Source organism: Paenibacillus sp. B1-35, assembly GCF_050474385.1.
In the GTDB taxonomy this organism is placed as follows: Bacteria; Bacillota; Bacilli; order Paenibacillales; family Paenibacillaceae; genus Paenibacillus_B; species Paenibacillus_B alvei.
The window spans coordinates 1-230,686 of record NZ_JBCHVJ010000001.1; the positions used below are offsets into that span (position 1 = coordinate 1).

General features: G+C 45.2%; 225 protein-coding genes, 2 pseudogenes, 6 riboswitches and 1 other annotated feature (1 of these 234 cut by a window edge). Of the genes and pseudogenes, 175 read left to right on the forward strand and 52 right to left on the reverse strand.

Going from position 1 to position 230,686, the window contains the following annotated elements; all coding sequences use genetic code 11:
* On the forward strand, nt 1-1,176 hold a 1,176-nt coding region (locus ACQ5BJ_RS00005), incomplete at its 5' end, for a phosphopantetheine-binding protein (protein ID WP_430107709.1).
* 156 nt (nt 1,177-1,332) lie between these two features.
* On the opposite strand, the pseudogene ACQ5BJ_RS00010 reads toward ACQ5BJ_RS00005, so the two are convergent.
* Nucleotides 1,333-1,431: pseudogene (locus tag ACQ5BJ_RS00010) on the reverse strand (transposase); the annotation flags it as partial.
* Between the two features lie 29 nt (nt 1,432-1,460).
* Here ACQ5BJ_RS00010 and ACQ5BJ_RS00015 point away from each other — a divergent pair.
* The 22 genes from ACQ5BJ_RS00015 (at nt 1,461) to ACQ5BJ_RS00120 (ending at nt 23,981) form a co-directional block, all read left to right on the forward strand.
* The gene (locus ACQ5BJ_RS00015) at nt 1,461-1,721 is read left to right on the forward strand and encodes a DUF3021 family protein (protein ID WP_040736386.1); all 261 of its coding nucleotides are present in this window, start codon (nt 1,461-1,463) and stop codon (nt 1,719-1,721) included.
* Between the two features lie 241 nt (nt 1,722-1,962).
* Nucleotides 1,963-2,283, forward strand: a complete 321-nt coding sequence (locus ACQ5BJ_RS00020) for a hypothetical protein (protein WP_262866798.1) — start codon at nt 1,963-1,965, stop codon at nt 2,281-2,283.
* Between the two features lie 171 nt (nt 2,284-2,454).
* A riboswitch (adenosylcobalamin (AdoCbl) riboswitch) is annotated at nt 2,455-2,607 on the forward strand.
* 385 nt (nt 2,608-2,992) lie between these two features.
* Entirely contained in the window at nt 2,993-4,135 is a 1,143-nt protein-coding gene (locus tag ACQ5BJ_RS00025; protein ID WP_005549813.1) for a 1-propanol dehydrogenase PduQ, read from the forward strand.
* Between the two features lie 197 nt (nt 4,136-4,332).
* The gene (locus ACQ5BJ_RS00030; RefSeq protein ID WP_005549812.1) at nt 4,333-4,692 is read left to right on the forward strand and encodes a BMC domain-containing protein; all 360 of its coding nucleotides are present in this window, start codon (nt 4,333-4,335) and stop codon (nt 4,690-4,692) included.
* Between the two features lie 12 nt (nt 4,693-4,704).
* Nucleotides 4,705-5,136 (forward strand): EutP/PduV family microcompartment system protein, encoded by a 432-nt coding sequence (locus tag ACQ5BJ_RS00035; RefSeq protein ID WP_005549810.1) that lies wholly within the window; start codon nt 4,705-4,707, stop codon nt 5,134-5,136.
* A 74-nt stretch (nt 5,137-5,210) separates the two neighbouring features.
* Complete coding sequence (locus ACQ5BJ_RS00040; RefSeq protein WP_005549809.1) at nt 5,211-5,783, forward strand: ANTAR domain-containing response regulator; 573 nt, start codon at nt 5,211-5,213, stop codon at nt 5,781-5,783.
* Nucleotides 5,776-7,203: a sensor histidine kinase gene (locus ACQ5BJ_RS00045; RefSeq protein WP_005549807.1), complete on the forward strand. Its 1,428-nt coding sequence runs from the start codon at nt 5,776-5,778 to the stop codon at nt 7,201-7,203. Before ACQ5BJ_RS00040 ends, ACQ5BJ_RS00045 begins: the two co-directional genes overlap by 8 nt.
* A gap of 183 nt (nt 7,204-7,386) precedes the next feature.
* Nucleotides 7,387-8,817, forward strand: a complete 1,431-nt coding sequence (eutA, locus tag ACQ5BJ_RS00050) for an ethanolamine ammonia-lyase reactivating factor EutA (protein ID WP_268619857.1) — start codon at nt 7,387-7,389, stop codon at nt 8,815-8,817.
* Between the two features lie 48 nt (nt 8,818-8,865).
* The gene (locus ACQ5BJ_RS00055) at nt 8,866-10,230 is read left to right on the forward strand and encodes an ethanolamine ammonia-lyase subunit EutB (protein ID WP_005549804.1); all 1,365 of its coding nucleotides are present in this window, start codon (nt 8,866-8,868) and stop codon (nt 10,228-10,230) included.
* Between the two features lie 198 nt (nt 10,231-10,428).
* Nucleotides 10,429-11,220 (forward strand): ethanolamine ammonia-lyase subunit EutC, encoded by a 792-nt coding sequence (eutC, locus tag ACQ5BJ_RS00060; protein WP_005549802.1) that lies wholly within the window; start codon nt 10,429-10,431, stop codon nt 11,218-11,220.
* A gap of 81 nt (nt 11,221-11,301) precedes the next feature.
* On the forward strand, nt 11,302-11,955 hold the full coding sequence (eutL, locus tag ACQ5BJ_RS00065; RefSeq protein WP_005549801.1) for an ethanolamine utilization microcompartment protein EutL: 654 nt from the start codon (nt 11,302-11,304) through the stop codon (nt 11,953-11,955).
* Nucleotides 11,956-11,966: 11 nt separating this feature from the next.
* Nucleotides 11,967-12,695: a BMC domain-containing protein gene (locus tag ACQ5BJ_RS00070; protein ID WP_268600028.1), complete on the forward strand. Its 729-nt coding sequence runs from the start codon at nt 11,967-11,969 to the stop codon at nt 12,693-12,695.
* A gap of 27 nt (nt 12,696-12,722) precedes the next feature.
* A complete protein-coding gene (locus tag ACQ5BJ_RS00075) occupies nt 12,723-14,198 on the forward strand; it encodes an acetaldehyde dehydrogenase (acetylating) (protein ID WP_005549799.1) in 1,476 nt (491 codons plus the stop codon).
* A gap of 116 nt (nt 14,199-14,314) precedes the next feature.
* Nucleotides 14,315-14,605 carry a BMC domain-containing protein gene (locus tag ACQ5BJ_RS00080; protein WP_005549798.1) on the forward strand — a complete coding sequence of 97 codons (291 nt, stop codon included), beginning with the start codon at nt 14,315-14,317 and terminating at the stop codon, nt 14,603-14,605.
* 169 nt (nt 14,606-14,774) lie between these two features.
* On the forward strand, nt 14,775-15,590 hold the full coding sequence (locus tag ACQ5BJ_RS00085; protein WP_268600029.1) for a cobalamin adenosyltransferase: 816 nt from the start codon (nt 14,775-14,777) through the stop codon (nt 15,588-15,590).
* Between the two features lie 10 nt (nt 15,591-15,600).
* A complete protein-coding gene (gene eutD / locus ACQ5BJ_RS00090) occupies nt 15,601-16,239 on the forward strand; it encodes an ethanolamine utilization phosphate acetyltransferase EutD (protein WP_157267137.1) in 639 nt (212 codons plus the stop codon).
* Between the two features lie 18 nt (nt 16,240-16,257).
* A complete protein-coding gene (locus ACQ5BJ_RS00095) occupies nt 16,258-16,992 on the forward strand; it encodes a hypothetical protein (RefSeq protein ID WP_005549793.1) in 735 nt (244 codons plus the stop codon).
* Nucleotides 16,993-17,007: 15 nt separating this feature from the next.
* Entirely contained in the window at nt 17,008-17,283 is a 276-nt protein-coding gene (locus ACQ5BJ_RS00100; RefSeq protein WP_005549792.1) for a EutN/CcmL family microcompartment protein, read from the forward strand.
* Entirely contained in the window at nt 17,276-17,821 is a 546-nt protein-coding gene (locus tag ACQ5BJ_RS00105) for a BMC domain-containing protein (RefSeq protein WP_005549791.1), read from the forward strand. Before ACQ5BJ_RS00100 ends, ACQ5BJ_RS00105 begins: the two co-directional genes overlap by 8 nt.
* Nucleotides 17,822-18,118: 297 nt before the next feature.
* Nucleotides 18,119-19,219, forward strand: coding sequence for an ethanolamine utilization protein EutH (gene eutH, locus ACQ5BJ_RS00110; protein ID WP_268600031.1), 1,101 nt, complete (start codon nt 18,119-18,121; stop codon nt 19,217-19,219).
* A gap of 839 nt (nt 19,220-20,058) precedes the next feature.
* Nucleotides 20,059-22,686: a hypothetical protein gene (locus ACQ5BJ_RS00115; RefSeq protein WP_268600032.1), complete on the forward strand. Its 2,628-nt coding sequence runs from the start codon at nt 20,059-20,061 to the stop codon at nt 22,684-22,686.
* 8 nt (nt 22,687-22,694) lie between these two features.
* Nucleotides 22,695-23,981 (forward strand): hypothetical protein, encoded by a 1,287-nt coding sequence (locus ACQ5BJ_RS00120; protein ID WP_040736385.1) that lies wholly within the window; start codon nt 22,695-22,697, stop codon nt 23,979-23,981.
* 186 nt (nt 23,982-24,167) lie between these two features.
* On the opposite strand, the gene ACQ5BJ_RS00125 is transcribed toward ACQ5BJ_RS00120, so the two are convergent.
* The 4 genes from ACQ5BJ_RS00125 to ACQ5BJ_RS00140 all read right to left on the reverse strand — a co-directional run bounded on the left by ACQ5BJ_RS00125 (nt 24,168) and on the right by ACQ5BJ_RS00140 (nt 28,355).
* The gene (locus ACQ5BJ_RS00125; RefSeq protein ID WP_005549787.1) at nt 24,168-24,677 is read right to left on the reverse strand and encodes a GrpB family protein; all 510 of its coding nucleotides are present in this window, start codon (nt 24,675-24,677) and stop codon (nt 24,168-24,170) included.
* Between the two features lie 282 nt (nt 24,678-24,959).
* Nucleotides 24,960-26,507: a solute symporter family protein gene (locus tag ACQ5BJ_RS00130; RefSeq protein ID WP_005549786.1), complete on the reverse strand. Its 1,548-nt coding sequence runs from the start codon at nt 26,505-26,507 to the stop codon at nt 24,960-24,962.
* A gap of 3 nt (nt 26,508-26,510) precedes the next feature.
* Complete coding sequence (locus ACQ5BJ_RS00135) at nt 26,511-26,852, reverse strand: DUF485 domain-containing protein (RefSeq protein WP_430107721.1); 342 nt, start codon at nt 26,850-26,852, stop codon at nt 26,511-26,513.
* A 420-nt stretch (nt 26,853-27,272) separates the two neighbouring features.
* The gene (locus ACQ5BJ_RS00140; protein WP_262866796.1) at nt 27,273-28,355 is read right to left on the reverse strand and encodes an ankyrin repeat domain-containing protein; all 1,083 of its coding nucleotides are present in this window, start codon (nt 28,353-28,355) and stop codon (nt 27,273-27,275) included.
* A 248-nt stretch (nt 28,356-28,603) separates the two neighbouring features.
* On the opposite strand from ACQ5BJ_RS00140, the gene ACQ5BJ_RS00145 reads away from it, so the two are divergent.
* The 16 genes from ACQ5BJ_RS00145 (at nt 28,604) to ACQ5BJ_RS00220 (ending at nt 41,832) form a co-directional block, all read left to right on the forward strand.
* Nucleotides 28,604-28,963: a VOC family protein gene (locus ACQ5BJ_RS00145; protein WP_430107725.1), complete on the forward strand. Its 360-nt coding sequence runs from the start codon at nt 28,604-28,606 to the stop codon at nt 28,961-28,963.
* Nucleotides 28,964-29,060: 97 nt separating this feature from the next.
* The gene (locus ACQ5BJ_RS00150; protein WP_005549781.1) at nt 29,061-29,348 is read left to right on the forward strand and encodes a hypothetical protein; all 288 of its coding nucleotides are present in this window, start codon (nt 29,061-29,063) and stop codon (nt 29,346-29,348) included.
* The gene (locus ACQ5BJ_RS00155) at nt 29,330-29,758 is read left to right on the forward strand and encodes a hypothetical protein (RefSeq protein WP_005549780.1); all 429 of its coding nucleotides are present in this window, start codon (nt 29,330-29,332) and stop codon (nt 29,756-29,758) included. Before ACQ5BJ_RS00150 ends, ACQ5BJ_RS00155 begins: the two co-directional genes overlap by 19 nt.
* Before the next feature lie 21 nt (nt 29,759-29,779).
* Nucleotides 29,780-30,724, forward strand: coding sequence for a 5'-nucleotidase (locus ACQ5BJ_RS00160; RefSeq protein WP_262866795.1), 945 nt, complete (start codon nt 29,780-29,782; stop codon nt 30,722-30,724).
* Nucleotides 30,725-31,184: 460 nt separating this feature from the next.
* Nucleotides 31,185-32,138: a magnesium/cobalt transporter CorA gene (corA, locus tag ACQ5BJ_RS00165; protein ID WP_430107728.1), complete on the forward strand. Its 954-nt coding sequence runs from the start codon at nt 31,185-31,187 to the stop codon at nt 32,136-32,138.
* A 255-nt stretch (nt 32,139-32,393) separates the two neighbouring features.
* Nucleotides 32,394-32,813, forward strand: a complete 420-nt coding sequence (locus ACQ5BJ_RS00170; RefSeq protein ID WP_005549772.1) for a GNAT family N-acetyltransferase — start codon at nt 32,394-32,396, stop codon at nt 32,811-32,813.
* 34 nt (nt 32,814-32,847) lie between these two features.
* Nucleotides 32,848-33,321, forward strand: coding sequence for a GNAT family N-acetyltransferase (locus ACQ5BJ_RS00175; protein WP_005549770.1), 474 nt, complete (start codon nt 32,848-32,850; stop codon nt 33,319-33,321).
* Between the two features lie 172 nt (nt 33,322-33,493).
* Nucleotides 33,494-33,634: a hypothetical protein gene (locus tag ACQ5BJ_RS00180; RefSeq protein ID WP_268619851.1), complete on the forward strand. Its 141-nt coding sequence runs from the start codon at nt 33,494-33,496 to the stop codon at nt 33,632-33,634.
* The gene (locus ACQ5BJ_RS00185; RefSeq protein WP_430107731.1) at nt 33,607-34,173 is read left to right on the forward strand and encodes a GNAT family N-acetyltransferase; all 567 of its coding nucleotides are present in this window, start codon (nt 33,607-33,609) and stop codon (nt 34,171-34,173) included. The genes ACQ5BJ_RS00180 and ACQ5BJ_RS00185 overlap by 28 nt, the downstream gene beginning before the upstream one ends.
* A 132-nt stretch (nt 34,174-34,305) precedes the next feature.
* Nucleotides 34,306-35,175, forward strand: a complete 870-nt coding sequence (locus ACQ5BJ_RS00190; RefSeq protein ID WP_430107734.1) for a GNAT family N-acetyltransferase — start codon at nt 34,306-34,308, stop codon at nt 35,173-35,175.
* A 95-nt stretch (nt 35,176-35,270) separates the two neighbouring features.
* A complete protein-coding gene (locus ACQ5BJ_RS00195) occupies nt 35,271-35,735 on the forward strand; it encodes a VOC family protein (RefSeq protein ID WP_268619848.1) in 465 nt (154 codons plus the stop codon).
* 65 nt (nt 35,736-35,800) lie between these two features.
* Nucleotides 35,801-36,535, forward strand: coding sequence for a hypothetical protein (locus ACQ5BJ_RS00200; protein WP_005549762.1), 735 nt, complete (start codon nt 35,801-35,803; stop codon nt 36,533-36,535).
* A gap of 354 nt (nt 36,536-36,889) precedes the next feature.
* Nucleotides 36,890-38,407, forward strand: a complete 1,518-nt coding sequence (locus ACQ5BJ_RS00205) for a hypothetical protein (protein ID WP_268619847.1) — start codon at nt 36,890-36,892, stop codon at nt 38,405-38,407.
* Nucleotides 38,404-40,350, forward strand: a complete 1,947-nt coding sequence (locus ACQ5BJ_RS00210) for a TOMM precursor leader peptide-binding protein (protein ID WP_430107738.1) — start codon at nt 38,404-38,406, stop codon at nt 40,348-40,350. The genes ACQ5BJ_RS00205 and ACQ5BJ_RS00210 overlap by 4 nt, the downstream gene beginning before the upstream one ends.
* A gap of 283 nt (nt 40,351-40,633) precedes the next feature.
* On the forward strand, nt 40,634-41,257 hold the full coding sequence (gene yqeK, locus ACQ5BJ_RS00215; RefSeq protein WP_430107740.1) for a bis(5'-nucleosyl)-tetraphosphatase (symmetrical) YqeK: 624 nt from the start codon (nt 40,634-40,636) through the stop codon (nt 41,255-41,257).
* A gap of 77 nt (nt 41,258-41,334) precedes the next feature.
* On the forward strand, nt 41,335-41,832 hold the full coding sequence (locus ACQ5BJ_RS00220; protein ID WP_430107743.1) for a GNAT family N-acetyltransferase: 498 nt from the start codon (nt 41,335-41,337) through the stop codon (nt 41,830-41,832).
* A gap of 174 nt (nt 41,833-42,006) precedes the next feature.
* On the opposite strand, the gene ACQ5BJ_RS00225 is transcribed toward ACQ5BJ_RS00220, so the two are convergent.
* Nucleotides 42,007-42,462 carry an Lrp/AsnC family transcriptional regulator gene (locus ACQ5BJ_RS00225; RefSeq protein ID WP_005549754.1) on the reverse strand — a complete coding sequence of 152 codons (456 nt, stop codon included), beginning with the start codon at nt 42,460-42,462 and terminating at the stop codon, nt 42,007-42,009.
* Between the two features lie 109 nt (nt 42,463-42,571).
* Between ACQ5BJ_RS00225 and ACQ5BJ_RS00230 the strand changes: the two genes are divergently transcribed.
* Both ACQ5BJ_RS00230 and ACQ5BJ_RS00235 read left to right on the forward strand, forming a co-directional pair.
* The gene (locus ACQ5BJ_RS00230) at nt 42,572-43,453 is read left to right on the forward strand and encodes a sulfite exporter TauE/SafE family protein (RefSeq protein ID WP_430107747.1); all 882 of its coding nucleotides are present in this window, start codon (nt 42,572-42,574) and stop codon (nt 43,451-43,453) included.
* Between the two features lie 37 nt (nt 43,454-43,490).
* The gene (locus ACQ5BJ_RS00235) at nt 43,491-43,856 is read left to right on the forward strand and encodes a DUF1634 domain-containing protein (protein ID WP_412070980.1); all 366 of its coding nucleotides are present in this window, start codon (nt 43,491-43,493) and stop codon (nt 43,854-43,856) included.
* Between the two features lie 121 nt (nt 43,857-43,977).
* Here the strand turns inward: ACQ5BJ_RS00235 and ACQ5BJ_RS00240 are convergent, their stop codons facing one another.
* The gene (locus ACQ5BJ_RS00240) at nt 43,978-44,577 is read right to left on the reverse strand and encodes an undecaprenyl-diphosphatase (protein ID WP_430107750.1); all 600 of its coding nucleotides are present in this window, start codon (nt 44,575-44,577) and stop codon (nt 43,978-43,980) included.
* Nucleotides 44,578-44,807: 230 nt separating this feature from the next.
* On the opposite strand from ACQ5BJ_RS00240, the gene ACQ5BJ_RS00245 reads away from it, so the two are divergent.
* From ACQ5BJ_RS00245 to ACQ5BJ_RS00270, 6 genes are all read left to right on the forward strand, one after another.
* The gene (locus tag ACQ5BJ_RS00245; RefSeq protein WP_005549747.1) at nt 44,808-45,230 is read left to right on the forward strand and encodes a hypothetical protein; all 423 of its coding nucleotides are present in this window, start codon (nt 44,808-44,810) and stop codon (nt 45,228-45,230) included.
* A gap of 152 nt (nt 45,231-45,382) precedes the next feature.
* Nucleotides 45,383-46,294, forward strand: coding sequence for a PhzF family phenazine biosynthesis isomerase (locus ACQ5BJ_RS00250; protein ID WP_430107753.1), 912 nt, complete (start codon nt 45,383-45,385; stop codon nt 46,292-46,294).
* 151 nt (nt 46,295-46,445) lie between these two features.
* Nucleotides 46,446-46,622: a histidine phosphatase family protein gene (locus ACQ5BJ_RS00255; RefSeq protein ID WP_005549745.1), complete on the forward strand. Its 177-nt coding sequence runs from the start codon at nt 46,446-46,448 to the stop codon at nt 46,620-46,622.
* A 10-nt stretch (nt 46,623-46,632) separates the two neighbouring features.
* Nucleotides 46,633-46,779 carry a hypothetical protein gene (locus ACQ5BJ_RS00260; protein WP_327194821.1) on the forward strand — a complete coding sequence of 49 codons (147 nt, stop codon included), beginning with the start codon at nt 46,633-46,635 and terminating at the stop codon, nt 46,777-46,779.
* A 42-nt stretch (nt 46,780-46,821) separates the two neighbouring features.
* Entirely contained in the window at nt 46,822-47,331 is a 510-nt protein-coding gene (locus ACQ5BJ_RS00265) for an AAA family ATPase (protein ID WP_005549744.1), read from the forward strand.
* A 156-nt stretch (nt 47,332-47,487) separates the two neighbouring features.
* Nucleotides 47,488-48,369: a GNAT family N-acetyltransferase gene (locus ACQ5BJ_RS00270; RefSeq protein ID WP_005549743.1), complete on the forward strand. Its 882-nt coding sequence runs from the start codon at nt 47,488-47,490 to the stop codon at nt 48,367-48,369.
* Nucleotides 48,370-48,592: 223 nt separating this feature from the next.
* Here ACQ5BJ_RS00270 and ACQ5BJ_RS00275 read toward each other — a convergent pair whose 3' ends face one another.
* Together ACQ5BJ_RS00275 and ACQ5BJ_RS00280 are read right to left on the reverse strand one after the other, a co-directional pair.
* Nucleotides 48,593-49,297 (reverse strand): transglutaminase-like domain-containing protein, encoded by a 705-nt coding sequence (locus ACQ5BJ_RS00275; protein WP_262866793.1) that lies wholly within the window; start codon nt 49,295-49,297, stop codon nt 48,593-48,595.
* A 44-nt stretch (nt 49,298-49,341) separates the two neighbouring features.
* Nucleotides 49,342-50,133 carry a helix-turn-helix domain-containing protein gene (locus ACQ5BJ_RS00280; RefSeq protein WP_430107758.1) on the reverse strand — a complete coding sequence of 264 codons (792 nt, stop codon included), beginning with the start codon at nt 50,131-50,133 and terminating at the stop codon, nt 49,342-49,344.
* A gap of 225 nt (nt 50,134-50,358) precedes the next feature.
* On the opposite strand from ACQ5BJ_RS00280, the gene ACQ5BJ_RS00285 reads away from it, so the two are divergent.
* From ACQ5BJ_RS00285 to lepB, 8 genes are all read left to right on the forward strand, one after another.
* Nucleotides 50,359-50,868: a GNAT family N-acetyltransferase gene (locus ACQ5BJ_RS00285; RefSeq protein WP_289355283.1), complete on the forward strand. Its 510-nt coding sequence runs from the start codon at nt 50,359-50,361 to the stop codon at nt 50,866-50,868.
* 36 nt (nt 50,869-50,904) lie between these two features.
* A complete protein-coding gene (locus ACQ5BJ_RS00290; RefSeq protein WP_005549737.1) occupies nt 50,905-51,303 on the forward strand; it encodes a RidA family protein in 399 nt (132 codons plus the stop codon).
* Nucleotides 51,304-51,408: 105 nt separating this feature from the next.
* A complete protein-coding gene (locus ACQ5BJ_RS00295; protein WP_430107761.1) occupies nt 51,409-51,615 on the forward strand; it encodes a GrpB family protein in 207 nt (68 codons plus the stop codon).
* A 224-nt stretch (nt 51,616-51,839) separates the two neighbouring features.
* A complete protein-coding gene (locus ACQ5BJ_RS00300) occupies nt 51,840-52,142 on the forward strand; it encodes a hypothetical protein (RefSeq protein ID WP_430107764.1) in 303 nt (100 codons plus the stop codon).
* 15 nt (nt 52,143-52,157) lie between these two features.
* Nucleotides 52,158-52,892 (forward strand): YdcF family protein, encoded by a 735-nt coding sequence (locus ACQ5BJ_RS00305; RefSeq protein WP_005549731.1) that lies wholly within the window; start codon nt 52,158-52,160, stop codon nt 52,890-52,892.
* A 372-nt stretch (nt 52,893-53,264) separates the two neighbouring features.
* Nucleotides 53,265-53,777, forward strand: coding sequence for a MarR family transcriptional regulator (locus tag ACQ5BJ_RS00310; RefSeq protein ID WP_040736477.1), 513 nt, complete (start codon nt 53,265-53,267; stop codon nt 53,775-53,777).
* Nucleotides 53,778-53,809: 32 nt separating this feature from the next.
* On the forward strand, nt 53,810-55,003 hold the full coding sequence (locus tag ACQ5BJ_RS00315; RefSeq protein WP_268619833.1) for an MFS transporter: 1,194 nt from the start codon (nt 53,810-53,812) through the stop codon (nt 55,001-55,003).
* A gap of 187 nt (nt 55,004-55,190) precedes the next feature.
* Complete coding sequence (gene lepB / locus ACQ5BJ_RS00320; RefSeq protein WP_005549728.1) at nt 55,191-55,688, forward strand: signal peptidase I; 498 nt, start codon at nt 55,191-55,193, stop codon at nt 55,686-55,688.
* A 101-nt stretch (nt 55,689-55,789) separates the two neighbouring features.
* Here lepB and ACQ5BJ_RS00325 read toward each other — a convergent pair whose 3' ends face one another.
* The 5 genes from ACQ5BJ_RS00325 to ACQ5BJ_RS00345 all read right to left on the reverse strand — a co-directional run bounded on the left by ACQ5BJ_RS00325 (nt 55,790) and on the right by ACQ5BJ_RS00345 (nt 61,217).
* Entirely contained in the window at nt 55,790-57,133 is a 1,344-nt protein-coding gene (locus ACQ5BJ_RS00325) for an MFS transporter (RefSeq protein ID WP_005549727.1), read from the reverse strand.
* Nucleotides 57,134-57,136: 3 nt separating this feature from the next.
* Nucleotides 57,137-58,180 carry an ABC transporter substrate-binding protein gene (locus ACQ5BJ_RS00330; RefSeq protein WP_005549726.1) on the reverse strand — a complete coding sequence of 348 codons (1,044 nt, stop codon included), beginning with the start codon at nt 58,178-58,180 and terminating at the stop codon, nt 57,137-57,139.
* Entirely contained in the window at nt 58,177-58,998 is an 822-nt protein-coding gene (locus ACQ5BJ_RS00335; RefSeq protein WP_005549725.1) for a DUF3919 family protein, read from the reverse strand. The genes ACQ5BJ_RS00330 and ACQ5BJ_RS00335 overlap by 4 nt, the downstream gene beginning before the upstream one ends.
* A 73-nt stretch (nt 58,999-59,071) precedes the next feature.
* The gene (locus ACQ5BJ_RS00340) at nt 59,072-60,511 is read right to left on the reverse strand and encodes a sensor histidine kinase (protein ID WP_268619831.1); all 1,440 of its coding nucleotides are present in this window, start codon (nt 60,509-60,511) and stop codon (nt 59,072-59,074) included.
* 28 nt (nt 60,512-60,539) lie between these two features.
* Nucleotides 60,540-61,217: a response regulator transcription factor gene (locus ACQ5BJ_RS00345; protein ID WP_005549722.1), complete on the reverse strand. Its 678-nt coding sequence runs from the start codon at nt 61,215-61,217 to the stop codon at nt 60,540-60,542.
* A 332-nt stretch (nt 61,218-61,549) separates the two neighbouring features.
* Here ACQ5BJ_RS00345 and ACQ5BJ_RS00350 point away from each other — a divergent pair, with 332 nt between their 5' ends.
* From ACQ5BJ_RS00350 to ACQ5BJ_RS00370, 5 genes are all read left to right on the forward strand, one after another.
* On the forward strand, nt 61,550-63,970 hold the full coding sequence (locus ACQ5BJ_RS00350; protein ID WP_430107771.1) for an EAL domain-containing protein: 2,421 nt from the start codon (nt 61,550-61,552) through the stop codon (nt 63,968-63,970).
* Between the two features lie 411 nt (nt 63,971-64,381).
* Nucleotides 64,382-65,836 carry a lytic polysaccharide monooxygenase gene (locus ACQ5BJ_RS00355; RefSeq protein ID WP_163978997.1) on the forward strand — a complete coding sequence of 485 codons (1,455 nt, stop codon included), beginning with the start codon at nt 64,382-64,384 and terminating at the stop codon, nt 65,834-65,836.
* Nucleotides 65,837-66,088: 252 nt separating this feature from the next.
* Nucleotides 66,089-67,864, forward strand: coding sequence for an ABC transporter ATP-binding protein (locus ACQ5BJ_RS00360; RefSeq protein WP_005549718.1), 1,776 nt, complete (start codon nt 66,089-66,091; stop codon nt 67,862-67,864).
* A gap of 26 nt (nt 67,865-67,890) precedes the next feature.
* On the forward strand, nt 67,891-68,565 hold the full coding sequence (locus ACQ5BJ_RS00365) for a response regulator transcription factor (RefSeq protein WP_005549717.1): 675 nt from the start codon (nt 67,891-67,893) through the stop codon (nt 68,563-68,565).
* Nucleotides 68,562-69,695 (forward strand): ATP-binding protein, encoded by a 1,134-nt coding sequence (locus tag ACQ5BJ_RS00370; protein ID WP_268594627.1) that lies wholly within the window; start codon nt 68,562-68,564, stop codon nt 69,693-69,695. The genes ACQ5BJ_RS00365 and ACQ5BJ_RS00370 overlap by 4 nt, the downstream gene beginning before the upstream one ends.
* A gap of 43 nt (nt 69,696-69,738) precedes the next feature.
* Here ACQ5BJ_RS00370 and ACQ5BJ_RS00375 read toward each other — a convergent pair whose 3' ends face one another.
* Nucleotides 69,739-70,254 carry a DUF1572 family protein gene (locus tag ACQ5BJ_RS00375; protein ID WP_430107777.1) on the reverse strand — a complete coding sequence of 172 codons (516 nt, stop codon included), beginning with the start codon at nt 70,252-70,254 and terminating at the stop codon, nt 69,739-69,741.
* 246 nt (nt 70,255-70,500) lie between these two features.
* On the opposite strand from ACQ5BJ_RS00375, the gene ACQ5BJ_RS00380 reads away from it, so the two are divergent.
* The 10 genes from ACQ5BJ_RS00380 (at nt 70,501) to ACQ5BJ_RS00425 (ending at nt 79,614) form a co-directional block, all read left to right on the forward strand.
* On the forward strand, nt 70,501-70,719 hold the full coding sequence (locus ACQ5BJ_RS00380; RefSeq protein ID WP_268619826.1) for a hypothetical protein: 219 nt from the start codon (nt 70,501-70,503) through the stop codon (nt 70,717-70,719).
* A gap of 187 nt (nt 70,720-70,906) precedes the next feature.
* Nucleotides 70,907-72,106: a phosphoenolpyruvate hydrolase family protein gene (locus tag ACQ5BJ_RS00385; protein ID WP_171418592.1), complete on the forward strand. Its 1,200-nt coding sequence runs from the start codon at nt 70,907-70,909 to the stop codon at nt 72,104-72,106.
* A gap of 108 nt (nt 72,107-72,214) precedes the next feature.
* Nucleotides 72,215-73,459 (forward strand): Tm-1-like ATP-binding domain-containing protein, encoded by a 1,245-nt coding sequence (locus ACQ5BJ_RS00390; protein WP_430107781.1) that lies wholly within the window; start codon nt 72,215-72,217, stop codon nt 73,457-73,459.
* The gene (locus ACQ5BJ_RS00395) at nt 73,456-74,289 is read left to right on the forward strand and encodes a phosphoenolpyruvate hydrolase family protein (protein WP_005549707.1); all 834 of its coding nucleotides are present in this window, start codon (nt 73,456-73,458) and stop codon (nt 74,287-74,289) included. Before ACQ5BJ_RS00390 ends, ACQ5BJ_RS00395 begins: the two co-directional genes overlap by 4 nt.
* 425 nt (nt 74,290-74,714) lie before the next feature.
* Entirely contained in the window at nt 74,715-75,248 is a 534-nt protein-coding gene (locus tag ACQ5BJ_RS00400; protein WP_197268411.1) for a GrpB family protein, read from the forward strand.
* Between the two features lie 99 nt (nt 75,249-75,347).
* Nucleotides 75,348-76,169, forward strand: coding sequence for a GNAT family N-acetyltransferase (locus ACQ5BJ_RS00405; RefSeq protein ID WP_005549705.1), 822 nt, complete (start codon nt 75,348-75,350; stop codon nt 76,167-76,169).
* 47 nt (nt 76,170-76,216) lie between these two features.
* A complete protein-coding gene (locus ACQ5BJ_RS00410; RefSeq protein ID WP_268600042.1) occupies nt 76,217-76,891 on the forward strand; it encodes a prolyl oligopeptidase family serine peptidase in 675 nt (224 codons plus the stop codon).
* Between the two features lie 421 nt (nt 76,892-77,312).
* Nucleotides 77,313-78,116, forward strand: a complete 804-nt coding sequence (locus ACQ5BJ_RS00415) for an aminoglycoside N(3)-acetyltransferase (protein WP_005549702.1) — start codon at nt 77,313-77,315, stop codon at nt 78,114-78,116.
* Nucleotides 78,117-78,368: 252 nt separating this feature from the next.
* Nucleotides 78,369-79,007: a histidine phosphatase family protein gene (locus ACQ5BJ_RS00420; protein ID WP_430107786.1), complete on the forward strand. Its 639-nt coding sequence runs from the start codon at nt 78,369-78,371 to the stop codon at nt 79,005-79,007.
* An 85-nt stretch (nt 79,008-79,092) separates the two neighbouring features.
* Nucleotides 79,093-79,614 (forward strand): GNAT family N-acetyltransferase, encoded by a 522-nt coding sequence (locus ACQ5BJ_RS00425; protein WP_430107789.1) that lies wholly within the window; start codon nt 79,093-79,095, stop codon nt 79,612-79,614.
* A 278-nt stretch (nt 79,615-79,892) separates the two neighbouring features.
* Here ACQ5BJ_RS00425 and ACQ5BJ_RS00430 read toward each other — a convergent pair whose 3' ends face one another.
* Nucleotides 79,893-80,558: a helix-turn-helix transcriptional regulator gene (locus ACQ5BJ_RS00430; protein WP_262866790.1), complete on the reverse strand. Its 666-nt coding sequence runs from the start codon at nt 80,556-80,558 to the stop codon at nt 79,893-79,895.
* A 770-nt stretch (nt 80,559-81,328) separates the two neighbouring features.
* Here ACQ5BJ_RS00430 and sdaAB point away from each other — a divergent pair.
* The 11 genes from sdaAB to ACQ5BJ_RS00485 all read left to right on the forward strand — a co-directional run bounded on the left by sdaAB (nt 81,329) and on the right by ACQ5BJ_RS00485 (nt 89,688).
* On the forward strand, nt 81,329-82,027 hold the full coding sequence (gene sdaAB, locus ACQ5BJ_RS00435) for an L-serine ammonia-lyase, iron-sulfur-dependent subunit beta (RefSeq protein WP_262866789.1): 699 nt from the start codon (nt 81,329-81,331) through the stop codon (nt 82,025-82,027).
* A 22-nt stretch (nt 82,028-82,049) separates the two neighbouring features.
* Nucleotides 82,050-82,940 carry an L-serine ammonia-lyase, iron-sulfur-dependent, subunit alpha gene (gene sdaAA / locus ACQ5BJ_RS00440; RefSeq protein ID WP_289355295.1) on the forward strand — a complete coding sequence of 297 codons (891 nt, stop codon included), beginning with the start codon at nt 82,050-82,052 and terminating at the stop codon, nt 82,938-82,940.
* Nucleotides 82,941-83,303: 363 nt separating this feature from the next.
* On the forward strand, nt 83,304-84,626 hold the full coding sequence (locus ACQ5BJ_RS00445; RefSeq protein WP_005549691.1) for an aromatic amino acid transport family protein: 1,323 nt from the start codon (nt 83,304-83,306) through the stop codon (nt 84,624-84,626).
* A gap of 338 nt (nt 84,627-84,964) precedes the next feature.
* Nucleotides 84,965-85,639, forward strand: a complete 675-nt coding sequence (locus ACQ5BJ_RS00450) for a helix-turn-helix transcriptional regulator (RefSeq protein WP_430107795.1) — start codon at nt 84,965-84,967, stop codon at nt 85,637-85,639.
* A 122-nt stretch (nt 85,640-85,761) separates the two neighbouring features.
* Nucleotides 85,762-85,974: a DUF4177 domain-containing protein gene (locus ACQ5BJ_RS00455; protein WP_040736375.1), complete on the forward strand. Its 213-nt coding sequence runs from the start codon at nt 85,762-85,764 to the stop codon at nt 85,972-85,974.
* Between the two features lie 389 nt (nt 85,975-86,363).
* Nucleotides 86,364-86,492, forward strand: coding sequence for a hypothetical protein (locus tag ACQ5BJ_RS00460; protein ID WP_289355297.1), 129 nt, complete (start codon nt 86,364-86,366; stop codon nt 86,490-86,492).
* 55 nt (nt 86,493-86,547) lie between these two features.
* Nucleotides 86,548-87,102 (forward strand): GNAT family N-acetyltransferase, encoded by a 555-nt coding sequence (locus tag ACQ5BJ_RS00465; protein ID WP_005549684.1) that lies wholly within the window; start codon nt 86,548-86,550, stop codon nt 87,100-87,102.
* Between the two features lie 324 nt (nt 87,103-87,426).
* On the forward strand, nt 87,427-87,969 hold the full coding sequence (locus ACQ5BJ_RS00470) for a hypothetical protein (RefSeq protein WP_005549681.1): 543 nt from the start codon (nt 87,427-87,429) through the stop codon (nt 87,967-87,969).
* Between the two features lie 126 nt (nt 87,970-88,095).
* Nucleotides 88,096-88,614 (forward strand): DUF6886 family protein, encoded by a 519-nt coding sequence (locus tag ACQ5BJ_RS00475; RefSeq protein WP_005549679.1) that lies wholly within the window; start codon nt 88,096-88,098, stop codon nt 88,612-88,614.
* A 59-nt stretch (nt 88,615-88,673) separates the two neighbouring features.
* Nucleotides 88,674-89,084 (forward strand): hypothetical protein, encoded by a 411-nt coding sequence (locus tag ACQ5BJ_RS00480; protein WP_005549675.1) that lies wholly within the window; start codon nt 88,674-88,676, stop codon nt 89,082-89,084.
* Nucleotides 89,085-89,142: 58 nt separating this feature from the next.
* On the forward strand, nt 89,143-89,688 hold the full coding sequence (locus ACQ5BJ_RS00485) for an NUDIX hydrolase (RefSeq protein WP_005549674.1): 546 nt from the start codon (nt 89,143-89,145) through the stop codon (nt 89,686-89,688).
* A 106-nt stretch (nt 89,689-89,794) separates the two neighbouring features.
* Here ACQ5BJ_RS00485 and ACQ5BJ_RS00490 read toward each other — a convergent pair whose 3' ends face one another.
* A complete protein-coding gene (locus ACQ5BJ_RS00490) occupies nt 89,795-89,977 on the reverse strand; it encodes an acyl-CoA thioester hydrolase/BAAT C-terminal domain-containing protein (RefSeq protein WP_157267067.1) in 183 nt (60 codons plus the stop codon).
* Nucleotides 89,978-90,105: 128 nt separating this feature from the next.
* Between ACQ5BJ_RS00490 and ACQ5BJ_RS00495 the strand changes: the two genes are divergently transcribed.
* On the forward strand, nt 90,106-90,525 hold the full coding sequence (locus tag ACQ5BJ_RS00495) for a VOC family protein (RefSeq protein WP_005549673.1): 420 nt from the start codon (nt 90,106-90,108) through the stop codon (nt 90,523-90,525).
* Nucleotides 90,526-90,630: 105 nt separating this feature from the next.
* Here ACQ5BJ_RS00495 and ACQ5BJ_RS00500 read toward each other — a convergent pair whose 3' ends face one another.
* On the reverse strand, nt 90,631-91,992 hold the full coding sequence (locus ACQ5BJ_RS00500) for a PLP-dependent aminotransferase family protein (RefSeq protein WP_289355299.1): 1,362 nt from the start codon (nt 91,990-91,992) through the stop codon (nt 90,631-90,633).
* Nucleotides 91,993-92,128: 136 nt separating this feature from the next.
* Here ACQ5BJ_RS00500 and ACQ5BJ_RS00505 point away from each other — a divergent pair, with 136 nt between their 5' ends.
* Nucleotides 92,129-93,067: a DMT family transporter gene (locus tag ACQ5BJ_RS00505; protein ID WP_268600255.1), complete on the forward strand. Its 939-nt coding sequence runs from the start codon at nt 92,129-92,131 to the stop codon at nt 93,065-93,067.
* Nucleotides 93,068-93,155: 88 nt separating this feature from the next.
* On the opposite strand, the gene aac(2')-IIb is transcribed toward ACQ5BJ_RS00505, so the two are convergent.
* Complete coding sequence (gene aac(2')-IIb, locus ACQ5BJ_RS00510) at nt 93,156-93,881, reverse strand: kasugamycin N-acetyltransferase AAC(2')-IIb (RefSeq protein WP_430107804.1); 726 nt, start codon at nt 93,879-93,881, stop codon at nt 93,156-93,158.
* 235 nt (nt 93,882-94,116) lie between these two features.
* Here aac(2')-IIb and ACQ5BJ_RS00515 point away from each other — a divergent pair, with 235 nt between their 5' ends.
* The 23 genes from ACQ5BJ_RS00515 to ACQ5BJ_RS00625 all read left to right on the forward strand — a co-directional run bounded on the left by ACQ5BJ_RS00515 (nt 94,117) and on the right by ACQ5BJ_RS00625 (nt 117,799).
* Nucleotides 94,117-94,665 carry a GNAT family N-acetyltransferase gene (locus ACQ5BJ_RS00515; RefSeq protein ID WP_005549669.1) on the forward strand — a complete coding sequence of 183 codons (549 nt, stop codon included), beginning with the start codon at nt 94,117-94,119 and terminating at the stop codon, nt 94,663-94,665.
* 27 nt (nt 94,666-94,692) lie between these two features.
* Nucleotides 94,693-95,118 carry a metallothiol transferase FosB gene (gene fosB, locus ACQ5BJ_RS00520; RefSeq protein WP_268600258.1) on the forward strand — a complete coding sequence of 142 codons (426 nt, stop codon included), beginning with the start codon at nt 94,693-94,695 and terminating at the stop codon, nt 95,116-95,118.
* Nucleotides 95,119-95,238: 120 nt separating this feature from the next.
* Nucleotides 95,239-95,433: a hypothetical protein gene (locus ACQ5BJ_RS00525; RefSeq protein ID WP_005549664.1), complete on the forward strand. Its 195-nt coding sequence runs from the start codon at nt 95,239-95,241 to the stop codon at nt 95,431-95,433.
* A gap of 33 nt (nt 95,434-95,466) precedes the next feature.
* Entirely contained in the window at nt 95,467-96,288 is an 822-nt protein-coding gene (locus tag ACQ5BJ_RS00530; RefSeq protein WP_005549662.1) for a nucleotidyltransferase domain-containing protein, read from the forward strand.
* Nucleotides 96,289-96,417: 129 nt separating this feature from the next.
* On the forward strand, nt 96,418-98,133 hold the full coding sequence (locus ACQ5BJ_RS00535) for an ABC transporter ATP-binding protein (protein ID WP_268600259.1): 1,716 nt from the start codon (nt 96,418-96,420) through the stop codon (nt 98,131-98,133).
* Nucleotides 98,134-98,362: 229 nt separating this feature from the next.
* Nucleotides 98,363-98,689 carry a PadR family transcriptional regulator gene (locus ACQ5BJ_RS00540; protein WP_005549659.1) on the forward strand — a complete coding sequence of 109 codons (327 nt, stop codon included), beginning with the start codon at nt 98,363-98,365 and terminating at the stop codon, nt 98,687-98,689.
* Nucleotides 98,690-98,706: 17 nt separating this feature from the next.
* Complete coding sequence (locus ACQ5BJ_RS00545) at nt 98,707-99,423, forward strand: pentapeptide repeat-containing protein (RefSeq protein ID WP_005549657.1); 717 nt, start codon at nt 98,707-98,709, stop codon at nt 99,421-99,423.
* Nucleotides 99,424-99,562: 139 nt separating this feature from the next.
* Entirely contained in the window at nt 99,563-100,114 is a 552-nt protein-coding gene (locus tag ACQ5BJ_RS00550) for a DUF4269 domain-containing protein (protein ID WP_268600261.1), read from the forward strand.
* A gap of 61 nt (nt 100,115-100,175) precedes the next feature.
* Nucleotides 100,176-100,397 (forward strand): hypothetical protein, encoded by a 222-nt coding sequence (locus tag ACQ5BJ_RS00555; RefSeq protein WP_040736372.1) that lies wholly within the window; start codon nt 100,176-100,178, stop codon nt 100,395-100,397.
* 168 nt (nt 100,398-100,565) lie between these two features.
* Complete coding sequence (map, locus tag ACQ5BJ_RS00560) at nt 100,566-101,312, forward strand: type I methionyl aminopeptidase (RefSeq protein ID WP_430107812.1); 747 nt, start codon at nt 100,566-100,568, stop codon at nt 101,310-101,312.
* 188 nt (nt 101,313-101,500) lie between these two features.
* Nucleotides 101,501-101,944, forward strand: a complete 444-nt coding sequence (locus ACQ5BJ_RS00565) for a GNAT family N-acetyltransferase (RefSeq protein WP_005549649.1) — start codon at nt 101,501-101,503, stop codon at nt 101,942-101,944.
* Nucleotides 101,945-102,342: 398 nt separating this feature from the next.
* Nucleotides 102,343-102,507 carry a hypothetical protein gene (locus tag ACQ5BJ_RS00570; RefSeq protein WP_005549647.1) on the forward strand — a complete coding sequence of 55 codons (165 nt, stop codon included), beginning with the start codon at nt 102,343-102,345 and terminating at the stop codon, nt 102,505-102,507.
* Nucleotides 102,508-103,076: 569 nt separating this feature from the next.
* The gene (locus ACQ5BJ_RS00575; protein ID WP_157267064.1) at nt 103,077-103,505 is read left to right on the forward strand and encodes a hypothetical protein; all 429 of its coding nucleotides are present in this window, start codon (nt 103,077-103,079) and stop codon (nt 103,503-103,505) included.
* Nucleotides 103,506-103,518: 13 nt separating this feature from the next.
* Entirely contained in the window at nt 103,519-104,034 is a 516-nt protein-coding gene (locus tag ACQ5BJ_RS00580; RefSeq protein WP_005549644.1) for a hypothetical protein, read from the forward strand.
* Between the two features lie 111 nt (nt 104,035-104,145).
* Nucleotides 104,146-105,840 carry a M3 family oligoendopeptidase gene (locus ACQ5BJ_RS00585; RefSeq protein WP_005549642.1) on the forward strand — a complete coding sequence of 565 codons (1,695 nt, stop codon included), beginning with the start codon at nt 104,146-104,148 and terminating at the stop codon, nt 105,838-105,840.
* Between the two features lie 195 nt (nt 105,841-106,035).
* Nucleotides 106,036-106,332, forward strand: a complete 297-nt coding sequence (locus ACQ5BJ_RS00590; RefSeq protein WP_005549641.1) for a DUF5316 family protein — start codon at nt 106,036-106,038, stop codon at nt 106,330-106,332.
* 49 nt (nt 106,333-106,381) lie between these two features.
* Nucleotides 106,382-106,957: a hypothetical protein gene (locus ACQ5BJ_RS00595; RefSeq protein WP_268600264.1), complete on the forward strand. Its 576-nt coding sequence runs from the start codon at nt 106,382-106,384 to the stop codon at nt 106,955-106,957.
* Nucleotides 106,958-107,030: 73 nt separating this feature from the next.
* A complete protein-coding gene (locus tag ACQ5BJ_RS00600) occupies nt 107,031-107,720 on the forward strand; it encodes an HAD family hydrolase (protein ID WP_005549637.1) in 690 nt (229 codons plus the stop codon).
* A gap of 208 nt (nt 107,721-107,928) precedes the next feature.
* The gene (locus tag ACQ5BJ_RS00605) at nt 107,929-108,414 is read left to right on the forward strand and encodes an 8-oxo-dGTP diphosphatase (protein ID WP_268600266.1); all 486 of its coding nucleotides are present in this window, start codon (nt 107,929-107,931) and stop codon (nt 108,412-108,414) included.
* A 136-nt stretch (nt 108,415-108,550) separates the two neighbouring features.
* Nucleotides 108,551-108,757, forward strand: a complete 207-nt coding sequence (locus ACQ5BJ_RS00610) for a hypothetical protein (RefSeq protein ID WP_268619816.1) — start codon at nt 108,551-108,553, stop codon at nt 108,755-108,757.
* A 247-nt stretch (nt 108,758-109,004) separates the two neighbouring features.
* Entirely contained in the window at nt 109,005-115,358 is a 6,354-nt protein-coding gene (locus tag ACQ5BJ_RS00615) for a S8 family serine peptidase (protein ID WP_430107820.1), read from the forward strand.
* Nucleotides 115,359-115,555: 197 nt separating this feature from the next.
* Nucleotides 115,556-115,854: a binding site (T-box leader), on the forward strand.
* Between the two features lie 71 nt (nt 115,855-115,925).
* Nucleotides 115,926-117,269, forward strand: coding sequence for a branched-chain amino acid transport system II carrier protein (gene brnQ / locus ACQ5BJ_RS00620; protein ID WP_268600268.1), 1,344 nt, complete (start codon nt 115,926-115,928; stop codon nt 117,267-117,269).
* Between the two features lie 116 nt (nt 117,270-117,385).
* Nucleotides 117,386-117,799 (forward strand): 3-hydroxyacyl-ACP dehydratase FabZ family protein, encoded by a 414-nt coding sequence (locus tag ACQ5BJ_RS00625; protein ID WP_005549633.1) that lies wholly within the window; start codon nt 117,386-117,388, stop codon nt 117,797-117,799.
* Between the two features lie 115 nt (nt 117,800-117,914).
* Here ACQ5BJ_RS00625 and ACQ5BJ_RS00630 read toward each other — a convergent pair whose 3' ends face one another.
* Both ACQ5BJ_RS00630 and ACQ5BJ_RS00635 read right to left on the reverse strand, forming a co-directional pair.
* A complete protein-coding gene (locus ACQ5BJ_RS00630) occupies nt 117,915-119,264 on the reverse strand; it encodes a lytic polysaccharide monooxygenase (RefSeq protein ID WP_268600269.1) in 1,350 nt (449 codons plus the stop codon).
* Nucleotides 119,265-119,799: 535 nt separating this feature from the next.
* Nucleotides 119,800-120,228, reverse strand: coding sequence for a VOC family protein (locus ACQ5BJ_RS00635; RefSeq protein WP_289355309.1), 429 nt, complete (start codon nt 120,226-120,228; stop codon nt 119,800-119,802).
* 339 nt (nt 120,229-120,567) lie between these two features.
* Here ACQ5BJ_RS00635 and ACQ5BJ_RS00640 point away from each other — a divergent pair, with 339 nt between their 5' ends.
* The 6 genes from ACQ5BJ_RS00640 to ACQ5BJ_RS00665 all read left to right on the forward strand — a co-directional run bounded on the left by ACQ5BJ_RS00640 (nt 120,568) and on the right by ACQ5BJ_RS00665 (nt 125,972).
* Complete coding sequence (locus tag ACQ5BJ_RS00640) at nt 120,568-121,038, forward strand: SRPBCC family protein (RefSeq protein WP_005549627.1); 471 nt, start codon at nt 120,568-120,570, stop codon at nt 121,036-121,038.
* Between the two features lie 518 nt (nt 121,039-121,556).
* Entirely contained in the window at nt 121,557-122,171 is a 615-nt protein-coding gene (locus ACQ5BJ_RS00645) for a class I SAM-dependent methyltransferase (protein ID WP_005549625.1), read from the forward strand.
* Nucleotides 122,172-123,451: 1,280 nt separating this feature from the next.
* The gene (locus tag ACQ5BJ_RS00650) at nt 123,452-123,676 is read left to right on the forward strand and encodes an acyl-CoA dehydrogenase family protein (protein WP_268619812.1); all 225 of its coding nucleotides are present in this window, start codon (nt 123,452-123,454) and stop codon (nt 123,674-123,676) included.
* A gap of 37 nt (nt 123,677-123,713) precedes the next feature.
* A complete protein-coding gene (locus tag ACQ5BJ_RS00655; protein ID WP_430107825.1) occupies nt 123,714-124,781 on the forward strand; it encodes an HAD-IIIC family phosphatase in 1,068 nt (355 codons plus the stop codon).
* Nucleotides 124,765-125,013, forward strand: a complete 249-nt coding sequence (locus tag ACQ5BJ_RS00660) for an acyl carrier protein (RefSeq protein ID WP_005549619.1) — start codon at nt 124,765-124,767, stop codon at nt 125,011-125,013. The genes ACQ5BJ_RS00655 and ACQ5BJ_RS00660 overlap by 17 nt, the downstream gene beginning before the upstream one ends.
* A 266-nt stretch (nt 125,014-125,279) precedes the next feature.
* The gene (locus ACQ5BJ_RS00665) at nt 125,280-125,972 is read left to right on the forward strand and encodes a 4'-phosphopantetheinyl transferase family protein (RefSeq protein ID WP_005549618.1); all 693 of its coding nucleotides are present in this window, start codon (nt 125,280-125,282) and stop codon (nt 125,970-125,972) included.
* A gap of 81 nt (nt 125,973-126,053) precedes the next feature.
* Here the strand turns inward: ACQ5BJ_RS00665 and ACQ5BJ_RS00670 are convergent, their stop codons facing one another.
* Entirely contained in the window at nt 126,054-127,070 is a 1,017-nt protein-coding gene (locus ACQ5BJ_RS00670; protein ID WP_005549617.1) for a PocR ligand-binding domain-containing protein, read from the reverse strand.
* Between the two features lie 199 nt (nt 127,071-127,269).
* Between ACQ5BJ_RS00670 and ACQ5BJ_RS00675 the strand changes: the two genes are divergently transcribed.
* The 3 genes from ACQ5BJ_RS00675 to ACQ5BJ_RS00685 all read left to right on the forward strand — a co-directional run bounded on the left by ACQ5BJ_RS00675 (nt 127,270) and on the right by ACQ5BJ_RS00685 (nt 131,232).
* Nucleotides 127,270-128,400, forward strand: a complete 1,131-nt coding sequence (locus ACQ5BJ_RS00675) for a glycerol dehydrogenase (RefSeq protein WP_005549615.1) — start codon at nt 127,270-127,272, stop codon at nt 128,398-128,400.
* A gap of 3 nt (nt 128,401-128,403) precedes the next feature.
* Nucleotides 128,404-130,164: a dihydroxyacetone kinase subunit DhaK gene (dhaK, locus tag ACQ5BJ_RS00680; protein WP_005549614.1), complete on the forward strand. Its 1,761-nt coding sequence runs from the start codon at nt 128,404-128,406 to the stop codon at nt 130,162-130,164.
* 162 nt (nt 130,165-130,326) lie between these two features.
* Nucleotides 130,327-130,455, forward strand: a riboswitch (cyclic di-AMP (ydaO/yuaA leader).
* A gap of 6 nt (nt 130,456-130,461) precedes the next feature.
* Nucleotides 130,462-131,232 (forward strand): CAP domain-containing protein, encoded by a 771-nt coding sequence (locus tag ACQ5BJ_RS00685; RefSeq protein ID WP_040736364.1) that lies wholly within the window; start codon nt 130,462-130,464, stop codon nt 131,230-131,232.
* A 172-nt stretch (nt 131,233-131,404) separates the two neighbouring features.
* Here the strand turns inward: ACQ5BJ_RS00685 and ACQ5BJ_RS00690 are convergent, their stop codons facing one another.
* From ACQ5BJ_RS00690 to ACQ5BJ_RS00700, 3 genes are read right to left on the reverse strand one after another with little or no spacing between them, the layout of a single operon-like run.
* Nucleotides 131,405-132,808 carry a nucleoside recognition domain-containing protein gene (locus tag ACQ5BJ_RS00690; RefSeq protein WP_430107831.1) on the reverse strand — a complete coding sequence of 468 codons (1,404 nt, stop codon included), beginning with the start codon at nt 132,806-132,808 and terminating at the stop codon, nt 131,405-131,407.
* Nucleotides 132,786-133,520: a FeoB small GTPase domain-containing protein gene (locus ACQ5BJ_RS00695; protein ID WP_268600274.1), complete on the reverse strand. Its 735-nt coding sequence runs from the start codon at nt 133,518-133,520 to the stop codon at nt 132,786-132,788. The genes ACQ5BJ_RS00690 and ACQ5BJ_RS00695 overlap by 23 nt, the downstream gene beginning before the upstream one ends.
* Nucleotides 133,517-133,771 (reverse strand): FeoA family protein, encoded by a 255-nt coding sequence (locus ACQ5BJ_RS00700; RefSeq protein WP_005549607.1) that lies wholly within the window; start codon nt 133,769-133,771, stop codon nt 133,517-133,519. The genes ACQ5BJ_RS00695 and ACQ5BJ_RS00700 overlap by 4 nt, the downstream gene beginning before the upstream one ends.
* 417 nt (nt 133,772-134,188) lie before the next feature.
* Here ACQ5BJ_RS00700 and ACQ5BJ_RS00705 point away from each other — a divergent pair, with 417 nt between their 5' ends.
* Nucleotides 134,189-135,310: an NAD(P)H-dependent flavin oxidoreductase gene (locus ACQ5BJ_RS00705; protein ID WP_430107835.1), complete on the forward strand. Its 1,122-nt coding sequence runs from the start codon at nt 134,189-134,191 to the stop codon at nt 135,308-135,310.
* A gap of 228 nt (nt 135,311-135,538) precedes the next feature.
* Nucleotides 135,539-137,116, forward strand: a complete 1,578-nt coding sequence (locus ACQ5BJ_RS00710; RefSeq protein WP_430107838.1) for a PASTA domain-containing protein — start codon at nt 135,539-135,541, stop codon at nt 137,114-137,116.
* 107 nt (nt 137,117-137,223) lie between these two features.
* Here the strand turns inward: ACQ5BJ_RS00710 and gcvPB are convergent, their stop codons facing one another.
* The 3 genes from gcvPB to gcvT are packed head-to-tail and all read right to left on the reverse strand — an operon-like array spanning nt 137,224 to nt 141,157.
* Nucleotides 137,224-138,681, reverse strand: coding sequence for an aminomethyl-transferring glycine dehydrogenase subunit GcvPB (gene gcvPB / locus ACQ5BJ_RS00715; protein WP_430107841.1), 1,458 nt, complete (start codon nt 138,679-138,681; stop codon nt 137,224-137,226).
* Entirely contained in the window at nt 138,678-140,033 is a 1,356-nt protein-coding gene (gene gcvPA / locus ACQ5BJ_RS00720) for an aminomethyl-transferring glycine dehydrogenase subunit GcvPA (RefSeq protein ID WP_430107844.1), read from the reverse strand. Before gcvPA ends, gcvPB begins: the two co-directional genes overlap by 4 nt.
* Nucleotides 140,030-141,157, reverse strand: coding sequence for a glycine cleavage system aminomethyltransferase GcvT (gene gcvT / locus ACQ5BJ_RS00725; protein ID WP_268600279.1), 1,128 nt, complete (start codon nt 141,155-141,157; stop codon nt 140,030-140,032). The genes gcvPA and gcvT overlap by 4 nt, the downstream gene beginning before the upstream one ends.
* A 98-nt stretch (nt 141,158-141,255) precedes the next feature.
* Nucleotides 141,256-141,379: riboswitch (glycine riboswitch) on the reverse strand.
* 3 nt (nt 141,380-141,382) lie between these two features.
* Nucleotides 141,383-141,477: riboswitch (glycine riboswitch) on the reverse strand.
* Nucleotides 141,478-141,640: 163 nt separating this feature from the next.
* A riboswitch (glycine riboswitch) is annotated at nt 141,641-141,749 on the forward strand.
* Nucleotides 141,750-141,936: 187 nt separating this feature from the next.
* Here gcvT and gcvH point away from each other — a divergent pair.
* The 3 genes from gcvH to ACQ5BJ_RS00740 all read left to right on the forward strand — a co-directional run bounded on the left by gcvH (nt 141,937) and on the right by ACQ5BJ_RS00740 (nt 143,893).
* Nucleotides 141,937-142,326, forward strand: a complete 390-nt coding sequence (gene gcvH / locus ACQ5BJ_RS00730; RefSeq protein WP_040736355.1) for a glycine cleavage system protein GcvH — start codon at nt 141,937-141,939, stop codon at nt 142,324-142,326.
* 180 nt (nt 142,327-142,506) lie between these two features.
* Nucleotides 142,507-143,340, forward strand: a complete 834-nt coding sequence (gene murI, locus ACQ5BJ_RS00735) for a glutamate racemase (protein WP_262866785.1) — start codon at nt 142,507-142,509, stop codon at nt 143,338-143,340.
* A complete protein-coding gene (locus ACQ5BJ_RS00740) occupies nt 143,300-143,893 on the forward strand; it encodes a GNAT family N-acetyltransferase (protein ID WP_005549523.1) in 594 nt (197 codons plus the stop codon). The genes murI and ACQ5BJ_RS00740 overlap by 41 nt, the downstream gene beginning before the upstream one ends.
* A 126-nt stretch (nt 143,894-144,019) precedes the next feature.
* Here the strand turns inward: ACQ5BJ_RS00740 and ACQ5BJ_RS00745 are convergent, their stop codons facing one another.
* From ACQ5BJ_RS00745 to ACQ5BJ_RS00755, 3 genes are all read right to left on the reverse strand, one after another.
* The gene (locus ACQ5BJ_RS00745) at nt 144,020-144,322 is read right to left on the reverse strand and encodes a DUF5316 family protein (protein WP_005549521.1); all 303 of its coding nucleotides are present in this window, start codon (nt 144,320-144,322) and stop codon (nt 144,020-144,022) included.
* Between the two features lie 301 nt (nt 144,323-144,623).
* Nucleotides 144,624-145,358, reverse strand: a complete 735-nt coding sequence (locus tag ACQ5BJ_RS00750) for an MBL fold metallo-hydrolase (protein WP_430107848.1) — start codon at nt 145,356-145,358, stop codon at nt 144,624-144,626.
* A gap of 249 nt (nt 145,359-145,607) precedes the next feature.
* On the reverse strand, nt 145,608-146,579 hold the full coding sequence (locus ACQ5BJ_RS00755) for an aldo/keto reductase (RefSeq protein WP_005549517.1): 972 nt from the start codon (nt 146,577-146,579) through the stop codon (nt 145,608-145,610).
* Nucleotides 146,580-146,795: 216 nt separating this feature from the next.
* On the opposite strand from ACQ5BJ_RS00755, the gene ACQ5BJ_RS00760 reads away from it, so the two are divergent.
* From ACQ5BJ_RS00760 to ACQ5BJ_RS00790, 7 genes are all read left to right on the forward strand, one after another.
* A complete protein-coding gene (locus tag ACQ5BJ_RS00760; RefSeq protein WP_268619806.1) occupies nt 146,796-148,247 on the forward strand; it encodes a PLP-dependent aminotransferase family protein in 1,452 nt (483 codons plus the stop codon).
* 3 nt (nt 148,248-148,250) lie between these two features.
* A complete protein-coding gene (locus ACQ5BJ_RS00765; RefSeq protein WP_268619805.1) occupies nt 148,251-149,183 on the forward strand; it encodes a D-alanine--D-alanine ligase in 933 nt (310 codons plus the stop codon).
* Nucleotides 149,184-149,280: 97 nt separating this feature from the next.
* On the forward strand, nt 149,281-149,451 hold the full coding sequence (locus tag ACQ5BJ_RS00770; protein ID WP_005549512.1) for a hypothetical protein: 171 nt from the start codon (nt 149,281-149,283) through the stop codon (nt 149,449-149,451).
* 207 nt (nt 149,452-149,658) lie between these two features.
* Nucleotides 149,659-150,057 carry a DivIVA domain-containing protein gene (locus ACQ5BJ_RS00775; RefSeq protein WP_005549511.1) on the forward strand — a complete coding sequence of 133 codons (399 nt, stop codon included), beginning with the start codon at nt 149,659-149,661 and terminating at the stop codon, nt 150,055-150,057.
* 460 nt (nt 150,058-150,517) lie between these two features.
* Nucleotides 150,518-153,619 carry a GNAT family N-acetyltransferase gene (locus ACQ5BJ_RS00780; RefSeq protein ID WP_430107855.1) on the forward strand — a complete coding sequence of 1,034 codons (3,102 nt, stop codon included), beginning with the start codon at nt 150,518-150,520 and terminating at the stop codon, nt 153,617-153,619.
* Nucleotides 153,620-153,633: 14 nt separating this feature from the next.
* Nucleotides 153,634-154,494 (forward strand): amidohydrolase family protein, encoded by an 861-nt coding sequence (locus ACQ5BJ_RS00785; protein WP_005549507.1) that lies wholly within the window; start codon nt 153,634-153,636, stop codon nt 154,492-154,494.
* A gap of 129 nt (nt 154,495-154,623) precedes the next feature.
* A complete protein-coding gene (locus ACQ5BJ_RS00790; RefSeq protein ID WP_005549505.1) occupies nt 154,624-155,106 on the forward strand; it encodes a hypothetical protein in 483 nt (160 codons plus the stop codon).
* Nucleotides 155,107-155,299: 193 nt separating this feature from the next.
* Here the strand turns inward: ACQ5BJ_RS00790 and ACQ5BJ_RS00795 are convergent, their stop codons facing one another.
* Nucleotides 155,300-156,007, reverse strand: coding sequence for a peptidylprolyl isomerase (locus ACQ5BJ_RS00795; protein WP_262866784.1), 708 nt, complete (start codon nt 156,005-156,007; stop codon nt 155,300-155,302).
* Between the two features lie 361 nt (nt 156,008-156,368).
* Between ACQ5BJ_RS00795 and ACQ5BJ_RS00800 the strand changes: the two genes are divergently transcribed.
* The gene (locus ACQ5BJ_RS00800) at nt 156,369-157,562 is read left to right on the forward strand and encodes a dicarboxylate/amino acid:cation symporter (RefSeq protein ID WP_005549501.1); all 1,194 of its coding nucleotides are present in this window, start codon (nt 156,369-156,371) and stop codon (nt 157,560-157,562) included.
* 156 nt (nt 157,563-157,718) lie between these two features.
* A complete protein-coding gene (locus ACQ5BJ_RS00805; RefSeq protein WP_005549500.1) occupies nt 157,719-158,609 on the forward strand; it encodes a DMT family transporter in 891 nt (296 codons plus the stop codon).
* 60 nt (nt 158,610-158,669) lie between these two features.
* Here the strand turns inward: ACQ5BJ_RS00805 and ACQ5BJ_RS00810 are convergent, their stop codons facing one another.
* Nucleotides 158,670-159,335 (reverse strand): glutamate--tRNA ligase family protein, encoded by a 666-nt coding sequence (locus tag ACQ5BJ_RS00810; RefSeq protein WP_306416472.1) that lies wholly within the window; start codon nt 159,333-159,335, stop codon nt 158,670-158,672.
* 105 nt (nt 159,336-159,440) lie between these two features.
* On the opposite strand from ACQ5BJ_RS00810, the gene ACQ5BJ_RS00815 reads away from it, so the two are divergent.
* The 4 genes from ACQ5BJ_RS00815 (at nt 159,441) to efeB (ending at nt 163,561) form a co-directional block, all read left to right on the forward strand.
* Nucleotides 159,441-159,569 (forward strand): hypothetical protein, encoded by a 129-nt coding sequence (locus tag ACQ5BJ_RS00815; protein ID WP_268593605.1) that lies wholly within the window; start codon nt 159,441-159,443, stop codon nt 159,567-159,569.
* Nucleotides 159,570-159,660: 91 nt separating this feature from the next.
* Entirely contained in the window at nt 159,661-161,127 is a 1,467-nt protein-coding gene (locus ACQ5BJ_RS00820; RefSeq protein WP_005549497.1) for an FTR1 family iron permease, read from the forward strand.
* Nucleotides 161,124-162,302 (forward strand): iron uptake system protein EfeO, encoded by a 1,179-nt coding sequence (gene efeO / locus ACQ5BJ_RS00825; RefSeq protein WP_430107862.1) that lies wholly within the window; start codon nt 161,124-161,126, stop codon nt 162,300-162,302. The genes ACQ5BJ_RS00820 and efeO overlap by 4 nt, the downstream gene beginning before the upstream one ends.
* Before the next feature lie 17 nt (nt 162,303-162,319).
* On the forward strand, nt 162,320-163,561 hold the full coding sequence (efeB, locus tag ACQ5BJ_RS00830) for an iron uptake transporter deferrochelatase/peroxidase subunit (RefSeq protein ID WP_430107865.1): 1,242 nt from the start codon (nt 162,320-162,322) through the stop codon (nt 163,559-163,561).
* A 63-nt stretch (nt 163,562-163,624) separates the two neighbouring features.
* Here efeB and ACQ5BJ_RS00835 read toward each other — a convergent pair whose 3' ends face one another.
* On the reverse strand, nt 163,625-163,750 hold the full coding sequence (locus ACQ5BJ_RS00835) for a hypothetical protein (protein WP_005549493.1): 126 nt from the start codon (nt 163,748-163,750) through the stop codon (nt 163,625-163,627).
* Nucleotides 163,751-163,971: 221 nt separating this feature from the next.
* On the opposite strand from ACQ5BJ_RS00835, the gene ACQ5BJ_RS00840 reads away from it, so the two are divergent.
* From ACQ5BJ_RS00840 to ACQ5BJ_RS00880, 9 genes are all read left to right on the forward strand, one after another.
* Complete coding sequence (locus ACQ5BJ_RS00840; protein WP_005549492.1) at nt 163,972-164,433, forward strand: DMT family transporter; 462 nt, start codon at nt 163,972-163,974, stop codon at nt 164,431-164,433.
* A 548-nt stretch (nt 164,434-164,981) separates the two neighbouring features.
* Nucleotides 164,982-165,839 carry an ATP-binding cassette domain-containing protein gene (locus tag ACQ5BJ_RS00845; RefSeq protein ID WP_005549491.1) on the forward strand — a complete coding sequence of 286 codons (858 nt, stop codon included), beginning with the start codon at nt 164,982-164,984 and terminating at the stop codon, nt 165,837-165,839.
* Nucleotides 165,840-166,798: 959 nt separating this feature from the next.
* The gene (locus tag ACQ5BJ_RS00850; protein WP_430107869.1) at nt 166,799-168,025 is read left to right on the forward strand and encodes an MFS transporter; all 1,227 of its coding nucleotides are present in this window, start codon (nt 166,799-166,801) and stop codon (nt 168,023-168,025) included.
* A gap of 155 nt (nt 168,026-168,180) precedes the next feature.
* Nucleotides 168,181-169,107, forward strand: a complete 927-nt coding sequence (locus ACQ5BJ_RS00855; RefSeq protein ID WP_005549488.1) for a TetR/AcrR family transcriptional regulator — start codon at nt 168,181-168,183, stop codon at nt 169,105-169,107.
* Nucleotides 169,108-169,388: 281 nt separating this feature from the next.
* Complete coding sequence (locus tag ACQ5BJ_RS00860) at nt 169,389-170,669, forward strand: MFS transporter (RefSeq protein ID WP_430107873.1); 1,281 nt, start codon at nt 169,389-169,391, stop codon at nt 170,667-170,669.
* A 171-nt stretch (nt 170,670-170,840) separates the two neighbouring features.
* Nucleotides 170,841-171,419 (forward strand): SCO family protein, encoded by a 579-nt coding sequence (locus tag ACQ5BJ_RS00865; protein ID WP_430107876.1) that lies wholly within the window; start codon nt 170,841-170,843, stop codon nt 171,417-171,419.
* Nucleotides 171,420-171,443: 24 nt separating this feature from the next.
* Nucleotides 171,444-172,379 (forward strand): Gfo/Idh/MocA family protein, encoded by a 936-nt coding sequence (locus tag ACQ5BJ_RS00870; protein ID WP_430107879.1) that lies wholly within the window; start codon nt 171,444-171,446, stop codon nt 172,377-172,379.
* 142 nt (nt 172,380-172,521) lie between these two features.
* The gene (gene gpmA, locus ACQ5BJ_RS00875) at nt 172,522-173,253 is read left to right on the forward strand and encodes a 2,3-diphosphoglycerate-dependent phosphoglycerate mutase (RefSeq protein ID WP_430107882.1); all 732 of its coding nucleotides are present in this window, start codon (nt 172,522-172,524) and stop codon (nt 173,251-173,253) included.
* Between the two features lie 163 nt (nt 173,254-173,416).
* Nucleotides 173,417-174,493, forward strand: a complete 1,077-nt coding sequence (locus ACQ5BJ_RS00880; protein ID WP_005549481.1) for a lactonase family protein — start codon at nt 173,417-173,419, stop codon at nt 174,491-174,493.
* Nucleotides 174,494-174,574: 81 nt separating this feature from the next.
* Here ACQ5BJ_RS00880 and ACQ5BJ_RS00885 read toward each other — a convergent pair whose 3' ends face one another.
* From ACQ5BJ_RS00885 to ACQ5BJ_RS00900, 4 genes are all read right to left on the reverse strand, one after another.
* Nucleotides 174,575-175,504, reverse strand: coding sequence for a DMT family transporter (locus ACQ5BJ_RS00885; protein WP_268600283.1), 930 nt, complete (start codon nt 175,502-175,504; stop codon nt 174,575-174,577).
* A gap of 183 nt (nt 175,505-175,687) precedes the next feature.
* A complete protein-coding gene (gene pdaA / locus ACQ5BJ_RS00890) occupies nt 175,688-176,473 on the reverse strand; it encodes a delta-lactam-biosynthetic de-N-acetylase (RefSeq protein WP_163976251.1) in 786 nt (261 codons plus the stop codon).
* 124 nt (nt 176,474-176,597) lie between these two features.
* Nucleotides 176,598-176,909 (reverse strand): hypothetical protein, encoded by a 312-nt coding sequence (locus ACQ5BJ_RS00895; protein ID WP_171415543.1) that lies wholly within the window; start codon nt 176,907-176,909, stop codon nt 176,598-176,600.
* Between the two features lie 84 nt (nt 176,910-176,993).
* On the reverse strand, nt 176,994-178,175 hold the full coding sequence (locus ACQ5BJ_RS00900; RefSeq protein WP_430107887.1) for a GNAT family N-acetyltransferase: 1,182 nt from the start codon (nt 178,173-178,175) through the stop codon (nt 176,994-176,996).
* 228 nt (nt 178,176-178,403) lie between these two features.
* A riboswitch (FMN riboswitch) is annotated at nt 178,404-178,580 on the forward strand.
* A gap of 100 nt (nt 178,581-178,680) precedes the next feature.
* Here ACQ5BJ_RS00900 and ACQ5BJ_RS00905 point away from each other — a divergent pair.
* Nucleotides 178,681-179,601 (forward strand): DMT family transporter, encoded by a 921-nt coding sequence (locus ACQ5BJ_RS00905; RefSeq protein WP_367668175.1) that lies wholly within the window; start codon nt 178,681-178,683, stop codon nt 179,599-179,601.
* A 127-nt stretch (nt 179,602-179,728) separates the two neighbouring features.
* Here the strand turns inward: ACQ5BJ_RS00905 and ytaF are convergent, their stop codons facing one another.
* Both ytaF and ACQ5BJ_RS00915 read right to left on the reverse strand, forming a co-directional pair.
* Entirely contained in the window at nt 179,729-180,376 is a 648-nt protein-coding gene (gene ytaF, locus ACQ5BJ_RS00910; RefSeq protein WP_005549470.1) for a sporulation membrane protein YtaF, read from the reverse strand.
* A gap of 172 nt (nt 180,377-180,548) precedes the next feature.
* Nucleotides 180,549-180,653 (reverse strand): annotated as a pseudogene (locus tag ACQ5BJ_RS00915) (DUF3973 domain-containing protein); the annotation flags it as partial.
* 338 nt (nt 180,654-180,991) lie between these two features.
* Here ACQ5BJ_RS00915 and ACQ5BJ_RS00920 point away from each other — a divergent pair.
* Complete coding sequence (locus ACQ5BJ_RS00920; RefSeq protein ID WP_040736443.1) at nt 180,992-181,660, forward strand: DUF1232 domain-containing protein; 669 nt, start codon at nt 180,992-180,994, stop codon at nt 181,658-181,660.
* Nucleotides 181,661-181,769: 109 nt separating this feature from the next.
* Here ACQ5BJ_RS00920 and ACQ5BJ_RS00925 read toward each other — a convergent pair whose 3' ends face one another.
* A complete protein-coding gene (locus ACQ5BJ_RS00925; protein ID WP_005549465.1) occupies nt 181,770-183,980 on the reverse strand; it encodes a GH92 family glycosyl hydrolase in 2,211 nt (736 codons plus the stop codon).
* A gap of 219 nt (nt 183,981-184,199) precedes the next feature.
* On the opposite strand from ACQ5BJ_RS00925, the gene ACQ5BJ_RS00930 reads away from it, so the two are divergent.
* Nucleotides 184,200-185,078: an AraC family transcriptional regulator gene (locus ACQ5BJ_RS00930; RefSeq protein ID WP_005549463.1), complete on the forward strand. Its 879-nt coding sequence runs from the start codon at nt 184,200-184,202 to the stop codon at nt 185,076-185,078.
* 176 nt (nt 185,079-185,254) lie between these two features.
* Here ACQ5BJ_RS00930 and ACQ5BJ_RS00935 read toward each other — a convergent pair whose 3' ends face one another.
* Complete coding sequence (locus ACQ5BJ_RS00935; protein WP_005549462.1) at nt 185,255-185,899, reverse strand: metal-dependent hydrolase; 645 nt, start codon at nt 185,897-185,899, stop codon at nt 185,255-185,257.
* A gap of 216 nt (nt 185,900-186,115) precedes the next feature.
* On the opposite strand from ACQ5BJ_RS00935, the gene aspA reads away from it, so the two are divergent.
* From aspA to ACQ5BJ_RS00965, 6 genes are all read left to right on the forward strand, one after another.
* Nucleotides 186,116-187,534, forward strand: a complete 1,419-nt coding sequence (aspA, locus tag ACQ5BJ_RS00940; protein WP_085981378.1) for an aspartate ammonia-lyase — start codon at nt 186,116-186,118, stop codon at nt 187,532-187,534.
* A gap of 159 nt (nt 187,535-187,693) precedes the next feature.
* Nucleotides 187,694-187,912 carry a cold-inducible protein YdjO-related protein gene (locus tag ACQ5BJ_RS00945; protein WP_040736347.1) on the forward strand — a complete coding sequence of 73 codons (219 nt, stop codon included), beginning with the start codon at nt 187,694-187,696 and terminating at the stop codon, nt 187,910-187,912.
* Nucleotides 187,913-188,100: 188 nt separating this feature from the next.
* Entirely contained in the window at nt 188,101-191,286 is a 3,186-nt protein-coding gene (locus ACQ5BJ_RS00950; RefSeq protein WP_430107893.1) for a bifunctional cytochrome P450/NADPH--P450 reductase, read from the forward strand.
* Nucleotides 191,287-191,529: 243 nt separating this feature from the next.
* A complete protein-coding gene (locus tag ACQ5BJ_RS00955; RefSeq protein ID WP_430107896.1) occupies nt 191,530-192,108 on the forward strand; it encodes a hypothetical protein in 579 nt (192 codons plus the stop codon).
* Between the two features lie 3 nt (nt 192,109-192,111).
* Nucleotides 192,112-193,257: an AI-2E family transporter gene (locus ACQ5BJ_RS00960; protein WP_005549457.1), complete on the forward strand. Its 1,146-nt coding sequence runs from the start codon at nt 192,112-192,114 to the stop codon at nt 193,255-193,257.
* Between the two features lie 377 nt (nt 193,258-193,634).
* Complete coding sequence (locus ACQ5BJ_RS00965; protein WP_262866783.1) at nt 193,635-194,123, forward strand: C40 family peptidase; 489 nt, start codon at nt 193,635-193,637, stop codon at nt 194,121-194,123.
* 48 nt (nt 194,124-194,171) lie between these two features.
* On the opposite strand, the gene ACQ5BJ_RS00970 is transcribed toward ACQ5BJ_RS00965, so the two are convergent.
* The 3 genes from ACQ5BJ_RS00970 to ACQ5BJ_RS00980 form a co-directional block, all read right to left on the reverse strand.
* Nucleotides 194,172-195,602 (reverse strand): sensor histidine kinase, encoded by a 1,431-nt coding sequence (locus tag ACQ5BJ_RS00970; protein WP_268619796.1) that lies wholly within the window; start codon nt 195,600-195,602, stop codon nt 194,172-194,174.
* 11 nt (nt 195,603-195,613) lie between these two features.
* A complete protein-coding gene (locus tag ACQ5BJ_RS00975) occupies nt 195,614-196,300 on the reverse strand; it encodes a response regulator transcription factor (protein ID WP_430107901.1) in 687 nt (228 codons plus the stop codon).
* A gap of 164 nt (nt 196,301-196,464) precedes the next feature.
* A complete protein-coding gene (locus tag ACQ5BJ_RS00980; protein ID WP_430107904.1) occupies nt 196,465-198,555 on the reverse strand; it encodes a serine hydrolase in 2,091 nt (696 codons plus the stop codon).
* 317 nt (nt 198,556-198,872) lie between these two features.
* On the opposite strand from ACQ5BJ_RS00980, the gene ACQ5BJ_RS00985 reads away from it, so the two are divergent.
* From ACQ5BJ_RS00985 to ACQ5BJ_RS01010, 6 genes are all read left to right on the forward strand, one after another.
* On the forward strand, nt 198,873-200,261 hold the full coding sequence (locus ACQ5BJ_RS00985; protein WP_430107907.1) for a TldD/PmbA family protein: 1,389 nt from the start codon (nt 198,873-198,875) through the stop codon (nt 200,259-200,261).
* A gap of 9 nt (nt 200,262-200,270) precedes the next feature.
* A complete protein-coding gene (locus ACQ5BJ_RS00990) occupies nt 200,271-201,614 on the forward strand; it encodes a TldD/PmbA family protein (protein WP_430109386.1) in 1,344 nt (447 codons plus the stop codon).
* A gap of 104 nt (nt 201,615-201,718) precedes the next feature.
* On the forward strand, nt 201,719-203,062 hold the full coding sequence (brnQ, locus tag ACQ5BJ_RS00995; protein WP_430107909.1) for a branched-chain amino acid transport system II carrier protein: 1,344 nt from the start codon (nt 201,719-201,721) through the stop codon (nt 203,060-203,062).
* Nucleotides 203,063-203,277: 215 nt separating this feature from the next.
* Nucleotides 203,278-204,141 carry a hypothetical protein gene (locus tag ACQ5BJ_RS01000; RefSeq protein WP_430107911.1) on the forward strand — a complete coding sequence of 288 codons (864 nt, stop codon included), beginning with the start codon at nt 203,278-203,280 and terminating at the stop codon, nt 204,139-204,141.
* A 370-nt stretch (nt 204,142-204,511) separates the two neighbouring features.
* The gene (locus tag ACQ5BJ_RS01005; RefSeq protein ID WP_005549443.1) at nt 204,512-204,964 is read left to right on the forward strand and encodes a hypothetical protein; all 453 of its coding nucleotides are present in this window, start codon (nt 204,512-204,514) and stop codon (nt 204,962-204,964) included.
* A gap of 39 nt (nt 204,965-205,003) precedes the next feature.
* Nucleotides 205,004-205,306 (forward strand): antibiotic biosynthesis monooxygenase family protein, encoded by a 303-nt coding sequence (locus ACQ5BJ_RS01010; RefSeq protein ID WP_005549442.1) that lies wholly within the window; start codon nt 205,004-205,006, stop codon nt 205,304-205,306.
* A gap of 8 nt (nt 205,307-205,314) precedes the next feature.
* On the opposite strand, the gene ACQ5BJ_RS01015 is transcribed toward ACQ5BJ_RS01010, so the two are convergent.
* A complete protein-coding gene (locus ACQ5BJ_RS01015) occupies nt 205,315-206,004 on the reverse strand; it encodes a DUF421 domain-containing protein (protein ID WP_430107914.1) in 690 nt (229 codons plus the stop codon).
* Nucleotides 206,005-206,168: 164 nt separating this feature from the next.
* Here ACQ5BJ_RS01015 and ACQ5BJ_RS01020 point away from each other — a divergent pair, with 164 nt between their 5' ends.
* Entirely contained in the window at nt 206,169-207,242 is a 1,074-nt protein-coding gene (locus ACQ5BJ_RS01020; protein WP_268619789.1) for a hypothetical protein, read from the forward strand.
* A 139-nt stretch (nt 207,243-207,381) separates the two neighbouring features.
* Here the strand turns inward: ACQ5BJ_RS01020 and ACQ5BJ_RS01025 are convergent, their stop codons facing one another.
* Entirely contained in the window at nt 207,382-207,528 is a 147-nt protein-coding gene (locus ACQ5BJ_RS01025) for a hypothetical protein (protein ID WP_268600285.1), read from the reverse strand.
* Between the two features lie 48 nt (nt 207,529-207,576).
* Between ACQ5BJ_RS01025 and ACQ5BJ_RS01030 the strand changes: the two genes are divergently transcribed.
* The 4 genes from ACQ5BJ_RS01030 (at nt 207,577) to ACQ5BJ_RS01045 (ending at nt 211,536) form a co-directional block, all read left to right on the forward strand.
* Complete coding sequence (locus ACQ5BJ_RS01030; protein ID WP_268619788.1) at nt 207,577-207,918, forward strand: ArsR/SmtB family transcription factor; 342 nt, start codon at nt 207,577-207,579, stop codon at nt 207,916-207,918.
* Between the two features lie 283 nt (nt 207,919-208,201).
* Nucleotides 208,202-209,143: a DMT family transporter gene (locus tag ACQ5BJ_RS01035; protein WP_005549436.1), complete on the forward strand. Its 942-nt coding sequence runs from the start codon at nt 208,202-208,204 to the stop codon at nt 209,141-209,143.
* Between the two features lie 148 nt (nt 209,144-209,291).
* Entirely contained in the window at nt 209,292-209,879 is a 588-nt protein-coding gene (locus ACQ5BJ_RS01040; RefSeq protein ID WP_005549435.1) for an RNA polymerase sigma factor, read from the forward strand.
* Nucleotides 209,833-211,536 (forward strand): DUF4179 domain-containing protein, encoded by a 1,704-nt coding sequence (locus ACQ5BJ_RS01045; RefSeq protein WP_268619787.1) that lies wholly within the window; start codon nt 209,833-209,835, stop codon nt 211,534-211,536. The genes ACQ5BJ_RS01040 and ACQ5BJ_RS01045 overlap by 47 nt, the downstream gene beginning before the upstream one ends.
* Before the next feature lie 73 nt (nt 211,537-211,609).
* Here ACQ5BJ_RS01045 and ACQ5BJ_RS01050 read toward each other — a convergent pair whose 3' ends face one another.
* The 4 genes from ACQ5BJ_RS01050 to ACQ5BJ_RS01065 all read right to left on the reverse strand — a co-directional run bounded on the left by ACQ5BJ_RS01050 (nt 211,610) and on the right by ACQ5BJ_RS01065 (nt 216,384).
* Nucleotides 211,610-212,398, reverse strand: a complete 789-nt coding sequence (locus tag ACQ5BJ_RS01050; RefSeq protein WP_171415579.1) for an energy-coupling factor transporter transmembrane component T family protein — start codon at nt 212,396-212,398, stop codon at nt 211,610-211,612.
* The gene (locus ACQ5BJ_RS01055; RefSeq protein ID WP_430107922.1) at nt 212,395-213,969 is read right to left on the reverse strand and encodes an ABC transporter ATP-binding protein; all 1,575 of its coding nucleotides are present in this window, start codon (nt 213,967-213,969) and stop codon (nt 212,395-212,397) included. The genes ACQ5BJ_RS01050 and ACQ5BJ_RS01055 overlap by 4 nt, the downstream gene beginning before the upstream one ends.
* A 68-nt stretch (nt 213,970-214,037) precedes the next feature.
* A complete protein-coding gene (locus ACQ5BJ_RS01060) occupies nt 214,038-214,637 on the reverse strand; it encodes an ECF transporter S component (RefSeq protein WP_005549430.1) in 600 nt (199 codons plus the stop codon).
* A gap of 424 nt (nt 214,638-215,061) precedes the next feature.
* Nucleotides 215,062-216,384: an MFS transporter gene (locus tag ACQ5BJ_RS01065; protein WP_430109388.1), complete on the reverse strand. Its 1,323-nt coding sequence runs from the start codon at nt 216,382-216,384 to the stop codon at nt 215,062-215,064.
* Between the two features lie 328 nt (nt 216,385-216,712).
* Between ACQ5BJ_RS01065 and ACQ5BJ_RS01070 the strand changes: the two genes are divergently transcribed.
* The 8 genes from ACQ5BJ_RS01070 to ACQ5BJ_RS01105 all read left to right on the forward strand — a co-directional run bounded on the left by ACQ5BJ_RS01070 (nt 216,713) and on the right by ACQ5BJ_RS01105 (nt 224,263).
* Entirely contained in the window at nt 216,713-217,366 is a 654-nt protein-coding gene (locus ACQ5BJ_RS01070) for a response regulator transcription factor (protein WP_005549428.1), read from the forward strand.
* A complete protein-coding gene (locus tag ACQ5BJ_RS01075) occupies nt 217,359-218,753 on the forward strand; it encodes a sensor histidine kinase (protein WP_367667777.1) in 1,395 nt (464 codons plus the stop codon). The genes ACQ5BJ_RS01070 and ACQ5BJ_RS01075 overlap by 8 nt, the downstream gene beginning before the upstream one ends.
* A 218-nt stretch (nt 218,754-218,971) precedes the next feature.
* On the forward strand, nt 218,972-219,817 hold the full coding sequence (locus ACQ5BJ_RS01080; protein ID WP_430107929.1) for a metallophosphoesterase: 846 nt from the start codon (nt 218,972-218,974) through the stop codon (nt 219,815-219,817).
* Between the two features lie 195 nt (nt 219,818-220,012).
* Nucleotides 220,013-220,732, forward strand: a complete 720-nt coding sequence (locus ACQ5BJ_RS01085; RefSeq protein ID WP_005549424.1) for a response regulator transcription factor — start codon at nt 220,013-220,015, stop codon at nt 220,730-220,732.
* Nucleotides 220,722-221,765, forward strand: coding sequence for a sensor histidine kinase (locus ACQ5BJ_RS01090; RefSeq protein ID WP_268619780.1), 1,044 nt, complete (start codon nt 220,722-220,724; stop codon nt 221,763-221,765). The genes ACQ5BJ_RS01085 and ACQ5BJ_RS01090 overlap by 11 nt, the downstream gene beginning before the upstream one ends.
* Nucleotides 221,766-221,840: 75 nt before the next feature.
* The gene (locus ACQ5BJ_RS01095) at nt 221,841-222,761 is read left to right on the forward strand and encodes an ABC transporter ATP-binding protein (protein ID WP_268619779.1); all 921 of its coding nucleotides are present in this window, start codon (nt 221,841-221,843) and stop codon (nt 222,759-222,761) included.
* The gene (locus ACQ5BJ_RS01100) at nt 222,754-223,488 is read left to right on the forward strand and encodes an ABC transporter permease (protein ID WP_005549420.1); all 735 of its coding nucleotides are present in this window, start codon (nt 222,754-222,756) and stop codon (nt 223,486-223,488) included. The genes ACQ5BJ_RS01095 and ACQ5BJ_RS01100 overlap by 8 nt, the downstream gene beginning before the upstream one ends.
* Before the next feature lie 460 nt (nt 223,489-223,948).
* Nucleotides 223,949-224,263, forward strand: a complete 315-nt coding sequence (locus ACQ5BJ_RS01105; protein ID WP_430107936.1) for an alpha/beta fold hydrolase — start codon at nt 223,949-223,951, stop codon at nt 224,261-224,263.
* Between the two features lie 148 nt (nt 224,264-224,411).
* Here the strand turns inward: ACQ5BJ_RS01105 and ACQ5BJ_RS01110 are convergent, their stop codons facing one another.
* A complete protein-coding gene (locus tag ACQ5BJ_RS01110) occupies nt 224,412-224,663 on the reverse strand; it encodes a hypothetical protein (protein WP_430109390.1) in 252 nt (83 codons plus the stop codon).
* 491 nt (nt 224,664-225,154) lie between these two features.
* Here ACQ5BJ_RS01110 and nrdI point away from each other — a divergent pair, with 491 nt between their 5' ends.
* The 5 genes from nrdI to ACQ5BJ_RS01135 form a co-directional block, all read left to right on the forward strand.
* The gene (gene nrdI, locus ACQ5BJ_RS01115; protein ID WP_005549417.1) at nt 225,155-225,529 is read left to right on the forward strand and encodes a class Ib ribonucleoside-diphosphate reductase assembly flavoprotein NrdI; all 375 of its coding nucleotides are present in this window, start codon (nt 225,155-225,157) and stop codon (nt 225,527-225,529) included.
* Complete coding sequence (nrdE, locus tag ACQ5BJ_RS01120) at nt 225,498-227,594, forward strand: class 1b ribonucleoside-diphosphate reductase subunit alpha (protein WP_040736335.1); 2,097 nt, start codon at nt 225,498-225,500, stop codon at nt 227,592-227,594. The genes nrdI and nrdE overlap by 32 nt, the downstream gene beginning before the upstream one ends.
* A gap of 99 nt (nt 227,595-227,693) precedes the next feature.
* Nucleotides 227,694-228,692 (forward strand): class 1b ribonucleoside-diphosphate reductase subunit beta, encoded by a 999-nt coding sequence (gene nrdF, locus ACQ5BJ_RS01125; RefSeq protein WP_430107939.1) that lies wholly within the window; start codon nt 227,694-227,696, stop codon nt 228,690-228,692.
* A 215-nt stretch (nt 228,693-228,907) separates the two neighbouring features.
* A complete protein-coding gene (locus tag ACQ5BJ_RS01130; RefSeq protein ID WP_262866780.1) occupies nt 228,908-229,744 on the forward strand; it encodes a YitT family protein in 837 nt (278 codons plus the stop codon).
* 161 nt (nt 229,745-229,905) lie between these two features.
* A protein-coding gene (locus tag ACQ5BJ_RS01135) for an alpha-L-fucosidase (protein WP_430107942.1) crosses the window boundary here: on the forward strand, nt 229,906-230,686 show its 5' portion. 509 nt of this gene lie beyond the right edge of the window; the window shows 781 of its 1,290 coding nt (coding positions 1-781); the start codon lies at nt 229,906-229,908; its stop codon lies off the right edge, out of view.

Here is a 230,686-nt window from a genome sequence, read left to right on the forward strand (position 1 = left end):
TGGTTGCCGGACGGGAACATAGCCTATTTGGGCCGTATTGATGACCAAGTGAAGATCAGGGGGTTCCGGATCGAGCCGGGAGAAGTGGAAAATGCGCTGCGGCAACTGGAAGGAATCCAAGATGCGGTTGTGGTTGCAACTAATCATCATGAAATCCAATCGTTATGTGGGTATATCGTCTCTCATACAGTGGTTGATCCATTTGAGATTAAACAAAACTTAAAGAAGTTCCTTCCATCGTACATGATTCCATCGTTTATTATGCAATTGGAGCAAATTCCTGTCACAAGCTCAGGGAAAGTGGATAAACATCGGTTGCCTTCGCCAAACGTGCGGGCCCTTGTGGAAGACGATACATTTGTTGCCGCGCAAAACGATAGGGAGAAGGAACTTGTAACCATTTGGCGTGACATTCTTGTGAGTGAGCAAATCGGCATTCATGATAATTTCTTTGAACTAGGCGGAAATTCATTATTAATCATGAGTATGTTGGCTCGAATTGAAGAAAAGTACCCAGGGATTGTAAAAGTAGGCGATATATTCGCAAATCCGACTATCGCCCAGTTGGCAACGTTCATAGATGTAAGTCGTCAAGCAGCATTGAGATGTGCACAAGTTCCGTTCCCAGATTCGTATCTGTTAGGTAGTAGGAACAAGGAATTCGTATTCCATTTCCAAGATAACAGTGATTTATTTCATGTACTGAAGGAAATGCAATCAGAGAACGAGACAGCACTGGAGTCGTGGCTATTGTTTCTGTACACATACAGTGTTATCGAGGCGACAGGTCAGCAGGAGCTGTCGGTTTGCTATGGGGCGAATAATACTTTTTCATCATTCGAGATCTGTAATCACGACGACTTGAATGTATTGTTGGAGAACGTAAATAGCAAGAAACAAGCAGCTCCAAAATGCACACAAGCAAAATTTATTATTGATTACAAGCAAAATGGGTTATTTCCGATGTTTTTATATCAGTTCACAGGAAATAAAGGCTATACGGAATACTGTGATTTCTCATTCTCTTTTACTATGAATGAAGAAGCTGTTTATTTTGAGGCAAAGATTTTAAATCGCACCCTCAATTCGGATTATATTCAATCGTTGTTTTTAAGATGGATTCAGATTGTCCAGCATGTCAGTTTGAAAGAAAAAGATGATAACAAAGTACGATAGGAGCCATTGCTGTAATAAATGAATTCGAGGTTTGAATGAAAAAAGCACCTTCTGTATGCTGGGGAACGTTCGATCCAAAGAACAAACCCCAGCACAGGAGGCACTCTACAATGAAGGATAAACACATCAGAAAACAGAATCAATGAATTCAATAAATACAAAAGCTTGCTCGCTACGTTGATATTGGGCAAATAAATCGGTAGAGAACCTACCATCCCGGATACGTGGGCTATGAAGCGCAGGTGTGCCTACACGTCGCATTGGTGGGGGTCTTGCCAAGTCTTATGTTCCATTTTCCTGCTGATATCAGTGAAAAGGGAATGCGTATGCGAATTTTGATCCATTTTGTAATCGTAGAAGTTGTGATGCTTACATTCACGAATTGGATGGGCTGGGTAACGGGAGCAGTTGGCACAATGATAGTCGCAGTTGAAATCGCAATTATCTCCCTTCTCGTCCGTTGGCTTGGATGGAGCAGTGATAGGAAGGTCGCAACGAAAATCAACGAGCAGTTGCGAAAACTAAAAAATGATAAAGTTCAATAAGACGGGGAAGCAGCAGCTTACCTCGTCTTTTTTTTTAGCTTACTTTGTTATTCCTACAGCATAGTGTCGTACATATTTACTCTGCACCAATCGTTAATTATGCTGATGCTGCACTGATGAAGCAGAGGAGGATTGAATTTGGATAATAGAAATCATAATTTTAATCATTGCAGCTGTTTGTGAGATATCTTTTGCACTATACCGCATTTGTACAAAGTCATATCAGAAAAAGATCAAAGCCATGATAAGGCTTGGCGCGTTTGCAGCATTCCTAATTTTCACATTGGCGTCGGTTATTGAATGGAGCTTCCGTTGGCTGGGGCTTAGACTGTTGCTGCTTGTCTGGGCGCTTCTTGGAGTGTGGACGCTCATACGCAGCAAAGAGGAACGAAAAAATATAGAAGCAGCCGCGTTATCAGAATGCAATTGCTATGCTTCTGCTCGTTGTCATCGCTTTAACTTCAGCCCTCTTACAAACCTGTCTCTGGTTTCCCCGCTGTTGTCCAATATGCTGCAGGGCGGCAGGGCAGAGATTGATCCATTTACTGTCTTGAGACGATGAATCATATTCTAGTAGAGTTTTTCGATTGCTATCTCAAAGGGCAGGGTGCTTCACATCTGCGGGGACATAATGACGAGCAAATCCTCAATTCTTTTATCTTTTATTTTTTTCATATTGCCATTCAGATCGTTTGTGCTATAATTATGTCGAATGGACGACCATTCACGTCATGCACAATAGAAGAAGTTATAGACAATGGAAGTTTGGTGCAAATCCAACGCGGTCCCGCCACTGTAATAGGCCGATGAGCTCGGTCTTAAGTCAGGTCTTTTGTCTAGTAACTTTGCCAGGCCAGTCATTTCGAGGCGAAAGTGACTGGTTTACAAGTCTAGTGACGATACCGCCTCGCTAGGCTTTTTTACATTGCTTGAAGGCTGCCGACAATGCTGTCGGAGGGGCCGGGTGCTCGCCGCCAAACATACGAAGACGTATAAATAAAAGCAAGCGGGACATTTTTCAACGATGAAGAATCATATGCACAATGGTGTGCATGTCCCAATTTTTTTGCAGAAGATTTGTCGTAATGATGAAATCGTCGACATTGCGGTTGACGCATGTTTGCATTACGATGTACAGTATAAATGACAATTGAATGATAAGCTGCACAATGGCGTGCAGACAACATAACAAGCAAAGAGGCTTTTTAAAGGGAACTATTCCTTTGAGAGGCCTCTTTTTTTGTTGTAACTACTCCTTGGAGGTGCTTTACGTGGACAAACTTTCGATTAAAGCCGATCTCTACATGGGTCATGGTGCGCTGGATCGTCTGATGGAATGGCGCAATAAGCGTATTTTCATCGTTACCGATCCTTTTATGGTCAAATCAGGGATGATCAACATGGTATTCGATCGGCTGCATGACAGCAATGAGCAATATATTTTCAGCAACATCGTACCAGATCCGCCGGTTGAGATTGTCACAGAAGGTGTAGAGGCATTAGGCGCATTCAACACCGACTTGATTATTGCTATCGGCGGCGGCTCCGCTATTGATGCGGCCAAGGCGATGAAGCTGTTTGCACAAAAGCTGCTGAACCAGCAAGACATTCCATTCGTGGCAATCCCGACGACAAGCGGGACGGGCTCCGAGGTGACATCATTTTCGGTAATCAGTGATAAGCAGAAAAACATTAAATACCCGCTCGTATCCGATGAGATGCTGCCGCAAGAGGCGATATTAGATCCGGAACTGGTTAAGAGTGTTCCAGACTTCATTACGGCTGATACCGGAATGGATGTGTTGACGCATGCAATCGAAGCTTATGTATCTACGAAGGCGAACGATATATCGGATGCGCTGGCAGAGAAGGCTATCAAGTTGGTATTTGCTTATTTGCCAAGAGCCTATAAGGATGGCAGTGATTTAGAAGCGCGTGAGAAAATGCATAATGCATCCTGCATAGCGGGTATGGCATTCAACATTACTTCGCTCGGACTGAATCATGGCATTGCGCATGTCGCAGGGGCCAAATTCAAAATTGCGCATGGCCGCATGAATGCAATGCTGCTCCCGCATGTCATTGAATTCAATGCGAATTATAAACCAGGGTATGGCAGGGAAGAGAGCACTGCTGCCGCAGTTCGCTACGCAGAAATCGCCAAGAGCTTGGGACTGTCCGCACCAAATCCAAAGAGCGGTGTTCGCAGCCTTGTACAAGCGATCAAGCAGCTGCAGAAACAACTGCAGATGCCGCATACGCTGAAGGAATGTGGAGTTGATCAGGCGCTGCTGGATGAAATGAGGGACTCGATTGCCGAGGGAGCACTGAAGGATGGCTGCACGGCGACGAATCCTCGCGTGCCAACGGCAGGGGATGTGGCCGAAATTTTGAACAAAATGTTTCAATCTTGAGATTGCGTCGAATTTTGTCTGAATGTGTATTGACAACGTTTGCAGTATTAAAATATAGTAAAGGTAACACAACGGCGTGTTGCATACAAAACCAAGCAAAGAGGCTTCTTAAAAATTCCTGCGCGAACTTTTTAAGGGGCTTTTATGTTTTTTACAGCAATTTCACGTGTTTTCTGACATGAGAGTGAGATGATGGTATGGAGCAACACCAGAATGAAAAACAACGCGTTATCCAAGAGTACGTGCCTGGTAAACAGGTCACATTGGCTCATATTATCGCGAATCCGAACCCGGACATCTACAAAAAGCTGGGATTGGGCAGCGATGCGCACGATTCAATCGGCGTCATGACCATAACACCAAGCGAGGCATCTATTATAGCAGCGGATATCGCAACGAAGGCTGCTGGAGTACAAATCGGCTTTGTCGATCGCTTTAGCGGATCGCTTGTGATTACAGGCGATGTATCCTCCGTTGAATCTGCTATAAGTGAAGTGCTGCTTGGCTTGCAAAATATTTTAGGCTTCTCTGCTGCTGCGAACATTACAAGAACGTAGGTGAAGAAGCTGATGAAAAAAATTATTTTCGCCGGAAGCACCGGTTCAGGCAAGACAACGCTGTGCCAATGGCTGCATGGTGAAGAAATTGCCTATAAAAAAACGCAAGCGATCGAAAGCTTCGACCAAGCGATTGATACGCCGGGGGAGTGCATCGAGAATCGATATTTGTACAAGATGCTGCTCGTATCGAGCGTAGATGCAGATGTAATCGGGCTTGTGCAAGATTGCACGAAGGAAGACAGTTACTTTCCACCCGCCTTCGCAACCGTATTCGCCAAGCCGGTTATCGGCGTGGTAACCAAGGTGGAGCTGGCACAGTCGCAGGAGGAAATCGCGCAAGCGAGAGCTCACCTTCAAGCGGCTGGTGTGGAACGGATTTTTGAAGTCTCGACGATAGAGAATGTGGGAGTGGAGGCGCTTCGGCAATATTTGGAGGCGTAAACGGTTTATTCTACTGCAAGAAGCGGAATACCGGTAGACAAGCAAATAACGGCAGACAATGAGGTGCATGACACATGAATGGAAAAATTGTAATAGTCGATGACGAACCTATTACAAGAATGGATATTCGTGAGATGCTCGAAGAGGCGGACTACAATGTAGTAGGCGAAGCTTCCGATGGATTTGAAGCCATCGAATTATGCAAGAAGCATCTGCCAGACCTCGTCATCATGGATGTTCAAATGCCCATCCTCGATGGGCTTAAGGCTAGTAAACGAATCTTATCAGAGCAGCTGGCGGGAGGAATTCTTCTCTTAACCGCCTTCAGCGACAAGCAAACCATCGAGAAAGCCTCGGCTGTCGGTGCGCTTGGCTATCTGGTAAAGCCGCTTGATGAAAAGTCGTTCATTCCCATGGTGGAAGTGACCATCGCAAAAGGCAAGGAAATACGCAAGTTGGAGCAGAATCTATCGAAGCTGACGCAGAAGATGGAAGAGCGTAAAGCGGTTGAGAAGGCAAAAGGGATTCTGATGAAGGAAAATGGCTACACCGAAGAGGAAGCCTATCAAACCTTGCGCAAATTGAGTATGGATAGACGATGTCCGATGATTGAAATCGCTACCACGATCGTCATGTCCTATGATTGATTTCAAAGAACGAATTGGGAAGTTGTGCAGGCTGCATACGGGGTTGTCCGAAGCGGACATTGCATGGATTTGTGAAATCGCCGAGTCTTTTGAGAATACCGACGTTAAGGACGATGTGTTCATTGACGTGCTGTCCAGTGTAGCGAATGAGGCTATCGTCGTGTATCACCGTCGACCAAATGAAGGAAAGTCGCTGTACAAGCGGCCGGTCACAGGCGAGAAGGCGCTGCGCGAGAATGAGCCTGGCGTACTGAGAACGCTGGAGACCGGAATGATGTCGCAGGGTCTGGTTGCCAACACGCAGGAGAATCACCTTGTTCGGCAGACCGTCTATCCGATGAAAAATCAAGATGGCGTAATTGCGGTCGTCATTTACGAGAAAGATGTAAGCGACAATATCCAAGCCCACTTCAATATGGGATCAGGTGTGCCTTATGAAGATGGTGAAATGTCTTCAATGCTTACGGCAATGCTGCGGTTCAAGGATTCGCTCATCAATCAGTTGGAGGATGCCGTTCTCGTATTCGACAAGTACGGATTTTTGAAGCTGAAAAATAAGCAGGCAGACGCATATTACAGGCAGCTTGGTTATTTGGAGGATATACAGGGCTTGCATTATGACAATCTGTCGCTTGATCGGACGATGTTCTCTGAGGTGATGAAGCAGCATTCATCTTCACCGTGCTGTCCGCTCACGACTGACGTGAAGGCAGCGGGCCGCTATTTTCAAGTGAAGCGGTTGTTTATTGAGGAGAAGGATTTATGTGTAGGCGTCATCCTGCACGATGTGACCGAGATTAAAGACAAGGAAGCAGAAATCATTTCGAAATCGGTAGCGATCCGTGAAATTCACCATCGTGTAAAAAATAATTTGCAGACGGTAGCATCGCTGCTGCGCATTCAAGGACGTCAGTGCAAGAGCCCTGAGGCCAAAAAGTGTCTGGACGACAGCGTCAGCCGGGTATTGGCGATTGCGGCCACCCATGAGCTGTTATCAACGGAAATTGATGCGCAAGTGGATCTGCTGGACGTTATTCGGCTCATTGCAACGAATATCGAGCGCTGCTTTTTACATTGCCATGCGATTGAGATGGACATCACGTCGACGCAGAGCATTTGTCTGGATAGCGACCGCACAGTGGATATTGCGCTCATCGTGAGCGAGCTGCTTCACAATAGTTATGAGCATGCGTTTGGCGATTGCACGCAGGGCAAGATTACGGTTCACGCGCAAGCGGAAGGCGATCTCGTGACTGTCATCGTGGCTGATAATGGGACAGGCTTTGCGGTAGAAGACGCTCCGCGCAAAAGCTTGGGGTTATCTATTGTTCGCAGCTATGTGAAGGATAAGCTGAAGGGAAAGCTGACAATCGCTTCTGGCGATGATGGCACTGCTGTTACGTTTACGTTCAAAAAATGAATATTCGGACTACAAGGGCGTAGTTTTAGAAGCAAAGAGGCTTAAAGTTGACCGGTTCCGGTTTTTATCGGAATTCGGCAGTACTTTAAGCCTTTTTTTATTCGCTTTTAAATTGTACCGCAATCAAGGGGAAAATTGATGCCCGAATGTTCAATTTGAAATCAATGGATGGGGGTGAACGAAGTGGAAGAGCAATTGCTTAGTGTCGGCATCGATATGGGGACATCGACAACTCAGATTGTGCTGTCGAAGCTCCATATTCAAAATCTGGCGTCTTCTTTCTCGGTGCCGCGTCTAGTCATTACAGATAAAGAAGTCGTGTATCGAAGCGATATATGCTTCACGCCTGTAATGGAAGACAATCGAATCGATATGCAGAAGATTCAGGTATTCATTCAGGAGCAGTACGAGAAGGCGGGCATTCGCAAGGAAGACATTCAGACAGGTGCGGTCATTATTACCGGCGAGACGGCCCGCAAGGAAAATGCCAATGAAGCTGTACTCTCGTTAAGCGGATTCGCCGGTGATTTCGTCGTCGCAACAGCAGGCCCGGATCTGGAAAGCATTATTGCAGCTAAAGGTGCCGGCGCCCATACGTATTCCAAGGAGCATTCCACTTCTATCGTCAATATCGATATTGGCGGCGGCACAAGTAATTTGGCGCTGTTCGCTAACGGCGATCTTATCGATACAGGATGCCTCGATATTGGTGGGCGGCTGATTAAGGTGGATCAAGGCACGCATGAGGTTACGTATATTGCGCCAAAAATCAAGCAGCTTGCAGAGCAAAGGGGAATCAAGCTTGCTCTGGGGCAGCGGGTGACTCCAGTTGATCTGGAACCGATTATCGGAGAGATGGTCAAGCTGCTCGAAGAGAGTGTAGGCCTCAGGCAGGCTGGAGATTTCTATGACACGATCATCACGAACAAAGGGCTCAAGCTGGAACGTTCGATTCCATGCATTTCGTTCTCCGGCGGCGTAGCGGACTACATTTATCAAGAGGCATCAGGTGATGTGTTCCAATATGGCGACATTGGCATCTTGCTAGGCAGGGCGATCGCTGCTTCACCGCTTACGTCGCAGATGACTGTGGCCCGTTCGGCGGAGACGATTCGAGCGACCGTAGTCGGAGCAGGCTCTCATACGACGGAAATTAGCGGCAGCACGATTACGTACACGGAGGAGAGCTTCCCAATCAAGAATATTCCGATTTTGAAGCTGGCCGCTGCGGATGAGTCAGGAAGCAGCGATAGGCTGTCGCAGGCTGTCGCCGACAAGCTGAATTGGTTCAAGCTGAACAATGATTTGCAGCGAGTCGCGATCGCCGTGGAAGGGAAGAAGAGCCCGAGCTTTCAAGAGGTGCAGAAATATGCACAAGGACTGTACCAAGGCATGTCCGAGCTGCTGGAGCGGGATTATCCACTCATCGTGATCGTCCATCACGATATGGCGAAGGTGCTGGGACAGACACTGTACGCGCTGCTTGGTTACAAGAAGGATGTTGTCTGCATCGACAGCGTCATGGTCGACAACGGCGACTATATCGACATCGGCAAGCCAATTGCGAATGGCAAGGTGTTGCCGGTCGTGATTAAAACCCTCGTATTTCATTAGAGGAGATTAGTAAGATAAATTGATTTCGATTTGGAAGGAGGAGCTTTTGTGATTTTAAAAACAAAGCTGTTTGGCCGCGTGTATCAGTTCAGTACGCTCATGGAAGTCATGGCAAAGGCCAACGAGGAAAAATCGGGTGATACCTTGGCCGGACTGGGGGCTACTTCATCAGAAGAGCGTGTAGCGGCAAAGGTCGTATTGTCTCAAATTAAGCTGTCGGATTTGCGCAACAATCCGGCCGTTCCTTACGAGGTAGATGAGGTTACCCGCATTATTCAAGACGGGGTTAACGAGCGCATCTACAGTGAAATTCAGAATTGGACGGTTGAAGAACTGCGGGAGTGGATTCTGAATGAAAACACAACTGAAGCTGACATCAAGCGAGTATCCCGCGGATTAACGGCAGAGATGATTGCTGCGGTTACGAAGATTATGTCCAACCTTGACCTGATGTACGGTGCGAAGAAAATTCGTATCACGGCTACTGCCAATACAACAATCGGACGTTCGGGTACATTGTCGGCACGCTTGCAGCCGAACCACCCAACAGATGACCCGGATGGAATCATGGCTTCCCTTATGGAAGGCTTAACCTTCGGTATCGGGGACGCCGTGCTCGGTCTCAACCCGGTTGATGATTCCGTTGAGAGCGTGACGCGCGTGCTGAAGCGGTTCGAGGAGTTCCGCCAGAAGTGGGACATTCCAACACAAACCTGCGTATTGGCTCACGTTACCACGCAAATGGAAGCGGTGAAGCGCGGCGCGCCGACCGGACTGATATTCCAATCGATCGCTGGCTCCCAAAAAGGGAATGAAGCATTTGGCTTCAATGCCGATACGATTGCGGAAGCGCAGCAGCTTGTCTTGCAGCACGGACAAGTAGCAGGACCTAACGTGATGTACTTTGAAACAGGTCAAGGTTCGGAGCTGTCTTCCGAAGCCCATCATGGCATTGACCAAGTAACGATGGAAGCGCGCTGCTATGGGTTTGCGAAGAAGTACAATCCGTTCCTTGTCAATACTGTTGTCGGATTCATCGGTCCAGAGTATCTGTACGATGCGAAGCAGGTAGTTCGCGCTGGCTTGGAAGATCACTTCATGGGCAAGCTGACAGGCATCTCCATGGGTTGTGATGCTTGCTACACGAACCATATGAAGGCTGATCAGAATGACTTAGAAAACTTGGCAGTTCTCTTATCCACTGCAGGCTGCAATTTCTTCATGGGCATCCCGCACGGTGATGATGTCATGCTTAACTATCAGACAACTGGCTATCATGAAACTGCGACACTGCGCGAATTGCTCGGCTTGCGTCCGATCCGCGAGTTTGAACAATGGATGGAGAAAATGGGCTTCATTGAAAATGGCAAGCTGACGAAAAAAGCCGGAGACGCTTCGGTGTTTCTCAAGTAGGGAAAGGAGGAAGCTCTTATGAATGAAAAAGATCTGAAGTCGATGATTGAGTCGATCTTAAACGAAATGGTAGGAAACAAGACAGAGCAGGCAGCGGAAGCAGTCAAGCCAGCAGAATCGAAGGCCGCGGATGCCTCTACTCCGCAAAAAAAGACAGCAGAGGCTGCTGTTGGCGGGCTTGTACAAGCGACTGCAACAATGAAGGAAGAAGAACAAGTGGACGATGGCGAATGTCTGGATGACATTACAGAAATTGATCTGCGCAAATTGCTGCTTGTTCCGGAACCGGAAGATCGCGAAGGCTACCTGAAAATGAAAGAGAAAACACCGGCTCGACTTGGTGTATGGCGTGCGGGCCCGCGTTATAAGACGATTACGTCGCTGCGCTTCCGCGCTGACCATGCTGCTGCACAGGATGCGGTGTTCTCCTACGTTTCCGAAGATTTCGTGAAGGAAATGAACCTTGTGCCGGTTGCGACAAAATGTCGGGACAAGGATGAATATATTACGCGCCCTGATTTGGGACGTCAATTCTCGGATGACACGATTGCGTATATTAAGCAGAACACAACGAAGCAGGCCAAAGTTCAGATCATGGTCGGGGACGGATTGAGCTCGGCTGCGATCGAAGCGAATTTGCGCGATATTATTCCCGCGATTACGCAAGGCTTGAAAATGTACGGCTTTGAGGCCGGCAATATCCTGTTCGTTAAGCATTGCCGCGTTCCGTCAATGGATGTCATTGGAGATGTAACAGAAGCGGATGTCGTATGCTTGCTCGTTGGCGAGCGTCCGGGACTGGTGACTGCAGAATCAATGAGTGCCTATATTGCTTATAAGCCAACTGTAGGGATGCCTGAAGCAAGACGCACCGTTATTTCCAACATTCACTCGGGCGGTACGCCTGCAGTTGAAGCGGGCGCTCATATTGCGGAACTCATCAAGACAATGATCGACCGCAAAGCATCTGGTATTGATTTGAAACTATAGCGGTTGTTCGAAGCGCAATTATGGATTGAATTTCGTCAATTCGAACACACAATGATAGCAATCGTAAGGAGGAAGGCACGTATGAGAAACGAACCGATTCATGCAACCGTGCTCGGCATGAAGCTCATTTCCAACGTAAGCCTGGATATGGCAAGCAAGCTGGAGCTCAAGCCGCACCATAAAAGTCTAGGCATCATTACTGCCGACATTGACGATGTCACGTATGTGGCATTGGATGAAGCGACGAAGTCGGCTGCTGTAGATGTCGTTTACGCAAAAAGCATGTATGCCGGATCGGCCAATGCTTCGACGAAGCTGGCGGGCGAGGTCATTGGGATCTTGGCTGGGCCTAATCCAGAGGAAGTGCGCAGCGGCATGAGTGCCGTTGCAGATTTCATTGAGAGCGGCGCGCACTTCGTGAGCGCTAATGAGGATAATAGCATTACGTATTTCGCTCACTGCGTGTCCCGCACAGGCTCGTATTTGTCCGAGACAGCGGGCATCCGGGAAGGAGAAGCGCTGGCTTATTTGATCGCTCCTCCACTGGAAGCCATGTATGCATTAGATGCAGCGTTGAAGGCTGCGGATGTCACTATTGCCGCATTTTTCGGACCGCCTTCTGAAACTAACTTCGCAGGCGGCTTGCTCACAGGCAGCCAATCGGCCTGCAAGGCAGCATGCGATGCCTTCGCGGACGCTGTCCAATTCGTCGCAGATAATCCGACGAGTTATTAAGGTAGCGTACGATGAGACATAGCGCGTTAGGATTGGTTGAGGTTAGAGGTTATCTGGGTGCAGTCGCTGCGGCGGATGCCGCATTGAAGGCAGCGAGTGTAACCTGCATCGGAGTAGAGATCATTAAGGGCGGATTGGTGACAGTTAAGCTCGATGGAGATGTCGGTGCGGTGCAGGCAGCCGTTGAGGCAGGGGCAGAAATGGCCACACGGCTGGATGTACTGGTAACACGCCATGTCATTGCTCGAATGCACGAAGAGACGGCTGCCTTGGTGGCAGAGCCTTTTGATGCTCATGAAAATGGTGAAGATACTTCTGACGTTGAGAGTGTTCTTACCAGCCAAGCAGTCGAAATAGACACAAAGGACGCAGAAGTGGTGTCCGATAAAGTGTCTGAAAAAGCTCCCATAGCTCAGACGAACCAAGCAAAGGAAGCTTCGAAGACAGAAGAACCGAAAGTCAAAACAGCTTCTGATGCAAAGTCGAAGGCCGATACTGCTGCGATGGAATCACATGCCAAGGCAGTATCTGCAGCAGTTGAGGGTGGCAATAAAGTCGAAGAACGGAAGCCAAACCCTGGACACATGGGCACTGTTCAGTCGACTGCCAAACCAGCAGCTACTGTAGAAAAGGCAAAGGATGCAGCAAAAAGCCAAGGCAACGGCAGCGCCTCAATCGTGAAGCCGGTGCCAGCACCGACAACGAAGCGCAGTAAGTCAAACAAAAAAGCAAGCTTGTAAAAAATGTTGTAGAGAGAAGGAATATTGATGGAAACATTGGATAAAGACCTGCGATCCATTCAAGAAGTCCGTGATCTGATTAAGAAAGCCAAGGAAGCGCAAGCGAAGCTTGCCGTTATGACGCAGGAGCAAATTGACGGCATCGTCAAGGCGGTAGCGGATGCTGGCTACAAGCATCGCGAGAAGCTCGCAAAAATGGCAAACGAAGAAACAGGCTTCGGTCGTTGGCAGGACAAGATTATTAAGAACTCATTTGCTTCCAAGCAAGTGTATGCATCCATTAAGGACATGAAAACAGTCGGTGTGTTGAAGGATGATAAAGCGCACAAAGTGATGGAGGTAGCGGTTCCAGTCGGCGTGATTGCTGGTCTGATTCCGTCCACGAATCCAACTTCGACTGTGATTTACAAAGCGCTTATTTCGTTAAAAGCCGGAAACAGTATTGTGTTCTCTCCGCACCCGAATGCACTTAAGAGCATTTTGGAAACGGTGAAGGTAATCAGCGAGGCAGCCGCGGAAGCAGGATGTCCAGAAGGCGCTATTGGCGTCATGACGGTTCCGACGATCCAAGGAACAGATCAATTGATGAAGCACAATGACGTTGCCTTGATTCTCGCAACTGGCGGAACAGCGATGGTCAAAGCCGCTTATTCCTCCGGTACGCCGGCAATCGGGGTTGGCCCGGGCAATGGCCCTGCCTTCATTGAGAAGAGCGCGAACATCCCGCTTGCAGTCAAGCGCATCATGGATTCCAAAACGTTCGATAACGGCACAATCTGTGCATCCGAACAATCCGTTGTTGTGGAAGCATGCAGCAAGGATGCGGTAATAGCGGAATTTAAAAAGCAGGGAGCGTACTTCCTTTCCAAGGAAGAGGCAGCACAGCTTGGCAAGTTCATTATGCGCGCCAATGGCACGATGAACCCGCAAATCGTCGGACGCAGTGTGGCGCATATCGCGAAATTGGCGAACCTGGACATTCCAGCTAATGCACGCGTGCTGATCGCAGAAGAAACGCAAGTTGGACCGAAGGTTCCATACTCTCGCGAGAAGCTGGCTCCGATTCTTGCCTTCTACACAGAAGACAGCTGGGAAGCGGCATGCGAGCGCTGCATTGAGATTCTACATGGCGAGGGCGCAGGCCATACGATGGTCATTCACTCCGAAAATGAAGAAATCATTCGCGAGTTCGCATTGAAGAAGCCAGTATCGCGCTTACTTGTAAATACACCGGGTACACTTGGCGGCATCGGCGCAACAACAGCAATTGCACCGGCTCTTACGCTGGGTTGCGGCGCGGTTGGCGGAAGCTCGACATCCGACAACATCAGCCCGCTTAATTTGCTCAATATCCGTAGAGTCGCTTATGGCCTCCGTGAAATGGAAGATTTGTTGGAGCAGGAGCAGCCTGCGAATGTACAAGATAAATTGGCTGGCCTTGATTTAGGAGACAAAGAAGAGCTGATCGGCATGATCGTCGCTCGTATTCTTGAAAAAATGTAAGATGATAGATTCATCGGGAGTCCTAGTATTCTTATTTATCTATTTCACAATAGCGGTTACTCAACATTTTATATAAACAAAAATTCAAATGATAATTAATTAGGAGGAATTTAATCATGGCAAACGCAAACGCATTGGGAATGGTAGAAACGAAAGGTTTGGTAGGCGCAATTGAAGCAGCAGACGCAATGGTGAAAGCAGCTAACGTTACTTTGATCGGTAAAGAGCAAATCGGCGCAGGTCTCGTAACCGTAATGGTTCGCGGCGACGTAGGTGCAGTTAAGGCAGCTACAGATGCAGGCGCGGCAGCTGCAGAACGTGTTGGCGAATTGTTGTCCGTACACGTAATTCCAAGACCACATTCCGAAGTGGACGCAATCTTGCCTAAAACAAAAACAGTAGAGTAATTCGGATTCCGGACGAGCCTACTGAATAAGGTGGAGCAGGATGCTGGCGCAGCGCGCTTGGCATCCTGCATCTCATCTGTCGTGATGAATCGGCTTGTTCAAGCCGATATGCTGTGCGTAACGATAAGGATTTGAACAACACGCATTCGCACGAGAAGGATGTGAGAACATGGCTGTGATTACGGAAAGCGAACTTCGCAAGCATTTTCGAAATCGGAATTTGAAGGATGTTGCCGTATATGAAACGGCGGCAGGAACAATTCTGACGCCATCGGCCAAGAGCTTCTTGGCGGATCACCAGATTGAGCTTCGATATGTCAAAGCACCTGAACCCGGGGCGAATATGGCTGTACAAGAGACACCGGCGCCCAAAAAAGAAGTTAAGGTTCAAGTTACGAAAAACCTGGATGTCGAGCCTGCGACAGAAGGGAAAAAACGGTTCCGTACGCTGTATGGCGGTTTTTTGGAAACGAAACCGGAACATATGACTCATTTGTATGGCAATATGCTGGTATTCAAGGATCATCCACGGATCTTATTCCGCGGGAAGCTGGATTCACTGGAAACCAAACTATTAGAAGCGCAAATTTGCTGCTTCAAGCTGAACATGACCAAGTTGGTCGATGATTTGGAAGAAATCCTGCAATTCGTACGGCGAATCGTACGGTGCGAGGTATTGAGCGAGAGCATTGAAGAGTTTCATTTGCTTGGGATGAACGCCAAGGAACTGCGCGAGCAGTCCCATTTTCCCAAGAAACACTTTGGATTGGAACATTTTCAACCCAGCTATGATATGGGCGAAGCGGTTGTTGTTATAAATGCGTTGCGCACATTGACGAGGGAAACGGAGCTGCTGGCTTATCAGGCCTTCAAGAAGGAGCATGGCGAAGCAGATCGCGAGGATATCATTCGTTCATTGAACCGACTGTCCTCCTTATTCTGGATAATTATGTTCCGTATCCGTGTTGGACACTACGATGGATGAGGTGAAAATGGTGGAAAACCAACTGGTAGAAAGCATCATTAATGAAGTGGTGAAGCGGGTGCAGAATGAAAAAACCTGCTTCGAGGTGGAGGCATCCGGCAAGCATGTGCATTTGAGTCGCGAAGCGATTGATGCCTTGTTCGGCAAGGGCTACCAATTGACGAAGGCGAAGGACTTGTCCCAGCCTGGGCAATATGCCTGCAAGGAACGCGTTACACTGATCGGCCCGAAGGGTTCGCTGCATAATGTAGTCGTGCTTGGACCAGAGCGCAAGGAGTCGCAAGTGGAAGTATCGCTGACGGATTCCGTTGTGTTGGGCGTATCGGTTCCTGTGAAGGAAAGCGGCAAGCTCGAAGGGACACCAGGTATCGTGATTGCTTCGGGCAGCAATATGATTCGTTTGGAAAAAGGACTTATCGCCGCACAACGCCATATTCATGTGAAGGCAGAAGATGCAGAGAAGTTCGACGTCAAGAACGGCGATATTGTGCAGGTGAAAGTATTTGGCAAGCGCCCGCTTATTTTCGATGATGTGCTTGTTCGCGTTAGTGCGAATTATGAAACTTATATGCATATCGATTACGACGAGGCGAATGCTTGCGGCTTTACAAAGGGAATGAAGGGGAAAATTGTGAAGCAGAGCATCTAGGTTTAGGAGTGTGAAAAAATGAACATAGAAGCTCAAGAGCGAGCTGCAATCATTGAAGCTGTTACTGCAGAAGTGATGAAGCGATTGAATCTAGAACGTCAGGAAGAAACGGCTCCAGCAAAAAAACGAGCGGTTCTTCTAACGGTGGAAGCGGTACCGGAATTAGAGAATGTACTGAAGCCCTACTATGATGTTCTCTATTATGATGAATCGTTTAGAGATTGCGATGTGCTGATCATTCCAAAGCTGTGCCTGCAATTGCTTTCCAATCTCGCAAACGGGTTAAGTGCTGGCCCGCGCGAGCGCTTTGTCTTAACGATGCTGCTCAAGGGGCGGGAAGTGATTGCGCTCGAGGAAGGATTGCTGTACCGCAAATATAAGGCGACAGCGCCTGTACTCTTGTACAAGCTGTATGATGAGTTTGCAAACAAGCTTCGTGCTTACGGCATTCGCTTGGTGAAGGAACATGATCTGCTGGCAGCCTGTCTGGAGGACAGCCATGTGGAAGCAGGATCAGGACTTCAAGCTGAACAACAGCTAGTGGAAAAACAGGAAGATTCCCATGTAGAATTCGCTCCAAGTACTCCACATGCTCAAGAGTTCGTGCTGAATCGCAAAGTGATTACGGAAGCAGAACTGAAGAAGTATCGCCTGCATAACGGCAAAGAGATCGTGATTGATCGGCATAGCATTATAACGCCGCTCGCTCAAGACTACTTGCGTATGCAGAAAATGCAGGTGCACAGAAGATAACGGCGGGGTGAAGCTATGATCGTGGGACAAGTTACGGGAAGCCTGTGGGCAACTCGCAAGGACAACAAGCTGAATGGTCTGACCTTCCTAGTGGTCAAGCCTCTATCGAATCATGATGAACCTGTTCAACGCGATTATTTCGTCGCAGCAGACAACGCGGGAGCAGGCATCGGAGATACTGTGCTCGTAACGACGGGAAGCGCTGCCCGGGCATCATTCGCCAATTCGGACATCCCCGTCGATGCAGTCATAGTCGGCATCGTCGATTCCATCGAGGTGTCCCATGACTAGTGCAATCGGTGTTATTGAGCTGCGAAGCATAAGCAAAGGCTACGAAACGGCTGACCGCATGCTGAAGACATCTCCCGTCAGTGTGCATCATATGAAGCCGATTTGTCCAGGCAAGTTCCTCATTATGATGAGTGGGGATACCGCAGATGTTCAAGCCGCGATGGAATCAGCGCGGGAGGAAGCGGGAGACTTCCGAATCAGCGACTTCGAGCTGCTAGGCGTTCATTCCGATATTGTGGAGGGATTGAAGCGAAGCAATGGCTCAATTCCTGTGGACGCGCTTGGAATCGTGGAGACGTCTACGGTGTCTTCCGGCATTTTCGCACTGAATGAGGCAGTAAAGCAATGTGATATTCGAGTGAAAAAAATGAATCTCGGCATGGCGATCGGCGGTAAGTTCCTCGCCGCATTCACGGGAAGTGTCAGCGATGTCGAGCAGGGGATGAAGGTGTTCGTATCCTCCATGGATCAAAAGCGGATGATTCATTATTCCGTAATTCCTTCTCCTTCTGAAGAACTCAAACAACACTTCCGATAGGTAGTTTAAAAAGCTCGCTTTTGATCACGAAGTAAAATTGAAAGCAACTCGGCATCGAATCTTGCGTTCACTCTCGAATAGCATATGCTTCCGAAGTATGTTTCCTTTGGAAACATTTTAGCTGCTCATGTAGTTTTGCCTACACTGCGCTGCTCCTTACAAGTTTTGCAACGCAAAACTCGCTACGAAAGCATAGGCTTCGAATTCCCGCAACCTTCTCGGTGCTGACAACCGATCTTTTTAAACGTGATTGAAAAATACGCTTTTGATCTTAGGTAAGAATGGAGGAGCACGTTCGTGGAGATTAATGAAATCATCATATACGGCATGGTCATCTTCATGATTCTCGGAGCAATCGACAAATGCATTGGGTACAAGTTCGGATTGGGGCACCAGTTCGATGAGGGGATTATGGCTATGGGGTCGCTTACGCTGGCGATGGTCGGAATTATTTCGCTGTCCCCAGTATTGGCCAAGGTACTCAGTCCGGTCGTTGTGCCGCTGTACAGCGCGCTCGGCGCAGACCCGGCCATGTTTGCAACGACGCTGTTAGCCAACGATATGGGCGGGTTCTCACTCGCGCAGGAATTGGCGCAAACGCCGGAAGCGGGATTGTTCGCGGGTACGATTTTAGGGGCGATGCTTGGACCTACAATCGTATTCATCATCCCAGTCGCACTTGGCATTATTAAGAAGGAAGACCAGAAGTATTTGGCTACTGGCGTATTGGCTGGTATTGTAACGATTCCGCTTGGCTGCTTAATCGGCGGCTTGGTGGCAGGTTATTCGCTCTCAATGATCTTGTCCAACCTAGTTCCTATCATCCTGTTCGCCGTACTGATTGTGTTGGGATTGTGGAAATTCCCGAACGGGATGATCAAGGGCTTCACGATTTTCGGTCAGTTCATCGTCATTGTTGCAACGCTTGGTCTTGCGGCTGGCATCACGCAGCAGTTGACGGATATTACAATCATTCCGGGACTTGCACCGATTGAAGAAGGAATTAAGATCGTTGGCGACATTTCCATTGTTTTGGCTGGTGCTTTTGCGATGGTATTCGTTATTACGAAGGTATTCAACAAGCCTCTTATGAAGCTGGGCAAAATGCTTGGGATGAACGAGATTGCAGCAGCAGGTCTGGTAGCGACGCTGGCTAACGTTATCCCGATGTTCGGTATGATGAAGGACATGGATGTGCGAGGCAAGGTTATCAACGTTGCATTCGCCGTCTCTGCCGCATTCGTATTCGGCGATCACCTCGGCTTTACGGCTGGGGTCGCAAAGGAAATGATCTTCCCAATGATCGTCGGCAAGCTTGTCGGCGGGATTACAGCGATTATCGTGGCTATGTTCTTAGCTAAAAAATTAGCACCTGAACCGGATCTGAAGGAAGAATAGCCGGAATCGGTCTAATGAATGGTATGGGCACTCTATCTCTCTATTTTATGTATATGGGCATGATATAAATTGTTTTGAACTCTTCAATAGGTAAAAGCCTAAGGGGAGTTCTTTTTTATCTACGTGTAATGATTTTGATCGGTCGATAATGCAAAATTGTAATGCGCAATTAGGGAACGAAGCGTCAGCAAATGAACCAAAATTAAAGCGAGGCACGTAGCAACAAAGATTTTTGACTATCCTTTGTGATATAAAATTAGAAAAGAGTAGCCGTATTAATATTTCTTGAAGCTCATAAAATGTTTTTTGACAGTAAATGAAATTCCTCCTTAAATCGATTCTAATATCAGAATTGCTCTATATGAATAGAATTTTATAATCCTTAAAAGCAAACCGCATTTCTACACCTGAATAACGGTGGGGGGGATTGTAGATCAACACTTAAATATAATGCAACCCTAGAACCTATTCCGGCGAGGTCATTTTGGTTGGCTCTATAATTCATTTAATACTATTCTGTTCGTCTTCCATTTAAATTCCATCAAGGCGAAGCATCCTTTAAATCAATCCACTTTCCGTACATCTTGAGCTCCATCAATAATCATTTTAATTTCACCCATTTCCAGCCTCTCCGTTCAAAAAACGGGTTCCCACTGCAATTCTCGTGCAATGACCCGCCTCTTTGGCGGGTACCCCATTCCCCAGTCAGGAGAACTAGTTCCTTCAGGTGCAAATCTAAGTCTCGAAGGAAGGTCACCCTTTCGCCTGATTATCGTACGACATAAAAATAGTATTAATGGAAATACTACTAGATAATAAAAAATAAGGAGTGGATTTTTATGGATGTAGCGGAATCTGCGCCGGTTCTCGACAACTCGGCCAGAGAGATTCTCAAAGGAACGCTCGTGCCAGTAAACGTTCCTGCGGTCGGCGACGAGCCTGTGGGCGGAATCGTCAAATTGGGCGCAATTCGACAACTGGCCTTGGCTCCTGGGGATACCGATGATGTTCGTGACCGACTGGGGAACATCGATCAGCACGATGGAGACACGGCGCATGTCTCCATTGAGACGCTAGAGCTTCTGAAGGCGTTCGAGGATCCGTTGGTGCCCTTACTACGCCCGGATCTCACGGCGATCTCGCGAATTCCCGGATGTGAACTGGCGGCGTTTGCCGAGGCCCTTATCGTTAAGCGCACCAAGCACATGAGGAAGGTAGAGGCGGACTCCCCCACCGAGATCGGCCGATCCGCCCAGGCGCTAAACTCCGCCGCCGTTGCCCTGCGCGCTCTCACAACCGGTACCGCGACGCCACCGATAGGAATGCTCAACCTTGAACGAATCGAGATGGTTCCCGTAGGGATCCAGCGCGGTGAACTCGTGTCAACTATTCCGCTTGCCCCAGGAGAGGAGACCGCGGTCACGTACAAAGAATGGTCCGTCACATCGAAAGAGTTCACGACGATCGTCACTGACTCGCTGGAAGAGATCAGCGAAACAGGAGTGACGGACAACACCGATCTTTCCCAGTCGACGTCGTCGCAGAGCCAGCACTCCAACCAGTTCAATATCACGGGAACGGTCCAAGGCGGCATTCCCATCATCTCGGGTTCGAGCACAACCGGCTTCACAGCGCAAGGGTCGGAGTCGGTGTCTGCCAGCGAAAGCATCAAACACGCTCGGACCACTACTATGAAGGCATCGGCACGGTCGAGGCGTGAACACAAGGTCACCATATCGACGACCACGGAAACAGGAACGTCCCAGACCTCGACACGCATGCTTAAAAACACGAACAACGTCAACCCAATACGGATTGACTACTTCAGCCTGATGAGGAAGTGGCGGGTCAGGCTGTACCGATACGGGCTGCGGCTGACGTACGATATTGTCGTCCCTGAACCGGGCGCGGCAATGCGGCGCGCATACGCAGAGCTTGAATTGCTGAGGGCGCAGCAGGGGCCGTTCACGTTCAACGTGAAGCGCTCTGATATTACGACGGATCGTGTAAATCAGGACGGCATTCCCGACCCCAACGGCATCCCGAAATACCAGTGGCTCGCTGAGCGTCAAGGCGTCTCGGTCAAAGCGTATCCCGCGGAACCGACTCCGTTGACGCCGACCGCGCGCGATAACACCAACGGCGGATGGTGGTTCCTCGACGCTGAATTCGACGTTCCCGGCGGCACACGTATACGGGAGATCAGACTGGACGCCCAGATAGGAAAGGATGACTCCGACGACAAGATGAACTTCGACGTCATCGGCTCCCACATCGAACCAGGATGGCAGGGCAAAACCGAGGCGTTGATCATTCGAGATCACAAGATCATGTCGGTTTCCTCGGGGGTGCCCTTCATGCAGGGCTACACCGGTCACCATAAGGTCACCTTCTTTTTCCACCACTCAGAGCAAGTACTGTGCCGTCTCACCGTGCATTTGGAGCTGACACCGGAGGCCATCGAGCAATGGCGGACTGACGTCTGGAACGCCCTGTATGACGCCGCGCAGACCAAGCACTTCGCCCAACAGCAGGAAATAGCAGCAAGCATTGCCGCCATCGAGGAGAAGCTGGCAAACGTCGACACTCTGACGTTGCGGCGTGAGGAAAGCGACGAGATCATGAAGTGTGTGCTGAAGTTCATCCTCGGCACTGACTTTGACTTTATGCCAGCCAACGTTCTGGCTGCCTTCATGGCGGCAAATGTCGACCTTCAACACGGTATTGGCTTCGATCAGCCGAGCCTTGGGCTGACCCCTGAGCAATGGACGCTGGTTCGACAGCATGAGGACGTCATCCGGTTCATTAACCAGGCGATCGAGTGGGAGAACGTGGTAACGTTCCTGTACTCGTATTTCTGGGACGTCCCGCCAAGTTGGCCGTTCATCCGTCAGCTCCGCCATTCGGATCCAACCAGGCAAGCGTTCCTGCGAGCCGGCAGCGCACGGGTCGTTCTCACAGTGCGTAAGGGCTGGGAAGAGCGGTGGATGCGGTACGCCGAAGGGGGTTCCATCGGTGCGCCCATCCCAGCACCATACCTGAGCATTGCTAGGGAGATCGCAGCATACGACGACCGCAACTATCCCGGCATCCCGCCAGCGAATCCTGGAAGAGCGGCAGTACACCTCCAAGACGCTGTCTTCACGACGTCGACAATGGACATCACGCCGAGCAGCAATCCCGTGAACATCAAGGTTGCCGACAGCTCCGGGTTCGTTGTCGGCCTACCGGTCGTCATCGACGTGGAGGATGAACAGCATATCCAGGAGGCGCAAACGATCATCGCTATACCTAACGCGACGACCATCACCGTCGCAAAGGTGACATTCGCTCATAGAGGCACACAAGCTCCTGTGCCGATTCTGCAGCCCGGCGAGAAGGGCGCGCTCATCGCGGAGTGGAACGAATACACCCCGACGTCTGGTACAGACATTGCTGTCACCTCGAACCTCGCTACCATCTCGTAGCGATGGTGATGAAGGATGTTAGCCGCACGGTCTTCGACCTTTATCCCGTTGGGTTGTTCCGACGCGGATCGTCCGGGGAAGTAGAGCAAGATCCTGATGCGCTCCTCCCCGGCGCCAACTTACGAAAGTTCGGGTGGACGATCCTCGACAAGCGAGCTTCCGACGGTTTCAGCTATCAGCCCGTACCATTCAGCTCCGCCGGAATCAGTGATGGAAACAGGAAAGACATCGCCGGGCGTGCGTTCGTGTTGGAACGTGACTCCGGCACGACGCGGCTGTTCTTCGTATGGATGCCGACCACCTTGGTCAACCGGATTAGCAACGGGACTCTACTCGCCCCGCTCAACTTCCATGTACTCTTTCATCCGCCGACCTACGAGAAAGAGTACAAAGGTACGCGTCCATACTGGACAGGTAAGCTGCCGGCAGACGGAGTGCCGTACTACGTGAGGCTCGGGATCCGATATTTGTGCTCCGACTTCAAAAGCATCGCTCATCATGTCATGGCCGTCACTCGTCGTGAACCCAATCTTGCTTATGTTGTCCCCGTCGCCGATCACGCCGGAAATTTCGCTGACATGATCACACCAGACGGCATGCTCGGCACGCTCAACGATGTCTACCGCTCGCTGTTGACGCTGCTGAACGCACCAGACAAGCCGAGATTCGACACAATCGGGCATGTCATGGTGTCGGGATACAGCCGCAGCGGAAATCGGCTCGTCGAGTTGATGGCCCAGTTCAGCGCGAAGCCGTTCTTCACCCAGCATCTCATACAGCTCAACGCGTTCGACATTAACCTTGGCGACACCGAACAGCAAAGGCTTCCCCAATTGGCCCGGCTGTGGGAGGGCGCTCGGCAGTGGGCAACCGTCAACAGGAAGGCGCGAGCCTACGTGTACACGGCCTACCGGAGCCACTATAACCACTGCCTAAATAATCCGATACCCAGAGGAAACCGCTGGAGTGAGACCGTCAACGTGAACTTAGAGGACGTTTCCTGGTTCGATGCAGATGCGAAAAAAAAGCCAGGCGAGAAGAGAGGGGTTGCATCGGAGACTTACGCCTCGGATGGACGGTTCGGCCTCATGTGTCTGCCCATATCGTTTTTCCGTTATTATCTCGAAAATGAAGGTAAAAATGGTCGGGAGATCATCGGGAATCAGGTACGAGGATGGCAAGACGACGAATACCACCTCGGTGGCTACCACGGCCACGGACTTTTCCTGCGAGGAATGATGTCCCATGCACTTGCGCACGCGGATCCGACATTCTTTGCGGTGAGACAAAGGTAAGCAATCCTTGGGAAGCAGTGAGTCAGTGTATCACCGTATAGATACGTTGAACTGTGACCCATAAGAAGGACACTTTGAAAAAAGTGACCCGCTTGTGGGTCATTTGTGTTTTAATCAGAGTAATAGTGAGGGAGCGGATAAGAATATGGGGAATTACTTTTTTTCTATCCACTATATACTAGTGCTTTAACCAAGCCAATCCAATGCTTTCTTTTCGAGGTTCTTCACAAACGAATCCTTTCCATCCATATATGCTTCAATATCATTCGGATGTTGACTTGTCAGCTTTTCCTTCAAGTTGCCGTACTGCTCAGCTTCCTGAGGATGTGCGCGCAAATAATCCCTTACAGCCAAATGACGTTGAATATCTTCCTTGTTATCTGCTTGAAAAACGTGTACATGATGTGTCCGATGTTCCCCGCCCTTTCGGAAATATCTTCGTCCTTCCATGCCGAATTCGCCCATACATTCATAGCCTAGTTCTGTCATTTGCTCGTTGAAAGCATCGATTTTTCCAATGTCCTTTGCAACCGGCATCAGGTCGATAATCGGTTTAGCCTGTAATCCAAAAACAGAAGTGCTGCCAATGTGATGGATGTCGGTCAACTCATCTCCGAAAATCGTTTTTATCTTTCGAGCTTCATCTTCGAACATACGGTTCCAGTCATCATTATATTTCGTTACGATTACGTTCATTGCTACAGATCTCCTCCTTCACTTTGAACCAGCACGAATGTGTATCTAACTAGAAATCTATCCTGTAGATATATCATAGGGGGAGCTAAATAAGAAGTAAACGTTTTGATTAGCGGTTGCGGTTCATTAATCATTAGGAATAGGTATTCAGGCTATCATGACGAGTGGGCTCGCGTCGCAGATGCAACATCTTGTTTCAATATTGCATCGGTAAGAAAGACATACGTAAAAAAGAAGCATCCGCTGAATGGATGCTTTTGTGCATACAATATAAACTTAGGGTCACATCGTGGTATTGATTCCTGTATTGGAGCGTACGAGAATTTCATCGAATTCAACTTGATTGTCTGCTTTTCCTGTTTTACTCGACAGCATGGTACCGATGTAACCAGCGATGAAACCGAGCGGAATGGATACAATACCTGGAGTCGTAAGCGGATAAAGCGCGTTACCAACAAAGATTGCTTTTCCAGCTTCAGGATGAAATACGTTCGGACTGACGAGAACGAGTCCTACGGAGGCGATCAGACCAACCATCATGGCCCAGATCGCGCCATTCGTATTAAAACGTTTCCAGAATATTGTATATAAAATAACAGGCAGGTTTGCACTCGCAGCAACGGCAAACGCTAGCGATACGAGGAATGCAACATTAAGGTTTTGTGCAAATAAGGCTAGAATAATAGAAATAACAGATATCCCGATGGCAGCATAACGTGCCATATTGACTTGCTGCTTCTCTGTCGCTTGCCCTTTTCTTAAGATTTGATTGTAGAAGTCATGGGAGAAGGCAGCAGCGGCGGTAAGTACAAGTCCAGCTACAACGGCGAGAATAGTTGCGAAGGCAACAGCAGAAATAAATGCAAATAGCATATTGCCGCCCAGTGCTTTTGCGAGGAGCGGTGCAGCCATGTTCCCTGCTTTATCCGCAGCGGTAATATCACCATTTCCAACGAATGCAGCAGCGCCAAAACCCAGGAATATCGTCATCACATAGAAAATACCGATAATCCAAGTTGCGTATACAACAGAGCTGCGAGCTATTTTCGCATTTTTAACCGTAAAGAAGCGGACAAGAATATGAGGAAGGCCTGCGGTTCCAAGTACTAATCCCATCGTCAAAGACAGTGTATCAAGACCATCTTTATATTTAACGCCAGGATTAAGGAAGTTCTCTTTGAGTGGCGTTGCATCCTTGACATGATCGAACATGCCTGTGAGGCTCCAGTTGAATTTGTATAGCACGAGAATCGAGATCAGAAACGTTCCGCCCATAAGCAGAATTGCTTTGACAATCTGTACCCAGCTCGTTGCGTGCATTCCGCCAAACGTGACGTAGACGGTCATAAGAATACCTACGATGATGACGGAGGTTGCAAAATCAATACCGAGAAGCAGCTTGATCAAGGCTCCTGCACCTACAAGCTGTGCAATCATATAGAAGATGGATATGGCAATGGTATTAAACGCAGCGAATCCGCGAATTTTTGTCGTTTTGAAGCGAGCTGCAATCATATCGGCAAACGTATATTTCCCTAAATTTCGTAAAGGTTCTGCGACTAAGAAGAGTACGACTAAGTAAGCAACAAGGAAGCCGATACTGTAGAAAAATCCATCAAATCCTGCTAACGCAATCGACCCCGCAATCCCTAAGAACGAAGCTGCTGACATATAGTCCCCGGCAATTGCCATCCCGTTCTGCCATCCGGTCAAGCCGCCTCCGGCTGTATAGAATTCACTTGCAGATTTACTCTTTTTCGAAGCCCAATATGTAATAACGAGTGTCAAGGCAACGATGGCCAAAAACATAAGAAATGCAGCAGTATTCATGGTCTACCTCCCTTTCTCAACAATTATTTGGTCGGAGGCTTTATCAAATGTAGAAGCCTTTTTGTAGTAAATCATACAAAATGCCCAGGTCATCACAAATTGCAGAAAGGCAAAGACCCAAGCCCATGTAATACTGCCGTAAAAGGAATAATTCAAGATGTCCGTGTAGGATGTAAGGATCGGTAAGGCGAAATAGAAGCAAAGGAAGAAGATTGTGAAAGGAATAATGAAGTTTTTCTTGGTTCGAATCAGCTTTCTGAAGTTATCTGACTTCGCAATGGATGAGTATTGTTCGGGAGTTAATTCCTGCCTCGAGTGCTCGGCGGTTAACGTTTTATTTGCCATCAGCAATCCCTCTCATTCAATGAGTATACCTGCATCGTACAAAAACGAAGCGCTTACAAAAGATGCTGTGCCATACAGTTGTTAGCGGCCACCACCTTTAATTGAAATGTGAACAACTTGTGAAAAATACAATTCGAAAACATTATACTATAACCGTTAAAGTTGTAAAGATATAAATTTGTTTGTATCTTTAATCAGTCAAATCTGAGGCGCTAATCCTGTAGGTTATGATTATTTGAGGACATTCGAATATTTGGCAATATGGTGTGTACGGCGATTAGGCAAATGTAGTGGAAGACTGTTATAGAAGGCAGCACCTAACTTTAGAGATATAAAATAAAGAAGCTCTCGATATTTCAAGACCTTGCTAATCTGGTTCTTATATACCGTATGTATGACTCTAAAATTAGAAGTACTGCTTCATGTCACCAATTCACCCTCCACAATCTTGGTTAGATACAGCTCAGGCAGTGCAAGAAAATCCTCGAAACTGCATACATCGCCGTATTCCTGATGCTCCTCATCATAGTAGCCGATGCATTTCGTCTTTGGATTCCAGACAAGGAGAATCGAAGTATAGTTATCCACGCCCGCGGAGAGACGCAGCAATTTCTTCCTGCCTGCTTTCATTTCAATCGTTTCCGTAAAAGGGAAGAACTCAATGTAGCCGATTTCGTAGTCGTTGTCAGGCAATTCGATTCGCAGCTTGTCTCCTATTAGAAAATCAATAAGGTTTTGCGGCAGCTTATAGCTCTTCAATGCCAATCTTTTATTTTCAATGCTATGAAATTCTGCAGGCTCCAATGACTTTAAATACTCGGCCATAGCGCTATCTTTATTTTGCACAGCAATCGTATAGGCACGATCACCGCCTTTTTCACATATACACACGTCCGCTCCATGTTCAACCAAGTATCGAACCATCATTAAATCGCCATTTCGTGCAGCAGCGGTTAAAGGGGTAGAACAATACGGGTAGACCATATCCGGCTTATTGAAATTGATATCCACTCCATGCTGAAGCATAAATTCAATCGTGCGCCAATCACGAGCGTCAACGGCTTTGCGTAGTGTGTAACCGCCATATTTGGCAGCATCTAAGCCAAGCTCATGGATGAGCGGGAGGTTGTGTTTTTTTCCGTAATAAGCTTGTACATAGGCATTGCTCTTAAGATGATCCAGAGCATCGATTTTGGCTCCATGTGCTACGACGTATCTTATGATCTCTTCTTCGCAATAGCGAACAGCTAGCAGGAAGGACGGTTCCTTCTTGTGATTCAAATTCACCCCGTGCTCGATAAGCAATTTAATTACCTCGAATTGTTCCATAATTATGGCTAGTTCTAGCGGGATCACAGTCGTATATTGGCTTATTCTGATCTCTTGTTCCATATCCCAGCCTTGTGCAATGGCATCGCGCAGCGCTGATAGATTGCCTTCATAGATGTGCATAGCAAGCTCAGGCAGCGACGTAAAGGTTCCAATATCCTTTAGCTTAAACATCTCATCAACTCCGATCGTGTAAGGAATCTACTTCTTTTGTCTACTTCTTTCCAGTATAGATGGTGGAGAGTGAATTGAACAACAGGTTTCGATTGATACCACCGCATAAAGGTATTGTGATTTTCCCCCGAACAAATCAGGAAAGTATATACTTTCGTATGAGTGTAAAGTACACTCAATACAGGAAGTTCATGGAATAGCCAGGGATATTTCAGTTGTAAAATTGATCTCTTGTGATGGAGGGATTTATGGCGGTTAAACGAATCGTGGCGAATATTGCAGCATCGAATCTGTTGGATGCCAAACATTTCTATGAGGAAATATTAGGGCTGAATCTGCTGATGAATCACGGTTGGATTGCTACCTATGGAAATGATGCTCAAATGAGTGTTCAGATGAGTATCGCATCACAAGGAGGGTCAGATACGCCTGTGCCGGATTTATCGATCGAAGTGGATGATGTCGATGTTGTGCTGATGAACATGGAACGTGCCGGTTTTTCAATCGAGTATGGGCCTGCAGATGAGCCTTGGGGAGTAAGACGCTTTTATGTTCGAGATCCCTTCGGGAAGCTTGTAAATATTTTGGCACATACCAATCATTCATAATTGAGTTATCCGGTTCGGGAAGCGATTACACAATATAAGAATGGCAATCTCCCTTCTAGGGGAGCGACATTACATCATCAGGAGAGTGCTGACGGGGATGACAGAGTTAACAATTGATTGTGGCGACATATTGCTGCGTGAGTATCGAATGGAAGATGTGGATGCTATTTGTGCATTAACGCAGCAGCCTGCTATTTTGGAATTTCTACCGGATTGGAACGCATCGAAGGAGCAAAGGGCTTATATACCGGAATTGAAGCCTCCTTATGCAGATAACGCTACTCTAACAAGTACACGGAGCTGGGCAAGTAAGTTGATGATAAGACAGAGAATAACGACAACGAGGATATATTGGAGGGAAACAACATGGAAACATACAGCTTGAATGAAATGGTCGTTCATCACACGAAAATGGCAATTCAGATAGCCGCATCGATGGGTCATACGCTGGACTTCAGCAGCGAGAGCGTACATCGCGTTGAGGACATATTGGACAATTATGCTAATGATTATGCGAGTCAGCCAGATATGATCAAGCCGCTCGATCGAGAGGTGTGGTCGATAGCCGCGATATGGGGCACCTATGTTGGAGAAGTGATGAGAATCGAGCTGGGGGAACTTTGCAACTGGGAAGCGGTAGAAGGCGGGTATTTGCTGGATGCTCAAGGTGCGAAGGCCAGTCCAATCTCGAAAGCATTCAAACGAATCGTGAACGGCCCAGAAGATAATATCGTCTCGTTCTATGAGATCATTGGGGAGAAAATGCGTGAACATTTGAGTCAAATACAAGAGTAAAACTAGAGGAAGGATAATCACATGGGATATCACATCCAAGATAAATTTGTAGTTGCTGTAGCATCGAGCGCGTTGTTTGATTTGACAGAATCGGATGCTGTCTTTCAAGAACACGGGGAAGAGGAATATCGGAAGTACCAACGTGAGCATGAGAAGCGGGTGCTTGATAAGGGAGTAGCTTTCCCACTTATTAAGAGATTGCTCGGTCTGAACGGTACGGATATCGGCGATCAAGCAGTAGAGGTCGTTCTGTTGTCACGCAATGATCCGGATACCGGCCTGCGCGTATTCAAATCAATAGAGCACTATGGTCTGCCTATTACGCGGGCAGTGTTCGTCACTGGAAATGATCCGTTTGTTTATATGGATGCTTTTAATGCGTCGCTCTTTTTGTCTGGCAATAAAGATGATGTGAAGCATGCCGTCGGGTTGGGGTTGCCAGCGGGCTGCGTGTATCCTACTGATTTCGTTGATGATGACGAAGATGAAGAGCTCCGTATCGCATTTGATTTCGACGGAATTATTGCAGACGATTCGGCTGAAGCGGTGTACCAGCAGGGGGCAATAGGATTATTTCATCAGCATGAACAGCTAATGGCGGGGGAGCCGTTGCCACCTGGCCCGCTGCTTCGCTTCTTTCTCGAAATATCCAAGCTTCAACGAAGAGAAATCAATCGAAGAATCGAGAATCCAAAATATCGTCCGAAAATAAGAGTCGCCATCGCAACGGCGCGGAATGCGCCTGCGCATGAACGGGTCATTTCCACACTCAGGAAGTTGGATATCCGGATTGATGAAGCCTTTTTCTTAGGTGGGGTAGAGAAGGAGCGGGTACTGAAAATTTTTAAACCTCACATCTTTTTCGATGATCAGGTCGGGCATATCGAAGGAGTTGCGAGAATTGCGCCTTCCGTGCATGTCCCGTTCGGTGTAAGAAATGCAGAAACTAAGCAAACCAGTATGTAAGGTCTATCTCTATTTATATACTATGTTCCAGCTTCTTACTTCAACCCACCTTTCGCTGATTGCTAGAAGTGGGTTGTTTGCGCTCATGTTTCCGAGAATGAACAGATGCATAATCAGATAAGGCGATAGTTTGAAACAGTGAAAATTGAACAGCATCGCATTGCAGGCGAGTATGCCATATTTCCGGACATCTGAGCATTTTAATGGTGAACCGTATGTGCCAGTGAATTTATTGAAGAGCGTAGGTTTGAACGCCGCTTGGCATAGGGGTCGAATCGGTACAAGCTATTGCGAACAAATCGCAGAATGAGACTGTATTTCAGCTTTCCAAAGATATGGAAGGCATATCGACTGAATGGATGCCCGATTTATACGTAATAGTTCTGGCATACTAACTACAGAAGATCCTATTTTTATCGACTGCATGTCATTTACCTAACTTGAAGGGATCGATGCAAATATGCTTCGTATTTTGGCTGTAACGGATAAGATGGAATTAAGGCGAGATATAAACTTAGAAGAACTTGAGCATATACAACCAAAGTGGTATTGGGTAGACTTCAATGAACCTTCACCTGAGGAAGCGAGGCTGCTGGAGCAGTATTTTCATTTCCACACACTAGCCGTCGAAGATTGCTTACATCATTTGCTGCAGCGCCCGAAAGTTGATCATTATGAAAATACTCATTTTTTTGTTCTGCATTCGCTGCATCCCCATACATTAGCGGCAGAAGAGGTGGATTTATTTTGGGGAGATAATTTCATCGTAACGTTTCATTTGAATCCTTCCAAGGAAATCGACGACGCATGGAATCGCATTGCGGAGAAGCAGCAACTGTTCGAAGCCGGACATGTGTATGCGGCTCATTTGGTAATCGACAAGTTGGTCGATCAATATTTCCCGGCGGCATATCAGCTTGAAGATCAATTGTCTGATATTGAATCCAATGAAGGGAAGGACTCCATCCAGAGCTTAATGGACGATATATTTGAAATCAGATCCAAGCTGCTGAAGCTGCGAAAAACGATAGTGCCGATGCGGGATTTGTTGTACCGAATCATTAATTCCGAGCGTATTGAAGGCGTGCAGAGTCATTTGCTCTACTTTACAGATATTTATGATCATTTGCTGAAGCTGTCTGAAATGATCGAATCGAATCGCGAGATGACTGCAGATATGCGAGACAGTTATATGTCCTTAAATTCCAATCGCATGAATACGATTATGAAGACGTTGACTGTAATAACGACCATTTTCATGCCTCTTACATTCGTTGTCGGGATATACGGCATGAATTTTGATAACATGCCTGAACTTCATTGGCAATGGGGTTATTTTATCGTTCTGGGAGTTCTCATTGTCGGTGGTATTGGAATGTATGCCTGGTTCAAAAGAAAAGGCTGGTTTGATTGAGAAGAAGGGTTACACATCTGGTCTTCGCATTCCGATGCATGGTTCCATTGAGAAGGCTTGCCAACGCTCATCATAACATTTACCTAGATGTAGTGAATTATTTAGGAATAGGAAACCAATTATAGCCTAGGGGCATCAAATATGTGGCAGTGCCTCCTGTCTGCGATGCAGTGCTTCAAGAAAAGGGCAAGGGCGAATGCTGGAGAATAACTAGCAAGTTTTTTATACATAATCAATCAACACGGAGGAAGTAACTTGAAAGCACTTGTGAATGTAATAGACTATCCCGATCAGAATCGCGTTCGTGAATTGCTGGCAGAATGTATGTATCCTGATGATGACAAAATAAATCGACAGGTTGAGAGATACCGAACCGATCCTTCATTACAATTGTTTGGCCAATTCTATCAGGAAGAGTTGGTCGGGCTTATAGGGATATCCATCGTAAAAAATGGAGGGGCCGTCTTGCGCCATATTGCTGTGAAACAGCACCTTCGAGGTCAAGGAATTGGACAATTCATGATCAATGAATTCATGCAAAGCAGCAATATCGGCAAACTTGAGGCAGAAACGGATCGTGATGCAGTTGGATTCTATCAGAAAGCAGGCTTTGATATTACGAGTCTTGGAGAAAAATATCCGGGTGTGGAGCGGTTTTTGTGCATATTAACGTGAAGAGTACGGGGAACAGAAGAGAGGATGAGCACCGATGAGTTTTCACTTTCGGCAAATGACTCAAACACAGGCGGAAGAAATCGCATATAACTGGCATTATTCTGGAATATACTCATTTTACGACATTATGGCGGATGAGGACGATTTAAAAGAATTTCTCGATGCTGAACAGCGTGGTTGTACACATTATGTTGTGTTGCAAAATGAGGAACTTGTTGGATTTTATACGTTTCATATGACGTCAGCGGATACAGTTGATATCGGATTAGGAATGCGGCCTGATTTAACTGGACGAGGCATCGGAAACGATTTTATTCAGGCAGGACTTGACTATGCTCGAGAGAAGTATGCACCGCAGAAGTTCACATTGTCGGTGGCATCCTTTAACAAAAGAGCAATTAGGGTCTATGAACAAGCTGGCTTCAAGATTGTTGACACATTCGAGCAGGAGACGAACGGAGGAAGGCACGAATTTTACAAGATGTGCTTTGATACTATTCTGAGTTAATGCGACGGAGAGCGGAGTAATTCAGTTTTGTTAGATTAACAATTAAACATTTTAGCGGTACCCCCTCGTTGATATTCGATACGAAGAAAGTATTCGAATTTCAAGTTGGAGATATCTCAATCGGCAACGATAGTGGCATGGAGGATGCGGTTGATGAGATGAGGATTTCCCTATGGAAGAAGGGGATGAGCATACTGCCGCCAATACCATTGCTTATCTATATCATCTATTGAAAGATAGAATTGTAGCTGCACGTACAGGTCTTAAAAAGGTGGTTGAAAATCAATGGAACAGAAATTTATCTCTACTATAGTCATTGCATCTGAACATATCCAATTGAGTAGAACTAGAGAAGAAGATCTGGATTTCGTATTAACCGCTGAAAAAGATCCCGAGAACAGCAAGTATGTTATAGTATGGCCGCGGGAAAAGCATGTTGATACGATACAAAGCGATGATACCCTTCATTTCATCATACATACAAAGGATAGTCAGAAGGTCGGATATATCATATTGGCTGGTTTGCTAAACTCGCATCGCTCTGTTGAGCTGGTTCGGATCAATATTGTCGATAAGGGAAGAGGATACGGCAAAGAAGCAATCCGTTTGCTTACACATTTTGTGTTTGAAATAGTAAATGCCCACCGCCTATGGTTGGATGTGAAGGAGCATAATTTGCGAGCGAAGCATGTATATGAAAGCGCCGGATTTCAAGTAGAAGGAATGCTACGTGAATGTATACGGACGAAAGATGGCTATGAATCCTTGATTATAATGGGAATGTTAAAGCATGAATATGAATATCCATCGTGCCGCTCATTCAAGATCGAATATGAAGGGAAAAGAATTTAGTAAAAGGTATTTGTATGTATCATAATGAAATATTTAATTTCCCAACTACGACCCAGCCCTAGAGAACAATGATCTTGGAGAGCTGGGTTCTTTTATTTCTAACTTGGGTTAAATAGAAAGGTGATATATAGGATGATTCCGATTCAGGCAATGGCCGCAGAACAATTTCATTCCAATGATACACAAGGACTTATTCACCTGTCCGCATCTATCGGTTGGGATTATGATGAGCACGATATTCAGACGATCATGTCAGCTGGTACGGTATGGGGGCATCGCAATGATCAAGGCGAGATTATATCAAGTGCTGCAATCCTTCCTTATCGATCTGGATTATCTACAATCGGCATGGTTATCGTAGATAGTCGGTACAGAGGCTTAGGGTTAGGAAAAGCGGTTGTCCAAGCCTGTATGAATGCAGTCGGTCATAACGACACCATCATGCTGATTGCGACGGAAGAAGGGAAGCCGTTATATGAGGGCTTAGGTTATCATACGGTTACATATGTAAATAAGCTTGTGTGCACGAACTGCAATTCTTCTATTCTAATTGGCAACAAATCACAGTGTCGGGTGCTGCCTATGCAAGAGGAGCACTTCAACTTGGTTCGAGAGCTGGATCAAGCAGCAATCGGCGCGGATAGAGAGATATTCCTTGCTGCTCGAATGAAGCAGGCAAAACAAAGCGTGATCGTGCAGGATTCAGAAGGAAATCTGCTAGGATATGGATTAGCTGTAAAAGGGCCGAAATATGTTGTGTTAGGGCCGGTTATAGCGCTTCAGCAGAAAGCGGCTGCGGCCGTGATTCACTTCTTAGCCGAATCCAACCAGGGCAAGCTGCTTCGCATTGATGTGCCTGAGGAGCAGCCTGGGTTTATCCGACTGTTGGAGCAAGCTGGCTTTACGAGGGAGACTCATCCTCCAGTCATGATTCAGAATGCAGAGCAGTTGCCTGCGAGGAATAATACCTTGTACGGAATTGCAGCACAAATATTTGGATAGCAGTTGGAGAGCATCCTAGACGAATTAAGAAAATGAAAGTAGAGAGACCGCAATCATTGTTACATACTGAAGGAAACGAATAAGGAGGGCGGATTATGAGCGCTGCACAGTTTGCATTTACACGAATCGGGTACGTATATGTTCCGACATCAAGACTGGATGAATCTATCGCGTGGTATTCAAAAAACTTGGAATTTATGTTAATGAACAAATTTGAAGATCGAGGTTCATTCCTTGCGGTTATGCATCACCCGCATATGCATTCTATTGCCTTGCTGTTAATTGAAACGGAAGATGAACATAGACTAGAGATCAGCAGAAATGGGAGTCCATTTCCGATTATGGCACTTCAATGTCCGGACATTGAATATGCGCATTCTTATTTGAAAGAGAATGGAGTCGCGGTGCAGGAGCTTTATACATTGGGTGAAGGCGAAGCCAAATACTTTTATTTTCGAGACAATGAAGGAAATATGCTTGAAGCGGCATGGTCGAAATGGGATCCAGTGGATGAGGTTAAGGAAGGATATGCACCTTTCAGGAATCGAAGCATGATGTGAGTAAAAAATGAGCAAACTGCTTTCATTGCTTAATCGTTGAAGTAGTTTGCCTTGCGAGGTGTTGCATGAAAAAGATGATCTTTTCTGTGGCGGTTGTCTTGGTTGCATCCTTTGGATTTTACATCTATTCAGAACTAGAAGGCTTGCCTTGGAAACATGCAGAAGTTAAGCGGGAAGCAATCGAATACATGAAACAAAAGTATAATATGGATGCTGTTGCAGCAGGTAGCTTTTATAATTTCAAGTTTAAAGTGTATACTGCGAAGGTTTTTAACGTGATGGATCCGGACAAAGTGATCATTCATGTAGAAGACGAACGTGATTTTGATGAACAGGGTCTTTACGTGGGAAGGCGATTGCAGGATGATTACAGCCTTGTATATTGGTCTGAGCAGATTCGGCATGAACTGAAGCAGAGGTATCCTGATCTATTCCAACTTGAGGACATCGACACCATACAGGTTGAATACGCTTATTATGCCTTATCGCTTACAGAGGGAATTAGCAGCGAGAAGGATCAGTATGGGGTACGTATTCCCGTGAAGCCCAAGGATATCCCTGAATTGTCTATCCGATTAAAGACTGTCGATATAGGTGATCCTTTTTTGACTCAGCTGCGTGTGGTCATAAATGATATGGTGAAAACCTCTAACCCGATAGATGTGATCGTAAGAGCAGCCTCTACGGAAAAGACTCAGCAAAACGAGATGACTAAGACGGCAATTCTTCATATTGAGCATGATAAACTCAAGCAGCTTCATTCTATTGACGAATTGAAGAGGGAAATCAAAATTTGGTAATGAACTATTCCAATGTTATGACCTAGATTGATTAATTTGTAAATTTGCTCGAATTGCAGGAGGACCATAATGAAATGTAATGTGGACTGTATTCCAGCGACTGGATGAAGCTCATCCAAATGGGATGAAATGATAAATGGACTAAGAGGTTCAAAGGCTATGTGCCTGCAAGAAAGCTGTCCCTGTCATGACAAATATGACATGAGACAGCTCTTTTTTGTGGATAAGGTTGGAAAGTGCGAAAGTCATAGTAACGCTGTCATCGTCATACGTTAACAATGATATTTATGATGGAGTTACGATATACAGGGGTGCTGTATCAGTTTGGACATCAGGGGGGAAGGGGGGAACTGCGTGTCAAAGCAAGAAGACAAGGTGCTCGCAATCGGTTCTGGTTCATTTCTGCACACTTTGATCGAGGCCTGGTATGATGCTGGTTATCCCGCAATCACGGTATATGAAGCTGAGAAGATATTTGGGGAGCCCTACAATGCTAAACAGCAACCTGAACCGAATTGGAGAAGTCTGATTCGACCGTACCAATTTATTTTATATGTAGCTCAGCTTGATCATTTGCAAGAGCTCAGCGATATTCAAGATGCTTGTGTGGTTGAAGGGAAACAGCTAGTTCCGGCAGCAATTTACAGGGGAGCAGGATTAATAGGGCCGCTGTTGCAACCAGGTGAGGAAGTACGACCGGAAGCAGCATGGCGAAGTCTGCATCCGACAGTGTTTTTAGAAAATACCCAGGTACACAATATCTCGAACAGGGCACTTGCATTCCTTGCAAATCTGATTATCCATGAGTGGCATTTAGAAGCAACTGAGGGCGAAGAACCAGCCTGCAGAGATCAATGCTATATTTTCAATCCGGCGACATTAACAGGGAGCTGGCATTCTATACGTCAGCATTTTTTTGAACTTGCACAACGAATAAAGCCAGCAAGCCGCATACCTGATTTGAAACAAGTCATAGCTGCTAATGATGCTCTAGCAGATAAGAAATCTACTAATGGTTGGTATACGAGCTTCGAACGCTTGACTTCTTCGATTAACGGAGTTTTTCATGCATGGGAGGAAGCTGATCTGATTCAGCTTCCGTTGGCACAATGCTCGGTTCAGCCGGTTGATCCGTTATCAGAGGATGATGCGATTCTGCTGACCAAAATCGTGTGCAGCGGATTGACACATGAGGAGGCAAGGCGTGAATCTGGACTTGCAGGGCTGGAAGCTATTACGGAGCGACTGCTTCCCTTGCAATTCCCCACGTTGAGTTCGGATCAGCGTGCGAATGTCGGAATAGGAGCAGGCACTCATGCATCCGAAGCGGTTGGACGGGGATTAAGGGCAGTCTTAATGAAACAATTCGAAAAACGAATAGAACAAAGCCGAGTACACTCGAACCCTATTACTGTTACCAGAGTGGAACATGTACAAATAGAAGATGCCAGATGTCAATATGATATGCAAGCGCTTAGCTTATTAAGGGGTGAGCCTCTTATATTTGTAAGCGAGCCGCTGCTTGGATGCCCGGTGATGTGGGTATATTCGGACAATGTATGGTATGGCGGAACTGATGCCGAAATCACGCTGGCTCTTCGTCACACACTCCAGATGGCGTTGAACAAAAAGGAAGGCCTCGCTTCCGATCTATTTCTCGTGCAGAGTGAAGACAGAAAATGGGGGCATTCTCTTGTCATTCCTAGTATCCCTTATCCAACTCCGCTTGAACATTGGAATTCGATGATTCGGCACGTGTTGTTGCAAGCCGATGCTTGCATAGAGGTATATGATTTACATTGCAGTTCTTTCCTCGGTTCAGAGCCGTTCTTTATCTATGGGGCAGTGCGCAGAGAGGAGGAGTCTTCATGAGTGCAGTCCTTATCATTGGAAAAGGAACGCTTGCGGATATCGTGTATACCCGGCTGCAGGAACACAGCGAATGGACGGTAGCGCGAATAGGGAATATCAATGAAGATATGCCAAAGGCAAGTATCGCGATAGTGCTTCAAGAACAGGAAAACCTAGGCTTGCTGCTGGAAGTGAATGAGAAGGTGAAGCCGCTAGAAATTCCATGGTTTCCAGCCTATATATCTGAAGAGGAAGGAATCATAGGTCCGCTGACCCGATCTGATTCAGCAGGTTGCTTTCAATGCGCTGCCACAAGGTTATCGCTAGCAGGCAGCAGTCGCAGTCCGGGTAAAGATATGCTCATGATGCTCGTTTCTCCGGACTATATTCCACAGGATGCTCCTAGGATCGATACGGCAGCATATCGTTCTATGGCTTTACTTATAGAGGAAGAGACAGCGAACATATTGAATGGGAAAAAGGTATTCACAGAGGGGCACGTGTATATTATGAACCTTCGGAGCTTGGATACTTCGCTGCATTATATTTGTCCCAATGGTGCTTGCCCAGTGTGCGGATCGCTTCCAGATGATTCTCCAGAATCAGCATGGATTATGTTTAAGCCATCTTTTAAGGTAGGGAACAGCTTTCGATGTCGTTCCATGAACGATTTGCAGAAGGTTCTGTTCAACGATTATTTGGATCGTCGATCCGGAATATTTAATAAGGTAGAACTGTTTCTTTCCTCTATATTTGCGGATGCAGTCGTGAATCTCCCGCTAGGTTATTATGATGAGGTAACAGGAGGACGTTCCCACTCCTTTGCAAGTAGTCAGCTTACAGCTGTATTAGAGGGTTTAGAGCGGTATTGCGGCATCTCTCCGCGAAGCAAGCGTCCTGTTATATTCGACAGTTATAGCCGACTAAAGGAAGTTGCTCTGAACCCTACAACGGTGGGACTTCATGCGAAAGTGCAATATGAACAGGAATATTTTCCGTTTGTCCCATTTGATCCAGATAACTCCATTGAATGGGTATGGGGTTATTCGTTCTTGCAGGAGCGTCCGATTCTGGTTCCACATCTGCTAGCTTATTATAGCTTGGGTAATGAAGGGAGCTTCGTATATGAAACCTCTAATGGTTGTGCAGTAGGCGGTAGTCTGGAAGAGGCGATGCTGTACGGAATATTTGAAGTCGTCGAACGTGATTCCTTCTTAATGGCCTGGTATGCCAAGCTTCCATGTCCTAGGCTTGATCCATACACTTCTGGAGATCAGGAGCTACTGTTAATGATTCACCGGATCAAGGCAGTCTTAGGGTATGAAGTGCACTTATACAATACTACAACCGAGAATGGAATTCCGAGCATCTGGGCGATTGCAAAAGGGAAGCCTGAACACGAAGTTAGCTTGGTCTGTGCTGCAGGAGCTCATCTTGACCCTGTGCGAGCGGCGAAGAGTGCTGTGTATGAGCTTTCAGGGATGATCCTTATGGTAACAAATCGTTGGAAAGAACGCAGTTCCGAAGCTCATTCCATGTACAGAGATTCGTATGAAGTACTGCAAATGGAAGATCACGCCTTACTGTATTGCTTGCCAGAGGCAGCGGCAAGACTTCAATTTCTTATAGCTGATGAGGGTCGGCCTGTGCGTTCATTTGCTGATGAATTTCCTGCAATGGAATTGAACACCGACTTAACGGAGGATGTAAAGAGAGTTGTTGACATTTTCCGTCAGCTTCAGTTGGACGTCATTGTCGTCGATCAATCGTCCAGCGAGACACTCCGCAATGGCTTACATTGCGTAAAGGTGTTGATTCCGGGAATGCTCCCGATGACATTCGGTCATCATCTTCGCCGGCTAGAAGGGATAGATAGGGTGCTCGACGTACCAATGAAATTAGGATATGTCAATCGCAGGCTTGCGCCTGAGGAACTAAATCCTTATCCGCATCCATTTCCATAAATAGAGTCGTTACTCATACAAATGTGACCATGAATGCTCCCTAAATTTCTTAGGGCAGACGAGGCTAGAAATGTATTGAACACAGATGTAAAATAAAGATTACCCCGCAAACCCACGGTTGCTACCAAATCTACTAGGTTTGGTTGGGAGTTTCTAGGAATTCGTATCTTTATTCTTAACAAGGATTGTTCTCTCGTGTATGTGGGAGGGTGAAAGCATGTGTCCATTCATTTCATAATGAAGCAGGAAAAATATTATACAAAGAAGAAGGCGGCGTATCACATTGCATCCTATATTTCATAAGCTTACACAGCACGTAGCGTATGCAGGGAATCTGAAACGGGATATGCATCTTTTTTTGTCATCAAATGACTGTCATTACACTGCAGATCACAATATTGATGTTGGAACTGAGGCTAGAAGAATTGCACTTAGATATGGTTCAGATCCTGACCAAGCTGAAATTGCTGGCTGGCTGCACGATGTTAGTGCCGTGTTTCCGAATTCTGAACGAATTCATGCAGCAAGGCAGCTTGGCATTGAGATACTACCTGAAGAAGAGCAGTTCCCGATGATTATCCATCAAAAGCTATCCAAAGTGATGGCGCGGGACATATTTGGCATTACAGATAATGAAGTGCTGGATGCAGTAGGCTGTCATACAACGCTGCGAGCCAATGCGACTCAACTTGATCTTGTATTATTTGTAGCAGACAAAATTGCTTGGGATCAGCAAGGCACTCCTCCTTATCTTAAGGAACTGCATCATAATCTAAAAAAATCATTGGAACATGCAGCGTTCGCCTACATTCAATATTTATGGGAACGGAAGGATACATTAAAGGTTGTTCATCCTTGGCTTGCGGCTGCTTACGAACAATTAAACGAAAAGCTGAATCAGGAATGAAATCGTAATGTGGAGTGATTCTGAACGATCAGGGGGAGAAGTTGGAAGAGTCACTGTCCAAAAAAGGAGAGCAATGCATGAGCATGGTAACGCTGCATCAGGTCGAGTACGAGCAAAAATCTACGCTGCGCAATTTGCTGGAGCTGTATAAATATGATTTTAGTGAATTTGATCCAGAGGATGTCAATGAAAACGGTCTATATGAATATATGTATCTGGATCATTACTGGACGGAAGAAGGGAGATATCCGTTTTTCTTCCGTGTAGAGGGAAAGCTTGCGGGATTGGCGCTCATAAGAAAACTGGGAACAGATGAAGATAATTGTGCGGTTTATTCCATGGCAGAATTTTTCGTCATGAAAAAATATAGGCGTTCCGGTGTAGGCAGGTATGCGGCAACGGCTTTATTTGATCAGTTCCGAGGAAACTGGAAGGTCAGCCAAATGGAGGAGAACGTGCCTGCGCAGCATTTCTGGAGAAAGGTGATTGCAGCGTACACGAACGATAACTTTAAAGAGATTCGAGAAGAAGGCTGGGACGGTCCGATTCATAGCTTTTCCAATGTGCTTCGGTAGAAGAGAGGATTCGTCACGTAAGCAATTCAATATCACTCATGCGATCCTTAGAGGAAGGGAATAGAGGAGCATTCAAATGAAATAGCCCGCTTGACGAATGGCTGATACTCACACAAGCCATACGTCCTAGCGGGCTTTTTGTTAGATATTTTTTTAATGCTAGACTAGACTTGATTAGATCAATAGTCCGCCTCTTTCTTTATGCCGCGCAATGAGTACCTCACTGGTGACGGAAGTGATGCCTTCTATCTCCTGAAGTTTTTTCAGGCATTGCTCGGCATGCTCAGGATCGTCTAGCAGTGCATGCACATGCAGATGCGGTTTTCCGCTCATTTGATACACATTCGTAATTTCCTCGGCCATTCTAAGCTGTTCCACGACATGCTGCAGCTTCATCCAATCCACCTCGATATCGAAATACATCGACAAGGTTTTTCCTGCCTTTAACGGATTGACGACTATGGTGAAGCGGTCAATAATTCCATCCTCCATCAATTGATGAACTCGTTCGCGCACCGCCGCTCGGGTCAAGTTGACCATTCGTCCAAGCTCCGCATTGCTTAATCGTCCATTTTCGGATAACAACTGCAAAATCCGCGTGTCGATCTCGTCTAAATTCCGGAACTGCATTCGATCAGCCCTTTCGACTTGTACTAGTCCTGTTGAAACCATTATACCACATACAATGTAAAGTTAATGATGCAATCTATTGATCGAATGTAAAAAATGATGTATACATATGTATGTGGAAGAACATGGCGCGGAAGGGGAGAGGGAGTTGTCTTTACTAGCAGTAGAAATTTTGTTGATCTCCGTACTGGCTGGAATCGTGGGGGCAGTGCTTGGTTTAGGGGGTGGAATCATAGTAACGCCTGCCTTAACTTTGTTGTTCGGAGTGGATATTAAAACAGCGATCGGTGCGAGCATTATTTCGGTTATCGCAACTTCCAGCGGTGCGGCAATCGCCTATATCCGGGATCGGATTACGAACGTGCGAGTTGGCATGTTTCTGGAGGTTGCTACAACAGTAGGAGCGATAACCGGGGCATTTTTAGGCGGGATTATGGCGCCAACTGTGTTGTATATCATTTTCGGACTGCTGCTGCTTTATTCGGCGGGGACTATGCTTAAAAAGCGAAATGATGAGCTGCCGCAGGATGTAACTATGCATCCGGTTGCTGAAAAGCTGTGCTTGCAGGGCGAATATTACGATAAGGCCTTGAATCAAACGGTTGCGTATAAGGTGGATAATGTATATGGTGGATTTGGCGTCATGTATGGTGCAGGGGTCATATCAGGCCTGCTTGGCATCGGCAGCGGCAGTTTTAAAGTGATGGCGATGGACGTCTTCATGAAGCTCCCGCTCAAGGTATCCAGTGCGACGAGCAACTTCATGATGGGCGTTACGGGTGCAGCAAGTGCTGGAGTCTACTTATTCAGGGGAGATATCGATCCGGCAATTTCGGCTCCGGTGGCGTTGGGTGTCCTTGTGGGGGCAACGGCTGGTGCGAGAATGATGCAGAAGATGAAGAGCAAAACGATACGCAAATGGTTCATTCCGGTATTGGCATATGTGGCCATACAGATGATTGTACAGGGAGTGGGGGGATTCTATGAGTGAGCTGCAACGAGAAGGTAAGCTACAACAGGAAGAGAGACTGCTGCAGCGGAATAATAAATCGGAGGCAGTAGAGATTGTCGTTAGTAAGTGGCTCCGGGTCGGCGTACTGGCTAGTGCTGCGGTTATCCTTACCGGTTTGCTGTTATTCTTGATTTCTGGAGAGAGCGGTTATCCAGCGAATACGTTCCCAACAAGCCTGAATGGAATCTACGATGGTCTATTGTCTCTGAAATCATATGCGATTATCCTGACAGGACTGTTGATGCTCATTGCTACACCCGTGCTCCGCGTCTTTATCTCTATTTTTGTATTTATGCATGAACAAGATTATTTGTACGTTGGGATAACCCTGATCGTGTTTTTGATTTTAATCGCCAGTTTCTTCATTGGCAGTACAGGATGATGCGGAATATTTTTATGTTTACTGTTCACTCGCTCGAAGCAAGCTATTCACGACTAAAATAACAGAAGGGACGCGCCATTTCATCATTTTCTAAAATGGGTGCGTCCCTTTTCACATATCATTACATATTTTTCGATTTATTCTTCGTTGGAAGTACACGCTGTTCCATATTCTCATACATGTCAAGCAAGCGTGACAGCCAAGTAAATCTAGTTGACGACCAGTACACAATAAGAGCCGAAACAATACCAATGACAGCGCCTGCCGCAATATCCACCGGATAATGCACGCCAACCCATACACGTGATATCGCTACACAACCCGCCAACACGAGCCACACCCAGCCCGCTCTTTTGCGCATAAGCCAGAACGATACACATACGGAGAAAAATAAGATCGTATGATCGCTCGGAAAAGAATTATCGATTGCGTGGTTAATCAGCTTGCTCACCTGGGGCAGTACGGCGAACGGTTGATGATGCGAGTGGAGCATGCTGACTGCTTTCCCTATAATCTCTGCCAAAATGAAGGCAAATCCAGCTTGAAGAACCATCATGCGATTGGATGTTGTACGTGTGAACCAAAAAAGCAACATGCAAGCCGCTAACATATACAGCGTATATTCAGCTATGAATACGACAGACGGATTTAGAAATGAGAACTGCTTGCCTAAATCATTGATTCCCCGAAACATCTCAATATTAAGTTGTGATAATGACACGTATACTCTTCCTCCTTGCAACTTCGATAAAATGATAGATGTAGGATTCATCTAATATGCTTAGTATAGAGAGAGGGCTTTAATTGCTCCTTAATAAATTCTTAATATTAGATTAAAATCTTATCATAATTGGCGCACAGTCATCACGTGACAGATCATAAATGATGCAAATGAGTTAAGAATTCAAAATGAAAATGTTGAACAAATCGCAACTAAGGAGTGTTGGATAAATGAGGCGATTCAGAAGAAACGCAATCGTCATGCAGACTTTGTGTATCGTCATGATTCTTCTCCTGCTTCAAGGCTGCAAATCCAAGTCTGAGCCCATGTATTTGGAAACAAAGAATTTGAATCGGGATGAACGCGAGATTGTACAGTTGATTAACAAACGAATGGAGTATTTGCATGATGGAAATGAGAAGGAATATATGAAGTTGTTTGCACCAAATAGTCCGATAATAGGCATGCCGACCTATCAATTGAAAACGGTGAAGCTGCATGCTCCAATTCATATTCAGGAACAGAAAAAGGCATATCAAGTTCTTCTCTTAGCTGATGATATGTTGAATGACGATGATTTTATCACGTCACAGTATGTATTTATTAAAGGGAAAGATTCGGATTCGAAATGGCTAATCTATGATATCGATTAACTCTTTATAGGCACGCGAAAAAGACTTTTCTGAGAAAAAGCAATTGGTGCAGGGGATGAGGAGCAGGAGACTAGAGGCTGTTTTGTATAAGAATGATGGTAAAATGATTCTACACAGGGTGTTCATATCAATGGGGGAAAGGCAGGAAAACGATGAGCACAATCACTGTACTTCACTATGATGCATTCTCTACGATTCCACATAAGGGAAATCCAGCTGGCATTGTACTCGATGCAGATGGATTAAGCGAACAAGATATGCAGCGAACCGCGAAACAGGTCGGATTTAATGAAACGACATTCATTCTTCATTCGGATCAAGCAGATGTTAGATTGCGATATTTTACGCCTGGCCAAGAAATGAATTTATGCGGCCATGCTACCATTGCTTCGCTGTACTTTTTGCATTCGAAAGGATTTTTCGGAGAGAAGACACACATTAACATAGAGACGAAAGCAGGTATATTACCGATCGAATTCACGCTTCATGAAGGGCAATTATTCATTAAAATGAAGCAAAACAGCTCGGAATTTATTCCGTTTCAAGGCAATATCGCCCGATTAGCGGAAGCAATTGGACTGCAGGCGGAAGATATCGACATGACCACACCTATTGTCTATGGGAGTACAGGCGTATGGACTTTGCTCGTACCGATCAAGAGTCTTGAAAAGTGTAAGACCATGAAACCCATGAATGCAATGTTCCCAAGTATAATGACTGAGTTCCCGTGTGCGTCTGTGCATCCATTCTGTATGGAGACTTATCATTCAGAATCGTTTATGCACGGCAGACACTTCTCCTCTCCATATTCGGGTATGGAAGAAGATCCTGTAACAGGCACGGCTTCTGGCGTTATGGGGGCCTACTATTTACAATACATGCGAACCGATCAGGACGCTGCTGATTTCTACATTGAGCAAGGACAAGAAATCGATCGAGATGGCAGAGTGAAAGTTCGAGCTATGAGAAATGAGGATCGGATAGAGGTCTTTATTGAAGGAACAGCGGTATTCGTTCAGAAAATTGAGGTTGAACATGAACCTTCTACCTTTATTGATAATTGAAGTGTATAATAGTGGAATGTGATAGAACGCAACAAGACCCCACGTAACCCGACTGAAAACTCGCTTTTTTGGTCGGGTTCTGTCGTGTAAGGGGAGTGTTATGAGCGATTGGCATAGTCTAAACTTGCATTTGCAAATGAGGTGGGTGGATGTGACGACTACACTTTATTTTGTAAGACATTGTGAATCACCATATATCGAAGGGCAAGAGCGCTCAAGGGGAATTTCAGCCGTTGGGGAACAAGATGCGATGAAGATCGTCGAGTTGCTGCGCCATATGCCAATTGGTGTTTTTGCATCTAGCCCATATGCTCGGGACACATGGTGACATTATGACCTTGATGATGAATGATTTTGATCCTGCCTACGGATTCGAGTTCTGGGGCTCCACGACAATGCCGGATATTTATAAGCTTGAGCTTGAGGGCATGCGAATGCGCGGAGTCACAAGGCTGTGGCAGAACAATGTACCTGATGCTAGATAGAAAAACCATAGGAACCACTTAAAAGAAAGAAGGTGGGGAGACTTGAAAATTCGCATCATTGGCCCTTGCGGCAGTGGAAAGACATACATAGCCAAGGAATTATCCAGGAAATACAGTGTTCCGTATTATGAGCTTGATAATCTCGTATGGAATCGTACAGAGGAGGAACAGCATCGAAATCCAGTCGAGGTCAGAGACGCACTCCTGATGGACATATTGCAGCAGGACTCGTGGCTTATCGAAGGCGTTCATTACAAGTGGGGGATGGATAGCTTTCGGCAAGCAGATATTATCGTCATTATTAAACCGAATAAGCTGGCAACTCAATTTAGGGTCGTGCGCAGATTTGTGCGAACAAGGCTCGGAATTGAATCAGCCAACTATAAGCAAACACTGCATAATTTATATACGATGCTGTTTGTCTGGAACAAGGATTATTTTGCGAAGAGTCTTCCTGCCATTATGAAGTTAACTGATGAATATGATCGCAAGAGAGTGATTATTGCCAACAACCGTGCATTGCTGAATACGATTGAAAGGCGAGCGCTTTAATTTCCAACAGTTTCTACTTGGGAGGAGAATATTGAACACCTAGGATCTGTGGAAGAAGGGATCTCTTCGTGTGAGAAAGGTATGCTGGATATCAGATCGGAGCGTCACCTAGTATAAGTAGCCGGTAAATGAACAAGGCGATGAGGGAGCGTTATTATGAATGAACTCGTATTTATTAAGGATTATAAAGACATCGATAAATACCGTGTAAGCTTCAATGAATTGGCGCAGCGATCATTCGGCATTCAGTTTGAAGATTGGTATCAGCGAGGATGCTGGAATGATCGGTATATTTGTTATTCCTATGCCGATGGAGATAGAGTCATTGCGAATGTCTCAGTGAATGTAATGGATATCATTGTGAACAATGAAATTCACGAAGCCATTATGATTGGCACGGTCATGACGGATGAAGCGTATCGGAATCAAGGACTGTCGAGAAAGCTAATGGAAATCGTAATCGAAGAATATCAGCAAAAATGCAGCTTTATGTACTTATATGCGAATCGAACGGTTCTCGATTTCTACCCGAAGTTTGGTTTTCGTAAAGTACAAGAACCGGAGTTCTACTCGGTGATAAATACGCAAGTGGCACTCGACCATCGTCCTCACATGCGGAAGCTAAACGTAACAGAGGTACAGGATTGGGAGCTTGTCATGCGATACTATGCTTCACGGAACGTAAGATGTTCGACGTGCGACGCTATTCATGCAGAAGGAATCTTCTCTTGGTATTGCTTGCATGTGTTTGAGGATCATCTGTATTTCATTGAAGAATTAGATGCAGTCGTTATTTTTATGCAAGATGGAAATTCGATACAACTGTACGATGTCCTGTCCCCTAAGCAAATTGATCTTTCGCAACTTGTACATCGGATTGCTACAGAACAGACGGAACGGGTGTACTATCAATTTCATCCTGAGCAAGGTGGATTTAGGGTCGAGTATCCAGAAGCATCAGATGATAATTTATTCATTTTGCCGAATCGTCTTCAATCTCTTGATCACATAAAGCTCCCAAAAATCGCGCAGGCGTAATGAAGCAGGACTTGTCACATGAATAATAAAGTGAAAGAGATTGCGAGAAGGACAATGAGCAAGCGAAAGTCTCACCTTAATTGAGAACGGGGCTTCATTTAACGTGTGGCGGCTCTGTCGGCGAATTTTGGTTGCCCTAAATCGATTGGGAAGGAGAAAGAAAAATAGCCTATCCTCTTCGGAGAGATAGGCTGTTTATGTTGAGGTTAGCTTTAGCTTGATATTATTTCAACTTGCCTTCCCGTATTGCGTCTGTTCGTCGATTGATCCGCTTGCGAAGCAAATTCAACATGGCTTTTTTGAATGGACTCTGCGTATTGTTATAGGCGGAAAAAAATTCATCCGGGCTATCGAAGCAGCCTAAATCCTCTGTGATTGAAAAGTTCTGAATATAGGTGCTGTCGCCACGCCAGCATAAATTGATGTTCTTTTTGTCTTTCACGGAAACGCCGTATCCGATATGGCCCCCATTATAGCTGCAAAGCATTTCTTTTACTTGATATAGGTAAGGATCATCAATAATGACACCTTCTAAAGCGATCCATTTCCCTTGATATTGTACCTCTGTCCAGGCATGAACAATGTTGCGGGGAGCAAATGTATAGACAATGCCGGTAAGTGCTCCCTTTTGCATTTTCTTATCGATATAGAAGCCATGAATACGACAAGGGATTCCGACTCCACGCAGTAAAGCCATAAGCAGGATGCTTTTCGTATTGCACTGGCCATAGCCATCTGCAAGAACTTCTGAGGCGGGTATATCGTCTCCCCGGTTATAACCGAATTTAATTTGATTGCGCACGTAATCGTATATTTGGCGAATCTTTTCGTAGTCATTGGCTTCATTCCAGAATCGTTCTAAGATAAGCTTCTGTATCGTTGGATGGTTATAATCGACTAGCGACGTTGCCTGCAAATAGGATTTCATGTCCATTCCCCCTTCTCCCTTCAACTATAAGGGAGTGGGGGACGTTATACTTTCAAATATCTGCTATGTTGAACAATTGCGCGAGCAGTCATGCCAAGCTTGTCTCTTACCGTTCTTGAAAAATGAGAGGAGCTATTAAAGCCCGCGTCCATAGCAGCCTCGGTCATGGGTTTTCCGTTAAAGATGGCATGAAATGCAGTTTCTAATTTGTGATGAACAAGGTAACTTGCTAGTGAAATGCCAGCCCTATTTTTAAATAGATGGGACAGTCTGCTCTCAGATAGAAATAGTTTCTTACTAAGTGTCTTCACGGTCAATTGATGAGCAGGAATCGTCTCAATTGCTTGCATGATGCTGTGGAGACGTTCATCCAGAACAGATTGCAGGTTGCTGAGGCTGTTATCTGGAAAACCCAATATGTGCTTACATGTGCTCCATGTACTGCCGTAATCGTCAGGATCCTTTATTGAGAATAATTGCGCGATTGCAAGATGCTGCAGCGCTTCTAATTGAATGCTGCTCAGGACATGCATTTTCGAATTCTGTAAATAGGTTCGCTTCAGGTGCTCACCGAATGCGGATTCAGGGTTGACGAGCATATACCATTGCCATTGTCCAAGTCCGTGCAGCTCATGAACGGCATTGGACTGCAAAATGAAGCCAGAGGCTTGATAGGCTTGTTCTTCTATGGTGATCACTACATCTTGCTGGAGGCCGATCGTAAGCTGAATGTAATTATGGCTGTGATTATCTGCCTGTACCTTGTTCGTGAGAAAAGATAAATGGTCGCTGCCAAAATACAAAATAAGGCTGTAGGGACACTCAATCTCAGGCATGTTATTACTCCTCCTATACTGAATTGACAAATGGAGCATTGGCTCGAATTATACCTATCGGTACGATTGAAGTAAAGAGAGTAGGAGCAGTATTGTCGATGTTTTTTAGGCACTTCTTTCTTTGACAGGCTCTGTTGAAGTGGATAATAATAGATATCATGGGAATTGAGGATTTTGTGAAGCATGTTCTGGAATATAGATGACAGACGAACGGAGTGGAGTTCTATGGATAATCGTGTTCAAATTAGACAGGTGGAGCAGTTGGATGAAGAAGTGCTTCACGGGTTATCTTCGTTGTTAATGGACGTCGTGAATGATAATGCATCAATAGGTTTCCTGCCTCCGCTGGATCGTAAGATGGCGGAAGACTATTGGGCCGAAGTACTGCAGCCTGGGATGCGTCTGTGGATTGCAGTAGTTAACGGTCAAGTGTGCGGTACAATTCAACTGCATCTCGCTCAAAAGCCCAATGCCCTTCATCGTGCGGAAGTGGCGAAGCTGATGGTGCACCCATCCCAGCGAAGAATGGGAATTGCCAAGGGGTTGCTGCGTATTGTGGAAGACTGCGCGCACGATGAAGCACGAAGCCTGCTGGTGCTTGATACAAGAGAAGGAGATCCTTCCAACTTGTTGTACCACTCGAATGGGTATATAGAAGCTGGGCGGATTCCGGAATTCGCCAAGTCTGCAGATGGAAGTTACCACGCAACCGTTATTTATTATAAGAAGCTCTAATGGTAACATCGGAGTAATATAGAGGGAGTTGGATACATGACTGAACGAGTCCGGGTAACTACAGGATCACCTTGGGAGCCGTTGGTAGGCTATTGCCGAGTGATACGAGTGGGCAATCAAGTCGAAGTTGCGGGCACAACAGCGATGCGCGATGGTAAAGCGGTCGGTGTGAATGATGCCTATGCGCAAACTACATATATTCTACAAGTTATTTCTGATGCGCTTCACGAAGTTGGGGCCAGTATGTCCGATGTTGTACGAACGAGAATATTCGTCACAGACATATCCAAGTGGGAAGAAATCGGCAGAGCTCACGGTGAATTTTTCCGCGACATTTGCCCGGTAGCTACCATGGTGGAAGTTAAGGCGCTTATCGATCCTGCCCTGCTCGTTGAGATCGAAGTACAGGCGATTGTGACGGACACGGTTGTATAGACGGGGGTACTTGATAGGTGTCAGCTACTGTTGAAGTGACTGTGCGCCATCTATAATTGTCTATGCACATGAAACTAGGAGACTTTTGAGGAGATAGCAAGACTTATGGAAATTGAAATTGTGCCTTACCATTCATCGTGGAAAACGGAATTTCTTGAGAGTGGACGACGGACAAGAGGAGCGCTAGGCGATGCAGCTGCTCGGATCTACCATATTGGTTCTACTTCTGTGGAAGGATTGGCAGCCAAGCCGATTATCGATATTCAAATATCTGTTCGTTCGTGGGATGACTTTGAACATATGGTTCACTAATTCAAGTCGATTGGCTATATTCATCGAGCAGATAATTCAGACAAGACGAAGCGTTATTTCCGTGAAGCTCCGGGTGAGAACGTATGCGATTCCATGAAGCCATTCAATTGTCGAGTGCTTGTAAAATAGGTTCTTGACATAGAGAACAGCAGACAGCAAAGATACTTATAGAGGCATTCTGCACAATTTAATTTTGTTTTTTCTATTTCATCATAATTGAGAGGATGAATCATTTGGAGATTGTTGTTATCATCATTCTTGCTGTAATCGGATTATATATTTGGTATCATTTGATACAATCTGCCGTTGAACAGTCTAAGATGGCCGAGCACATAAAAGAAATAAGAGATATATTAGTGGAAATGCGCATGGGTAACGGGCATACACTCGTTCATGCACCAACTCCACAATCTGTTAACCAAGGCGATGATACTCGTCATTGTGAATGCTGTCCAGGCTGTGGACAACGGGTGAGCAAGGATGAGCGTATTTGTCCAGAGTGTGGATTAACCTTGGTGAACTCATAGAAGCAGGAGAGTGAGATGAATAGCTGGAATCGGAAGTCACAGTTTATTGATATTGCTTTGATTGGGCTGTGTATTGGATTGTTCGTTATATACGGGAGGACTTTTGAGGTCGCGTTGATATGCTCACTAAGTTTTCTCTATATTCTGTTGAGTAAATTTAACTATCGTAAGCATAAGTGGTTCCGCAACGTTTTGCTCATTGGCACAGCAGCATGCCTAATTCTATTTATCGTCATTGAATCGCTTATCCTATCGGAGATGGGCTCGGATGATCGTGATCAGATGCCCGTTGATTATGTAATTGTGCTCGGTACCGGGCTTAAAGGCACTGAGCTATCCGCTACATTGAAAGATAGGCTCGATGCCAGCCTGCCATATATTCGTGCAAATCCTCAAATACCTGTCATCGTCTCGGGAGGCCAGGGACCTGGCGAAGATATACCGGAGGCGGTTGCAATGGCGCAGTATCTTATTCGAAACGGCGTTTCCAAGGAACAAATAATTGTAGAAAGCAAATCGACAACCACGAAAGAAAACTTGCGGTTCTCACAAGCTTTACTTCAAGATAGAGGAGTCTTTAAAACGAACTTGATGATCGTTACGAGTGACTTTCACATGTATCGATCCAAGATGCTTGCTAAGAGAATTGGATTCGCACCATACGGAATCTCCAGCGATTCCCCAACACATCTTAAACCAACGAATATGATTCGCGAATTTCTCGCGATGATTAAGGCTTTTCTTGTGTAACCAATATGGAATAAAGGGAGATGCTCGTGTACCGAAACGGGCTTCTCCCTTTTTTAGAATAGCGGATAAGATGCACTTGAGCCGTTATCTCCATCTGCGTATAAGTGTGTAGACCATTTCTGCGACAAGGATACCCGCAATCACATCCATGAATACATGCTGCTTGATAAACAGTATTGACATGATAATTGACCAAGAAAGGATGTTATGAAAAATACGAAGATAAAAAATGGTTGAAAATAATTGCCAGGCGTAGTAATCTTATTATTGTTTCATGTGAAACGATAATAAGTATTAAAATACAATAACCTCATATAAAACCTTGTTAATACTGTTTCGTAGGAAACTATTATGCACAAAGGAGTGCTCGAAGTGGATCATAACTCGGCATTGAAACATCAAGTTCATGAACTGTACACACAATTTCTTCATCAACAGCAGCTTCAAGAGAAGTTGGAAGGCGAAGCTTTTCTTGAGGAGATTAGAGAATCGGTCTCGGAACACTACAACTTTCATCTAACGGAAATTCACGTGCTGTCCTGCATTGGACATTCCGAGCCCATTAACCTGACAGCTATAGCGGAGAAGATGGGAATTAGCAAGGGGAACATTTCGAAGATCAATAGCAGGCTTTTGAAGGAGGGGTGGATTCGCAAGTCTCAACTGAATGACAACAAGAAGGAGATATACTTTCGGTTGACTCCGATGGGGAAAAAGGTGTTTTCCCTGCATGAACAATATCATGATCGGGCACATCAGTTATTTAATCGCTTTATTAGCCGCTACAGCACAGAGCAGTTGGAGTTCATGAAGCAGCTCCTGCAGGATGGAATAACGGCTATACAGGAGGGACAATTGCTTGTCACTGCACCTGAATCGAAATAAACCAAGATTTGAAAGATAGAGGAGGGAAATATATGCGTTCCAACGCTAAGCTTATTTTATATATCGTCTGTTTAAGTACGTTCTTCGCCTCACTGATGCAAAATATATATTCGCCGATTATCCCTTTATTGAGAGATACTTTTCAGGTATCGTTGTCGATGGTGAATGCTTCTGTATCGGTGTTTATATTTATCGTAGCTATCATGCAGATCGTGTGCGGAGCCCTTATTGATGTGAAGGGGGCACGGTTCATTCTGATGCCTGGTATCGTCATTGCCATAGCTGCCAGCATTGGCTGTGCGGTTACAAAGGATTTTGCTTGGTTTCTCGTGTTTCGAGCATTGCAAGCCGTCGGAACGGCAGCGATTCCGTTAATTGCGGCGACGACAATCGGCAGCTTGTTTCATGGAGCGGAGCGGGGAAGCGCGATGGGATCTTATCAAATGCTGTTGTCCATCGCCCCTGCAGCAGCACCGGTGCTTGGCGGCTTTATCGGAGAAAGATACAGCTATCCAGGTATCTTCTGGTTCCTTACTGCGGTATCTGTTGCCTTGCTGCTCGCCAATGGCTTGTATTATCCGAAGGACACGCCAAAACGAGCGGCATCTATCAATCTTAGAAGCATGGTGGTTCAATATGGAGCTGTATTCCGCAATTCTGTAGGCAGAGGCATTCTCACTCTTGGATTCTTGTATTTCTTCCTGTACTTTGCAATCCTTGTCTACTTGCCTGCACTTTTGACAGATCACTATCATTTGAGTTTGGCCGTTGTCGGCCTGCTTTATTTGCCAATGGCAATTAGTACGATTATCGGAACAGTTGTGTACAAAGCTATTCAAGCTAAGGTTGCTCACAGCAAATTATTCCTTTATGGCAATCTATTAGCGGCAGGCAGTATCATCATTTTTGCTTTGTCAGAATCGTATTCGTTGGCAGGATTATCAATAGGATTAGTATTGTACGGCATAGCTGGCGGGGTAATTGCTCCGCTGTTCTCAACGATGATCAGCAGTGAATTTGAGGAGCAGAGAGCAAGTGCTTTGGGTGTATATAATTTGATTCGTTATATTGGAATGTCTGCTGGGCCGCTCATTTGTGGACTGGTTATTGCAATGCTCGGTTCAAGCATCGGATTTGCTGCTTTTGGCGTATTATTTGCGATACTGACGATATGGGGGGGGAATCGGATTTATGTGCAACCCGTTTCTCATCATGTAGCGAAATAGTTTTGAACGAGCAGTATGGGGGACGAGGTCTATAACATATTGGGATGCTGCCGTGGAACAAGGGATTAAGGCGAGGGATGTGTTGGCAAGTGTCAGTCATTTTTGGTATCATTTTATTATTCGCAGGAATGCGGGGAGCAACTCAAAGTTACATAAAGCGCTATTCTTAGGGGAAAGGAGCTGAACTATGTGGAAATCGTTTAAGCAATGGATTCCAAGTATTTTAATAGCAGTATGTCTTTCACTGTTTATTAAGGCTTATGTTGCAGAGGCTATGAGCGTACCAACAGGCTCGATGATCCCCACGATAGAGAAGAAGGATCACCTCATCGTGGAAAAAATGATGTGGCTTACTAGTTTGCAGAATGGGGACATAGTTGTGTTTCATTCCCCGGTTGCTGAAGAACGGTATGTAAAGCGTCTTATTGGCTTGCCAGGGGATCGTATCGAAGTCAAGAACGGCAAGCTCTATCGAAATGACGCCCCAGTCGATGAGCCTTATATACAAGAGAAAATGAACTACTCCTATGGACCGATTACGGTACCGCAGGATCACTATTTCTTCCTAGGAGATAACCGGAATAATAGCTACGATTCTCACTTATGGGCGAAGCCGTTTGTTAAAAAGGATGAGATTATTGGCAAGGTGCTGGCTATTGTGCCCACACATGTTTTTAGTAAATAGCACGTAATAGTCTTATACAGAAAACCCTCTGCTGGTGAGGCTCAATAGCCGCCAGCAGAGGGTTTCTTTCGTTCCTATTTCGTAACTATGTTTCACTTCATTTACGATTGGTTTGCTGTCTTTTGCAAATGCTTCTTACGTCCGATTTGAATCAACGTCAGGAAGAATGCTGCCAATACGCCGCTTACGAGCAGCATCAGGAAGCAGCCATTCCAGCCGGAGGATTCAACGATAAATCCAACAAGTGCGCTTGCAGTCAAGTTACCGAACAAGTATGCAAACAAGCCAGTCAAACCAACAGTTGTACCTACAGCGAACTTCGGTACGAAGTCGATTGCGCTAAGGCCAATCAAGAACTGCGGTACATAGATGAGACAGCCGATAATGGATACAGCGATTGTAATTACAAGGACGTTCGAAGACTGCCAATATACGAGCGTAGCCAACACGACGCCGACCATGCTGATAATACAGAGCGGCATCCGGTTTCCTTTGAACAACTTGTCGCTAAGTATACCGACGACGAGCGAGCTCACAATGGCTGCCCATTCAAAAACAGCAAATGCAACATGAGATTGCGATTGCGTGAAGCCTTTTTCTTCCGTCAAGTATAATGGTACCCAGTTCAAGACGCCGAAGCGAATGAAGTACACGAATACGTTCGCCAAGCACAGGAACCAAATGAATTTGTTTTTAAGTACATATTTGATCAAGATATCTTTCATAGACAGCTTGTCGCCATCTGGATTGCGTTCTACATCATCATAATCGTTACGATATTCGTCGATTGGCGGAAGGCCGATCGATTGTGGCGTATCCCTGCCGGAGAACCATACGAATACGGCGATAATCATGGCCATAATCGAAGGAACGACGAAAATTGCGGATTGCCAGTAAGCAGAGCCGAGAATCCCTAATGCAACACCGACGATTGGCGCAATGAGGCCTCCGCCGATATTATGCGACGTATTCCAGATTCCCATATAGGTACCGCGCTCTTTCTTCGAGAACCAGTTCGCCAGAACGATACTGCAAGGAGGAGCGCCCATGCCTTGGAACACCCCGTTCACGATAAGCAGCATGAAGATGAGACCGAACGAGGAAGAAGAGCCCATAATAAGGTTAATTATGGCAGACAAAAACAAACCAACAGCGATAAAGCGCTGCGTATGGGCCTTATCCGCCAAGTTCCCCATGAAGAACTTGCTTATTCCATAAGTGACGGCGAGTGCCGCGCTCAACATACCAATTTGAGAAGTGGTAAACCCAAGCTCGTTCTTCAAATAAGGTGTGGATAACGTAAAGTTGCTACGTACTAGGTAGTAGCCTGCATAACCGACAGAAATGCCGATCAATGTACGAATACGAAACATTCGATACATCTTCGCAATCATGTGCTCCGGCAATCGAGGTATGGCGGGAGCTTTTTTCAACCAACCAAACATTTCTCATTCTCCTTGACCTTTTGTGTCTGCACGCAAGTTGTTCCATTGATCCAAAATCTGTTCATGTCTGCGTAGTGAGCTGTGTACGGGAAGTACAGCCGAATTCGAAATATCCTGCTCGTTCTGATGAACGGTAGGAGTACCGAACGATACTTGTTCCAGAACAGCTGCCGCCTCTTGGGACAAGCTGTAATTAATGAACCAGTCCGCAGCGGTCTCATTAGGTGCATTCCGAATTTTAGAGATCCCATTCACAGATAAGCTCGTATCCTTCGGAACACTGCTAACAAGATCGAATCCTGCATCGCGCAGCTTGCGCTGATCTCCAAGGAAATTGACACCGATTACATACTCGCCTGAACTAACGTATTGAGCTGGCATGTAACCATTCACTGTGAGAAGTCCAACATTGCGGATAAGACCCTTTAGAAAGGCCGTTGTTCTCTGCTCGCCCCACGCCTCGTATAAGGAGGAAAGGAATGTATATGCCGTTCCAGAGTAGTTCGGATCGGGCATAACGATTTTCCCTTGGTAAGCAGGAAGCAGTAGATCTTCCCACTTCTTGGGCATCGTTAAGCCTAATGGCGCAAATTCCTTATTCCAACGGTCACGATTGACAGCAATAGACAATTGTTCAATTTCATATCCAGCCCAATACCCGTCTTCATCCTTGAAGAAACTAGGAATGGCAGCGAGATTCGCGCTGCGGATAGGGGAGGAGAGATTCTCCTGCTTCATTGTCATATGTGCGTCAATCGTTCCGCCGATGACGAGATCCGCTTGCGGCTTGGCAGATTCCTGTGTAACACGCCGCAATATTTCTTCAGTGGACAAACGAATGTACTCGTACGTACAGCCCGTTCGTTGACAGAAGGAGGATAGCAATGCGCTTCCGACTTCCTCACGAGCGGCGACGTATGCAACAATATGGCGCCCATTTAATTGGGGCACACCTTGCTCATCTACGGTGATCGTATTTTGATCTTTGGTACAGCCTGCCTGCGTGAATAGGCAGATAAATAATAGAAGGTATAGGAATTGTCTCATTTTGATTGTGCCCCTATGTTCTTTCCATGAAGTAGCGACCCCAATTCTGTCCGCAAATAGATTGAATTGCCGTTGTCATCGCCCATGTATTCCATGACGATGTAATCGGCGTATACGACCATATGCAGCAGATTGTTGCGGTCATTCAGCATCTCATTATCCTGCTTGAATGCGGTAAGATAACCGAGCGGCTTTTGCTTGCGCAGCAGCAGCTGTTTAATTTCAACCAGATCTTTTATTTCAGATGCCTGTCTAATATGAGATACCAAGTAACCCTTTTCATCATCTTGCAGACTTCCCTGAACACCATCTATTCGATAGGTCAGTTCTTTAGAAGAGCGAATAAATTCTGCATAATGTTCTGGCGTATAGAACAGACTTAACAGCTGCGTCTGCATAGCAGAAAGCATAGGAGTCTCGTGTCCTGGGCCGTAGGACCACTTGCCAAGGGTAAAGGTATTATCGAGCGAGAAGGCCTGCTCACTTCCATTCAAATAGCGAATTCGTCCGGTGAACATGGCTTGTCCTTCATCTCTCGCAGTCATATTCTGTTTCGGTTCATACTGCTGCTTAATGCGATCCACGTAGGATATAAATGCATGCAAACTAACCTCATCATTGACTTGGAGAGTTCCCCATTTCCCATGAAAGATAGTTGCTTGCACAGGAAGGGAATCGCTTACTTTTTGCAGTACTTCATGCTTATCATAGATAAGGCCGACTTTTTGATAGACTTGTTCATTCAAGTAATAGCCGGCGATTGACAGCACCAGGATGACACCTCCAAATAGAAAGGCATTCCTTAACATCTTGTTCATCCTTCATTATTCTCCTTCGATAGCATAAACGACTATCATTTCATAATCGCCTCGTAATTGTTTCGTAAATGTATTATTTCGTGAAAATCGGCAGCGGATGTGAATCAAGTGCTGCTGGTGACCGGAAGGCTAGAGTTATTGTCGTTCCGATCCCTTCCTCTGAATGGATGGACATTTCTCCGCCTTGCTGGGCCATTAATTGTTTACAGATGAGCAGACCAAAGCCATTGCCTTTACTTGAGCTTAACGTATCATCTTCAGAAGCATTCTCGAACCGTTCAATAAGCGCATGACTTAAACCGATCCCATCATCGTGGAATGCGATCGATACATACTGCTCACTTGAAATATGTTCAATTTTTAGTTCTGAAGCATCGCTATACTTAATTGCATTATCAAGCAGATTCAAAAAGATTTGCTTCGTCTTGTCAGGGTCAGCCACCACCATTGTAGGCATTAGTTGATTGTGAAGCTGAATCTGGTATCTGTCTAATCGAGGCTGGACCGCATACACCGCCTCCTCCGTAATCGATGCGATATCACAGATCGTTGGAGAGACCGAGAACGGACTGCTGCCGTACTTGGATTGTGTCAGCAGTTCTTCGACAAGCGCAAGCATGCGCTCACTTTCAATGGATATATGATATAAGCTCTGTTCTATATCCTCGGCTGATTTCAGACGCGGAATTAAATTCGAGTACCCCATAATCGCGGTAAGCGGTGTCTTTAATTCGTGGGTTACTCGATCTAGAAAGTCTCGCTGCTTGTCCTTTTCACGGCTTAATTGCTGCACATGCAGCTCGATTGCGTCCGCCATTGCATGGAAGGAGTGAGCGAGCTGGCTGATTTCTTCATAAGCGCTTAATTCAATGCGAGTACTATAGTTGCCGCTGGCAAGCTTCTTCGCCATATCTCGCAGCTGCTCAATTGGTTTGCTTAACGATTTCGCGAAGCGATTGGCAATAAGCACAGCAACGGCAAGAATCATTAGGAAAGCAATTGCAAAGGTCGCATTCATTCGATTCAGCAATTGCGCCTCTTCCTCCAACGGTTGAAGGAAACGAATCAAGCCGATGACCTGATTGTCCACATAGATAGGACTTGAGAACAGGAGCAGCGGAGAAGGAGAAGCTTTTTGAATCATATACGATTTGGTGCCATGCAGAGCTTGCTCCGTATCTTGATTTACATAGGACAGCGAACCTCGTTCCGTATCCGCAAGGACATGCTGCTGTGTATTCATGATCTGTACCCGAACGCCCATTCGTTTGGACAGATAAGAGGCAATAAGCGGAGCCCCTTTCTGAAGTGTTTCTTTTGGTTCGCCCTGCTGCTCGCGTTCCACATAATTAATCGTATAAATTTGAGCCTCGACGCTTAGCTTCTGCAGAGAATGTACAGCCGATTGATAAATATTGTTCTGCAATGAAATATTGAGCACAATATACAGAAACAGCATGACGGGAATAAAAAGAGCTAATAGTGCCAAATAAATTCGTTTTTGCAAAGTCATCAGCGATCCACCTTGTTCAATTGGCTGTTCAACAATCGATTTTATAGCCGACGCCGTAAATCGTCTTGATGCGCTCGCCTTCATGGCCGAGCTTCTTGCGAAGGCGTTGGATCATAATATCGACGGCTCTCGTATTTTCAGGATAATCGAGTTTCCACACCTTCATGAGAAGGTCGTCGCGGGTAAAGATGCGCTGCTTGTTCGATAGCAGTAGAAGAAGCAAATCATATTCTCGATATGTTAGTATCAATGGTTCATCATGTACATATATAGTGCGCTTCGCTTGATCTACCCGGAACGGCCCGAATTGGATAAGGGCAGCGCTGGTGTCCATTTGCGCTTGCTTATTAAGTCTGCGTTCAATTACCTTAATGCGGAGCAGCAGCTCCGTGCTGTGAAATGGCTTGACAAGGTAATCATCCGCACCCAGCTGCAATCCAAGCAGCTTGTCATTGATTTGTCCCTTAGCGGTAAGCATAATGATGGGGATGTCAGGGTTGCTGCTTCGGAATTCACGCAGCAATTGATACCCGTCTGTATCGGGCAGCATCACATCGAGAATAATGAAATCAATTTGCTGTGTTCGCCACTGTTCATGTGCAGCGTTTCCACTAGCAGCGGTATGTACCGTGTAGCCTTCAATCTCTAAATTGAGACGGATGAGATTTAGGATGCTCTCTTCGTCGTCCACAACAAGAATATTCATGGTGTCCTCCTTGTGAATTGATGATCCGAACATACGTAAAAAAGCAGCCTTAATAAGGCCGCTGCTGGCATGTTGAACGGTAATAAGTGCACTTACTCCTAACTGTACACGATAAGCATCGCTTGCATACATGGTAATATTAACTAATATATGGTTCTTAAGACCTATAAATAGTTATTTATAACCTGCAATATATTCAAAATTAATCATTTATATAGTATGATTGTCGCATATAAACGGTTGCTTTGGAAATGATGGAAAATGCCTATCAACAAAGGGAAAGAAGGTGACAGGAAATGGGGCATGTTCATCATATTCAGGGGACATATGATATGTTTCTCGTTATTGTTTCTTATTTAATCGCTGTAACAGCATCCTACTCTGCACTCGATTTGGCAAGTCGAATTAGTATGAGTAAGGGGAGCAAAAGGTTAATCTGGCTGGTATGTGGAGCAACATCTATGGGGCTTGGCATATGGTCTATGCATTTTGTAGGGATGTTGTCCATGTCATTGCCCGTAAAGGTTTCTTACCACATCGATGATGTTGTCATTTCGGTCATTCTCGCAATATCTGTATCAAGCATTTCTCTATTCACTATAGCGAGGAAGAAGATCGGCATCATGGAACTTGTTTTATCTGGTTTAATAATGGCAGTTGGGATATCAGGCATGCATTATGTCGGCATGGAAGCGATGATGATTGGAATTACATATGATACGAGTCTTGTCATTCTATCTGTTGCTATTTCGGTATCCGCTTCTGCGGTAGCTTTGTGGCTGCTTTTTTATTACCGCACGGATCAACAGGACAGCGGGACTTGGTACAAGCTAGGGAGTGCGCTAATTATGGGAGGTGGAATTGCAGGGATGCATTACACTGGCATGTACGCAGCTCATTTCTATATTGATCCGAGCAAGAGTCGGCGTTCCACATTGCTGATCGATCCGGCTGTGCTCGCGTATATTATTGCATGTGCGACATTTCTACTTCTTGGCATGACCTTGTTCGGCATATTTATTACGAAGCGACTATCCCAGAAGGATTCGGTCATCCAAGAGCATGCAGGTTGGTATCGAAGCTTGTACGAGAACAATGTAGATGGAATCATATCAGTAGATACAAATGGTCGAATTATTAGCATGAACCCTGCGGTTATTCAAATGATTGGGGGGAGTGCGGAAGAATACATACTCCAAAATATTTCAAATATCGAAGCAAATATTGCGGAAGGAGAAGATGAAGGAACCCGAAAGGTATATCATAGCCAAAGAAGTTTCGCGACACATAGCTATGATACGGCAGTTATGGCCAAGGATGGCCGCCGCTTAGAACTTAAAATTAATATTGTTCCCGTAGAGATTGAAGGTGAGCTAGCAGGAAATCATATTATCGCGCGAGATATTACGGAAGAGAAACAGGCTAAGGAGCAGATTAAGCATTTAGCTTATCATGATGACCTGACGGGGCTGCCGAATCGCCGTATGTTCAATGAAATTTTAGCCAAGCTAATTCAAGAGAGCGAACGGGATGGGAGGTATTTTGGTGTTATGGCCTTGGATATCGACAGGTTCAAACTGATTAATGACTCGCTTGGACATACGTACGGCGATATTTTCTTGCAGGCCGTGAGCAAACGAATTATCTCCAGTGTTGCCGGCTATGAAGCGACGATTTCCCGACTCGGTGGCGATGAATTTATCGTACTCTGCCGTACGAATCCGGAGGGAACAGAATGTGAGGAATTGGCCACACGTATCGTAGAGGAAATGCGGCAGCCTTTCCATTTGAAGGATAATGATTTTTATATCTCCACTAGTGTCGGTACGGCTATTTATCCGAAGGACAGCGAGGATCCGGTTGAGTTGATTAAGAAGGCAGATGCTGCGATGTATGAGGTGAAGAAGCATGGCAAGAACGGCCATCAATTTTATACCCCTGACTTGGATGTAGGCTTACTCGGCAAGATTGAGCTCGAAGGTGATTTGCGCAAGGCCGTACAGCGAAATGAGCTTGTGCTGCACTATCAACCGCAAGTAAGTACAGAAGACAGTAAAATTATCGGCGTGGAAGCGTTAGTGAGATGGAATCATCCAACACGAGGCTTGTTGATGCCAGGTGCATTCATACCATTAGCCGAAGATACGGGAATGATTAGTGAAATCGGCAATTGGGTCATTCGAGAGGCTTGCCGGCAAATGAAGGAATGGCATGATGCGGGAGGGCCATTGATACCTGTATCTGTCAACCTGTCCACACAACAGTTCCACCATTCGAACCTCACAGAACAAGTGAGGGTGGTGCTGCATGAGACAGGCCTTCCATCACAATATTTGGTACTCGAAATTACGGAAAGCATGATGATGGATGCGGGCATTTCCACAACGATATTGCATGAGCTTAATAAGCTTGGCATACGCATCAGCTTGGACGATTTCGGTACAGGGTATAGCTCGCTAAGTTACTTGAAGACGTTCCCGATACATAAGCTGAAGATTGATAAATCGTTCATTGCAGATATCTCTAGCAACGAAAATGACAAAGCAATCGTAGCAACCATTATTTCGATGGCGCAGCATCTAAAGCTGGATGTGATTGCAGAAGGAATTGAGACGAAGGAACAACTGGACATTTTGACAGAGAAGGAATGTCGGAAAATACAAGGATACTATTTCAGCAAACCGCTGCCTGCGGCTGATGTTGAAACCTCATTTTTTGTGCCGCTTCGCCAGATGGAATTCGCTCAAGATTAAAATTATTTTTTATTAATACAAATGATTATGTAGACATATGAAATTGTTGTCTTCATAGTCTAAAAGAATTATAATGCTTTAACTTTAATAGCATTTTTCGATTATTTTCAAGAGGGATGGGAACGTACCGTAATTCCGAGAATTGGCATAACGGATGTATTAAATTGCATTTATGCAACAAATTGGTTTTTAATTTGCGACTTAAGTCATGGAAATGGTTCTTTTTTGATTTTTTTGAGATATCCTACCAAGTACTTTTGTGAAACCGTGTCTATAGGTAAGAGGAACCTTTGCAGAGCAGGACGTTCTCGGTAAGATGGGGTCGAGACGAATAGTGAGTATATGTTCATATAGTCTCATCATAAGGTTCGTATGCAAAAGACTTAAAGACACGGGAAGGGGATAGTACGAATGAGTAAACAGCACGGCTGGAATAAAAATGTTAAAACGCTTATCCTTTCTTGCGGAATGGTTGTACTAGGTGCGGCAATGACAGGCGGCTTTGCCGATACAGTATCCGCTCACGGTTACATGGAAGGCCCGGCAAGCAGAGCGCTGCTGTGCAAGCAAGGAGAGAATAAAACATGCGGCGCAATTCAGTATGAGCCGCAAAGTGTAGAGGCAAAAGGGAATTTCCCAACGGGTGGACCAAAAGACGGAGAAATAACAGGTGGCGGCATTTTCCCGGAATTGTTCGAGCAATCTGCTGACCGCTGGTCGAAGGTGACGCTTCATGGCGGCAAGAACACAATGTCTTGGCATTTAACGGCGCCACATAGCACGAAGGAATGGAAATATTACATTACGAAAAAAGATTGGAATCCGAACGAACCTTTGAAGCGCTCGGATCTGGAGTTATTCGCATCGTTCCAGGACGGAGGCAAAAAGCCTCAAACAAAAGTATCGCATGAAGTAAATATTCCTACAGATCGCAGCGGCTATCACATTATTTTGGGTGTGTGGGAAATCGCGGATACAGGCAATGCATTCTATCAAGTTGTAGACGTCAACTTGATCAATAATGGAGAGGTGCAGCCTCCTACTGTACCATCGAAGCTCGTTTCGAACACGCAAACGGCTTCCAGCATTGAGCTTAGCTGGGCAGCATCCAATGCATCGAACGGAATCAAGCACTATGAAGTGTACCGCAACGGTGTGTTAGCAGGAACATCCAATACTACCTCCTACGTAGATAAAGGACTGACTGCTTCCACTTCGTATACGTATACAGTTGTAGCGGTTGATGGTGCGAATAACCGTTCTGAGGCAAGCAGTCCACTTGCTGTATCAACAAAGCAATCTGTTGTGGATACGGAAGCACCTTCTGTTCCAGACAATGTACGAGCACCGCATCAAATGACGACAAGCGTTCATCTTGTGTGGGATGCATCGAAGGATAATGTCGGTGTAGCGAATTATGAAGTATACCGTAATGGGGCTCTAGCAGGCACAGCGGTCGAGCCTTCGTTCATGGATCATGGCCTCAAGCCAGAAACGACATATACGTACACAGTAGTAGCTGTCGATGAAGCGGGCAATCGATCTACACCAAGTGCAGCACTGCAAGTGACGACAAAGCCTGAAGAGGAGACGTCTACAACGTGGGACAGTGCTAAAGTATATGTTGGGGGCAATCGCGTAACCTATCAAGGTCTTGAATATGAAGCGAAGTGGTGGACACAAGGCGATAAGCCAGGCTCTTCTGACGTGTGGAAACTGCTCAGCGATACAGCGCTGGAATGGAATGCCGCGACTGCATATGATGGTCAAGCTAAGGTTACCTATGAAGACCATACGTATCAAGCAAAATGGTGGACAAAAGGCGAAACACCAGGAAAAGCGGATGTATGGCAGCTAGTTAAATAATTGTTGAGTTTTATAGCAATTTTTCTTTGTTCCATATAGAAGAATAGTATGTATCCATATGGATTTCGATTTGGATTACAAGAAGCCGTTCTAATAACGAATGAAGCTGGTGAAAGTGATTTTTGCTCACCTGTTCACGTTTGAGGGCGGCTTTTTTGTTGAAGTGTCGTACCCGTTTACATTCTGTTTACATTCATTGATTATGATGGACTCAATCGCACATGCTGATGATAAATAAGGAGTTGGGGATCAATGGATAGAGAATTAGAAGGTATGAAGGGCTCACTCGGAAATTGGCGACAATTTTTGCGCGTCATCAATGAGACCAAGCCATCAAAATTGATGTTATTTATTGCATTATTAATGAGTATCGGCTCAACCGCAGTATCACTGGTTATTCCGATGTTCACGAAGGGGATGGTGGACAACTTCTCCTTGTCCAAGCTGGATACGATGCAGATTGTGGCTTTGGCTGCAGCGTTCATCATACAGACAGTAGCTTCTGGCTTGTCGATATACATGTTGAATCTCATTGGACAACGGGTAGTTGCTGGCTTGCGGGATCGGTTGTGGAAGAAGCTGCTGATAATGCCCGTATCCTATTATGATGAGAACAAAACAGGCGAAACAGTAAGCCGGATTACGAATGATACCGGAATTGTAAAAGGCTTCATTACCGAGCATTTATCAAGCTTTTTTACAGGAATTGTATCCGTTATCGGTTCGTTTATTGTATTGCTGTACTTGGACTGGCAGATGACAGCGATTATGCTGGTAGTCATTCCGCTCGCGGCGCTCATTCTTTTCCCACTGGGCAAGCAAATGTTCAAAATATCGAAGGGTATGCAGGATGAGACTGCATCTTTCACAGCCGTATTAAGTCAAGTATTGTCTGAGATTCGCCTCGTAAAAGCATCAAATGCTGAATCCAGGGAGTATGAGAATGGCCGTAAGGGGATTAATAACCTGCTTCACTTTGGAATTAAAGAAGGTGTCGTTCAGGCGATGATCGCGCCAATCATTTCATTTGTGTTAATGGTGCTGCTTGTCGTAATTATTGGATATGGCGGTATGCGGGTATCCTCTGGCGTATTGTCTGCGGGTGAATTGGTTGCCTTCATTCTATATTTGGTTCAAATCGTGATGCCTATGAGTCAGTTGTCTATGTTCTTCACACAGTTGCAGAAGGCGATTGGGGCAACTGATCACATGATCACCATTTTTGATGCAGAGGAAGAAGATCATGTGAACGGGAAGCAAGTGGAGCAGGCGAATCAAACGATTCATGTGGAACATGTCCACTTTGCTTATGCACAAGGAGAGCCTATACTAGAAGATATAAGCTTCACGATTCCTGCTGGTAAAGTAACGGCGATCGTAGGGCCGAGCGGCGGAGGGAAGACGACACTATTCTCCCTGTTCGAACGATTCTATTTGCCAACTTCAGGTACGATTAAACTGGGCAAGGATGATATCAATGATTTTTCCTTACAATCTTGGAGAGCTCAAATCGGGTATGTATCTCAAGAAAGTCCGCTTATCGATGGGACGATTCGGGAAAATATATGCTATGGAATGAACCGTGAAGTGACGGATGAGGAATTGGAACGTGCTGCGCAAATGGCTTATGCGGATGGCTTCATTAAAGAACTTGCCGATGGATATGAGACAGCTGTAGGAGAACGCGGAATTAAGCTGTCTGGCGGGCAACGCCAGCGGATAGCCATTGCTCGGGCGCTGCTGCGCAATCCGCGTATTTTGATGTTGGATGAGGCTACATCCGCATTGGATAGCAAATCGGAAATAGTGGTGCAGAAAGCATTGAACAATTTAATGCAGGGTCGTACAACGCTTGTCATTGCACACCGTTTGTCTACTGTAGTCGATGCAGATCAGATCGTATTTGTAGAGAAGGGGCGTCTGACAGGCTGCGGAACCCATGCAACTCTGTTTGAAAGTCATGAGATGTACCATGAATTCGCTTCACAGCAGCTTCGCATCCACGATGAATCGGAAGAAGCTTGCTAGATAGGAAGAAAGGCGGCGTAGGCAAGATGGCAACTATACTCGTCGTAGACGATGATCCGCATATTCGCAAGCTAGTCACCGTATTTTTGCAAAAGGAGGGCTTCAGAACGATTGAAGCCCCCGATGGTGTTGAAGCGCTGAACCAAATGGAGGTCAATAAGGTCGACTTGGTCGTGCTTGATATTATGATGCCGAACATGGATGGGTGGGAGTTATGCCGGGAACTAAGGGCGCTGTATGATATTCCGCTTCTCATGTTGACGGCTAAGGGTGACACGTCGCAGAAGGTGAAAGGCTTCAATCTTGGTACGGATGATTATTTAGTGAAGCCGTTCGATCCGTTGGAACTGGTTGTGCGTGTAAAGGCGCTGCTCAAGCGGTATCAAATTGCTGTATCCAAGCTTGTCCAATTTGGCCGGATTGCGATGGATCAGCATACATTCGAGGTTATATTGGGAGATGCGAAGATTCCGCTGCCGATGAAGGAATTTGAGCTGTTGTTCAAGCTAGGCGGTTATCCGGGCAAGACCTTCTCCAGAGAACAACTGATTGAGGATATATGGGGCTTTGACTTTGAAGGCAACGAGCGAACGCTCGATGTCCATATCAATCGCTTGCGAGAGAAATTTCCAGAGCAGGAGTATGGCTTCAAGATTAAGACGATCCGTGGACTAGGCTATCGGCTAGAGGTGCTCGAATGACCCTTCGTAAGCGATATGCAGCCTTTAAGCTGACAAAAACAGGTCGGGTTCTGAAATTTATTACAGGGATCGGCACTATATTACTGATCATTTTGGGAGTTTGGTCATTGTCCTATTTCATTAATCCGTATCTGATGAATTGGCTGGGGTGGAGACGGGACAGCTATTGGGCCTTTCTCGTTTTATGTGTGATGGGCGTGCTATTTTTCATCATGGTTCTTGCGATTATGTTCCCATTTATGCGTATGAAGCATGTTAAATTTTATCAATTGATTCTTGATGCGCTAAAAAAAATTTCCCAAGGAAACTTTGACGTCAGTATCCCGATGCATGAGGATTTCCGAGATGAATACGGCTCTCTCGTCGAGGGGATTAACCAAATGGCGGATAGCTTAGGGGTAATGGAGCAGATGCGACAGGAATTTATATCGAATGTGTCACATGAGATTCAATCGCCGCTAACTTCAATTCGCGGGTTTGCCCGTGCTTTGCAAAGTGAGGAGATAAGCGAGGAAGAGCGGCAAAATTACCTGCAAATCATTGAAATGGAAACGATGAGGCTCTCCAAGCTTAGTGAGAACCTGCTGAAGCTAACCTCACTGGAATCAGAGCATCATCCAATGGAGCTGAAAAGCTATCGCTTGGATCAGCAGCTTCGCAATATTGCGCTCGTCAGTGAGCCGCAATGGCTGGAAAAGAAAATTGAGCTGGATCTGAATCTGGACAAAATCGAGATTGTTGCAAATCAAGAAATGCTGAGTCAAGTATGGATGAATCTTGTACACAATGCGATCAAGTTTACACCTGAGGGTGGTTCGATTCATATTGAAGCGCATCAGATGGGGCATATCGTGGAGGTAAATGTTGCGGATAGTGGTATCGGAATTGATGAAGCGCATATCCCACATCTGTTTGAACGATTTTTCAAGGCAGATGCATCACGGAACCGTGCCGCCGGGGGCAATGGGCTGGGACTATCTATCGTGCAGAAAATTGTTCAGCTTCACCATGGGGTGATTGACGTTACAAGTGTAAAGGGGGAGGGAGCAACGTTCTCAGTCAAGCTTCCCTTGGATGCTTCCGTCCAATCTGTGACCCGAAATGAAGACAGCGCCGTTTCACAAAATTAGGGTGAGCGGCGCTTTTGTTTTTATGGATGTTAGACGGTATGTGTCATTGTTTTTTTCTCGGTATAGAAAGCGTGCTCCATTCCTCAGATTTCAACTGCTTAGCTGTATATACAATCTGACCTACATGGTAGGCGTAATGGGACATTTGTCGTTCAATAGCTTCGATGACGGTATGCGGCTGTTGGCGTATTGTAATTGTTTTGGTAAGATCGTCTGCTGTTAGCGAATGAAGCGTATCCAGAAAAACCCTCCACCCTTGATTCCACACGTCCAGCAGCGCTTCCCGGCTTCTCATGCTGCCCTCGAATTCTCCGTCGCGATCCCGATTCTGTTTCTCCCCGTCAGTTGTGAGGAAATCGGTCCACCGTGAGATCATATTGCCGCTCATATGCTGCACGATCACGGCAATGCTGTTCGATTCCTCGTTGTAAGACCAGTTCCACTCATTTTCGTTTAACTGCTCAAACGTTCGTTCAGCCATCTTTTTCAACTCGACAAATCTCTCAGTTACGACATGGAGATAATGGTTGGCGATAGAGATTTCCGCCTGGGTCATCATCGAAAACTCCTCCTTTATCTGTCTGAGATCTTAGGTATAATACTCATAGGTGAGAATTTCCTTGTTTCCTTTATGTTGGTAGTGCTTACTCGTATTATGCACCTTAAATGGGTTGTGGGCAATGAGGAGGAGTAAATTTTTGAATCACGAGTTCTGTAATGAAAATAAATGTGACCATATTAGTAGTGACCATAGAGAATGTTTTGAAAAAAGGACGGAACGGCGGATTGTTAGGAGGTTATGTGAATGGAGAAGAGAATCCAGCGGCGTTTTTATGCTGTGCTTACATGTTGTATCGTATTCTGTATATCTGCAATCCTTATGGTGAGTGAATATAGAGGCGGTAAAGAGATGCTGTCGGAAACGATGTTCGTTGCGAGCGTATCCCTCTTTTTAGCGATGGGCAATACGGCAGTTCTGCTCAGTTTGCTTGCACAGCGGCGGACAATGAGGAAAACGGAATAAGATGATTTCAGCAGCTTACTAATTTCTTTGTAAGCTGCTTTTTTATGTAATGAACAGTTTTTGCGATATCCTCAGAGAAATCAGATGAAATTCGACCCGTCGCATGTAGAATGTTATGATATTCACAATAAGATGGATTACATAAGCAGCCAGGGATGTTCAGTAGTTTAGAAGGAGGTGCACCATCGTGTATTTTGACCGCGAAACGATACGAAATAGATTGCACGCCCAGTTAACATCGAATGGGCATATTATTGGCGTTGCAGCGGGAGCGGGGATATCTGCAAGATATGCGGTTAAGGGTGGCGCTGATTTCATCTTGGCCTTGAATTCGGGTCGCTTCAGACAGATGGGACTGAGCTCATTAGGGGGACTTTTGCCTTTCGGCAATTGCAATGAGATGGTTATGGAATTTGGCTCGAAGGAAATTGTACCGCTCGTGAGAGAGGTGCCGGTATTATTCGGCTTATGCGCGACGGATCCAACCATACAATTAGAAGCCTATATACAAGAAATACGCGATAAAGGATTTTCAGGGATTAATAATTATCCGACTGTAGGACTGATTGGCGGCGTGTACGGGGAGGCGCTTCAGGAAGAGGGGATTGGCTTCGATGCAGAAGTGGAGGCTATTCGGATTGCGAGCAGTATGGGAATGTTCACGATTGCGTTCGTGTTCAATCGGGAGCAGGCGTGTCAGATGGCGGATGCGGGAGCGGATGTGATCTGCGCGCACTTAGGATTTACCAAGGGCGGCATATTGGGTGCGGCGAAGGTGCTCTCCTTGAAGGCAGCTGCAGAATTAGCGTCAGATATTTTCCAAGCTTGCCAAGATAGTAATCCCCATGTATTCAAAATGATATATGGCGGTCCTGTCAATACGCCGACAGATGTGAAGTACATGTATGACAATACAGGGGCGGTTGGTTACCTGGGAGGATCATCCTTCGAACGAATCCCATCGGAGGCTGCAATTACGAAGACAGCGATTGATTTCAAGGAAGTGGGGCTAACAGAGCAGGACAAGCTGCTGCATAAAATGCTGGAGGGTGTGACGAAACATTACGATTACGTACAGTTCGTGAAGGAATACGTGGAGACGAATTATAGGAATGACATCTCGTTTGCGGAGCTGGCACAGGTTGCGCACATTTCAAGAACACATCTCAGTCATTTGTTCAAAAAAGAAGTCGGATGCACATTCCCGGAGTACCTGACACGATTCCGAATCAATAAGGCGATCGAGCTTATGAAGGAGAGTGAGTTGGAACTGTCAGAGCTCTCTAGTCTGGTCGGCTACAATGATTACGCACATTTCAGCAAAACGTTTAAAAAGAAGACAGGGAAATCCCCGAGAGAATACCAACGACAATACAAAAACACATGAATATCGTACAAATACACATGTATCCGAACAGGATTCAGCCTATACTTGAATGGTAAGCCGGCTTAGATAGTAGTTCATATACTTCCACTTGATAAGGAGGTTGTTATATTGAAAACGGTTGCGATAGTCGGTACGTTCGACTCCAAAGGTAAAGAGTTTCTATTCGTAAAGGACATTTTGCAAGGCCTTGGGTTGAATACGCTTACGATTCACAGCGGAGTATTTGATCCGATGTTCGTTCCAGACGTGTCAAATGAGGAGGTCGCTCAGGAGGTGCAAGCCGACATCCATGAGATTGCCTCCCAAAAAAATCGTGCCTTGGCAACAGAGGTATTGGCCAAAGGGATGGAAAAGTTGATTCCTCGCCTTTATCGGGAAGGCAAGTTCGACGGTATTCTCTCCTTCGGCGGCTCAGGAGGAACATCCATAGTCACCCCAGGAATGAGAGCGCTGCCAATCGGAGTGCCGAAGATCATGGTGTCGACGGTTGCATCAGGCAACGTATCCCAATATGTGGGGACAAGTGATATTATGATGTACCCATCAATCGTCGACGTATCAGGCTTGAACTCGATTTCTACCCGCATATTTACGAATGCAGCATTGGCGATTGCAGGCATGGTGAAGGAAGAGACTGCGATTGATGTAGAAAAGAAGCCGCTTGTTGCAGCAACCATGTTCGGCGTTACCACGCCATGTGTCAATCAAGCTAGGGAATACTTGGAGCAGCAGGGTTATGAGGTTATTGTATTCCATGCGACAGGTGCTGGCGGCAAAACGATGGAACGACTGATCGAATCCAACTATTTTGAAGGTGTTCTGGATTTAACTACGACTGAATGGTGCGACGAATTGGTTGGAGGCGTGCTGAACGCTGGGCCGCATCGGCTGGAAGCGGCTGCGCGTGCACAAGTGCCGCAGGTCGTATCAACAGGAGCGCTGGATATGGTGAACTTCGGGCCGTTCGATACGGTGCCGGAGCGGTTCCAGAATCGGAATTTTTACAAGCATAATCCGTCCGTCACGCTCATGCGAACTACGGTTGAGGAAAACATACTACTCGGCAAAATCCTTGCAGAGAAGCTGAATCAGGCGACTGCACCAACGGTGTTGATGCTGCCCTTGAAGGGAGTATCTGCACTGGATGTAGAGGGCCAGCCGTTCTATGGACCGGCGGAGGATGAGGCGCTATTTAACACCATTCGAACTCATATCAATAAGGACGCTGTAGAGCTTATCGAGCTCGATAGCGACATTAACGATGCAAATTTTGCCGTAGTAGCAGCTCAGAAGCTAATCGAGCTTATGAAGTACAGCACCAACAAGAACAGCAACAAGGAGGAAGTAAAATGAAACAATCTCGCCAAGACATGATCAACAAACTCAAACAACAAGTTGCGAAAGGTGAAATGATTCTAGGAGCAGGAGCAGGAACAGGAATATCCGCTAAAAGCGGTGAAGCAGGTGGAGTAGACCTTATCATTATTTACAATTCGGGTCGGTATCGCATGGCTGGACGGGGCTCACTGGCAGGGCTTCTCCCGTATGGCGATGCCAATAAGATTGTTGTCGATATGGGTGCAGAGGTATTGCCTGTAGTAAAGAACACACCTGTGCTGGCAGGTGTATGCGGTACAGATCCGTTTCGCATCATGGAAGTGTTCTTGAAGCAGTTGAAGGAACAGGGATTTGCTGGTGTGCAAAACTTCCCGACTGTCGGCTTGATCGACGGCGTATTCAGAGCAAACCTCGAAGAAACTGGCATGGGCTATGACCTTGAGGTAGAAATGATTCGCCAAGCACACGAGCTCGATATGCTGACCACTCCGTATGTATTTGATGAGGAGCAGGCGATTAAGATGGCAAAAGCGGGAGCAGACATCTTGGTTGCACATATGGGCTTGACGACGAAAGGGACTATCGGAGCGAAGACAGCGTTGACGCTTGAGGATTGCGCGAAACGAGTACAAGCGATTGCGGATGCCGGCCGTTCCATCAATCCGGATCTTCTGGTCATTTGCCACGGTGGTCCGATCGCGGATCCTGAAGATGCACAATACATTTTCGAGCATACGACTGGCATTGATGGATTCTTCGGTGCATCGAGCATTGAGCGGTTTGCAGCTGAGGTTGGAATTAGACAGCAAGCGGAAGCGTTCAAAAATGTAAAGCTAAAGGCATAATATATCACTTGAAAGAGAGGGGAGCCGAATTAAGGTTCTCCTTTTTTTGTACGTATCGGGAAATACGCCTCTATTTGCTCATTGCTCCATTATCCCTTTGGCTCAGACTGTGCATTGGGAGGTCAAGCATCACCGCTGAGCAATACAGCAGGTCCGATGCTTCGAGATGGGTTAACTGACATCCTGTCCAATGCCAAGGACAGTGCTTTGCCATACCGATTTAAACCGAACACGCTGTTGTAAAGAAAATGGAAATTCATTTCCGGACATGAGGCTGTAGGTTGGGGGGGAGGCGAAGCAAAAAGAGGAAATGGTAGACAGGTGGAGAAAAAACTACACTCGGAACAAATCGAGGGCAGTTAAGCCGTACAGTCTTTGGGGTGAGCAGCATTGGGCAAAAAGTCAAAGCATAGAGAGGTGACGACATGGAACAAGTCATCATTGATGCATATAATCCAGAATGGATAAAGAGGTACGAAGAAGAGCGAGATAAGATTCGGGAAGCAGTGTCAGCGATTTGTATAGCTGTAGAGCATATCGGCAGCACATCCGTTCCGGGGCTTGGTGCCAAGCCTGTTATTGATATGATGCTCGGGGTACGAGAAATAGCGGACGTCAAGCATGAGCATAAGGAACGACTGCAAGCGATCGGATATGAGTATGTACATAAGCCAGAATTTCCAGAGAGGCTGTTCTTCCGCAGAGGGAAGTGGAGAGCTGGCACGGAGCATTTGCATGTCTATCAATATGCAGGAGAGATGTGGCAGAACAATATTCGCTTCCGAAATTATTTGCGCAGTCATCCAGCGACCAAAGAGCAATATGTCCAACTGAAGCATGCTCTGGCGGCTCAATTCCCGCATGATCGTGTTCATTACACGGCTGGCAAGGCCGCATTTATCCGAGAAATTATGAGTAAGGCGCACGAGGAACAGGTAAACGAGGAAGGGAAAGTTTGATTTGTATTGTTTTTTCACAAGCGATCGACCGCATGGACGCGATATATTCAAGGTATGGTTGTTAGGAATGTATCATTTCCAACGGGAGGAAGAAGAAGTATGATAGTTGAGCTGGAACGCGATCAATTTTATAAATGTACAGATCTTGTAAATTGCACAATGATGCTGGAGTCGAAGGCAATCGTAGCAGGCAACAATCCTGGCAGAATATTTGTCGATCATGCGGACACGCCGAAGTCCGCTTTAATATGGCAGGGCAATTTAGACGGTTTTTTATTTGTTGGTGACGCTAGTAATTCGTCCTTCAATAGGGGCATAAAAGTTTATATGGATGAAGTAATACGTGAAGAAGCACTTAAATTAGGGCTCAAGTGGGCGGAATGCATTGGCACTCATCCGAGTTGGAATACAGCGATTGAGCAAATGTTTGCAGATCGGGAACTGTCCTCATGGATATCTTATGTACGATCTCTAATGTTGCCGGATTATAAGCATAAAGCGATCCAATTGCCTGACGGTGAATATGAGATTGTTCAGGTTTCGAAGGAGCTGCTGCAAAATAAGAGCATCCTGAACCATTCATTTCTTGAATCAAGAGTATTGGACTATTGGGAATCTACGGAACGGTTTCTACAAGACGGCGGTGGATTTTGTGTGATGCACAATCATTCTGTCGCAAGTTTGTGTATTACCGGCTTTCGATACCGTCATATTCATGCGCTAGGAATTGTCACAATTGACCAGTATCGTGGCCGTAAGCTCGCGCAGATTGCAGTTCGTACCTATGTGGAGCATTTATTTTCCCAGGGGCAATGCATATGCTGGGACTGTACAGCATCGAATAAGCCATCGAATGCAATTGCAGAGCGAATCGGGTTCCAAAGAGAAATGAGTTACAGAGGCTATAGATATAAATTTTAATAGGCAACGTGTTCCCTATTATGTAAACCGAGGAGGGAGAATTGTTGATGAATCAAGTCCAGCACAGACTGCAGCGTGAAATCAGAAAGCAGGTAGATATTCATTACTTGTTGTACCTGCCTGATAAGTATGGTGACGATCAGTCAGTGAAGTGGCCATTGCTTTTATTCTTGCATGGTGCAGGGGAAAGAGGGAACGATATTAAGCTGGTCAAGCGGCACGGACCTCCGTACTTGATTGACAACGGCAAGGCATTTCCTTTTGTTATCGTGTCACCCCAATGTCCGCAAAATTCGATGTGGGAAATGGAGACAGACGCTGTCATTGCCATGTTGGATGAATTGATTGCAACACACAACATTGATGAAAGTAAAGTATATGTCACAGGCCTAAGTATGGGGGGCTCCGGGGCATGGAACCTGGCAGCTGATTATCCGAATAAATTCGCTGCTATAGCTCCGATATGCAGTGGCGGAAATCTCGAAAAGAGCAAGCAACTTAAACATACGCCGATATGGGCATTCCATGGAGAAAATGACGATGTTACTCCGGTTAAACAGGCGCAAGAGATGGTAAAAGCAGTCGAAGCAAGTGGCGGCAGTGCGAAACTTACCGTATATCCGAATACGAAACACAACTCGTGGACGAAAACTTATAATAATCCAGAATTATATCAATGGTTATTAAGCCATTCCAAGCCTGCGAATAAAACGAATTCATAATTCATCGACCATGAGTGGTCTCTTTCGGCTGTAGGATTATTTCGAAGACAAGACTTCTATAAAGGAGTGAGACCATGTCAAAGGAAGTTAATCTTAAAGACCTTGAACAGCGCTTAGTCATTCAATTTATTAGTGCTGGAGCAAGCAGCATGAACTAGATGTAAGAAGATTGAATCATGGATGACGAATATTACCGCTGATGCATAATTATTCACCGAGAAAGCGGTCATTTTGATACGATATGTATCATTTATTAGAGCTTGTGTAGAATAACGGTTTTCAAACGAGCCCAGGGGGCAACCGTTTCATATTAAAAAATGTCTCCTATTACTTACTCGTACTAGAGGCGGATAGCAAATGGAAGATAGTATTATTATATCCGAACGCCTAATCAACAATATAGAGATAAGGTGGAGTTAAAATGGAAGTCATGAGCGGGGAACTAATTACGATCGGTACGTTAATCAAAGATTTAGAGGCATTAGGCGTGCAGCCGGGAATGAATCTTTTGCTGCACTCCTCTATGAAATCATTAGGCGGTTGGGTAGCGGGCGGCGCGTCAGCTGTCATATTGGCGCTAGAAGAACGGCTGGGTGAGCAGGGAACTCTTGTCATGCCTACACATACTGTGGATTTATCAGATCCATCGACATGGCGATGCCCACCAGTTCAGGAATCTTGGTGGGAACCGATTCGGGAACATATGCCAGCATTTGATAGTGCGTTTACACCGTGCTTGGAAATGGGGCTTATACCGGAGCTTTTTCGGAAGCAGGGCGGGGTTGTGCGGAGCTGCCATCCACAGGTTTCCTTTGCTGCATGGGGATCGAACCAGGAGCGGATCATTGCGAATCACAGTCTCAATTACAGTTTGGGTGAGCAGTCTCCATTAGCTAGGCTGTATGAGCTCAATGGTTGTGTCATGCTGCTGGGCGTTGGGCATCGCAATAACACGTCTATTCATTTGGCAGAGTATCGTGCTAACTATACAGGCAAGCAGGTTATAAATTCGAAAGCCCCCATGTTAGTAGACGGTGTAAAATCATGGGTAGCGTATCAAGATGTAGACTTCAATACCGATGACTTTGAGAAGCTTGGGGCTGATTTTGCCCGTGATACTGGTTATGTGCGCAGCGGGAAAATAGCAAATGCAGATGCATTGCTAATGCCTGTCCGAGAGCTCGTTGATTATGCCGTTCAGTGGATGGAGGAAAATCGTCGCTGAGCGAGCGAACAAGCTTGTTGACCTCCTAACAACGAATTTGTAACTTCTTATGCTGCACTCATATGTATAATAATGGAATGACTTGTGAATAGCCCGATCCAGGATAATGAATATCTCAGATCGGGTTATGCTATATTTCTGCCAGATTACTGTCGTACCGATTTCGATATGCATTGGGTATACGGCCGATGTAGCTTTATTTGGAAAAAGGAATTTTTGAGCAAGTAACTGCTTGCGAATAGGAGTGATCTCATGAGTAAGAAGACGACATTATATATTGTCCGCCACGGGGAAACGGAATGGAACGTTGAACGACGCATGCAGGGTCATATGGATTCGCCATTAACAACGCTTGGAGTCAGTCAGGCACAATGGCTAGGTGAAGCGATGAAGGATACCCCGATTGATTGCATTTATGCCAGCAGCAGCGGCAGAACAGATATGACGGCACGGCTCATTCGCGGGGAGCGGAATATCCCGATGATCAGCAGTGATGCACTGAAGGAATTACATTTGGGAGATTGGGAAGGCCAGCTTGCAGCGGTGCTGGAGCGCACCTATCCAGAGCAGTTTGAAGCATTCTGGTATGAGCCGGCTGCGTACAAGTCGGAGAATGGCGAAACGTTCGAAGAGCTTCGCAATCGGGTACTGCCTTACGTTCAATCTATTATTGCTGACAATCCAGGCAAATCGATTCTAGTAGTTACACATACTGTGGTCGTCAAAACGCTCATGGCCTACTTTGAGCATCGTCTGCCCGAGGCACTTTGGGATCCGCCATATATTCAGCCTGCAAGTTTAAGTCAGGTAGAGATTGAGCTAGAAGGGGAAAAGGTCGTCATTGTGCGGCACGGAGATACGAGTCACTATAAAACTATCTTGCAAGATTAAATATTTTGTCTATTTCAAATTTAAGTAAAGACGGTGAAGCATAATGCACAATTCATGCAAAGGTATAACCGGAAAAAGAATATACTTGCGTCCATTTTCAGGCGATGATGTGGAATGGTACTATGAGGCGATGCTCTTAACGGAGTCAAGCCGATTGACAGGTACGAAGAAGTTCTTTTCTAAAGAAGTTCTGCAGAGCTATTTGGAGCGAATCGCATCGGATGGCGAACGAATTCAATTTGTTATAGCGCTGCAGGATGATGACAGGCCAATCGGAGAAATTGCGATTATGGATATGGATTCATCGAATCGGAGCGGCCACGTACGCATTGCGATATTTGCGGAAGAGGACTGTGGACAAGGATACGGTTCAGAGGCGATGATTCTCATGTTGGATTATGGCTTTGGCATGATGAACCTCAATCGAATTGAATTGGTTGTATTTTCATACAATGCAAGAGCGGTTCGAGCGTATGAAAAAATTGGATTCGTTCAAGAAGGAGTTCAGCGAGAGGCGCTGTACTACAATCACAAATACCACGATTCAATTATGATGAGTATGCTGGCACGTGAATATCGGGAGAGATATTGTAACTCAGCAAAGTAAGTTAATTTGAAGCACTATTGATATCATGAGGTCGATCAGAGATTATAGTGAGATTATAGCTGTAATAGGAAGACGACTATTTTCCCATAAATAGAATAATAGTCGTCTTTTGTTTCGCTCTATTTTAATTTGGTTTAGGAAAACGAAAGTGCTTCAGTGGCTCAGATTGATCCAAGGCTTTTATTCGTTTCTTAATCTCCTCTTTTCAAACTACTGTGGTCCATTTTTAGATTACTAGAAACAGTATTGCTCGATTTATTGTTTTGGTTCGATTGGGGCTACTTGTCGTTGCGCGATATCATTTGATGATAACGATACACACTTGATTCCGACATTCCCATTATTTCAGCAACTTCATTTATTGTACCTTTAACTTCAAATACCCCATATTCTTTTAATTTTAAAATAGCAAGTTTCTTTTGTTCAGGTGATAACTGAGCGCCGGATTCTAATATATCTTTATCTATTACTGCATAGATGATATTACGAATATTATCGGTAAGTTTCTCAATAGGTTGTTCCTGGTCAGTTTCCTGTTCAATTAGTTCTATATCTGAACTTAGATTGGCCAATTTTAATATATCCTTTGCAACTTTCCTATAGGCATCCGCATCAAAATTTATACATAAAAGACCTTGTAATTGACCTTCACGATCTTTTATAAATAAAGTTGATGAACGGAATTTTTTACCTCTTGGTCCTTCTCCAATATAATCTACAACATAATCCTTATTTAAATATACTTTTTCGTTGATTAATTTTTTTGCATAGTCAGTTAAAGGGCCATTTAAAGATCTTCCACTTAAGTCTCCATTGACTATGTGACCGATACGAGAGCCCCCATTAGGATTTAAAACATGTAATACAAATTCATAATTAGACCCCAAAATTTCCCCGAAATAATTCATTATATTTTGGTAGTGTCGAAATAGTTCATTATCCATTTAAGTATTCCTCCTTATCCGTTATTCCTGAATTTTATTCACTATGAAATTGCTTGCGAATTCATATTCAATTCCAGGGTTGAGTAAAATTTATTCATCCCTTTCGATAAAAGATGCGCTTTACTTCTCGTACATGGGTGCATTCTTCTTTTTTCTGCTATAGTCAACCAAACTTCGGTCTTTTAGCGACAAGGATTTCGTTTAATGAAGAAGCCAGCATCCAAAATAGATAACCCTAATATAACTTATAACAAGTTTTGTAGAATTTTAAAAGGGAGAAAAAATTAAATTTGTAATAATAAATTACCATAAAAATAATTTATTATCATTTGTTTGACTTCACGATTATCTATGTGGTACTCTGTCTGTGTAGTAATAAAAAATAATCACTGTAATAAATTATTTCAATTTATTGAGAAGGATTAGAAAATGATCGTTGTTTTGATGGCATTGATTGCAACGATAATTTATCCAAGTATTCAATATCAATTAGTACTAAGAAAGGAATTGATGATTCTTAGTGTTACTTTTGAAAACCCTTACATGGTGCTATTATTCCTTTAGTTAGAATGACACCGGAAAATGAGATTTAGTAATAACTGTTATTAAAGTTTCTGTCGCTGTTGAACCTCTTACTCAAGCTGACATTATCGTAGTCCGGTCCCTACTTTTGAAACAAGTTATTGCAGATTAATTACTGGAATAATTACAACTTATTTTAGATTGGTAATACTAGTAACTGGTACGGCAACTATGGGGAGGAAACTTATATGAACATGAAATTAGTACCTGTTAAAGAAAAAAAGGTTGTTAATTACAAAAGTTGTTTTGATGTGATTGGCCCGATTATGATTGGCCCCTCCAGTTCACATACTGCAGGTGCCTTAGCTATTGGAACAGTTGCCAATAAATTATTTCAAGGTCTTCCCAAAAAAGTTGTAGTAAAGTATTATGAATCATTTGCTGAAACCCATAAAGGACACGGAACTGATTTTGCAATTATTGCCGGTATATTAGGATTTGCTGCCGATGATAGTAGGGTACCTGATGCTATTGAAATAGCAGAATCTAAAGGAATTGACATTACATTTTTAGAAGAAGCAGGTGATAGTCCTGCCGGTCATCCGAATACTGCAGATATTTATCTGGAGGATGAAAATCGAAGTATTAGAACAATGGGAACTTCAGTCGGTGGCGGATTAATCGAAATTAAACATATAGAAATTGATGGGTTTAGCTTACATCTTCAAGGGCCATTGCCGGTTATTATAGCGATTTCCGAGAGGGATGACCTTGAATTTATATTACGCAGGATCTTTAAACAATATAATGTGGAAATTAACAATTTTAATAGTTTGGAAAAGTCAGGGAAATATTTATATCAATTTGATGTGGATTCTCAATTATCTAGTGATGTTCAGAAGGAATTGCGAAATTCTAGCAGTGCAGCTAATATCATTATTCTTTAATTAGATTAGGGGTGAGAAATTTATGTACATGACTATAAAGGAAATTATCGATGCAGCTAATCAAAGGAAAAAGCCAATTTATGAATTAGCAATCGAGCAGGAAATCGAGCAAACTAAAACTTCTTATGAAGAAGTTTGGGAGAAAATGGAAAGAAATTTAGTGACTATGGAGAATGCTGTAAAGAAAAGCGCTGAGGGCAACGGAGTTTTTTCTCCGACTGGTTTATCCGGAGGGGATGCTGTTAAAATAAAACAATATCGTGAAAGTGGAAAAACCCTTTCTGGAGATTTGATGATGCTTGGGGTCCAAAACGCTATCGGAGTTAATGAAGTAAATGCGTCGATGGGAGTTATTTGTGCAACTCCAACTGCAGGTGCAAGTGGGACAATCCCGGGAGTACTGTTTAGTATTCAAGATAGTTTACAGTTAAGTCATGAAGACAAGGTTCATTTTCTATTCACTTCAGCTTTATTAGGAATGATAGTAGCAAATAATGCTTGTATTTCCGGAGCCTTCGGAGGATGTCAAGCTGAAGTAGGTAGTGCCTCAGCAATGGCAGCAGCAGCAGCAGTAGAAGCTGCCGGAGGAACACCTCAGCAATCTTCTGACGCTTTCTCAACTGCACTGCAAAATTTACTCGGTTTAGTTTGTGATCCGGTTGCAGGCTTGGTAGAAGTTCCTTGTGTAAAGAGAAATGCTATTGGAACGGCTAATGCCTTAGTAGCAGCGGATATTGCATTAGCGGGCGTAACCAACATCATCAATGCTGATGAAGTAATTGAAGCGATGTTCATAGTAGGAAGACAGATGCCTCGCGAATTAAGAGAGACAGGTTTAGGGGGAATTGCAGCCACCCCCACAGGAATTGCTATTAAAAACAAAATTTTCGAAGAAAAGGTTACTAGAAAATAAGATAAAAATATAATTATAGTAAAAAAATTATAATAATTATATTGAAATGTAAGAGCTAATAGCTCAAAATAAGATTACAAACTATACTTTGTGAAAAAAATAACAATTGTTAAGACCCATTCTCCAATGCTCTTGCAAGGATGAGAGGAGTGTAAATTGATATCTATTATTGCTATATAATGTAATATATTAAATTAACTGGTTTTGTAAACGTAAACAACTTAACAGGTTTGATCTTTAAAGCAGTATGTCTATTGTTGCTACAAAAAGGTTCATCCTGGAAGCAATCTGGAGTGAATCTGCTTTTTTAAAGGAGAGGAAATGATAAAGTAGTTAACCAGTATACAAAGGAGGAATTATCATATGAATGGGAATACAGCGGAAAAACTTGAATTTACTGCTGAAGATACTACAGGGAAAATCGAAAAATATCCAGATCCTAAAAAGTGGCACAAGCAAGATACCACCTGGGCATTGGGCCTTTTTGGAACAGCAATTGGAGCAGGCGTACTCTTTTTACCTATTAATGCGGGAGCAGGAGGTTTATTATCATTATTATTAATTACAATACTTGCATTCCCTGTCATGTACTACTCGCATAGGGCGCTTGCTAAAATGATATACGCTTCCAATTCTGCTGATGAAGGGATTACAGGTACGATAAGAGAGTATTTCGGTAATAAGGCAAGTATAATTTTTAACATCGTATTTTTCTTATCGATTTATATTATCGTGCTGATGTATTCGGTTGCACTAACAAATACTGCAAGCAGTTTTATCGTGAATCAATTGCACATGAATGAGCCGCCAAGAGCCATTTTATCGCTTGTATTAGTACTCGGTCTTATAGCTATACTGAATTTTGGTCAAGATATTACTGTAAAGGTAATGAGTATGCTAGTATATCCTTTTATAGCTTCGCTGCTTTTTATCTCAATATCTTTAATTCCACAGTGGAATACATCGATGCTTAGTTTTTCAAGTGTTTCTACTGCTCCAACAGGAGTAGGAGGATACTTCAATATGATATGGTTGATTTTGCCGATTATCGTATTTTCGTTTAATCATTCTCCTATGATATCGTCATTTGTTATGAAACAGAGACAAACTTATGGAATACAAGCTACTGACGCCAAATGTTCTCAAATACAAAAAGTTTGTTATATCATGACTTTCATAGTTGTTATGTTCTTTGTTTGGAGCAGTGTCTTGAGTTTGACTCCAGATGATCTTGTAATGGCAAAAGAACAGAATTTATCAATACTTTCATACCTTGCCAATCGGCTTAATTCGCCTCTAATCGCGATTGCAGCTCCTATTATTGCGTTTGTGGCCGTAACAAAGTCCTTTCTTGGCCATTATGTAGGAGTATACGAGGTAATGCGTGACATGATTATCTCGGCCGGTAAATCGCGCGGAAAAGACCTAAAAGAAAAAACAGTTAAGAGAGCGATTCTTGTTTTTGTAGTATTAACATGCTGGTATGCCGCTTATGCAAATCCAAGCATTCTTGGAATTATAGATACTCTCAGCGGACCGCTAGTTGCTGCTATTTTGTGTCTCTTGCCAATGTATGCGATCAATAAAGTTCCTGCACTAGCTAAATACAAAGGAAAACTTAGCAATGTTTTTGTCACTGTTGTGGGCATTCTCACTGTCCTAGCAAGTTTGAAAGCATTATTCTAATTTAATATCTTTAGAGCTTGATCAGGTGGCTTGTCATTGCCATCTAAGAAAGCTCTCTTATTATTGATTTGTCGATTCATTCGTGATTTCAATCATGAGATGAATCGGGGCTTTAACCTAGTCGCATGAATATTCCGTCTTAGCTGGAGTTTTTCAGTTGTACTCGTTCATGCTACTGGGTAAGGGAATAACTTAGACAAGAGGCTCTGCCCAAGCTGACTTTGGAGCCTCTTTTACATTTTTCCGAACGGACTGATAAATTGGTTAATTAAATGAACAAATGTTGAGTCAATCAGTTCTATTGGCAACTATATTCATAGAAAGGAGGATTACCAACGATGAAGAATAAGAATTTTACGGAATATGATCGGGCGATATTGCAATCCTATTACTCCATCGTGGAAGGCTTGGCCGATTATTTGGGAGATGCCAGCGAGATTGTACTGCATAGCTTGGAAGACTATCAAAATACCGTCATCAAAATCGCGAACGGGCATCATACGGGCAGAGAATTAGGAGTCCCGATTACGAATATGGCCTTGCAGATGTTGAGTGAGATTAAGTGCTCTGAAGCAAAGCAAGCGATCAGTTATTTTACCAAAAGCAAGAACAACCGCTCAATGAAATCAAGTATGATAGCCATTCGTGGTGAAGCTGGCAAAATTATTGGTTTTATGTGCATTAACATAAACTTGGATGAATCGTTTTCTGGATTTCTTCAAACTTTTTTACCGCAAGCGGGTCTTGAAATAAGAGCACAGGAGGAGAATTTTGCATCATCCATTGAGGATATGATTCTTGAAATGATAGAGCTGACGATTGAAGCGGTGGATGCTTCTCCTGACATATCGCATGCAAATCGAAATAAGCACATTATCGGTCTTTTGTATGATCGGGGAGTGTTTAATATGAGAGATGCGGCTACTATCGTGGCAAATATGTTGAAAATTTCGAAACATACCGTTTATTTGCATTTGCGCAATCATACTCCCAAAAACGAGGAGGAAACCTGAAAACCGGTAAACAAGGCTTATGACCTTCGTCTACCGGTTTTTGTTGATTGGTGCTTGTGTCACAATCAGTACAAAGCAACATGATATAATGATAGCGACAGATATTATGGTTATTGTAGGAGATGATATCATTGGATACCAAATGGGAATATCGAACGATGAAGTATAAGACAGGCGGGTTTCTGGGCGGTAAGGTCGATGAAGATGGCTTCGAGCAAATGCTGAATGAGGCGGGGTACGAAGGATGGGAGTTAGTGTCCTGCTTCGACACAAGCACCACCAATGGTCAGTCCAGAGATATCATTGCAGTATTCAAGCGCAAAGTTTATTTATAAGGTACATACTGGCCCAGTACTGGATTCTCATTCAATCCCGTTCTGGGCCTGCTAGTAGAATCCAGCCTAACGTTCATTGGAGGGGGAGAAAATGGAACAAGTGCCTTTAAGAAATGGCATTGAATGCTTGGCAGGTCTTGCATCTCGATGAGAAGCTTACATACAAAATTATTGGTATCGTTGGCGTGAAACGCACTGATTGCAAGGAGGAGCTCTTTGAAATGGTTAGCAAAAAGAGAGTTCAACATTTCTCATACTGGCATCAATAAGATTGAGCAGGTTCGGATCGGTGGAACCGAACAAAGGTCTTCCTATCCTGCTTATGCTCCATGGCGGTTCTGGTCTGCCATGGTTGGTTCGGCAAATCGCGCGCTATCAAGAGTATGAGTATGGATTTGGATAATATGGCCTCACAGCGAGTGGCAAGCAATCTTGGGATGGCTGTCGAAAAAGAGCTCGTTAAGAACGATCAGTGCGGAGATATGCTCAAAAATTATCTGTATACCGTGAAGAAATAGTATTTTTATATCAAAATCATCGTTGAAGATTGAAGATTGAAGATGAGGTGTTTTGTTGAAAAAATTCACTTGCTGCATCGAGTCAGAACTGCTCGTTATTAGACCGCTTGAAGGTGAAGACTATTCCGCTTGGCTAGCTGGGTATGAAAATAGGATGCCGGCACAACATAAATATGATGATGGCAAAGTTGAGATGAGCAGATACACCGAAGAATGGTTTCGACTCGAGATAGACAATCATCAAAGATTGGCTTCCGAAGATAAACTATATTTTTTCGGCATCTTTCGAAAAGAAGACAACGCCCATGTAGGGGCCATCGATTTTTCTACGCTATTGCGGGATGATTTTCAATGGGCTAGATTAGGTTATATGATTCATAATCAATACTGGAGAAGGGGTTATGGAAAAGAGGCTGTAGCTGCAGCAATCACTTTTGCGTTTGACAAACTTAATTACCATCGCATTGAGGCGCATATTAACCTGGAGAATACTCCTTCAATCAAATGTGCAGAAGGGGTTGGAATGAAGTTTGAGTGTATCCGAAAAGGTTTTATTTATGAGAATGACGCGTGGACAGATCATCTCATCTACTACGTAAATGCAAATTAGACCCTAACAGCCAGCTTTTCTTATCGGAGGAAGGATGGCTTTTTTCGTCTTTACAACGCATGGTATTTTAGGATAATGGCCGCACTCCATTTGGGAATAAATGTTCATATTTGGCAAGCCTACAATGTAATTGCTGTATATGAAGCCTTGGGTGTTCAGGGGATTCCGGTTGTTAATGATCTTGAGGGTTTAGATGTGAAGTATTTCTCTCTTGATGAGCCGATTCCAGATTTGAATCCATTCTAATGAGATGTATTTGCGCAAGGCGGGATATATTCAGAAGTGGTAATAGAAGAATAGACCAAAGGAACAAGGAGGTAGAGCATGAGCGTGCGTCATTCTAAGTTAGCATGGGGGATAGCGCTTATTTTGCTTATTACAAACTTGATCACGATAGGATGTCTTATGACAGAGAAAGAGAAAGAGAAAGAAAAAGAGGCGGTTGTACAGCCAACGATGGATGTGTTTGAGTTAGAGGGGCAGTCAGAGCACTGGCAGCTTCGTCATTATCAGGTAATGCGAACGCCCAATTCGATACGAAGGGGATCAGCTACATTGACTTACTTGGGTGACACCAAGGATATTAAGGATTCCTCATCGTTCTATATTGAATATTACGAGAAGCACGGGGAGCGCGAAGAGGGGGTTCTTACGAGTGGAATGCTAGCTACGAACGGCAGAGTGCATATCTTATCGGAATTGGATCACTTGGGCTCCATTCAAAGGAAGCCCACTGAATTCGAGCGGAGCATGACGAAGGATGACTTCGCTGGCAGTTATGTCAAATTTCGCTGGTCGGATAGTTATGGTGAGGAGCATGTTGAACTGATCGAGTTGGAAGTGAACAATCATACTACATTCAAATAAGTGAGTGATCGTTGTTGTTTACAATGAGCGGGTGTATGAAGTCAGGAGGTATCGGTGATAAACAGGCAACAAGAATAGATTTATAAATAGTACGTGAACTACTAGATCATATGAAGGAGATCAGCGATGTTATACCATTTTAGTGAAGACTCAACCATTTCCACATTTGTACCGCGTCCAGCCAAACAATCGCATATTCCGCCGGCAGTATGGGCGATAAATGAGGAAAATGCGGTTCACTATTATTTGCCCCGAGATTGTCCTAGAGTCATTTATGCAAAATCGGACCAGATGAGTACGGAAGATGAAGCGAGATTCTTTGGTCACACAGTAGCAAACAAAATTATCGTAGTTGAGAATGACTGGCTTGAGCAGATAAGCAATACCACGATCTATAAATATACGTTTGAAGATTCTACCTTTCAGTTATTAGATGCGAATGCTGGATACTATATTTCGGAACGAACGGTCGAGCCCATTCAGATAGAGCCGATGACTAATCTCATTCAGCACATCGTACGAGCTGGGGTGGAATTGCGGTTTACACCGAATTTGCATCCTATTTGCAGTGCAGTACTCGCATCTACAATTGATGCTTTCTCTATGATTCGGTTTCATCATGCCAAGCCATTAGGCGCTGAATAACGTACAGGATATGCTCCTGATACATAAGGCTATGTTATGATTGGGGGGACGGGTACCAGGTGAAATGGTTGTTGCGCACGCTGCCAGCCTTACTGCATGTTATCGCAAGTCTTCAATACATCAGATTTATGGTTTTGGCTGACGAGAATTCGCTTGGTTCCGTACTTATGTATGGCTTTATTATAGTAACGGCAATCACAGCGTCAGTTACCATGCTCGTGTCAAAGGGACAATGGAGGCAGTTTCTAATCTCATCAGTTGCTTATATCGTTTGGTTTATCGTATGGATGGTTGGACTCCAACTGATTATCAATCTTAACGTTGTGAATGCCCCTGAAGACGATCCGGCATTAGGCATGCTGATACTTTTTGTCGGGTTGCCGCTGTCGCTAATCAGCCTAGTTTTTGGAACGATAACTGGAATCATGCTCGTGCAGCTTCGAACGCAAATCAGGTTGTTTCGCCAATAGATGATTTGGCTCGAACTTGCTATCATTACAACTATTACAGAACATCAGGAGAAACAATATGCTAATCTACAATATCTGTTATATTCAACGCGGAAACGAGGTTCTGCTGCTTAATCGAGAGAAGCCGAGCTGGATGGGGTGCTGGAACGGCATCGGCGGCAAGCTGGAAACGGGTGAATCTCCTCGTGAATCAATGGAGCGCGAATTAGCGGAGGAAACGGGGATTACGCCCAAGGATTTGACATTCAAGGGTATCGTCAGTTGGATGGTGGACAGGACGAGGTTTGGTGGTATGTATTTGTACGCAGCAAGCGTGGAAGAGAGCTTTACCTATGATACGCCGATGAAAACAGATGAAGGAATTTTGGATTGGAAACGAGTAGACTGGATTATGGATGTTCATAATCAAGGAGTCGCCTCTAATATGCCTCAAGTTCTTCAGGGTATGAAAAGCGATATGCATTGCTACGACTATCACTGCATATTTGAAAAAGGGAAGCTGCTGAACATGATTGCAATTCAGATTGATCCTGCATTGGAATGGGATGAGGTACAGCGAGAGGTGTATTTGGAGAAATATGCAGTTATGATCCATTCCTCATAAACATGAAGTGAAAAGAGGTCGTTATTATCCAACTGCTAAACGTTGGAGTGATACGAGATAAATAAAGCCAAAGGCACTGCGGTAAGGGTGTCGTTGGCTATATTTTTTATCTCCAGCATCGATGTAACGAACTTGATTTCCACGCAGTCAAGTTTCCATGATCAAAATCGCTAAGAAAGGTAAGCAGCTCTCTCCAAAACATCTCGGATGCACTCGCATCTGCAACGGTATTGCCCCCATAAGCAATATTCTTGCTTTGTCGGGCCGTTGTAGGAAAGAAAGGCGGCATATGAGGTCATGCTTTCCCTGTGTTTATTTTAAGCCATATTTATACCTGATGCTTGGTATGTGTATGACAGCAGTCGTAAATATTAGTAGAGTGGCGAGGAGATAAATGGCTAAAGGAGATGAGCTTGCATGAACGCATCGAATATCAATCCGTTTCTGATGTTTTTCGGGAATGCAGATGAGGCAATCAAGCACTATACTTCCATATTTCAACCTTCTGAGGTGATAAGCATTGTACGACATGGAGATGCAATGCCTAATTTGGACGAAGCTGATAAGGATAAGGTGCTGCACGCCATGTTCTCATTGAAAGGGCAGGTGTTCATGTGCATTGATAGCCTGGACAAGCAGCATCGCCATGAGTTTACGCCGGCTTTTTCCTTGTTCGTGACATGCGATTCGGAAGAAGAAATTGATCGAGTATTTCGGGAGTTGTCTGAGGAAGGACAAGTGTTGATGCCGCTTGAGGCCTCGTCTTGGAGCGCTAAGTTTGCTTGGGTACAGGACAAGTTCGGTGTATCGTGGCAGTTGAATCTGGCGAATACATAATTTGCAATTGCATGAGAAAGGAAGAGGAGCGGACTCTTGAATGTCAATCATCGTCTTCCAGGAGAGCTGCTCCTTTTTCGATTTGTATGGGTTCTTTTGCTTAGGCTATCCTTTGTTAAACTGAATATTGTTCACGATCTCTAGGAGCTGACGAAGTCCATGCTCGATGCGATCTTCAGGCACATTCGTCACATTGATTTTCAACAAATTGCTTGCCGGGAATGAAGCTAAGTAATGCTTTTCGATCGATTCGAGATGAATCGATTTCTTTTTTGCATCCGAAATAAGCCGCTGCACAGGCAGTCTGTCATGCAGTTCCAGATGGGTATGCACCGTTAGACGGGATGAAGCGCTTGGAAATGTGAAATGTTCATGCTGCTGCCGGGATAAATCACGCAGTACGGTCTGCAGGAGCTGTGACCTTTTGGCATACGAGGTTCGTATTTTCTCGCGATGATGCTCGAACATGCCGCTCTTCAAGTAGATTTCGAGCGCGCCCTGCGACAGCATGGAGCTGTCAATATCCTGGGTTCGTTTATAGCGATTAAACGTCTGGATCAGTGTATCCGGAATAACAGCCACCCCGATGCGAAGCCCTGGGAAAATAATTTTCGAGTAGCTCTTCAAGTAAATGACATGCTTAGATTCATCGTATGCAAATAAAGGGTCGGACTTCGAATTATGCTCCAGATCGGCCAGATAATCATCCTCGACGATATATACGTCGTATTTGCGTGCGAGGGCAGCGATTCGCTTCTTTTCTTCGGTTCGGTAGGAAGAGCCCAGCGGATTATGGAATCTTGGGATCGTATAAAAAAACTTGATGCTTTCCGTACAGAAAATTCGTTCCAGCTCGTCCATATCGATGCCTTGTTCCGTTCGGCGAATGCCCATTACAGGAAGCTGATGCGTTTGCAGATGTTCGACCAACAGATGATAACAAGGCTGTTCAATAAGAATCATCCTTTTTTGGTTCGGGAAAGGCATGGTACAGAGTATGGAGAGGGCCTGCTGCACCCCTGATACAATAAAGATGTTCGACAACTGTGTAAACACCTGATAATTGGCTAGATGACGCTGCATCAACGCAAGCAGAGAGGGCAGTCCCTGCGATGTCCCATAGATGAATAGATCATTTTTGTAGGTGTCGATCGCTTTATTGATACAGTGCTGAAAGTCCAAGTATGGGAACACGCCTGGGTCAGGCGCGGCGGATACAAAATCAATGAGCCCTTGTTTCGTGTCATCTGTTTGATTTCGTCCCCGAACCACATAATAGCCGCTCTTCGCTACCGAATAGATGAGATGTCTCTCCTCCAAATCATGCAGTGCCCGAATGATGGTACTCTTATTGACCCCATATTGAATGGCGAGCTCGCGAATGGAAGGGAGCTTATCCCCATCCTTGAAGGTGAGCTTCTCCAGATTGTGCTCCAGTTCCTGAATCACCTGCTCATATTTATACATGAATGATCCGTTCACCTCAATTCTGTACCGGTACAGATGATATTTTCCTTGATTGTAGCATAACGCTGCAGCGATTAACATGATTGTAGGTTCTCAATAATCAATTGCTTGCAAGCAAGGAAAAGAGGGATTGATCATGAATCATTCTGCTGTGAGAAAAGCGTATATCGCCGCCATACTAAATACACTGATTATTGGATTTTCCTTTGTGTTTGTAAAAATCGCACTGCAAAGCGTAAACTCGCTAGACATGCTTGCCTATCGATTTACGGCATCCTTTGCGGCCATCATGATCTTGGTTCTTTTGGGAAAAGTAAAGCTGAACCTATGTTGGAAGGAAGTTGCCACAATTGTCCCGCTGGCAGTTCTCTACCCAGGATTGTTTTTTGCCTTTCAAACGTTCGGGCTCGTCACCGTATCCGCTTCGGAGGCTGGGATTATTCAGGCGGCTGTGCCGATATTCACCATGATATTCGCATCGTATTGGCTGAAGGAACATTCCACATGGCAGCAGAAAATTGCACTGCTTCTGTCGGTTTCGGGACTTGTTTATATCTTTGCGATGAAAGGCGTTAACGTTGGAAATACAAGCTTATCAGGCATCTTGCTCGTCTTCTTGTCTGTGCTCTCCTTAGCGGGATACAATGTTGCCGCACGTAAGAGAACGCGCAAATACGGAGTTATGGATGTAACCTTCATCATGACTTCCTTTGGATTCGTGGTCTTTAATTCGATGGCGATCTTCCAGCATATTGCCGCAGGAACGACATGGAACGTGTTGCAGCCGTTGACCGATCCGATGTTCTTGCTCTCCATTCTCTACTTGGGCGTACTGTCCTCCTTGATGACCGCATACTTGACGAACTATGCGCTGTCGAAGCTAGAAGCTGTAAAGGTGAGTGTTTTTACACAATTAGGGACGTTGGTGACGATGGGGGCTGGCGTTATCATTTTGCACGAAAGTTTGCAGCTATATCATCTAATTGGAGCTGGGCTTATTATCGTAGGCGTACTTGGTGTGAACATTCCGCTTCGTCAGCGTGAACGTGCCGGCACAATTAAGAAGCAGGCATAAGATAGACACTATAACGATCGATGGGAGTAAAGCAAAAAAAGCACCGAACCGGGTGCTTTTTTGCATGTTACAATGATGACGGTTAGGTTTATTTGATCGTGAAATTGACTCCATACATAGACAGTTTGCATTTTGCTGCGACCCGCTGTGAGGAGAGATTGTCACAGAACGTACTGTACAATGGGGCCGCATTCATCTTCCGAACAGCCTGCGCCCAGCCGACAACTGCTTCTGATGCATATCCCTTGCCACGAAATGCTTCTAGTGTCTCAAGACCTGCCTCATGAGCTTGGAGACAAATACGGACACTGCGGCAAATCGAGACCAGTTTGTTATCGACTGCAATCCCGATACAAGGTTGAGCATACTCGATTTCCGAGAGCAGCCATTTAAATCCGCTATAATCCCAATCTGTTATATTATCCTTCGTGATGCTAGTCGTCTGTAAAACAGGCATCGATATAGGGGGAACATAATAACAAGGCCCCATCGTATAATGGTCGGACTGAAGGAGATCCATATAAGCCTCACAATGCTTGGGTCGTGTATGAATATCGGTAATGACAGGCTCATCCGAACATAATTGTTCCAGCTTTTCAACCAATACGCCGGAAACGTCGTAGCGGAATCTCCATATCGCCGCTCCATCAATCGTTCGCCCTAGGAAAAAGCGCGGAGCCGTACTTTCACCAGGCCATGGTTCGTTAATCGTTCGAAGCCGCATAAGATCATCATGCGTAAACATGACTCCCGCGTGTATGTTCATAAGCTCATACTGTTGCGGCTCTCCTGAACTCTTATTTGTTATTTCCATAACTTAACCTCCGAATATATGGTTTCGTATTCCTCCTTTACCACATCCAATGAGATATCGATCTTGTCATTATAGCGTGATGTCATCAAGAGGATGAAGAAGCAAAAGAAGCAATCCGTATCTAAGGCAGGGATATCCTGTACTGAAATATACCTTGATGTACCTGTTCTTCCTTGATATGATATCAGAAATTGGCAGATAAGTGCGATACGACATTAGAGAGGACGTGATTCCATTGGCTTATTTGCATGGAGATCGCATCACATTACGAGAATATCGAAGAGAAGATTATGATTGGATTCGGAAATGGGCGAATGATTCGGACATTACAAATTCATTAAGTGATATCTTTTTGTACCCGCATACAGAACAAGATACAGAAGCCTTCTTGGATATGATGATTGACGGGGCGTCCAAGTCGAGGGGCTTTGTTATAGCTGATAAACAAACGCTTGCCTATATCGGTCAAATTGATTTGCATCATATCGACTGGAAGAACCGATCAGCAGTGCTCGGCGTCGTAATTGGACGTAAAGATTTGCTTGGAGTCGGCTATGGCAAGGAAGCGATTCAACTAATGAAGGGCTTTGTGTTCGAGTCATTAAATATGAACCGCCTTGAGCTTGAGGTATACGAATTCAATGAACGAGCCCATCGCTGTTATGTAAACTGCGGCTTCAAGGAGGAAGGCAGACTGCGTCAGAAAATGTACAAGGACGGCAAGTATTGGGATGTCATTGTAATGAGTATCTTGAAGGAAGAGTATGAAGGTCAAAATGAGTGAGCTTTTCTTTTGCGGGAGTGTATATAAATGAAGGTGCAAGGATTAAATCATCTATGCTTCTCTGTATCTAATTTGGATCGCTCCATTGCATTTTATGAACATATATTCGGGGCGAAGCTGTTAGTCAAAGGACGCAAGCTTGCCTATTTTGGATTAAATGGCTTATGGATTGCGTTAAATGAAGAGCGAGATGTCCCTCGCTATGACATACAACCTACCTATACCCATATTGCATTCACAATCAATGAGCGAGAATTTGATGAAATGAAGGCAAGACTAGTACAATATGGCGCCAGATTGCTGCCTGGCAGAGAACGAGACGAGCGGGATAAGCAGTCTATATATTTTGCAGACCCGGATGGACATCGCTTCGAATTCCATACCGGACAATTGAATGATCGTCTGAATTATTATAAGGAGACGATGCCGCATATGACTTTTTTTGATGAATGACCGATTACTTGCTAATTCGGTAAATAATGGACTTCATTGCGATAATTTGCTAGGATCTAATGCATGAAGGCTGTGGGCTATGCAAACCGATGAAAAGAAGAGATAGGGAGTGATGGTTCGATGAGAACAATGAAGACCTTTCTACTCATGTTGGCTGAATTGCTGCTTGGAATGTATTACGGTATTTGTCGCAAAGGAGAACATTTCGATAAGAAGACGGCTCATTTGAGTGGCTATCGTTACCTAGCATTCGTGATGGCTCTTCTGTTGACACTTCTTCTTCTCACGATTTGTCTCTATCCCTTTATCCAGTAGTGCAATTCATAAAGGGGGAGGAATGAATCTGTCATGAAGCTGCGATCTGAAATTGCAGATATATTGGAACAATATGTCCAATTGATTCATGCGTACAAGCAGGATTGGCTGGAAGGGCTTTATATTTATGGATCTATTGCGTTAGGCGATTATTCGTTAGCATTGAGCGATATTGATTTTATTGCGATTACACGCGCTCGACTCCATGAAGAAGAGATAAGCAAGCTTAACGATATTCATGCACAAGTAAACCGGTTCTCAGCTCGTCCCAATATGAACGGTATTTATATCACATGGGACGATATAGGGAAGCTGCCGAAGGATGTTGCGCCTTTTCCTTACTATTGCGACGGCAAAATGAAGCAGTCTGGCTACTTCGAGTTGAATCTTGTCACATGGTACGAACTGAAGCAGCATGGAATTGCAATTCTTGGGCCGCCAGTCTCTGAGTTGGATATTGCCTTCGATATGGACGCTTTCTTGAATGAAATGCATGAAAACTTGAATCGCTATTGGGCTCGTTGGATACGAAGCTCTAAGCCTTTTTACTCTATTAAGGGCTTGATGCTGCTGAACCGAGCGCAGATAGCTTGGGGGGTGCTCGGGGTAACAAGGCAATGGTATACCTTCCGTGAACGAGCCATCACAAGTAAAGCAGGGGCAGGCGAATACGCATTGCTGCATGTTCCTGAATGCTGGCATCCCATTTTGCAAGAGTCGATCAATCAACGAAAGGGTGTCAGGGAATCGTTGTATGCGTCGAAGTGGAAGAGGAAGCGCGATGCTTTGGCTTATATGGATTACATAACCAAAGAATGCAATCAATTCGTTGCTTCGTTATCCTTGCAAAAATGAGTATAGATTTGATCTCTCGAGGAGGAAGATCGAATCTTTTTTATTTTTATCTATGATAATCATTATCAATACTATATAATGACATAGATTGCTTATGATTATACTGACATAGAGAAATGAGGGAATCGTTTGCTGCGAAGGTTTTTCTCCTATTATCGTCCGTATATGGGACTGTTCTTTTTGGACTTCACCTGTGCGGTATTCGTTGCATTGCTTGAGCTCGGCTTCCCGCTGGCGGTCAATCAAGTCGTGGACAAGCTGCTGCCAACGGGAAATTGGACATGGATTGTATGGGCTTGCGTAGGCTTGCTCGTTATTTATGGAATTAATATGGTGCTGCACTTTGTCGTCACGTATTGGGGGCATATGCTCGGCATTAACATTGAAACGGATATGCGCAAGAAAATGTTCGAGCACCTGCAGAAGCTGTCTTTCCGCTTCTTCGACAATAATAAGACAGGACAATTGATGTCCCGCATGTCAAATGATCTGCTAGAGATCGGCGAGGTAGCTCACCATGGGCCAGAGGATTTATTCATCGCAATTATGACGCTGCTCGGCGCATTCGGTCTCATGCTCGGCTTGAATTGGAAGCTGGCTGTATTGACATTTATCGTCGTGCCGATATTGTGCTCGATTACCGTTTACTTCAATAAGAAGATGATGGGGACATTCCGCCGTTTGATGACTGACCTTGCGGATTTCAATGCGCGCGTTGAAGACAGCATTGGCGGTGTTCGCGTTGTTCAAGCATTTGCGAATGAGGCGCATGAGAAGGAATTGTTCGCTGAGAACAATGGCCGCTTCCGCAATACGAAGCTGATGTCCTATCGCATCATGGCGTGGAATACGTCAATCAGCTATATTTTGATGCGCATTGTCACCGTGTTTGTACTGTTATGCGGTACGTGGTTCGTTATTCAGAAGGAACTATCGTATGGCGAATTTCTTGCATTTATTTTGCTGACGAATGTATTCCTCGGACCCATTCAGAAAATTAATACCGTAATCGAAAGCTATCCAAAGGGAATCGCTGGCTTCAAGCGGTATGTAGAAATTATCGACACCGAGCCAGACGTGAAGGATAAGCCGGATGCAGTTGATGTGGGCATGCTGCGCGGCAATATCCGATTCCATGATGTAACATTCGGCTATGAACAGGAGCGTCCCGTTCTGCGGGACATCAATGTTGCCATCAACGCTGGAGAAACGGTAGCCTTCGTCGGACCATCCGGCTCAGGCAAGACAACGCTTTGCAGCTTGCTGCCAAGGTTCTATGATGTTCTGGAAGGTAGCATTACCGTGGATGGCATTGATATTCGCGATATGAAGCTGCAATCGCTGCGCAAGCAGATTGGTATCGTGCAGCAGGATGTGTTCTTGTTTTCGGGCACCATTCGCGAAAATATTTCCTATGGGCGTCTCGGCGCATCAGATCAGGATATTTGGGCAGCGGCTCGGCGCGCTCGATTGGACGAGTTTATTCGTGAACAGCCAGAAGGGATGGAGACTGTAATAGGTGAACGCGGCGTGAAGCTGTCGGGCGGTCAGAAGCAGCGTCTCGCTATTGCAAGAATGTTCTTGAAAAACCCGCCGATTTTAATTTTGGACGAGGCGACTTCAGCGCTTGATACAGAAACGGAAGCAGCTATCCAGCAATCTTTGGCAGAACTGTCGGAAGGTCGGACGACACTCGTTATTGCGCATCGGCTGGCAACGATTAAAAATGCCGACCGCATTGTCGTCGTCACGGACAAGGGAATTGTAGAGCAGGGCGGTCATGACGAACTGCTAGCCGTAGGTGGCTTGTACAGCCGATTGCACAAGGCGCAATTCAGAGAATAGCATCTGCATGATGTGCTGAGCAGCTTGCTTGGCCAACTCGTACGGTAAAATAAATTAGATTTTGGAGCCTGATTCACGCATGTTTGCGTTCGAGTCAGGCTTTTTTTTTGTTCGAATGAAGCACATTGGCCTTCTTGTAGGTGGGGGCGGATGTTTTACAATGATAATAATAGTACCTTGACTGTCATAGTACTTTGATCTATATTGTTATTGAGGAGGTGATCCTTGCATGAATGCGAAGCTTTCTTCCGATTTGCTGCGCGGACATACGGATACAATTATTTTGAAGCTGCTGATGAGCGGAGATAAGTACGGTTATGAAATTTGCAAGCTGGTGCACACTGGATCAAACGGACTATACGAGCTGAAGGAAGCCACGATGTATTCCAGTCTGAAGCGGCTGGAGCAGGAAGGAAACATTACTTCCTATTGGGGGGACGAGACGCATGGCGGTAGACGGAAGTATTACCGCATTACAGACAAAGGACGCGTCACGTATGCAGACAATAAGCAGAATTGGGAATATGCGAAGAAAATACTAGATATTTTGATATAAGAAAGGTGGAATATGCAATGGATGAGCGATTAAGACGATACCTGGATAGTGTCTTTTCACCCTATGAAGATTTGAAGCAGATCCAGGAACTGAAGGAAGAGCTGTTGTATGATTTACAGGAGAAGCTGAGCGATTTGAAGAAGGAGGGCTATGACGACGAGGCAGCCTATCTTCTCACGATAGAATCGATAGGTGAGATTTCTGAACTCATTGAGAGCATTAATTCGCAAACGGTCAAGCTGCAGCAGAAGGTTGGGATGGACTTTTCGAAAAGCAATTTGCAAAATTCCGATTTCACCTCTACTTCTGTACATGATGGACAGTTCAATTACAGCAATTTGCAGGGCTCGGACTTCAGCTATTCGGATTTAACAAACAGTTCTTTCAAGTGCAGCAGCTTGGATCAGGTTAACTTTACAGGAGCAAATTTATCAGGTGCGCAAATTGTGAAGTCAAGCGTGAGAAAGGCGATTTTCACAGATTGTATTTTCGAGAATACCGTTTTCAAGTCCTCTGATTTCTCTGGCGTCAGCTTTGACAACTTGACATTCAATGGGGTTGTGTTTGATTATGCTGGCTTGCGAAAGACAACATTCCGTAATGCGGTATTCAACAATGTTTCGTTTAAAACAGATGTAAAGAAGACGATTTTCGACGGGGCCACGATGGATAAGCTGACTTATGCGCTTCTGAAGAGCAATAAGGCTGATTTGAGCAATGTAACGGTACGCTAAGAAGCATATTGCGCGTATTGCATGTATTGCACGCTGTGTAACGAGATACGTAATATGAACTTACCTGTAGCCATTAGGCAGCGGGTAAGTTTTTCATTAGATCCGATTGTCGAACAGGGAAGGGGACAAGGTAACATCCATGAATCATTGGCTTGCAATTGATTATTTACAGCATGGCAATGCAGATCAGGTTGAAGTGTATCATTTGCTCCAAGAGCTTCGGATTATGGCGGTTCTAGAGCTGTACACGCCCGTTCTTATTGGTACGCTTCCCCTCTCTATTCACATACCAGGAAGTGATCTGGATATTGCCTGTGAGGTGTATGACTTCGCAGCATTTGAGAAGCTTGTGCGCGTTCATTTTGAACACTTTGAAGCGTTCGAATACGTACGACGAACGGTTAACGAAGTAGAAAGAGTGAAGGTGAATTTCTGCTGCGGCAAATGGCCTGTCGAAATTTTCGGACAACCGATTCCTGTAATCGAGCAAAATGGATTCCGACATATGGTTATCGAGGAATGCTTGCTGCGCAAATATGGCGATTCGTTTCGCCAGCAGATTATTGAATTAAAGCGGAACGGAATGAAAACGGAACCCGCCTTCGCGAAGCTTCTTCAGCTCGAAGGAGATCCCTATGAACAACTGCTGCTTATTGATTGTGATGAAAATCATAGACATAAAGAGAGTTGACTTGCTAGAAAGAATACATATGTAACATTTGGCAAAAGGATATGGGGGGCAAAATACAGCGATGAGTGGGATAACAGTTGCACCAGTAAATCAGGATTATATCATCGAGCAGGTGAAGGAAAAGTACAACTGCACAGTGCTGAAATGCGAGGGACGGCCAGTACTTGAATTCAAGTCCGAGCAAGAGCTGCATGAGATTACCGACTATGTGCATCACTATTTTCAAATGGATTTGATGGATGTTTTTTTCACCGCAATTGAAAGTATACAAGCCGATGAATAGGAGAGTTGCCCAGGCAGCTCTTCTTTAATATGAAGATGTCTTGTGGTGTTAAAACGTAGGAATTGATGCCATGTGGAATTTTTTTTGTGATAAATGGCCGGATAGCAAAGTGTTTTGGTGTACAATAAGATATATTACGTCATTACGCAGCTATTGAGGTGTAGAAATATGATTATTTTGAAAAGTCAACAAGAAATCGATGCGATGCGTGAATCAGGAAGACTGCTTGGGCAGGTACATCAAGAGCTCGCTGGTATGATTAAGCCAGGCGTGACCACGCATGAAATTGATCAATTCGTGGAGCGCTATTTGCATAAGCATGGTGCAACACCGGAACAGAAGGGCTATCATGGGTTTCCGTTTGCGACATGTGCATCTGTGAATGATGTCATTTGTCACGGCTTTCCGAACAAAGAGCCTTTGAAGGACGGCGACATCGTAACGATTGATATGGTCGTCAATTTGAATGGAGCATTATCTGACTCGGCATGGAGCTATCGTGTTGGTCAAGTATCGGAGCAGGCAGACAAATTACTCACGGTTACAGAGAAATGCTTGTATCTTGGAATCGAGCAGGCTGTACCAGGCAACCGTCTTGGAGATGTCGGACATGCGATTCAATCCTATGCGGAATCGAACGGATTCTCCGTTGTTAGAGACTTTATCGGTCATGGCATTGGCAAGGATATGCACGAAGAGCCGCAAGTTCCGCACTATGGCTCTCCAAATCGCGGCATTCGCTTGAAGGAAGGCATGGTTATTACGATTGAACCGATGCTGAATACGGGACGCTACCATGTGAAGCTCGACAGTGATGGCTGGACTGCACGTACGGCTGATGGCGGATTGTCCGCGCAATATGAGCACACGATCGCCATTACAAAGGATGGCCCAGTTATTTTGACAACCTTATAAGCGGGAGCAACTGCGAGCAGTTGTTACACGCGTTACGTATGTGTACATGTGCAAGCGCCCTCTGGTGGAGATCATTCCATTTGAGGGTGCTTTATTTTTATATCCTGGTAAATGAATAGGTTGAAAGATTTGCCAGAGTGAATATAGAATGGATATATATGCCTATAGGGAAAGAGGAGAAGAACGAGATGATACATATACAGACCGTTGCACAAACTCAACTTGATGAGTTGGCGGAGTTATATACGGAGCTCGATCAAAGTGAGACGAACGTTGAAAGGCTGAAAGAACGATTTACGGCGCTGCAATCGAATCCAGACTATACATTCTTAGGTGCAGTAGATAATTCCGGCAAGCTGGTCGGTTCCGTAATGGGGATTCGCTGCTATGACTTAACAGGTCAATGTCGTCCGTTCATGGTGCTGGAAAATATGATCGTCAGTAAAAGCCATCATCGAAAAGGCATTGGACAAATACTCGTAGAAGCGATAGAGAAAATAGCTATAGAAAGCGATTGTCGCAGTGTCGTACTTTTATCAAGTGCGTGGAGAACGGATGCGCATCAATTTTATGAGAAGCTTGGATTTACGAAGGATGCGACATATGGCTTCATTAAGCCATTAAATAAGTGACGTAAGTTTAAGGCTATGAAAATTAGCTGTTAGAGGGAAAGTGTGCAATAAATCGTATCAAGCCAAACAATGGTATAGAAATTCATGTTCTGGATACGCTCGGTGAAGCAGATCCATCCTTGATACCATTGCTTATCTGCCTGGGGTTGTCTGAATGCGGAAGAATTCCAAGTGCTCATCAGAAATGTGATGAAGGCATTACGGTGAATATTGATGCATAGTATGGAAGGACGATTTTGTTCATTCGTGCTTGCTGGTTCAAGAAAGGAGGACGATTACCGTTCCTTCTTTTCTTTTTGCCATCAATCGTTCACGGATTCCGCACATTGATCGGTTGATCTGGATAAGTTAGAAATGGTACAATATGTCATATATGAGAATTCTCTGGTGGTTTCCGGATGTTTGACTTTTTGAAATGCAAAAGTATCCTCTCGAAGCTGCAGAGGGTCGTGCTTGGAGTCGTTGTATGCTTGCTGGTCATGACGCTGCTTGAACTCCAGCTAATAGAAATGATGACCGTGCACTATGCTTCGACCGGAAGAATATCGGGGAATGGAATCTAGGTTTACTAGCATTAGTCTCGGTCTTATACAATGTTTTTTGTTTATGCGGGAGGTAATTCCCGAGGGAGCGCAAGATAATCACCCTATGGGATCATTTGCTCATTCCATATATCAATTGTGCTTTTGTTAATATTTTCACTTAAATTATTAGGCAAAATATTCACTATCACCTCAGATACATCATCGCGCTAATCATATACGTCTCCCGAATAAAGAGAAATTAGAGAGTGTGCAAGAGCAGGAAGTGCAATAAAAAGAAAAATCAACCAGTTGTCTTATGTGATCCTCCCGTGAATGTGTGACTTCGTCGCTCAACTTCGCATCGAATGGTCATGTGGATGTACTCGCAACACGGCCGAACTCTTATCTAAAAATAAAACGCTTACATGAACTGATGACCATGATGATTCTCAAAATTTTAAAACATCAAGAGCGAACTACTCAATAATTATGCAGGTACAGTCGTATTCCTCATTTTGTGTGATGGAGGTATGAATGTCAGGATGAGGATCATAAGGATGACAGGACTGCTATGCTGCATCTTGATGTTTACACAGGGATGTTCATCAATGGAAATGACCCCATATAAGGAACTGGCAAAAGCATTCAAACAAGCCCAATACGATGTTCCTGATTATACCCAGATTACAGGAGCACAGGAAGAGGTGCTTGCACGATACGAAAAGATAAAGCCATATCTAACGCAAGAGTCCTACTATTATCTGTTCCGGGAAAGATCACTGGTCGTTACCCTTGGTGCGGCGAGGAAGCAGCAATGCAATATTGTGGTTACTTCGTTCCAATTCGAGCAAGAGTCTGAGGCAGATGGAGGGAAGACCTTCACGTATTCCATGACATTGGAGCTGCGCAACGGTCAGGGACAGGTGATGGAGGAGATTGAAGTATCTGCAGGTCAAATGGAATTCGCAATACAGGACGGAGGACTGTTCATAGCGCGTGATCATGACGGAAATCCGTTATCGAGCAAGTACAACTAGGAGGTTGATACTCGTGATCGTGAAAATGCCGACAGACGTATACCATACAATTGCACAAGAATCGCTTGGGTGGAAAATGATTGAGCCGATCATTGAGCGAATCAAGGGCAAGGATCCGATTGAAAAGTCACAGGTATACGCGAAGTTGACCGAAGGTCAAAAGGCGTTGTTTATGTTTTTTGTATTCCACAAGCATACCGAGTCAGTTGAGGAATTTTATTGGTTTGCCTCTTACTTCGTAGGCGATTTGCAGGCATGGCCTTCCTTAAAGACAGGCATGAAGCAATTCAAGGACGAGGCAATGCTACACATTTACGAACAAGTTGAAGCGCTTATCGAATCCTACAATCGCCAGATTGATCGGTCTTGGCGGAAAGCTATCGTATCTGATTTGGAGCATAATACGGAACTGTACAGCAAGGTCTCTCATTTATATGATGCATATAAGAAGCAAGCTCCTAGAACACTTGAGCTCATCCATCTATATATTAATAATAACGTAGAAGAATTCGTAGAGCTTGTGACCTAATGATCATAATTTGCTGAAATCGTGCACTCTCTCTATTTTGAATAGTTATTTTTTACAACAATTCCGTTATAATAATTTATGGATGATCTAAATAGAGAGGGTGCATATGAGATGAAGTTCAGTGAATACACATATGTCCGACCTGATGCGAAACAAATCGAACAACGATTTAAACAATTGATTAGTTCCTTTGAAGCTGCAGAAAGCTTCGAACAGCAGGAACGCATCATGTCAGACATTAACAAGCTTCGCAGTGAATTCGATACACAAACCCAATTGGTATCTATTCGCCATTCGATCAACACGAATGATGAATTCTACAAAGCTGAGCAGGAGTACATGGATGAAGTAGGACCTGTAATCCAAGAATACATAACAGATTACTACCGGGCACTTGTGAATTCGAAGTTTAGAGCAGAGCTTGAGCAAAAATGGGGCATTCAACTGTTCCAATTGGCTGAAAAAATGCTCAAGACGTTCAGCCCTGAAATCATTGAGGACTTGCAATTGGAGAACAAGCTGTCAACCGAATATTCCCAATTGATTGCTTCTGCGAAAGTCCCATTTGAAGGGGAAGAGCGTACACTTGCTCAACTGACACCGTTTGAGCTGTCCACGGATCGCGACATGCGCAAGCGTGCGTCTGAAGCGAGATTCGGATTCATGGCGGAGAATGAAGCAAAGTTCGATCGCATTTATGATGATTTAGTGAAAGTACGTACGAAAATTGCAAAGAAGCTGGGCTACGAGAATTTTGTTCAGCTTGGTTATGACCGGATGTGCCGTACAGATTACAATGCGGAAATGGTAGCGAATTTCAGAGCGCAAGTGCTCGAACATATCGTGCCTGTCGCTACGAAGCTGAAGGAACGTCAACGCAAGCGGATCGATGTTGAGCAAATGTACTACTATGATGGATCATTCGACTTCAAGACAGGGAATGCGACACCGAAGGGAGATCCAGATTGGATCGTCGAGAATGGCGCCAAAATGTATGCTGAGTTGTCACCAGAGATTAATGAATTCTTTACGTTCATGCGCGAAAATGAATTGATGGATCTTGTCAGCAAGAAGGGCAAGCAAAGCGGCGGTTATTGTACATACTTAAGTGAGTTCGGCGCGCCGTTTATCTTCTCCAACTTCAATGGTACATCAGGCGATATTGACGTATTGACACATGAAGCGGGTCATGCGTTCCAGGTGTACGAAAGCCGTCACTTCGAAGTGCCTGAATACAACTGGCCTACGTATGAAGCGGCCGAAATTCATTCCATGAGCATGGAATTCTTCACATGGCCATGGATGGAGCTGTTCTTCCAGGAAGACACGGAGAAGTATAAGTTCGCTCATCTGTCGGGTGCGTTACTGTTCATTCCATATGGTGTATCCGTAGATGAATTCCAGCACTTCGTATACAGCAATCCAGAAGCCACTCCGGCAGAACGCAAGGCGGCTTGGCGTGAAATTGAGAAGAAGTACTTGCCTCACAGGAACTATGAAGGCAATGAATACTTGGAGCAAGGTGGATTCTGGCAGAAGCAGGGACATATCTATCAATCGCCATTCTACTATATCGATTACACCTTGGCTCAATTGTGCGCATTCCAATTCTGGAAGCGCATGAATGAAGATTGGAAGTCCGCTTGGGCTGATTATCTGAAGCTGTGCCGTGCAGGCGGCAGCCAATCCTTCACAGGCTTGGTTCAAGTAGCAGGGCTGATTTCACCGTTCGAAAATGGCTGCATCGCTTCGGTCATCGGCGATATCGAAAATTGGTTGAACGGCGTCGATGACGCTGTATTGTAAATCGAAAATAGAAATACGAACGGAGACCACAAGCGTACATGCGCTTGTGGTCTTTGCATAAATGGCAGTTGGGCGTAGCATGAAAAACAATCTGGTAATTATAGGGGTCGTAATGGACGATAGTCGTGTATAATATAGCTAACAAGTTATCGCATGATAATTCTTTGTGCAGGAAAGGGCGCAAAGGGGCATAGCATGAAGCTTAAGTGGTTTGGAATGGCCTGTGGCGGCAGCCTTATCCTAACACTGATTTTTGTTTGTGCAATGAGCCTTACTGTGGCTGGCAAATGGTTGGGAGCCATAGCTGCGATTCTATTGGGGATTAGCGCTTTATTGTATGGAGTTTTTGCCGACCCGAATCAGGCGCGATATATCCATCGCACGAGCAGTAAGGAGGAGCGGCATAACCGTGAACGGTGGGGAACGCTATTTCTCATGATGTCTGTCCCATTTATTGTGCTATCCCTTATTTTATTAGCTAGCAGTCGATAGTTTGTAAACGAACTTTCCATAACTTGAATAGTCAACAGGAGAATCAATCATGCACTTGGTTTTGTTACTTGTAGCAGCGCTTTTTGTCATTTTTTTAGTGTCCAGTATTATCCGGCAGGACTATCGCAACATCGTATTTCAATCTATTGTTCTCTGTGTGCTGCTTCTGTTGTACATCGCTTTCCGCAAGGATCAGAAGCGAAGCAATGAATTTGCGATATGGCTGTACCTGAATCGCGATCAGCTTCGTCAGGAAGGTGCCAACTACGAGCAGTGCCTGATCGATCGGGACTCTGAGTTTGTGCAGTATGAGGTATGTTTATCTTTCGGCATATTCAGCTATCGAATGAAGACAGGCTATTATGTAAAAGGGTACCATTTGACGCCGCTGCTGAATATGGCGTTCAGTCTTTATACTCTCCTATTTGGCTGGTGGGCAATTCCGTCGGGCCCTATCCATACAGTGCGAGCCATAGCCTTTAACTTGCTTGCTAAGCCGAAGAAGCTGGAGAATGTACTGTTTGAGCTTGAAGTTGAAGTGGTTGAAGAGTTCAAAAAGGAAGAGCGTAAGAGAATGAAAAAGCAGTCTCGAATGGCTAAAGAAGAACGTCGACTGGATAACTAAAAATGAAATCCGCAACGCTATGGACAACCGCCTATCCATATACACCTATAGAAGGAAAAGGAGCGAGCGCAAATTGATAAAAGCAGTCATATTTGATTTTGATGGATTAATCGTCGATACGGAAACGGCTTGGTATGAGTCTTACAGCAAGGTTAGTAAGGCGTATGGGGTCGATTTGAAAATAGATGTGTGGGGACAATGTGTAGGAGCTTCTTTTGAGGAATTTGATCCGCTGGATTATATAGTGGAGCATGCGGATCGTCAGGTAGACCGTGAGGCATTCAAGCAAGAGGCTGATGTGGTGTTCGCCGACATTATGGATCATACTCAATTGCGTCCCGGTGTGATCGATTACTTGGAAGAGGCAAAGCGAAGCGGTCTTCGGATTGCTCTTGCTTCAAGCTCTAATCGGAACTGGGTTGAATCCTATTTGAACAGGTTCAACATTCGTTCATACTTTGAAGTCGTGAATACATCTGACGACGTTGAGCGGATTAAGCCAGCTCCTGATTTATATGAGAAAACGATCCGTGAGCTAGGGATCAACGGGTTTGAAGCGGTTGCTTTCGAGGATTCATTCCATGGGATGACGGCTGCGAAGGCAGCGGGAGTAAACTGTGTAGTAGTGCCTAACCAGGTGACTTCCCATATGGAGTTCGCAGGCAGTGATGGGCGATTAAGCTCAATGGCAGAGAAGGACTTACATGCGGTAATCAACACTATTGCAGCATTATCGCAAGCAGAAGCGCACAATCATTCATAGATTGGCAGGAGAATATCACAATGTAATTTGTATGGGAGAACACGTTCATTGTAACTGTAGTTCTAATCATTCGATCGAGGAAGCGGGCGCATCAATTACATGCTAGAATTGCTCAACTGGAGCATCAAATGGACAATATGCAGCGCAATCATGAAGACAAACAGCGGCATTGACAATAGTTATATTTCTGATTACATGGAGGTCTGCGATGGTTGCAGCGAGTGAAATTACATATGGCATGTATACGATGTGCATGGTGAAGGATGGAGATCGGGTACTGCTTATGAATCGTCCAGACAGCAAGGGTTTTCCGGGATATTTGGCACCAGGAGGCAAGATCGAGTTTCCAGAGAGCCTTACCGAAGGAGCTATTCGTGAGGTATATGAGGAAACTGGTTTGCGAGTAAGCGGACTTATCTATAAGGGCTTGGATGAATATGTTGTTCCTTTAACGAATTTTAGGTATATGGTGTTTAACTATTTGGCTACCTCCTATGAAGGTAAACTGCTTGACAATCCTCCTGAAGGAGAGCTCATTTGGGTGCCAATCCAAGAAGTGATGGATTTGCCAATGCAATCTTGGTTCAAGCGGAAGTTTCCTTTATTTTTCAAGGAAGGGACGTTTGAAATATCCGTGGTATGGAATGAAGAGGAGAAGCAGCCGATAGAAGAGAAGATTGCTTTACTTGTATAAAAGAGCATTTAGGAATCATTACTATTGATCTCAATATGTAGAATGACTAAAAACACTTGGAAACCCAAGTGTTTTTATTTTTGAAAACAAATAGATGTTTCAGATGCTTTACAATGCAGAAGAGATTTTGCCCTTCATGCGTGAACATGGATTTGAGGGGATTCAATTGATTAGCTCATCTGGGCTCGGAAGCTCACTACCAGAAGAACAGTGTCGTTATTGGTCGAGCTGTGGTGATGAAGAGATGGAGAAGTTCTATCAATTGTTCTACGAGACCGCAGCAGATCCTTCGCTTTTAGGAACAGGAACTCATTTGTTCTACATCGGCCAAAAAAATAGATAAGTTTTTTCGATTTTATATCCGCATTTATGACTCAGAATTGAGATGAAATTCTCTATTTTGGGTCTTTATTTGCTCCTAGGCATGCCGTAGAGACTATATTCTTTCCAAGGTGCAACAATTTACAACATTTTTTGCACTGGTACAAAACTATTGAATAAAGGAAACAAATATGATAGATTACAAGATGTCCAAAAAAGAGGAAGTTGATTCCACATGCTAGATTGAAGAGATAATGGGGGGAACGATATTGCAAGCGAAATCATTTAAAAGTTGGATTGCATCATTACTCGTCTTTATTCTTATCTTCAGTTCGCCAGCATTTACGTATGCGGCACATCCTGATGTAAGCCATTCTATTTCAGCGATGTCGGCTAACTTGTCGGGGGAAGAAGATGCAAGCCATCAAAATTCAAAGCAGCTTGGCGGCGACCACGTTGAAATTGATACCAAGCTGTTGCAAGTCTTCCAGGCCGATAAGTATGCAACGTATATTGTAAAGCTAAAGGAACAGCCTGATATAAAAGCAATTTCGCAAAATGCCCTGCAATGGTCATTGCAAAAGGGTGAATCTTCGGCAAAGCAAACACGTACGGTGCGCAACTTCATCGTGAATTCGCTGATGAGTACAGCAGATGAATCGCAGGTAGGTATCATTCAACAATTAGAAAAAATGGAATCGGCAGGCGAGGTAAGAGATTTTTATCCCTACTATATCGTAAATGCGATCGCATTTACGAGTACAAAAGAAGCGATGGAAAAACTTGCGGATCGTGATGAAGTCGATAAGATCATGTCGAACCATACATATACGCTTCAAACCGACATGAAATCGAAAATGGTACTGTCGGGTGCGCAACTCGCAGTCAGCAAAAAAGAGATCCCGTGGAACTTGCGCAATATTAATGCAGAACAGGCATGGGAGCTTGGTTTTGATGGTACAGGAGTCGTAGTTGCGAATATGGATTCCGGTGTCGACGGCAGCCACCCGGCACTACAGCATAAATGGAGAGGACTGGATCAAGGCGGAAACATTGTGGATCCAGAGCTAAGCTGGTTCGATGCAACTATCGAGAAGAAGAAGTTTCCTACTGATGGCAATGGTCACGGCACCCATGTTATGGGGACGATGGTCGGCTCTGAAAAAGATGGCAGCAACAAGATCGGTGTTGCACCGAATGCAAAATGGATTGCCGCTCGTGTGTTTGATTCGAATGGACAGACAACGGATGCGGATTTGATTAAAGCGGGAGAATGGATACTTGCGCCGACGGATAAGCATGGCGTGAAGCATCCTGAATTAGCCCCTGATGTCGTGAATAATTCATGGGGAAATGTGCCTGCTGGAAAGAATGAATTTTTCCATGATATCGTGAAAGCATGGATTGCAGCAGACATATTCCCGGCATTTTCAGCAGGAAACGCTCAGCCTCCAGAAAATAATGGCGGGCCAGGTTCCATTACGGCACCAGGCAATTACCCCGAATCCTTCGCGACTGGCGCAGTTGATATTCAGAACAAGCTGGCGGACTTCTCACTTCAAGGGCCGACGCCCTACGGTCAAATGAAGCCGGAAGTATCTGCACCAGGTGTGCATATTCGATCAGCTGTTCCTGGAGGACAATATGCGCTCATGAACGGAACTTCTATGGCGAGTCCACATACTGCTGGCGTTGCTGCACTGATTAAGCAGGCCAACCGCTCCTTGAAGGTTAAGGATATTGAAGAAATACTGAAGAATACAACGGATGCATTAACAGATCATGTATTTCCACAATCACCGAACAACGGTTACGGCTGGGGGGTTATTAATGCACTTAATGCCGTGTCTACCCAAGACAAGGGGTTGGGCAAGGTTGTTGGTCAAGTGACAGTAGACGGTATCAGTGCAGGAATCCCGACAATTGAACATGATCCAATTACGTTGACGTTCAATATCTTGGACAAGGATGTATTTGCTCGGGTGCAGGATGATGTTAGTGTAACGAATGTGAACCTGTACGTTCGTGAGAAAGGGACGAATGCTTGGAGCAAACATGCGATGCTCCGTACATCCGGCAGCCATATGAGAGGTTTATATGAAGGAAGCATCCCTCTGAAGGAGCTGTCCTTGAATGGAATTGAATATTATATTGAGGCTGTAAATTTCTCAGGACATGCAAGCAAGACAGAGGTGTACCCAGTTTCTGTATCGAAGGGAGTCAAGATTGGCTATACGCAAGATTTTGAGACCTCGATTGATGGCTTCGGTTTCGGAGATGCTTCGGGTGTATGGCAATGGGGAGTTCCGACGAGCGGGCCGAAGCAAGCATTTTCCGGCAGCAAAGTAATGGCAACGGTACTGGATGGCAAGTATCCGAATGGAACCAACAGTTATGTTGAAATGCCTGTTATTGATTTGACGGATAAGCAGCATGCTGTTCTATCCTTTGCTCACTGGTACAAGCTTGGCGATTGGTGGAATGCATCTTATGATCGAGCAGAGGTGTTTATTGGCAGCAAGAAGTCGAACTTCCAGTTCGAACGGGTGAAAACATATACGATGCGCAATACCACATGGACAACCGAGTATATCGACTTATCTCCATATGCAGGCGATCAAATCTATGTCGTCTTTAATTTGCGAGGGGAGTTCGGCAGTGACGAGGGCTGGTATATCGATGATATTAAAATTCAAGCCCCGGATCCAACGCTTCCGCTTCCGCCGAAAATTAAGGTTAGAAGCAACGCGCCAGGCAAAGTCATCATCGACTTTGACGATGCGCCGTCGGGCGTTTTGAAAGAATATGTCATTTATCGCAGCACGGATCGCAGTGGCCCATGGAGTGAGATTGGCACAAGCTCAAGCTATAATTATGCAGACATGCCTAGTCCACAGAAGGGAACTTATTATTACAAAGTGAAATCGAGAACGGTCAGCCATGCGCTTAGTGTGGATTCGGATATTGTATCTTGGACGTTCACAGAAGGCCAAGTGATATTCGGTGATGAGTTCGAAGGTGCTAATAAGGGCTGGACAGTCGAAGGGCAAGGAAATGAGTGGGAGCATGGTGTTCCTCATCCGACTAGGGGGCCGCAAAAGGCAGTCTCTGGCCAGAACGTATGGGGCACGAACTTGAATGGACCTTATGGGGGCGATGTAAACCAGAGTCTCGTATCGCCTGAAATTGATTTGACTCAGGTGAAGCATGCATCACTCTATTTCCAACAGTGGCACGATATTGATGACGGTGATAAGGGAACAGTCGAGATAAGCAAGGATCAGGGCGCCACATGGCAGCCGCTCGCTGAATATCCGAAGCAGGGCTATGATACGAATCATCCACGCAGATTCTGGTATTTGGAAGAGCTTGGCCTAGATTCTTACATTGGGAAAAAAATCAACATCCGCTTCCGATTTGAGAGCAAGCGGCCGTCACTCCAGCTCGGCTGGTACATCGATGATGTAGAAGTAAGGGAGACTCCACCAGTGATGACACGACCGAAAACCACCTCTTACTCCCATTCAGGTGGAGATCAAGTAAAGAATGCTTCAATGGGAATGGAAAAGCAGAGTCTTGATGTGCTCACATTCGAAATGTTGAAATCAGCCAAGCGCGGCCAGGATTCGCATCAAGGCGGGCACACACAGGCATTTGCACAACAGCCAAACACAGGGCGTATGCCAATCATGGCAGATATAAGTGTCGTACAATCGCAGCGGGCAACCCGATCCGATGCGGGTACTGGGCGATACACGCTGAAGCATCCACCAGGAGATTATTTGCTGCAAGTGGAGGCTTATGGCTTTAAGACAGAACAAAGGCCAATCAGCATTGAACAAAACAAAGAAGCAGTGATGGATGTTCATTTGCAGCCGCTGGCGAAAGGCAAAATCGCGGGCAAGATCACAGACTTTGTTACAGGCATGCCATTAAAAAATGCGACGATCAGATTGTTGAATGATGTACGTATTGCACCAGCATTGACGAATCAAGAGGGACAGTTCGAGCTTGAAGCCTATGAAGGTGACTATCAATTGTCCGTCTCTGTACTAAACTATTTATCCGTGCAAGACAACGTCAAGATTACAGGCAACGACACGGTTAACGTTTCATTTGCCCTTCATGGCTTCCATGGATCTTCCGAAGAAATCCATTATGATGATGGTGTTGCAGATAACGCAAAAGCTTTCTATGATTCCGGCAATGGGTTTGCGGTACGTATGACAACGGATGGGCCGGCACAAGTAACGGGAGCGAAATTCTTCTTCTGGGATCAGGGATGGCCGAATCCCGGTGGAGAGAAGTTCAAATACGCGATTTATGATGCCAGCGGACCTGATGGTCTTCCTGGTAAAGTAGTGGCGGGTCCTTATGAAGGCAAGGCGAAGCGGAATGGATCTTGGACGAATGTGACGATACAGAATCCGGTTATTTTCAATGGCGATTTCTACGTAGCGTACATTCAAGAGGGAGAAATGCCGAATGTACCGGGCTTGTCGATGACGAAGCTTGGCAATTATTCAGGACGCTCCTGGAAGAACGATCGCGGTACGTGGAAAAAGATCGGGAACAGCGATGGCAATTACATGATTCGAGCTACCGTTACCAAGATTGCGGAAGAGCCGATCATTACAGAACCAGCGCCGGGAACGACGGTTACAGATGCTCATGTAGTTGTAAAAGGAATGTATCCAACTGACGGTACGACGATCCATGTATATCGCCAAGACGCGCGCATCGGAACTGGAGTTGTACAGCAGGGACAATTTGCGATTCCCGTACAACTGGAACGTGGTGAGAACAAGTTGTATGCTGTAGCAGAGTCAAATGGTCAAGCAACGAGTAAGTCTCCAACGATTGCAATTCATTACATTGCCCCTGCCCAAAATGGGGAGATTACATCGATTACCGTGCAGCCTCGAGATGTGTCGCTGAAAACAGGTGAACAGTCAACACTTGCGGTTACAGCGGCTGTGTATGAGAACGGCAATATGATACCGATGCCGTTGACGGAAGGCTTACGATTCACGTCCTCAGACAGTTCTATTGCAGAGGTGGATCAAGCAGGACATGTTACGGGTGTGAGCGAAGGGACATCTGTTGTTCGAGTCACCTATCAGCAATGGAGTGACCAATCGACGATTACCGTTCATCGCGGGGATGATGGCAAAGAACCAGAGCTTCAATCCATTACCGTTTATCCGGATAAGCTGGCATTAGATGTAGGTGAATCTGCGCCACTTTCTGTTGCAGCAGTCGTATATAGGGATGGGGAAGTCAAAATTTCCCCAATCAGAGAGCATCTCCAGTTCCGTTCTTCTGACGAGCATGTCGCGAAGGTAGATGATATAGGAAGTGTAACAGGATGGAACGAAGGCAGGGCAACGATAACGGTATTCTACAAAGACAAACAAACAGAAGCAGTGGTTACGGTGCGAAGGAAGAGTGCTATTCCGTATGAGCCGCCTGCGTCCTCGGGCGGTTCGTCCAGCTCGGCCAATTCAGGCACAACCGTTCCTGAAAAAGATAAGCGGATTCCAGTTGTTGCTGACGGCAAAACGATCGGATATCTTGTGGAGCAGTCAGCTTCTACGTCGCTGACAAAGAATGCATCGGTTTCCCTTCTTGCTCAATGGATGAATGACGAGCTTAAGGGCGCAGCAAATAAGCCAGTGATGATGGATTTGCGGAATGTGGACTTTAAGAATTACGGCCAAGTATCGATTACTTTCCAGGCAATAATGATGAAGCAGCTTCAGATTTCCGGCAAGGCGCTTCACATCGCATCTGGGGGATTTGAACTGACGATTCCGAATGAAGCCATATCCGATTATCTATCTAATGATCAATTCAAGCTGAATGTATCTGTTCAGGGGGCAGATCAGCTGATGGTGGCTGAAAACGATCAAGTCCGGCTTGTGTCCGATCGTGTGGCCATTTCAACGGAAAGCGGCAAGTTCATTCATCCGGTTACACTGCTTCTGCGATGGGATATAACGCAAGTAAAAGATTCACGCAAAACAGTCGTATATCGAAAGAGTACGGATGAGAAATGGATATATGCTGATCGATCAAGCAGATATCCGTATGGATTAGCCTTAACCATCTCACAATCTGGCGCCTATGCGGTGCATGAGCTATCTCCAAGTTTTACAGATCTGGCAGCTCATTGGGGTAAAGATGCGATTGAGGTACTGGCTGCACAGCATATTGTCAATGGAACGAGCAAGGGACATTATACACCTAATGCGACCATTACTCGTGCGCAATTTTTGATGATGCTTGATCGTTTGGCTCCGACTCAAGAAGGACACGAAGGCAATGCAAATTCAGATCGTTTATACTGGGCAACTGGCAATGTTAATGAGCTAATTTCACGGGCTGAAATGGTGCGGTTGCTCGTACAGAGGTCGGCTGCGGATGTACGTCATGCGATGAAGTCTAGATTTACGGATACTTCACACTTATCTCAAGATGAACAAGCTGCAATTGCGCATGCGGTAGATCAAGGATGGGTTCAGGGAATCGGTGGTAACCGCTTCGGAAGTGACCTGACTTCTACACGTGCACAGGCGGCAATGCTGCTGTATCGATATATGAAGTCTATGAATCAGCTATAGCAATAAAGATATATGCAGTACAGTGGAAAATAGCAAATAAGTAATGAATATCCAGAGATAAGCCAGACGAATCCGCCCAATAGTGGGCGGATTCGTTTGCTTTAAGGATGAAATTATCGGCAGCTTCTGTGAGATATTGTACATTGACATCATAGATGGAATCATGTGACAATAGATAACAACTTGAATCAATACAATGAACTTCAATGACGAGAACGAGTAAGCTATGAATGCCGATCTCCAGAGAGTTGGTGAGTTGCTGCAAGCCAACGTTCGGCGCATAACTGAACATCATCTCTGAGAAGCGCAGCTGAACAAATGGAACGTTCATAAGTAAGCTGCGCCGGAAATTCCACCGTTATTCGGAATTCGTATTTACAAGTATATGCGAAGAAGAGCTGCATGGAGCGGGAATGATAGATGGATTGGAACAGCCTATGTCTATCATCTAGCTGCATGAATATGGGTGGTAACGCGGATCAAATCCGTCCCTTTTGAGGGACGGTTTTTTTGTTGTATGGGGATAACTCTTTAATATATGTATAAGAAGTCTAGGGGGAGTAAAAGATGAAGTCATTGTCGAGAACCCACGTATTTTTCGTGGGACTCATGCTCTTTTCATTATTTTTTGGAGCAGGGAATTTAATATTTCCGCCAATCTTAGGGCAGCAGGCGGGAGATCATTTCGTATATGCGATAGCAGGTTTCATCTTGACTGGTGTGGGACTGCCATTGTTGACGGTAATCGCAATCGCCTTGTCGGGACGTGATATGCAACATCTAGCCGGAAGGGTACATCCGAAGTTCGGCATATTATTCGCCGTTATCGTCTATTTGTCGATTGGTCCATCGATGGGTATTCCACGCGTTGCCAACGTTGCATTTGAAATGGGGATGCGCTCCTTTGTGCCCGAATCACTCCAATCAAGCAATTGGGTCTTATTGGCTTACACATTTGTTTTTTTCTGTGTCGTATATTGGTTATGCTTGAATCCTTCTAAGCTGGTTGTGAGAGTAGGGAATATATTAACGCCCCTGCTGTTGATCTCGATCGCAATCATGTTTATCGCAGCGATGATGGGTCCGCTTGGGGAAGTGCAGCCTGCAATCAAGGAATATGCGACTTCACCAGGATTCAAAGGATTTATGGAAGGCTATTTAACGATGGATACGATTGCTGCATTGGCTTTCGGCATTATTGTGCTGAATGCGATTCGTGATCAAGGTGTTAAGGATAAACAAGCGATTACGAAAGCAGCGATACAAGCAGCTATTATTGCAGGGATCGGGTTGTCTTTGGTTTATGCGGCACTCGGATTTTTGGGGGTAACCAGTGTTACCGCGCACGGATACGCGCAAAATGGCGGGCAGCTTCTAACGTCAATCGTACAGCAGTTGTTCGGACAATATGGATTAATGCTATTGGCCGGTATTGTTACCCTTGCATGTCTCACCACTTGTATTGGACTAGTATCCGCGTGCAGTCAGTATTTTTCAACATTGATCCATCGACTGACTTATAACCAGATCGCATTTATCATTTGTGTGCTTGGATTATTGGTGGCGAATCTAGGTTTGAATAAGATTATTTCGATATCCATTCCAATTTTGCTTGTTATCTATCCAGTATCTATCGTTTTAATTATTTTGTCACTGGTGCATCGTTTGTTCGGCGGCCGTCGGTCTGTGTATGTTGGGGCGCTGCTAGGTACATTCTTAATCAGTATATTTGACGGGTTGAAGCAAGCTCATATTGAGTTTGACTCTATCATGCCGTGGCTGAAGCAGATTCCGCTGTACAATGAGGGAATTGGATGGTTGGTTCCAGCCATTGCAGGCGGGATCCTCGGCTATCTGCTGGGGTTGATATGGCAGGAAGAACGAAATGAGCCATACATTACAGAAAAATAAAGATAGATAAATGTGAAGCTAAGTCGACATGATATGTCCGCTTAGCTTCTTTACATCCATCCAATTGTATGAAATAATTGGTAGTGGTTGGTGAAAGATGTCAAGGAGTTGATACTGTGAACACTCAAGAAGTGATGGCTGCATTGCCGCATCGATATCCCTTTCTTATGATTGATCGCGTTACTCATATAGAGGAGGGGAAGTCAGCTCATGGCTACAAGCATATTACCCATAATGAATGGTTCATATCCGCTGCTATGCCCTTTATGCCAGACACGCTCATTATTGAAGCACTTGCTCAATTAGGCGCATTTACAGCGATTCATCGTCAGCCGGGGAGCTTAGGACTCTTGTCTTCCTTGAAGGGGGTTGAATCACTCGGACGAGCATATGCGGGTGACAAGCTGGATCTGACATATGAGGTGCTGCGAAGCAAAAAGGGATTTACGATTGGCAAAGGCGAGGCATCTGTTGAAGGACGAGTCATTCTGAGAGCGGATGAAATTATGATTTATTCACAAGTTGAATAACGAACATGACTGTTGACTTATTTATATGTTTTATTTGCTGAAGTGATACATAGCAAAGAGTCGTCCGAGGGATTCCTTGGACGACTCTTTTTGTAATGCTCAACGATACAATTACTTATTTTACATCCCATAATGCTGGAACATTAGGCGGCTCCCAGCCAGCTATTGCGGTATGAGGCTGACGGCATTCGTAGACTGTGCCATTGAAAGTAACTTTGTCGCCAACCGCATAAGCTTTATTTACTTCCCAAGGAGCTACAGCAGGTGCATCAGCAGTTGTAGCAGAAATAGCATTGCTGTCGGCAGACACATTGCCAGCAGCATCGAATGCGCGAACCGTAAACGTATACGTTGTCTTCGGGCTCAAGCCTGTAACCACATAATCCGTAGTCGTTCCTGATACAGTAGCAACTAATGTTGTACCGCTATAAATGCGGTAACCGGCGACGCCAACATTATCCGTTGATGGGCTCCACATCAGTGATACGGAAGTGGATGTTGGTGTACCCATTACATGCAAGTTTTTTGGTGCAGTTGGCGGCTCGTTATCAATAGGAACCGTTGGTGTGGTAACACTTACTGCATTGCTTGCAGCAGATTGGTTGCCAGCAGCATCCAACGCCTTCACGGTAAATGTGTATGCTGTATTGGAGGTGAGACCGTTTACCGTATAGGTGAGTGTAGAGCCTGAAACCGTTCCTACAAGAGAACTTCCATTGTAAATATTGTAACCGGTTACACCAACGTTGTCAGAAGAAGCATCCCATTTCAAGGACACGCTTGTTGCCGTTGTTGTCGTTACTGCCAAGTTTGCTGGAGCAGTAGGAGGCTGGTTGTCACCAGGGTTCGAACCGCCGAAGTTAACGTCGATAACATTATAGAAAGCGTTCGCAGTATCGGCAATCTCCCATACTGCGAGGATGACATGATATCCTGTACGGTTCGGTACATTACAAGTATCCGAATACGTGAATGGCGGGCGAACGCCTCCATAATTAACGCTGCAGAATGGTGTTAAATCGAAGGAATCGCGAGTCAGCTTTGCGTTAGCGTTCCAATTTTCCTTCGTAATATAGTATTTCCAGCTTGTTGTTGCATGAGCTGCGGTTAGTTTCCAGTTGAACGTGTTTTGTCCAGGAGTGATGTTGACCTTCGTCCAGCGAGTGGCGGATTGCTCATCCAGTTCAGGGAAGGCGCCGTTAGCGCTTGCAATTTTGCCGTCCGCAGGGCCAGCACTCGGAAATCCCTTAAGCGCTTCCAAACTTTGCGGCTCATATTGGACAGCTCCGCAGTTTTTATTCTGACCTGTTTTACACAAAGCAGCTCTACTTGCTGGCCCCTCGACATAGCCATGACCAAAGGCTTTATCAGCAAAAAGCACCATACAAATAACGGTTACGAGCATTGCGCCAAGACCGACAAACAGCTTCATTGTTATGGGGTTGGACATGCGCAGTTGATTCACACTATCTACCTCCTAAGAATAATGGGGATCTCGCGAAAACCATTCAAAATGAAAAGTTAAACCCTTTAAACTTGAACATCGGCCTCCTTTCCTTATTAGGTTGTCAAAAAAAACAGGGAGCTCCTAGATGACGCTATGAATATAGCTTCTAGCAACTCTTTTTATATAAACTCAATAGAGTTCATATACGAAGCAAAAATCAGCCAAAGTAATGAAGGAATACAGGAAAATGATTAGTGATAAAGCGGGATTCTTGAGCTAGCACATTCGTGGTTGAGATATAGAAGGGAGACATGTTGTGGAATCTTGGTGTCGTTATTTGTCTCTATCATACTTGAAAGTGTGAATAAAGTGTGAACGAAATATTTTAATTAGATTGCACTTGTTATTATAAAAATTAATTAAACCGCATTAACTTTTGAGGGATGAACAGGGATCGAAGCGTGGTTCATACGTATAAATAAGTAAGAAGGATGCGCCATCCTTTATCGTGAAGAGGCATACATCCTTCTTAGGGCAATGCTGTGTGATGTGATTAGCTTGAAAAGTCACCATTATCATGATTGATTTGCCATTGAATGCCGAATTTATCCGTCAAGTTGCCGTAGGCTTTGCTCCAGAATGTTTCTTGAAGCTCCATGCCTACTTGTCCGCCTTCCTTAAGTTTGTTGAAGATGGATGTCAATTTATCGACATCTGTGTCAACAATGGAAAGAGTGATATTATTGCCAGCTTGGAACGGCATGCCCGGGCATACGTCAGAAAACATCACGATGGTTCCCTGGATGTTCAGTCGTGTGTGCATGACCAAATTATCGGCCTCCTCAGGAAGAGGGTTGGATGGATCTGATGGTGTGTCCCCAAATGTCATGATGTGAGGCTTGTCTAGCCCGAACACTTCGGCATAGTACTCGACTGCCTCACGGCAGTTGCCGTTGAAGTTGAGATAAGGATGGATGGACATGGTTGGCTTCACTCCTTAATTGGTTTACTGTTTGTCCAGGGGACAATCAGGCCTTGTGCATACTAGCATTATTGTCGTTTCACAGTTCATTATACATGCAAAAGATTTTCGGTTTTCTTAAATTTTATCTATATTTTTATAGAGTTCATCGTTTTAAAGATAAGGCATACTATCACAGGAAAGTCATTTTAACGAAGATGCTATTCTTGCCTATAACATGGGTTATGGAGAAGATTGAGCATTGTTTAAACAGGGTTCCAAGTGGGATATATTGGAGAAAATGAAATGTATAAGGTGGTATATAACACTTTTACATACCAAGGAAGGATTGATTTCTTTATGACAGAACCGATTGCAGTGCCCGATCTCTCATCAAGACCTTATCGGCTTACGGTGGAACGTGAGATGCAGAACCCTCCAGCAGTTTTATACGAAGCATGGACACGGCTGATTGATCACTGGTTCGCGGAACCGGGGAGCGTAATAATGAAGGGAGAGGTGAATTCGGTTTTTTATTTTGAAACCGTATACCGACCAGACTCCATGCTTGTGGTTGAGCGCCATCCGCATTATGGGAGATTTTTGCGACTCGAACAGGATCGGCTAGTAGAACTGACATGGGTAACAGGGAATGGGGGGACGAAGGGAGCCGAGACGGTGGTAACCGTTGGTCTGCATCCCTTTGGCAAAGGAACGAAGCTAAGCCTAACGCATGCTGGTTTTCCAGACGAAGTCTCCAAAAATCAACATGAGCAAGCATGGCCATTGGTACTAGAACAGCTTGACAGGCGTATGAAGATCGCTGAATGAGAGCAATTGCTAGCCCTTGCCATAATCGTCGCAGTTTCATGAATATACAGGAACAACATCCTAACGAATTTTGGCGTGGGATCATAAGTTGATGTTCTGTTTGCCTTCGAACTGGTCTGCGGGTGCTGGATGCAATCCAACATCCTCTATCGCTTCTTGCTTCATCATCGCTTGAATGCTTTGCCGAAGCAGGTCTTGATTGTCCTGAAAATGAAGTAGAGCGATTCATATCGGTCCTCGCAATGCTGTCCTGTACGGTTAAAGGTACTTGAGGATGGCACCGAGCAGCTCATAATTCGAAAATGCAGTTTTCATAAAGTTAAAGCGTTTATCGATTGACAGGATATGGTTTACGTACTAGTATAAAAAACAACCTCAATGATAATACAAACTACCTTTTGACCACTACGATTTGCTTTTCAACTAGATTTACTAACCGTTATAAATTGCTTTTCATTTCGACACATCAATGATAAGACAGAGCAAAGTTCACATCTTATGCGTAGGAGGAATCGAATATGGAACACACAACAATTCCAGATTTCTTAGAAAGCAAACAGGAGCAATGGGACGAGGAGTATAAATCTAATGTATGGAGTTATTTGTCGGATATTACGGAATACGCTCGATATTCGGTGGTGTATGGGTATATAAGGAAATTTATCGGAGAAGAGGGCATCCTGGATATGGGCTGTGGTACTGGCATCCTGTTCGATATGCTCCTTGAGAGTGAAAAGGAAGGATACACAGGGGTTGATCTGTCACAGGAAGCAATCAAGCTGGCATCAGCCAAAACATCGCAGGACATATTCCATTGTGGAGATATTAATCATTATGTACCTGCTAAACAATATGATGTCATTGTATTCAACGAATCATTGCACTACGTGCCTAACACGGCCAACAAGCTGCTAGAGTATTCGAACTATGTAACTTCGAGTGGTGTAATCATTTCTTCCTTATATTCACATAAAAATACGGAAGATCCTGCATTCGCCATCATTGAAAATAAAATCGCTGAAATCGAGCAGTGCGGCTTCTTTGAAGTGATGGATAAAGTTAGCCTCTTCAATCATAATGCTGGGTTGAAGTGGTATATTCATTTGTTAAAACGCAAACAAACCAAGCCATAAAGGAGAATGCGAATATCATAGTGCGGGAAGCCGTCGCAAAGTTCTCGAAGGACTTGGCAGACGGCTCTCTGTATTGTTTCAGTCAATAACAGATATTTACAATTTATTTCTTGACAACAGACTCGTAAGGATAAAATGTTAGTGAAGTTCATGCTGTTATCGATTTGAGGTTCCAAGTTCTTTCAAAAATAATATTGTTGACAGATTTATCTTTTCAACTTTATTATTTTTGGTAACAAATCTACTAATTCAGTGGAGCATGCTTATGTGGTTTCTGTTGCTGAGGGAAGCGATTGTCTCGGCGGTGGCACAGCTTTGGAACAATGGTTTCCTTGAAGCTCTAAAAAGTAATATTCTTCATATTCTTCGATTGTCAAATTAATGACCCTCTTTCATATAATATCACCGCTTCTATCATGCTTGAAGGGATAGACGAAATTCGGTTAGAACAAGCGCTGCATCTCTTTATTGGAGAACAGGATGCACTACGATGCGGTTTGATATTATTGATGATTTGCCTCTCCTAGTTGTCCATATCGAATCGACTATCATATGACGAAGCCGGACTTCTCGCGTGATCCTAAGTAGGAAGTACGATTGAAGCAGCAAATTATGCAGGAAATAAGTTGAGCATTTGGCCTCACATCGGCTCCGCTCTTTCACGTCAGCTTGATTAAGCGTTCTCACCATACCTTCCTACCTTACATAAGAACCTCACACGATTATTGACATTTTCCAAAACAAATCATTTAAGCACTTACAGGCTGCTCAACAACATCGGTTACACCGCATTTGTCTCTCAGTCGCTCATCCTTGGCGAATGTATATCGCCGTAGCTGGCAGGATTATCAAGCTCCTGAATGAGGGTTGCTATTTATCCGAGGAAGGCGTGTGTTCTTTCTTGACAATTGCCGGCCATTTGATGATAGGGCTAGAGGCACCGTCTTTTCAAATATCCATTCGAGCCAACTTCTCATTGAATTTACAAATCATGGAGAGGAGAGTGAAGATGAACAAGGAAGAGATCGTGGCTTTATGAAAGCGGAGATTGCGACGATCTTCAGTCAGGAGCCGGATGTTAGTTCAGACGCTAAAAACATCAAAACAACATGGCATGAGGAAGAAAGTTAGGATGTCATGAATGGGTTGAAAAAGTGGATAACGTTTGGCGACATTGCCGATGTGTTCCTCGTTGTTGCATCGAATTAAGGCAAGAGCACCGTTTTTTCCTCGTCGAACGTTCTTACGTCGGTGTTGAAACGAAAGCAATAGTAGGGCTTATGGCATCACGAGCGACCCATCTTGCAGAAATTCATTTGCGAAACGTCATAGTTCCGAAATCACATGTAATTGGGAAACTGAACTTTGGCTTCGAATATGTCGTATCGAATGCTTTGGACAATGGCCGATACAGTATAGCATGGGCAGAAGTTGGCATCGCACAAGAGGGAGTGGATGCGATGGTATCCTACTCCCGTATTCGTAACCAATTCGTTACGACATAATTACAAGCGAAGTCTATTATTCTAATAAGAGGTCCGTATGAGTGAGAAAACAGAATGGAAGTGCGTTGTGTGGGACTTGGATAATACGCTGTGGGATGGAGTGCTGGTGGAGTCGGCCAACGTCCAACTGAAGCCGGGCATTCGTGAAATTATCGAGACACTCGATCGCCGAGGAATTCTGCAATCCATTGCCAGTAAAAACGATTATGACTTGGCCATGGCCAAACTGAAAGAATTGAGATTGGATAATTATTTCCTCTATCCCGAAATTCATTGGAGCGCCAAATCGACCTCACTTGCTGAGATCCAGAAAAATATTAATATTGGCATGGACACAATCCTCTTCATTGACGATCAACCATTTGAATTGGAAGAAGTAAAAAATGTACATGACAGCGTTCACTGCATAAATGCGGATCAAACTCACACGCTATTATCACTTCCAGGCTTGTACCCGCGATTTATTACCGTTGACTCTGCAAGGAGACGCAAATTATATCAGGCAGATTATGCACGTAAGCTGGCAGAACGCGAGTATGAGGGCCCGTCGGAGGCTTTTCTTGCTACGCTTTCTATGAAGTTCACCATCTATCCTGCGCAGGAAGAGGATTTGCAGCGGGCCGAAGAATTGACAGTCCGCACGAATCAATTGAACGCCACAGGAAGAACATTCAGCTATGAAGAGCTGGACACGTTGCGGAAATCTCCTTATCATCGGCTATTAGTCTGTCAATTGGAAGATAAGTATGGTGATTACGGGAAGATCGGGCTGGCCTTGATTCATATGCTGGACACTCATTGGAAGCTTGAGATGCTGCTGATGTCCTGCCGCGTCGTATCCCGAGGCGTAGGAACTGTGCTGCTCAGTTACATTTTACAAGAGGCTCGAAAACATCAGATACCGCTGTTGGCTGATTTTACAGAAACGGGACGCAACCGCATGATGTACATCAGCTATCGCTTTGCTGGTTTCCGCGAGAAATCATCAGATGGGCAAGGCAACTATGTCTTGGAGCATGATTTAATCAATATTCAAGACTTTCCCCCGTATATTGAAGTCCAATTGCTGAATTGCGAAGGAGGATACTATGAACTATCAAACTGAAATCAGAAGATTCATTCATCAAAACTTGTCCATTAGCGAAGAAAATATTAATTTTTCGGATGACGACAATTATTTTCAATTAGGGTTTGTCAACTCACTGTTTGCAATGAAACTTGTAAACTTCGTGGAGCAGAAGTTCGAAATTGAAGTTGAGAATGATGATCTGGATTTGGAAAACTTCAGCACGATCAATAACTTGATAGCCTTGATTCATAAAAAGGTTAGCTTATAAAGTAACTTCCCCTTCAAACATCCAATTAATCGCCAAGCTTTATTTGCGTACATGGGGATCGGGCGCAGCGTATACGGGCGGTTTGTGGTAATCTAAGGATATGGTACGGAAATATGAAGGCATGATCCGTTATCTGCAGCAAGAAAAAGACGTGAAGCGCATTTGCTCAAAAACATCAACATGATGGATAATATTAAATGTCAGCATATGTGCTAGGCTAGTTAACAAAAATGGGATTCAAGTAAGTGGGAATCTAGGCGGGATAGGTGATTAGCATAACGAAGATTGCAGTATTTCGCATACCGGAGCAGGTTCGACCAGAGGATTATGAATATTTCCTAGGCAAGGTTGCACCGCAGCGCAGAGATCAAGTTAAAAGGTTTAAGTTCATTCAAGACTCATATCGTTCTCTTTTTGGCGAGGCTTTAGTAAGAGCAATTTTGTGCAAAGATTATGGCTATACGAATTCAGACATACGATTTGAGCACAATGAGTATGGCAAACCGCATGTCGTAGGAAATGATGATTTTTCCTATAACATTTCGCATTCTGGATGCTGGGTGATGATGATATGGGGACATGGAGTGCTCGGCATTGATGTAGAGCAGGTACAGCAGATTGATCTTTCAATAGCAAATCGTTTTTTCTCTGTGCTAGAAACAGAATCCCTCATGCAGAAATCAGAAGGGGAGAGGCTGAATTATTTCTACACGCAGTGGACGTTAAAGGAGAGCTACATCAAAGCAGCGGGAAAAGGTTTATCCATACCGCTGGATTCCTTCTCTATCTTGGAGAATAGTGAGGGGAAATTTGTATTGAACCCGGATGGGGAGCCTGTGTGCTTCCATACGTACGAGCTGGATCACGGCTATAAAGTCGCTGCTTGTACTCATATTGATGCGATTTCACCCTCTATCACATTTGTAACGATGGATGAGATGCGAGATTGGATCCGGTAAAAATGTGATGATAGATAATGAAAAATGAGCCGTCATCTAGTTCGGAAGCAGAACTTGAAGTGACGGCTTTTCATTTTGAGTTTATCGTTTATATATTTGACGATACCGGGCGGGTGTAATTCGTTCAAACTTCTTGAATGACTTAATGAAGTAGCTTGGCTCACTGAAGCCGAGCTCGTTGCTAATTTGCGAGATGGACAGATCGGTCGTCTCCAAGATTTGCTTCGCCCATTCTATCTTTAGGTGTGGGATGAAGACAGAGAAGTTCTCACCGGTTTCCTTTGTAAAAATACGACTGAAATAGCTGGGACTTACGTGACAAAGAGCTGCCATATCCGCTAGTTTTACATTCTCGCTTTTATGAGCATATATATAATCGAATGCGGGCTGAAGAATGGAATTGGAAGCTAGCTTCTGCTGATTTTTCATCTTGTTGATTTGATTGTCAATCAGTGTGTTGTCCAATTCCGATTTAAACGATTGGATGCTTCGGTAGCTGTGATCCGCCAAAAAGCTAGGTGTCGAATGACCACTCGCTAGTGCCTGACGGTACATATCAATGGTCGTATTTTTCGCAATCGCTTCCTCGACAATGTAATTGCATAAATGATAGAGCATTTCAGAAATGGTGACGACTTCATCATAGGATAATACTGGCAAATCACTGTATTCCGGTTCCAGCTTCATAAACTTGCGATTTGAATCCGCATTGGCTGGACGGGATACAATCTGTTCAAGCTCCAGCGGATTGTCGCGCAGCTTCACTTGTCCCGCCATAACTGCCCCCATGTACTGATTATTGACGATGATAGGTATGGCGATATCGACAATGTTAAAATGGCATAAATAAATATAGGGTTTATTCAACCGTACAGCCTCTAGTCCGCCTCGCGCGTCACACTTCTGGCAGTATTGCGATAACGATTCGTCTTGCCGAATGGCTTTGCAGAAGCTTTGGCAATGGCTATGCGCTGTAACGGGAACTCCCTTGTAGTCGGTCGTAATAACGGCCATCTTCGTAACCAAGGAAAGCGAATCCTGCAGCTTCTGCCATTTCTCCATATCAATAATGCTTTCCAAGCTAAATCGTGTACTCATGATGGTTCATTCTCCTTTTGTCCGCTTGGCCTCATTATACATAATATTCTCATCCGAGGACAAGATAATACCATTTTGCAGGAGGAGGATAAGATAATCCGATATGATAGCGCTTTATTTGGCAACAATAGTTCCATGATCTTGTTCTTAGACGAAGTTATAATAAAGATGTTCAAACACACAGAGGAGGCATACAATCATGAGAAAAGCGTTTATCAGTCCAGCAAAATATGTGCAAGGTGAAGATGAACTATACAATTTGGGTTATTTCATCAGAACATTCGGAGATTCTGCTCTTCTAATTGCTCATCCTGACGATGTGCAGCGTGTAAAGAATAAGCTTGAACATACAATGAATAAATATAACGTCACCTTAGTTGAGAGCGGTTTCACAGGAGAATGCTCGCGTCAAGAAGTTAAGCGGTTGCAATTGCTTGCGATTGAGCATAATTGTTCTTGTACAATCGGTCTTGGCGGAGGTAAAGCAATTGATACCGCGAAGTGTGTAGCGGAAGGTGATGCATTGATTATTGTCCCTACGATTGCTGCAACCGATGCGCCTACAAGCCATTCCGCGGTTATGTACACGCCTGAAGGCGAATTTGATGACTATGCTTACTTTAAGCAAAGTCCAAGTGTAGTCATGATTGATACAACGGTTATTGCCAATGCGCCTACTCGCTTTCTCGTGGCAGGCATGGGGGATGCGCTTTCCACATATTTTGAGGCACGGGCAACGGCAAGTTCTTATTCAAACGTGAATGCAGGGCTGCCTTGCGGCGCAATGGCTGGAGTCGGGCCTGCCAAGGGTACAAAAGCAGCACTTGCTCTCGCCAAGCTTTGCTATGAGACACTGTTGGAAGATGGCGCAAAAGCAAAGATGGCCTGTGATGCGAACTTGGTCACGCCAGCACTGGAGAATATTGTGGAAACAAATATTTTGTTGTCCGGTTTAGGATTTGAAAGTAGCGGCTTGGCAGCAGCTCATGCCATCCACAATGGGTTAACGTCACTTGAAGGCACTCACTCTTATATGCATGGGGAGAAGGTAGCCTTTACAACCTTGGTGCAGTTGGTTCTTGAAAATGCAAGTGCGGCAGAAATCAACGAGGTATTGAAGTTCTGTGTCAGCATCGGACTTCCGGTATGCTTGGCCGATCTCGGTGTAACAACCGTTACGAATGAAGAATTACTAGCCGTAGCTCAGAAGTCGTGTATTCCTGAGGAATCTATTCACTCCATGCCATTCCCGGTAACCGAAGAGATGGTTGTATCCGCGATTCGAGTGGCCGACCTTATGGGGCAACAATTCAAAGCAAAGGGTGAATAACCGATGAAGAAGATTATGAATCAACCAGAAACATTAGTGCGAGAAATGTGTAACGGTATGGTACTTGCACACCCGGAGCTGGAATTCATTAGTAAATATAAGATTATGAAGAAAAAAAACGTGAATCGCGACAAAGTCACGTTGATTAGCGGTGGAGGAAGCGGTCATGAACCAGCGCATGCTGGCTTTGTAGGCCAAGGCATGCTTGATGTAGCGGTGTGCGGGGATGTATTTGCTTCTCCATCTCAAATCCAAGTCTACCAAGCGTTGAAGGCTTCCGCGAGCAAGAAGGGAACGCTGCTCATTATTAAGAACTACAGCGGCGACATCATGAACTTCAAAAATGCTGCCCACTTGGCGGGTGAAGACGGGATCAAGGTTGACTATGTTAAGGTGGACGACGATATTGCGGTTGAGGACAGTCTGTACACGGTCGGACGCAGGGGTGTAGCGGGTACGGTGCTCGTTCATAAAATTGCCGGCGCTGCCGCGGAAGAGGGCTTGGAGCTTGCAGAAGTGAAGGCAATTGCCCAGCATGCGATTGATCATACAAGAAGCATCGGTTTTGCGCTTACCTCCTGTACGGTTCCTGCAAAGGGCACGCCTACATTTGAACTGAATGACGATGAAATCGAGTATGGTGTTGGGATACACGGCGAGCCGGGAATTCGCAGAGAGAAAATCGCGTCTGCCGATGAATTGGCTCACAAAATGGTGGCGGATTTGTTCCGTGATATGAAAATTTCGGAGGGTTCCCAGCAGGAGCTTGCCGTGTTGATTAACGGATTTGGCGGATCACCGCTGCAAGAATTGTACTTGTTCGCAAATGCAGTGGTTCGTGAGATTCAACGCCAGAACGTAACTGTGATGAAGGTGTTGGTTGGCAATTACATGACAAGCATCGACATGGCTGGAGCATCTGTGTCTTTCATGCGCTTGGATGAGCAATTGAAGCATTATCTGGCAGCAAGTTGTGATACGCCAGCGCTGCAGCTTCATGGTGAATTGCACCCGATTACAGTCGAGAAACAGCAAGGGGATACAGTTGTGGATCGTGAAGTATCTTATCAGAGTGAAACGAATCCAGCGTATGCGAAAACGGAAAAGGACACTTTCTCACTTCACAACCTTATCTTCCTGACAGACAAAATGAGCGAAATCATCATTCAGAACGAAGTTCCGTTCTGCGAGTTGGATGCACATGCAGGCGATGGTGACTTCGGAATGAGTGTAGCGAAGGGTTTCAAGCAATTGAAGAGAGAATGGCATGAGATAATGAATCACCATTCGAACAATATTGGCGAATTCCTGCATGCATGCTCATTAGTCATTATGGAGCACTGCGGCGGCGCATCTGGTCCTATTTGGGGCTCGGCATTCCGCGCTGCAAGCAAATTTGCCGGAGACCGAACTGAACTGTCTATTCCTGAATTTGCACAAATGATGCAGGCGGTTGTGAAAGGCATTCAAGACACGGGGGAACGTTCCTTCGGAAGAGGTGCTGTAGTTGGCGATAAAACATTGGTAGACGCACTAGCGCCATTCGCTGATGCATGGGTGCAAAGTGCGGCTAATGGAGACGGACTAAAGCTCGCTGCGGCTAAGGCTGCGGAAGCTGCTGTTCAGGGTGCTAAGCATACCGAAACAATTGTTGCACGAATGGGAAGAGCAGGCACGGTTGGCGAGCGCAGTATCGGCTATCCAGATGCAGGAGCGTATGCGTTGGGTGTCATCTTCACAGAGCTAGCCCAAGTCATCGAATAAGAATCGTATGATATAGATTTATTTTAACATAGCTATAATTGGTGTAGTAAGCCGGAGCACAACTGTATTGTGCTTCGGTTTTTTTATATGGAAAAATATATCTAAAATAGCATTATGTTTAAAATGATCTGATTCAGCATCCGTGATAGGATCGGAAACGTAATACAAAACAAGCCGAAGCTCAACAGAGCGCGGGGGAACCACACATTGGGGTGAAGTCGTATAACGACAGGGGAGTCCGCTTTGACCCGAACCCGACAGCTAACCTCGCAGGCTGCAAAGGGAGAGATGTACAGGATGAATAACACATTTAAGAAAGTCGTACTTACAGGTGCAATTGCATTGGCACCAATTATGGCAGCGAATTCAGCAATGGCTGCACCAATGAAGCCTATGCAAGTATCGAATCCGTTGAACCAAAATTGCTCGAACGTCATTAATACGAACGTCATTCATGTGAACAAGGTTTTCCAAAATAAACAGGAATTGAAGCAATATTTGACGAAATGGGTCGAAGAGTTTCAAAAACAAGTTCATAACACTAAACCTCCTGTTTATAAGCCAGCAAAGCCGGAAGGCAACAAGCCTGGGGTGGAAAAACCAGAGGTAGCAAAGCCAGAAGGAAATAAACCTTCGGCAGAAAAACCAGTAAATCCTGGCGAAAACAAACCTACAAAACCAGAAGAAAACAACAATGCGAACAGCGACTTTGCGAGCCAAGTTATTGACCTGGTGAACAAAGAACGCGCCAATGCAGGCTTGCAGCCGTTGAAATCCGATGCAGCATTGAATAAAGTAGCGATGATCAAAGCAAAAGATATGTACGATAATAACTACTTTAGCCATCAATCCCCTACACTTGGCTCTCCATTTGATTTGATGAGAGCACAAGGCATTAACTACAACACTGCTGGCGAGAATATTGCAAAAGGTCAACGTACGCCGCAAGAAGTTATGAATGCGTGGATGAACAGCGACGGCCATCGCAAGAACATTATGAGCTCCAGCTTCACATCCATCGGTGTTGCTTACTACAATGGCGTTTGGGTGCAAGCATTCACAGGCTAATTATCGAATTTGGAATTATATATTAGTCATAGAACCTGCAGAGGAATCTGCAGGTTCTTTTATGTTCGAAGAATGTTTGCAGAGCTTCGTCTGAGGAAATCCAGAATTCATGCTTGCAGCAATAATAAAACCCCTGAACGGAGAAATCCATTCAGAGGTTCTATGTGAATGGTTATACCCACCCGAAAGCTCTGGCAAGCTGAGCTGTGGCAAAGGTAACTGCAATCGCGATACCAAGCGGAATGACGGCAGACAAGACCGTCCATTTTATACTTTTCGTTTCCTTATAAATATTGAATAATGTCGTACCGCAAGGATAGTGGAGCAAGGAGAACAACATCATATTCAAGGCTGTCAACCATGTCCAACCATGCTGTAGAAAAATATCCTTAATGTTCTCCATACCATCTGCATCTACCATAGCACCTGTGGACAAATAGCCCATAAGAAGGATTGGCAGGACAACTTCGTTCGCAGGCAGTCCGAGCAGGAATGCCATAATAATGAAACCATCAAGACCAATCGCATGAGCGAATGGATCGAAGAATGAGGCCATATGGTTCAAGACACTGTCGCCGCCAACCATAACATTGCCAAGAATCCAAGTAAGTACGCCTGCAGGAGCCGCAATAACGACAGCGCGGATCAGTACATTAAGCGATTTGTCACGTGACGATAACAAAATGGTTTTCCAAATCTGCGGTCTGCGATAAGGAGGAAGCTCCAGCGTATAGTGGGTTGGAACACCGCGCAGAGCTGTTTTTGACATCACCCATGATACAGTTAGCGTTACCACAATCCCAATCATAACCATGCCCATAACGATAGCAGCCGTTGCTACGGTTTGCATTCCACTTGCAACACCAGTTGCCATGAACAGAGAAGACAACAGAATAAGTGTAGGCCATCTGCCATTACACGGTACGAAGTTATTCGTCAGAATCGCCAGCATCCGTTCACGAGGCGACTCAATAATTCGTGTGGACAAAATAGCTGCAGCGTTACAGCCGAAGCCCATAGACATTGTCAAGGCTTGCTTCCCATGGCCGCCTGATTTCTTGAACATGCGATCCATATTGAAGGCAACGCGCGGTAAATACCCGAAGTTTTCAAGCAATGCGAAAATAGGGAAGAAGATCGCCATTGGCGGCAGCATTACGCTAATGACCCATGATGTTCCACGATATAAGCCAAGTACGAGAATGCCGTGCAGCCATGCTGGTGCATTCATCGCTTCAAATGCCATGTTTAAGTAGCCTTCGATTACTTCGAAGAAGGAGAATATCATTTCCGACGGAACGTTCGCTCCAGCGATCGTTAGCCAGAATACAACGCCTAGAATGGCGAGCATAATCGGAAATCCCCAAATTGGCGAGGTTAGAACTTTATCTAACCGGTATGTGCTTTTTAACTTATTCTTGTCTTCATACACAATAGCTGTGCTACATATTTCACGAGTCGTACGATAAATATCAGTTACAATTCCGTCTCGGATCGCTTCTCCGCTCGCAAGGCTGCGGGCTCTGGACAATAAAGAGTCCAAAGAATCTGAATTAGTGGCAAGCGGTGTGGCCATACGAAACAACTCCTTTCACTGAATCTGCGGCCGGCGAACTCCATTTGGACTTCATCGAATGAATCAAGCTTTCATCACCGTCCAGCAGACGAAGTGCAATCCATCGTGTTGGATATGCAGTACCAAGCTTTTCACGTATGATCGGTTCAAGCTCAGCGATTTTCTTTTCAATATCCTTGTTATATTGAACGAGCAGCGGGTTAGGGACGATCCGGCCGGAAGCCACTCCCTTGATTTTCTTCATCATTTGGTCAATCCCAGTGCGATGTCTTGCGGAGATCGCTACCGTAGGCACACCGAGCTTCTTCTCAATGGCATTGATGTCGATCTTAACACCGAGCCGCTTCGCCTCGTCCATCAAGTTTATACAGACCACAACACGGTGGGTCATCTCCATTACTTGAAGAGCTAAATTCAAATTACGTTCCAATGATGTTGCGTCTAGCACGACGAGTGTAACGTCAGGCTTTTCAAATATAATATAATCTCGAGCCGCTTCTTCGTCGGCAGAATTGGAGTATAGTGAGTACGTCCCTGGCAAGTCGACCATTTTATACGAAGCACCTTCATGATTGAAGTGACCCTCCGCAGTTAATACAGTCTTTCCCGCCCAGTTCCCGGTATGCTGTCGCATCCCTGTAAGTGTATTGAACAATGTACTTTTTCCTGTATTCGGATTGCCGGCTAGGGCAACCGTATATTGTTCAGTCATTCGTTGTCCCCCCCGACTATTTCTCCGTACATAAGCGTGCTTTCTTCCTTGCGAAGCGCGATCGTTGTATTATTGACCCGGAATGCAATCGGATCGCCGAGCGGGCTGCGCTGCAGCACTTCGATTACATTGCCTGGAACAAATCCGAGATCAAGCAATCTTCTGCGTAATACCCCTTGAACTTCGATTCGATTCAGCCGCACATGTTGGCCAGTGCCAGCATTGTATAATGTTACGTCGTTCGAATGCATTTTCGAATCACTCTCCTGATTTCACCATGTCCCAAAAAGTTTACCTAGAGCAAAACTAATCCCAAACAAAAGCGAAGTTTTCCGTACATGCCACTTCATTAGTATAGGTCAACTATGTTTGTTAGGCAACAAAAATTTTCCCTAAGGCAAAAATATATGTTGTTTATACTATGCAAGAAAGGTAGCAACGTTGCCTTCTTCTCTTAATAACTAATAGTTCTGACAAGCTTGATTCAGGCAATTGCACATCTCCAACAACATCTAGATTTTTTTATGTCATAAATATCATCTTGAATACATAGCGTAGGTTTTTTTTGTAATATACAGGAAATAGACTTGATTGCGTCGAAGGCTTAGGAAGATTCGCTATTTGTATAAAACTAAAGAGTGACATGAAAAAGGAAAGGAAGGTTGTATGTGAACAAGAAATCGAATGCGATTATAAATCGATTGCATATCAAATATCCGATTATACAAGCTGGTATGGCAGGTGGAACGACAACACCTGAGCTTGTGGCGGCTGTATCGAACGCTGGAGGACTTGGAACGCTTGGGGCAGGATACATGTCTCCGGAACAGATGAGAACCGCTATTCGAGCAATTAAGCAGCTTACTGGCAATCCATTTGCCGTAAATCTATTTGTACCAGAGCCTCCTGGCATTGATGGGTGCATTTCGAAAACGGTGATAAAACAATTGGAGGATATCGAAAAGGAAGTGCGAAGAAAGGGGCAAGTAGAAGTCGGCAATATAGGAATCAGCGCGGACAGTTATTTCTTTGATGAAAAAAGCTACCGGGAAACTTTTCATGAACAGGTAAAAGTGATTGTTGAAGAGAAGGTTCCCGTCCTTAGCTTTACATTTGGAATTTTGGATGACTTATATATTCGACAATTGAAAAAGGCTGACATTGTTTTAATAGGGACGGCAACCCATGTTGAAGAAGCGGTTAGTCTTGAAGCTGCAGGAGTTGATATGATTGTGGCACAGGGCAGTGAGGCAGGGGGCCATCGTGGGACATTTGCGGGGGATCCCCATTCTTCCTTAGTTGGGACATTAGCGTTAGTGCCGCTAATCGTCGATCATGTAGCAACACCTGTTATTGCTGCAGGTGGGATCATGGACGGGCGGGGGATTGCTGCTGTTATGGCTCTCGGAGCACAAGCAGCCCAATTAGGTAGTGCATTCCTACTGTGCAAGGAAAGCGGCGTACATCCTGCCTATCAAGAAGCGATTTGTTCTTCTGACGAACGCAGTACAGTTATTACGAAAACCATTTCAGGCAAACCTGCCAGAGGTATACGCAATGAACTAATTCATAGATTGGAGTCGTGTTTAGCTTCCATTCCAGCATATCCAATTATGAATGAGTTGACGAGGAGTGTTAGACAGGCAGCCGCACGTAACAGTGATCCTCAATATATGTCGTTATGGGCAGGGCAAGCTGCCCGAATGGGGGAAATTACAGGTGCAGGTGATAAGATGGAGCAGTTGGTAAAGCAATGGAGATTGGTTGTGAACGCGATGAAAATGGAATAAAAATTGTACGCATGTAATATGAAAATAATGGACGAAAATATGCTGAAAAATTTGCGAAAATGCGGGAGATTAAGCAATATCGGCATAAGTGTAAGGAATCGGCAAATAGCCATACAAAGTTTCGTTAATGCAAGTTTTGCAAAAAATCAAAAATTCCTTCATAATGGCTTAGGAGAGCTCAACGTTCAGCGTTGGGCTACGAGCATGAATCGCGGAGGAGCAAGACATATGAGTGCTTACATTGGAGAACGTTATCAATTATGCAAAGTCATTTTGCATCTGGCTGATGGAATATTATATGAAGCAATAGATTTATCACTAAAGAGAGACGTATTTATATATTTAGTAGAAAATAAAGGGCTGGATAAGGCTGAACAATGCAAGAAGGCGTTTGGGCAAATCTCGCATTTTTCAAATAATCGATTTTTCCATATGTTGAATGCCGGCACATCCGGCAGTGATTTCTTTGTTGTATTCACATCTTACAATGGAATGCCGCTTGCAAAGTACATACAGCATCACGCATTGAGTGCGACGAAGACGCTGTCGTTGGTTTATGAAGTTGGCAAGGCGGTTCAAGATGCGCTGGAATCAAATATTACGAACTTCTCGGTATCCGTCGATAACTTGTGGATTACGGAAGATCATCAAGTGCTAGTGATGAATTATTGGTCGACTGCGGCTACAGAACGATGCGGTACATTGGGATTATGTTATTTGCTGTATCAATTAAGTACCCTCCATCTGAATGTGCCACAGTATTATGAAATGTACGAGGCGCGTTTGGCCGGCGCATTGAAGGAGTTGTCGCCTGGTCAGAAGGAAGCATTGTTGTCCCTTGTACAGAGTGTATATTTGGGAGAGAGCTCATCGTTCTCCTTCATGCTTACGCTTCGCGAGATTATGGACTCTCCGAATATACCGGTGAAGACAATTGGAGGCATTTATACACCGCCTGTCCCTAAAGTGGATCCGGAACTGCTCAGTATGGCGGAAGAGGAGACGGAAGAAGAGGAAGCGGCACCTTATGAGGCAGACGGCTCGGAAAATGTGGGCCGCAAGAAGATGATGCTGATCATCGCCTGTGCAGCCGTGTTTATTTGTGTATTGGGCGGTGCGGTCATGTGGGCGAACTCGCTCTCAAAAGCGAATGATGTGGCAGTGACTGATTCAGTTGCGGAATCCAACAACCAGGCCGTAACGGGGAATCCCGCAACGGAGCCGGGATCAGGTTCAGATGCGAGCCAAAATGATTCGGGAACTTCGACGAACGTTACAGAACCGCCCGCAACTGACAACAGCTCATCCAATGACAATTCGGATCAGGAACGCGAGACAGAGTCAGATGACTCGGATCGGAGGAATCAAGACCGTGATCGGGATTCCAGCTCAAATAATTCGAGTGTAACTCCGCCAAATACAACACAAGAGAATAAACCTGATGATCATTCAACGGATTCGGGAACTACGAATAACGGTACCCAGGATGGTCAGACAGGAACAACGACGGATCCGACGACGCCTCCTGTGGATGGGCAGCATCCTGAGGGCCAACAGCCAGATCCGAACACGAATCAGACAACCGAACCACCGAAGTCCGGTGAGGTTGCTGTTCCTAATCTAGTAGGGCTGTCGAAAGAAGATGCAGAGAAGCAAATTCTCGCAAGCGGCTTGAAATATGAGTACGTCCTCGAGAACACTGATGAGCAGGAAGCAGGTAAAGTATTTAAGCAAGATGTTCCTGCTGGTGGAGCTGCGAAGAAGGGTGACAAGATTAAATTCTATGTTAGCCGAGCGAAGAAATAACCGGAAAGATCATGAGATAGATTTCATCTAATGAAGAAATGCCCCGAGTGGCCGTACCGAATTGTCGGCAGGCGCTCGGGGCATTTGTATATTGGTCTCGCTGCTAGTTAATTACACGCGCAGTTCAATACTGGCTTTCGTGCTGCTTGTGTTTCATCCAATCGTTTTACATCCGTATAATGAGGAGCATTCAACAGCAGCTCAGGCTGCTCCTTCGCTTCCTGTGCAATTTGAATCATAACATCAATGAAGCGATCCAGTGTCTGCTTGCTTTCTGTCTCCGTAGGCTCAATCATCATGCATTCCTCTACATTAAGCGGGAAGTAGATGGTTGGCGGATGGAAACCGAAGTCGAGAAGGCGCTTGGCAACATCGAGCGTACGAATGCCATATTGCTTCAATCCTTTGCCGGACATGACAAATTCGTGCTTGCACACGCCTGGATATGGAATATCGTAATAAGGAGATAGACGGTGCATCATGTAGTTGGCATTCAGCACGGCGCATTCGGATACACGGCGCAGACCTTCTGGGCCATAAGTGCGAATATAGACATAAGCACGCAAGAGGATACCGAAGTTCCCATTATAGGCCTTAACCCGTCCAATCGACAATGGTGAACCATGATCGAAGTCGTATGAGCCATCCTCAAGTTTCATCACCGTTGGGGATGGGAGGAATGGAATCAGCTTGCTCTTCACGCCTACAGGGCCAGCGCCAGGGCCGCCGCCTCCATGCGGGGTGCTCATCGTCTTATGCAAATTCAAATGGACGACATCGAAGCCCATGTCTCCAGGCCGCGTAATTCCCATAATCGCATTCGAGTTGGCGCCATCGTAATACAGCAACCCTCCTGCTTCATGCACGATGCTTGCGATCTCGACAATATGCTCCTCGAACAATCCAAGTGTACTCGGGTTCGTTAGCATTAGCGCTGCCGTATCAGGGCCGACAGCGGCTCTGAGCGCATCCAGATCAACCAATCCTTGTTCATTGGATGGTATTGTAATTGTATCTAAGCCGGCCACGGTTGCGCTTGCTGGGTTCGTCCCATGCGAAGAATCAGGTACGATTACCTTCGTCCGCTGCTCGCCACGGCTTTCATGGTAGGCGCGAATCATCATTAATCCCGTCCATTCACCATGAGCGCCTGCCGCAGGCTGCAGCGTAACCTTATCCATGCCTGTCAGCGCAGCAAGATCCTCCTGCAGCGTATACATGAGCTCCAATGCGCCTTGTACCGTGTTGATAGGCTGATAAGGATGAATGGCTGCGAGTCCAGTCAGTCTTGCCGCATCCTCGTTAATTTTTGGGTTATATTTCATTGTGCAAGAGCCGAGCGGATAGAAACCATTATCTACGCCAAAGTTGCGGCGTGATAAGGCTGTGTAATGTCTGATCACATCAACTTCATATACTTCAGGCAGCTCAGGCTCCTGACTGCGCAGCATTGAAGCAGGAATGAGTTCTTGAAGCTCGATTTCCGGAACGTCACATTCCGGCAAGGAATAGGCAGTGCGGCCAGGATGGCTTAGTTCAAAAATTAGCGCTTGATCCGGTTTCATACGCAGCTCACCTCCAGCAGGTCGATAAATTGTTCGATGTCCGATTTGGACTTTTTCTCTGTAACGGCAATGAGCATATGTCCCGCAAGCTCAGGATAGAAGCGGCCCAGATCCAAGCCGCCGATAAATCCTTTGTCAAGGAGCAGCCCGTGCAGGTGATCCATATCGGTTCCTTCTGGAAGACGGACTACGAATTCATTGAAGTAAGGTGCTTGGAAAGCTAATGAAAGCTGCTGTTTGCTGTTGATTTGGGCAGAAGCATAATGAGACTTCTGTATATTCAGCTTCGCTACCTCTTGCATTCCCTTTTTGCCCATAACGGACATGTATATCGAAGCGGCAAGTGCAAGCAGCGCTTGGTTCGAGCAAATGTTGGATGTCGCCTTCTCGCGACGAATATGCTGCTCTCTTGCTTGAAGCGTGAGGACAAAGCCGCGCTTGCCATCCAAGTCTTTGGTCAGACCAACAATCCTTCCAGGAATTCGCCGCATATACGGTTCTGCTACCGCAAAGAAACCGCATGTTGGCCCGCCGAATGAAGGTGCAATACCAAGAGGCTGCGCATCTCCGACGCATACATCGACACCGAGCTTGCCAGGGCTCTCTAAAAGAGCAAGGCTTAGCGGGTTCGTACTCATTACGAGCAAACCTTTGTGCGCATGTGCAATTGGTTCGATTGCACGGATATCTTCGATGCAGCCAAAGAAATTCGGTGACTGAATAAGTACGGCAGCAGTCTCGTTCGTGACTGCATGCTCAAGTTGTGCAAGGTCAGTTACGCCGTCTTTATAACCGATCTCGACCACTTCAACATTCAGTCCTCGTGCCATCGTGCGAACAATTTGTCTTGCCTCTGGGTGTACGGTGCTCGATATGACGATCTGCTTGCGCTTCGTTGCGCCTACAGCAAGTGCTCCTGCTTCGGCCATTGCTGTTGCGCCATCATACATGCTTGCATTGGCAACAGCCATGCCTGTCAATTCGCAAATATAGGACTGAAATTCAAAGATTGCTTGCAGCTCACCCTGACTGATTTCAGGCTGATAAGGCGTGTATGCGGTATAAAATTCAGATCTGGAGACCAGATGCTGAATGACAACCGGTATATGATGGTCGTATATTCCTGCGCCAAGGAAGCTGGTGTGGCTCTCATTGTCTGCGTTGCGAGAAGCCAACTGCTTCATATGCTTCATCATGGCTGCTTCATCTAGTGGTTCGGACATAGGAAGCACACCATTGTAACGAATGGATGCTGGTATATCGCGGAACAGATCTTCCATGGAAGAGATGCCAATCTGCTGCAGCATGTCGGCTTGATCTTGCTCCGTCATTGGAATGTAACGATGCTTCATGATGGATTCGCTCCTTTGGCAGGGATCGGATTTCGTTTATAAAATGGGGTAGGGACAACGCGGGCTTTCAACTGTTTGCCGCGAATTTCTACCATAACCTCGGTATCGAGTTCTGAAAAAGCGGTTTCAATTAAGGCAAGTCCTAAATTGCGCTTCAATGTTGGCGACTGCGTGCCAGTTGTGACCTCACCAATTACGCGCCCGTTGGCAAGCACCGGATAATGAGAGCGGGGAATGCCTTTATCAATCATTTCAATTCCTACCAGCTTCCTTGCTGGGCCATCAGCTTTTTGCTTCGTAAGTGCAACACGGCCAATGAAGTCGCCTTTATCCAGCTTGACGAATCGTCCGAGTCCAGCTTCAAGCGGTGAGATATCAGCGGTAATTTCTTGTCCATAGAGCGGCAGACGTGCCTCGAAGCGCAGCGTGTCTCTTGCCCCCAGCCCTGCTGGCAGCAAGCCGAATGATTCACCGGCACGAAGCAGTTCAGCCCATACCCCCGGAGCATCTTCTGCGGACAAATAGAGCTCGAATCCATCCTCGCCCGTATAGCCAGAGCGGGATAGAAGAGTTGACACGCCGCATACTTGTGCATCCGTTAGGAAATGAAAAGGTGCAAGCGAATCAATAGGCGCTTCTGATACGGTAGAGAGAATAGCTTGGGCATTCGGCCCTTGAAGGGCGATCAGTGCCGTGCGGTTCGATACATTTGTCAAGGTCACGCCATGAATCAAATGCTTCTGCAGCCATGCATAGTCTTTGTCGATGTTGGAGGCATTGACAACAAGCATATATCGGTCACTCTTCATCCGATAGATGAGAATATCATCGACGACTCCTCCGTCAGGGTAGCACATCAGCGTATATTGTGCTTTCCCGTCCTCAAGCCGCGATACATCATTCGTTGTCATCTGTTGAAGAAACGTTAGGGAAGCCGGGCCGCTAACGATAAACTCACCCATATGGGAAACATCGAACAAGCCTGCCTGTGTGCGCACAGCTTCATGCTCCCGCTGAATACCGATAAATTGAACAGGAAGCTCCCAGCCGCCGAAGTCAATGCAGCGTGCACCGGGAAATGTTGAATATTGATCGAATATTGGCGTTCTCTTCAATTGACTCATGAAATCACCTCGATACGCTTATTTGGACAAACCATTGGTATGCGAACAAAAAAGGACAGCCGAAAGAAAAGTGGATGTGTTATCCTCTTCGTCTCTCGCTCTGTCCTTTGTACCTGAGAGTGTCGCCGAATGCTGCAAACGATTCGTCTGCTTCCGCATGTATCATCGGCTTTCCCCTTGGGTGACTGTATTCGATCTGGTGAATTACAGTGCTCTCCAGAGATGCGTCCGGTAAAAGTCCTTTTGCCTGAGAGATTCACGTCTTACGGCTTACTCCTTCGGCGCTGCTATGTCTCAGCAGTCTCTCCCTTTACCATCATTCGCCATTTTCAACTGTCATCTCTACATTAGTTGAGCCTTCCACACTTTGTCAATTGATATTTTCTTCACATTCGATTTCACTGCTTGTCATATTGACAATCGTACGTATCTTGCAATAATCTAAGGTTGTTATAATTACCCAAATGAAATCGTAATTGCGAACGAGGAAGGTCGGGAGAGTTTGACAATGATGATTGTCAACACCGAAGGAGCAAGTTGCCAGCTGCCGATTGGCAATGAATCTCTCAGGTACAATAACCGCCATTCTGACGCAGCTCTGGAGAGTGCATATTTAGTTGCCACCAAAGGGGTAAGTTCTGCCACTATTGTGCTGGAACGGGATCTCTCAGGTACCGAGGACAGAGAACAAGGCGCTAGGCCGCTCTCTGCCCATTTTAATGATCTCTAATGGATAGACGGCCTAATGAATGACATTATGAATGAAATGGGGCGTTGACATGAGTGAAGTGAAGGATGGATTGCTGTACAGTGAAGAGCATGAATGGGTAATCGCCATAGAAGGCAATACAGTACGAGTTGGCATTACAGATCATGCGCAGGCTCAACTGGGAGACATTGTATTCATCGAGTTTCCTTCAGTAGGAACCAGCTTGTCCGCGGGGGACAGCATGGGCTCCATTGAGTCTGTGAAGACCGTATCTGAGTTGTACTGTCCGGTATCTGGAACGATTACGAAGGTAAATGATGAATTGGAAGCGTCGCCAGAGCTTGTGAACAGCAGTCCATACGGAGACGGCTGGATTGCGGAAGTTGAAGTGGAAGGCAGCGCTGCGGAAGCAGTGAAGCATCTGCTGAATGCTGAGCAATATGCGAAGCTGATTGACTAATAATAGAAGGATCAATGGGTTGTGTACGTAGAACCTGCTGTATCGGTATAATGCTGGTGCAGCAGGTTTTTTTCATCCACAAAGTGAGAAGTTTCGATAGGATTCGCCGCCGAAAAAGAGTACAATAGAAGCATCGACAACCAGACGTTACAATGCTAAATAGAATGCTAGGTGAGTGGAATGACAATCGCTTTTTTTGATTCGGGAATGGGTGGTATTACGGTATTGGCTGAGGCTATGAAGCAGCTGCCACAAGAGCAATATTTGTTTTATGCAGACACGCTTCATGTTCCATATGGGACAAAGTCGCAGCAGGAAGTGATGCGTCATGTGCAATCTGCTGTTGAGGAAATCATGCAGCATCATGTGAAGGCGCTTGTAATCGCGTGCAATACGGCAACGAGTATCGCAGCATCTGAATTGCGGCGGAATTACAATATTCCGATTATCGGCATGGAGCCCGCAGTCAAGCCGGCAGTAGAAATGAATCGCAATAACGGCAAGCGTGTACTTGTATTTGCAACAGCCTTAACGTTAAGCCAAGACAAATACCATACACTGGTCACTCGTCTTGATGAGGAACATATTGTTGATTCGATTCCTTTGCCGGAATTGGTAGAATATTGCGAGCAATTAAACTTTGATAAGGGAGTGATAGGAGACTTCTTTGCACAGAAGCTTGCTGGGATTGACTTGAGTCAGTACGGTACAATTGTGTTAGGGTGTACGCACTACCCCTATTATAAGCACATTTTGAGAGAAATAGTCCCTGATCATATCCAGCTCATTGACGGGAGTCAAGGCACAGTGCAGCGGTTAGCCCAAGTGTTGCAAGAGAAGCAGTTGAATCAGCAATCAGATCAGACAACAAGCCCAACAATTCAATTTATGTGTTCGAGTCATGATCAACAGTACATAAATAAGTTGCAGATTGCACTTCATACCTATCAGACCTTCGGGGGAATGGATACGAATGAACAGTCAATTGTTCGAGCTGACGGGGAGCAGTACTAAGCTGATCCCTATGCTTCCTGAACATACGGAAGATTTATATGAAGCAGCGTCTCATCCAGATATATGGCATTACTTGCCGCGCACGATCCGCAGTCTTGCAGATGCAGAACGGACGATTCATGATGCTGTTCTGAACCGTGAGAAGGGGATCGAGTATCCATTCGTTGTCATTGATCAGCTTACTGGGCGAATAATTGGTGCAACGAGAATTATGAATATGTCCGTCTTGCATCGCTACGCTGAAATTGGCGGTACATGGTATCATCCATCAGTATGGCGTACCCGCATCAATACCGAGTGCAAATATTTGCTTCTGCAATATTGCTTCGAACAGATACATACGATTCGTGTTCAGCTGACGGCGGATGTACGCAATGAACGCTCAAATCGGGCAATCCAACGGTTAGGAGCCGTGCTTGAAGGGAGATTGCGGCGTCATCGGGTGATGGAGGACGGGTATATTCGTGATTCTAATGTGTACAGCATTGTTGATGAGGAATGGCCCCAGGTGAAAGAAAGGCTCGAGCAATTTTTGAATCAGGTATATGTATAAGTTATAACACTATTAATTGTATTGATCGAAGCAAATGGAATATCCATAGTACATGGAGAGGATGTGCCCGCATTGAATTGGCAATCATCCTCTTTTCTTATTTAATGCTGGTTAGAGCGTATCGTATTATAGAACAACAACATAGATGAAAATACATGTTACGATACTCGGCAGCCCCGTTACAAACATTGTGCCGCTAAATTTAAAATTTCTTCGATGGTCTTCGTCAGGGATATGGCCCATATTAAATCGAAGCTTCGTGTTATCATTGAATGCGCCAGTAAAGAGTGAACCAACTGCCCAAAGCCCCAAACCGAAATAGCAGTTAATGTTGAATAGGATATGGGCATCTCCGCCTTGCCAAATAGATGTATACAATACAGTGAGAATAACGAAAATGAGACCAATTGCGAGTCGCCGTGCGATCATGATACACCTCCATTTACCCCATTATTACCCAATTATACATGACAATTGATTCATGTGAAAGTTAGATCAAAATAATTGAGCATAATGTTCAATCGTAAAACTACGATCGAATTGCAGATAACGGACTAGGAGGTTTATTGAGGAGATAGAACCATCTATAGTCAGAATAGGAACCAGTGAGGTTGAAGAAAATGGTTTTTACACTATCAAATATGAAAAGTGTATGATGTGTTGATTTTCAAAGTAAATAGGAGGGCATCTAACGGCGAAGTTCGCAGGTTAGATGTCCCTTTTATTATGGTTACGTGATCGAAGATTGTGACAATTGCAGGATCTGATGATGTATGTTCTGTTTGGACAGCCCGCCATGGTAACAGATAACCGCGTCAATCGGATATTTTGTTAGCTTGCCTAGTGAGCGGATTGCGCTTCCCATGTCCAGCGTCGTATGCGGGACGGGGCCGTGCAAAATCCCTTTATTACTTGTCATGGCGTCAGCGGCTATCAAGATGCGACTGCGCTCCAAATAGATGCTGACATGGCCTGCTGTATGACCAGGAGTATGGATAATTCGAATTCCACCACAGTAAGGAAGAAGATCATGATCCGCAATCAAGCGTGTTACGTTAGCAGAAGGCTGCAAATTGCACATGGCCAATACTTCAGCTCGCTGTTCTTCGGGCAGCAGCGGTAGTACGCTCGCCAGCGCTTCTCGGCGCGGATATTTGCCTTCTATATAGGGAGCGTCCTCCTGGTGAGCTAACACTTCGATACATCCGTTTTTGGAGGCGATAATATCAGGCAGACTGCCGATATGATCGAGATCTTGGTGGGTAAGCAGAACCGCTTGCAGACGATCCAGCGGCACACCGGATTCTCGCATGGCATGCTGGATGCGAATCCAATCGCCTGGCATGCCTGTATCGATTAGTACAGCACAATGCTCATCCCACACAAGGGTAGGGTGAATCGGTAATGCTCCTCCGATACCTTCAGATTCCAATTCTAACATCATGACTCCTGGTGCAATGATCATTGTCTATAGCCCTCCATTGTGATTGAGACTTGGCACTATGTCTAAGCATAGTTTGTTTTATCATGAATGGAGATTTTTATCAATTGTAAAATATTCAATTATAACACAAACAAAAATATTTGTCAAGGGTGAAATTGCATCAAACACTAACTCTTCATATTGTCTATAAAAAATCAAGGCATAAAAAAAGCGACATCCAGAAGGATGCCGCTTCTTCAGTAAGCAGCTACATTGCAAGATAATTTAGGATTATGGCAGCATGCGGCCTCTCGTGCTTACATAGAGAGAGTACCATTCTTCACGTGTCAATGTGATGTGAAGAGCATCTTTACATGCGCGAATGCGGTCTGGATTTACCGTGCCGATTACAGGTTGAATCTGAGCAGGGTGTCTCATTAACCATGCCAACACAATCGCTTCGCAAGTTGTGTTGTATTGGGAAGCAAGCTTCTGAACAAGGTTGGCGGTAACTTTGACCGACTCGGGTTCATTGTCGATTTTGCGTCCAGAATACAAGCCCTGCGCAAGCGGACCCCAGGATTGAACTTGGATGCCATTCATTCGGCAATACTCTAACGTTCCATCTGGGAAGGTATCGTCAGCAGAAGCAGCCTGATTCACGTGAACGCCTGCATCCAGCCAGCCGAAGCGGGCAAGGCTCATTTCCAACTGATTCGCTACGAATGGCTCATCGCAGCATGATTGCAGGAGTCGAATTTGACCGGCACTCATGTTAGATACGCCGAAATTCCGTACTTTGCCGGATTTTTTCAATTGATTAAACGCTTCACCGACTTCCTCCGGTTCCATTAGCGGGTCTGGGCGGTGTAATAGCAAAATGTCCAAATACTCGGCGCCTAGGCGGGCAAGAATGCCGTCGACACTTTCTAATATGTGAGATTTCGAAAAATCGTAGCGACCTGGAATATCACCTTCAGCGAAACGAATTCCGCATTTCGACTGAATAATGATCTTCTCGCGCAAGCCTGGTTGCGCTTTCAGTACCTCGCCAAATACTTGCTCGGCTTTTCCTCGAGCGTATATATTCGCGTGGTCGAACATGTTAATGCCAATTTCAAGCGCAGCTTCCACCGCGGCTTCCGCATGTTTGACATGCTCCTTCGTATACGGCTCAGCATCCCAGCTTCCACCCATCCCCATGCACCCAAGCACAATACGGCTAGCTGGAATTCCGCGTTCATTCAATGGTAACGTTGTCACAAGCAATCACTCCAATGTTGTAGTCAATGATAATCGTATGCGTGTTGCTTTATAGTGTTCGTCCAAATCGCTCTGGATTAACAGTACTAGTGTACTACAGTAGTGTACGAGATTCCACTTCTTCGCCTAAGAACCGCATCTGCTGGAAAATAACCTGAATGTGGTTCTTCTCAATCGGATTAGAATGTGCCAAGATAAGAAGGGGGAGTTGAGCACATGTTCCAAGACTTTAAGCTTATCCCGGGGAAACCGGCATATTTGCAGGTTCGAGACTATTTGCGGTTGCTTATTAATCGCGGATGGCTGACGGCTGATCAGAAGCTACCCTCGACAAGGGAGCTTGGCAATGTATGGGGGGTAAGCCGCAATACAGTAATCGCAGCTTATCAAGAGCTGGCTGATGAAGGACTTATTTATTCGATTCCCGGCCAAGGCAGTTATGCTTCACCTGCAGAGCGATCCAACACAATCGATGCAAATATGAACTGGAACGAGAGAATGAGTGAAAAGGCGCAAATCGCTGAGCGCATGGATGCGATGAAACATGGTGTACGCGGAGAGCGCGGCATGATTTCATTCATGAGCATTGCGCCTGACGAATCGTTATTTCCACTTCAATATGTAAAGCAGGCCTTAGTAGACCGAATTGCGGCAGAAGGCGAAATCATGCTCAATTACGGATATGCACAGGGCTATCAGCCGCTTATTGAAGAGTTGAAGCAATATATGGAGTCCAAGGGCATCGACATGAAAGGCAAAGATATGCTCATTACGAATGGATTCACCGAAGGGCTGGACATTGTCCTCTCTGCAATTGAGAAGCGCCATGGGCGTGTCATTTGCGAGAATCCAACCCATCATAGTGCGATTAAGCTATTCAAGATGCACGGTCTAGATATCGATGGCATTGAAATGGAGCATGATGGTGTGAACATGGAGAAATTGGCCGCTGCAGTAGAGGAGAGACCCTATGATTTGGCTTATCTGATCCCTTCCTACCAGAACCCAACGGGCGTCGTAATGTCTCCTAGCAAGCGGATGAATGCAATTCGTCTATTCGCAAAGCACGGCATTCCTGTAATCGAAGACGGTTTTAGTGAGGAACTGCGTTATTCCGGCGCACATGTTGCACCGATTATTGCCTGCGCTGGAGGAGCTAATCATGTTATCTATATTGGGAGCTTTTCTAAAATATTATTTCCCGGAATGCGAATTGGCTGGATAATCGCAGATGAGCAGCTGATTTCCTATCTCGTGAGTATGAAACGCGCACGAACGATTCATACCTCAACGTTGGATCAAGCTGTTCTCTATCAATATTTGCACAATGGACATTTCGAGTCTTACTTAAAAAAGGCAAAATCCGTATATAAACGCAAGTACGAATGGGCTGTGCATAGTTGCGAGCGGCATATTCCATTCCGTAAATTATGGGGTGACGGCGGTCTTCATTTGTTTATTGAACTGGATGCGTCTGTTGATGTGTCAGAAGTTCTAAGCAGATGTCAGAAGAAGGGTGTTTTATTTACGCCAGGAAGCCGCTTCTTTACGGATGGGGGAGGGGAAAACACCTTCCGTATTGGGTTTTCACGCGTTTCAGAAGCGGATATCGAGCGGGGTACCCAAATAATCGGGAATGTTATAAAGCAAATCATCCAGGAGGGGTAACAGATGAAGGTTGGTATCATTATGGGGGGCGTATCTTCGGAGCGAGACGTCTCACTTATGACAGGTCAGGAAATGATCAAGAACTTAGATAGAAAATATCAAGCTGTGCCTATCGTATTGAACAGCAAGGCAGAGCTGATTGATAAAGTGAAAGGTATTGATGTTGCGCTGCTTGCTCTTCATGGTGCGTTCGGAGAAGATGGAACGATCCAAGGAACGCTTGATACGCTTGGTATTCCCTATACAGGCAGCGGCATTTTATCAAGCAGTCTGTGCATGAATAAGCTGTTAACAAAGAAGATTGTAAAGTGTGAAGGTTTCGCAACTGCTGATTGGCTCTTGATGCAAGCTGGTTCAGCATACGATGTTGACCAAATTGGCGCAGCACTCGGATTCCCGCTAGTCATCAAGCCTAATGCAGGTGGTTCAAGCATTGGCGTGCAGCTGGTGCATCATGCTGAATCGCTAGAGACAGCCCTGCAGGAAGCGTTCAGTTACGACACAGAGATACTGATAGAACAATATATTCAAGGCGACGAGATAACATGTTCCATTTTGAATGGGCAAATGCTTCCGGTTTTATCTATTAAGCCTAAGGGGGAATTTTTCGATTATTCCTCTAAATATGAGGATGGCGGTGCGGATGAAGTCGTAATTGAGCTACCTGAATCAATTTTGCAGCAGGTGCGTCGGACGGCTCTTGGTGTGTATGAGGCAGTACAATGCAGCGTATATGCACGTATTGATATGATTCTTCACCAAGGAGTTCCGTATGTGATCGAAGTGAATACTCTTCCTGGATTGACGAAAAATAGTTTGCTGCCAAAGAGTGCTCAAGCGGCGGGTATATCCTACAGTGAACTGCTTACTCAAATTATTGAAATTTCCCTTCAAGAACATACGCGTCAGCCCATTCATGGTGAGCTTGTGAAATAAAAGATGCAAGCCGTCAGCCATACCTTCTAAATGAATGGGAAAGCTTGTACATGCACATAATAACCTTCGATCCTAGGTTAGGAAAGGAGGGGCAGCAATGAACAACAAGCCGTCTCATGATCATGCAACAAAAGCTGAGGTTCAAACGACGAAGCTGAATAAGCTTCCTGTTCCTGAGAATAACACGGATACAGAGTTCAGTGGGGAAGCATTCGAGCAAGCAGAGGCCAATCGTTCTGCAACGAGAAAGAACGATACTGTATCTTAACTGAATCAGCATTTTGCCTCAGTTTCTGCGAGAGAGACTGAGGCATTTTCCTATATGGGGAAGATTGATAATGCGGCATTATGCCATTTCCTTACAGATTACAAGGAAACACTTGAAATGTTCGGTTAGTGCTGATACTGTGTTCTTTAGATAGAATCGATCAAACATTGAAGTTTGATCTGATTGGCATGGAACGGAGGAACAGAGATGGAAGAGAATAAGAACGAGCAATATGACCATCAAAAAGAATTGTTTGAACAACTGGGCATTACGCTGGACGCGTTCACGATTCATCAGAAGGATTTTCAAATCAAATTCCGTGGATACGATCCAGATGAAGTAGATGCATTTCTTGATGATATCATTAAGGACTATAGCCAATTCTATGCGGTAATTTCAGATTTGTTGGAGAAGTACAAGGAATTAAAGCTGCAAGAACGAGCGAACAAGATTTCGATGATGCACCGTGAACGTGATGAATCCCTCAACAAGGGTCCTTCTGTTGATGTGAAGTTCATCGAGGATATCGTTCGTAAAATGGAGCAGAATATTACGGAATTGAAATATCGTATGACCATCGAACGAGAAACAGAAAAAGACATGTAATGAGACCAGGGGCACAATTGTAAGGTGTGCCGCTGGCCCAATACATAAAGACACCCGCGAAGCCGCGGGTTTTTTAGCATGTAATCAAGTCTTCGCTTCCCGCTCGCTGATTCTCGTAGAGTAGCGGTATATGTGCAGCTTCCCTAACTGTCAGACATACAATAAGTGATGAGCCGCCGCAGCTTATCGAAAAGGTAAAATCAGGGTGTCTCTGAAACTCGCGTTAACTTCTGGTTATGCTGTCCGAATCCTGCCCTTGTTCCCCCAAGTGATCCCGCTTATGAAGACTAAATCAATACTCGCTGCCTCCAAGGTTGCCCCATGGATTCATCAAGGGTGCAATCCTCCAAATGTAACATTTATCCACGATGATGATGATATAATCATAATTGGTGATGACATATTATGGCATCATGATTCGCGCAAGAAACCAATTTTGTATTGCTTGGGAGGATGCGGCATGATTCGTACTATTCGATTAGAGCAATATCGACCTGAATTAGCAGAAGCGATCGCCGAGATGTGGAATGATAGTAATGAATCATTCGGCGGCGGAAACTCGAGAATGACTGCACAGCAGGTGAGGCAGCAGGAGGAGAACACGGATACTCTTGCCTTATACCTGGCACTTGATGGAGAACGGGTAGTAGGGTATTGCAAAATATGCGAGTATCGGGAAGATACAGGAGCACTCTATGTGCAGCTATTGAACGTACATCCTGATTATCACGGTCAAAAGATCGGCAAGCTGCTCGTTACAAAAGCCGTTGAGGATACGATTGAGCTAGGCTGGCCGAGGTTGGATCTCTACACATGGCAGAGTAATACCAAGGCAGTCCCATTGTATAAAAAGTGCGGATTCTTCTGGGAAGATCGTGACGATACTACACATCTCATGAACTTTATCCCGACCGTCGTTCGCACCGAAGCACTTGCTCCCTATTTTGAGCAGCTAGATTGGTACGAAGATTCCATTCGCGAAATTAATGTAACCCCCGACGGAATCAAACAAAATGGCTTCGATTACTATGCTTATGAATGGGGAAAGTCCGGCAAGAGACTCCGAGTTGAGTTTGAACGCAGAGGGCGAGGGATGAGGCTGATTGAGACAGACGATTATTTGTTGGCAGCGGAGGTTGACTCTTCTGCTCTTATTTGCGGAAGAACGTACTCGATCCGTTATCGTCTTGTCAATAAGACGCAGAAGCCTCTTCACATTGAACTTCGGGGCGTAAGTGATCGCAATATTCATTTTGATTGGCATTCTGCTGTTGATGTGATAGGAGATGTCTGCTTAACAGCTGAGTTCGATGTCCAGGAACTGCAGGAAGAGCTGAGTAAATGGAAAACAAGCCCTGCTGTATGCACAGAGCTGCTCATTAACGGAAAAGCTGCGCAATTTCGTGTTGGTGTTCTTCCCAAGCTCCCAGCCAAAGTGGAAATGAAGCTGCCAAATGACGGCGGGTACCATCGAAGGCAAGGCATTGCTTATATTGACTTTGAGAGCCATCTATCAGACCGGGCCACATTCCGCTTCTTCCTTCCATCCCAAGAGCTTATCGTATGGGAACAGAGCGAGCTCGAGATTAGCTTAGAGCCGCTTGCTCGACAATCTATTGCCATCCATTATAATGTTCTTGAATTTGGTTACTATCAAGCCGATATTCAAATCTATGCTGAGTCAGAGTCTGGCGATTCGCTGACATTTGTGCAACGGATTGGTGCGGCATTCCCAGGAGTAGGTGCTGCCTATCAAGGCAAGAGTAATCTAGGTTGGCATATCGGAAATGGGAAATATGCTGTAACTATGAACAAGGAGCATCATGACTCGGAGCTTAGATGCATAGGAATGGAAGAGCAATTATTTATGTCATATCCGAAGCTTGGAACGCCATTTTCGGACGAGTTCTCTAAGAAAGCACCTGCTGAAGTGGAATTTATTCAAGAAGCGAATGGAGCAATGTTAAAGGTTGTACACTTTCGCTCCTCGGCCTTCCCGCATGTTCTCTTGAAGGTGATGACCCGGTTACATAGGGATGGCATCGTTGAACGTTGGTTTGAAGCAACGAATGAAGGGGACAAGCCTATGTCGCACGAGCTATGGGTATCCCAATCCATTCGAAAAGATCTCTTCCGAGCAATTATTCCTTATGAAGGTCAGTATGTTGAAATGAGTGATTCGATTGGGAGCGCTTATGAGTATTGGGACAGCAATCGTATTACGGAGCGCTGGTTGTTCAACCGTGGTCACGGCTTGCCGATCGGGATCTGTTGGAGCGAGGCCTACCAGTTGAATTTTCAGAGCTGGCATTTTGATTTGAACACCAGCTTTGGAGCGATTGATGCTCGTGCAACTGTCAAGAGTGATACGATTATCGTATCTCTGGGAAGTTTTACGGATTGGCGGTCATTTCGTGCACTTGCAATGCAGACTGGCTGGGATGAGCCTGTCCATCTTGTCCCGCAGACCCAACTAATGATCGGTGATCGGAATCCGTTCGTGAAGGGAGAGCCGACATTGATCTTGCAGGATCGAAAGCAAAGCACTTGGAATGGGAATGTGGAAATGTCCTATCGCTATTCGGCTGATATTGAAGCACAGTCTACCATCACGCCAGAGGAAGAGGCAACCCAGGTGAGCATAACATTGCGGCCCTTGCTTCAATCCATAGATGTCGTAGATGTAAGCACGAGCTTGGATACGGAGATTGGCCAGTACCAAGCAGCGATTTTCCGCCAATTGACGGAACCGATCGAATGTGTAGAGACGTTAGAATCAAACTATAAAGTTTTCGCTGCTGACAATGGGGTTATCCGAATAAAGGCGGCGCCTGATTATTATACTTCTCTGTTCTCGCTCGAAGTAGAAGGAGAAGAATGGCTCATGAACAACTACCCGTCACGAGACGTGAAGTCATGGTGGAATCCGTTTGTGGGAGGTATCTACTCCGATCTGAATCAACTTAGATCGATGTCGGTGCTGAAGCAAGAGCGGTCAGCTCAATTTGTGAAGCTGTCCGATCAGCATCATAATGAATGGCAAGGAATTCGTGTTGATTTAAACATTCAAGAGCATGAGAAGTATAAAGGGATATGCCTGAGCAATTACTATCTGTTATTGCCAGGAGTACCGATTTTGTGTTATTTCACGGATGTGCTGCAGAATTCCCGGGCATTTTTGAGTGATCGGTTAGAACAACAATTTTTTGTTCATCAGGGTGAAGCGATGCAGGACAGCTGGGTGGAATCATATGCCCATTGCGGACGGACAATTGCTTTCCCTCAAGGCAAAGGTGTCATTGATATTTATGAAAATTCAGATTGTCGATTCGGCTCTAATGACAGGACAGCGCTGCTTCATATCATCTCCGATCATACTGCTGCCCGTTCAAATGTATATGTAAATAAAGAGGTGTCACTTGCAAGTATTACCCATGATCTGAACATCCCGAACGGTCAGACACTGCGAACTTCGCCTGTCATGTTGCTGTTCTCTATGGAGCGAATTGAGCCGGAGGCATTAACTGATCTTCGCGCAATCCGCTTTTCCCAATCTGACTAGGAGGTGGACAAGGCATGAAAATCATTGATGCCCATATGCACCTATCTCATATCGAAGAATTCCATCGAACAGCTAGGCAATTATCGGGTGTAGATTATAGTGCAAATGGATTGCTGCAAGAATACGCAGACCATAATGTTGTGCTCGGAATTGGAATGGGGTTGGCAGAAACTAAGGCGGATGGGTTCCCGGACGCAGACGCAATAAATCCGATGATACTCGATATGGCAGATGATATGCCGGCTTCGATTGCTTATTGTATTGGCATTAATCCGTATCAATGTGATGAAGATTCGTGGAAGCGGGTTGAGCAGGAGCTTCAGAAGCCTAACGCCGTTGGATTGAAATTATATCTTGGCTACTATCCCTTCTATGCCTACGACCAAGTCTATGATCGCGTATACGAATTAGCGGCGAAATATGAGGTGCCGGTTGTATTTCATAGCGGTGATACCTACTCAGAAAGAGGGCTGTTGAAGTATTCACACCCATTAACGATAGATGAGGTTGCGGTTAAGCATCGGGAAGTGACGATGATGATGGCGCATTTCGGTGATCCATGGGTGCTGGATGGGGCCGAGGTTGTGTACAAGAACCGTAATGTGTATGCGGATTTGTCGGGACTGCTTGTAGGAGACTCAAGAAGGTTTGCCCGTTTGGATGAGGAGTCACCGTTGTTTTTCCAGCATTTGCGCCATGCCATCGTGTATTGTGACCATTATGATAAGCTGCTTTTCGGTACAGATTGGCCGCTTGCGCCGATTGGGACGTATATTGAATTTGTGAAGTCGATCATTCCCGAGAAATATCAAGAAAATGTATTTTATCACAACGCCTTACGGGTGTTTCCTAAGATTCTTCCGCTTGTTAGGTAATAGCACAAAAGCAAGGGGAAGAGACATGAACCCATACGAGTTGTTGAGGATGCGCATAGATTATCTTGTAAGGCTTCCACTCTTTAGTGGAATCCACTCACACTAGCAGAGGTAAAGGTGGTCGTCATCATGAGAACGTCTCGACGCAAAGGTACGACGCCGAAGCAAAAGTTGTCCGCCTCGCCTAAAGTTACCTCAAGAACTATCAGCAAGCCGGGCAGAACGAAAGCTTCTGCGCCTTACATGAATCAAAATGTATTTGGACTAACAGCCCCAACTGACCCCGCTGCATCATCGGTTGCTGTGAATCAGGAAGCGGCAGGCGATGCAACAGGCGGTCCTTATGCATCGTTCAATAGACAGTACGGAATCGACGATCTGATGAACACGTTCGGCAAAATTCAGAAGATGTTCGGCATGTTCCAGCAAGCGCGATCCATGTATAACACATTTCAATCGTTAATGGGCCCTATCGCGCTCACGAAAGGGACTCGTGCAAAAGCGGTCAGCCGGCGTCATTCTGGAAAGCGAGCGCGCAAATTGAACCCGTCGATTCAATCGCATTCATCTCGCAGCGCTGCAAGCACAGGACAACGGGCCGCACGCAAGTAGTGCAGCCCCTGTCTCCTTCTCCTTGCGACTCAATTCAGGCTGCGATATCACCTTGAGCCGATAAATAGAGTGCACACCAGCACATCAGCATGATTTCGAGATTCCCATTGATGGGTAATATATAGATATAGAACAGGGACAATGAGAAGGAGCCAGCCTTCTTTTGTCCCTGTTATCAAATATATGCTATACGTTAGTTCTGCGTTTTCTCTGGTTCCGGATACGTAATTCCGAATGTATTAACCGTAACCTTTTTCATTTTTTGTTCCTTTTCAGGCTTGTCGTCAGCCCCTTTTGGCACATTCACGATCGCCTGAGCGGTCTCCATACCCTTGATTACTTTACCGAACGCTGCATAGTCCCCATCTAAGTGAGGTGCGTCTGCTACCATAATGAAGAACTGGGAGCCTGCTGAATTCGGATCTTGAGAGCGCGCCATAGATAGGACGCCTTCCGTATGCTTCAGATCATTTTCCACACCATTATTTGAAAATTCACCCTTAATGGAATAGCCAGGCCCACCTATGCCAATGCCTTGCGGGTCGCCGCCTTGAATCATAAATCCAGGAATGACACGATGGAAGATGGTTCCATCATAGAATCCTTTGTTTACAAGCGAGATAAAATTGTTCACGGTGTTAGGAGCCTTATCCGGATACAACTCAATTTCCATGCTGTCTCCGCTCTCCATCTCGATTGTGACGATTGGATTTTTGGAATTGGATGGTTTTTTGGTGTCTTCCTTTTCGTTTTTCGATGCTTGCTTATTGCTGTCTTGAGCCGTGTTTGTGGTGTCTGCCGCTCCATTTTGTTCAGAAGCCGGCTTGTTGCCGCAGCCAGCGACAATAAGCAGTACGGCAAGCATGAGGGTGAAGATTTGAATATAGCGTGTACGCTTCAACTACATAACCTCCTTGATTGTCCAGGCCCTTTTGCCATAGTCTCATTAACACATTACCACATATGAGCAGCGAAGCATAATCCTAAACAACTACGGAGACAATCAATAGGGCAAAAATCATCGTGGTTACTACCTTTAAGAAACCAATGAAATGGTGATGCTTCATAGCTGGATTAATAGACTTCATGCACATCAGTACATAATGTGTGGCGAAAGCGATATTAAAAATTCCGTAAATTGTCAGTGTTGTTCCAGTCTGTTGTATGCTATATTGGAAAATGTGTTCAAGAAGAATACATATGTCTACTGTACATGGACAATCAATTTGTTTTGTTTGCGTGGACAGGAAGGAGCGTAGATGATGAAAAAATTAGGATTATTTCCGCGCATTGTTATTGCGATCCTGCTCGGAATTGGCGCGGGGTTTATTATGCCAGATTGGTTTATACGCATATTTGCTACGTTTAATCATATATTCGGGCAATTTCTGAGCTTTCTCATACCGTTAATCATTCTTGGCTTTATTATCCCTGGCATAGGTGAGTTGGGACGCGGGGCGGGCAAGCTGCTCGGTATTACGGCGTTAATCGTTTATGTATCGACGGTTTTGTCAGGCATACTCGCTTACGTAGTATCGAAAACATCATTTCCGTGGCTGCTCTCAGGAGCATCCGGACTTAGAGCCAACAATCCAGAAGAGATGCTGCTAAAGAGCTTTTTCAAACTGGATATGCCGCCTGCATTCGATATTATGACTGCGCTGCTGTTATCGTTCGTCATTGGCGTCGGTATTACAATTTTAAAAACCAATGTGCTGCTTACGGCTTCGCTGGAGTTTAAAGAGATTATAGGCAAGGTAATTCATACGATTTTGATTCCGATGCTTCCGTTTCATATTGCGGGTATTTTTATGAACATGACGCAGGCTGGAGAGGTTGCCTTCATCTTGCAAGTATTCTTGAAAGTATTTATTATGATCTTAATTCTTCATTTTGTTGTCATAATCGGACAGTACACAATTGCGGGAATTTTAAACAAGCGCAACCCAATCTCGATGCTGCGTACGATGCTTCCAGCGTATTTTACCGCACTAGGTACGCAATCATCAGCAGCGACGATTCCTGTGACAATGTCTCAAGTGAAAAAGCTAGGCACTGATGAAGAGGTATCGAACTTTGTAGTGCCGCTGTGCGCTACAATTCATATTACCGGCTCTACCGTAACAATTACTTCAGTAGCCAGTGCGATCATGTATATTAACGGGGCATCATTGTCAGTAAGCACGATGCTGCCATTCATTTTCATGTTAGGCATATCCATGATTGCGGCACCAAGTGTGCCAGGTGGGGGCGTGATGGCGGCTGTCGGATTGTTTCAATCGATGCTTGGCTTCAACGAAGCAATGATCAGTCTGGCTATCGCGCTCTATATTGCACAAGACAGCTTCGGAACAGCTGCTAATGTGACAGGAGACGGAGCGATTGCACAGATCATTCACTCCTTCAAGCAGAGATTAAGATTGAATGAAAATACCAAAGAACAGACAATGGAGTAACGGTATAAGAACACGAATAGTGAGAAGGGACAGGCAACAGCTTGTCCCTTCTCTTTCTGTTTCCATCATGTGGTAATATATAGTAAGGCAGTAATGTCGCATCCTATTGAAAACAAATCTACCATGAGAAATACAGAGAAGGAGGATTTCACTACTATGAAGAGCAAGAGTTATCTGCCTATGATCAAAATGATCGTATCGATGTGTATTTTTGGCTCTATCGGATTTTTCTCAGAGCATACCGGTCTGCCTTCGATGGAGCTTGTCTTCGTCCGGTGCATCTGTGCATCTTTATTTTTGGGTCTCTGCTGGATCGCAACTGGACAATATCGGAGGGAAAAGTGGAGCAAGCGAGAATTGCTGCAAACGTTAGCGTGTGGCGTGTTTCTCGTTGGAAACTGGGTGTTCTTGTTCAAATCTTTTGAATGGATGTCCATTACGATAGCCATCTCGATTTATCATCTTGCCCCGGTCATTGTGGTGCTGATGGGCAGTATATTATTCAAAGAAAAGCTAACGGTATGGTCTGTATTGTCTGTTGGTATTTGTTTCGTAGGTACTGTTTTTGTTATCGGTATCGAGGGAGGGGCAAGTGCTGGCGAATTATTATCATCCGGAGTAGTATGGGCTTTGATGGCAGCCGTCTTTTATGCAATGACAACCTTGCTGGGCAAGGGAGTTGTCGAATTAAGCGGGTATGCGATTACGATTATACAAACGAGCCTAGGAATCGTGCTGCTGCTGCCATTCGTTGATATGTCTTCTTACTCTACATTAACAGCTGGCAATTGGTTTGCGATTGTAGCAACAGGCTTCATACATACGGGATTTGTTTATTTATTATTCTTTGACAGTTTGCGGGAACTGCCGACACGTATGATATCGGTACTGGTCTTTCTTGATCCTGCCGTCGCTATATTGTTGGACACGCTCATTACAGGTTTTCGGCCAACGACGCTGCAGATCGGAGGGATTTTGCTCATCTTCGCGGGAATGGCTTGCGCCATGATAAAGCCCAAAGAACAAGCGAAGCTTACTTGTGATTGAGCGAAGTTACGTAATTGAAATCGGCTTATCATAGGGTCGTAGCATTGATTTGGGGAGCAATCAGTCGAAGGGAGCCCGTCTATATGGAAAAATTGTTGAAATGCTGGATGCGCCTTGTAATGAAGTGAGCTTCCCGACTAATTGCTTTATAGCCTCTTGTTCGACAACAACAGAATGACGTCCAATCCGTGATATGCTGAAATGTTCCACGAGTTCGTTAGGCTGCACGGACTCTGGGCGATCAATGATGCCGCTCCAGTAAGCAAGCCATCCAAGAAGATGCTCTGGGCGCGTGCTTGCCTGTCGAGCAGCAGCGATGGAAAGTGAACAATTCCTTTTGGATAAGCGATTGTTATAACTTGATGTCATTTCTCCGAGTACACCATCATGAAAGGACATAACTTTATTCGCGACTTTAAAGCGGTGCGAAGGCTGCTTATGTGCAGCGCGAATCGCTTGCGCTTCTATTGATACGCCTCTGCATGTACCTGGATAAGCGGAGCCTTCAGCAGCCAAACCATGAGGGGCGTGCGCGATAGACTGCAGTTCAGCCCGACTACAATAACAGGGATAGAGCCAATCATTCTCATGCAGCTTTTGCAAGGCCTCTTCATAGTAAGATTGGCGCAAGCTCTGTGTGTATGGTTCATATGGGCCGCCATTGTTACGCAGTACTAGCTCTCCATTTACACTTCGCATTTGCAGCCATGCCAATAATGCTGTCATTGCATTGCCAAGGTGCATTGATCCCGATGGAGTTGAGCGAACCTCCCTCTTCTAATCAACTTAATCACCATTTCCCGTCATTAAAATGTGTATGTGCCCTATCATATGGAAATCGTCCAAGCGCGTCGAGCGGTCAAGCTTGAGGCGAATCGTATTCTTTCAGTATTGACCACTGCTTCTCTCTACATGCCGCATGACAATCAGGATCAACCAGTTGGCTGCTTATTCCTCTAAAAAAAGATTGACAATCCCTGTTGAGCGTACTAATCTAACAATACTGATAATCATTATCAATTATAAGACTCGGGCAATAAGAAGGTGAAGCATGAAGAAGTTAGTTGTCGCGACGGTCATTATCTGTGCCGTGTTATGGTCAAGCTGCACGAATGTGGTGTTAGCACAACAATCTGACAGCTATGAACTCGCAAAGCAACTTGTATCAGCTGCCAAGACAGCGGTTGACGCGGCAAGCAGTTCTCACATTACAGAGGGGAATCTAGCTTTCCAAAAATTTAAGGAAGTATGGAATGACAGTAAACGAGCTGTAAAGAAAGAGAATTGGAAGGCAGCCAGCAAAATTGAATCGAGTATGGCGCTTGTTGCGAATCGCTTGCTGAATCATGATAGCAACGAGATGAAAGAGGGACTTGAACAGCTCTTGTCGACTGTAGAGACCTATGAGAAGAGCATTCTCGTAGCAAGAGCAAATAAAAGCAAAGGCGCCATGACGCTAAGTGAGTATGTAACATCACTCGAAACGACGAAGCAGCAGATTCAAGATGGAAAAATTGCGGAAGCAAAATCGAGCATTGAAATGCTGGTTCAATCTTGGCTTACGGTAGAGGCGGATGTAGTGACCCAATCGCAGCAGGTGTATAACGAGTCCGAGCAAAACTTAGGTCTGCTGCTGTCCTATGTGGACTCAAAGCCAGAGAAGGCAATCCGCACACTGCAGCAAATGATCGACAGCCTAACTCCATTGGAGAATAATGCTTACAATATGTGGGATGCGGCCTTGATCCCCATTCGTGAAGGCTTGGAGGCTCTTCTGGTCATTGGCTCCTTGCTGACGATTGCGAAGAAAACGAATGAACAGAAATCCTCACGATGGGTATGGGGGGGAACCGTGCTTGGCTTAGCTGCCAGTCTTATTATTGGGCTGATCGTATCTTACGTGCTATCTGCGTCGATGTTTGGACAGAACAATTTTGTGCTGGCAGGTGTGTCTGGGGTATTTTCTTCACTGATGCTGCTCTATGTCGGGTACTGGCTGCATAGCAAATCCAATATAGAGAAGTGGAACAGCATGCTTCAGGAAAAGAAGAGGGAAGCGGTAAGCGGCAAAATAGTCTCCTTTGCGCTCATTGCTTTTTTTGCCGTTCTGCGTGAGGGATTGGAAACGGTCATTTTCTTGATCGGATTGACTGGAAAGTTGAGTACATTTGAACTGGTTAGCGGGCTGTTAACAGGCTTCGTGATTCTCTTGATTGTCGGTGTGCTGATCCTGAAGCTGGGTGTTCGAATACCGTTGAAGCCATTCTTCTTAATTTCCACAGTTATTGTTCTATATATGTGCCTTAAATTTATGGGAAGCGGCGTACATAGCTTACAGCTGGCAGGCCTGATTCCTTCCAGCATTTCAGACCATATGCCGACGATTTCGGCTTTGGGCGTATTCCCGTCGCTGTACAGTACAATTCCACAGCTTGTCATTATCTTGTTCATTCTTGGCATGCTGTTCATACCTAAGCGCAATCATTCATTATCGAGTAGAGAGGAACGAAGTCTATGAAGCGAATTCTATTATTAACAACAATTGCATGTACATTCTGGATGGCTGCAGGCTGCTCCAGCAGTTCAAGCACGGGTACTGATGGAGCGAATACTGGGAAGCAGGCCGTTCAAGAAAGTGCACAGGATTCTGGCATTACCAGTGAAATGAAGGACTCGGTTGATAAGCTCAATGGATTCATCGACAAACTGGAACAGGCTGTTAACGCCAATAAAATGGACGATGTCAAAAAGCAGGGCAAAGAAATGAACAGCTTTTGGCTTTCGTTCGAAAATGGGGTTCGCACGGAATTCCCGTTCGAGTATACGGAAATTGAGAAGCATCTTCAACCTATCTATATTGAAGCGGTTAAGGATGAACCGAATACAGAAACGATGAAGAAAGAGATACCATTGCTGAAGACGGCGCTGTCTGAGTTGGCTTCTGCGAAGAAGGGCAATAACAAAGCAAGTGAGCAGCTCCAAAAGGCTGCAGGCGAATATAAAGCATATGTACGGGAGCAAAGCAAAGAGCTTGTCTCGGCGACTAAGGCATTCACGGATGCAGTTATTAAAGGAGATATGAATGCTGCAAAGGAATTGTATCCGAAGGCACGTGTCTTCTATGAACGAATCGAGCCGATTGCGGAAAGCTTCGGTGACCTTGATCCAAGCATTGATGCACGTGAGAACGATGCAGAGGATATTGCGAAATGGGGAGGCTTCCACCGAATTGAGAAGGCTCTCTGGATCGAAAAGAAGTTGGAAGGTCAAACCAATGTGGCGAAGCAGCTTATGAAGGATGTAGCCCAGCTTGATGGCATGATCCAAAATGTGCAGCTTACACCGGAACAAATGGTTGCTGGCTCTATGGAATTGTTGAATGAGGCCGGCATCTCGAAAATTACTGGTGAGGAAGAGCGCTATTCTCGTATGGATTTGGTTGACTTAGCAGCCAATGTAGAGGGCTCCAAGGCAGTCTATTTGACAGTGAAGAGCGCGCTCGTAAGCTCACATTCAGATGTAACGGAAAAACTGGATAAGCAATTCGAAGAGTTCGAAATAGCATTGAACCAATATCGCCAAGGCGATTCTTTTATCGCCTATGATAAGCTTGAGGAGAAACAAATTCGCGATATGAGCCAGAAGCTCACTTCGCTGTCGCAGACGATGTCTCAAATTGCGAATGTGTTGTAAGAGGGGAATGACCAGCAATGGACGGAAAGCAATCAAGCAAGCTGAGTAGACGGGAAATGTTAAAACTTACGGCATTAACAGGAACGTCAGTTGCGCTTGGAGGACTAGGTGCGTTCAGTCTTCTGAAGCCTGAAGCAGGCGAACAGAAGGAGACAACCGAAGAAAGTAAGGAGTCGGAGAAGGGGATTTCCTTTTACGGGAAGCATCAGGCAGGCATCGCGACACCACAGCAATCATTTATGTACATAGCTGCACTCGATTTGACGACGAATCGCCGGAGTGATGTCATCAAGCTGTTCCGGGATTGGACCAGTTTAAGCTATGTGTTGACGAAGGGGGAAGCTATTAGTACGAAGCAAGATAATAAGTACTTGCCGCCGATTGATACGGGAGAAGCATTGGACTTCTCATCCAGTCGTCTTACGATTACATTTGGTTTTGGTTCAAGCTTTTTCTTGAAGGACGGAGTAGATCGATATGGCTTAGCCAAGCATCAGCCGCGATTCTTAAAGACGCTCCCTTCATTTGCGAATGAGGAACTTCATCCTGAGCATAGTGATGGCGATTTGTGCATACAGGTATGCGCAGATAATCAGCAGGTCGCATTTCATGCAATACGCAATTTAACACGCAATGCACTTGGCCTTGCAACCGTCAGATGGATGCAGCATGGTTTCCTTGGCATGAAGGAAGGGAGAACGCCTCGCAATCTATTTGGCTTTAAGGATGGGACGGCCAATATCGATACGAGCAAGGATATGGAGATGGAACGGGTTGTATGGGCAGGGCAGGATGAGCCAGAATGGATGAGCGGCGGTTCTTATATGGCCTACAGAAAGATTAAGATGTTTCTAGAAATTTGGGATCGTTCTTCGTTGCAGGATCAAGAGGATACCTTCGGAAGGTATAAATACTCTGGAGCTCCCTATGGCCGTGCCAATGAATTCGATTCGGTTGATATGAGTGCACAGCCTGAAAACTCGCATGTTCGATTAGCAAAAGGAACCGGACAGGAGATTGTGAGAAGAGCTTATTCTTACACAGGCGAATTGGATACAAAGACGGGCTATTCGGACGCAGGCCTGCTGTTTATCAGTTATCAGCAAAATCCATACAAACAGCTTGTCCCTATGTTAAAAATCCTAGGGCAGAAGGATAAGATGAACGAGTATACGAAGACGGTGGCGAGCGCATTATTTGCAATGCCAGGAGGGTGCGCACAAGGACAGTATATCGCTCAGGCATTATTTGAATCGTAATTAATCCAAAAGCAGACGGTAGAGGAACAACCCCGGCAGCAACAGCCGGGGTTGTTGGTGTGGTTAGAAACCGAAACCGCAACCCCAAGAACGGCTAATGATGACGAGCAAAATGAAGAGAACAAGAATTACGCCAATGCTAGTGAAACCTCCACAAAAGCCTCCAACTGGACCACATACTTCAGACATGTTCATTGGCTCCTTTCATCATGCATTTATCTTACGTTATATGTGTATGTAGGTTAGAAGCACGCTGACTAGACGAATAAGGGGAAGGAAACGCCTAATTTATATGCATTCTAGTCATTTGACAAGTCGTGGAGCATGGAACATAATAGCTCTATTGTCCTATTATCCATAGACATAATGATGAATGCCGATAGACATGGGGGAAGAGTTGTGATTCAAGGATGATGAGTTGGCTTTACTTAATTGGTGCGATTACACTGGAGATTATCGGAACGATTTCAATGAAGATGTCGAATGGCTTTACAAGGCCAATACCGTCCGTTCTGATGATTGTCTGCTACCTGCTCGCATTTACGAGCTTGAATTTTTCACTAAAGCAGATTAATGTTAGTGTTGCATATGCCATATGGTCTGGTATGGGAACTGCTGCGATCGCAGTTATCGGATATTATTTCTTCTCTGAGTCAATGTCTTGGATTAAGGTTATCTCTATCCTGCTCATTATTCTCGGCGTAATTGGGTTGAATTTGCAGGGTGGAGGTCATGAAAGCAGTCAATCTGATGCAGTGAGGCCAGCACTCGAAGCGGATGCAAAACTGAACCGGACAGAGGGAGCGCCTATTGCCATGGAGGACGAGATAAGCGGCCCCGAACAAGGTGAGCAGCATCGTGTTCAAGGCTAGATAGAAGGCGCTTAGATAGGTGTCTGGTGACAAGTGGACTGCCAATGGCCAATCTTTGTTGATGAGAATGATGCCGATTCTGTATTGCGCACGAAGTTGCTGGAGAACAATAGTTTTTTACTCCGAATGCGGAACTAAATCAGATGCTCTTAGCGACATTTCTTGCTACGAAAGTTGAGCTTTTGAGAATCATATGACCCGAGAGAGGGACACGTTAATACAAGTGCCCTCTCTCGGGTTCTTTGCGTCTAACCGTCTTTGAAAGATACTGCCCGCTTGCTGTAGGCTGATTGATAAGTACAACGAATATTGCTCGATGGAATTTACAACCGTTATGGGCTTGGGCCTTTATTCCGTCAACATTAATCAAGGTGCGGAGTGACAAGGTACAGGCAACTAGAGCGGATCTTACCGAACGGTACATCAATATTGTTCATGGCTCCCTCCTGCTTAAGTTGGATGCTCATCGCATTGGAAGGCATTATATCCCTTGAGAGGGGTAACTATGTTAACATGATAAATATATGTATTTTTAAGGTGGTGGGGAAATGGCATCGGATGCACTATTGACATTAAAGGAAGTTACGAAGAAATATGGTGATCGAGTTGTTTTGTCGGATATTTCGCTAAATATTAAGCAAGGAGAATGTATCATATTAAGAGGAAGCAATGGATCAGGCAAAAGCACGCTGCTTCGAATTGTGACCGGATTAATTCCATTCACGTCGGGCCAACGAGTACTGAAGCATTCAAAAGTAGTGATCGGGTATACGCCCGATCGGTTGTCAAAATTAAGGATGACATCAACGGAATACCTGACCCACATGGGCAAAATATCAAATGTACCAAGAAATGATCTTCAAGAGCGCATTAAGGAGCTGCACACGTTTTTTAATCTCGAACAAAGCCAAAGCGTAAAGATGACTCATTTCTCGAAAGGGATGCTGCAAAAAGTTAACTTAATGCAGGCTACGATCAATAGTCCGGATCTGCTTGTGTTGGATGAACCTTTCTCTGGTCTGGACAAAGAATCGATCGAGCATTTGCTTGCTTCCCTGACAACAATAAAAGCAAACGGAACATCTATTTTAGCTGCTGTTCATGATCCTTTACTTGCAACTCAATTAGAAAGTCGTATCTATTGGATTCAACAAGGCAGGTTAAGGGAGGAACGTATCGAAGCTTCTCAACGTCCGTGCACTACATTTTTCGAGCTTGAATGTGTTTTAACTAAGGGAGCACTTGGCCACCTAACGAGTCTTTTTCCACAGGTTACTTGGAAAGATGAAAATGGCCGGATTACATTTATCATTATGCAAAAGGATTATCATGGTTTTATGATTGAATTCGTACATAGAGGCGTAGAGATCATCACCTTACAACGAAAGGAGATGGCCCACTCATGATTTCTATGTTTTCGTTTTTACATACCTGTTTTATGCGCTCCTATCGATATGGACCGCCTACTTTTGTTTTTATCCTTGGAATCTTTTTTGTTTATAGTGTAGTACCTAATCCAGTAATGGAAAGCTATGCGTTTTCTACATCATTTCTATTTGTTGTTGCATGCGTATTATGCTATACAATCATTGATCTCGAGACACCTAGCCAAGAAGCAGTGACGATGATACACTCCGGCAGCTTATATCGTCTTTATTTATCAAAATTATTATATAGCTGGATCTTTACTATTCCACTTGCCCTATACGCAGTACTGTTTCCGGCGATCTTTCACAAATTTTATAGGAATCCTAGCTTTGAAGAATTATTCATGTCTTTACTCTATCATTTATCTATATCCTGGCTAGCAGTTTCGTTAACCTGCTGGTTTAGTTCGAAATTCATTCGTTCGCGTGTAACGTCTTTCCTAATGCTAAGTCTTTTAGTCGTTATTACGTTTAGTGCAACACCGCTCGAAAATCTATTACCAGAGAGGCTGAAATATGCAATTTTACTATTCCCGCCCCTAAACAAAACGCTAAATGTTCTATCTGATTATGACGATACGGCATTTATTGTAAAAATATCGGCGATTGGAGCATCACTACTTTACGGGATCATGATAGGTGCTTTATTCTTATTTGTACTTAATAAACGTAAACTAGATTCACCATAAGAAAGAAATGCACATCATTTTTTGCTGTATATTTTATGTTGACCATAATAATGAATTAAAGCAGTTATCGGCGAGATTTCTCGTCATGATAGCTGCTTTTTTTAGTATGCAGAAATTCCAAGCAGATGCAATTATGCTTCAAAGGAAATAAAAAAAGGATTTGACAAGGTGGATCAGGGTGAAGTAGTATTGAAATCGACCAATAGGTCAATAATAAAACTTATGGGTTCTAAAGAGGAGTTGAAGGGATTGTCTGAATCAACACAAAGATCAGGTTCACTTGTCATTCTGATGATTAACATGTTCATTGCGATGGTAGGGATGGGACTCATTATCCCCATATTGCCCAAATATGTAACTGAGTTCGGAGCTACTGGGCAAGCGATGGGATATCTCGTTGCAGCTTTCGGGCTAACACAGTTCCTGTTCTCGCCAATCGCAGGAGAGATGTCGGACAAATATGGGAGGAAGCTGCCTATTGTGGCAGGAATCGGGTTGTTCACGATTTCGCAGATCATGTTCGGGATTGCAGAGGAAATGTGGATGTTATATGCCTCTCGTCTGCTTGGAGGGATTTCAGCAGCATTGATGACACCTCCTATGATGGCTTATGTGGCGGATATCACGACAGAAGAAAAACGTGGGAAGGGACTTGGACTGCTTATGGCATCTATGACGCTCGGTGTAGTCATAGGACCAGGAATAGGCGGTATGTTGGCGGATTACGGAATACGTATCCCATTCTACACGGCAGCTGCACTTGCTGGAGTTTCAACAGTAGTCACTTTGTTATTCTTGCCTGAATCGCTGTCGATGGAAGAGCGCATGCGAGCCAGAAGCAGTCATAAGAAGCAAGATAACCTTCTTCGGCAGATGGCAGCTTCAATGAAAGCGCCATACTTTATGCTTTTGGTGCTCGTGTTCTCCTTAACGTTTGGACTGCAAAATTTTGAAGCGATATTTGGCTTGTATGTGGATGTGAAATATGGATTTACACCAAAGGATATCTCACTCATGATTACGCTAGGAGCTATTATCGGAGTGATATGCCAAGCCGTGCTAATCGAACGCTTGCTTCGAAAGTTCGGAGAAAAGAAGGTTCTGCTCGCCATGTTCGGTCTTTCGGGGATAAGTATGATTTTGCTTTTGTTCGTATCGAATTATTTCCTCATATTATTTGTTACAATGCTGTTCTTTGTGGCGACTTCAATCGTTCGTCCGGCTATCAATACATTGCTATCGAAAATGGCAGGGGATGAACAGGGGTTTGTCGCAGGAATGAACAATGCTTACATGAGTCTTGGCAACATTATTGGGCCGGCAATCGCAGGGATACTGTTTGACATTCATGTCCAAATCCCATACGCTTTCGGAGCAATCGTGTTATTCGCGAGCACAGTCATGCTGGTAAGCTGGAAGCAGGATGCCGCATATTCGACAGCGTCAAAGCATAGTAAAGATTCGAAGGCACTATAATAGCCCTGGTCATCATACAGCGACATCTGAAAAGATCTCCATGTTTATAGGTTATTGCTCCCGTGGTTGCAGGTAACAGCCACTTTTGTTATGATGGTGGGAACTTATTAGTCATACTGGAAACTCAATGGAATGATGTCATGGAGGACATTTACATGGAAGAACTTATGCCAGAAAAGAAGAAGCAAATCCTATTATCTGCCATGAAATTGTTTGCGTCCAAGGGCTTTATGCAAACAACGATGCAGGAAGTCGCCTCTTTTTGCAAAATGTCGAAAGGGAGCGTGTATCAGTACTATAGCTCTAAGGATGAACTGCTGCTGACTATTTTTGAATATCAAGCGAAGCTGCTGCAAGATCGCATGCAATTGATGGAACGGGAGAATCAGCTTAATCCGCGTGATCGGTTAGTCAGCAAGATTGAGATCTATCTGCATATCTGGAACGAGCATCCAGAGCTTGTTAAGATGCAGATGCGGGACAATACAGAGCATGCAGCAAGCCAAGAGCTACGCGAATTTATGCAGAAGATAAGCAAGTACAATCTTGATACGCTTACGGAGTCCTTGCACGAAATTTACGGGGAACCATTTACTCCTTATGCGCTGGATGCTGCCACCTTGCTGAGCAGTTTAATTTTCACCTATATGTACATGAGGTTATTTGATCATGTTCCGATTGAGATAGAGCGGTTAAGCAGATATCTCGTAAGCAGCATGGATTATTTGGCTGAGGGGCTGTTGAAATATCGGCCTGAACCGCTGCTGAATGGCAGCATGTTCGACTTATGGAACGAAGATCAAATGAAGATGAAGAACCTGCATCCGCTTGTACTTGTAAAGCAATTGCGGGAGGTTGTAGACAACGCGGCAGATGGTTCGAAGGAAGGATTGAATAAGCAGGATATCCTCGATTCGATTCTCGTTCTCGAAGAAGAATTGCTTCAGGTACGTCCACGCAAGGTAATCTTGCTTGGAATGTTGTCCAATTTGAAAGTAATCGCGACAAGAACTCCGTTATACGATCACTTGCGTCAATCGATTCATAGTACATTCGGTTATACCCAGGGCACTCTTCGCTAATTCGCGAGAGTGCTTCTTGCTGTTCGAAGAAAATAATGTTGTAGACTCGGAAGACAAAGTGTTAGATCGTGTAAATAATGTTATAGACTCAGAAAGTATAGTATTAGACTGACGATGCGCCATTACGCTAGCGGACAGGAAAATGAATGAATTTACGGGCAATATGAATCATCCAACATTTGCGATAATGAAAGCGCAAGATCTTGAAACGCAATTTCCCCTATACTAAAAATGCAAATTTGAATGGCAATTCGTTGTGACGAAAAAATGGGGGAATGAGCATGAATAACAAGGTGGAAGGATTGTTAACGAACACAGATTTTCGCAGGCTCTGGATTGGGCAAACTGCATCACAGTTTGGGACTCAGGTTGCATTATTAGGAATGCCATTAGTGGCAGCTCTCTATTTAGGGGCCAGTCCCATGCAAATGGGGTTGCTTGGTTTTGCCGAGTATGCGCCATTTATTATTTTCGGTTTGATCGCTGGTGTATGGATAGACAGATTTCCCCGGCGACCAATTCTTGTCGCCGCTAACTTTTTCAGGGGTGCAATACTGCTCATTGTGCCGCTGACAGCCATAGCTGGATTCCTGAATATGACAGTTCTATATTTGGTAGCCTTCATAGTGGGTATCTGTACTGTCTTTTTTGATGTTGCCTATACATCCTTTTTGCCTTCCATTGTGAGGAAGGAGCAGCTTATTGATGGGAATAGCAAACTAGAGACAAGTAAATCTACCGCACAAATTGCTGGGCCAGGTTTATCAGGTGGATTGGAACAGTTAATCACCGCTCCTTTTGCAATATTGTTCACGTCGGCATCCTTTTTTGTATCCGCTGTGTACATAGCCCGGATTCGCAAGTCGGAGACAGTCGTGACAGATGCGAAAAAACAAAAAAACATATGGCTGGAAATGAAAGAAGGTCTGCATACGGTTTACACAAAACCGTTGCTGTGGGGAGTGGTGCGCTGCTCAACAGTCTTTAACCTTTCCTGGAATGTTATTTTTAGTATTTATGTTCTATATGCATCGCAAGAACTCAAAATCAGTGCGAGCATTCTCGGCATCATTTATGGAACGCTAGGAGTAGGGTACCTATTTGGCTCTCTGCTTGCCCAAAGGGTTGTACGTCGTTTTGGAGTAGATCCAACTATTGTGGGTTCCGCTACGATCGCAGCAAGTGGCGGTTTGCTTGCTCCATTAGCAGTAGGATCAGAATTAAGTATTGCGTTGATTATGATGCTTGGACAGCTTCTTTTCGGAATGGGAGTCTCAATGTTTAGCATTAGTACCCTCAGTTTACGTCAAGTAATTGTACCCGATGCCCTGCAAGGGCGCGTGAATGCTACATTTCGATTTATCTCGTGGGGTTCTTTACCGCTTGGTTCGTTAATTGGAGGGATGATAGGGGGGGCAATGGGGTTACGGTTCGCTTTATTTGCGGGTGGCATTGGATTGTTAGCTTCGGCTTGTACATTACTGTTCACCCCATTTTTACAACTACGTGTGAAATCATTTCATGAATTATCATTGGAAAAAGATGTGCCTATAAAGTGCTAAGGAGTGCCGGTCTACCCCTTTATGATCACGAAACACTTGCATGTATTAGCATGAATGTACAGAATTGTCACAATATCGTAGCTTAATAGGGTCATACGTGGTAAAAATAGGCTTGCAATTACGGTACAATAAGGAAAAAAACGATGTTGGTATCGTATTGTGGAGGCCAGTATGAAGAGAATACTCGTTAGCAGTGCAATTGCTATCCTGATGGTCGTTCTAGTCGCCTGCGGAGTCAAGCCCAAGCCAAATGATTATGACTGGAAGGTTGCTTCTTTTGAGGCAACGGATCAAGATGGGCAGCCTTTTAACACCGAACAAATGAAGGGCAAGGTATGGCTGGTCAACTTCGCATTTACAAGCTGCAATACGGTGTGTCCGCCAATGACCTTCAACTTAACGCAAATTCAAGACAAATTAAAAGAAAACGGAATCCAGGATATACATATTTTGTCATTCAGTGTTGATCCTTCGATTGATTCGCCAGAGAAGATTAAGAAGTTTCTTGGCAAATATAAAGCCGATACAACGCATTGGCGTTTTGTTACAGGCTATGATCAGGCAGCCATTGAATCCTACAGCCGTGAGACGTTCAAATCACATGTGCAAAAGGTAGATGGAGATGATCAAGTGAATCATCCAACTTCTATTTTCCTCGTTGATCAAGAAGGAACGGTGCTCACGCGCTACAATGGATTAGAGCCGCAGGAGGATAAAATCATCGAAGACGTGAAATCTTTGTTGGATTGATGGGTGGTTATGGAGGTAGAAGTGATGAGAAAAAGAATTGGGATCATTGGGCTGGGGGACATCGCGCAGAAAGCGTATCTTCCTGTGCTGGGTCAATCTGATCGTATTGACATTGTAGGAATGATGAGCCGAACAAAATCCACGGTAGATGCGGTTGGCCAGCGATATCGAATGGAAGGCAGATATACGGAGCTGGAACCATTACTGGATCAAAAGCCTGATGCCGTATTCGTTCATACGCCTACCCCAACGCATGAAGAAATCGTAATCACTTGTTTACAGCAGGGGATTCATGTGTATGTGGATAAACCATTGTCCTATGACATAGAGGCATCGACGCGGATGGCTAAAGTCGCTCAGGAACAGGGACGTCTGCTAGCTGTCGGTTTTAATCGACGGTTCGCTCCGATGTATACAGAAGCGAAGAGATGGATCGAAGAGGCAGGAGGGTTCGACCTGTGCATTTCTCAAAAGCATCGGACAAGACAGCAGCAGATGAGTGCAAAGCATACATTGTATGATGATATGATCCATATGTTGGATCTCATGTTATGGCTCGGCATGAAACCGCATCAGCTCGCTTCCTATGTCGAGTCGCAAGACGAATCAGGGAAATTGCTGCATGCAACGGGAAGCTTATTGTTCGATCAAGCCACCGCAATATTCAGTATGAATCGCCGTGCTGGGGTAGACCTAGAAAAGGTTGAGCTGCATGGGGGTGGACGGACTGTTGAAATTACGAATCTGGAGCAAGCAGTATGGCATGATCGAATAACCGGCCAGCAGGTAAAACGGTTCGGAAGCTGGGAGTCTATTAGCTATCGTCGCGGCTTCCACGGCATTATTAATCATTTTCTCGATTCCATTGATATGCCGGAGCAATGCACTATACGCGCAGATCAAGTGCTGGCCTCGCACGAGCTTGTCGAGACATTATGTACGAGGAACAAGAACCTTTGAAAGGATTTACATCAAGTTACATTACATTTCATTGTTTGTTTCATTTACATGTTTTTTGGATAAAAAGAGAGTAGAAGGACGAAATCATTCATGATCAACTAGGTTGTAGTGAACGTGGTACGCTCACGGAAAGGAGCCGCGTATGATGAAACTTGTACTTATCCGACATGGTCAAAGCATTTGGAATTTGGAGAATAGATTTACAGGTTGGACGGATGTTGACTTGTCTGAACAGGGTCTAATTGAAGCGAGACAAGCAGGAGAAATTTTGCGCAAACATGGATTTGTGTTTGACATGGCCCATACTTCGGTCTTGAAGCGGGCGATCCGCACACTGTGGATTGCACTCCACGAAATGGATCAAATGTGGATTCCGATTCATCATACATGGAAGCTGAATGAGCGGCATTACGGCGCATTACAGGGTCTAAATAAGGCAGAAACGGCAGAAAAATATGGGGAAGAGCAGGTTCATCTCTGGCGCAGATCCGTTGATGTCCGGCCGCCTGCTTTGGAATTGAATGATCCCCGCTATGAAGCCGATGACCGAAAATATGCAGCATTACAACCGGGACAGTTTCCACTGACAGAGAATTTAGAAGATACTGAGAAGCGTGTGCTCGCTTATTGGCATGAGTCCATTGCCCCGGCTATTCGTGTAGGGGAACGCATCATCATTGCCGCTCACGGCAATACGCTGCGGGCGCTTGTAAAGTATTTGGACAACATACCTGCTGACGGCATTGCGAATCTGAACATTCCAACCGGAACACCGCTTGTATATGAGCTTGACGAGAAGTTAGCGCCAATCCGGCGCTACTATTTGGGGCTGGATGGTGAAATCCCTACAGGAATCATTCCTGAACACATTTAGAATACGGAAGATCAGGGAGAGCTGCGATAGAAGCAGCTCTCTATTTGCTTAATTTTTGTATGTAAGACACTCATGTTGATATTCCGATGCACCAAGTGTAAAGTAGAGAAACAATATTATTTTCCTGTCTACTTAAGGACAATTACCGAAGGGAGTTACATACATGGAACAACGTACACTAGTTTTTGTTGGTTCGTATGCAGAAGCAGATTCTTCTGGACTATATGTATATTCATTTGACGAGAAGTCTGGACAGCTCACGAAGCTGGATGACGTGTCGGGACTGAAGAACCCGACATTCATAAATGTCGATATCGATCATAAGAAGCTTTATTCAATTGGGGAATGCGCTGCTGAAGATGGTACGAAGACAGCGGAAGCGGTTAGCTTTGCAATCGATACAGATTCAGGAAAGCTGACACAGTTGAATCGCGTTTTTTCACTTGATGCTCCTACATGCCACATCCAGCGCGACTCGAACAGCCGTTATCTAATCGTATCCAGCTATCATGGTGGTCGTATTGGATTGTTGGCGCTGGAGGAAAATGGACAGGTAGGTCGACAGCTCGATGTTCAGCAGCATGTTGGTCAAGGGCCTCATCCGAATCAAAATCAGGCACGTGCACACTCTGCCTTTTTCAGTCCAGACGAGCAATATGTATATGTGTCCGACTTGGGAAGTGACCGCGTGAAGTGTTATTCGATTGACAAGCAACGCAATGTATTGGTTCCGCAAGGAGAATATGAAGTTCCAGCAGGCTCCGGGCCGCGTCACTTGACCTTCCATCCCAATGGGCGATTCGTTTATGTGATTAATGAACTGAACTCGACGGTAAGCGTATTTTCTTATCACTCGGAAAATGGAGAGCTTCGACCAATTGAGACTGTTTCTACACTGCCTGCGAATTATGATGGCGAAAACGGATGTGCCGAGATAGCCATTTCTGAAGATGGAAAATACCTGTACGGCTCAAATCGTGGGCACGATAGCATCGTTGTATACGCCGTTCACCCGGATACAGGAAAGCTGACGACTATAGAATATGTGTCTACAGAAGGAGGGCATCCGCGTCACTTCGCTTTGACACCAGGAGGTTCCTATTTGCTTGCTGCGAATCGAGATTCAAATAATATTGCAGTGTTCCATGTAGATAGAGCCACTGGGAAAATAGCCTATACAGGGCATTCCGTACAAGTTTCCAAGCCTGTATGTGTGAAGCCTGTGTACGTGAACAGCTAATTTTCAATATACAGCATGGTTGAAGTCAATAAAGCCGGCATTCGCTTAGCTGCGAGTACCGGCTTTTTACATTCGGCAGAATTACAATACGGAGCGGGATGGTGCGGCTTCCGTTATTGCGGGCGGAGAGGGGTGGTGAGCACGCCGATCACTCATAAGGAACGCCCATACACCAATGATAAGCAGGAGACAGGCGATGAGTTGGGTCATTACTAACGTTTCCCCTAAGAGCAGCCACGCCAAAATGATAGAACCAACGGGTTCGCCAAGCACACTCATTGAAATGGACGTAGCGCTGATGTACTTCAGGAGCCAGTTAAACAGCATATGTCCGAGTACAGTTGGGATGATGGCCATGCATGCAAATAAAATCCACTCTTTTGGTTCATAAGCAGTGAAGGAATATCCCGCAGAAAGGTTATATGCAGCCAATGCTAGACCAGCAACAAGAAATACCGTGAAATTATAAACATATGAAGAGACGCGCTGGCGCAAATCCTGTCCTAGCAGCATATGGATGACTACGGCTATCGTGCCAAGCATGGATAGGATGTCACCGTACAACGCTTGACCGGATACAGCCATGTCTCCCCATCCAATCAGCATCATGCCGCATAGAGCGATCCCTACGCCTACTAATGCAGGAGCTGTTGTTTTCTGTTTAAAAAACCAGAACGATCCGGCCATAACGAGTATCGGTTCTAAGGCAAGCAGCACCGTCGAACTGGCTACGGTTGTATAGCGCAGTGATTCCATCCAGAGCAGAAAATGAAGTCCCAGGAAAAAGCCTGACAGGAATAGGCGCACCCAATCATTACGCTGGACAGAACGCCACTCGGAACGGTATGCCCACACCCAAGGAAGCAATACAATGTTGGTAATTAGGAGACGATACATGCCGATAATAGAAGCTGGTGCATTTGACCACTTTACAAAAATGGCAGAGAAAGAAATTGCGATCATACCTACAATGAGCAAAGCATACACTTGCGATGTTTTTCTTGATGACATAAGCTAAAGACCCCTCGGAATATGAATGAATTGGCAATCACAATGAGCAAGTATACACGAATTGCAGTCAACTTGAAATATAAAGTCTATAGTTAATTGCAAATAAGGGCTGAGGAACATAATGATGTTCTTCAGCCCTTATCGGTACGATATTCGTTTATCGTGAAATGTGATGAAGCTGTATTATTTAGCTGGCTGCTGCACTTGCAATTGATCAAGACTTGCAAATTCATATCCCTGTTGGCGAGCGCCATCAATAATCGCACCCAGTGCCCCGGCATTATCCTTCGATATAGAGTGGAGCAGAATGACCGCACCCGGATGAAGCTGCTTGATGACCTTATCATACGCGTAGCTCGTTCCACGTTGGGCATTGACATCCCAATCCAGATAGGCCACTGACCAGAATACATTGGTATACCCCATATTTTTCGTTATAGCTAGTGTTCGGTCATTAAATATACCGCGTGGCGGTCGTAAATAAGGCATTTCCTTTACACCAGTAATCTCAGTGACAGCTTGTTTGACCTTATCCAGCTCTGTACGTATTTGCTCATCAGATTTCGTTGTCATATCTGGATGGCTCCATGAATGATTTCCGATGAGATGCCCCTCTTGAATCATTCGTTTCAGCAATTCAGGTTGTGTTTTTACATAATGTCCTGTAACGAAGAAGATGGCGGGAACTTTCTTGGCCTTTAAGGTATCAAGGATTTGTGCCGTGTATCCATTTTCATAACCGTTATCGAAGGTTAAATAAATCATTTTTTTGTTTGTATCGCCCAAAAAAATGGCTCCATGCTTCTCGATAGTCGGTTTGAAGCCTTCCTCGTCAATTGAAGGAAGCTTGCCGTTCACACTCTTCTTGAATCCAAAGTGATAGGCGGGGCTTTGCCCAGCGAATGCGGTCGTATGGATGCTTGCTGCGAGCAAACAGAGAAGAAGAGCGGCAATTCGTATGCGTTTCATATGCAAATATACTCCTTGATGTTAGTTGGTATCAATCATGGACTACTATTCCATATTTGCAATGAACTTATACGTGAACAGAATTGCAATTCTTTCGCTATTTTACTTTTCATTTTTTTGCAATTTATTTGGAGCGGGCTTGCTTCAGCTTTGCTATCTCTTCCGATACGACGAATGCAAGATCTTCGTTATTATACATCGACAATACGGCGAACAAAGTCTCATCTGGGATCGGCCCCGCCTCTTCCTTCGGTACGGTAAGTTCAATGGCCTGCTGCAATGGATAGTTGTCGCCTTGCTTCGGGTATGCGCGATGATAGAGTTCGGCAGGATCAAGATTATGGTTTACACACCACTGGGCAAAAATAAGAATCATCATTTGTTCATCACGTTCATAATTGTCGATAATTTGCTGTTCTACTTGATTACGAGTCATTGAGAAATCTCCCTTACATAGATTCATACAGCTTATTATAACGAAGATGAATTGCGATTCTCAATGCTCTAGCGCAACAAGGGGCTAGAAAGAGTCTGATATGTAGGGACGGAGCCTAGGGATTAACTGCTCAAGAACCTGGATGCTGCTGAAATCACCAGTAAGGATCCCGCACTCATACAATTCGAGTGGCCGCTGATAACCAAGCAGTAAAGCTGTCAATGATCGAATGTCTACATAGATATTGTTAATTGTGCTGAGTAATGGGTTATTTTGTGAGTCATTTGGAGAGAGTAATGTTGCGTGCCCCTCCTGTAAAAGAATTGAAATATTATTCCAAGGTGCATGAACATCGCGAATGCTCAAAATAATGGGTTGGTGTAAGGAAACGGGAGCAAACTGATAATGTTCTAGAAACGAAGCAACATCAACTATTCTTGCCATGAAGTTCGGATGCAGCGTACGTGGAATTCGTGGATTGTCAAGGGCAAACAGAAGCCGTTCATCCTGGTTAAGGCGCATCTCTACTTGTTTTGCCATGGAATCGTGCTGGCAAATATAATTCCACAATCCGATTCTGGATTCTGGTGTAATGCACATGAATTCCCTTACTTGCATCACAGAGTTGTTCATCGTGTACAACATATATCCTTGAGGTTGCGAATGTTCGTCATAATATACTGCCGCAGTATGATTATCATACAAGTCAAGCCACCATTTTCTATCTCGCACGAGCATGCCAGCATGCCGGAAAGACCATGCTTCATATACGTCTTCGATATCCGGAGAATGTGTCTCCTTGTAAAAGCGGCGAACCACACCACTCGGCTCATGCTGGAATGGAATCAATTCATGGTGTGTAAATTGGCATGTCATCCGATCGCTGCAAGCCTCCCAACCTAATTTGCGATAGAAAGGGAAGGAAAAGGGATTGAGCATGGATAGGGACGTTCCTGCATCTCTCATCACTTGTAAAGAATAAAGCAGCAGTTCCTTTGCGTAGCCTTTGCGCCGATATTCGGGATAGGTCGCCACTCCGGCAATGCCGCCCATTTTCAGCTTCATTTGTCCTAGATAGATTTCAAAAGGAATGATATGGAGCTTTGCAGCGAGGCGACCTTGATCGAATATGCCATATACGTCATGCTGCTCCAGGTTTTGAAGACGTTCATTGTGCTCTTCTTGTTTTATTTTGTATTGAAAAGCATATTCGGACAATGAAAAGGTTTCCCATAATTGTTCCTTATTCAAACGAACGATTGACATGATGCCCCCTCCTGGAAAGATGATTAGGTTGCGGTATATGATCTATTGTAAATGAAATGGAAAGGGATGCAATGGAGAAAAGAAATATATTTGAATTTGGTATATATATGCAAACAATGAAAAGTTTCATGAAAATGAGATATATCGTATTGCTCAAATTTAAAATCTCGATATAATGTAGACAGGGCATGTGAATAATTAAACAACATGCTACTATGTAGTTTGAATATGGATCTTCAGGGCAGGGTGAAATTCCTGACCGGCGGTATGGGCGTAGCTGCCCGAGCCCGCGACTCGCTGTTCGCTTATTCGGTTGTTTGCCGGTTAAGCAGAGAACGGAAGAACAGCGACTGACTTGGTGAGAAGCCAAGGCCGACGGTATAGTCCGGATGGAAGAAGATCTCGCACACGTTGTTTGGAACAACTGCATACAACAGGTCTAATGCGAATTTGTCTCTTCTGCATGTCTAGATCCGATATTCAACAACCTCGGAGGTTATTGAATATGGAACATCGTATCGAGGCCGACACACGAATGAACAGCTCCCGCAAAGGAGTATGGTTCGTCGCGATGGGAGCGGCATTGTGGGGTATTGGCCCACTGTTCCGGGTATGGGTAATGGAGTCGATGACTTCTACTCAGATCGTATTGATTGAGCATCTTATGCTCGCACTGTATGCGATCCCGGTATTATGGATTCACCGGAAGGAACTGCGCAACTGTACATGGAAGCATGTACTCGCACTGTTGTTCCTGTCATGGGGTGGCTCTGTCATTGCCACAATCATGTTCACAGAGGCATTTGCACACGGTGATGCGAATGGCGTACTGCTGCTGCAAAAGCTTCAACCGGTCTTTGCGATCATTTTGGCAAGATTGTTATTGAAGGAGACGCTGCCGCGTCGGTTCTCTCTTTTGCTTCTGCTTGCCATTATCGGTACTTATTTATTGACTTTTGGATGGTCTTTGCCAATTGGGCACTATAATGAAGTGATTGGCTATAGCAGTATTTTGGCACTAGGGGCAGCATTCTTGTGGGGCGGCTCTACCGTAATGGGTCGAATGCTTCTCGACAAGATGGAATATGAGACCGTTACATCTCTTCGATTTGTAATTGCGCTCCCGCTGCTTATTGTGTTAACTTCAATCGAGTCGCCAAGCTGGAATTTTGCAGCCTCAGAATGGGGAACACTTTCGTTCTATATTTTCTTGCAGGCGCTGCTTCCAGGACTAGTAAGTCTCTTGCTCTATTATCGCGGTCTATCCAGTACAAAGGCTTCTTACGCAACACTTGCGGAGTTGTCATTTCCATTGGTAGGGATGCTAATGAACTGGATTGTGTTCCATCAAGTAGTCACGGGTGCACAAATTACTGGTTTCGTTCTCATCTGGATCGCGTTGTATATCGTATCAAGACAAAATTGACAGACAATAAGGGGGCACAGCATGTGATCGGCTGTCGCTGCGAATTTGTCTTCTGAACATAAACGTAATCACATAGAACCCATCTGCAATGCCCCTGAACGCATTGTAGAAGGGTTCTATTGTGTTTTCAGAAGAAAGAATTGATCGCGATCAGGATGATGATAACGCCGCTAAGCACAGTGCTGAACTGTCCTACTGTGTACCGTCCAATTCGAATATTGGCCAGTTTATGACCAAGCAATGCGCCAGCCCATAATGTAACGAAGCTCCCAATTGCTGCGGTCAATGATATGGCAAGCGGAGACAATCCTATTAGTCCGGCACTAAGACCATTTGTCAGCGCATTGGCAGACAGCGCGACACCAAGAATAGTTGCTTCCCACAAATTAATCGTTCCTGATTTATCCTTATCTGCTTCTTCGGGCTTCTGCAGCATGCGCTCCAACGCATAACCAGAATTTTCTTCACCACTTGCTTTCAGGACTACTGTAGCTTCTTCCTTCGTATTCCCATGATGAGAAGTGAGTAAGACGATGCGCATGCCAACCACGAGCAAAATAAATGCCGCTAATAGAGTTGGTAATATACCTGGCAGTACCTTAGATATCCACTGGCCGAACATAAGGCCTGCCATGCTAAAGATAAAGCAAATGATTGAAATAAAAGCATTAGATAAAGCTCCAATCTTTATTTTCCGAATGCCGTAGGAAATTCCTACTCCTAAGTTATCTATACTCGATGCGACTGCTAATCCTAGGATCATAATCCACTGCATGCTGAACCTCTCCCTTGTTACTTTCGTACTTATTCAAACGATGAGTAATGGATTGACGTTCCTCTTATTCGTGCAGCATCTGCAGCACGGTTTCTCTGGTAGGAACGAATACTTGCTGATACTTACTTCCTGCCGGGTAGGGAAACGGAGATTTCAAATGGCATTCTCCTAGCTGGAATTTGCGTTTGGTGATCTCATCCACATAGAACACATTCCGAAACACTACTGATGCGCCATCATCGTAATGGACTTGAGAACATTTCAGGCAGTAATACATAGCTGTTCAACTCCTTATTGTGGGTATGGTTCGGTGCTGCTTGCAGCACTGTTGAGGTATCATATGTCACGATGTTGAGAGTTGTGATAAGGTATCGATCGAAATGTTGAAAAAAATTCAACAGAATGCGGTTGGCTTGCGCATATGATCAATGGCATGTTGATGAAATACTGCTTGGTGTACGGAATGATCAGGTATTGGATTTGGTCTGCGGCCATCGTCCGGTTCGTTTTGTTCGCTTTGACACAATGGAAGATAAAATTATGGGGTAGGCAAGGCGAACCCGTGCATATACTGAGAGCAAGGATTGCAAGTGATCAAGACAGGAGGTGAAGGCCATCGTACAGAGCAATCCACTGGGTGATATACTGAAAAAGTGCATGAAAGAGCAATCACTCTCGATGCGCAAGCTGAGTGAACAAACTGGAATGGATACAGCAACAATTTCTCGAATTATTAACGGTAAGCAGCCTGCCAAAATTCATCATCTCACTTCATTCGCCAAGCATTTATCCATTCCCGTTGAGCAATTGATGGAGGCCGTCGGCGTTGAATTCGGCAAGCTCGAATCGGTTCCTGTGGAGCCAACTGGCGATGAACTAAAGGAAGATACCATTCAATTTATAGTCAAGTCGATACAACTGCTCGATTATCCATTTACGAAGGAGCATGTCAGGCAGGAGCTGGATAAATATGAGCAATATGCACAAACCGATGAAGGTGACCGGATGATTCGCGACAATTTTCATGCCAAGGTTAAAGAAGTGAGCGGGTGGGGCCCCTTCATTGATCAATTGCATGATGCTTACGAGCAATATTGCAGCGATCAAGCAACGAGAGAAGAGCGGGCTATTTTAGGGAGTGCGCTGCTGTATTTTATTTTATCAGCGGATATCATTCCAGATTATCTGTTCCCAATCGGATATATTGATGACGCGATGGCTGTGCAGCTGGCAATGGAGAGATTATCTGACCTTCAGGCTTCTCAGCGTTTAGCAGAAAAATAGGGGTGTTCCAGGTCGCAATTTGACCGGAGCACCCCTAGCCTTGTTGCATTCTATTTGGTCGATTGACTAAGAAGCAAGCCTAATGAAGAACGAAACAATCGAATTTGCCTTACGCTCTTGACATTGCATAAGGTAATGCGGATTCATCATATTGCTGCTCATGCGGCTCCTCTGCCATTGTGAAGGACAAGGCAGCTCCATCCTTTAATTGTTCGTGGTCAATATACAAATGGGACACTTGCTCACCATTTACACGCACACCAGCTACATATTTAGCTTCGGCAGAGTTGTTAGGTGCCTCAATGACAATTTGTTTTCCGTTGTCCAGGTTGACAGTCATCTTCTTGAACAATGGCGTTCCGAACACGTACTGTGGAACACCAGGCGTAAGAGGGAAGATGCCCATTGCGCCAAATACATACCAAGCAGCTAAACTGCCGTTATCCTCATCGCCCGGCAAGCCGTCAGGACGAGCGCTGAACAGTTCATCCATTGTCTTGCGCACCCAATGCTGCGTCAAGGAAGGGTAACCTAGAGCGGTATATACGTATGGGATATGGAAGCTTGGTTGATTACTAATCGCAAATTGACCGAAGTCGATTGCAGCCATCTCTGACATCTCATGAATTTCGAAGCCATAAGAGCCAACCTTGAACTCTGGATCCGCAGCGAACAATGCATCCAGTCGTTCTTTCAATTGCTTGCGTCCGCCGATCAAGTCTGCTAACCCAAGAAGGTCGTGCTGTACGGCCCAACTGCTCTGCCATGCCCCGCCTTCCGTATACGGGCCGCCCCATTCTGTAGCATCGAACGGCTCAAGCCAGCTTCCGTCTTCCAGCTTGCCGCGCATGAAGCCAATCGTTGGATCGTACAAGTGCTTGTAGTTGCGAGCGCGCTCCATCAGCTGCTTATACTCTGCATCGCGTCCCAAATGCTTGGCAATTTGTGCGATGCAGAAGTCGCCATATACATAGTCAAGTGTGTTGCACACACTCTCATGTGTATGAATATCAGCAGGGAGGAAGCCGTGCTTCAAATACTCCTGCATTCCTTTACGTCCTACACGATGATCATCAGCAACGGTCATCGCATGCTTCAGCAAACCTTCGAACGCAGTAGCCACATCGAATCCGGTAACACCCTTGGCAACAGAGTCTGCGAAGCTGACATCAATGAGCGTGCCTGGCATCATGCTGCGTTCACCCGGGGAAGCCCATTTTGGCATCCAACCGCCTTCTCTGTATGCATTGACCCAGCCCTGCATCATTTCGTTCATGAAGGACGGGTAGAGCAGGTTGTACAGCGGGAACGATGTACGATACGTATCCCAGAATCCGATGTCAGCGAAGAGCGGGCCTTCTTCAATTTTGCCATTGTAAGGACTGAAGTGGATTTGCTTATCATTCGCATCAAATTCATGGATTTGATGTGGGAACAGGGAAGTCCGATACAGACAAGTATAGAACGTGTCCAGCTTGTCCTTGTCATCGCTTTCGACTTGAATGACGCTTAACTGCTTTTCCCATACATCTGCTGCCAGCTTCTGTACTTCATCGAAGCTGCGCTCGCCAATTTCTCGATTCAGGTTAATGAAGGCTTGTTCTTCACTGATGAAGGATGTACTTACCTGTACGTGAACAACACGATTGGCTGGCACTTGCAGTCCTACATATGCGCCAAGGCGCTCATCTGTACCTGACAACCCTGCAACAGGCTTCGACTCATGATTTGTCAATCCGCTTGCCTCAGCATCGATTGGGCAGTCGAATTTCACAACGAAGTACATGCGGTAGTTATCGGGAGTTCCTCCAGCCTTAGCTGTCGTATAGCCCGTAAGTGTGCCATTCTTCGGATCAATCTTCATCGCGGATTCACCAGGGAATGGTGACAGAATCAACCGGGATTGCTCCAGGCGATCGAACGTCAGGCGCATGCTTGCACAGCGCGTCGTTGGAGCCAATTCCAATGTAGCTTGATAGCGCAGCATCCGAACTTTGAAATAATCAGGGCGTACAACCATGTCCTGTCTGCGGAAGGAGGAGGAACGCTCAGGCGCCCAAGCCTTCAATGGTCCGGATTGCGGCATGAATGTCATATGCCCGTAATCTCCGATCCAAGGACTCGGTTGGTGCGTAAGTCGGATTCCTTCGAAACGATTATGGTTTGGATTGAAGAACCATCCGCCGCCAGCTTCCGTCGTTTGCGGACTCCATGCATTCATAGCGAAAGGCAGGGAGATGAGCGGCAATGTGTTGCCGTTAGAATAAGGATATATCGAATCCGTACCTTGCAATGGGTTTACGTGAGATAGCAAGCTCATTTATTTTCGCTCCTTTGTACTTGTTGTGCGCTGTTTTTTGCAAATTACAATCGTGACAGACACATGTTCTTATTTTTTTAAATGTTATATTGAATATGACTTACATAATGTATTATATGATATAAATCTATATCTATCCTATCATTATTTTAAAAAACCTCTCAATTTTTGTGTTAGAATGTGGTTATCAAAAGGATGCTAACAGCAGGAGGTGTGTGCATGTTCCCGTACAATTTGCAAGGTGATAAGGAAATCTATAGTGATTTTCCGTTCACGCTGAAGATTCATCATCTTCAAGCCTCGGTTCCTGCCCATGTACATCAATTCATTGAGTTTACTTATGTCATAGAGGGAACTGGCATAGAGATGATCAACGGAGTGGAGAAGCAGTTGACACCAGGCACATTTACTCTCGTATTCCCTCATCAAGTTCATGAGCTAGCTATACAAGAAGGGGATGAGCTGCGGCTCTATGTCGGGGCAATCGGATTGAAGGCGTTTTTTGGTGCGGGGGAATCTCTCTTGGCCCTGCACAGTTTGCTGAAGGGAGCAGAGGGAGACAAGAATACAACCTATCATTTGGATTCGAGCACGTCGAACCGAATTCACTTGCTGCTGCAAGACATGTATGAGGAAATGCAAGAACACAAGCCTTGGAGCCGGATGATATACCTTGCAAAGCTTACCGAGTTATTTGTATGGTTCGACCGATACCGGATTGCCCACTTGAATGAGGGTTCCCATATTGAGGACGATCATTTGCGGCGGGGAATGTGGGAGGTTGTCTATTATGTGTATCAAAATTTCAAAGAGGAGATTACGCTGGAGTTTCTTTCCAAGACATATAATTATAGCTCCTCTTATATTAGTACTGCCTTCAAGCAGTTGGTCGGCGAGAACTATTATTCCTTCTTGGAGCGGATTCGAATTGCACACGCGTGCAATCTGTTGATCAGTACGGATATGAAAATAACAGATGTAGCCTATGAAGCAGGCTTCCGATCTTATCCTACCTTTATTCGGGTATTCCAGAACCGAATGGAGATGAGCCCAACGACATATCGCAGGAAAAATCATATTGCACTATTGTCTTCCTAAAAATAAACAGGAGCTTCTTTGAATTCGTACGAAATGTACGGTCATTGAAGAAGCTCCTGTCGGTGCTGGTTTACAACCTTTATGATAGACAAATGCAGCTCTAGTCGCTATATGATTCGAATACAGCATTCGGATTCAGCAACAGTATGGCCATTTCTGAAAGAAACAAACGGCTCTTATAGTCGAAGCTTGATCGACCGCTTATATAGCGGATAGAGCCACTTTACGCCGCGAGGGGTTAAGGTGTCCGCAAGGAGATGGGAACCATATCCGAGCAGCGATACGAGAGCAACTCCTTCGAGCTCCAAATGCTGTTCTAATCCCCAGCCAATCGCTCCCCATAGCAGCGCAGCCCAGATTGTATGGGAGAGGCCGCGATGATTCAGCCACGGAACCCAGCCCACGAAAATTCCCAGTCCGATAAGCCAGCCCCAGCCCAGAAGCACACCGCCTATGAGCATAGCTCCTCCGACACAGCTGATGATAATGTTGCGAATTAATCCTTCCTTCGCTACAAAACCGAGCAAAAGCATAACAATGGTTAGAACGATTGCCTCCTGACTCAGCGATCCGCTCGTCGCATATAGATAAATAGCTCCTGCCACACAGCAGACGCCAAGCCACATGCATAAATTATGTACCCGTTTGGCTGCTTTGCCAATTCGTCTGCTCAGTATACTCGGTCCATCCAAATCCGCGCTGAGCGCAGACAATGCAGCGACAGCAAGGTAAATGGACGCATTCTGGATGGAGAATGGGTAATGCGCCGCAGCAGCGGCACCAATGGCCACACCGATACTAAGGTGTGTTGATCCTTTCATACATACTCCTTTCTAATGTACACAATCGACTTGTTTATACAAACGTATGTTTGCAAATCTATTATATCGTTAATAATAAAAAAATTAAATGTATGTTTTTTCAAATGAGAAATTGAACATTTATGGAAACAGTATTACAATCAAAGCGAGCGTTGCTTTTTCTGCCTTATACATGAACCTACTACTCATGAGAGAAGGAAAGGGAATCCAATGATTATGAACCCGACTCGTATCGAAAAAGACTTTTTAGGGGAGAAAGAAGTACCAGCCGAAGCTTACTACGGCATTCAAACGCTTCGCGCCGTAGAGAATTTTCCAATTTCGGGCACGCGGATGAACAAGGAATTAATTCGTGGCTTGGCCATTGTAAAGAAAGCTGCCGCCATTGCCAACATGGAGGTGAAGCAACTTCAAGCAGACACGTGCAATGCCATCGTACAAGCCGCGGATGAGATCATTAATGGTCAATGGCATGAACAATTCATCGTCGATCCGATTCAAGGTGGAGCAGGAACTTCGATGAATATGAATGCGAATGAAGTCATTGCGAATCGAGCACTTGAGTTGCTGGGCAAGGAAAAGGGCGATTACGCCAGCCTTAGCCCGAACAATCATGTCAATCGTTCTCAATCGACGAATGATGCGTTCCCAAGTGCCATTCATATTGCCGTATTAACGCTCGTAGATAAGCTCCTTGTCGTGATGAAAGATTTGCACAGCGCATTCTGCAGCAAGGCGAAACAATTTGACCATGTCATTAAGATGGGACGCACACACCTTCAAGATGCAGTTCCGATTCGATTGGGCCAGTCGTTCGAAGCATATAGCCGCGTATTGGCAAGAGACATGCATCGCATTGAGCAATCGAAGCAGCATTTGTTTGAGGTTAATATGGGGGCAACTGCTGTAGGCACAGGCTTGAATGCGGATCCGCGATACATTGAGCGAGTGGTCGAACTCCTGGCGGAGATCAGTCAGCTGCCGCTCGTCCATGCAGAGCATCTTGTGGATGCGACACAGAATACGGACGCTTATACAGAAGTATCTGCTGCGCTCAAAGTGTGTATGATGAACATGTCGAAAATGGCCAATGACCTACGTCTGCTTGCATCAGGTCCACGCGCCGGATTTGGCGAGATTCGCTTGCCAGCCCGTCAGCCAGGTTCGTCTATCATGCCAGGCAAGGTGAACCCGGTTATGTGTGAAATTGTTAACCAGGTTGCCTTCCAAGTTATCGGCAACGACCATACGATATGCTTGGCATCGGAAGCGGGGCAGCTTGAGTTGAATGTAATGGAGCCTGTACTTGTATTCAATTTGCTGCAATCTCTGAGCATGATGCACAATGTATTCACAGTGTTCCGCACACATTGCTTGGAAGGAATTGAAGCCAACGAGGAGCGTTGTCGTGCGTACGTGGAGAATAGTGTAGGCATTATTACGGCATTAAGCCCGCATCTTGGTTACGAGGTATCTGCCCGCATTGCACGGGAAGCTACAGAGAACGGCAAATCCGTACGCGAGCTGTGCTTGCTGTATAACGTTCTAACAGAGGAAGAGCTCGACACCATTCTGGATGCGTATGAAATGACGAAGCCAGGAATTGCAGGTGCAGCCTTATTTGATCGGGAATAGCATATAGATTCAGGGTGAATGAGGGGCATCTCTAGCGGGATGCCTCTTTTTTCATGTTTCGATGCATACATTTTACTTTGACATAAGCAGCTATCTGATGATATATTTTATCGGCTTAAATATTTATAGAATGTTGATTGGAAAGGGATGTACTGGAAAGTGACAATTAGTCAAGACGAGAAGCCGAAATTGATTCCTACAAAAATTCTGAAATGCAGAAATCCAGAGTGTAAAGCATGGGTAAGAGACGAGTTCTCCTCCGATGAACAAAGTTGTCCGTTATGTAAAGGTCCAATGATTCGCAGCATTAAGCATTTGCCTGCCGTTCAGAATAAAATAAAGCGTCAACCTAAGAAAAAGAAAGAAGAGCTGTGGTAAGCAAGCGAACCTTCACTTACATATAGCCTCTATGTAAAAAGAGCCTCTGTAAAGATAATTTCGGTGGAGCCGTTATTGTTTTTGCAGCGGCTCTTTTGCTATGTGGGATGAAGGAGTGCGATATTGCGAATAATAGACCGAAAGTTTATATGCTTTAATATGTCTATTTGTAAGGAGTAGATACCGCAATGTCAGAATCAAATTCACCCCATATTCCTCAGCCGAAAACGTTTGGTCTGCTGGGGAATTTACCGCAGTTGAATTTGGAGGCGCCTGTTCAATCTATGGTGCAGTTGGCTGAGGAGTATGGCCCTATATTTCGCATTGATTTGCCGGGGAGAAGTGAAATTTTTATCTCTGGCCATGAATTGGTGAAGGATGCGTGCGACGAGTCACGCTTCGATAAGAACGTATGGGCACCCTTGCGCAGTGTGCGGGCATTTACCGGCGACGGGTTGTTCACAAGCGAAACAGCAGAGCCGAACTGGCAAAAGGCTCATCATATATTGCTGCCGAGCTTCAGTCAGTCGGCTATGCGCGGTTACCATGAGATGATGGTCGATATTGCAGTGCAGCTTATCCAAAAATGGTCGAGGCTCAATCCGGATGAAAGTATCGATGTACCCGAAGATATGACACGCTTGACACTTGATACAATCGGACTCTGCGGTTTCAATTATCGATTCAACAGCTTCTATCGCGATCAGCCCCATCCGTTTATTACAAGCATGGTTCGCGCTCTAAGCGAAGCAATGCATCAGCTTCAGCGCCTCAATATCCAAGATAAGCTCATGGTAGTCACGAAGCGGCAGTTTCACCATGACATTCAGTTCATGTATTCGCTCGTAGACAAAATCATTGCAGAGCGGAAGCAACAGCCGGAAGAGGCCGGACAGGATTTGCTGAGTCATATGTTAAGCGGAAAGGATCCTGCAACTGGAGAGTCGTTGGATGACGAGAACATCCGCTATCAGATTATTACGTTTCTTATCGCGGGTCACGAAACGACAAGCGGCCTGTTGTCGTTCGCCATCTATTACTTGCTGAAGCATCCCGCCTGCTTGCAGAAGGCTTACGAGGAAGTAGATCGAGTGTTGACGGATCCTGTTCCGACGTATGCACAGGTGAGACAATTACCATACATACGGATGATACTTAATGAATCTCTTCGCTTATGGCCGACCGCCCCGGCATTCTCGCTATTTGCGAAAGAGGATACGCTGCTGGCTGGCAAGTACCCGCTTGCGAAGGGGGAGAGTGTGAATGTGCTTGTGCCGAGGCTGCATCGAGACAGTGCTGTATGGGGAGAAGATGCAGAACAGTTCCGTCCCGAGCGCTTCGAGGATCCGAGCCAAATTCCTCATCATGCCTACAAGCCTTTCGGCAATGGCCAGCGCGCTTGTATCGGCCAGCAGTTCGCGCTGCAGGAGGCTGCGCTCGTTTTGGGCATGGTGCTCAAGCATTTCGAAATTATCGATCATACCAACTATCAACTAAAGGTGAAGGAAGCCTTGACGCTGAAGCCTGACGATTTTCGGATTCGCATTCGGCAGCGGAAGAAACTAGGGGCTGTCGCTTGGTCTGAAAAGGGAGCGGCGGCTGGTGAATCAAGAGAGCAGGAACATGTTCAGCAAGCTCCATTGGCCGAAGCGCACGACACTCCGCTTCTCGTCCTATACGGATCCAATCTCGGAACGGCCGAAGGCATTGCCCGCGAGCTGGCGGATGAAGGAAGGTATCAGGGATTCTTCAGCCAGGTCGCCCCACTGAGTGATTATGTGGGCAAGCTCCCAAGAACCGGGGCCGTTCTCATTGTGACCTCATCTTACAATGGCAAGCCGCCAAGCAATGCACAGACATTCGTGGAGTGGCTGGAGCGATTAGATGATGGTGAGCTGGAAGGGGTTCGCTACTCTGTATTCGGATGTGGAGATCGCAATTGGGCTAGCACCTATCAAGATGTACCGCGATTCGTAGACGAGCAGATGCAGAAAAAGGGCGCTGAACGGCTTATGATGCGTGGGGAAGGAGATGCGAGCGGAGACTTCGAGCTCAACGTCGAAAGCTGGCGTACGAAGCTGTGGCCGGACATGATGAATGTGTTAGGGTTGCAGCCGACCAAGCAATCCGAAGGTGCTCGCAGTACACTTACTGTCGAATTCGTGAAGGATTACGCAGGCAGTCGCCTGGCCCAATCGTATGAAGCGGTTCATGCTGAAGTAGTTAGCAATTGCGAACTGCAGCAGGAGGGGAGCGGACGCAGTACCCGCCATATCGAGATCGCACTGCCTAATGGAGTCACCTATGAGGAAGGCGATCATTTGGGCGTGCTGCCGCGTAATCACGCTGCTCAGGTTGGGCGCGTGCTGCGCAGATTCGGGCTAAACGGCAGTGATCATCTCATCGTCAATGCAAGCGGACGCAGCGCGGCTCACCTGCCTACAGGCCAACCTGTCAGCCTGTCCGATTTATTAAGCCATAGTGTAGAATTGCAAGAAGCGGCGACTCGAGCTCAACTGCGCGAATTGGCGTCTTATACGGCGTGTCCGCCTCATAGGCGTGAATTGGAATCACTTCTAACCGAAGATAAGTATGTAGCTGAGGTGTTGCGCAAACGGGTATCCATGCTTGATCTGTTAGAGAAATACGAAGCTTGCGAGATGCCGTTCGAGCGGTTTTTAGAACTGCTGCCTCCGCTTAAGGCTCGATATTATTCGATATCCAGTTCACCCCGCATTCAGGAGAAACGGGCGAGCATCACGGTTGGGGTTGTGCGCGGCCCGGCGTGGAGCGGCAATGGTGAATATCGCGGAGTTGCATCCAACTACTTGGCTGCTCGGGAAGCAGGGGACTCGATTCTGATGTTCGTCCGAACACCTGAATCGAGATTCCAGCCCCCAGCCGATCCTGTCACGCCAATCATTATGGTCGGTCCTGGAACCGGAGTTGCACCTTTCCGCGGTTTTTTGCAAGCTAGACAGGCGCTGCAGCAAGAAGGCAAATCGCTTGGACAAGCCATTCTCTATTACGGCTGCCGCAATGAGGCGGATTATTTGTACCGCGAGGAACTGGAGCGATATGTACAAGATGGAATCGTGATCGTACATACTGCCTTCTCGCGTAAGGAAGGTGAGGCCAAAACATATGTCCAGCATCTTATCGCGCAGCATGCGGAACAAATCATTGAATTACTGGATCAAGGAGCCCATTTGTACATCTGTGGAGATGGAAGCAAAATGGCGCCGGATGTAGAGGCAACTTTGCGGCAAGCTTACCAGACCGTGCACCGCGTCCATGAGCAGGAGGCGAAGCAGTGGCTGGAACGCCTACAAGCAGAAGGTAAATTCGCGAAGGATGTGTGGTCGGGGTTGTAACGTCTTTAGCTGCAGTGGCTCTGGCGACGTTCATAAGAAACACGGCATTTTATCGGATGGATAGGAATATGCACAGTGGAAAGAAACAACTTGCAATGACATGGAACGGCGGTGTTGTCGTCTCATGTCATTGCTTTTTTTTTGCAGAAAATGCTTCAAAATGTTCTTTCTCAACTTGTTAATTGTTATGGTATTATATGGATGTGAAATTTAATCTTAAAAACGAAAAAAGGAGGACTGGAGTTGACTGTACATCATATAAAAAGAACGTTAATCGCTGGCGTGCTGCTTGGGATTGCTTTGCTGGGGTGGAATGTTGGTCTTGATGATGCCGCCGCCGCTGCGAAAACAAAATATGCAGTTCAGCTGGGAAATGTAACTGTAGCACAGAATGAGGTGTTCAATGAGCATGGCATGATCCTGGTTCCATTGTCCGCAATAAAGGGTTCGATGGGGCTAGACATGTCCTATGCGTTTCAACCGGGATTATATGATTACCATGTATACGCTATGCCGCAGAAGACCAAGACAGTCGAAGTTTGGGGGAATGACTATCGTGGATATTGGGTCAGCACACATCCGAATGGCAAGCAGGATTACGAAGATTACACCCATGTTTATCAACCGGATCAGAAGTGTGCTCCAGAGTCGGATGTCTGTGAAGTATTGAAGGAGACATACCGCGGTCCTATGATCCGAGACGGTCAATTGTATGTACAAGTACGTTGGATAGCGAAAGCATTTGATTGGAAGTTAGCAATCATTCCGGATGGAGAGGGGCAATTCTTGATTAAGATTACATCAAACACAGAAGGGAGCTAATGCATGGAGAAACGAGCAACAAGGCCAGTCAGAATGTTAACGTTCATCTTGAATCATAAACTTATCTCGTTTTTGTTGATTGTGCTGTTAGTTAGTTTGAACGTGTTTATTTTCACAAAAATCTCATTTATCTTCTCTCCATTCATTATTTTCATTAAGACAGTTCTGTTTCCAGTGCTATTAGCAGGTGTGCTCTATTACTTGCTGAATCCGATCGTTGATTTTCTGGAGCAATGGAGAATCAAACGATTCATATCCATTCTCATCCTTTATATTCTTATTATCGGCATTATTACGGTCGTCGTTCTTGCTGTTATTCCTGTCATTCGGAAGCAAGTGATTGACTTGATAGCCAACGTCCCAGGGTTTAGTACCCAGATTGAAACGTTGTTCCGCGACATGATTGGCAGCGAGTTCTTCAACCGTATCCAGCAGAGCATCGATATTAATTCCAGCAACTTCGTAAGCTCCTTATCCGAACGGGCAACTTCACTCTTAAACAACACATTCAATGGAATCGGCGGATTTCTAGGTGCAGTCACAGAAACGATTCTCGGCCTTGTCATCGTTCCATTCGTTCTATTTTATTTACTGAAGGATGGCCGGAGGCTGCCTGAGTATATCCTTACATTCTTGCCAACTTCGCTGCGCAAGCAATCACATCAAGTGATGTCCGAGATGAATAATCAAATCAGTTCCTACATACGGGGTCAAATTATTGTAAGCTTCTGCATCGGCATATTATTGTATGCGGGCTACTTAATCATCGGGCTTGAATATTCATTAATTCTAGCAGTAATCGCAGCTTGTACGAGTATTGTGCCGTACTTGGGTCCTGCGATAGCAATCACACCCGCCCTAATCGTCGCGCTTGTCACTTCACCAATGATGTTGCTGAAAATGATCATCGTCTGGACGATTGTCCAATTGGTGGAAGGGAAGCTCATTTCGCCGCAAATTATGGGGAAGACACTTCACATACATCCGATTACGATCATTTTTGTCATATTGACAGCCGGCAACCTGTTCGGTGTAGTGGGTATTATTCTGGCCGTGCCTGGATATGCAGTGCTTAAGGTTGTTGTGACGCATTTATTTGATTGGTTCAAGCGTCGCTCTAATCTCTATGACGATCATCTTACGATGTAAGTCGACTCTGCAGATTAGGTATTTAATAATAATAATGCAGCGCCATTTCAACGCTCGTAAGCGATGAGATGGCGCTGTTTTTTGATTGCATTGTTTATACGCATCACGCGAGATAATAGTAGTAGATGCACCGCAAAATCCTGATGTTTCTAGTATTGAATCTTATTGATATTTATCATTTCGGGAGGAGACCAGTTCACATCTACCTATTTGTCAAGAAGAGAAAGATGAGAATTTTATAATGCTGTTCTAATAGATTACAAAAAAGTAAGAAACGGCGGTGATCCGCCTTCTTCCTAGTAAATGGTGGATAAAAATCATGTGTTATGGTTGTTACGTCGCTGGTGACCGCAGCACACTATCCATTATTCTAGGAGATGAGAATATTGTTTAATAAAAAAAAGTTTGGAAAAATATTTGTATGTGTCACATTAAGCTTGTCCTTCGCATTGTCAGCTGGTGCAGTAATGCCAGTCCATACAGTTAGCGCTGCTTCTACATCACAAAGCTCAAAAGCAGACAAGATTATAGCAACAGGAAAAAAATACTTAGGTGTTAAATATAAATTCGGTGCGAAAGCAGGAAGCACATCTGCTTTTGATTGCTCCTCGTTTACTCAATATGTATACGGCAAATATGGCATTAAACTTCCACGTACGTCCAAGAAGCAGTCCACAGTTGGCGTTGCAGTAAGCAAGAACAATATGAAAAAAGGCGATCTTCTCTTTTTCTACTCACCGGTACATCATGTCGGCATCTACATGGGTAACGGAAAAATCCTGCACACATACGGCAAAGGCGGGGTAAGAATCGACAACTTGAGCAGTTGGAAATCACGCCTCACGAAAGTTCGCCGCGTGATTTAATTGGATAAATGAATGAGACAAGCCTATAGCGTGCATGGGAATATGCGGCTATAGGCTTGTTGTATGTTCTGAGGACTCATGCAAGTACGGGATGCTTACAAGAAATGTACTTCCCTGGCCAACGGTGCTCTCCACTCGAATCCGGCCTTGATGCTGCTCGACAAGTTCTTTAGCAATTGACAAGCCAATGCCTGTCCCTCCTGTTACCCTTGAGCGTGCCTTGTCAACACGATAAAACCGATCAAATATTTTGTCCAGTTCTTCTTCGGGAATTCCGATTCCAGAATCTGACACACGAAGACATGCAAGTTCCTTTTCTTGAAAGACGGAAACTTCAATCCAGCCAGGATCATTTGTATACCTCACGGCATTTTCGATAAGGATAACGGCAACTTGGCGCAATTGTTCCTTATCACCAGATACATAAGTATCCTTGTTCAGATGAAGTTTTAAGGTGATTTGAGAATCAGGTTTCCATAATTGTTTGATTGCATCTCGTACAACGTCGGTGAGATTTACTTTTTCCTTTGGTGGGGCGTTATTGCCAGAACGAGCTAATGCCAGCAATTGAACGATAAGGCGCTGCATACGCTGGCTTTCTTGATCCAATGAATGAAGTGATTTTTGCAGCACTTCTGCGTTTTGGTTGCCCCAACGTTTTAGCAGTTTCACATGCCCACGAAATGCGGTCAGCGGAGTACGGAGCTCGTGGGAAGCGTTCGTTACAAAGTTCATTTCCCGTTCAATCAGTTCCTCATGCTCATCCAACAGCTGATTGAGACGCTCCGCTAACTTAGTCAGCTCCATAGGTGTCTCAGGGACATATACCCTTTGCCTTAAATTCGGTGCGTTCTTCATTTGGACGATCGAATTCATTATGCTGAATAAGGGAGAGAGATTCCGGCGTGTAATGTGATAGATCAGCAACGATCCTACCGATGAGCTAGCTAATGCAGTAATGAACAGGACTTTGATAATAATAAGCAAAATACGCTCAATTGAATGGAGCTGTACATGAATATAAATTTTCCCGACCTGTCCATTCGATTGATTCCATATGACATCATCTTGAATAAATAATCCGAAGTCTTTATTCCACTGAACAGCTTCCAACCAATAGTATCGAATCTTTTGTTCGGTAAGAAAATCTTCATCCCAGTTGCGGGTTTGAGCTAGTACACGCCCATCAAAGGACACAATTTGCACATCATAATTTGCATGATCGGGGTACAGCAGCTCATCCAGCAAGGATTGCCAATCTACAAATCCCTCCTGAATGCTCTCCCTCAGCTTGCGTTCAACTGCGAACAATTCCTGCTTAGAGTCCTGAAGTAAAAAGTGAGTTACTGCACCCATAATGCATATCCCAATAAGCAGGATTACAGCTAATAGACTTAACACATACCAGATCGTAAATCTGAACATTAGCGTGTTGGAGGAGTGCTTCATTTTCTGGATTAACGATTTGAACATGGACATTTCATTGATCCTTATGGTTCACGCAGTACGTATCCGACACCGCGCACAGTCTGAATTAATTTATGTTGATAGCCGCGATCCAGCTTGTTGCGCAAATAACGAATGTAGACGTCAACGACATTGGTCTCCCCAACAAAGTCATATCCCCATACGGAAGATAATAGTTGTTCACGACTAATGACTTCACCAGCATGCTCCAATAAGTATTGCAGAAGCTCGAATTCCCGTTGCGTTAACTCAATTCGATCACCTGCACGAGAAACGATTCTTTTCTTTACATCTAAAGTCAGGTCTGAAAGCCGGTATTCCTTCTGTTCTGTACTTGCGGCCTGATTGGGTCGGCGCAGAGCAGTGCGTATGCGAGCAAGCAGCTCCTCAATTTCAAACGGCTTCGTGATATAATCATCTGCGCCGGTATCGAGTCCGGCAATGACATCCCCTACATAATCACGAGCAGATAACAATATGATAGGGACATCGCTAGTACGGCGAATTCTGCGGCAGACTTCCAGACCATTCAGCTTGGGTATCATCCAGTCGAGCAGGATCAGGCTCCATTCATTTTGATAAAAGAATTCAAGTGCCTGTTCGCCATCTTCAGCCAGAAGTACCTCATATCCTTCATGCTCAAGTTCAAGTTGGATGAACTGGGATACACTTTGTTCATCTTCGACTAATAATATGGAGTGGGCTGACATGTGTTCACCACGTTTGCAAAAGTTTGCCTATAGTATTGCCTCGATGTTTATAATGCATTCTGCATGGGGCACTTGAGTGATAAGAAGGTAAAATGTCGCAATCATGTTTGTAAATAAAGAACTCCCACGATCATAATAAAAGGATCGATGGGAGCCCTTATGATCTAGAAAGAAATAGCCTGCTTAAATATAGTGCTGATTAATGCCGCGGCTTCTTGCCGCAGCATGCTGCGTTTTGACTCATAGTCTATCGAGCTGTCGGCATCCGTAGTGATTTCAGGGCCGTACTTGCGCATAGCAACTGCATACTTAACTCCGTCAATGGCCCATGCGTCAGTATCGCCTGCCAATTTAACTTGTTGAGGGGGGGATCCGAGATACTTGGCGAATCGCCATGCAATCATGGCTGCTTCTTGCCGCTGAATCGGCTGGTCGGGATTGAAATACTGTCCAGATGAGCCGGAAACTAAGCCCGCTTTATGAGCTGCCTGGACATCCTTCTCGGCCCAGTGTCCCTTCATGTCTGAAAAAGAACTTGGGTGTTGAGAAGGCTGCATACGCAAGCACTTCATGAACATAGATACGAATTCAGCACGTGTGATTGGTGAAGCAGGGCGGAAGAGCCCTTTATGTTCGGTGTCTCCGCTTCGCATAACGATATCTTGAATATAGCTGCGATACGGATGATCGGTACCAACATCGGTATAGCGAATGTCAGGCAAGGACAGCTTCTCATACCAGGCTACGTTATTGTAATCCATGTAGGAGATCTCGCCGATGTCATTTTGCTTGAAGGCAACATATTTCCCTTTCTCTGTACGAAATAATAGCGGATCGATTTGCGATAAAGATTGAGAATTGCCATTGATAGAGTCAATTAGTTTTATTTTTCCATCCGATTGTACAGTAATTCGAATTGAGTGGAACCCGATACGCAAATCACGATATTCACCAACCAGTTTTTTTACCGTATCTTTGTCAAGCGTCGTTTCTGCGGGAACAGGCCGTTGGTCTGGATAGTAGTGATTCATAAAGGAACGAAATACGATATTGCGAAAGTCTTCCTTGGAATCTTCGTTTCGATTATAGATAACCATGAATCCAACATTTCTTTCGGGCATAAGCCAAATAAACGAGCCGAATCCCGGAAGATTGCCGCCTTTGCCAATTATGTGCTGACCATTGAAGGATTCATGATACAACGATTCGAAACCATATGTTGTATTTGGCACCTTGGGGTGGGCAGAAACACGAATTTTCATCATCTCATGTACCGTGTCGGAGTGTAATATTCGCTGTCCCTTATATGTACCTCCATTTAGTAGCGCAATCATGAATTTTGCCATATCTGAACCAGTTGATACAAGACTCCCATCGGGGCCGTCTGCTGGTGATACTTCATAGTAAGGTATCATTTCGCCTGTGCCTGTGTAGCTTGTTGCGAGATTCTTTTTCGCTTCAGGCGTCATAATGAAGCTGCTGTGTGTCATGCCGAGAGGCTGAAGAATATGCTTCATGCCATATTCATAGAATGGCACTCCTGTGATGCGTTCTACGAGATAGCCCTGAAGTTTGAAGCCGAAATTATCATAGCTGTAGGAAGTGCCAGGTTTGCGTACAACTGTAGGCATATGTTTACGAACATAATCGGCATTCGAGGTAATGGATAGATCGTCAGAGGCTTCTGGATAATCGAATCCGCTTGTGTGGGTCATTAAATGCTCGGCAGTTAGCGCGCCGTCAACTTTGCGGGGGATTGTGAGATCGCCCAGATAGGCACTTATATCCTTTTTTACATCAAGCTTGCCTTGCTCTGCTAATTGAAGCAGCGCTGCAGACGCAAACGGCTTCGTAACGGAGGCAAAACGCAAAACTGTAGTGTCGGGGTCCATTGGTTTTTTCGTTTTGACGTCTGCATAGCCGTATCCTTTACTAAGCAGAATTTGTCCGTTCTTTACAACGACAAACACCGCGCCCGGGAGCTTCTGTAAGGATGGCGAGGCAAACAACTGATCAGCAAAGGACTCAATCTCCTTTGGATCGGAGGGGCCGTTCGTCAATGTCGTTGGGATCGTAGAAATTTTTGATGAAGCACTCTGTGAAACGTTTGGATTGACCTGTGCTGATTGGGCATCAGCAGCATGAACCGAACTTACGGTCGCTAGTGCAACAGCTAAAGATAGTATTAAAAATAGCTTGCGTACGCGACGATTCATGTGGGGACTTGCAGATGAATGTACAGAAGATCGTTGCATGTTACCCTCCTCATAATTCGGATATAGAACGATGGAGTCTGAACTTTTGCAGTACATATGAGACTGTGGCTTTTAAACACTATACTTCACAGGATTACCATAAATGCGCAGTTTGAATTGTAAGAATTTTTTAATGAAGCAAAAGGCACTTGCTATTGTTTTTTATTCGATAGAGTCGAGCGATATGATATTCATGTATAATAGAGTACATATGGATGAGGTTTCCTACCGAAAGCAAGCTTTTTTCAAGGAATTCCTTACATCACAATACATACATATGCAAATAAGAAATTTAGTTTACAAGGAGGTTTATAATCATGCTTCATCCGACGTTGATTGAAAACATACTTACCGCTGCGCTTGCTACCGGAGGGGACTTTGCTGAAGTATTTATAGAGAATCGAACAGCATCGAGTCTTGAAATGATCGGCGGCGTTGTTGAACAAGCGCTTGGCGGCCGAGATTATGGAGTCGGCATAAGGGTGCTCAACGGCGTTTTTGCGGTATATGCCTACACGAACGATTGCAGTTCCGATAATTTAATGAAGGTTGCATCTTCTGCGGCTCAAGCGATACGAGGCCAAGCGAAGGATATTTCAATTGATCTGCGCAAATCGACATTCGTCAATCAGCATCCGATTCTCGTTCCGCCAAATGAAGTGACGAAGAACCGCAAAATCGAATGGATGAGACAAGCGCATCTAGCTGCCAAGGAGTATAATCCAGTGATCGCGCAAACTTCAGTTTCTCTATATAACTGGGTGCAAAATGTGTGCATCGCCAATTCGGAAGGCTTGTTCGTTGAGGATCAGCGCACATACGGGCGAATGATGATCAGCGCCATTGCAGAGTCAGGCGGCATTAAGCAGACGGGATATGTGGGTCCGGGTGCTCATGCAGGATTGGAATTCATCGAGTCGATGGATATCCGTGGATGCGCCAGAGAAGCATCTCGCATTGCGACGACGATGGTAGGAGCTGCTTATGCGCCGAGCGGCAAGCTGCCTGTTATCATCGATAATGCCTTCGGGGGCGTTCTGTTCCATGAAGCATGCGGTCACGGACTTGAGGCGACGGCTGTCGCGAAGAAGGCTTCTGTGTTCGCTGACAAACTAGGAGAGCAGGTAGCGTCCCCGCTCGTTACCGCTATCGATGACGGTACAATTCCGAATGCGTGGGGTTCATTGAACATAGACGATGAGGGAGCGCCAACGCAGCGCAACGTGCTGATCGAGAACGGCGTGCTAAAAGGCTACCTAATCGATAAGCTCGGCGGCCGCAAGATGGGGATGCCGTCTACAGGTTCAGGACGGCGGCAGTCGTACCAATTTGCGCCTACCTCTCGCATGAATAATACGTATATTGCGGCGGGCAGCTCTTCGCCAGAAGAGATTATCGCAAATACGGAGTATGGATTATATGCCAAGACGATGGGCGGAGGCTCTGTGAATACGGCAACAGGTGAATTCAACTTTGCAGTTAATGAGGGTTATATGGTGCGCAACGGAAAAATTGAAGAGCCAGTCAAAGGAGCGACCTTGATCGGCAAGGGGATTGATATCCTGCAGAAAATCGATATGGTCGGCAATAACCTTGATCACGGCCAAGGCATGTGTGGATCATTGAGCGGCAGTATTCCGGTCAACTGCGGACAGCCTATGGTTCGCGTTTCCAGCATGACGGTTGGCGGAAGAAAGGGGGAATAGGAAGTGGCGATGGAGATAGCAGCATTTCAGCAGCGTTTGTTTGAAGCGGGCAGGGAACTCGGCTGCGTAAAAATGGAAATTTATTATGAGCAGACGCGTTCAACATCGGTACGGGTGTCCAAAGGAGATATTGATGCCTACACGATTAAGGAAAGTGGCGGAGTCTCCTTCCGCGCCGAATACAATGGAAAAATGGGCAATGCGTATTCGGAGCGGATAGAAGAGGATGTCATCGATTTCCTTGTGCAAGAAGCTAAAAGTAATGCGGAAGCTACGGAGAGCAGTGAGTTGGATCAGCTATTTGCGGGTTCAGCCTCCTATTCGGCGGTGAAGACGTATGATGCTGCGTTGAAAAGCACACCGCCGCAACAATTCATTGATGCTGCAATGGACATGGAGCGAATTGCACTGGAGTTCGATGAACGTATCTCTTTAGTGCGCAGCTCTTCAGTAATAGTGACCGAGAGTGATGTACTGATTGCCAATACGGAGGGGCTGAATTGCCGCGCTTCCTATAGCACTGCGGCAGGTAGTGTATCTGTAGTGGCAACACAGCTCGGCATGACGACAACTGGAGACTGGTACGACTTTTCAATGGAACGATTTGAGGATATCGACTTTGCCGCTGTAGCTCGCAGAGCTGCGCACGAAGCTGTGTCTAAGCTTGGTGCAGACACCGTTGTCTCGGATAATTATCCAGTCATCTTCCGACATGATGCTGCCAGTACGCTGCTTGGGGCGTATACGTCTATTTTCTCAGCAGATGCAGTTGATAAAGGCTTCTCTGGTTTGAAGGACAAAATTGGTGAGCAGATCGCAGGCAGCAATATTACGATTGTGGACGATCCGTTGATGAATAGCGTTCCGGGGGCGTGTTCCTTTGATGCGGAGGGCCATGCTGCGATGCGTACAGAGATCATTAAGGATGGCAAGCTGCTGACCTATATGCATAATTTAAAGACTGCTCGTAAGTTTGGCGCAGCGTCAACAGGCCATGCCTCAAAAAGGGGATACCGCAGTAAAATAGGGATTGCTCCTCACAATATGTACGTGGTACCGGGTTCCGCATCACTGGATGATCTAATATCAGGGACAGAGAAGGGGCTGCTGATTGTACAACTGCAAGGTCTGCACGCAGGGACGAATGCGATATCAGGTGAATTCTCCTTGTCCTGTATCGGATTCCTTATTGAAGCAGGTTCGATTGTACGTTCAGTTAACCAAATTACCGTGTCTGGTAACTTGTTCGATCTCCTAAAGCAAATTGAAGAAGTTGCTAATGATTTGTGTTTCACAGGCAGCTGTAATGTGCCATCCTTAAAGGTAAAGGGTTTAACCATTTCTGGAGCGTAATTCTGCAAGACGATGCACAGGAATTGGATTTGACAGGAAAGAAGCTGGCTTTTTATAATGTATTGTTATAATCGGTTGATAGATGACAGCAGGAGAGTTGCAGCATGACTGAACTATCAAAAAAAGAAACGTTTTATTTTGGCTTAATGCTTTTTGCCTTATTTTTTGGTGCAGGCAATCTCATTTTTCCGCCGGCTGTAGGATATGCCGCAGGTTCAAATGTATGGGAAGCTATGATCGGATTTTTAATTACCTCTGTAGGTCTACCGATCTTAGGCGTTACTGCGATTGCAAAATCCGGTGATTTACAGTCATTGACGAATCGTGTCCATCCTGGATTCGGATTTGTGTTCACCTTTATTACTTATTTAGCACTCGGGCCATTTCTTGTTATTCCGCGTGCAGGAAGTGTGGCATTTGAAATGGGAACAGTTCCGCTGTTGCCTGAAGTGCTGCGTACGAGTGGCTGGTCTTTATTTGTGTACTCTTTTATTTATTTTGTTATCAGCTATTGGCTGTGCCTGAATCCATCGAAGCTGTTTGAACGAATCGGCAAGGTGCTGACCCCGATCCTGCTGATCATGATCATACTCGTCTTTATACAGAGCATGTTCCATCCGTTAGGGGAATATGCTCTACCGGGAGAAGCATACGTAAATCAAGCTGCCTTCAAAGGCGGCATTGACGGTTACTCGACGATGGATGCGTTGTCCGCTCTGCTGCTAGGAAGTGTCGTCGTATCTGCGCTGCGCAAGCGCGGGATATCTAGCTCGCAGAAGCTGTCAGCCATCACGATAAAGGCCGGACTAATAGCAGGCGTGTTCTTGGCCATCATTTATATGATGATCGGCTATCTTGGCTCAACAAGTCATTCCATCATTGAAGGAGCCGCGAATGGCGGTCAGATTATGACGGCCATTGTGCTGCATTTATTTGGTAAATGGGGTACGATATTGCTCGGCATTGTCTTTATTCTGGCATGTCTGACGACATCGGTTGGCCTGCTCGCTGCTTGCGGGGAATATTTCCACTCTATTGTGCCGCGCATTTCTTACAAGCAGTGGATCGGAATATTATGCATCATAAGCGTGGGTGTAACGAATCTTGGTCTTGATCAGATTATTTCATTTTCAGTTCCAATCGTGTCGGCCATTTACCCGCTTACAATTGTCCTTATCGGCTTGACCCTGATGCACCATGTTTTTAAGGGGCGATCGGCTGTATATATTGGTAGCTTGCTTGCCACTTCATTGATCAGCATTGTGGACGGACTGAAACAGGCGGGGCTTGAAGTTGAGCACGTTGAGAAATTGTACCGTTACCTGCCTTGGTATTCCGAAGGGCTGGGCTGGGTCGTGCCTGCGCTTGCAGGGGCAACGATCGGCTGCATTTGGTCCTTCATGCGCAGTGAACCGAACGATCTGCCGGTATCGGAAGCGGTTGAATAACATAAAAGCTCCGTTTCCAGTTGGAAACGGAGCTTTTTATGTAAAAATAGGCTTTGGAATGAAAGTACCACATTTTACAAAATGGTGAATAAAGGAAGAAAAGATTCGTTTTTCGTTTTGAATCTATAGATTCAAGTTTTGCACGAGGAATATACTGGAGATAGATCGGGATCAGGTGACGGCATCCAATCCAAGCAAGGAAAGGTGATGCGCATATGAAAAAGATTCTCTCTATTCTTGCAGCTGCCACAATGCTGGCAGGAGTGTTAACGATTCAAGCTCCTCAAGCCCAAGCAGCATCCGGTACATACTTAGGTACGTATGACTTGCGAGGGGACGGCACAATGCAGATGGTCTATCGGAACGGAGGCAAACTGGACATTGTCGACAGCTGGGGAGGGACTCGTTCCTATTCATTCGGCAATACAGTATGGGCTGTCGGGCCCGTAGAAGACATGGATGGCGTGCCAGGTAAAGAAATCTCCATCAAGGCTGGAGGAGACGCGTACATTATTCATGACCGGAGCAATCGGGCGGTCAAGTATCCCGTCGGAGGCAATCGAAGCTGGGCCATCGTTGGCACAGCCGAAACGAATAACAAGCCGGGTGCGGAGCTAATATTGAACATTGGAGAGGGGATTCGCGTCATCAGGGACAGCGAAGGAACGTACCGAGATTATAAGATGCCGAATGTGTCCTGGGCACTCGCAAAAATAGCGGATACGGACGGTCAGCCCGGAGACGAGCTTATCGTGAATGGCAGCTCTAGACTGATTATTGTGAGTGATACGAACGGTACGACCCGAGAGTATGCCGCCAACAGCGGAACTTGGGCGATAATCGATGCTGTCGATACGAATGGTCAGCCGGGCGCAGAGGTAATCTTGAATTTTGTAGATAAGGTTCGAATCGTGGACGATCGGTCGCGATCGACGCGCGACTATAAGATGAATTCGTATGCTTGGAAGGTAACGGAAATTGTTAATATGGACGGTCAACCGGGAGCGGAGATTATTATCAATGATAATACGAAAATGAGGGTCATCAATGATCGTGCCGGTACAATCTATAATATGTAAAAATAGGTGTATGACGCGACGACTTTGTTACTGTAATCGGATATAAGCTATTTGGAGAGAGGGCTTCCCTCTCTTTTTTTTGTGGAAATTTCCATTGTAGACGGCGAGTTCCGCGCTATTCCCAATGGAGTTTTTTTTACTTTCCCCCCTTAATTTTTTTCTCCCGAAATGAACATGCCGCATAACGTGAAAATCAGGCACAGATAGGTCGAAAAGAATGGGTATCATTTATTGATAAGATTTTGCAACTAAAAATGTGTCTTTGTTGTGAAAAAAATGTGTCAAATACGTTAATTTTAATGGTATAATAAGGAATGACACCAATGCGATATCTTACAACCTATTTGAGAATCAGATTGGGGCGGATGATATGAATTATCGGGTGAAATATCCAACGCGCACGAAGGCAGTTTTGGGAGCTTCTCTATTGTTCAGCTTTGGAATGCTGCAGGTTACAGCGATGACGGGTCGAACCTTCCCGTTGTTGTTTATGATGCAGATGGCCGTTCTAGCTATCGTGCTTGTATCGTTAGCAGTAGAGGTATATGCGGTGCGTTCGCGTCGTACAGTGGAAATTAGCTCGGCTTCTGATACGATCACGGTTAATGGTCGCATGATCCATTGCAGTGAGATTCAAGCGATTAAGCTAAAAGGAATAAATTGTCCAGCAATCGGCATACAACTCAAATCAAAGCATATAATTCCGATGAACTGCTGCTTTGCCTTTGCGCAAGAGTCGCAGAGTGGCATTGAAGAACTGATGAAGTGGGCCAAGCGGAACGAGGTACCCGTTAACCATACCTATTTCATGACATGGTTCTAATGCCGTAGCAGGTAATGTTTAAAGGGGGCGTATTGTCAAATGATTAGAGAGGTGGCGGTGCTTCATATTAAACCAGGTACGAGCAATGATTTCGAAAGCTGCTTCCGTCACGCATCGCCGCTTCTGACATCGTCTAGAGGATATATTTCCCATGAACTGCATAAATGCGTTGAGGCCGCCGATCGATATTTGCTTATCGTCCGGTGGCATTCGTTGAAGGAGCATGCGGTTGGCTTTCGAAATACTGTTCAATACGAACAGTTGAATGCGCTGTTGCATGAGTATTATGAGATAGATCCCATCGTGAACCATTATGTTCAGATACCAGTGCAGCTTTATTGATTCCCTTTTCACTTTACGGCGTCTCTTCTTTTGTCAATATGCAGTGTACCGTCGCTTTGAAGTTCGGCATAAAAAATTTCTTGAATATGATCAGGCGAGCATCCTGCATTGTGCAGCGCTTGATTCAGCCATTCTTTCGTTAGGTTCAGCTCTCTAAGATTCTGATATACAATGGAACCATCAGTGATAACTTCGGTCGGCATATATAAGATGGGTTCCGTGCCTATTTTCAAATCTTCTTTAGTGGGCGCTTGTTTGTCTACTTTTTTTAGCACACTCAATCCGCCATGCGGCTCGAGAATAGCATATTCGACATCTCGAATTGAAAATACGTCCTTCTCGCGTAGCAGCATGCTTACATCATCCATGTTCAGGTGCATAGACGCCATTGTCTTCTCTAGGATTTTGCCTTTTTTGATTATAATCGTGGGCTCGCCGTCTAACATAACGCGAAGACGTGGAACTTTTAAGGTGAGCGTGCCAATTCCTATTGTTAATAAGCTCCACATTGTCAAACTGATGACACCGTCGAGAAGAGATATATGCGGGTCAATTGCCATGGCTGCAGCGATGGAACCAAAGGTAATACCGGTGATGTAATTGAATAAGGTAATTTGGCTCATTTGCTTCTTTCCAAGAATTCGATTGAATAAAAGCATGGCGATAAATGCTAAAAATGTACGTCCTATAACCTCCATAAATACACACCTTTCTATTTTTCGTATTTTACCCCTGATATAGGGAAATATCCGAACAGCCGGCAATGACATTGGTCGGTTTTTTTGCTATTTTTCGTTTTTGTACATAGCATGTAAATGCAGCAGCAGACTTGAATATAAACGTTAAGGGGATGAGTGATTTTGTGAATTACTATCAAAACGACCTGCCAGTCGACTTCATGAATGTACCGATCTCGGTATTTATGGATGTAGAGCGTGCAGAATCGTCGGCTCAACGATGTCTGCTGGTTAGCGATAATCCTGAAATATTAAATTCATCGTCACTCCCGGGAAGAGAAGGGACATTGTGGCATCATATCATGCGTTCGGACGAGCAATTCGTTCTACATCGGATATTCGGCTGGCATCGCAACGAAACAGGACAACCATTGCAACTAGGAGTAACCATTCAAAATATATCCACATCAAGTAATATTACTATTCAGCAGGTACGGAGAGAGATTCTTGTTCAACCAATCAACGATCAAATGATTCATGCAGGGCAATGTCTTGTAAAGGCTTGTCTTAGCGATACTATGGAGCATTGTATTCCTGTCGATAAAGAGGCAGCTTGTCAGAGGACGGCACTAATCGAATCTGTGAGATTGGAACATGGTTATTTTGCCGGGTTCATTTATGAGTTCACAGTAACACGAGATTCATCTGCTGATGTCATGGAGTATGTTGTCCGTACGGTTGTAAGCCGGGATATGGCTGCGGACTTGCGACTAGTCCATTCAGACCCCCTTCCTTCGTATGGCACCCATCCGCGCGGATGCTGGTCTTATTCCGAGGTACATGCAGCCATGCCAGCATATATCGTTGGAACGGAAAGCGTCTATCGGGTGTGTGCGCGAACGAAAATGAACGGAGCGGCGGCTGCCGACTTGCTGTTCACGGTTAGCACGAGTGATATTGGTGAGGGGGCAGTCGATAATTTTGGCCAATTCGGTGCTATTTACTCGATTGATATTCCGCTGCATAATCATACCGAAAGAGAAGCGGCCATCCGCATTTACTTGAATCCGCGTGGGGGTGCCTATACAGGTGCTATTCTCGTTGATGGAGAAGTAAAAGGTATACCCATTATGCTTAACAACACAAATGTGTGCTTGATTGCTGCGATTGTTGTTCCCCCTGGGGAGAGTTCATTCACCTGTAAACTGATGACGGCTGGAGAATCGAATCTTCCGTTGGGCATTTATTTGGTTTCATAACACCCTAAACAGGCCGTGCGTCTGAACCTGAACCAAACGTTGCTGCCATGCTGTCTCATGGCATTGGCGGTGAGGATGGGTTTCACATTGTTGGCTGAGAAATTTATAGTCTATATCGACGCAAAGTGTCCTAGTCAAGCTAGCCAGCAATTTCTGAAAATTGGGTAAGGATGTGACGGCTCGCAATTGGAACACGGTGACGAAGTGGCTGAGATTGATCATGAGCTGGAGGCTGAATGAACGAGACATCGTTCGTCAAGATCAATTGACTACGCTTGACATTCAAGTAAGTGGATCTCATAATAGAGTATGTTTAAACATTTGAACATACGAGGTGAGAATTATCACAGTTGAGCACACACAATACGATTGCAGCAATAAAGACCAAGTGCTGGAGAAGTTTCAACAGGCAACACCTATATTTCAAGCACTTGGAGATACGAATCGACAGCAAATCATAATGCTTCTGCTTGAACATAGCGCCTTAAATGTGAATCAAATAACCGAACAGATGGACATATCAAGACCGGCCGTCTCTCATCATCTGAAAATATTAAGACAAGCCGGTCTCATTACATTCAATAAGCAAGCGAATGAGAAACTGTATTCCTTAAGCGTTAGAGAATTTATGACGACGATTAAAGACTTGATGATGTCCATTGAAGCGGGTATGTGAATAAGGGGGCATGGCTAGGTTCGGAGAGAAGAATCGTCCGTAGCTGCTAGTTCTTTTCTAAGAACTTCAGTCGATTTCCCAATGGATCTGTTACATAAAATCGGATAATTCCTTCTTCTGTCCGAACTGTGTCGTCCACCACATCGATCTGATGTTGGAGGAGATGGGCGCGTAGTAGTCTAATGGCCATAGGCGTATTGTGTGCTGCTGCGTGGTTATTTTTTTGCACATTATGTTTATAAGTTTAAACATATAATCTATATACAGGGAGAGATGATTCATTTTGAACAATCACAGCGTCAACAAAAGCATTTATTTTCTTATGCTGCTCGTGCCTTTATTTTGGGGTGGGTCATTTTCAACGGCTGAACATGTGATCACGGAAATTCCGCCGCTCGTTGCCGCTACGATTCGGTTTGGATTGGCTGGTCTCCTTTTATTGCTTCTAGTTACTGTCCGATCAGAATGGAATCTGCAAGGGCTGAAGACAAATTGGAAAGGACTCGTTATTATATCGCTAACAGGGATATTCGGGTATAATGCTTTGTTTTTTGTGGCGCTGCACTACACATCAGCCATTAATGGCTCTCTCATCATCGCCACGATGCCGCTGTTCGTTTCTCTGGGGGCTATTTTATTTTTCAAGGAGGCTTGGAACGGAAAACTGGGAATCAGTTTGGCTCTTTCATTTATCGGTGTGGTGCTGGTTATTACGAAGGGATCGCTTGAGCGATTGGCCAGCTTATCGTTCAATGAGGGAGATTTATTATTTATCGGTGCATTGTTGTGCGGGGTTGTATACAGTCTTGTTGGAAAAAAGGTAGTCAAAGATGTATCGCCCGTGTTTGCAACTGCCGTTATGACGCTGCTCGGATCAATCTTTCTTGGATTCAGTTCTATCCCTGAGGGAGGATGGGAGATGGTGCCTGAAATGTCCATTCAAGGATGGATGGAGATGGCCTATATGGTGGTATGCGGAACACTTATCGGATATATCATCTTTAATCTAGGTGTGCACCAGATTGGGGCGAGCAAGGCAAGTATCTATTTGAACCTTACACCTATCGTGACTTCACTTCTTTCTGTGTGGCTGTATGGCGCCAGCTTGACCTGGTCGCTGTTCGCTGGGCTCCTATTCGTGTTGGCAGGTGTGTGCTTAGCAACGATCCAACCAAGTCGGTCGTCTACTCAATTCTTTAATGAAATGCATGCAGTGAAAAAATAGACAAACAATATCAGGTAGAATAGAAAATAGGAAGGGGAACTTCGGTTCTCCTTTTTTGCGCGTAAAAAATTATTGTCCCAAATATGAGAAGTTGCAAGCACTAGGTTCGTCTATATCTATGAACACACAACAATGAGGGAGGAGAGCCATGAGCTGCACCGAGTTAGATAGAGATATTATCGCACAGGTTCTTGGCGGCAGGCAGGAATTATACGCTGTCCTTGTCAATCGATATAGGGAGCAAACGTACGGGCTATTGCGAGGTATTGGGGCGAGCCATGAGGATGCTCAGGACGTTGCGCAAGAGGCGTTTATCAAGGCATATCGTAAGCTGGCCGATCATGATCCATGCAGGAGCTTCGCCGCATGGTTATATACCATCACTGTTCGTACTTATCAGGATCGATGTAAACGCAAGCAGATCACATTAATCGAATGGGATCAAGAATCCGTGGCAGACGAAACTACACCGGAGATGTTGTATTTGCGAGCGGAATCTCGGCAGCATGTGCAGCAATTCATTCAGCAATTGCCGCCGGCGCAACGTATTGTCATCCTGCTCCGCTATACCAACGAGTGTACGTATGAGGAAATCTGCGAGATTACGAGCTTGACTATGCACCAAGTGAAAAATGCGTTGTATCGAGCCAAAAAGTCATTGAAGAAGTTGATTGAACAAGGAGGGAGCCATGATGTCAGGGAAGTCAGTGATGTCGGGGAGATGTCTCACGTATGAGCAGATGGAGGAACTGATGGTAAATGGACGGCTTGATAGCGCCATGGATCATATTGAGAGCTGTACACCGTGCCAGCATTTACTGGAGACATGCATAGAGGAGCAGGGTGTAATGCACCAAACGTTGTATCCGTACAAGCTGGATGATTCCTTTACAGATCGCATCATGGCGGTTATTGCAGATGAGGAAGTTGCAGGGAAACAAGAAGCAAGGAATGAGGATGCTAAGGGAAATGTGTCCATAATGGAACAAATGGCTTCCCGAAAGAGGATTTCACGAAAAAAATGGGTCGCTGCCGCAATTATTTTGATTTTTGCTTCTATCCTCAGCTTCACGCAACCGACAGTAGCCAACTGGATTAAGTCACTATTCCAGATCGAGAGCACGGAGGACGTAGGGTTACTAAATTCCGATATCATCGGTATTCATCATTTCGTAAATATTGAAAAGAAAGATAAAGGTTACACGCTGGAAGTGAAGGAAGTCGTGGCGGATACGTCGCGCATTGTCATCGCTTACCGCTTGCTGCGGCCAGACGGCAAGTCGCAAAACGATTACCTGCAACGTCGTTCCATTGATGTTGTTGACGCGGATGGCAAGTCGATTATCGATCCGAATGCGTCATTTGGGCTGCACAATATGGAAGGCGGCGAGAAGGGGAAAGAGTACGGGATGATTGATCTCGGCCTTATTGGGACATTAGACACCGACCAGATTACAATACGCGGAAATATAGACGTAATTGGTTGGGAAGGCGACAAGGTTGCATATACACTAGTAAATGGAGATTGGCGCTTCTCAATTGATGTGGATATGACGGAAGCTAGGAAGAAGGTAAGGGAGATTCCATTGAACGGCGAATATATGGCACCTGATGGAACAAGAATTAAGCCGACGCGCATGATTTTTCACGCTAGCGCATTTCAAATCGAGTTTCAGTCGAAGCTTCCTGCAGGTGCCGCACCACGTAATGAGGATCTAGCGCTATATACTTATCATGAAATCGGATACTACATTAAGGATACAGAGGGCAAGTATATAGCTCTCAATATTCGAGACCACAAATATCATGATTATGATGAGCGCCCGGCAATGTTCCCCTTGCGGTCAAGCTGTACGTTAGGAGAAGAAGGGGATTCGAAAGTAGTGACATGCATAGATACGTTTGGCGCTTTTAAGGATCTCGGTAATTTAGGAGAATTAGGGATTGATGATTATCACTTCCCGAAGTTTACGAATCATTCTATCAGTTTCTCGTTGGCAAGCTTGGAAGATGGTCCAGCCGTATTCAAGGCTGCTGGTGATGAATTTAAAATGTTGAACCCGAACGGGTTCGAGGAAACCTATGTGAGCAAAGCTGAAGGGATCAAAAAATCTTTAAAGTTAAAAGCGATTGGAACCATGTCTACGGATAGTACTGGGCAAAGGTGGATTGCCCAGGATGAGAAGGGACATGAATATCCAATTGACGTCAGGGGCTCGTATGTTAGAGGTGGTATCGATTACGATGGCGACTTTACCATTCTAGGGTTGGATCATGTGCCGAAGAAATTGACCTTAACACGGACGGCAACCGATTTTATCTATCGGGATATCAATTGGAAGATGAAACTCCCTGCGTATAAGCATTCCGTGTCATGGAAGTACGAGGAATAAGGAAAGAACGAAGAGGCTCTTCTGTCCAAACAGGACTGAGCCTCTTTTCATTTATCATCCAGAGATAACATGTTCAATAGACCAAGTGAAATAGAGGAAAACGAAGCGATAACAAAAAAATAGCCGTGACTAAAGTGAACACCAACAATACGAAGGCAAGATCGATACTATGGTACCGTGTAATGTAAAAATACGTACGTGATTTGTTCATTTGGAATCGTTTCGCTTCCATTGCAACAGCGACGCGTTGAGCGCGCCGAATGCTTTGTGCGAGCAATGGTAGGGCATACGTATGAAGGCGTTCAAAGATTCCTCTCCAGCCGCTTTTATATCGAACCCCACGGATTTGGAGTGCATGTGATCGCGTTCGGTAATCTTCCCAAATCGCAGGGAGCAGCCGCAAGGAAGCGATGAAGCTATAAGCGTATTGCGGCGGAAGCCGGAACTGCTGCATGAGTGCATAGAACAGAAGTATCGGCTTCGTCGTAAAGGCAAATGTCAACCCAAGCATACCGAAGCAGAGTGTCTTCACCCCGATGACAAGCCCACGATAGAAGCTTTCTTCCGAGATGCGGATCAATCCCCAAGACCACCATACATGCTCTCCTTTACCAAATAGAATCATAGTGGACGCTGTCGAGACGAATAAGAACAGAAAGGGGAGCGTCAATAAGAGCAGCTTTGTCTTGGAATGACCACTGCATAGGAACAGGAGCAGCGTGTACAGGACAAGCTGATAGAGCGCAAAATCAAGCTGTCGGTTAAGCAGTGCTACAAGGAGCAGAATGATAAAAACGACAAGCTTGATTGCGGGATTCACCCGGTGCAGCCATGTCTCAGACTTAGGCGCAAGCAAATTCATGTCAACTGCACCTCCCTGAGGATAGGAACAGGCACGGTCATTTTCAACAATTTGCCGTCATCAATTTGCCATACCCGATCAGCGAAACTATTGGCAATGTGCATATCATGTGTGATCATAATGATGGTAGTTCCGTTTGACCGCAGTTGTTCCAATTTTTCTAGCATTGCAAATGTATTTTTGGCATCTTGTCCGAAGGTGGGCTCATCCAGCAGCAGAACAGGGCGTTCTCGCATCATAGCTGTTGCAACGCTTAATCTGCGTTTCTGGCCCAAAGATAGATGATAGGGATGCCGTTCGTGACTTACGTTCAGATCGAATGCTGTTAACATCTGTTCAATTCTTCGTGCAATGTCGTTCTCATCCATTCTTTCTTGCCTTGATTCATAAGCCATTTCGTTATAGATGGAATCAGTAAGGAACTGCATTTCTGGATTTTGAAAGACGAATGCCAGCTCGGCTGGAGGGCGCTGTACCTTGCTGGATAATGCTTTAAACCATCTTTTTTTACGCGAAGATGCAATCTTTTTGCCTGAGACATAATAGGTTCCGCTTGTGCGGATAATCTGCATAAGGGACAGCAGCAGAGTGCTTTTTCCTGTACCATTTGCTCCAACGATTGCAATCCATTCTCCAGAATAGACATCACATGCAGATACATATATTTTACGAATGTCTTCGTAATATCCCGCGAAATCCTGCAAGGATAGAATCGGTTCTGCCCGATTATTCCCGAACTGGAGTTTACAGGCTGGGTTCATTCCGTCTTGGTGTGCTCTAACTTCATTTCTACTTTGAACGATGGTTCGGTAGGCTTCCGACTGCAAATAATCCAGCCATACGTCTGGATACCAGATGCCATACTCGATGAGCTTATCCTTATGGCGCTGAAAGATAATATTGGGCTCATCGTCTGCTAGAATATTCCCAGAGTTGTCGAACAATACAACCCGATCAATCATATCGATGACATGCTCAATCTTATGTTCCACGATCAAGATGGTGGAGGAAATGGCGGCTCTTTTCACCGTGTCCCATATTTGCTTCGTGCCTTCTGGATCGAGAAGTGCGGATGGCTCGTCAAGGAACAATACTTCCGGCTCGAGCAGCAACACCGAAGCAAGTGCAAGCCGCTGCTTCATTCCCTGTGACAGCGTGCTGATTTCGATGTGAAGATCAGCGAATTGCAAGCCCACACGCTCAAGAATGTCTGTCATGTATGCTTGCATATGCTCTTTCGGGATCGAGAGATTTTCCAGCACGAAAGCAAGCTCTTCATCGACATATGGCATACAAAATTGACTATCTGGATCTTGAAAGACGAACCCCCAGCGAGATGGAAGCTTAATCGCATCGTATTTGAGCGGAACTTCGATGGAATGGGGGATAATTCCGCTTAACACTTGCAGCAGTGTAGACTTTCCGCAGCCGCTTGGCCCGAGGAGCAGAACCTTCTCACCAGTAGAAATGTTGAAGGAGAGGTCCTTGAACAGCAAGGATTCCTCTCCTGGGAAAGTTAGGCGCAAACGGTCAACATATGCAGACGAATTCGTATAAGACTTTTGTTGCATAGGTAACCACCTTATTCTGAATCTGTGGTTCAGCCACAAATTCCGTATTCATTGTTTCGTATTTTACATTATCGGTCAAGTACCGCGTAATCTTCTTTGGATAGAGGGCGAATGGATTTGGTTACGCCTGTTGCTTCCAAAGCACGGACGAGAAGATCAGCAAAGATGCCGGCGAAAATAAAGGCACTGATCACACGAAGTCCGTACTTGAGTACGAGAACCCAAGTTTCATAATCTGCATAACCGTACGCAAGATCAATAACGAAGGAACCAATAGCAGATAAAATGCCTGCGAGTCCTGCAAGAAAGATGCTGTGTTTGCGATATCCAGTCGAGGCAAATGCCAGTTCTGCTGCGAGACCTTGCACACACCCGTATACAATGGTCTCTAATCCCCAAGCAGATCCGAGTATGGCAGATAGGTTTGCAGCTGCTAGACTTGCGAGGAAGCACACACCCGGCTTGCGGATGACCAAGTATGCGAACGGACCAGCCATAAACCACATGCCATACGTTAATTGTCCTGCTTGCGGGAACAACGGCTTGGCAAGGCTGTAGACGCTCTCCCACATTTTAAAGATGACACCGAATACGACACCGATCATCACGGTAATAAGAATATCCGTGAATTTTAATTTGTTGCTGCTTCTCTGTTGTTCTGGCAACATAACCCTCTCCTTTTGGATATCGATCATACAAAAAAACCGTCTGGCAGCCAGACGGTAGAAAGAGTCATAGACCACAGCTTGTGCATGATCACGCGACAAATACATCTTCTCTACGCTGGCATTACCCAGATCAGATTAACGGTCAGTAGCGGTATGGTCAGCTACAATCTCAGCCCGATTCCTCAAGCCCCCGAATTTGTATGACTATGCAATTGCTCATATCATACAATATCCATGTCAAGTTGACAATGAAATGTTTACAAAAAAATCATAAAATAGATAGAAACAGACAGAAGATGGTGCATCATAAATTCTAGTTAGGATCAGCGTACTCTACGATATGAAGATGGATAACCCTCATCTTATGGAAAGAAGCGTGGAAAATAAAAATGAAGATCAGGAATATCCTGATCTTCATAAATGGTTAACTGCGTGAAATACTGGATTTTCGTTTTCGTGACAAGCCATATACGATACTGCCGACAAGGAGTACAGCAATGAAGAAGATCATCAAACTGCTGTATAAGGAGGATACTGAGCCTCTTGTGAAAGCAGGCAGCAACGTGGCGAGCAGCTCGCCATGTGTAAGCAGACCGCCTACTACAGCTATCCCGATACCTTCAGCCAAGAAGCACGCAAAGCTAAGCATGCTCATTCCTTCGCCAGCTTGTTCCTCACTTAGTGATTCCGCGACTGTCGTCGATATGACGGTCTTAATAAAGGATAGTCCGCCGAATACGAGTACGAGCGCTCCTGTCATATACCATGGCGACTCCTGACCCCACAATATCAGCATCGTAAAGCTGCAGGTAATAAGCCCGAGACCAGTGGCAAATACAAACGAGGTTCCACGCTTGTCAACGAGCGATCCGCCCAGAATACCGAACACGATGACGCTCATCGTCCCTGGAAACAAGATCGCGCTGCCAATCCATGCTGTTGATAAATGATGCACATTCCGCATCATGTAGGGCACCATGGAGATAAATCCTGCGATCGTACCCAGCAAGATGGAGCCCGCAAGCGTACCGAGCACAAAATGATGGTTGGTGAACAAGGATGGTGCAATAAACGGTTCGCTCGTACGGCGGATATGCTGGGCAAACCCTAATATGACAAGGACACTGGCTGCGAGGTAAAGCCAATGGTACGTAGTCGTAAATAAGGTAAACAGAATAATACCGGTCGATAGCAGTAAAATGCCCGGAATATCGGTGTTCCCTTCCTTTGAGGGCTCTTTTGGCAAGGCAGTCAAGAAGAAAGGAAGACTGATCACCGTCATCATCGGAATGAGAAATAGATAAGCCCAATGGATGTATCCGGCGAGTACTCCGCCTGCTGCCGGTCCAATTCCTTCACCGAGCGCTACCATGGAACCGATGAGGCCGAACGCCTTGCCGCGGTGGTCTGCTCTAATATACCGAGTCACCATGACCATAATCAGACCTGGCACCGCTGATGCGCCGGCTCCTTGTATGAATCTGGCTGCAAATACGGCGGGCAAATAGGAATGGCCAAGGAATCCGAGTATGGAGCCGATACCGTAGGTGAGCACGCCGAACAGCAAAAGCTTCTTAATTCCGTGTGTGCTGGATAGTGTCCCGTAAATGACCGATCCGAGCGCAAAGGAAATCATGAAGCAAGTGTTAACCCAATTTGCTACCGAAGGGCTTACGCCGAAATGATGTGAAATATCAGGCAAAGATACATTAAACACGGTTTCGTTCAATACACTGAAGAATGCCAAGAAGCTTAACCATGCAAAAGATTTCTTTACATCACGGAAAGAATGACTTGATTGTTCTTCCGCAGATACGCATGCGCGATTGTCTTGATTTATTTGTTCCACGAACGGGAAACCCCTTTCTATCATGAAGGGGAATCGCGCAGTTTACAGGGCGAATGATGCGTTATCCCCGATTATAACCTGCCCCATTTTGTATTACGCACTTCATCGTAACTCCTCCTTACATTTGTTGTATTCAGTATAACCGCAGTATTTTCCTTATTCAATTAAAAATGCAATAATATAGAATGCATCAATGAATAGCTACAATAGAAGGAGTTACAAACTGATGAATGTATTAATTGCTGACGATGAACCGCATATGCTCAACATATTAGTTGCTTATTTTGAAAAAGAAGGATTTCAAACCTTTACGGCAGAGAATGGGATTAAGGCGCTCGACATCTATTATCATCAGGCGCTCGACTTGGCCGTTCTGGATTGGATGATGCCTTTTAAGAGTGGAATCGATGTGTGCAAAGAGATGAAGGCGAATTCGAAGCTCAAGGTGCTGATGCTTACGGCGAAGGGTGAGTATGAAGACGAGTTGAAGGCATTGGAGTCTGGTGCTGACGAATATATAAGGAAGCCGTTCGATCCACGTATCTTACTAGCAAGGGTCAAGAAGCTGTTGAATTTACAGGCGCAGTATCTATTCGGCGAGATTCAAGTTGACATGGAAGGACAGAAGATTAGCAAGGCTGGAACAGATTTGCGGGTTACGAAGAAGGAATTTCAGCTTATGAAATTTTTTATCGTGAACAAAGGCCAGATCCTATCCCGCAAGGCGCTGCTCGATCATGTGTGGGGCTACGATTATTTCGGCGAAGAGCGGACAGTCGATACCCATATACGCAGGCTGCGGGAAAAGATCGGTGAAGAATGGATACTGACACACCGTGGGATGGGGTATAGCTTCGAGCATCCGCGCCGCCATGAATAAGCTAAGTCGAAAGCTATTCGTGCATATTGCACTCATCCTTGTTGTCGTTTTCGGACTTTCTTATTGCGTAAATACGTTTTTTATGCCGAATTATTTTATTTACAAGAAGCGGGCATCGTTGACTGAGGCTGTAGAAAAGCTGCGGAGCATTGAGCCAAAGCAACTGCTTGAAGAGACGGAGCGGATAGCAGATGAATATCAACTGACGATCATTCACACTCCATATGATCATGACATTGATCGCTTGAATTGGACACTCCGGGAGCAATTTACACGTGAGCGCTTCGCCATGAGTAAGTTTTGGTTGACAGAAGACAGTGTTGCACAGCTTATGCGCGGAGGTACAGTCACGAAGACGTACCAGCAAGAAAAACTGAAATCGAGCGTGATCGTCACATTTGTTCTGAAGGAAGGCTTAATATTTGCGGCAGGCGAATCTGTTGCCAATTCTGGCGACACGATACGAATTGTCAATCAGTTCAATTTATGGATCGCAGTTGGAGCGCTTCTTCTTGCAATTGTGCTCGCCGCGTGGTTTTCCAAGCGAACCGTACGGCCCTTGGAGCAATTGAAAATAACGGCTGAGGAAATTGCAGAACTGACCTTTCAGAAGGTGGACATTCGAACGGGCGATGAAATCGAAGAGCTCGCTCACAGCATCAATTCAATGAGCACAAAGCTGGAGCAGGCCCACACTGAGCTGGAGGAGCGAAACCGAAATTTGCGCGTCTTCATTCGCGACATTTCTCACGAGTTAAAGACACCGCTCGCGGTAATTAAGGCATACGCTGCCGGAATGAAGGACGGGCTTGACGACGGCACCTACGCGGATGTTATTGAGAAGCAGACAGACAATATGTCCGAGCTCATTACAAACCTGTTGGAGTGGTCTCGATTGCAAGCGGAACAGTTAGATATTGAATCCGTTCCTATCATCCCTCTTTTGGAACGGATTATCTCAGCGTTTGAGCTGCCCCTTAAGCAACATTCGCTTGAACTGACCGTGAAACATAAGGATGCGGAACGATGCTGTGTGAAGGCCGACAAGTTGAAGCTGGAAATGGCCATTACCAATTTGATATCGAATGCGGTGAAATATACGACAAATGGGAAAATAGAGATTGTGCTTGTAACGAGTCAGATTGAGCTAACTCTGTTTATTCGAAATGGATGTGAGCTATCCATGACAGAAGCAGAGCTCAAACAGTTGTGGGAACCGTTCTTCGTCGCAGAGAGTTCTCGCAGCAAGCAGTTCAGCGGAACTGGGTTAGGTTTGTCTATTGTTCATGGGATATTGCAGAAACATGAAGCAAAATTTGGTGTGCGCTTGCAGAAAGGCGTTATCGAATTTCATTTTGCATTGCCGCTTTGCCCTCAAGAAAGATAATACGGTCATATTGCTTCAAAGTTGTGTTATCGAACAGTACAGTGACAGTCTTTCTCTATTGCTTATGATCAATCAAAAAGGGTAGAGACGATATCTAACTGGTGCTGTCCCATAAGTGGGATGGCACTTTTTTTATTTCGTCACATTGGCGTAACATTGGCTTCTTATGATGAAGCTGAGGTGAGATTATGAAGAATAAGAAGTGGAGAAAGCTTGCAATGAGCATGTCAATCGCTGTATCGCTGCTGCTGGCATGTGCATTATTTTATGGCTTGGAAATGGAACCGAAAAGGATAAGTATAATGAGGCAAACGATAGAGAACCATTACATCCCTTCGAGCTTTGATAACATGAAAATTGTGCACTTTTCTGATGTCCATCTGGGCGAGCATTTTGATGAAAAGCAGTTGAGGGGCCTTGTGGATCGAATTAATATCGAGCATCCAGATATCATCGTGTTTACCGGAGATTTAGTTGACAATTTCCATAGGTATGGAGATAAGAGACATGGGGCTCAGCGCATATTGGCGCAGCTGCAAGCAACATTAGGCAAGTATGCGGTGTTCGGCAACCATGATCGTGGTGGAGGTGGGAGTGGAATTTATCAGTCCTATATGGAAGAGGCGGGCTTCACGGTTCTGGTAAATGCTACGAGAAAAATACGGCTTCCCAACTATAACGAGTATATCACCATCAGCGGTCTTGATGATTTCTTATTAGGAACGCCTGACATTCACGGAACGCTGCAAGCCCTGGAGCCGGACATATTCAATCTGCTTGTTGTGCATGAGCCGGATGTCGCTGACCAAGTCGCTGATTATCCAATCGACTTGCAATTATCTGGTCATAGTCACGGAGGGCAAGTCCAGCTGCCGTTGCTAGGAGCGATATATACTCCGCCTTTAGCAAAGCGATATGTGGAAGGCATGTATCAGATCGAGGGAACGTCAACGTTGAATAAACCCATGCAGCTATATGTGAACAGAGGGATTGGAACTACCGAGCTGCCAATACGCTTCCTTAGCAAACCTGAAATAACCGTTCTTACCTTAAAGCGCCAGTGAATAATTTCATGGTGCAGCAGCAGCAAGATCAATGGTCATGGGATTTTTACAGCAAATCCAATAAACCATGTATTTGTGAAGAACGGAATTGGCAAACACGTGCAATTGGCTGATAGATTCGTTACACTATCTACTAGATCGAAATATGCAATCCGGTGTAGACCGTTTAGATAGATATAAGGGGAGAACGGAACGATGCAGCCAATTCGTGTGCTTGTCGCTGATGACGAGCGAGAAATTCGAGAATTAGTGAAGAAGTACCTAGAACGGGAGTTATATTCGGTGGATACGGCATCTAATGGGGAGGAAGCATTGCGATTATTCGAGCTGAATAAGTATAATCTGGTCGTGCTTGATCTAATGATGCCTTACGTAGACGGGATAGAAGTGTGCCGCCGCATTCGGGAGAGAAGCAACGTCCCCATATTGATGCTGACAGCGAAGGATGAAGAAATGGACAAAATTGTCGGCCTGAGCATTGGTGCGGACGATTATATGACGAAGCCCTTCAGTATCCATGAGCTTATTGCGAGAAGCAAGGCACAGCTTAGAAGATTCATGATCTTAGGCAGTGAGGCCATTGGCTCCGCTGAAGAAGATACACTTTTGCGATTTACAGGGTTAATAATTGATACAAAGAAATATACGGTTATGCGTGACGGTCAAGAAGTAAATCTAACCGCAAAGGAATTTGAGCTGTTGAAGCTGTTCGCTGCTCATCCTGAGCAAGTATTTACGAAGACGCAAATCTTCAGACAGGTGTGGGGATCTCAATATATTGAGGATGATAACACGGTCATGGTTCACATACGTAAGCTCCGATTGAAAATTGAATCGAATCCTTCTGAGCCGAAGCTGATTCAGACGGTGTGGGGAATCGGATATAAGTTTGCAGGTGAGAAAGATGAGACATGATAAGCACAGTCTGATGTTCGTCACTTTATTAATCGGGTTAATAATTTTATTCATTATGGATCGTATTACAATTCAGCCTCTAGGAATCATTAGATGGGGGCTGTTTGCTATGCTATTCACCACTGTGGGGCTGCTCTTGCACAGCCGTTTAAGATTGATACGAAAACTAAAAAGCGATGCTGCTGCTGTACAACGTGCAGTACGAGGAAATATCAACACGAGGCTGCTAGCAAATGAGTTCGAGACTTATAATGAATTGCTATATTCCATTAATGAATTAATCGAGCAAATGGACAGGCTGCAAGTACAGGCACATCGATCCGAGACAGCTCGCAAGAAGCTGCTCACGAATATTTCACATGACATTCGGACACCGCTTACCTCGATTATCGGGTATGTTGATGCCTTGCAGGATGAACATATGGATACGCAGCAAGAGAAGGAAGAGTGTATTGCGATTATCTCGGCTAAGGCGCAAACGTTGAAGGAACTGATCGACCATATCTTTCAAATGGCGAAGCTGGACGCAGATGAGATTGAGATTAGAAGAGAGCCGCTTGACGCTGCAGAGCTGTTACGAGAAGCGATAATCTCATTTTTGCCGGAGTTAAAGAAGCACGGCATGGACTTAGCGGTTCAGATTCCTGATGAGAAGTGTACAGCAGAGGTTGATCGGTACGGGTATATCCGCATTCTGAACAACCTGATTAAGAACGCGATCCGATATGGCAAGGATGGCCGGAAGTTAGGCGTTGAACTGGAGAGGAAGGAAACAAGCATTGAGCTCACGATATGGGATGCGGGGCCAGGCATTCCAGCGAATGAAATTCCGAGGATATTCGAACGCACCTACCGCTCCGAGCAATCTCGGAGTTTGCAGTACGGCGGGAGCGGGTTGGGATTGGCGATTACCAAGGCATTTGTTGACAAGCATGGCGGGCGTATTTCAGTCGTGAGCAAGCCGTATGAGCGGACTGCATTTACAGTGAGCCTTCCAGTAAGGATGGCGTCACCTGTATCTGTTAAGAGATAGTTAAGAACTCATTAAGCAGCATTTAAAATCAACTGTTTACGATAGAAGGAGAAGTTGACTAGCAGGAGGTGCTGCATGAGCACAATCATTCGTACAACCCGTCTTACGAAGCAGTATGGAGAGCAGATAGCGGTTCACGATCTGAACATGCATGTGAAGAAGGGCGAAATTTATGGCTTCCTCGGCCGAAATGGCGCAGGCAAAACGACAACCATTCGAATGCTGCTCGGGTTAATCAAGCCTACGCATGGAGATGTGGAAATATTCGGCCAGCGTTTGACGAATAAACCAAAAGAAATTTTATCTCGAATCGGTTCAATGGTCGAGCATCCCGGCTTTTATGAGAACTTGACTGCCTATGAGAATCTGCTGATCAATGCAAAGCTGATGGGGGTATACAAGCGGAATGCGCTGGAAGAAGCACTTGAAACGGTAGGGTTGCAGGAGGAGACCAGGAAGCTTGTTGGTCAATACTCGATGGGCATGAAGCAACGCCTTGGCATCGCCAGAGCGATTCTTCATCACCCGGAGCTGCTTATTCTGGATGAGCCTACGAACGGGCTCGACCCGATAGGAATTAAGGAAATGCGCAAGCTCATCAGATCATTAGCGGAAGAACGGAAGATCACTGTGCTTATATCCAGTCATATTTTATCTGAGGTCGAGCAGCTTGCGGATCAGCTAGGTATTATCCACGAAGGGAAGCTGCTTGAAGAAATCTCGATTGGAGAGCTGCACCAGAGAAATCGCAAATACATCGAGTTCCATGTATCGAATGACAATAAAGCAGCCATGCTGCTGGAGTCGCAAGCCGGCATCCACGATTACGAAATTCACGACGGCGGATGGATGCGTGTCTATTCGCTTGTCGGGGAGCAGTACAAGCTGAATAAGCTGTTCGTTCAGCATGATATTGATGTATATAGCATGACTGTAAATGAAGATACGCTCGAAGATTACTTCGTGAAGCGGATTGGTGGTGGCCAGATTGGTTAATTTACTTTATACCGAGCTGTTGAAGCTGAAAAGGTCGAAAATGTTCCTTGTGAGCATGATTGGAGCTTCAGCAGCGCCGATCATGATGTTCATCGCCTACCTGAGCCAAATGAAAAAAGATCCCGATGCAGTTATTCCGTTCGAAACGGCCTTCTATAACACGAATTTGAATATTATGCTTTTGCTTGGTGTTCTGCTCTACGGGGTAATAACCGCCTATTTGTTCAACCGTGAATTTGTCGAGGATACGCTGAAGAACTTGCTGACAATCCCAGTGTCCCGAGTGGCTTTATTGATAAGCAAGCTGCTTATGCTTCTATTATGGATACTTCTATTAACGATGGTAGCATGGGTGCTGACTTTAGCGCTTGGTTTTATGATTAAGACAGATGGCTTGAGTACTTCTGTATTATTGAAATCAATACAGGACTATGTGCTAGGGGCACTGCTGATGTTCCTGTTGTCCACACTGACGATATGGGTGACATTTCTATTTAAAAACTATGTCCCGACGATTATGTTCACGGCTGTCATTACGCTAGGAAACGTGACGGTCATCAGCTCAGATTATAAGGCTATATTTCCATGGTCAGCAGCACATGTTATTGTGTCACATAGTTATGTGCCTGAGTATCCGCCGCTGTATTCGATTCTTGCAATCGGCGTGACTTCGATTATCGGCTTCGTGGCAAGCGTCGTCTATTTCAACAGGATAGATATTAAATGATGTGAATGATGTAGGGGATACTTTCCTTTCAAATCATTGTATGAATGTGTGATACGAATGAGGCCATGATTCGGTTCGTTGTAATTTTCAATGTGTTAGTTACATCGATATGCACGTAACAGCTTGAAGAGACAAAATGAATCGTTGTTCGGCATGGGATCGCTCTATTCTCCCACTATTATGTTGAACAATACTGTCACAATGGATCGAATCCGCCCGGTTGCCCGGGAAATGAGCGTACAAGCTAGGGAAATGAATGAGTGCTGCTTTAGGAAATTGCATCGTACAAATTAGGCATAAACATGGGATGGGTGGTAAGGGTGATCCAATTGTTTTGATTCATAGTGGCGGCGTGGGCTCAAGGGAATGGATGGAGCTTGTCCCTCTTCATTAGCTCCGGATATAAGCAAGATGATACGGTTTTCATTGGGCGGGCCCATATAGCAAACCGTTAACCGTTATGGCGAGCAATTACCGTGACCTGTTTATTGAAATGCATACCCAATACTTTGCACGTGTCTTTATGGAGTGGCGCAGCTTTGACGTGATGTGGCCACAGCCGCTGGCAATTAAGCGGTTGGAAAAAATCGCTGTTCCTTCTCTGTTTGTGTCCGGAACGGTTGAATGGAGCGATATGTACGAGATTGCAAACGAGTTCAAAAGGGTGCAACAGATTGCTTTTGCTGTAATAGAGGGCGCGGATCACATGGTTCCATTGACGCATTCCAAAGAGCTTGCTGCGCATATTCGATCATTTCTAGAATCCAATTCATGATTTGAGGGTTCGATTATGTACATAAATGAATCAGCGGCAATCGGGCACTTTTTGTGTCACTGGACTGCCGCTGTTTCGTGTTCAATACAAGTCAAATTCTTTACTTTGTCCAGACAATGCTCATACAACACGAGCGAGTGGCTGCTCATTAATAGATCGTGATTGCACGATGTGGTTTGCTATAATGACTTGTTCCTCCGCCGCCTACCAATACTCGTCCGCCTCTTGGAAACACCAACAGCTTGTTTACCCCTCCTGAAAGCAATACCTCAACCTTAGCACGGTTCGCAGTTGCAATATAAATGACATAGCCGCTTCTAGAAATAACTGTTCTCCAATTTCTATCAAACTCGGAACGCAGTACTCGGTTTGAGTATACCTGATAATGTGCTGATTCGATTCATATGTCTCGTTTACAATAAAAAAGTTGGAGCGAAGAGATCGCTGTCCAGTGGCTGAAAAGGAGAATATTCGAATTTTTGAATCATTTTTTTCTCTACAATTCCAAAATAATTGATCTCCAATAATCGTCTGAGGTGTGATACGATAGTAATGTTTTGTGTCATAGCTCGACATGAATCATGATAGAGGAATCGTCATAAAATGGCCCTTGCCATTTCTCTTAAAATTGTATATGATTCTATAGCAAACTATATATAGTTAGTGAATTGCGATACATACACTATATATTGTGACAGCAAATGGAATCACGGGAGGCAATGCGCCTAATGCTAGGACATGCCTATTCAGAAAGTGAGAGATTAAAGCGACAGCATACGCGAGATTTTCATGATCTTCGTGCCATCGTTTTGATCCTTATTTCTTTTTGACTGAGCATTTGCATTCATCATCCGTTCCATTTGCAAACGAGTCGAACAACGGAGGGATCACGTGCTTATCGCTTACGATTCGAAGACTGGTAACGTGAAACGGTTTGTCGATAAATTGGAGAATATGAAGTGTGTCCGCATATCGACTGACGTGAAGCTTAAAGAACCCTTTATCCTCATTACGTACACAACCGGGTTCGGACAAGTTCCTCAATCCACGCAAGAGTTCCTGGAAGAACACAGTCATTTACTCCAAGGTGTCGCGGCAAGCGGCAATATGAACTGGGGCACAAGGTATGGACTTGCAGCTGATCATATTTCCAGACAATACTCTGTCCCCGTACTGATGAAGTTTGAACTCAGCGGGACAAAACGAGATGTAGACAACTTTATTCGGGAGGTCCATGACTTTGATACCAAAATGGATACAGCTTAACAATGAAATCATGGTTCAGAAGGACGGTAAATTTCAATTTGGCAAGGATCACGAGGCAGCAAAGAGCTACTTCGTCGATTATGTCAATCAAAATACGGTGTTTTTCCATAACCTAGAAGAGAAGATTCATTATTTGATCGAAAATGATTACTACGAGAAAGAGCTTTTCGACAACTATGAATTTAAGGATATTAAAAAGCTTTACGAATACTTGTATTCCAAAAAATTCCGTTTCCCTTCGTTCATGAGTGCGTTCAAGTTCTATAACAACTACGCGATGAAAACGAATGACGATACGAAGTTCTTGGAACGTTATGAAGATCGATTGGCTGTTGTGTCCCTATTTCTTGCAAGTGGAGACATTAACAAAGCCTTCGAATATGCAGAGCTGTTGATTTCCCAAGAGTATCAGCCAGCAACCCCGACATTCTTGAATGCAGGGAAGAAGCGCAGAGGTGAGCTTGTCAGCTGCTTCCTGCTGGAAGTGAATGATTCGATGAACTCGATCGGATTTGCGATCAATTCCGCGTTGCAGCTAAGTAAGATTGGCGGCGGCGTCAGCTTGAATCTGAGCAAAATCCGTGGAGCAAGCGAACAAATTAAAGGGCTTGACGGCAAGGCAAGCGGCGTATTGCCGGTTATGAAATTGTTCGAGGATGCATTCTCCTATGCGAACCAATTGGGACAGCGTGATGGAAGCGGCGTTGTGTACTTGAACGTATTCCATTCTGACATTCATGAATTTTTGGATACGAAAAAGATTAACAGTGACGAGAAAATCCGCATTAAGACGTTGTCGCTCGGCGTTGTTGCTCCGAACAAGTTCTTCGAGCTTGTCGAGCAGGATAAGGACATGTACTTGTTCTACCCGCATACTGTGTACCAAGCGTATGGCAAGCATTTGGATGACATGGATATCTCGGAGATGTACGATGAGCTCGTAGACAATCCGAAGGTACGCAAAAAGAAAATTGTCGCTCGCGACCTGATCTTGAAAATCGCTCAGATTCAAATGGAATCTGGTTACCCATATATTATGTTCGTAGACAATACGAATGAGTACCATGCGTTGAAAGAGATCGGCAAGGTTAAATTCTCCAACCTGTGCAGCGAGATTGCACAGCTTAGCGAAGTATCGACAATCAATGACTATGGCATTGAAGATGAAATCAATCGTGATATTTCGTGCAACCTAGGTTCACTTAACATCGTTAACGTGATGAAAAACAAGCGGATGCGCGATACGGTTCACCGCTCTATGGACGCGTTGACCGAAGTAACCGATCGCAGCAACATCAGCATCGTTCCATCTGTAGCGAAGGCGAATCGCGAGCTTCACTCGGTAGGTCTTGGCGCTATGAACCTGCATGGATACTTGGCGAAGAACAAGATTGCATATGAGTCTAAGGAAGCAAGAGACTTTGTACGCGCGTTCTTCATGATGATGAACTTCTATTCCATTGAGCGTTCCATGCTGATTGCGAAAGAGCGCGGCGTGACATTCAAAGACTTTGACAAGAGTGAATATGCAAGCGGCGCATATTTTGATAGATACCTGAACACAGACTTCAGTCCGAAGACAGATCGCGTGAAAGAATTGTTCGATGGTCATGCGATTCCTACATTGGAAGATTGGGCACGATTGAAGGAGCAAGTAATGGAGCATGGCTTGTACCATGCTTACCGTTTGGCAATTGCACCAACAGGTTCCATTTCTTACTTGCAGTCCTCCACAGCATCGATCGCGCCAATTACTCAGCGCATCGAGGAACGTGAATACGGAGACTCGAAAACGATCTACCCGATGCCGTACATCAACGATGAAAACTACTTCTACTACAAAGAAGCTTATGATATGGACATGTTCAACCTGATTGATCTGGTTGCGGATGTACAAGTTCATATCGACCAAGCAATCTCGACGGTACTGTTCGTTAAGGATGATCTGACGACTCGGGATCTTGCAAAATACTACATTTATGCACAGAAGAAAGGGCTTAAGACGCTCTACTACACACGTACGAAGAAGAAAACGATCGATGAGTGTGTAAGCTGCGTAGTCTAAATGAGTGCTACCCGTTATAAATGAGCGCTACCTGCATAAATGAGAGTTCAAAAAAGTCAAAAGCGGCCTTTTTGAATTACCTCTAAAGGAGATTCGTAGATGAGAAACTTTGAAGCAGTAAACTGGAACAGACCTGAATCGGATTATATGGAAATGCTGTGGACGCAGAATACGTCCCAGTTCTGGCTTGATACCGAGATTCCTATTTCGAAGGACTTGAAGTCTTGGACGAAAATGTCCGAAGATGAAAAGCTTGCATATATGCATGTTCTTGGCGGCTTGACTTTGCTGGATACGGAGCAAGGGAACGTTGGGATGCCAGTTATTGCGCAGCATGTAGAAGGGAAGCAGAAGAAGGCGATTCTAATCTTCCAGGCTGCGATGGAAGAAATCCATGCGAAGAGCTACAGCACCATCTTTACGACGGTTGCAAGCACAGCTATGATTGATGAGACTTTTGAATGGGTAAAAGATAATAAGCATTTGCAGAAAAAAACGGCTATCATTGATGGACTGTATAAGGGAATTCAAGACAACGATCCCATTAGCTTGTACAAAGCGATGGTGGCATCGGTGTTCTTGGAGAGCTTCCTGTTCTATTCGGGGTTCTTCTATCCACTGTACTTGGCTGGACAAGGCAAGATGGTAGCAAGCGGTGAGATTATTAAGTTGATCATTCGCGACGAAAGTGTCCATGGAGTGTTCGTGGGCTTGCTTGCTCAGGAAATTTACAACAAGCAAAGCTCGGAAATGCAGCAGGAGCTGTCTCAATTCGTGAACAAGCTGTTGCTTGAATTGTATGAGAACGAGCTTGAATATACAGAGCAGCTGTATGATGCGATTGGCCTTACACATGAAGTGAAGAAGTACATTCGCTACAACGGCAACAAGGCGCTCATGAACTTGGGCTTTGAGCCGTACTTCCCTGAAGAAGAGGTTAACCCTGTTGTCTTGAACGGTATTCGTACGGAAACAAGCACACATGACTTTTTCTCGACGAAGGGCAGCGGTTATCAGAAGGGTAAAGTTGAGCCTTTGCAAGACAAAGACTTTACGATGCTAAACGATCGTGTTAAACAATCCGATATTTTCGCATAAGATTATTAGGATTGCTAGTAATGATGCAAGAACAACTGGGTGGGGAACGCTCAGTTGTTTTTGTATTGTCGTGTCGTAAGAACGGAATACTAATGTACCAGCTGTATGTATATCCATAGTAGAAGAACACCGTATATTCATGAATCACTTTTCAATGCTTTCGTTTGATGAGATAATTCGGACAGATGATTTTCATACATAAAGGGCGGGCTTTCATGAAAAAAAGAATTACGGATATTGCTATCATTATCGCGGGCGCTTTCATTTTTGCATTAGCAGTCAATTTGTTTGTTATCCCAAATGATTTTGGCGAAGGCGGGGTAACAGGGGTTACCATTATTTTGTACTACGTATTTGGCTGGTCTCCTGGCTTAATGAACTTGATCCTGAATGCGGTTTTGCTCATTGTAGGCTATAAATTCCTGGATAAGAATACAACCGTGTATACGATCATTGCAGTGGTATTCAACTCCTTGTTCCTCCATCTGACAGAGAGCTGGCGCATCGCATCGAATGAATTGATGATCAATGCGATATTCGGCGGTATTTTTGCTGGTGTAGGGATCGGTCTCATTATCCGCGTTGGGGGCACGACAGCAGGCTCAACGATTTTGGCGCGAATCATGAACAAATACCTGGACTGGAATGTCAGCTATGCATTGCTGTTTTTTGATTTAATCGTGGCATTTGCTTCGTTCTTTATTATCGGTGCGCAAGGCTTAATGCTTACCATTGCGATGCTGTATGTGGGAACCAAGGTCATGGACTTCATTATCGAGGGATTGAACCCGAAAAAGGCGGTCACCATTATCTCCAAGGAACATGATCGAATAGCTGAGCAAGTGAACATTGTCATGGATCGTGGAGTGACGGTGCTGGAAGGTCATGGTTATTACACGAAGGATCGGAAGCAGGTTCTGTATATTGTCATTAGCAAGCAGGAAGTATCAACACTCAAAAAGATCGTTAGAGCAACGGACAAAGACGCATTTATTACGATACATGATGTTCGAGACGTGTTCGGAGAAGGCTTCATTGATATTACGAAATAAAATGGATTCAACAACCCAATAAGGCGTGTTTGCCACTTGGATTCCGCGCCACATCTAACTGTGAAAAAGTTAGGTGTGGCGCGGAATGTTTTCGCTAACACTTTCCTCTCAAAATGTGCGATAATACGAATTGTACAACTAGAATATGGGAGGACACAACAATGGTACAACCGTGGTTTGAGAAAGCGAAACTTGGAATTTTCATTCATTATGGCATTTATGCGGTCGATGGGATTTCTGAATCCTGGTCTTTCTATAATGGAAGAGTGTCGTATGAAGACTACATGAAGCAGCTCGACGGATTTACGGCCAGCAAGTTCGATGCAGAGAAGTGGGCAGACCTCTTTGAGAAGTCTGGTGCAAAATATGCAGTTCTTACGACGAAGCATCATGATGGCGTTGCTTTGTGGGATACACAGTACAGTGACTTGAATGTCGTGAAGAAGACCCCAGCCAAGCGGGATCTGATCAAAGAATATGCCAAGGCGCTTACGGATCGCGGGATTAAGCTTGGCATGTACTACTCCTTGATCGACTGGTCACATCCAGATTATGCAAGTGTGTACGAGGGCGGCAAGGTGCCGGAGGATTTAAGCAAGGTCAACCGCTTCTGCAGTCCGACGGATGGTATACAAGACGAAGAAGCATGGCAGCGCTTCCTTGAATTCAACAACAACCAATTGCGTGAATTGCTCACCAATTATGGCAAGGTGGATTTACTCTGGTTCGACGGGGACTGGGAGCGCAGTGCCGAACAGTGGAACCTGCCGGCGTTCAAGGACTACTTGTTATCGTTCAATCCTGAACTTATCATTAACTCACGGCTTCAAGGCCACGGCGATTATAAGACGCCGGAACAGGGCTTGCCGATTACAAGACCTGTAGGGCCATGGGAGTTCTGTACGACCATTAACAGCTCCTGGGGCTACCAGCATGATGATG

Excerpts from the sequence above, each read along its gene's own strand:
- ACQ5BJ_RS00015 (WP_040736386.1), top strand. The coding sequence starts at position 1,461 with ATGTTCCATTTTCCTGCTGATATCAGTGAAAAGGGAATGCGTATGCGA.
- ACQ5BJ_RS00020 (WP_262866798.1), top strand. The coding sequence starts at position 1,963 with ATGATAAGGCTTGGCGCGTTTGCAGCATTCCTAATTTTCACATTGGCG.
- ACQ5BJ_RS00030 (WP_005549812.1), top strand. The coding sequence starts at position 4,333 with ATGGAGCAACACCAGAATGAAAAACAACGCGTTATCCAAGAGTACGTG.
- ACQ5BJ_RS00035 (WP_005549810.1), top strand. The coding sequence starts at position 4,705 with ATGAAAAAAATTATTTTCGCCGGAAGCACCGGTTCAGGCAAGACAACG.
- ACQ5BJ_RS00040 (WP_005549809.1), top strand. The coding sequence starts at position 5,211 with ATGAATGGAAAAATTGTAATAGTCGATGACGAACCTATTACAAGAATG.
- ACQ5BJ_RS00045 (WP_005549807.1), top strand. The coding sequence starts at position 5,776 with ATGATTGATTTCAAAGAACGAATTGGGAAGTTGTGCAGGCTGCATACG.
- eutC (WP_005549802.1), top strand. The coding sequence starts at position 10,429 with ATGAAGGAAGAAGAACAAGTGGACGATGGCGAATGTCTGGATGACATT.
- eutL (WP_005549801.1), top strand. The coding sequence starts at position 11,302 with ATGAGAAACGAACCGATTCATGCAACCGTGCTCGGCATGAAGCTCATT.
- ACQ5BJ_RS00070 (WP_268600028.1), top strand. The coding sequence starts at position 11,967 with ATGAGACATAGCGCGTTAGGATTGGTTGAGGTTAGAGGTTATCTGGGT.
- ACQ5BJ_RS00075 (WP_005549799.1), top strand. The coding sequence starts at position 12,723 with ATGGAAACATTGGATAAAGACCTGCGATCCATTCAAGAAGTCCGTGAT.
- ACQ5BJ_RS00080 (WP_005549798.1), top strand. The coding sequence starts at position 14,315 with ATGGCAAACGCAAACGCATTGGGAATGGTAGAAACGAAAGGTTTGGTA.
- ACQ5BJ_RS00085 (WP_268600029.1), top strand. The coding sequence starts at position 14,775 with ATGGCTGTGATTACGGAAAGCGAACTTCGCAAGCATTTTCGAAATCGG.
- ACQ5BJ_RS00095 (WP_005549793.1), top strand. The coding sequence starts at position 16,258 with ATGAACATAGAAGCTCAAGAGCGAGCTGCAATCATTGAAGCTGTTACT.
- ACQ5BJ_RS00100 (WP_005549792.1), top strand. The coding sequence starts at position 17,008 with ATGATCGTGGGACAAGTTACGGGAAGCCTGTGGGCAACTCGCAAGGAC.
- ACQ5BJ_RS00105 (WP_005549791.1), top strand. The coding sequence starts at position 17,276 with ATGACTAGTGCAATCGGTGTTATTGAGCTGCGAAGCATAAGCAAAGGC.
- ACQ5BJ_RS00115 (WP_268600032.1), top strand. The coding sequence starts at position 20,059 with ATGGATGTAGCGGAATCTGCGCCGGTTCTCGACAACTCGGCCAGAGAG.
- ACQ5BJ_RS00120 (WP_040736385.1), top strand. The coding sequence starts at position 22,695 with ATGAAGGATGTTAGCCGCACGGTCTTCGACCTTTATCCCGTTGGGTTG.
- ACQ5BJ_RS00125 (WP_005549787.1), bottom strand. The coding sequence starts at position 24,677 with ATGAACGTAATCGTAACGAAATATAATGATGACTGGAACCGTATGTTC.
- ACQ5BJ_RS00130 (WP_005549786.1), bottom strand. The coding sequence starts at position 26,507 with ATGAATACTGCTGCATTTCTTATGTTTTTGGCCATCGTTGCCTTGACA.
- ACQ5BJ_RS00135 (WP_430107721.1), bottom strand. The coding sequence starts at position 26,852 with ATGGCAAATAAAACGTTAACCGCCGAGCACTCGAGGCAGGAATTAACT.
- ACQ5BJ_RS00140 (WP_262866796.1), bottom strand. The coding sequence starts at position 28,355 with ATGTTTAAGCTAAAGGATATTGGAACCTTTACGTCGCTGCCTGAGCTT.
- ACQ5BJ_RS00145 (WP_430107725.1), top strand. The coding sequence starts at position 28,604 with ATGGCGGTTAAACGAATCGTGGCGAATATTGCAGCATCGAATCTGTTG.
- ACQ5BJ_RS00150 (WP_005549781.1), top strand. The coding sequence starts at position 29,061 with ATGACAGAGTTAACAATTGATTGTGGCGACATATTGCTGCGTGAGTAT.
- ACQ5BJ_RS00155 (WP_005549780.1), top strand. The coding sequence starts at position 29,330 with ATGGAAACATACAGCTTGAATGAAATGGTCGTTCATCACACGAAAATG.
- ACQ5BJ_RS00160 (WP_262866795.1), top strand. The coding sequence starts at position 29,780 with ATGGGATATCACATCCAAGATAAATTTGTAGTTGCTGTAGCATCGAGC.
- corA (WP_430107728.1), top strand. The coding sequence starts at position 31,185 with ATGCTTCGTATTTTGGCTGTAACGGATAAGATGGAATTAAGGCGAGAT.
- ACQ5BJ_RS00175 (WP_005549770.1), top strand. The coding sequence starts at position 32,848 with ATGAGTTTTCACTTTCGGCAAATGACTCAAACACAGGCGGAAGAAATC.
- ACQ5BJ_RS00180 (WP_268619851.1), top strand. The coding sequence starts at position 33,494 with ATGGAAGAAGGGGATGAGCATACTGCCGCCAATACCATTGCTTATCTA.
- ACQ5BJ_RS00185 (WP_430107731.1), top strand. The coding sequence starts at position 33,607 with ATGGAACAGAAATTTATCTCTACTATAGTCATTGCATCTGAACATATC.
- ACQ5BJ_RS00190 (WP_430107734.1), top strand. The coding sequence starts at position 34,306 with ATGATTCCGATTCAGGCAATGGCCGCAGAACAATTTCATTCCAATGAT.
- ACQ5BJ_RS00195 (WP_268619848.1), top strand. The coding sequence starts at position 35,271 with ATGAGCGCTGCACAGTTTGCATTTACACGAATCGGGTACGTATATGTT.
- ACQ5BJ_RS00200 (WP_005549762.1), top strand. The coding sequence starts at position 35,801 with ATGAAAAAGATGATCTTTTCTGTGGCGGTTGTCTTGGTTGCATCCTTT.
- ACQ5BJ_RS00210 (WP_430107738.1), top strand. The coding sequence starts at position 38,404 with ATGAGTGCAGTCCTTATCATTGGAAAAGGAACGCTTGCGGATATCGTG.
- ACQ5BJ_RS00220 (WP_430107743.1), top strand. The coding sequence starts at position 41,335 with ATGAGCATGGTAACGCTGCATCAGGTCGAGTACGAGCAAAAATCTACG.
- ACQ5BJ_RS00225 (WP_005549754.1), bottom strand. The coding sequence starts at position 42,462 with ATGCAGTTCCGGAATTTAGACGAGATCGACACGCGGATTTTGCAGTTG.
- ACQ5BJ_RS00230 (WP_430107747.1), top strand. The coding sequence starts at position 42,572 with ATGTATGTGGAAGAACATGGCGCGGAAGGGGAGAGGGAGTTGTCTTTA.
- ACQ5BJ_RS00245 (WP_005549747.1), top strand. The coding sequence starts at position 44,808 with ATGAGGCGATTCAGAAGAAACGCAATCGTCATGCAGACTTTGTGTATC.
- ACQ5BJ_RS00250 (WP_430107753.1), top strand. The coding sequence starts at position 45,383 with ATGAGCACAATCACTGTACTTCACTATGATGCATTCTCTACGATTCCA.
- ACQ5BJ_RS00270 (WP_005549743.1), top strand. The coding sequence starts at position 47,488 with ATGAATGAACTCGTATTTATTAAGGATTATAAAGACATCGATAAATAC.
- ACQ5BJ_RS00275 (WP_262866793.1), bottom strand. The coding sequence starts at position 49,297 with ATGAAATCCTATTTGCAGGCAACGTCGCTAGTCGATTATAACCATCCA.
- ACQ5BJ_RS00280 (WP_430107758.1), bottom strand. The coding sequence starts at position 50,133 with ATGCCTGAGATTGAGTGTCCCTACAGCCTTATTTTGTATTTTGGCAGC.
- ACQ5BJ_RS00285 (WP_289355283.1), top strand. The coding sequence starts at position 50,359 with ATGGATAATCGTGTTCAAATTAGACAGGTGGAGCAGTTGGATGAAGAA.
- ACQ5BJ_RS00290 (WP_005549737.1), top strand. The coding sequence starts at position 50,905 with ATGACTGAACGAGTCCGGGTAACTACAGGATCACCTTGGGAGCCGTTG.
- ACQ5BJ_RS00295 (WP_430107761.1), top strand. The coding sequence starts at position 51,409 with ATGGAAATTGAAATTGTGCCTTACCATTCATCGTGGAAAACGGAATTT.
- ACQ5BJ_RS00300 (WP_430107764.1), top strand. The coding sequence starts at position 51,840 with ATGAATCATTTGGAGATTGTTGTTATCATCATTCTTGCTGTAATCGGA.
- ACQ5BJ_RS00305 (WP_005549731.1), top strand. The coding sequence starts at position 52,158 with ATGAATAGCTGGAATCGGAAGTCACAGTTTATTGATATTGCTTTGATT.
- ACQ5BJ_RS00315 (WP_268619833.1), top strand. The coding sequence starts at position 53,810 with ATGCGTTCCAACGCTAAGCTTATTTTATATATCGTCTGTTTAAGTACG.
- lepB (WP_005549728.1), top strand. The coding sequence starts at position 55,191 with ATGTGGAAATCGTTTAAGCAATGGATTCCAAGTATTTTAATAGCAGTA.
- ACQ5BJ_RS00325 (WP_005549727.1), bottom strand. The coding sequence starts at position 57,133 with ATGTTTGGTTGGTTGAAAAAAGCTCCCGCCATACCTCGATTGCCGGAG.
- ACQ5BJ_RS00330 (WP_005549726.1), bottom strand. The coding sequence starts at position 58,180 with ATGAGACAATTCCTATACCTTCTATTATTTATCTGCCTATTCACGCAG.
- ACQ5BJ_RS00335 (WP_005549725.1), bottom strand. The coding sequence starts at position 58,998 with ATGAACAAGATGTTAAGGAATGCCTTTCTATTTGGAGGTGTCATCCTG.
- ACQ5BJ_RS00340 (WP_268619831.1), bottom strand. The coding sequence starts at position 60,511 with ATGACTTTGCAAAAACGAATTTATTTGGCACTATTAGCTCTTTTTATT.
- ACQ5BJ_RS00345 (WP_005549722.1), bottom strand. The coding sequence starts at position 61,217 with ATGAATATTCTTGTTGTGGACGACGAAGAGAGCATCCTAAATCTCATC.
- ACQ5BJ_RS00350 (WP_430107771.1), top strand. The coding sequence starts at position 61,550 with ATGTTTCTCGTTATTGTTTCTTATTTAATCGCTGTAACAGCATCCTAC.
- ACQ5BJ_RS00355 (WP_163978997.1), top strand. The coding sequence starts at position 64,382 with ATGAGTAAACAGCACGGCTGGAATAAAAATGTTAAAACGCTTATCCTT.
- ACQ5BJ_RS00360 (WP_005549718.1), top strand. The coding sequence starts at position 66,089 with ATGGATAGAGAATTAGAAGGTATGAAGGGCTCACTCGGAAATTGGCGA.
- ACQ5BJ_RS00365 (WP_005549717.1), top strand. The coding sequence starts at position 67,891 with ATGGCAACTATACTCGTCGTAGACGATGATCCGCATATTCGCAAGCTA.
- ACQ5BJ_RS00370 (WP_268594627.1), top strand. The coding sequence starts at position 68,562 with ATGACCCTTCGTAAGCGATATGCAGCCTTTAAGCTGACAAAAACAGGT.
- ACQ5BJ_RS00375 (WP_430107777.1), bottom strand. The coding sequence starts at position 70,254 with ATGATGACCCAGGCGGAAATCTCTATCGCCAACCATTATCTCCATGTC.
- ACQ5BJ_RS00380 (WP_268619826.1), top strand. The coding sequence starts at position 70,501 with ATGGAGAAGAGAATCCAGCGGCGTTTTTATGCTGTGCTTACATGTTGT.
- ACQ5BJ_RS00395 (WP_005549707.1), top strand. The coding sequence starts at position 73,456 with ATGAAACAATCTCGCCAAGACATGATCAACAAACTCAAACAACAAGTT.
- ACQ5BJ_RS00400 (WP_197268411.1), top strand. The coding sequence starts at position 74,715 with ATGGAACAAGTCATCATTGATGCATATAATCCAGAATGGATAAAGAGG.
- ACQ5BJ_RS00405 (WP_005549705.1), top strand. The coding sequence starts at position 75,348 with ATGATAGTTGAGCTGGAACGCGATCAATTTTATAAATGTACAGATCTT.
- ACQ5BJ_RS00410 (WP_268600042.1), top strand. The coding sequence starts at position 76,217 with ATGAATCAAGTCCAGCACAGACTGCAGCGTGAAATCAGAAAGCAGGTA.
- ACQ5BJ_RS00415 (WP_005549702.1), top strand. The coding sequence starts at position 77,313 with ATGGAAGTCATGAGCGGGGAACTAATTACGATCGGTACGTTAATCAAA.
- ACQ5BJ_RS00420 (WP_430107786.1), top strand. The coding sequence starts at position 78,369 with ATGAGTAAGAAGACGACATTATATATTGTCCGCCACGGGGAAACGGAA.
- ACQ5BJ_RS00430 (WP_262866790.1), bottom strand. The coding sequence starts at position 80,558 with ATGGATAATGAACTATTTCGACACTACCAAAATATAATGAATTATTTC.
- sdaAB (WP_262866789.1), top strand. The coding sequence starts at position 81,329 with ATGAACATGAAATTAGTACCTGTTAAAGAAAAAAAGGTTGTTAATTAC.
- sdaAA (WP_289355295.1), top strand. The coding sequence starts at position 82,050 with ATGTACATGACTATAAAGGAAATTATCGATGCAGCTAATCAAAGGAAA.
- ACQ5BJ_RS00445 (WP_005549691.1), top strand. The coding sequence starts at position 83,304 with ATGAATGGGAATACAGCGGAAAAACTTGAATTTACTGCTGAAGATACT.
- ACQ5BJ_RS00450 (WP_430107795.1), top strand. The coding sequence starts at position 84,965 with ATGAAGAATAAGAATTTTACGGAATATGATCGGGCGATATTGCAATCC.
- ACQ5BJ_RS00455 (WP_040736375.1), top strand. The coding sequence starts at position 85,762 with ATGATATCATTGGATACCAAATGGGAATATCGAACGATGAAGTATAAG.
- ACQ5BJ_RS00460 (WP_289355297.1), top strand. The coding sequence starts at position 86,364 with ATGGATTTGGATAATATGGCCTCACAGCGAGTGGCAAGCAATCTTGGG.
- ACQ5BJ_RS00470 (WP_005549681.1), top strand. The coding sequence starts at position 87,427 with ATGAGCGTGCGTCATTCTAAGTTAGCATGGGGGATAGCGCTTATTTTG.
- ACQ5BJ_RS00475 (WP_005549679.1), top strand. The coding sequence starts at position 88,096 with ATGTTATACCATTTTAGTGAAGACTCAACCATTTCCACATTTGTACCG.
- ACQ5BJ_RS00485 (WP_005549674.1), top strand. The coding sequence starts at position 89,143 with ATGCTAATCTACAATATCTGTTATATTCAACGCGGAAACGAGGTTCTG.
- ACQ5BJ_RS00490 (WP_157267067.1), bottom strand. The coding sequence starts at position 89,977 with ATGCCGCCTTTCTTTCCTACAACGGCCCGACAAAGCAAGAATATTGCT.
- ACQ5BJ_RS00495 (WP_005549673.1), top strand. The coding sequence starts at position 90,106 with ATGAACGCATCGAATATCAATCCGTTTCTGATGTTTTTCGGGAATGCA.
- ACQ5BJ_RS00500 (WP_289355299.1), bottom strand. The coding sequence starts at position 91,992 with ATGTATAAATATGAGCAGGTGATTCAGGAACTGGAGCACAATCTGGAG.
- ACQ5BJ_RS00505 (WP_268600255.1), top strand. The coding sequence starts at position 92,129 with ATGAATCATTCTGCTGTGAGAAAAGCGTATATCGCCGCCATACTAAAT.
- fosB (WP_268600258.1), top strand. The coding sequence starts at position 94,693 with ATGAAGGTGCAAGGATTAAATCATCTATGCTTCTCTGTATCTAATTTG.
- ACQ5BJ_RS00525 (WP_005549664.1), top strand. The coding sequence starts at position 95,239 with ATGAGAACAATGAAGACCTTTCTACTCATGTTGGCTGAATTGCTGCTT.
- ACQ5BJ_RS00530 (WP_005549662.1), top strand. The coding sequence starts at position 95,467 with ATGAAGCTGCGATCTGAAATTGCAGATATATTGGAACAATATGTCCAA.
- ACQ5BJ_RS00540 (WP_005549659.1), top strand. The coding sequence starts at position 98,363 with ATGAATGCGAAGCTTTCTTCCGATTTGCTGCGCGGACATACGGATACA.
- ACQ5BJ_RS00545 (WP_005549657.1), top strand. The coding sequence starts at position 98,707 with ATGGATGAGCGATTAAGACGATACCTGGATAGTGTCTTTTCACCCTAT.
- ACQ5BJ_RS00550 (WP_268600261.1), top strand. The coding sequence starts at position 99,563 with ATGAATCATTGGCTTGCAATTGATTATTTACAGCATGGCAATGCAGAT.
- ACQ5BJ_RS00555 (WP_040736372.1), top strand. The coding sequence starts at position 100,176 with ATGAGTGGGATAACAGTTGCACCAGTAAATCAGGATTATATCATCGAG.
- map (WP_430107812.1), top strand. The coding sequence starts at position 100,566 with ATGATTATTTTGAAAAGTCAACAAGAAATCGATGCGATGCGTGAATCA.
- ACQ5BJ_RS00565 (WP_005549649.1), top strand. The coding sequence starts at position 101,501 with ATGATACATATACAGACCGTTGCACAAACTCAACTTGATGAGTTGGCG.
- ACQ5BJ_RS00570 (WP_005549647.1), top strand. The coding sequence starts at position 102,343 with ATGTTTGACTTTTTGAAATGCAAAAGTATCCTCTCGAAGCTGCAGAGG.
- ACQ5BJ_RS00575 (WP_157267064.1), top strand. The coding sequence starts at position 103,077 with ATGGAAATGACCCCATATAAGGAACTGGCAAAAGCATTCAAACAAGCC.
- ACQ5BJ_RS00585 (WP_005549642.1), top strand. The coding sequence starts at position 104,146 with ATGAAGTTCAGTGAATACACATATGTCCGACCTGATGCGAAACAAATC.
- ACQ5BJ_RS00590 (WP_005549641.1), top strand. The coding sequence starts at position 106,036 with ATGAAGCTTAAGTGGTTTGGAATGGCCTGTGGCGGCAGCCTTATCCTA.
- ACQ5BJ_RS00595 (WP_268600264.1), top strand. The coding sequence starts at position 106,382 with ATGCACTTGGTTTTGTTACTTGTAGCAGCGCTTTTTGTCATTTTTTTA.
- ACQ5BJ_RS00605 (WP_268600266.1), top strand. The coding sequence starts at position 107,929 with ATGGTTGCAGCGAGTGAAATTACATATGGCATGTATACGATGTGCATG.
- ACQ5BJ_RS00610 (WP_268619816.1), top strand. The coding sequence starts at position 108,551 with ATGCGTGAACATGGATTTGAGGGGATTCAATTGATTAGCTCATCTGGG.
- brnQ (WP_268600268.1), top strand. The coding sequence starts at position 115,926 with ATGAAGTCATTGTCGAGAACCCACGTATTTTTCGTGGGACTCATGCTC.
- ACQ5BJ_RS00635 (WP_289355309.1), bottom strand. The coding sequence starts at position 120,228 with ATGTCCATCCATCCTTATCTCAACTTCAACGGCAACTGCCGTGAGGCA.
- ACQ5BJ_RS00640 (WP_005549627.1), top strand. The coding sequence starts at position 120,568 with ATGACAGAACCGATTGCAGTGCCCGATCTCTCATCAAGACCTTATCGG.
- ACQ5BJ_RS00645 (WP_005549625.1), top strand. The coding sequence starts at position 121,557 with ATGGAACACACAACAATTCCAGATTTCTTAGAAAGCAAACAGGAGCAA.
- ACQ5BJ_RS00650 (WP_268619812.1), top strand. The coding sequence starts at position 123,452 with ATGGCATCACGAGCGACCCATCTTGCAGAAATTCATTTGCGAAACGTC.
- ACQ5BJ_RS00655 (WP_430107825.1), top strand. The coding sequence starts at position 123,714 with ATGAGTGAGAAAACAGAATGGAAGTGCGTTGTGTGGGACTTGGATAAT.
- ACQ5BJ_RS00660 (WP_005549619.1), top strand. The coding sequence starts at position 124,765 with ATGAACTATCAAACTGAAATCAGAAGATTCATTCATCAAAACTTGTCC.
- ACQ5BJ_RS00670 (WP_005549617.1), bottom strand. The coding sequence starts at position 127,070 with ATGAGTACACGATTTAGCTTGGAAAGCATTATTGATATGGAGAAATGG.
- ACQ5BJ_RS00675 (WP_005549615.1), top strand. The coding sequence starts at position 127,270 with ATGAGAAAAGCGTTTATCAGTCCAGCAAAATATGTGCAAGGTGAAGAT.
- dhaK (WP_005549614.1), top strand. The coding sequence starts at position 128,404 with ATGAAGAAGATTATGAATCAACCAGAAACATTAGTGCGAGAAATGTGT.
- ACQ5BJ_RS00685 (WP_040736364.1), top strand. The coding sequence starts at position 130,462 with ATGAATAACACATTTAAGAAAGTCGTACTTACAGGTGCAATTGCATTG.
- ACQ5BJ_RS00690 (WP_430107831.1), bottom strand. The coding sequence starts at position 132,808 with ATGGCCACACCGCTTGCCACTAATTCAGATTCTTTGGACTCTTTATTG.
- ACQ5BJ_RS00695 (WP_268600274.1), bottom strand. The coding sequence starts at position 133,520 with ATGACTGAACAATATACGGTTGCCCTAGCCGGCAATCCGAATACAGGA.
- ACQ5BJ_RS00700 (WP_005549607.1), bottom strand. The coding sequence starts at position 133,771 with ATGCATTCGAACGACGTAACATTATACAATGCTGGCACTGGCCAACAT.
- ACQ5BJ_RS00710 (WP_430107838.1), top strand. The coding sequence starts at position 135,539 with ATGAGTGCTTACATTGGAGAACGTTATCAATTATGCAAAGTCATTTTG.
- gcvPB (WP_430107841.1), bottom strand. The coding sequence starts at position 138,681 with ATGAAACCGGATCAAGCGCTAATTTTTGAACTAAGCCATCCTGGCCGC.
- gcvPA (WP_430107844.1), bottom strand. The coding sequence starts at position 140,033 with ATGAAGCATCGTTACATTCCAATGACGGAGCAAGATCAAGCCGACATG.
- gcvT (WP_268600279.1), bottom strand. The coding sequence starts at position 141,157 with ATGAGTCAATTGAAGAGAACGCCAATATTCGATCAATATTCAACATTT.
- gcvH (WP_040736355.1), top strand. The coding sequence starts at position 141,937 with ATGAGTGAAGTGAAGGATGGATTGCTGTACAGTGAAGAGCATGAATGG.
- murI (WP_262866785.1), top strand. The coding sequence starts at position 142,507 with ATGACAATCGCTTTTTTTGATTCGGGAATGGGTGGTATTACGGTATTG.
- ACQ5BJ_RS00740 (WP_005549523.1), top strand. The coding sequence starts at position 143,300 with ATGAACAGTCAATTGTTCGAGCTGACGGGGAGCAGTACTAAGCTGATC.
- ACQ5BJ_RS00745 (WP_005549521.1), bottom strand. The coding sequence starts at position 144,322 with ATGATCGCACGGCGACTCGCAATTGGTCTCATTTTCGTTATTCTCACT.
- ACQ5BJ_RS00750 (WP_430107848.1), bottom strand. The coding sequence starts at position 145,358 with ATGATCATTGCACCAGGAGTCATGATGTTAGAATTGGAATCTGAAGGT.
- ACQ5BJ_RS00760 (WP_268619806.1), top strand. The coding sequence starts at position 146,796 with ATGTTCCAAGACTTTAAGCTTATCCCGGGGAAACCGGCATATTTGCAG.
- ACQ5BJ_RS00765 (WP_268619805.1), top strand. The coding sequence starts at position 148,251 with ATGAAGGTTGGTATCATTATGGGGGGCGTATCTTCGGAGCGAGACGTC.
- ACQ5BJ_RS00770 (WP_005549512.1), top strand. The coding sequence starts at position 149,281 with ATGAACAACAAGCCGTCTCATGATCATGCAACAAAAGCTGAGGTTCAA.
- ACQ5BJ_RS00775 (WP_005549511.1), top strand. The coding sequence starts at position 149,659 with ATGGAAGAGAATAAGAACGAGCAATATGACCATCAAAAAGAATTGTTT.
- ACQ5BJ_RS00780 (WP_430107855.1), top strand. The coding sequence starts at position 150,518 with ATGATTCGTACTATTCGATTAGAGCAATATCGACCTGAATTAGCAGAA.
- ACQ5BJ_RS00785 (WP_005549507.1), top strand. The coding sequence starts at position 153,634 with ATGAAAATCATTGATGCCCATATGCACCTATCTCATATCGAAGAATTC.
- ACQ5BJ_RS00790 (WP_005549505.1), top strand. The coding sequence starts at position 154,624 with ATGAGAACGTCTCGACGCAAAGGTACGACGCCGAAGCAAAAGTTGTCC.
- ACQ5BJ_RS00800 (WP_005549501.1), top strand. The coding sequence starts at position 156,369 with ATGAAAAAATTAGGATTATTTCCGCGCATTGTTATTGCGATCCTGCTC.
- ACQ5BJ_RS00805 (WP_005549500.1), top strand. The coding sequence starts at position 157,719 with ATGAAGAGCAAGAGTTATCTGCCTATGATCAAAATGATCGTATCGATG.
- ACQ5BJ_RS00810 (WP_306416472.1), bottom strand. The coding sequence starts at position 159,335 with ATGACAGCATTATTGGCATGGCTGCAAATGCGAAGTGTAAATGGAGAG.
- ACQ5BJ_RS00815 (WP_268593605.1), top strand. The coding sequence starts at position 159,441 with ATGGAAATCGTCCAAGCGCGTCGAGCGGTCAAGCTTGAGGCGAATCGT.
- ACQ5BJ_RS00820 (WP_005549497.1), top strand. The coding sequence starts at position 159,661 with ATGAAGAAGTTAGTTGTCGCGACGGTCATTATCTGTGCCGTGTTATGG.
- efeO (WP_430107862.1), top strand. The coding sequence starts at position 161,124 with ATGAAGCGAATTCTATTATTAACAACAATTGCATGTACATTCTGGATG.
- efeB (WP_430107865.1), top strand. The coding sequence starts at position 162,320 with ATGGACGGAAAGCAATCAAGCAAGCTGAGTAGACGGGAAATGTTAAAA.
- ACQ5BJ_RS00835 (WP_005549493.1), bottom strand. The coding sequence starts at position 163,750 with ATGTCTGAAGTATGTGGTCCAGTTGGAGGCTTTTGTGGAGGTTTCACT.
- ACQ5BJ_RS00840 (WP_005549492.1), top strand. The coding sequence starts at position 163,972 with ATGATGAGTTGGCTTTACTTAATTGGTGCGATTACACTGGAGATTATC.
- ACQ5BJ_RS00845 (WP_005549491.1), top strand. The coding sequence starts at position 164,982 with ATGGCATCGGATGCACTATTGACATTAAAGGAAGTTACGAAGAAATAT.
- ACQ5BJ_RS00855 (WP_005549488.1), top strand. The coding sequence starts at position 168,181 with ATGGAAGAACTTATGCCAGAAAAGAAGAAGCAAATCCTATTATCTGCC.
- ACQ5BJ_RS00860 (WP_430107873.1), top strand. The coding sequence starts at position 169,389 with ATGAATAACAAGGTGGAAGGATTGTTAACGAACACAGATTTTCGCAGG.
- ACQ5BJ_RS00865 (WP_430107876.1), top strand. The coding sequence starts at position 170,841 with ATGAAGAGAATACTCGTTAGCAGTGCAATTGCTATCCTGATGGTCGTT.
- ACQ5BJ_RS00870 (WP_430107879.1), top strand. The coding sequence starts at position 171,444 with ATGAGAAAAAGAATTGGGATCATTGGGCTGGGGGACATCGCGCAGAAA.
- gpmA (WP_430107882.1), top strand. The coding sequence starts at position 172,522 with ATGATGAAACTTGTACTTATCCGACATGGTCAAAGCATTTGGAATTTG.
- ACQ5BJ_RS00880 (WP_005549481.1), top strand. The coding sequence starts at position 173,417 with ATGGAACAACGTACACTAGTTTTTGTTGGTTCGTATGCAGAAGCAGAT.
- ACQ5BJ_RS00885 (WP_268600283.1), bottom strand. The coding sequence starts at position 175,504 with ATGTCATCAAGAAAAACATCGCAAGTGTATGCTTTGCTCATTGTAGGT.
- pdaA (WP_163976251.1), bottom strand. The coding sequence starts at position 176,473 with ATGAAACGCATACGAATTGCCGCTCTTCTTCTCTGTTTGCTCGCAGCA.
- ACQ5BJ_RS00895 (WP_171415543.1), bottom strand. The coding sequence starts at position 176,909 with ATGACTCGTAATCAAGTAGAACAGCAAATTATCGACAATTATGAACGT.
- ACQ5BJ_RS00900 (WP_430107887.1), bottom strand. The coding sequence starts at position 178,175 with ATGTCAATCGTTCGTTTGAATAAGGAACAATTATGGGAAACCTTTTCA.
- ACQ5BJ_RS00905 (WP_367668175.1), top strand. The coding sequence starts at position 178,681 with ATGGAACATCGTATCGAGGCCGACACACGAATGAACAGCTCCCGCAAA.
- ytaF (WP_005549470.1), bottom strand. The coding sequence starts at position 180,376 with ATGCAGTGGATTATGATCCTAGGATTAGCAGTCGCATCGAGTATAGAT.
- ACQ5BJ_RS00925 (WP_005549465.1), bottom strand. The coding sequence starts at position 183,980 with ATGAGCTTGCTATCTCACGTAAACCCATTGCAAGGTACGGATTCGATA.
- ACQ5BJ_RS00930 (WP_005549463.1), top strand. The coding sequence starts at position 184,200 with ATGTTCCCGTACAATTTGCAAGGTGATAAGGAAATCTATAGTGATTTT.
- ACQ5BJ_RS00935 (WP_005549462.1), bottom strand. The coding sequence starts at position 185,899 with ATGAAAGGATCAACACACCTTAGTATCGGTGTGGCCATTGGTGCCGCT.
- aspA (WP_085981378.1), top strand. The coding sequence starts at position 186,116 with ATGAACCCGACTCGTATCGAAAAAGACTTTTTAGGGGAGAAAGAAGTA.
- ACQ5BJ_RS00950 (WP_430107893.1), top strand. The coding sequence starts at position 188,101 with ATGTCAGAATCAAATTCACCCCATATTCCTCAGCCGAAAACGTTTGGT.
- ACQ5BJ_RS00960 (WP_005549457.1), top strand. The coding sequence starts at position 192,112 with ATGGAGAAACGAGCAACAAGGCCAGTCAGAATGTTAACGTTCATCTTG.
- ACQ5BJ_RS00965 (WP_262866783.1), top strand. The coding sequence starts at position 193,635 with ATGAGAATATTGTTTAATAAAAAAAAGTTTGGAAAAATATTTGTATGT.
- ACQ5BJ_RS00970 (WP_268619796.1), bottom strand. The coding sequence starts at position 195,602 with ATGTCCATGTTCAAATCGTTAATCCAGAAAATGAAGCACTCCTCCAAC.
- ACQ5BJ_RS00975 (WP_430107901.1), bottom strand. The coding sequence starts at position 196,300 with ATGTCAGCCCACTCCATATTATTAGTCGAAGATGAACAAAGTGTATCC.
- ACQ5BJ_RS00980 (WP_430107904.1), bottom strand. The coding sequence starts at position 198,555 with ATGCAACGATCTTCTGTACATTCATCTGCAAGTCCCCACATGAATCGT.
- ACQ5BJ_RS00985 (WP_430107907.1), top strand. The coding sequence starts at position 198,873 with ATGCTTCATCCGACGTTGATTGAAAACATACTTACCGCTGCGCTTGCT.
- ACQ5BJ_RS00990 (WP_430109386.1), top strand. The coding sequence starts at position 200,271 with ATGGAGATAGCAGCATTTCAGCAGCGTTTGTTTGAAGCGGGCAGGGAA.
- brnQ (WP_430107909.1), top strand. The coding sequence starts at position 201,719 with ATGACTGAACTATCAAAAAAAGAAACGTTTTATTTTGGCTTAATGCTT.
- ACQ5BJ_RS01000 (WP_430107911.1), top strand. The coding sequence starts at position 203,278 with ATGAAAAAGATTCTCTCTATTCTTGCAGCTGCCACAATGCTGGCAGGA.
- ACQ5BJ_RS01005 (WP_005549443.1), top strand. The coding sequence starts at position 204,512 with ATGAATTATCGGGTGAAATATCCAACGCGCACGAAGGCAGTTTTGGGA.
- ACQ5BJ_RS01010 (WP_005549442.1), top strand. The coding sequence starts at position 205,004 with ATGATTAGAGAGGTGGCGGTGCTTCATATTAAACCAGGTACGAGCAAT.
- ACQ5BJ_RS01015 (WP_430107914.1), bottom strand. The coding sequence starts at position 206,004 with ATGGAGGTTATAGGACGTACATTTTTAGCATTTATCGCCATGCTTTTA.
- ACQ5BJ_RS01040 (WP_005549435.1), top strand. The coding sequence starts at position 209,292 with ATGAGCTGCACCGAGTTAGATAGAGATATTATCGCACAGGTTCTTGGC.
- ACQ5BJ_RS01045 (WP_268619787.1), top strand. The coding sequence starts at position 209,833 with ATGATGTCAGGGAAGTCAGTGATGTCGGGGAGATGTCTCACGTATGAG.
- ACQ5BJ_RS01050 (WP_171415579.1), bottom strand. The coding sequence starts at position 212,398 with ATGAATTTGCTTGCGCCTAAGTCTGAGACATGGCTGCACCGGGTGAAT.
- ACQ5BJ_RS01055 (WP_430107922.1), bottom strand. The coding sequence starts at position 213,969 with ATGCAACAAAAGTCTTATACGAATTCGTCTGCATATGTTGACCGTTTG.
- ACQ5BJ_RS01060 (WP_005549430.1), bottom strand. The coding sequence starts at position 214,637 with ATGTTGCCAGAACAACAGAGAAGCAGCAACAAATTAAAATTCACGGAT.
- ACQ5BJ_RS01070 (WP_005549428.1), top strand. The coding sequence starts at position 216,713 with ATGAATGTATTAATTGCTGACGATGAACCGCATATGCTCAACATATTA.
- ACQ5BJ_RS01075 (WP_367667777.1), top strand. The coding sequence starts at position 217,359 with ATGAATAAGCTAAGTCGAAAGCTATTCGTGCATATTGCACTCATCCTT.
- ACQ5BJ_RS01080 (WP_430107929.1), top strand. The coding sequence starts at position 218,972 with ATGAGCATGTCAATCGCTGTATCGCTGCTGCTGGCATGTGCATTATTT.
- ACQ5BJ_RS01085 (WP_005549424.1), top strand. The coding sequence starts at position 220,013 with ATGCAGCCAATTCGTGTGCTTGTCGCTGATGACGAGCGAGAAATTCGA.
- ACQ5BJ_RS01090 (WP_268619780.1), top strand. The coding sequence starts at position 220,722 with ATGAGACATGATAAGCACAGTCTGATGTTCGTCACTTTATTAATCGGG.
- ACQ5BJ_RS01095 (WP_268619779.1), top strand. The coding sequence starts at position 221,841 with ATGAGCACAATCATTCGTACAACCCGTCTTACGAAGCAGTATGGAGAG.
- ACQ5BJ_RS01105 (WP_430107936.1), top strand. The coding sequence starts at position 223,949 with ATGGCGAGCAATTACCGTGACCTGTTTATTGAAATGCATACCCAATAC.
- nrdE (WP_040736335.1), top strand. The coding sequence starts at position 225,498 with ATGACTTTGATACCAAAATGGATACAGCTTAACAATGAAATCATGGTT.
- nrdF (WP_430107939.1), top strand. The coding sequence starts at position 227,694 with ATGAGAAACTTTGAAGCAGTAAACTGGAACAGACCTGAATCGGATTAT.
- ACQ5BJ_RS01130 (WP_262866780.1), top strand. The coding sequence starts at position 228,908 with ATGAAAAAAAGAATTACGGATATTGCTATCATTATCGCGGGCGCTTTC.